The sequence below is a fragment of the Achromobacter sp. ACM03 genome (assembly GCF_014851665.1).
Classification (GTDB): Bacteria; Pseudomonadota; Gammaproteobacteria; order Burkholderiales; family Burkholderiaceae_B; genus Achromobacter; species Achromobacter aegrifaciens.
On the sequence record NZ_JACVAD010000001.1, the window covers coordinates 1,468,953 to 1,695,206 of the forward strand.

General features: G+C 66.7%; 216 protein-coding genes and 1 tRNA gene (2 of these 217 running past the window's edge). 89 read left to right on the forward strand and 128 right to left on the reverse strand.

Features of this window, described 5'->3' with window-relative positions; genetic code table 11:
- Positions 1–610, reverse strand: the 5' portion of a protein-coding gene (locus IB257_RS06695; protein WP_192492077.1) for a DUF2272 domain-containing protein. Its footprint begins 251 nt before the window's first position; the window shows 610 of its 861 coding nt (coding positions 1–610); its start codon is at positions 608–610; its stop codon lies beyond the left edge, outside the window.
- 291 nt (positions 611–901) lie between these two features.
- Here IB257_RS06695 and IB257_RS06700 point away from each other — a divergent pair, with 291 nt between their 5' ends.
- The 5 genes from IB257_RS06700 to IB257_RS06720 all read left to right on the forward strand — a co-directional run bounded on the left by IB257_RS06700 (position 902) and on the right by IB257_RS06720 (position 6,216).
- Entirely contained in the window at positions 902–2,425 is a 1,524-nt protein-coding gene (locus tag IB257_RS06700; protein ID WP_125470667.1) for an amidohydrolase family protein, read from the forward strand.
- A gap of 117 nt (positions 2,426–2,542) precedes the next feature.
- Positions 2,543–3,652 carry an ABC transporter substrate-binding protein gene (locus IB257_RS06705; RefSeq protein ID WP_054456201.1) on the forward strand — a complete coding sequence of 370 codons (1,110 nt, stop codon included), beginning with the start codon at positions 2,543–2,545 and terminating at the stop codon, positions 3,650–3,652.
- A 9-nt stretch (positions 3,653–3,661) separates the two neighbouring features.
- A complete protein-coding gene (locus IB257_RS06710; protein ID WP_119451246.1) occupies positions 3,662–4,525 on the forward strand; it encodes an ABC transporter permease in 864 nt (287 codons plus the stop codon).
- A complete protein-coding gene (locus tag IB257_RS06715) occupies positions 4,522–5,331 on the forward strand; it encodes an ABC transporter permease (RefSeq protein WP_054456200.1) in 810 nt (269 codons plus the stop codon). Before IB257_RS06710 ends, IB257_RS06715 begins: the two co-directional genes overlap by 4 nt.
- Positions 5,332–5,346: 15 nt before the next feature.
- Positions 5,347–6,216, forward strand: a complete 870-nt coding sequence (locus tag IB257_RS06720) for an ABC transporter ATP-binding protein (protein WP_125470670.1) — start codon at positions 5,347–5,349, stop codon at positions 6,214–6,216.
- A 66-nt stretch (positions 6,217–6,282) separates the two neighbouring features.
- Here the strand turns inward: IB257_RS06720 and IB257_RS06725 are convergent, their stop codons facing one another.
- The 9 genes from IB257_RS06725 to IB257_RS06765 all read right to left on the reverse strand — a co-directional run bounded on the left by IB257_RS06725 (position 6,283) and on the right by IB257_RS06765 (position 14,158).
- Entirely contained in the window at positions 6,283–7,236 is a 954-nt protein-coding gene (locus tag IB257_RS06725) for a tripartite tricarboxylate transporter substrate binding protein (RefSeq protein ID WP_175162213.1), read from the reverse strand.
- A 112-nt stretch (positions 7,237–7,348) separates the two neighbouring features.
- On the reverse strand, positions 7,349–7,768 hold the full coding sequence (locus tag IB257_RS06730; protein ID WP_054456194.1) for a nuclear transport factor 2 family protein: 420 nt from the start codon (positions 7,766–7,768) through the stop codon (positions 7,349–7,351).
- 8 nt (positions 7,769–7,776) lie between these two features.
- On the reverse strand, positions 7,777–9,000 hold the full coding sequence (locus tag IB257_RS06735; protein ID WP_192492078.1) for an NAD(P)/FAD-dependent oxidoreductase: 1,224 nt from the start codon (positions 8,998–9,000) through the stop codon (positions 7,777–7,779).
- The gene (locus IB257_RS06740; RefSeq protein WP_054456189.1) at positions 8,997–9,317 is read right to left on the reverse strand and encodes a non-heme iron oxygenase ferredoxin subunit; all 321 of its coding nucleotides are present in this window, start codon (positions 9,315–9,317) and stop codon (positions 8,997–8,999) included. The genes IB257_RS06735 and IB257_RS06740 overlap by 4 nt, the downstream gene beginning before the upstream one ends.
- A 2-nt stretch (positions 9,318–9,319) precedes the next feature.
- Positions 9,320–10,588 (reverse strand): aromatic ring-hydroxylating dioxygenase subunit alpha, encoded by a 1,269-nt coding sequence (locus tag IB257_RS06745; RefSeq protein WP_054456187.1) that lies wholly within the window; start codon positions 10,586–10,588, stop codon positions 9,320–9,322.
- A 22-nt stretch (positions 10,589–10,610) separates the two neighbouring features.
- Positions 10,611–11,102, reverse strand: a complete 492-nt coding sequence (locus tag IB257_RS06750) for an aromatic-ring-hydroxylating dioxygenase subunit beta (RefSeq protein WP_054456184.1) — start codon at positions 11,100–11,102, stop codon at positions 10,611–10,613.
- Positions 11,103–11,137: 35 nt separating this feature from the next.
- Positions 11,138–12,238 carry a cupin domain-containing protein gene (locus IB257_RS06755; protein WP_054456182.1) on the reverse strand — a complete coding sequence of 367 codons (1,101 nt, stop codon included), beginning with the start codon at positions 12,236–12,238 and terminating at the stop codon, positions 11,138–11,140.
- 59 nt (positions 12,239–12,297) lie between these two features.
- On the reverse strand, positions 12,298–13,296 hold the full coding sequence (locus IB257_RS06760; RefSeq protein WP_192492079.1) for an ornithine cyclodeaminase family protein: 999 nt from the start codon (positions 13,294–13,296) through the stop codon (positions 12,298–12,300).
- Positions 13,289–14,158 carry a fumarylacetoacetate hydrolase family protein gene (locus IB257_RS06765; protein WP_054456179.1) on the reverse strand — a complete coding sequence of 290 codons (870 nt, stop codon included), beginning with the start codon at positions 14,156–14,158 and terminating at the stop codon, positions 13,289–13,291. The genes IB257_RS06760 and IB257_RS06765 overlap by 8 nt, the downstream gene beginning before the upstream one ends.
- A 216-nt stretch (positions 14,159–14,374) precedes the next feature.
- On the opposite strand from IB257_RS06765, the gene IB257_RS06770 reads away from it, so the two are divergent.
- The 3 genes from IB257_RS06770 (at position 14,375) to IB257_RS06780 (ending at position 18,141) form a co-directional block, all read left to right on the forward strand.
- The gene (locus tag IB257_RS06770) at positions 14,375–15,106 is read left to right on the forward strand and encodes a GntR family transcriptional regulator (RefSeq protein WP_088141226.1); all 732 of its coding nucleotides are present in this window, start codon (positions 14,375–14,377) and stop codon (positions 15,104–15,106) included.
- A 15-nt stretch (positions 15,107–15,121) separates the two neighbouring features.
- The gene (thiM, locus tag IB257_RS06775) at positions 15,122–15,940 is read left to right on the forward strand and encodes a hydroxyethylthiazole kinase (RefSeq protein WP_192492080.1); all 819 of its coding nucleotides are present in this window, start codon (positions 15,122–15,124) and stop codon (positions 15,938–15,940) included.
- A 116-nt stretch (positions 15,941–16,056) separates the two neighbouring features.
- Positions 16,057–18,141 (forward strand): 5'-nucleotidase C-terminal domain-containing protein, encoded by a 2,085-nt coding sequence (locus tag IB257_RS06780; RefSeq protein ID WP_175162184.1) that lies wholly within the window; start codon positions 16,057–16,059, stop codon positions 18,139–18,141.
- Here the strand turns inward: IB257_RS06780 and IB257_RS06785 are convergent.
- The 5 genes from IB257_RS06785 to IB257_RS06805 are packed head-to-tail and all read right to left on the reverse strand — an operon-like array spanning position 18,138 to position 23,915.
- Complete coding sequence (locus IB257_RS06785; protein WP_119451240.1) at positions 18,138–18,902, reverse strand: ABC transporter ATP-binding protein; 765 nt, start codon at positions 18,900–18,902, stop codon at positions 18,138–18,140. The genes IB257_RS06780 and IB257_RS06785 overlap by 4 nt on opposite strands.
- A complete protein-coding gene (locus IB257_RS06790; RefSeq protein WP_175181406.1) occupies positions 18,899–19,885 on the reverse strand; it encodes an iron chelate uptake ABC transporter family permease subunit in 987 nt (328 codons plus the stop codon). The genes IB257_RS06785 and IB257_RS06790 overlap by 4 nt, the downstream gene beginning before the upstream one ends.
- Positions 19,878–20,870 (reverse strand): ABC transporter permease, encoded by a 993-nt coding sequence (locus IB257_RS06795; RefSeq protein WP_054456168.1) that lies wholly within the window; start codon positions 20,868–20,870, stop codon positions 19,878–19,880. The genes IB257_RS06790 and IB257_RS06795 overlap by 8 nt, the downstream gene beginning before the upstream one ends.
- Positions 20,871–20,903: 33 nt before the next feature.
- Positions 20,904–21,854, reverse strand: a complete 951-nt coding sequence (locus tag IB257_RS06800) for a siderophore ABC transporter substrate-binding protein (protein WP_082401124.1) — start codon at positions 21,852–21,854, stop codon at positions 20,904–20,906.
- Between the two features lie 42 nt (positions 21,855–21,896).
- Positions 21,897–23,915, reverse strand: coding sequence for a ligand-gated channel protein (locus tag IB257_RS06805; protein ID WP_119451239.1), 2,019 nt, complete (start codon positions 23,913–23,915; stop codon positions 21,897–21,899).
- Positions 23,916–24,127: 212 nt separating this feature from the next.
- Between IB257_RS06805 and IB257_RS06810 the strand changes: the two genes are divergently transcribed.
- Positions 24,128–24,841, forward strand: coding sequence for a response regulator transcription factor (locus IB257_RS06810; protein WP_192492081.1), 714 nt, complete (start codon positions 24,128–24,130; stop codon positions 24,839–24,841).
- Positions 24,841–26,232 carry an ATP-binding protein gene (locus IB257_RS06815; RefSeq protein WP_054456162.1) on the forward strand — a complete coding sequence of 464 codons (1,392 nt, stop codon included), beginning with the start codon at positions 24,841–24,843 and terminating at the stop codon, positions 26,230–26,232. The genes IB257_RS06810 and IB257_RS06815 overlap by 1 nt, the downstream gene beginning before the upstream one ends.
- Before the next feature lie 12 nt (positions 26,233–26,244).
- Here the strand turns inward: IB257_RS06815 and IB257_RS06820 are convergent, their stop codons facing one another.
- From IB257_RS06820 to IB257_RS06830, 3 genes are read right to left on the reverse strand one after another with little or no spacing between them, the layout of a single operon-like run.
- A complete protein-coding gene (locus IB257_RS06820) occupies positions 26,245–27,063 on the reverse strand; it encodes a TatD family hydrolase (RefSeq protein WP_192492082.1) in 819 nt (272 codons plus the stop codon).
- A 40-nt stretch (positions 27,064–27,103) separates the two neighbouring features.
- Positions 27,104–27,793, reverse strand: a complete 690-nt coding sequence (locus tag IB257_RS06825) for an ABC transporter ATP-binding protein (protein ID WP_054456159.1) — start codon at positions 27,791–27,793, stop codon at positions 27,104–27,106.
- Positions 27,786–29,018, reverse strand: coding sequence for a lipoprotein-releasing ABC transporter permease subunit (locus IB257_RS06830; protein WP_233564600.1), 1,233 nt, complete (start codon positions 29,016–29,018; stop codon positions 27,786–27,788). Before IB257_RS06830 ends, IB257_RS06825 begins: the two co-directional genes overlap by 8 nt.
- Before the next feature lie 178 nt (positions 29,019–29,196).
- Between IB257_RS06830 and IB257_RS06835 the strand changes: the two genes are divergently transcribed.
- Both IB257_RS06835 and recJ read left to right on the forward strand, forming a co-directional pair.
- On the forward strand, positions 29,197–30,141 hold the full coding sequence (locus IB257_RS06835; RefSeq protein WP_192492083.1) for a hypothetical protein: 945 nt from the start codon (positions 29,197–29,199) through the stop codon (positions 30,139–30,141).
- Positions 30,123–31,823, forward strand: coding sequence for a single-stranded-DNA-specific exonuclease RecJ (gene recJ, locus IB257_RS06840; protein WP_119451235.1), 1,701 nt, complete (start codon positions 30,123–30,125; stop codon positions 31,821–31,823). The genes IB257_RS06835 and recJ overlap by 19 nt, the downstream gene beginning before the upstream one ends.
- A 92-nt stretch (positions 31,824–31,915) precedes the next feature.
- Here the strand turns inward: recJ and IB257_RS06845 are convergent, their stop codons facing one another.
- Entirely contained in the window at positions 31,916–33,226 is a 1,311-nt protein-coding gene (locus tag IB257_RS06845) for an MFS transporter (protein WP_125470689.1), read from the reverse strand.
- 257 nt (positions 33,227–33,483) lie between these two features.
- On the opposite strand from IB257_RS06845, the gene prfB reads away from it, so the two are divergent.
- From prfB to IB257_RS06865, 4 genes are all read left to right on the forward strand, one after another.
- A protein-coding gene (prfB, locus tag IB257_RS06850) for a peptide chain release factor 2 (protein WP_119451233.1) occupies positions 33,484–34,588 on the forward strand; the annotation gives its coding sequence in 2 pieces (ribosomal slippage) (positions 33,484–33,564 and positions 33,566–34,588; 1,104 coding nt in all).
- 41 nt (positions 34,589–34,629) lie between these two features.
- Positions 34,630–35,385: an SDR family oxidoreductase gene (locus IB257_RS06855; protein ID WP_119451232.1), complete on the forward strand. Its 756-nt coding sequence runs from the start codon at positions 34,630–34,632 to the stop codon at positions 35,383–35,385.
- A 10-nt stretch (positions 35,386–35,395) separates the two neighbouring features.
- Entirely contained in the window at positions 35,396–36,919 is a 1,524-nt protein-coding gene (gene lysS, locus IB257_RS06860; RefSeq protein WP_054456145.1) for a lysine--tRNA ligase, read from the forward strand.
- Between the two features lie 15 nt (positions 36,920–36,934).
- Positions 36,935–37,255: a preprotein translocase subunit TatB gene (locus IB257_RS06865; RefSeq protein WP_054456143.1), complete on the forward strand. Its 321-nt coding sequence runs from the start codon at positions 36,935–36,937 to the stop codon at positions 37,253–37,255.
- Between the two features lie 21 nt (positions 37,256–37,276).
- On the opposite strand, the gene IB257_RS06870 is transcribed toward IB257_RS06865, so the two are convergent.
- The 8 genes from IB257_RS06870 to IB257_RS06905 are packed head-to-tail and all read right to left on the reverse strand — an operon-like array spanning position 37,277 to position 45,739.
- Positions 37,277–37,912 (reverse strand): TetR/AcrR family transcriptional regulator, encoded by a 636-nt coding sequence (locus IB257_RS06870; RefSeq protein ID WP_054456141.1) that lies wholly within the window; start codon positions 37,910–37,912, stop codon positions 37,277–37,279.
- A 6-nt stretch (positions 37,913–37,918) separates the two neighbouring features.
- Complete coding sequence (locus IB257_RS06875; RefSeq protein WP_054456139.1) at positions 37,919–39,073, reverse strand: thiolase family protein; 1,155 nt, start codon at positions 39,071–39,073, stop codon at positions 37,919–37,921.
- Complete coding sequence (locus tag IB257_RS06880; RefSeq protein WP_175162169.1) at positions 39,070–40,929, reverse strand: long-chain fatty acid--CoA ligase; 1,860 nt, start codon at positions 40,927–40,929, stop codon at positions 39,070–39,072. The genes IB257_RS06875 and IB257_RS06880 overlap by 4 nt, the downstream gene beginning before the upstream one ends.
- Positions 40,926–41,720 (reverse strand): ABC transporter ATP-binding protein, encoded by a 795-nt coding sequence (locus tag IB257_RS06885; RefSeq protein ID WP_054456135.1) that lies wholly within the window; start codon positions 41,718–41,720, stop codon positions 40,926–40,928. The genes IB257_RS06880 and IB257_RS06885 overlap by 4 nt, the downstream gene beginning before the upstream one ends.
- Positions 41,721–41,772: 52 nt before the next feature.
- Positions 41,773–42,954 (reverse strand): ABC transporter substrate-binding protein, encoded by a 1,182-nt coding sequence (locus tag IB257_RS06890; protein WP_175181408.1) that lies wholly within the window; start codon positions 42,952–42,954, stop codon positions 41,773–41,775.
- 41 nt (positions 42,955–42,995) lie between these two features.
- Positions 42,996–44,033: a branched-chain amino acid ABC transporter permease gene (locus IB257_RS06895; protein WP_013394582.1), complete on the reverse strand. Its 1,038-nt coding sequence runs from the start codon at positions 44,031–44,033 to the stop codon at positions 42,996–42,998.
- A gap of 3 nt (positions 44,034–44,036) precedes the next feature.
- On the reverse strand, positions 44,037–44,915 hold the full coding sequence (locus tag IB257_RS06900) for a branched-chain amino acid ABC transporter permease (RefSeq protein ID WP_054456130.1): 879 nt from the start codon (positions 44,913–44,915) through the stop codon (positions 44,037–44,039).
- Positions 44,915–45,739: an ABC transporter ATP-binding protein gene (locus tag IB257_RS06905; protein WP_175162167.1), complete on the reverse strand. Its 825-nt coding sequence runs from the start codon at positions 45,737–45,739 to the stop codon at positions 44,915–44,917. Before IB257_RS06905 ends, IB257_RS06900 begins: the two co-directional genes overlap by 1 nt.
- Positions 45,740–45,969: 230 nt before the next feature.
- On the opposite strand from IB257_RS06905, the gene IB257_RS06910 reads away from it, so the two are divergent.
- Positions 45,970–46,773 (forward strand): enoyl-CoA hydratase/isomerase family protein, encoded by an 804-nt coding sequence (locus IB257_RS06910; protein ID WP_175181411.1) that lies wholly within the window; start codon positions 45,970–45,972, stop codon positions 46,771–46,773.
- 36 nt (positions 46,774–46,809) lie between these two features.
- On the opposite strand, the gene IB257_RS06915 is transcribed toward IB257_RS06910, so the two are convergent.
- The 3 genes from IB257_RS06915 to IB257_RS06925 are packed head-to-tail and all read right to left on the reverse strand — an operon-like array spanning position 46,810 to position 49,789.
- Complete coding sequence (locus IB257_RS06915; RefSeq protein WP_054456124.1) at positions 46,810–47,586, reverse strand: enoyl-CoA hydratase/isomerase family protein; 777 nt, start codon at positions 47,584–47,586, stop codon at positions 46,810–46,812.
- Between the two features lie 14 nt (positions 47,587–47,600).
- Positions 47,601–48,812, reverse strand: coding sequence for a CaiB/BaiF CoA-transferase family protein (locus IB257_RS06920; RefSeq protein ID WP_225588754.1), 1,212 nt, complete (start codon positions 48,810–48,812; stop codon positions 47,601–47,603).
- A gap of 2 nt (positions 48,813–48,814) precedes the next feature.
- Positions 48,815–49,789, reverse strand: coding sequence for a tripartite tricarboxylate transporter substrate binding protein (locus IB257_RS06925; protein WP_192492084.1), 975 nt, complete (start codon positions 49,787–49,789; stop codon positions 48,815–48,817).
- Between the two features lie 126 nt (positions 49,790–49,915).
- Between IB257_RS06925 and IB257_RS06930 the strand changes: the two genes are divergently transcribed.
- Positions 49,916–50,875 carry a LysR family transcriptional regulator gene (locus IB257_RS06930; RefSeq protein WP_054456121.1) on the forward strand — a complete coding sequence of 320 codons (960 nt, stop codon included), beginning with the start codon at positions 49,916–49,918 and terminating at the stop codon, positions 50,873–50,875.
- Here the strand turns inward: IB257_RS06930 and IB257_RS06935 are convergent.
- From IB257_RS06935 to uvrB, 11 genes are all read right to left on the reverse strand, one after another.
- Positions 50,868–51,752: a methylglyoxal synthase gene (locus tag IB257_RS06935; protein WP_054456119.1), complete on the reverse strand. Its 885-nt coding sequence runs from the start codon at positions 51,750–51,752 to the stop codon at positions 50,868–50,870. The genes IB257_RS06930 and IB257_RS06935 overlap by 8 nt on opposite strands.
- 138 nt (positions 51,753–51,890) lie before the next feature.
- A complete protein-coding gene (gene iscX, locus IB257_RS06940) occupies positions 51,891–52,085 on the reverse strand; it encodes a Fe-S cluster assembly protein IscX (RefSeq protein WP_054456117.1) in 195 nt (64 codons plus the stop codon).
- Positions 52,085–52,426, reverse strand: a complete 342-nt coding sequence (gene fdx, locus IB257_RS06945) for an ISC system 2Fe-2S type ferredoxin (protein WP_013394592.1) — start codon at positions 52,424–52,426, stop codon at positions 52,085–52,087. The genes iscX and fdx overlap by 1 nt, the downstream gene beginning before the upstream one ends.
- 9 nt (positions 52,427–52,435) lie before the next feature.
- Entirely contained in the window at positions 52,436–54,298 is a 1,863-nt protein-coding gene (hscA, locus tag IB257_RS06950; RefSeq protein WP_054456114.1) for a Fe-S protein assembly chaperone HscA, read from the reverse strand.
- A gap of 72 nt (positions 54,299–54,370) precedes the next feature.
- Positions 54,371–54,883, reverse strand: a complete 513-nt coding sequence (gene hscB, locus IB257_RS06955) for a Fe-S protein assembly co-chaperone HscB (protein ID WP_054456112.1) — start codon at positions 54,881–54,883, stop codon at positions 54,371–54,373.
- Between the two features lie 3 nt (positions 54,884–54,886).
- Positions 54,887–55,210, reverse strand: a complete 324-nt coding sequence (iscA, locus tag IB257_RS06960) for an iron-sulfur cluster assembly protein IscA (RefSeq protein WP_042794073.1) — start codon at positions 55,208–55,210, stop codon at positions 54,887–54,889.
- Between the two features lie 2 nt (positions 55,211–55,212).
- Positions 55,213–55,620, reverse strand: a complete 408-nt coding sequence (gene iscU / locus IB257_RS06965; RefSeq protein ID WP_054456111.1) for a Fe-S cluster assembly scaffold IscU — start codon at positions 55,618–55,620, stop codon at positions 55,213–55,215.
- 33 nt (positions 55,621–55,653) lie between these two features.
- Positions 55,654–56,865: an IscS subfamily cysteine desulfurase gene (locus IB257_RS06970; RefSeq protein WP_054456109.1), complete on the reverse strand. Its 1,212-nt coding sequence runs from the start codon at positions 56,863–56,865 to the stop codon at positions 55,654–55,656.
- Between the two features lie 21 nt (positions 56,866–56,886).
- Positions 56,887–57,429: a Fe-S cluster assembly transcriptional regulator IscR gene (gene iscR / locus IB257_RS06975; protein ID WP_054456107.1), complete on the reverse strand. Its 543-nt coding sequence runs from the start codon at positions 57,427–57,429 to the stop codon at positions 56,887–56,889.
- Positions 57,430–57,623: 194 nt separating this feature from the next.
- Complete coding sequence (locus tag IB257_RS06980) at positions 57,624–58,115, reverse strand: low molecular weight protein-tyrosine-phosphatase (protein ID WP_006386176.1); 492 nt, start codon at positions 58,113–58,115, stop codon at positions 57,624–57,626.
- Positions 58,116–58,364: 249 nt separating this feature from the next.
- Entirely contained in the window at positions 58,365–60,485 is a 2,121-nt protein-coding gene (uvrB, locus tag IB257_RS06985) for an excinuclease ABC subunit UvrB (RefSeq protein ID WP_225588755.1), read from the reverse strand.
- A gap of 75 nt (positions 60,486–60,560) precedes the next feature.
- Here uvrB and IB257_RS06990 point away from each other — a divergent pair, with 75 nt between their 5' ends.
- On the forward strand, positions 60,561–61,760 hold the full coding sequence (locus IB257_RS06990) for an amino acid aminotransferase (protein WP_054456103.1): 1,200 nt from the start codon (positions 60,561–60,563) through the stop codon (positions 61,758–61,760).
- A gap of 202 nt (positions 61,761–61,962) precedes the next feature.
- On the forward strand, positions 61,963–62,613 hold the full coding sequence (lexA, locus tag IB257_RS06995; RefSeq protein WP_054456101.1) for a transcriptional repressor LexA: 651 nt from the start codon (positions 61,963–61,965) through the stop codon (positions 62,611–62,613).
- A gap of 125 nt (positions 62,614–62,738) precedes the next feature.
- Here lexA and lon read toward each other — a convergent pair whose 3' ends face one another.
- The 5 genes from lon to IB257_RS07020 form a co-directional block, all read right to left on the reverse strand.
- Positions 62,739–65,189, reverse strand: a complete 2,451-nt coding sequence (gene lon, locus IB257_RS07000; RefSeq protein WP_054456099.1) for an endopeptidase La — start codon at positions 65,187–65,189, stop codon at positions 62,739–62,741.
- Between the two features lie 259 nt (positions 65,190–65,448).
- Positions 65,449–66,747: an ATP-dependent Clp protease ATP-binding subunit ClpX gene (gene clpX / locus IB257_RS07005; protein ID WP_054456097.1), complete on the reverse strand. Its 1,299-nt coding sequence runs from the start codon at positions 66,745–66,747 to the stop codon at positions 65,449–65,451.
- A gap of 100 nt (positions 66,748–66,847) precedes the next feature.
- Positions 66,848–67,501, reverse strand: a complete 654-nt coding sequence (clpP, locus tag IB257_RS07010) for an ATP-dependent Clp endopeptidase proteolytic subunit ClpP (protein ID WP_054456095.1) — start codon at positions 67,499–67,501, stop codon at positions 66,848–66,850.
- A 4-nt stretch (positions 67,502–67,505) separates the two neighbouring features.
- Entirely contained in the window at positions 67,506–68,816 is a 1,311-nt protein-coding gene (gene tig / locus IB257_RS07015) for a trigger factor (RefSeq protein ID WP_054456093.1), read from the reverse strand.
- Positions 68,817–68,985: 169 nt separating this feature from the next.
- The gene (locus IB257_RS07020; protein WP_119449349.1) at positions 68,986–69,741 is read right to left on the reverse strand and encodes a M48 family metalloprotease; all 756 of its coding nucleotides are present in this window, start codon (positions 69,739–69,741) and stop codon (positions 68,986–68,988) included.
- Between the two features lie 259 nt (positions 69,742–70,000).
- Here IB257_RS07020 and IB257_RS07025 point away from each other — a divergent pair, with 259 nt between their 5' ends.
- A complete protein-coding gene (locus tag IB257_RS07025) occupies positions 70,001–70,552 on the forward strand; it encodes a TIGR00645 family protein (protein ID WP_192492085.1) in 552 nt (183 codons plus the stop codon).
- A 120-nt stretch (positions 70,553–70,672) separates the two neighbouring features.
- On the opposite strand, the gene IB257_RS07030 is transcribed toward IB257_RS07025, so the two are convergent.
- From IB257_RS07030 to IB257_RS07050, 5 genes are all read right to left on the reverse strand, one after another.
- Positions 70,673–70,879 carry a cold-shock protein gene (locus IB257_RS07030; protein WP_006225311.1) on the reverse strand — a complete coding sequence of 69 codons (207 nt, stop codon included), beginning with the start codon at positions 70,877–70,879 and terminating at the stop codon, positions 70,673–70,675.
- 330 nt (positions 70,880–71,209) lie between these two features.
- The gene (locus IB257_RS07035) at positions 71,210–71,773 is read right to left on the reverse strand and encodes a DUF924 family protein (protein WP_054456086.1); all 564 of its coding nucleotides are present in this window, start codon (positions 71,771–71,773) and stop codon (positions 71,210–71,212) included.
- A gap of 228 nt (positions 71,774–72,001) precedes the next feature.
- The gene (locus tag IB257_RS07040; RefSeq protein ID WP_006220190.1) at positions 72,002–72,205 is read right to left on the reverse strand and encodes a cold-shock protein; all 204 of its coding nucleotides are present in this window, start codon (positions 72,203–72,205) and stop codon (positions 72,002–72,004) included.
- Positions 72,206–72,580: 375 nt separating this feature from the next.
- Positions 72,581–72,901: a hypothetical protein gene (locus IB257_RS07045; protein ID WP_054456085.1), complete on the reverse strand. Its 321-nt coding sequence runs from the start codon at positions 72,899–72,901 to the stop codon at positions 72,581–72,583.
- A gap of 93 nt (positions 72,902–72,994) precedes the next feature.
- Entirely contained in the window at positions 72,995–73,393 is a 399-nt protein-coding gene (locus IB257_RS07050; RefSeq protein ID WP_192328534.1) for a hypothetical protein, read from the reverse strand.
- Between the two features lie 125 nt (positions 73,394–73,518).
- Here IB257_RS07050 and IB257_RS07055 point away from each other — a divergent pair, with 125 nt between their 5' ends.
- Positions 73,519–73,818, forward strand: coding sequence for a DUF2513 domain-containing protein (locus tag IB257_RS07055; protein ID WP_054456477.1), 300 nt, complete (start codon positions 73,519–73,521; stop codon positions 73,816–73,818).
- A gap of 12 nt (positions 73,819–73,830) precedes the next feature.
- On the opposite strand, the gene IB257_RS07060 is transcribed toward IB257_RS07055, so the two are convergent.
- From IB257_RS07060 to IB257_RS07070, 3 genes are all read right to left on the reverse strand, one after another.
- Complete coding sequence (locus IB257_RS07060) at positions 73,831–74,103, reverse strand: hypothetical protein (RefSeq protein WP_054456080.1); 273 nt, start codon at positions 74,101–74,103, stop codon at positions 73,831–73,833.
- Between the two features lie 70 nt (positions 74,104–74,173).
- A complete protein-coding gene (locus IB257_RS07065; RefSeq protein ID WP_054456078.1) occupies positions 74,174–74,560 on the reverse strand; it encodes a RidA family protein in 387 nt (128 codons plus the stop codon).
- Positions 74,561–74,584: 24 nt separating this feature from the next.
- Entirely contained in the window at positions 74,585–75,742 is a 1,158-nt protein-coding gene (locus IB257_RS07070; protein WP_192492086.1) for a DSD1 family PLP-dependent enzyme, read from the reverse strand.
- Positions 75,743–75,840: 98 nt separating this feature from the next.
- Between IB257_RS07070 and IB257_RS07075 the strand changes: the two genes are divergently transcribed.
- Positions 75,841–76,746, forward strand: coding sequence for a LysR family transcriptional regulator (locus IB257_RS07075; RefSeq protein ID WP_054456075.1), 906 nt, complete (start codon positions 75,841–75,843; stop codon positions 76,744–76,746).
- Here the strand turns inward: IB257_RS07075 and IB257_RS07080 are convergent.
- Positions 76,743–77,141 carry a RidA family protein gene (locus IB257_RS07080; RefSeq protein WP_054456073.1) on the reverse strand — a complete coding sequence of 133 codons (399 nt, stop codon included), beginning with the start codon at positions 77,139–77,141 and terminating at the stop codon, positions 76,743–76,745. The two genes, IB257_RS07075 and IB257_RS07080, sit on opposite strands and share 4 nt — an antisense overlap.
- Positions 77,142–77,204: 63 nt before the next feature.
- Entirely contained in the window at positions 77,205–78,395 is a 1,191-nt protein-coding gene (locus IB257_RS07085) for an MFS transporter (RefSeq protein ID WP_192492087.1), read from the reverse strand.
- A 92-nt stretch (positions 78,396–78,487) separates the two neighbouring features.
- On the opposite strand from IB257_RS07085, the gene IB257_RS07090 reads away from it, so the two are divergent.
- The 4 genes from IB257_RS07090 (at position 78,488) to IB257_RS31510 (ending at position 81,581) form a co-directional block, all read left to right on the forward strand.
- Entirely contained in the window at positions 78,488–79,072 is a 585-nt protein-coding gene (locus IB257_RS07090) for a TetR/AcrR family transcriptional regulator (protein WP_192492088.1), read from the forward strand.
- Between the two features lie 117 nt (positions 79,073–79,189).
- On the forward strand, positions 79,190–80,632 hold the full coding sequence (locus IB257_RS07095; RefSeq protein WP_119449346.1) for an MFS transporter: 1,443 nt from the start codon (positions 79,190–79,192) through the stop codon (positions 80,630–80,632).
- Positions 80,633–80,726: 94 nt separating this feature from the next.
- Complete coding sequence (locus tag IB257_RS07100; protein ID WP_054456476.1) at positions 80,727–81,035, forward strand: hypothetical protein; 309 nt, start codon at positions 80,727–80,729, stop codon at positions 81,033–81,035.
- A gap of 339 nt (positions 81,036–81,374) precedes the next feature.
- Positions 81,375–81,581 (forward strand): hypothetical protein, encoded by a 207-nt coding sequence (locus IB257_RS31510; protein WP_225588756.1) that lies wholly within the window; start codon positions 81,375–81,377, stop codon positions 81,579–81,581.
- A 1-nt stretch (position 81,582) separates the two neighbouring features.
- Here the strand turns inward: IB257_RS31510 and IB257_RS07110 are convergent, their stop codons facing one another.
- Entirely contained in the window at positions 81,583–83,232 is a 1,650-nt protein-coding gene (locus IB257_RS07110; RefSeq protein WP_054456064.1) for an intermembrane transport protein PqiB, read from the reverse strand.
- A 176-nt stretch (positions 83,233–83,408) separates the two neighbouring features.
- Here IB257_RS07110 and IB257_RS07115 point away from each other — a divergent pair, with 176 nt between their 5' ends.
- Positions 83,409–83,894: a GNAT family N-acetyltransferase gene (locus IB257_RS07115; RefSeq protein ID WP_054456062.1), complete on the forward strand. Its 486-nt coding sequence runs from the start codon at positions 83,409–83,411 to the stop codon at positions 83,892–83,894.
- A 21-nt stretch (positions 83,895–83,915) separates the two neighbouring features.
- Here IB257_RS07115 and IB257_RS07120 read toward each other — a convergent pair whose 3' ends face one another.
- The 9 genes from IB257_RS07120 to IB257_RS07160 form a co-directional block, all read right to left on the reverse strand.
- Positions 83,916–84,224 carry a hypothetical protein gene (locus tag IB257_RS07120; protein WP_054456059.1) on the reverse strand — a complete coding sequence of 103 codons (309 nt, stop codon included), beginning with the start codon at positions 84,222–84,224 and terminating at the stop codon, positions 83,916–83,918.
- A 66-nt stretch (positions 84,225–84,290) separates the two neighbouring features.
- Entirely contained in the window at positions 84,291–85,148 is an 858-nt protein-coding gene (gene kdsA, locus IB257_RS07125; RefSeq protein ID WP_054456057.1) for a 3-deoxy-8-phosphooctulonate synthase, read from the reverse strand.
- A gap of 93 nt (positions 85,149–85,241) precedes the next feature.
- Positions 85,242–85,805, reverse strand: coding sequence for a cytochrome b (locus IB257_RS07130; RefSeq protein ID WP_192492089.1), 564 nt, complete (start codon positions 85,803–85,805; stop codon positions 85,242–85,244).
- A 77-nt stretch (positions 85,806–85,882) separates the two neighbouring features.
- Positions 85,883–86,572 (reverse strand): MgtC/SapB family protein, encoded by a 690-nt coding sequence (locus tag IB257_RS07135; protein WP_192492090.1) that lies wholly within the window; start codon positions 86,570–86,572, stop codon positions 85,883–85,885.
- A 51-nt stretch (positions 86,573–86,623) separates the two neighbouring features.
- Entirely contained in the window at positions 86,624–87,337 is a 714-nt protein-coding gene (gene aqpZ / locus IB257_RS07140) for an aquaporin Z (RefSeq protein WP_054456051.1), read from the reverse strand.
- Between the two features lie 259 nt (positions 87,338–87,596).
- The gene (locus IB257_RS07145) at positions 87,597–87,989 is read right to left on the reverse strand and encodes a VOC family protein (RefSeq protein WP_119449342.1); all 393 of its coding nucleotides are present in this window, start codon (positions 87,987–87,989) and stop codon (positions 87,597–87,599) included.
- 116 nt (positions 87,990–88,105) lie between these two features.
- Entirely contained in the window at positions 88,106–88,435 is a 330-nt protein-coding gene (locus IB257_RS07150) for a hypothetical protein (protein WP_192492091.1), read from the reverse strand.
- 43 nt (positions 88,436–88,478) lie between these two features.
- Positions 88,479–88,811 (reverse strand): hypothetical protein, encoded by a 333-nt coding sequence (locus IB257_RS07155; RefSeq protein WP_054456045.1) that lies wholly within the window; start codon positions 88,809–88,811, stop codon positions 88,479–88,481.
- A 233-nt stretch (positions 88,812–89,044) separates the two neighbouring features.
- A tRNA-Leu gene (locus IB257_RS07160) sits at positions 89,045–89,131 on the reverse strand.
- A 47-nt stretch (positions 89,132–89,178) separates the two neighbouring features.
- Here IB257_RS07160 and dapC point away from each other — a divergent pair.
- From dapC to IB257_RS07205, 9 genes are all read left to right on the forward strand, one after another.
- On the forward strand, positions 89,179–90,375 hold the full coding sequence (gene dapC / locus IB257_RS07165) for a succinyldiaminopimelate transaminase (RefSeq protein ID WP_054456044.1): 1,197 nt from the start codon (positions 89,179–89,181) through the stop codon (positions 90,373–90,375).
- Positions 90,376–90,399: 24 nt separating this feature from the next.
- Complete coding sequence (dapD, locus tag IB257_RS07170; RefSeq protein ID WP_192492092.1) at positions 90,400–91,221, forward strand: 2,3,4,5-tetrahydropyridine-2,6-dicarboxylate N-succinyltransferase; 822 nt, start codon at positions 90,400–90,402, stop codon at positions 91,219–91,221.
- Positions 91,222–92,364 carry a succinyl-diaminopimelate desuccinylase gene (dapE, locus tag IB257_RS07175; RefSeq protein WP_175213693.1) on the forward strand — a complete coding sequence of 381 codons (1,143 nt, stop codon included), beginning with the start codon at positions 91,222–91,224 and terminating at the stop codon, positions 92,362–92,364. It abuts the gene before it with no gap.
- Positions 92,365–92,373: 9 nt separating this feature from the next.
- Complete coding sequence (gene prmB, locus IB257_RS07180; protein ID WP_054456040.1) at positions 92,374–93,270, forward strand: 50S ribosomal protein L3 N(5)-glutamine methyltransferase; 897 nt, start codon at positions 92,374–92,376, stop codon at positions 93,268–93,270.
- Positions 93,267–95,201 carry an ABC-F family ATP-binding cassette domain-containing protein gene (locus IB257_RS07185; RefSeq protein ID WP_119449339.1) on the forward strand — a complete coding sequence of 645 codons (1,935 nt, stop codon included), beginning with the start codon at positions 93,267–93,269 and terminating at the stop codon, positions 95,199–95,201. Before prmB ends, IB257_RS07185 begins: the two co-directional genes overlap by 4 nt.
- Before the next feature lie 124 nt (positions 95,202–95,325).
- Positions 95,326–95,814 carry an RNA polymerase sigma factor gene (locus IB257_RS07190; protein ID WP_054456036.1) on the forward strand — a complete coding sequence of 163 codons (489 nt, stop codon included), beginning with the start codon at positions 95,326–95,328 and terminating at the stop codon, positions 95,812–95,814.
- Positions 95,815–95,816: 2 nt separating this feature from the next.
- Positions 95,817–96,737: a FecR domain-containing protein gene (locus IB257_RS07195; protein ID WP_192492093.1), complete on the forward strand. Its 921-nt coding sequence runs from the start codon at positions 95,817–95,819 to the stop codon at positions 96,735–96,737.
- 117 nt (positions 96,738–96,854) lie between these two features.
- Positions 96,855–99,488, forward strand: a complete 2,634-nt coding sequence (locus tag IB257_RS07200; protein ID WP_192492094.1) for a TonB-dependent receptor — start codon at positions 96,855–96,857, stop codon at positions 99,486–99,488.
- A complete protein-coding gene (locus tag IB257_RS07205; RefSeq protein ID WP_192492095.1) occupies positions 99,461–100,642 on the forward strand; it encodes a cytochrome-c peroxidase in 1,182 nt (393 codons plus the stop codon). Before IB257_RS07200 ends, IB257_RS07205 begins: the two co-directional genes overlap by 28 nt.
- A gap of 63 nt (positions 100,643–100,705) precedes the next feature.
- Here IB257_RS07205 and IB257_RS07210 read toward each other — a convergent pair whose 3' ends face one another.
- Genes IB257_RS07210 through IB257_RS07220 form a run of 3 tightly spaced genes read right to left on the reverse strand, consistent with a single transcriptional unit; the run spans position 100,706 to position 104,516 of the window.
- Entirely contained in the window at positions 100,706–101,011 is a 306-nt protein-coding gene (locus IB257_RS07210; RefSeq protein WP_054456030.1) for a chorismate mutase, read from the reverse strand.
- 5 nt (positions 101,012–101,016) lie between these two features.
- Positions 101,017–103,311: a UvrD-helicase domain-containing protein gene (locus tag IB257_RS07215; RefSeq protein ID WP_059373632.1), complete on the reverse strand. Its 2,295-nt coding sequence runs from the start codon at positions 103,309–103,311 to the stop codon at positions 101,017–101,019.
- Complete coding sequence (locus tag IB257_RS07220; RefSeq protein WP_054456025.1) at positions 103,308–104,516, reverse strand: fatty acid desaturase; 1,209 nt, start codon at positions 104,514–104,516, stop codon at positions 103,308–103,310. Before IB257_RS07220 ends, IB257_RS07215 begins: the two co-directional genes overlap by 4 nt.
- 355 nt (positions 104,517–104,871) lie before the next feature.
- Between IB257_RS07220 and IB257_RS07225 the strand changes: the two genes are divergently transcribed.
- A complete protein-coding gene (locus IB257_RS07225) occupies positions 104,872–105,267 on the forward strand; it encodes a hypothetical protein (protein WP_175162139.1) in 396 nt (131 codons plus the stop codon).
- Positions 105,268–105,281: 14 nt separating this feature from the next.
- On the opposite strand, the gene IB257_RS31830 is transcribed toward IB257_RS07225, so the two are convergent.
- Positions 105,282–106,622 (reverse strand): RsmB/NOP family class I SAM-dependent RNA methyltransferase, encoded by a 1,341-nt coding sequence (locus tag IB257_RS31830; RefSeq protein ID WP_175162206.1) that lies wholly within the window; start codon positions 106,620–106,622, stop codon positions 105,282–105,284.
- Positions 106,623–107,649: 1,027 nt separating this feature from the next.
- Complete coding sequence (purN, locus tag IB257_RS07235) at positions 107,650–108,306, reverse strand: phosphoribosylglycinamide formyltransferase (RefSeq protein WP_088159649.1); 657 nt, start codon at positions 108,304–108,306, stop codon at positions 107,650–107,652.
- A gap of 134 nt (positions 108,307–108,440) precedes the next feature.
- On the opposite strand from purN, the gene IB257_RS07240 reads away from it, so the two are divergent.
- The 4 genes from IB257_RS07240 to coaBC all read left to right on the forward strand — a co-directional run bounded on the left by IB257_RS07240 (position 108,441) and on the right by coaBC (position 114,162).
- A complete protein-coding gene (locus IB257_RS07240; protein ID WP_054456020.1) occupies positions 108,441–109,406 on the forward strand; it encodes a bifunctional riboflavin kinase/FAD synthetase in 966 nt (321 codons plus the stop codon).
- Positions 109,396–112,257 carry an isoleucine--tRNA ligase gene (gene ileS / locus IB257_RS07245; protein WP_119449335.1) on the forward strand — a complete coding sequence of 954 codons (2,862 nt, stop codon included), beginning with the start codon at positions 109,396–109,398 and terminating at the stop codon, positions 112,255–112,257. Before IB257_RS07240 ends, ileS begins: the two co-directional genes overlap by 11 nt.
- A 2-nt stretch (positions 112,258–112,259) precedes the next feature.
- Positions 112,260–112,796: a signal peptidase II gene (lspA, locus tag IB257_RS07250; protein ID WP_054456015.1), complete on the forward strand. Its 537-nt coding sequence runs from the start codon at positions 112,260–112,262 to the stop codon at positions 112,794–112,796.
- A 166-nt stretch (positions 112,797–112,962) separates the two neighbouring features.
- Positions 112,963–114,162 (forward strand): bifunctional phosphopantothenoylcysteine decarboxylase/phosphopantothenate--cysteine ligase CoaBC, encoded by a 1,200-nt coding sequence (coaBC, locus tag IB257_RS07255; RefSeq protein WP_054456013.1) that lies wholly within the window; start codon positions 112,963–112,965, stop codon positions 114,160–114,162.
- A gap of 99 nt (positions 114,163–114,261) precedes the next feature.
- Here the strand turns inward: coaBC and IB257_RS07260 are convergent, their stop codons facing one another.
- The 7 genes from IB257_RS07260 to IB257_RS07290 form a co-directional block, all read right to left on the reverse strand.
- Positions 114,262–115,155 carry a cation diffusion facilitator family transporter gene (locus IB257_RS07260; protein ID WP_192492097.1) on the reverse strand — a complete coding sequence of 298 codons (894 nt, stop codon included), beginning with the start codon at positions 115,153–115,155 and terminating at the stop codon, positions 114,262–114,264.
- Between the two features lie 124 nt (positions 115,156–115,279).
- Complete coding sequence (locus IB257_RS07265) at positions 115,280–116,269, reverse strand: tripartite tricarboxylate transporter substrate binding protein (protein ID WP_175163009.1); 990 nt, start codon at positions 116,267–116,269, stop codon at positions 115,280–115,282.
- 118 nt (positions 116,270–116,387) lie between these two features.
- A complete protein-coding gene (locus IB257_RS07270; RefSeq protein WP_192354906.1) occupies positions 116,388–117,074 on the reverse strand; it encodes an AroM family protein in 687 nt (228 codons plus the stop codon).
- Entirely contained in the window at positions 117,071–118,000 is a 930-nt protein-coding gene (locus IB257_RS07275; protein WP_175181426.1) for a DUF1177 domain-containing protein, read from the reverse strand. The genes IB257_RS07270 and IB257_RS07275 overlap by 4 nt, the downstream gene beginning before the upstream one ends.
- Positions 117,997–118,701, reverse strand: a complete 705-nt coding sequence (gene pepE / locus IB257_RS07280) for a dipeptidase PepE (protein ID WP_054456008.1) — start codon at positions 118,699–118,701, stop codon at positions 117,997–117,999. Before pepE ends, IB257_RS07275 begins: the two co-directional genes overlap by 4 nt.
- 70 nt (positions 118,702–118,771) lie before the next feature.
- Positions 118,772–119,539, reverse strand: coding sequence for an IclR family transcriptional regulator (locus IB257_RS07285; RefSeq protein WP_175163001.1), 768 nt, complete (start codon positions 119,537–119,539; stop codon positions 118,772–118,774).
- 158 nt (positions 119,540–119,697) lie between these two features.
- Positions 119,698–120,636 (reverse strand): LysR family transcriptional regulator, encoded by a 939-nt coding sequence (locus IB257_RS07290; protein ID WP_175213701.1) that lies wholly within the window; start codon positions 120,634–120,636, stop codon positions 119,698–119,700.
- A 138-nt stretch (positions 120,637–120,774) separates the two neighbouring features.
- Between IB257_RS07290 and IB257_RS07295 the strand changes: the two genes are divergently transcribed.
- Positions 120,775–121,767 carry a tripartite tricarboxylate transporter substrate binding protein gene (locus tag IB257_RS07295; protein ID WP_192352319.1) on the forward strand — a complete coding sequence of 331 codons (993 nt, stop codon included), beginning with the start codon at positions 120,775–120,777 and terminating at the stop codon, positions 121,765–121,767.
- Positions 121,768–121,783: 16 nt separating this feature from the next.
- A complete protein-coding gene (locus IB257_RS07300) occupies positions 121,784–123,211 on the forward strand; it encodes an amidase (protein WP_054456002.1) in 1,428 nt (475 codons plus the stop codon).
- A 9-nt stretch (positions 123,212–123,220) separates the two neighbouring features.
- On the opposite strand, the gene IB257_RS07305 is transcribed toward IB257_RS07300, so the two are convergent.
- Positions 123,221–124,261, reverse strand: coding sequence for a metal-dependent hydrolase (locus IB257_RS07305; RefSeq protein ID WP_054456000.1), 1,041 nt, complete (start codon positions 124,259–124,261; stop codon positions 123,221–123,223).
- A gap of 106 nt (positions 124,262–124,367) precedes the next feature.
- Between IB257_RS07305 and IB257_RS07310 the strand changes: the two genes are divergently transcribed.
- The 6 genes from IB257_RS07310 (at position 124,368) to IB257_RS07335 (ending at position 128,666) form a co-directional block, all read left to right on the forward strand.
- Positions 124,368–125,006: a DedA family protein gene (locus tag IB257_RS07310; RefSeq protein WP_054455998.1), complete on the forward strand. Its 639-nt coding sequence runs from the start codon at positions 124,368–124,370 to the stop codon at positions 125,004–125,006.
- A 16-nt stretch (positions 125,007–125,022) separates the two neighbouring features.
- Positions 125,023–125,541, forward strand: a complete 519-nt coding sequence (locus IB257_RS07315; protein ID WP_119449328.1) for a hypothetical protein — start codon at positions 125,023–125,025, stop codon at positions 125,539–125,541.
- 69 nt (positions 125,542–125,610) lie between these two features.
- A complete protein-coding gene (locus IB257_RS07320) occupies positions 125,611–126,297 on the forward strand; it encodes a dUTPase (RefSeq protein ID WP_175162993.1) in 687 nt (228 codons plus the stop codon).
- A gap of 172 nt (positions 126,298–126,469) precedes the next feature.
- Complete coding sequence (locus IB257_RS07325) at positions 126,470–127,165, forward strand: 2OG-Fe(II) oxygenase (RefSeq protein WP_175181429.1); 696 nt, start codon at positions 126,470–126,472, stop codon at positions 127,163–127,165.
- 50 nt (positions 127,166–127,215) lie between these two features.
- Positions 127,216–127,920 carry a 2OG-Fe(II) oxygenase gene (locus IB257_RS07330; RefSeq protein ID WP_054456471.1) on the forward strand — a complete coding sequence of 235 codons (705 nt, stop codon included), beginning with the start codon at positions 127,216–127,218 and terminating at the stop codon, positions 127,918–127,920.
- Between the two features lie 14 nt (positions 127,921–127,934).
- The gene (locus tag IB257_RS07335; RefSeq protein WP_370126305.1) at positions 127,935–128,666 is read left to right on the forward strand and encodes a 2OG-Fe(II) oxygenase; all 732 of its coding nucleotides are present in this window, start codon (positions 127,935–127,937) and stop codon (positions 128,664–128,666) included.
- A gap of 13 nt (positions 128,667–128,679) precedes the next feature.
- Here the strand turns inward: IB257_RS07335 and IB257_RS07340 are convergent, their stop codons facing one another.
- Entirely contained in the window at positions 128,680–129,615 is a 936-nt protein-coding gene (locus IB257_RS07340) for a LysR family transcriptional regulator (RefSeq protein WP_054455989.1), read from the reverse strand.
- Between the two features lie 146 nt (positions 129,616–129,761).
- Between IB257_RS07340 and IB257_RS07345 the strand changes: the two genes are divergently transcribed.
- The gene (locus tag IB257_RS07345) at positions 129,762–130,751 is read left to right on the forward strand and encodes a tripartite tricarboxylate transporter substrate binding protein (protein ID WP_119449326.1); all 990 of its coding nucleotides are present in this window, start codon (positions 129,762–129,764) and stop codon (positions 130,749–130,751) included.
- 23 nt (positions 130,752–130,774) lie between these two features.
- The gene (locus tag IB257_RS07350; protein ID WP_192328559.1) at positions 130,775–131,845 is read left to right on the forward strand and encodes a maleylacetate reductase; all 1,071 of its coding nucleotides are present in this window, start codon (positions 130,775–130,777) and stop codon (positions 131,843–131,845) included.
- Positions 131,846–131,881: 36 nt separating this feature from the next.
- Here the strand turns inward: IB257_RS07350 and IB257_RS07355 are convergent, their stop codons facing one another.
- From IB257_RS07355 to IB257_RS07380, 6 genes are all read right to left on the reverse strand, one after another.
- Entirely contained in the window at positions 131,882–132,994 is a 1,113-nt protein-coding gene (locus tag IB257_RS07355; protein WP_175181433.1) for an NADH:flavin oxidoreductase/NADH oxidase, read from the reverse strand.
- Positions 132,995–133,101: 107 nt separating this feature from the next.
- Positions 133,102–133,872: an ectoine/hydroxyectoine ABC transporter ATP-binding protein EhuA gene (ehuA, locus tag IB257_RS07360; protein WP_119449324.1), complete on the reverse strand. Its 771-nt coding sequence runs from the start codon at positions 133,870–133,872 to the stop codon at positions 133,102–133,104.
- Complete coding sequence (ehuD, locus tag IB257_RS07365; RefSeq protein WP_054455981.1) at positions 133,869–134,540, reverse strand: ectoine/hydroxyectoine ABC transporter permease subunit EhuD; 672 nt, start codon at positions 134,538–134,540, stop codon at positions 133,869–133,871. Before ehuD ends, ehuA begins: the two co-directional genes overlap by 4 nt.
- The gene (ehuC, locus tag IB257_RS07370) at positions 134,537–135,190 is read right to left on the reverse strand and encodes an ectoine/hydroxyectoine ABC transporter permease subunit EhuC (RefSeq protein WP_054455979.1); all 654 of its coding nucleotides are present in this window, start codon (positions 135,188–135,190) and stop codon (positions 134,537–134,539) included. The genes ehuD and ehuC overlap by 4 nt, the downstream gene beginning before the upstream one ends.
- Before the next feature lie 10 nt (positions 135,191–135,200).
- Complete coding sequence (gene ehuB, locus IB257_RS07375; protein ID WP_119449322.1) at positions 135,201–136,109, reverse strand: ectoine/hydroxyectoine ABC transporter substrate-binding protein EhuB; 909 nt, start codon at positions 136,107–136,109, stop codon at positions 135,201–135,203.
- A gap of 175 nt (positions 136,110–136,284) precedes the next feature.
- Positions 136,285–137,439 (reverse strand): ABC transporter substrate-binding protein, encoded by a 1,155-nt coding sequence (locus IB257_RS07380; RefSeq protein WP_119449321.1) that lies wholly within the window; start codon positions 137,437–137,439, stop codon positions 136,285–136,287.
- A 264-nt stretch (positions 137,440–137,703) separates the two neighbouring features.
- On the opposite strand from IB257_RS07380, the gene IB257_RS07385 reads away from it, so the two are divergent.
- Both IB257_RS07385 and IB257_RS07390 read left to right on the forward strand, forming a co-directional pair.
- Positions 137,704–138,129, forward strand: a complete 426-nt coding sequence (locus IB257_RS07385; RefSeq protein WP_054455974.1) for an OsmC family protein — start codon at positions 137,704–137,706, stop codon at positions 138,127–138,129.
- A gap of 130 nt (positions 138,130–138,259) precedes the next feature.
- Positions 138,260–139,549, forward strand: coding sequence for an Nramp family divalent metal transporter (locus IB257_RS07390; protein WP_192492098.1), 1,290 nt, complete (start codon positions 138,260–138,262; stop codon positions 139,547–139,549).
- A 69-nt stretch (positions 139,550–139,618) separates the two neighbouring features.
- Here IB257_RS07390 and IB257_RS07395 read toward each other — a convergent pair whose 3' ends face one another.
- Together IB257_RS07395 and IB257_RS07400 are read right to left on the reverse strand one after the other, a co-directional pair.
- On the reverse strand, positions 139,619–139,840 hold the full coding sequence (locus IB257_RS07395; RefSeq protein ID WP_054455972.1) for a hypothetical protein: 222 nt from the start codon (positions 139,838–139,840) through the stop codon (positions 139,619–139,621).
- A 184-nt stretch (positions 139,841–140,024) separates the two neighbouring features.
- Entirely contained in the window at positions 140,025–140,633 is a 609-nt protein-coding gene (locus IB257_RS07400) for a TetR/AcrR family transcriptional regulator (RefSeq protein ID WP_054455971.1), read from the reverse strand.
- Positions 140,634–140,735: 102 nt separating this feature from the next.
- On the opposite strand from IB257_RS07400, the gene IB257_RS07405 reads away from it, so the two are divergent.
- Positions 140,736–142,019 carry an MFS transporter gene (locus IB257_RS07405; protein ID WP_192492099.1) on the forward strand — a complete coding sequence of 428 codons (1,284 nt, stop codon included), beginning with the start codon at positions 140,736–140,738 and terminating at the stop codon, positions 142,017–142,019.
- A 58-nt stretch (positions 142,020–142,077) separates the two neighbouring features.
- Here IB257_RS07405 and IB257_RS07410 read toward each other — a convergent pair whose 3' ends face one another.
- Positions 142,078–142,776 carry a GntR family transcriptional regulator gene (locus tag IB257_RS07410; protein WP_225588757.1) on the reverse strand — a complete coding sequence of 233 codons (699 nt, stop codon included), beginning with the start codon at positions 142,774–142,776 and terminating at the stop codon, positions 142,078–142,080.
- 129 nt (positions 142,777–142,905) lie between these two features.
- On the opposite strand from IB257_RS07410, the gene IB257_RS07415 reads away from it, so the two are divergent.
- The 3 genes from IB257_RS07415 to IB257_RS07425 are packed head-to-tail and all read left to right on the forward strand — an operon-like array spanning position 142,906 to position 146,011.
- Positions 142,906–143,901 carry a tripartite tricarboxylate transporter substrate binding protein gene (locus IB257_RS07415; RefSeq protein WP_054455963.1) on the forward strand — a complete coding sequence of 332 codons (996 nt, stop codon included), beginning with the start codon at positions 142,906–142,908 and terminating at the stop codon, positions 143,899–143,901.
- Between the two features lie 50 nt (positions 143,902–143,951).
- The gene (locus tag IB257_RS07420; protein WP_125470024.1) at positions 143,952–144,752 is read left to right on the forward strand and encodes an enoyl-CoA hydratase/isomerase family protein; all 801 of its coding nucleotides are present in this window, start codon (positions 143,952–143,954) and stop codon (positions 144,750–144,752) included.
- A gap of 20 nt (positions 144,753–144,772) precedes the next feature.
- Complete coding sequence (locus IB257_RS07425) at positions 144,773–146,011, forward strand: CaiB/BaiF CoA-transferase family protein (protein WP_054455956.1); 1,239 nt, start codon at positions 144,773–144,775, stop codon at positions 146,009–146,011.
- 901 nt (positions 146,012–146,912) lie between these two features.
- Here IB257_RS07425 and IB257_RS07430 read toward each other — a convergent pair.
- From IB257_RS07430 to clpS, 13 genes are all read right to left on the reverse strand, one after another.
- Positions 146,913–147,644 carry an ABC transporter ATP-binding protein gene (locus tag IB257_RS07430; RefSeq protein ID WP_054452351.1) on the reverse strand — a complete coding sequence of 244 codons (732 nt, stop codon included), beginning with the start codon at positions 147,642–147,644 and terminating at the stop codon, positions 146,913–146,915.
- Positions 147,641–148,441, reverse strand: coding sequence for an ABC transporter ATP-binding protein (locus IB257_RS07435; RefSeq protein ID WP_054452353.1), 801 nt, complete (start codon positions 148,439–148,441; stop codon positions 147,641–147,643). Before IB257_RS07435 ends, IB257_RS07430 begins: the two co-directional genes overlap by 4 nt.
- Positions 148,438–149,526, reverse strand: a complete 1,089-nt coding sequence (locus IB257_RS07440) for an ABC transporter ATP-binding protein (protein ID WP_054452355.1) — start codon at positions 149,524–149,526, stop codon at positions 148,438–148,440. Before IB257_RS07440 ends, IB257_RS07435 begins: the two co-directional genes overlap by 4 nt.
- Positions 149,523–150,452, reverse strand: a complete 930-nt coding sequence (locus IB257_RS07445) for a branched-chain amino acid ABC transporter permease (protein WP_013394754.1) — start codon at positions 150,450–150,452, stop codon at positions 149,523–149,525. The genes IB257_RS07440 and IB257_RS07445 overlap by 4 nt, the downstream gene beginning before the upstream one ends.
- A gap of 158 nt (positions 150,453–150,610) precedes the next feature.
- Positions 150,611–151,756, reverse strand: coding sequence for a branched-chain amino acid ABC transporter substrate-binding protein (locus IB257_RS07450; RefSeq protein ID WP_013394755.1), 1,146 nt, complete (start codon positions 151,754–151,756; stop codon positions 150,611–150,613).
- A gap of 238 nt (positions 151,757–151,994) precedes the next feature.
- Positions 151,995–155,816: a trifunctional transcriptional regulator/proline dehydrogenase/L-glutamate gamma-semialdehyde dehydrogenase gene (putA, locus tag IB257_RS07455; protein ID WP_192492100.1), complete on the reverse strand. Its 3,822-nt coding sequence runs from the start codon at positions 155,814–155,816 to the stop codon at positions 151,995–151,997.
- A 156-nt stretch (positions 155,817–155,972) separates the two neighbouring features.
- On the reverse strand, positions 155,973–156,689 hold the full coding sequence (locus tag IB257_RS07460) for a membrane integrity-associated transporter subunit PqiC (protein ID WP_225588839.1): 717 nt from the start codon (positions 156,687–156,689) through the stop codon (positions 155,973–155,975).
- A gap of 8 nt (positions 156,690–156,697) precedes the next feature.
- On the reverse strand, positions 156,698–158,362 hold the full coding sequence (locus IB257_RS07465; protein ID WP_119449314.1) for an intermembrane transport protein PqiB: 1,665 nt from the start codon (positions 158,360–158,362) through the stop codon (positions 156,698–156,700).
- A gap of 39 nt (positions 158,363–158,401) precedes the next feature.
- Positions 158,402–159,718 carry a paraquat-inducible protein A gene (locus IB257_RS07470; RefSeq protein ID WP_054452361.1) on the reverse strand — a complete coding sequence of 439 codons (1,317 nt, stop codon included), beginning with the start codon at positions 159,716–159,718 and terminating at the stop codon, positions 158,402–158,404.
- A gap of 8 nt (positions 159,719–159,726) precedes the next feature.
- A complete protein-coding gene (gene clpA, locus IB257_RS07475) occupies positions 159,727–162,039 on the reverse strand; it encodes an ATP-dependent Clp protease ATP-binding subunit ClpA (RefSeq protein ID WP_054453626.1) in 2,313 nt (770 codons plus the stop codon).
- A gap of 55 nt (positions 162,040–162,094) precedes the next feature.
- The gene (pbpC, locus tag IB257_RS07480) at positions 162,095–164,317 is read right to left on the reverse strand and encodes a penicillin-binding protein 1C (protein WP_192492101.1); all 2,223 of its coding nucleotides are present in this window, start codon (positions 164,315–164,317) and stop codon (positions 162,095–162,097) included.
- Positions 164,314–169,509, reverse strand: a complete 5,196-nt coding sequence (locus IB257_RS07485) for an MG2 domain-containing protein (RefSeq protein ID WP_370540091.1) — start codon at positions 169,507–169,509, stop codon at positions 164,314–164,316. The genes pbpC and IB257_RS07485 overlap by 4 nt, the downstream gene beginning before the upstream one ends.
- A gap of 164 nt (positions 169,510–169,673) precedes the next feature.
- The gene (gene clpS / locus IB257_RS07490) at positions 169,674–169,988 is read right to left on the reverse strand and encodes an ATP-dependent Clp protease adapter ClpS (protein WP_006383989.1); all 315 of its coding nucleotides are present in this window, start codon (positions 169,986–169,988) and stop codon (positions 169,674–169,676) included.
- Positions 169,989–170,213: 225 nt separating this feature from the next.
- Here clpS and IB257_RS07495 point away from each other — a divergent pair, with 225 nt between their 5' ends.
- A complete protein-coding gene (locus tag IB257_RS07495; RefSeq protein ID WP_006220277.1) occupies positions 170,214–170,459 on the forward strand; it encodes a cold-shock protein in 246 nt (81 codons plus the stop codon).
- A 188-nt stretch (positions 170,460–170,647) separates the two neighbouring features.
- Positions 170,648–171,055 carry a DUF192 domain-containing protein gene (locus IB257_RS07500; RefSeq protein ID WP_225588842.1) on the forward strand — a complete coding sequence of 136 codons (408 nt, stop codon included), beginning with the start codon at positions 170,648–170,650 and terminating at the stop codon, positions 171,053–171,055.
- Between the two features lie 85 nt (positions 171,056–171,140).
- Here the strand turns inward: IB257_RS07500 and pcaF are convergent, their stop codons facing one another.
- The 5 genes from pcaF to xseA form a co-directional block, all read right to left on the reverse strand.
- A complete protein-coding gene (pcaF, locus tag IB257_RS07505) occupies positions 171,141–172,346 on the reverse strand; it encodes a 3-oxoadipyl-CoA thiolase (RefSeq protein WP_054452365.1) in 1,206 nt (401 codons plus the stop codon).
- A gap of 174 nt (positions 172,347–172,520) precedes the next feature.
- The gene (locus IB257_RS07510; protein WP_054452367.1) at positions 172,521–173,912 is read right to left on the reverse strand and encodes a chloride channel protein; all 1,392 of its coding nucleotides are present in this window, start codon (positions 173,910–173,912) and stop codon (positions 172,521–172,523) included.
- A gap of 72 nt (positions 173,913–173,984) precedes the next feature.
- On the reverse strand, positions 173,985–175,676 hold the full coding sequence (locus tag IB257_RS07515; protein WP_175162969.1) for a methyl-accepting chemotaxis protein: 1,692 nt from the start codon (positions 175,674–175,676) through the stop codon (positions 173,985–173,987).
- Between the two features lie 282 nt (positions 175,677–175,958).
- Complete coding sequence (gene sodB, locus IB257_RS07520; protein WP_013394768.1) at positions 175,959–176,537, reverse strand: superoxide dismutase [Fe]; 579 nt, start codon at positions 176,535–176,537, stop codon at positions 175,959–175,961.
- A gap of 166 nt (positions 176,538–176,703) precedes the next feature.
- Positions 176,704–178,071, reverse strand: coding sequence for an exodeoxyribonuclease VII large subunit (gene xseA / locus IB257_RS07525; RefSeq protein WP_192492103.1), 1,368 nt, complete (start codon positions 178,069–178,071; stop codon positions 176,704–176,706).
- A gap of 349 nt (positions 178,072–178,420) precedes the next feature.
- Here xseA and IB257_RS07530 point away from each other — a divergent pair, with 349 nt between their 5' ends.
- The 10 genes from IB257_RS07530 (at position 178,421) to rpsT (ending at position 186,578) form a co-directional block, all read left to right on the forward strand.
- Positions 178,421–179,044 (forward strand): MotA/TolQ/ExbB proton channel family protein, encoded by a 624-nt coding sequence (locus tag IB257_RS07530; RefSeq protein WP_054452372.1) that lies wholly within the window; start codon positions 178,421–178,423, stop codon positions 179,042–179,044.
- A complete protein-coding gene (locus tag IB257_RS07535; protein ID WP_054452373.1) occupies positions 179,041–179,454 on the forward strand; it encodes a biopolymer transporter ExbD in 414 nt (137 codons plus the stop codon). The genes IB257_RS07530 and IB257_RS07535 overlap by 4 nt, the downstream gene beginning before the upstream one ends.
- Positions 179,451–180,491 (forward strand): tetraacyldisaccharide 4'-kinase, encoded by a 1,041-nt coding sequence (gene lpxK, locus IB257_RS07540; RefSeq protein ID WP_192492104.1) that lies wholly within the window; start codon positions 179,451–179,453, stop codon positions 180,489–180,491. The genes IB257_RS07535 and lpxK overlap by 4 nt, the downstream gene beginning before the upstream one ends.
- Before the next feature lie 64 nt (positions 180,492–180,555).
- Positions 180,556–180,738 (forward strand): Trm112 family protein, encoded by a 183-nt coding sequence (locus IB257_RS07545; protein WP_054452377.1) that lies wholly within the window; start codon positions 180,556–180,558, stop codon positions 180,736–180,738.
- A gap of 10 nt (positions 180,739–180,748) precedes the next feature.
- Positions 180,749–181,513: a 3-deoxy-manno-octulosonate cytidylyltransferase gene (kdsB, locus tag IB257_RS07550; protein ID WP_192354914.1), complete on the forward strand. Its 765-nt coding sequence runs from the start codon at positions 180,749–180,751 to the stop codon at positions 181,511–181,513.
- Positions 181,514–181,604: 91 nt separating this feature from the next.
- Positions 181,605–182,261, forward strand: a complete 657-nt coding sequence (adk, locus tag IB257_RS07555; RefSeq protein WP_054452380.1) for an adenylate kinase — start codon at positions 181,605–181,607, stop codon at positions 182,259–182,261.
- A 132-nt stretch (positions 182,262–182,393) separates the two neighbouring features.
- A complete protein-coding gene (locus IB257_RS07560) occupies positions 182,394–183,152 on the forward strand; it encodes a 3-hydroxyacyl-CoA dehydrogenase (protein ID WP_054452382.1) in 759 nt (252 codons plus the stop codon).
- A gap of 182 nt (positions 183,153–183,334) precedes the next feature.
- Positions 183,335–184,894 carry a murein biosynthesis integral membrane protein MurJ gene (gene murJ / locus IB257_RS07565; protein WP_054452384.1) on the forward strand — a complete coding sequence of 520 codons (1,560 nt, stop codon included), beginning with the start codon at positions 183,335–183,337 and terminating at the stop codon, positions 184,892–184,894.
- A 192-nt stretch (positions 184,895–185,086) separates the two neighbouring features.
- The gene (locus IB257_RS07570) at positions 185,087–186,055 is read left to right on the forward strand and encodes a FecR domain-containing protein (protein ID WP_175163563.1); all 969 of its coding nucleotides are present in this window, start codon (positions 185,087–185,089) and stop codon (positions 186,053–186,055) included.
- A 259-nt stretch (positions 186,056–186,314) separates the two neighbouring features.
- Positions 186,315–186,578 carry a 30S ribosomal protein S20 gene (gene rpsT / locus IB257_RS07575; protein WP_006396042.1) on the forward strand — a complete coding sequence of 88 codons (264 nt, stop codon included), beginning with the start codon at positions 186,315–186,317 and terminating at the stop codon, positions 186,576–186,578.
- Between the two features lie 149 nt (positions 186,579–186,727).
- On the opposite strand, the gene IB257_RS07580 is transcribed toward rpsT, so the two are convergent.
- Complete coding sequence (locus IB257_RS07580; protein WP_225588758.1) at positions 186,728–187,600, reverse strand: LysR family transcriptional regulator; 873 nt, start codon at positions 187,598–187,600, stop codon at positions 186,728–186,730.
- Between the two features lie 208 nt (positions 187,601–187,808).
- Between IB257_RS07580 and IB257_RS07585 the strand changes: the two genes are divergently transcribed.
- Genes IB257_RS07585 through IB257_RS07595 form a run of 3 tightly spaced genes read left to right on the forward strand, consistent with a single transcriptional unit; the run spans position 187,809 to position 191,791 of the window.
- Positions 187,809–189,380, forward strand: coding sequence for a GMC family oxidoreductase (locus IB257_RS07585; protein ID WP_192492105.1), 1,572 nt, complete (start codon positions 187,809–187,811; stop codon positions 189,378–189,380).
- Complete coding sequence (locus IB257_RS07590) at positions 189,377–190,849, forward strand: aldehyde dehydrogenase family protein (protein WP_225588759.1); 1,473 nt, start codon at positions 189,377–189,379, stop codon at positions 190,847–190,849. The genes IB257_RS07585 and IB257_RS07590 overlap by 4 nt, the downstream gene beginning before the upstream one ends.
- Positions 190,850–190,891: 42 nt before the next feature.
- Positions 190,892–191,791 (forward strand): catalase, encoded by a 900-nt coding sequence (locus IB257_RS07595; RefSeq protein WP_192492106.1) that lies wholly within the window; start codon positions 190,892–190,894, stop codon positions 191,789–191,791.
- Here IB257_RS07595 and IB257_RS07600 read toward each other — a convergent pair.
- Positions 191,749–192,702: a LysR family transcriptional regulator gene (locus IB257_RS07600; RefSeq protein ID WP_054452397.1), complete on the reverse strand. Its 954-nt coding sequence runs from the start codon at positions 192,700–192,702 to the stop codon at positions 191,749–191,751. The genes IB257_RS07595 and IB257_RS07600 overlap by 43 nt on opposite strands.
- Before the next feature lie 115 nt (positions 192,703–192,817).
- Here IB257_RS07600 and lysA point away from each other — a divergent pair, with 115 nt between their 5' ends.
- Positions 192,818–194,053 (forward strand): diaminopimelate decarboxylase, encoded by a 1,236-nt coding sequence (gene lysA / locus IB257_RS07605; protein ID WP_054452398.1) that lies wholly within the window; start codon positions 192,818–192,820, stop codon positions 194,051–194,053.
- A gap of 6 nt (positions 194,054–194,059) precedes the next feature.
- Here the strand turns inward: lysA and garL are convergent, their stop codons facing one another.
- The 6 genes from garL to IB257_RS07635 all read right to left on the reverse strand — a co-directional run bounded on the left by garL (position 194,060) and on the right by IB257_RS07635 (position 200,677).
- Positions 194,060–194,827 carry a 2-dehydro-3-deoxyglucarate aldolase gene (gene garL, locus IB257_RS07610; RefSeq protein WP_192492107.1) on the reverse strand — a complete coding sequence of 256 codons (768 nt, stop codon included), beginning with the start codon at positions 194,825–194,827 and terminating at the stop codon, positions 194,060–194,062.
- Between the two features lie 74 nt (positions 194,828–194,901).
- Positions 194,902–195,897: a tripartite tricarboxylate transporter substrate binding protein gene (locus tag IB257_RS07615; protein WP_175181439.1), complete on the reverse strand. Its 996-nt coding sequence runs from the start codon at positions 195,895–195,897 to the stop codon at positions 194,902–194,904.
- A 47-nt stretch (positions 195,898–195,944) separates the two neighbouring features.
- Positions 195,945–197,690, reverse strand: coding sequence for an L-arabinonate dehydratase (gene araD / locus IB257_RS07620; protein WP_054452402.1), 1,746 nt, complete (start codon positions 197,688–197,690; stop codon positions 195,945–195,947).
- 47 nt (positions 197,691–197,737) lie between these two features.
- Positions 197,738–198,844, reverse strand: a complete 1,107-nt coding sequence (locus tag IB257_RS07625; protein ID WP_054452404.1) for an Ldh family oxidoreductase — start codon at positions 198,842–198,844, stop codon at positions 197,738–197,740.
- A 49-nt stretch (positions 198,845–198,893) separates the two neighbouring features.
- Complete coding sequence (locus IB257_RS07630) at positions 198,894–199,667, reverse strand: FadR/GntR family transcriptional regulator (RefSeq protein ID WP_118932816.1); 774 nt, start codon at positions 199,665–199,667, stop codon at positions 198,894–198,896.
- 80 nt (positions 199,668–199,747) lie between these two features.
- A complete protein-coding gene (locus IB257_RS07635) occupies positions 199,748–200,677 on the reverse strand; it encodes a dihydrodipicolinate synthase family protein (RefSeq protein WP_054452405.1) in 930 nt (309 codons plus the stop codon).
- A 224-nt stretch (positions 200,678–200,901) separates the two neighbouring features.
- Here IB257_RS07635 and IB257_RS07640 point away from each other — a divergent pair, with 224 nt between their 5' ends.
- From IB257_RS07640 to IB257_RS07650, 3 genes are all read left to right on the forward strand, one after another.
- Positions 200,902–201,915 carry a tripartite tricarboxylate transporter substrate binding protein gene (locus tag IB257_RS07640; protein WP_054453632.1) on the forward strand — a complete coding sequence of 338 codons (1,014 nt, stop codon included), beginning with the start codon at positions 200,902–200,904 and terminating at the stop codon, positions 201,913–201,915.
- A 74-nt stretch (positions 201,916–201,989) separates the two neighbouring features.
- Positions 201,990–202,976, forward strand: coding sequence for a tripartite tricarboxylate transporter substrate binding protein (locus IB257_RS07645; RefSeq protein ID WP_054452407.1), 987 nt, complete (start codon positions 201,990–201,992; stop codon positions 202,974–202,976).
- A gap of 103 nt (positions 202,977–203,079) precedes the next feature.
- The gene (locus IB257_RS07650) at positions 203,080–204,036 is read left to right on the forward strand and encodes a 2-hydroxyacid dehydrogenase (RefSeq protein WP_192492108.1); all 957 of its coding nucleotides are present in this window, start codon (positions 203,080–203,082) and stop codon (positions 204,034–204,036) included.
- Positions 204,037–204,179: 143 nt separating this feature from the next.
- Here the strand turns inward: IB257_RS07650 and IB257_RS07655 are convergent, their stop codons facing one another.
- The 3 genes from IB257_RS07655 to radA all read right to left on the reverse strand — a co-directional run bounded on the left by IB257_RS07655 (position 204,180) and on the right by radA (position 206,806).
- Complete coding sequence (locus IB257_RS07655; RefSeq protein WP_054452411.1) at positions 204,180–204,419, reverse strand: hypothetical protein; 240 nt, start codon at positions 204,417–204,419, stop codon at positions 204,180–204,182.
- A gap of 162 nt (positions 204,420–204,581) precedes the next feature.
- Positions 204,582–205,361, reverse strand: coding sequence for a sulfite exporter TauE/SafE family protein (locus tag IB257_RS07660; protein ID WP_192492109.1), 780 nt, complete (start codon positions 205,359–205,361; stop codon positions 204,582–204,584).
- Positions 205,362–205,444: 83 nt separating this feature from the next.
- Positions 205,445–206,806, reverse strand: coding sequence for a DNA repair protein RadA (gene radA / locus IB257_RS07665; protein WP_059379903.1), 1,362 nt, complete (start codon positions 206,804–206,806; stop codon positions 205,445–205,447).
- Between the two features lie 413 nt (positions 206,807–207,219).
- Here radA and IB257_RS07670 point away from each other — a divergent pair, with 413 nt between their 5' ends.
- Together IB257_RS07670 and hpaR are read left to right on the forward strand one after the other, a co-directional pair.
- A complete protein-coding gene (locus IB257_RS07670) occupies positions 207,220–207,855 on the forward strand; it encodes a hypothetical protein (protein WP_192354920.1) in 636 nt (211 codons plus the stop codon).
- A 98-nt stretch (positions 207,856–207,953) separates the two neighbouring features.
- Positions 207,954–208,418 (forward strand): homoprotocatechuate degradation operon regulator HpaR, encoded by a 465-nt coding sequence (gene hpaR / locus IB257_RS07675; RefSeq protein WP_054452418.1) that lies wholly within the window; start codon positions 207,954–207,956, stop codon positions 208,416–208,418.
- On the opposite strand, the gene hpaD is transcribed toward hpaR, so the two are convergent.
- Both hpaD and hpaE read right to left on the reverse strand, forming a co-directional pair.
- Complete coding sequence (hpaD, locus tag IB257_RS07680; protein ID WP_054452420.1) at positions 208,419–209,270, reverse strand: 3,4-dihydroxyphenylacetate 2,3-dioxygenase; 852 nt, start codon at positions 209,268–209,270, stop codon at positions 208,419–208,421.
- 37 nt (positions 209,271–209,307) lie between these two features.
- On the reverse strand, positions 209,308–210,774 hold the full coding sequence (gene hpaE, locus IB257_RS07685; protein WP_175163550.1) for a 5-carboxymethyl-2-hydroxymuconate semialdehyde dehydrogenase: 1,467 nt from the start codon (positions 210,772–210,774) through the stop codon (positions 209,308–209,310).
- A gap of 201 nt (positions 210,775–210,975) precedes the next feature.
- On the opposite strand from hpaE, the gene IB257_RS07690 reads away from it, so the two are divergent.
- From IB257_RS07690 to hpaI, 4 genes are read left to right on the forward strand one after another with little or no spacing between them, the layout of a single operon-like run.
- Positions 210,976–212,016 carry a fumarylacetoacetate hydrolase family protein gene (locus IB257_RS07690; protein ID WP_192352306.1) on the forward strand — a complete coding sequence of 347 codons (1,041 nt, stop codon included), beginning with the start codon at positions 210,976–210,978 and terminating at the stop codon, positions 212,014–212,016.
- 15 nt (positions 212,017–212,031) lie between these two features.
- A complete protein-coding gene (locus IB257_RS07695) occupies positions 212,032–212,781 on the forward strand; it encodes a fumarylacetoacetate hydrolase family protein (RefSeq protein ID WP_054452424.1) in 750 nt (249 codons plus the stop codon).
- Positions 212,782–212,814: 33 nt separating this feature from the next.
- Entirely contained in the window at positions 212,815–213,618 is an 804-nt protein-coding gene (hpaH, locus tag IB257_RS07700; protein WP_175213720.1) for a 2-oxo-hept-4-ene-1,7-dioate hydratase, read from the forward strand.
- 14 nt (positions 213,619–213,632) lie between these two features.
- Entirely contained in the window at positions 213,633–214,433 is an 801-nt protein-coding gene (hpaI, locus tag IB257_RS07705) for a 4-hydroxy-2-oxoheptanedioate aldolase (RefSeq protein WP_054452428.1), read from the forward strand.
- On the opposite strand, the gene IB257_RS07710 is transcribed toward hpaI, so the two are convergent.
- From IB257_RS07710 to IB257_RS07720, 3 genes are all read right to left on the reverse strand, one after another.
- Positions 214,427–215,203, reverse strand: coding sequence for an alpha/beta fold hydrolase (locus IB257_RS07710; protein ID WP_192492110.1), 777 nt, complete (start codon positions 215,201–215,203; stop codon positions 214,427–214,429). The two genes, hpaI and IB257_RS07710, sit on opposite strands and share 7 nt — an antisense overlap.
- A 10-nt stretch (positions 215,204–215,213) precedes the next feature.
- The gene (locus IB257_RS07715) at positions 215,214–216,191 is read right to left on the reverse strand and encodes a tripartite tricarboxylate transporter substrate binding protein (RefSeq protein ID WP_192352304.1); all 978 of its coding nucleotides are present in this window, start codon (positions 216,189–216,191) and stop codon (positions 215,214–215,216) included.
- Between the two features lie 72 nt (positions 216,192–216,263).
- Positions 216,264–217,157: an MBL fold metallo-hydrolase gene (locus IB257_RS07720; protein ID WP_013394808.1), complete on the reverse strand. Its 894-nt coding sequence runs from the start codon at positions 217,155–217,157 to the stop codon at positions 216,264–216,266.
- Between the two features lie 110 nt (positions 217,158–217,267).
- Here IB257_RS07720 and IB257_RS07725 point away from each other — a divergent pair, with 110 nt between their 5' ends.
- A complete protein-coding gene (locus tag IB257_RS07725; RefSeq protein ID WP_054452434.1) occupies positions 217,268–218,221 on the forward strand; it encodes a LysR substrate-binding domain-containing protein in 954 nt (317 codons plus the stop codon).
- 21 nt (positions 218,222–218,242) lie between these two features.
- Here IB257_RS07725 and IB257_RS07730 read toward each other — a convergent pair whose 3' ends face one another.
- The gene (locus IB257_RS07730; protein ID WP_054452436.1) at positions 218,243–218,623 is read right to left on the reverse strand and encodes a tautomerase family protein; all 381 of its coding nucleotides are present in this window, start codon (positions 218,621–218,623) and stop codon (positions 218,243–218,245) included.
- A gap of 81 nt (positions 218,624–218,704) precedes the next feature.
- On the opposite strand from IB257_RS07730, the gene IB257_RS07735 reads away from it, so the two are divergent.
- Positions 218,705–219,562 (forward strand): LysR substrate-binding domain-containing protein, encoded by an 858-nt coding sequence (locus IB257_RS07735; RefSeq protein ID WP_054452438.1) that lies wholly within the window; start codon positions 218,705–218,707, stop codon positions 219,560–219,562.
- Between the two features lie 17 nt (positions 219,563–219,579).
- Here IB257_RS07735 and IB257_RS07740 read toward each other — a convergent pair whose 3' ends face one another.
- The gene (locus IB257_RS07740; RefSeq protein WP_042794220.1) at positions 219,580–220,299 is read right to left on the reverse strand and encodes an SDR family oxidoreductase; all 720 of its coding nucleotides are present in this window, start codon (positions 220,297–220,299) and stop codon (positions 219,580–219,582) included.
- Positions 220,300–220,453: 154 nt separating this feature from the next.
- Positions 220,454–221,581 (reverse strand): alanine racemase, encoded by a 1,128-nt coding sequence (alr, locus tag IB257_RS07745; RefSeq protein WP_054452440.1) that lies wholly within the window; start codon positions 221,579–221,581, stop codon positions 220,454–220,456.
- Between the two features lie 129 nt (positions 221,582–221,710).
- Between alr and hpnC the strand changes: the two genes are divergently transcribed.
- From hpnC to hpnE, 3 genes are read left to right on the forward strand one after another with little or no spacing between them, the layout of a single operon-like run.
- The gene (gene hpnC, locus IB257_RS07750; RefSeq protein WP_054452442.1) at positions 221,711–222,541 is read left to right on the forward strand and encodes a squalene synthase HpnC; all 831 of its coding nucleotides are present in this window, start codon (positions 221,711–221,713) and stop codon (positions 222,539–222,541) included.
- 1 nt (position 222,542) lies between these two features.
- Positions 222,543–223,406, forward strand: coding sequence for a presqualene diphosphate synthase HpnD (hpnD, locus tag IB257_RS07755; RefSeq protein WP_054452444.1), 864 nt, complete (start codon positions 222,543–222,545; stop codon positions 223,404–223,406).
- The gene (gene hpnE, locus IB257_RS07760; RefSeq protein ID WP_192328601.1) at positions 223,403–224,725 is read left to right on the forward strand and encodes a hydroxysqualene dehydroxylase HpnE; all 1,323 of its coding nucleotides are present in this window, start codon (positions 223,403–223,405) and stop codon (positions 224,723–224,725) included. The genes hpnD and hpnE overlap by 4 nt, the downstream gene beginning before the upstream one ends.
- Positions 224,726–224,741: 16 nt before the next feature.
- On the opposite strand, the gene crcB is transcribed toward hpnE, so the two are convergent.
- Complete coding sequence (gene crcB / locus IB257_RS07765; RefSeq protein WP_054452448.1) at positions 224,742–225,134, reverse strand: fluoride efflux transporter CrcB; 393 nt, start codon at positions 225,132–225,134, stop codon at positions 224,742–224,744.
- 6 nt (positions 225,135–225,140) lie between these two features.
- Positions 225,141–225,695, reverse strand: coding sequence for an HdeD family acid-resistance protein (locus tag IB257_RS07770; protein ID WP_192492111.1), 555 nt, complete (start codon positions 225,693–225,695; stop codon positions 225,141–225,143).
- 187 nt (positions 225,696–225,882) lie between these two features.
- Between IB257_RS07770 and IB257_RS07775 the strand changes: the two genes are divergently transcribed.
- Positions 225,883–226,254, forward strand: partial view of a PepSY-associated TM helix domain-containing protein gene (locus IB257_RS07775; protein ID WP_054452454.1) — the 5' portion only. 255 nt of this gene lie beyond the right edge of the window; only the first 372 of its 627 coding nucleotides appear in the window; its start codon is at positions 225,883–225,885; its stop codon lies beyond the right edge, outside the window.

The window sequence follows — 226,254 nt, forward strand, 5'->3', positions numbered from 1 at the left end:
AGCTGCCGATGATGTCGCCGACCTGCGGCTTTTCTTCCGTTATGCGTACGCCCCAAAACGGCGCGGACCGGTCCTCGCTCGCCCGCTTCCTGATGGCATCCCACATATAGGCCGCGTGACCGACGGACCGCTTGAATGCCTGGAATTCAGGGATGGTCTTCGCCGCATTGCTCACCATGAGGGAAATGGCGACGGCCGACCAGGGATAGCCGGTGTCCTTTCCGGTCAGATTCCTTTTCAGCGCCTTCCACATCTCGTGGATGTAAGTGCTATAGGGTTCGACGGTCTCCTTTCCCCGTCCTTTGTCGAATCGTAGCCACTGTTCCACTGCCGCTGCCACGAGCGCCTCGCGAGCCGGAGTATCGAGTGGCCGCAGCGTTGGCTGCTTGGCAGTGGGGGCCCACTTGAATTTCGAATCCGCCAGGCCATCGACCGAATAGCCTTCGACGGTCAGGCCGCCCATTTTCGTCCGAACATGGTGCCACCCCGCGGGTGCGCCTCCCAGATCCTCCACCTCCTGGCCCAGGGTCAGGCTACCGATAGGCGTGTTGTTCTCGGTACTGGGAATGGACCGCAGGTTGACGGCTTCGACACTGACGAAACGCTTCATGAGACGCTCCCCGATCTGCTCGGACATTGGCTGCGTGACCCGACAGTACGCGATAACGTTCCGACAAGCCCTCCTCCGGTCGCACGAGAGGCGCAGCCGCAGATACCATCCGCACAAAATATGGGGATGCCGGAATTCCGAGAGTCTCCCCAAATGCCATAAGCACATCACTTAGTTGGAAATTGCGAATCGGTCGTTTGGCCGGGCGGTCATCTCCCGTACTGTGACCTGTCCGCGCCGGCCTTGCCGAATCCGCAAGGCGCCGCGTCCGTTTCACTCTCGGAGACCCGCATGAACGACCGGCTGCACCGTACCCAGGCTTCCCGCTCCGCCGCAATCAAGGCGAAGCTGGACTATCCCGTGATCGATACCGACGTACACGTCAACGACTACGCGCCCGTGCTGGAGGATTACATCCAGCACTATGGCGGTTCCAAGCTGGTGGACGTGCTGCGCAAGACGCAGGGCTCGCGCTTTGCCACCAAGTCCCAGGGCAAGGACTGGTACCAGCAGACCCCGGAAGAACGGCAGCGCAACCGCACGCTGCGCTCGCCCTGGTGGGCGCGCGTCACGCGCAATACCCTGGACCTGGCGACCGTCACGCTGCCCGAGCTGCTGTACGAGCGCCTGGAGGAACAGGGTTCGGACTACTCCATCCTGTTTCCCAACGACGTGCTGGCGCCGCTGGGCGCTGGCGACGATTACCGTCAGCCGCTGCATCGCGCCATCAACCACTTCCATGCTGACCAGTACCGCAAGTACAGCGACCGCCTGACGCCCGTGGCGGGCATTCCGCTGAATACGCCGCAGGAGGCCATCGAGGAACTCGAATTCGCGGTCAAGACGCTGGGATTGAAGGTGGCCAATATCCCCGGCGGCGTGCGGCGGCCGATCAAGGCCATCGCCGACAAGTATCCGCCCGCTGAATTCCCGGAGATCGCGCGCCATGCGTCCTACGTGGATTTCTTCGGCCTGGACAGCGAGTACGACTACGATCCGTTCTGGGCCAAGGCGGTGGAGCTGGGCGTGCCGCTGGCCACCCACTACGGCAGCCAGGGCTGGACCGGGCGCCACTCCATCAGCAACTACATGTTCAACCATATCGGCCACTTCGCCGACGGTTCCCAGGCCTTCGCCAAGGCGCTCTTCTTCGGCGGCGTGACGCGGCGCTTTCCGAACCTGCGCGTGGCCTTGCTGGAAGGCGGCGCGGACTGGGGCGCGCACGTGTACGCGCACCTGGTGGACCGCTGGGAAAAGCGCAATCGCAACGCCGTGCAGCAGTACAACCCGGCCAACGCGGACGTGGAGCTGCTGGCCGACCTGTTCGAACGCTATGGCGCCAGCCTGCTCAACGGACGCGAGCTCAACAAGGACACCTTGCTGCGCGACAGCCTGGGCATCTCGGCGCTGCACCACAGCCGCGAACCGCAGGGCGACGAACTCGACGACTTCGCCGCGGCCGGCATCGAGAGCGTCGAGGATATCCGCAAACGCTGGGTCGACAGCTTCTACTTCGGATCGGAGGCCGACGACCGGACCATAGGCGCGGCCTTCAACGACCGCGCCAATCCCCTGAACACCAAGCTCAACGCGATCTGGTCGTCCGACGTCGGCCATTGGGATGTGCCGGACCTGACCGAGCCGCTGGCCGAAAGCTGGGACCTGGTGGAAGACGGCGTGATCTCCGCGGCCGATTTCAAGGCCCTGGTGTTCGACAACCCCTACCGCTTCTACACCCAGGCGAACCCCGAGTTCTTCAAGGGCACGCGCATCGAGCAGAAGCTGCAGGCGCACGCAGAAAAGCGCGCGGCCTGACCTTATCGCATACCTGCAATCCCGCCCGCCGGCACATGCCGGCGGGCGTCTGGCCCTGTCCGCGGCCGGCGCTTGCCCGCCCGGACCTGTCTTTCATCATCGATATACGGAACAACCATGCGCACCCTGCCATCCCCCCTCAGCCTGATCTCACGCCTGATGCTGGGCGCTGCCTTGTGCGCTGTCAGCCTCGCCTCCCTGGCCGCGCCCGACGTGGTCCGCATCGGCGTGGCGACCGCCGGCGGCGGCGACCCCATCACCTGGGGCGGCTCGCCAGGCGGCGTGGCGCGCGCCAACAACTGGCTGGAAGAGGCCTTCAAAGGCACCGGCACCGAAGTGCAATGGTTGTTCTTCAAGGGCGCGGGCCCCGCGGTCAACGAAGCGCTCTCGAACAAGCAGATCGATTTCGCCTACCAGGGCGACCTGCCGTCGGTGGTAGGCCGCTCCAACGGGCTGAAGACCCGCATCCTGCTGGGCAGCGGCGTGCGCAACAACCTGTACGTCTCCACGCCCAAGGACTCCGCGCTGCAATCGCTGGAAGACCTGAAGGACCGCAAGGTCTCGATCTTCCGCGGCACCAACGGCCATCTGGTCGCCATCAACGTGCTGGCCTCGCGCCAGCTGACCGAACGCGACATCAAGGGTGTAAACCTCGACACCGGCAGCGCGCAGGCGGCGCTGGTCTCCAACGGCGTGGATGCGGCGTTCGGCGGCTATGAGTACTTCAAGCTGCGCGACCAAGGGCTGGCGCGCATCATCTACTCAACCAAGGGTCAGGACCCCTCGTTCACGCGCCAGGCATCCCTGCTGGTGCGCGAGGATTTCGAAAAGGAGAACCCCGAAGCCGTGCAACGCGTGGTCGACGTGTTCGTGCGTGCGGCGCAATGGTCTTCGGACGAGCAGAACCGGGACGCGCTCTTCAAGATCTGGGCGCGCAGCGGCACGCCTTACGCGTCCTGGCAGGCGGAGTTCGACGGCGAGGTGCTGGCCGTGCGCAATTCGCCGCTGCTGGACGAGTTCCTCGCAGCGCGCTACCAGGCCGTGGCGGACGACGCGCTGAAACTGAAGCTGATCCGCCGTCCCGTGAGCGTAGATGGCTGGTTCGAACCCCGCTACCTCAATGCCGCGCTGCAAAAGGCCAATCTTGCCGCCCGCTGGACCGCGTTCAATGCGCAAGGCCAGCCGGCCGCCGGCGAGCGCCAGGCCAGCGCCGCCGCCGCGCGATAAGGAGCCGCCATGTCCGGGAACACACTGAGCGCCCCGCTTGCGTCCGCGCACCGCGGCGCTCGCCTGGCGCCTGCCGCGCTGCTGCGCAACGCCGGCAGCCGCTTGCTGCCCTGGCTGCTGCCGCTGGCGCTGCTCGCGCTTTGGCAGCTGGGCGCGTCGCAGGGTTGGATCTCGCCGCAGGTGCTGCCCTCGCCCCACTTCGTCTGGCTTACCTTGCAGGACCTCTACAGCAGCGGCGACCTCTGGCTGAATGTGCAGGCCAGCATGCAGCGCGTGCTGGTGGGTTTCGCAGCCGGCAGCGTGCTGGGCCTGGCGCTGGGCGCCGCGATGGGATTGTGGCGTCCGCTGGAAGCCTACATCCTGCCCACCTTCAACGCGCTGGTGCAGATCCCGGTCCTGGCGTGGCTGCCCTTCGTGCTGCTGCTGGTGGGCATAGGCGAGCCCTTGAAGTACATCCTGATCGCCAAGGCCGCGCTGGTGCCGGTAACGCTGAACACCTTGCAGGGATTCCGGCAAACGCCCGCCAGCCTGCTGGAAGTGGCCCGCGTCTACGGCTACACGCGCCGCCAGCAGGTGCTGGAAGTCGTGCTGCCCCACGCCCTGCCCACGCTCTTCACCGGCTTGCGGCTGGGCTTCACCAAGGCCTGGCTGTCGCTGGTGGTGGTGGAGCTGGTCGCGTCCAGCGAAGGTCTGGGCTACCTGATTGTCTACGGCCGGCAGCTGTTCCAGCTGGACCTGGTGATGGCGGCGGTGATCGTGGTGGGCGCCATCGGCTACGCCATCGACAAGCTGCTGGACCTGGCCGAAGCCCGCGCGGGCGGCGGCCAGGCTGCCACCCGCCTGGGCGCGGCATCCACGGGAGCGCGGGCATGAGCGCGGCGTCCATCTCCACGCTTCCCGTGGTCCGACGCGGAGGCGCCTGGTTGCGCGCGCGCTGGCGCGGCCTGGTGCTGCCCGCCGCCGCCATCCTGGCCTGGTGGGCGCTGGCGCGGCTGGACTGGGTATCCACGCCGCTGCTGGTGTCGCCGGGCAAGGTGCTGGAGACGGCGGCCAGCCAGATCTCCTCAGGCCGTCTATGGCGCGCGCTGAGCGCCAGCCTGGCGCGGGAATTCACCGGATTCGCGATAGGCACCGCGCTCGGCCTGATACTGGGTGCGCTGCTGGGCCTGCTGCCCTTGTTCAACCGCATCGTGGGTCCCAGCTTCAACACTTTCAAGCAGATCTCGCTGTTTGCCTGGATCCCGCTGATCTCGGTCTGGTTCGGCCTGGGCGACGTGGCCAAAGTGACGTTCCTGTCGCTTGCCGCCCTGGTGCCCGTGGTCGTCAATACCTGCGACGGCATACGCAGCACCCCCACGGCGCTGCTGGAAGTGGCCCGCGTGTTCGGCTATTCGCGCTGGCAGACGCTGCTGCATGTGGTCCTGCCAGCGGCCGCGCCTTCGATCTTCACCGGGGTATACCTGGCGCTGATCTACTCCTGGCTGGCGACGATAGGCGCGGAGTATCTGCTGGTGGCCGGCCACGGCATCGGCAACACCTTGATCGAAGGCAGCGAACACTTCCAGATGGACCTGGTGATCTTCGGCATGTTCGTGATCGGCCTGGTGGGCTGGTCCATGAACGCCTTGGCCCGCGCGCTGGAGCGCAGGCTGGCGCGGCACCGCTACGGCGCCGCCTGATGGAGTAGGAAAGGAATGACGAGCATCTTCGGCAAGGAATTGAACATTCGCGGCGTGGGCAAGCGCTATGCCGGCCCGGGCGACGGCGCAGAAGCGCTGCAGGTCCTGCAGGACATCAACCTCGACGTGCCCGCCGGGCATTTCGTCAGCATCGTGGGCGCCAGCGGCTGCGGCAAGTCCACGCTGCTGCGCCTGATCCTGGGGCTGGACGGCGAGTACTCCGGCCAGATCCTGCTGGACGGCGCCCCGGTGCGCGGCGCAGGCCTGGACCGCGGCATCGTATTCCAGGACCATCGCCTGTTTCCGTGGCTGAACGTGGAACGCAACATCGCGGCGGCGCTGCGCAACGCGCCGCTTTCGAAGGCAGAAAAGCGCGAGCTGGTGGCCGAGCACATCGCGCTGGTCGGCTTGCAGGGTTTCGAGAAGTCCTACCCGCATCAGATCTCGGGCGGCATGGCGCAGCGCGTGGCGATCGCGCGCGGCCTGGTCAACCGTCCGCGCGTGCTGCTGCTGGATGAGCCGCTGGGCGCCCTGGACGCGTTGACGCGGTCCCGGCTGCAGAACGAGTTGCAGCGCATCTGGCAGCAGGAGCAGATCACCATGGTGCTGGTCACCCACGATGTGGAGGAAGCCGTGTTCCTGGGCGACCGCGTGGTGGTGATGCAGCCGCGCCCGGGGCGCATCCGCCGCATCGTCGACGTCGATCTGCCGCATCCGCGCAACCGCAGCGATCCGCGCTTCATCCGCCTGCGCGACGACGTGCTGAGCGATTTTCTCGATCCGGACGGGCGCGTGACCCGCCATGAAGAACAGCCGCCGCCTGGCGGCCTGGCGGCGACAGTGGGAGCATTGCCCGCGTTGGGACGCTTGCGCATGGCCTGGTAGCTGCTTGTGCACAAAAGCAAGCCGGCGGCACGCGCCGCCGGCTTGGTTGGTACAGGCGTCAGCCGCTCAATCGATCGACGCGCCCGCCACCTTCACGACCTTCCCCAGCCGCGCATACTCTTCCGCGCCGAACTCCGCCAGCGCCTGGCGCGACGTGGGCGCAGGAATCGCGCCCCGAGACTCCAGCATCTTGCGGACTTCCGGCTGTTGCAGCGCGCGGTTGACCGCGGCGTTGAGCTTGTCCAGCACGGCGGCCGGCGTGCCCTTGGGCGCGTACAGGCCGTCCCAGGCAAAGAACTCATAGCCCTTCAGGCCCGCTTCGCTGATCGTGGGAATGTCCGGATTGGAGGCCACGCGGTCCGGCGTCGTCACGCCCAGCGCCCGCAGCTTGCCCGCCGCGATCTGGCCCGACACGTTGGGCATCACGTCGATCATGAACGAGATACGCCCGCCCAGCAGATCGGTCATGGCCGCGCCGCCGCCCTTGTAGGGAATGTGCATGACCTTGGTGCCCGCCATCTGGTTCAACAATTCACAGGCCAGGTGCGAGGACGTGCCATTGCCGGCGGAACCGCAGGTCAGTTCGCCCGGATTAGCCTTGGCGTAGGCCAGCAGCTGCGGCAGGGTCTTGAAGCGCTCGTCCGTGGCATTGACCACCAGCGCCGCCGCAATGACGGTAAAGCGCGAAATCGGCTCGAAGTCCGACGGCGCATAGCCCGGCGACTTGTACAGCCAGTGATTGGTGGCCTGGGTGCCGTTGGTGCCGTATGACAGCGTATAGCCGTCGGGCTTGGCGCGCGCCGCGATCGAGGTGCCGATATTGCCGCCCGCGCCGGGGCGGTTCTCGACGATGATGGACTGCCCGAGTTCGCGCGACAGCGGCTCCGCGACCAGGCGCGCCAGCGTGTCGCCGCCGCCGCCGGCCGCGAACGGCACCACCAGCGTGATCGGATGGTTCGGCCAGTCGGCCTGCTGCGCCTGGGCGCCGGACACGACGGCGGCACAGGCGGTCGCCAGCATGCAATGCAAGATTCTTGAGGGTTTCACGGTTTGTCTCCTGAGGTATTTACGGTACGCGTCCGCTGCTTTTTGAATGGTCCGGACGCGTGGGTTGGTATCGATTCGAGGCCCGTCATTCGGGCGGAAGATGACGGCGGCTGCTCTTGTCGGCCAGCCGCCAGCCGGCGTCCGTCTCCACCAGCACGTCCTGGCATTCGCGGATGGCCACCAGGCGCGGCGCGCCACCCTGTTCATGGGGCACGCTTTCGTAGGCGGTCAGGAAGTAGCCGACGGTGGCGCGCGCGCCGGCCAGCTCGACCAGCCGCAGATTGGTGATGACATGGCAGGTGCTGCGCTCGGGCGCGCGGGCATTCAGGGCTTGCAGGACTTCCTGGCGGCCGGCAAGCCGGCGGCCCTGCCGTTGCCAGACGCCGTCCTCGGCCATCAGCGCGGCCGCGGCCTCGTGACGCCGCGTGTCCAGGGCGTGGAAGAACTCCAGCACCACGGATTCGCAGGCCGTCTTGGCCAGCATGGGCAAAATCGGGTTTTCCATTGCAATCCTCATCCGATCTGGGCGCTGGCCAGCGGCACGTCAGGCCGCTCGAGCAACGCCGGGTCCAGGGCCGCGCGCTGCGCGATCCATTTGCGCAGCTGGCGGAAATCGCGCGCCGCATCCACCGATACGCCAGCCACGGCGCGGCCGCTGGCGTCCAGCGCCACCGACAGCAAGGCGCGCTCCCCTGCCTGCGGCCGCAGCACTTCGCTGCGGGCCAGGCCCGGGAATCCGACGATCTGCACCATGGCGTCGTATTGCTCCGACCAGACGGCGCCGGTCGGCGCATAAGGTTCGCCCAGGCCCAAGGCTGACAGCGCGGCTGCCGTGCCCTGGTCCTGCGCGTTCTGCCACGATTCCATGCGCGCATGGCCGTCCTCGGCCGTCAGCACCGCGACGTCCCCTGCCGCATAGACGTCCGGGGCGGAGGTCCTGCAATACTCGTCGACCAGCACGCCGCGTTCGCAGGCCAGGCCGGCATCACGCGCCAGTTCGTCATTGGCCCGCAGGCCCACGCCCAGCACGATGGCGTCCGCATCCAGACGCGTGCCGTCGGCAAGTTCCGCCACGGGGCGGCCGTCCGCCTGCGCCAGCACCGCGCGCAGGCCGGTGTTCAAGCGCAAGTCCACGCCATGGGCGGCATGCAGCGCGGCCAGGTGCGCCGACACCGCAGGCTGCACGCTGCGGGCGCACAACCGCGCCCCCTGCTCCAGCACGGTGACGGCGCTGCCGGACTGGCGCGCCGTCGCCGCCACTTCCAGCCCGATCCAGCCGCCCCCGACCACGACCAGGCGGCGGCCCGGGCCGAGGCTGGCGCGCAGGCGCAGCGCGTCGTCGCGGGTGCGCAGCACATGCACGCCGGGACCGTTTACGCCGGGCAGCGCGGGGACTACCGGCCTGCCCCCCATGCACAGGATCAGCTTGTCGTAGGCGATGCTGCCGCCGTCCGAGGTATCCACCTGCCTGTCGGCCACGCGCAGGCGCGTCGCCGACACGCCCGGCTGGAACTCGATGCGCAGCGCCGCCAGCCGCTCGGCCGAAAACAGCTCGGTGCTTTCGGGCACGGCCTGGCCGCCCAGCACCGCCTTGCTCAAGGGCGGGCGTTCGTAAGGCGCGTGGGGCTCATCGCCCAGCAGCACGATGCGGCCTTCGTAGCCGCGTTCGCGCAAGGTCGTCGCGGCCCAGCCGCCGGCCTGACCCGCGCCGACCACCACGATGGCGCCGGAGTTCATGCGGCTTCCGCCTTCAGGTAGACCGTGCCCGACTCCACCCGCACCTCGTAGCGGCGCAGGTCCGTCGTGACCGGCGGGCATTGCGGCTTGCCGGTGCGGATGTCGAAGACGCCCTGGTGCAGCGGACATTCGATGGTGCCGTCTTCCAGGTAGCCGTCGGCCAGGCTGGCGTTGCCGTGCGGACAGCGGTCCTGCGTGGCGCAGATATCGCCCTGCAGGTTGTAGAGGCAGACGCCCTCGCCTTCATGCACCACGCGCAGGGTGCCGGTGTCGGGGGAAATGTCCGACACCATCGCCACGGGTTTCCAGGTATCCATGCTCACAGCCCCATCGCCTTGCGGTAGTAATCGTAGAAGGAGCGGATCAACACCTCGGTCACCATGTAGTCGGCGGGCTCGGTATCGCGGCCGCCCATCTCGATGATGCCGCGCTCTTCCGGATAGCCGGTGACGCCGATCTGCACCTGGTTCAGCATTTCGCTGTCGTCCATCGACACGAAGCCGGCCGGACCCAGCAGGTTGGCGTGCTTCAGGCGCAGGCGGGTCATCTCCTCGTCGTCGTCTTCGTAGCCGTAATAGGTGAACACCAGTTCGTGCTCGGTCGGGCTGCGCGGAATGACGTGGCGGGTCTTGAGCGAGTTGGCCTGGATGCCGAACTGCGCGGCCGGGAACACCCACGCGCCGCCGACGCGGCCGCGGTTGAACTCGGCGCGCGGCGTCACGGTTTCCAGGTCCAGCAGTTCGAGGTCGTCGCGGAAACGGCTCATTTCCGTGGTGGCCTCGGTCTTCTTCTTGCCCTCGTTGTGCGACACCATCACGCTGTGCGCGCCGCCGCCGGTGGGGATGCATTCGGACTTGGAGTCCGCGCGCCACAGGCCGAAGGTGATGTAGAAAGTGTGCAGCAGCGTGGCGTGGTACGGATCCTTCAGGTTCTCCAGGTACATCTTCCAATTGCTGGGGATCAGCTGGCGGCTGTAGCCCAGCAGCTTGAGCGGCTTGCCCGGCAGCATGTGGTCGATTTCCGCCAGCACTTCCGGACCGCAATAGTCCTCGAAGCTGGGCGCGTCCTCGGCGAAGGTGGCCCAGATCGAGCCGCCCCGATTCACGCTGCGCAGCTTGCGGATGCCGTTCTGCTTGGGATCGAAGTCGCGCGGCATGCCGCCCTTGCCCATGGCGCCCCGGCGAAACGGCACGCCCTGCAGATTGCCGTTCAGGTCATAGTTCCACTGGTGGTAGGGGCAGGTGAAGTCCTCGACCTTGCCGGTGTTCTGCCAGCAGATCTGCGCGCCGCGGTGCGCGCAGCGGTTTTCCAACACGTTGATCTCGCCTTCCGCGTTGCGGACCATGACCACGGGGCGGTCGCCGATCCAGTTGCGCTTGTAGCAGCCGACCTCGGGCACTTCGCATTCCAGGCCCACGTAGTTCCAGGTCTTGCCTCCGAAGAAAACGTCCATCTCCTTCTTGAAGATGGCGGGATCGGTGTAGACCCAGTTGGGGATGCGCGTATAGCCTTCCTTGGGCCAGCGGCGCTCGATATGGATGGGAGCCGCCGCCGGAGCCTCTGGCGCGGTGCTGTGGGTACAGGTCATGATGGGTATCCTCGGGGCGGATTCAGATGGGAACGATGAGCGAAGTGCGCACACGGTAGTTGTCGTACACGCAATCGCGGCGGCTGAAGGCCAGGCCCTCGGGCGTTACGCGCACCACGTCCAGATAGCGGCCCACCATGTTCAAGGTGGGCTCGCGGTCGGACAGCGACTCCATCACGGCGAAGTTGGCCTGCGCCACGATGTGGTCGCCCTGCACTTCCAGCACGCGCACGCCGCTGATGAAGTGACGCAGCGAACGCGGCTCGAACATGGTGGTTTCGCGCAAGGCCGTAACGCGGTCACGCACCATGTTCTTGTTCATGCAATAGATCAGGCCCAGGGGCAGGCCGGCGTCATGGTTCTCCCGCGACAGCACCCGGTAATGGCAGTCTTCGGTGAAAAATGCAGGCCAGTCCTCCAGCCGGTCTTCGTCCAGGCAGTAGGCGTAATCGTCATAGAAGTCCCGCAGGCGCGCACGCAGCGACGGGGTATCGGAAAGCTCGGTCATGGTCATTGCGGATCCAGGTATCGGTTCTAGGAAATCGCGTCCTATCGGGCCGCGGCCAGCTGCGCGCGGTTGCTCTCGAAGCCGCTCTGGCTGCCCAGCGCCAGGATGGGTTCCTGCATGCGCTCCTGCCAGATAAGCGACTCCATGGCGATCTGCAGCGGATGGTCCTGCACCGTCAGCGCGGAGGTGGTTTCCGTGCCCGAGTGATGCGAGTGCATGGCCCAGCCCGGCGCCGACAGGATCAGGTCGCCAGCCTTCCAGTCCAGCCGCGTGCCGTTGACCTTGCTGTAGCCGTTGCCGCGCAGGTAGTAGTTGATGGCCGACGAGCTGTGGCGGTGCGGCACATGGTGGTTGTCCGGCGGCGACGAGGAAATCGTCGCGAAGAAGCTGTGCGTGGTGCCGATGCGGCGTTCGGTCGCCGGGTTGTACAGCACGAACAGGCGACGGCCGTTGTAGCCGCGCGCCATGTCCTCGACGCTGGGCAATTGGCGCGACACCGCGGCCCAGGGCCAATGCAGCGCCTTGGATTCCAGCACGTCGATGTCGATCAGCCATTCATAGCCCAGCAGCCAAGCGCCCTCGGGCGTGATCTGCTCGCGCAGCGCCAGGTCGCGCGAACGGGCCGCGTCGGGCGCGCGCGGCGGCACCGGCTTGGTGTTGGCATCGGCCGGCGGCACGCTGCCCTCGAACTCCTCGACGTAGTGGATCTCCAGCTTTTCCAAGAGCGGCGCGTTGGAATACGACAGGCGCACCCAGGGCGTCTTGCCCTCGTTGCGATAGGAATGCACCTGCATGGCGGGGGTGTTCCAGACGTCCCAATGCCCGACGCGGATGTCACGCCCGGCCACCGTGGCCACGCCCTCGCCGCTGATACAGATCTCCAGCATGTTGGAGTTCTTGCGCAGGTTGAAGGTGCTTTCGCCCGGATTGACCACGTTGATGGTGACGTCCGTTCCCGGGGCCAGGCCCAGGCCCGGCGCCGTGGCTTCCGGGTGCACGATGAGGGAGGCGCGGCGGCCGTTGTCCGGCCGGGGCGCGTCGGTCAGGCGCGCGATCTCGAGATCGATATCCTCCTTGGGGATGACGATGGACGGCCATTTGTTTTGTTCCCGCGGACTGGCGCCGCTGACGTCTACGAACATGTATGTCTCCTCTTGCCGCCGGCGCCCTGCGCCGGCTGTACGGTTATGCGAATTCGGTATCAGGGCTGCGCCAGCAGCAGGTTCTCGCGGGTCTGGGGCGGCAGCGCCACGCCCAGGCCGTAGTCGCGGGCGTGCTCGTACACGACGCGCGCCATCGCCAGGTCGGACAGGCCCATGCCCATGCCCTTGAAGATCGTCAGCCGCGCGCCTTGCGGGCGGCCCTCGCCGGCGGCGAGCAAGTCGCTCAGCACCGCCACGCCCTGCCACGGCGCGCCGTCCGCGCCAAAGCGTTCGCGCAGTTCACGCGAACCGCGGCGGGCGTTCTCCAGGTCGTCCACCACCACGCGGTCCGCGCGTTCGAACACGTCCTGCGCGAATTCGGCCTTGGCCGGCAGGATCGCGCCGACGGCGTTCAGGTGCCTGCAGTCGGCCAGCATGGCCGCATCCACGAAAGGCTCGACGGCGCGCGTGATCAAGGTGACGATCTCCGCGCCGGCCAGCGCCTGTTCCAGGCTGGCCGCTTCCTCGACCTCGAATCGATACTTGCCTTGCACGCTGGCGACAAAGGCGCGGCGCTTCTCGGGCGTGGGGCTGTAGACGCGCACGCGGCGCAGGTCGCGCACGGCGGCCAGCGCGGCCAATTGGGTGACGGCCTGCGGACCAGTGCCGATCAGCGCGGCACAGGCGGCGTCGGCCGGCGCCAGCGCGCGCGTGGCGACTCCGCTGATCGCCGCGGTGCGCAGCATGCCCAGCGCGCGCGCCTCGATTACGGCGCGCAGGAATCCCGACTCGGCGTCGAACAGGCTGAACAGCGAGCCTCCGCCGCTCTTGGTATGGACCCAGGTCTTGAAACCCGCGTAGCCGCCGGCGCCGGTCTGCACCGAACCCAATGCATGCATCGAGCTGCCGTCGCCCCAGGTCGCCAGCGCCTTGGGCAGGTTGCGCGCCTGTTCGCGCCCTTGCGCGACCAGCATGGCATGCAGGGCTTCGATCGCCTTGGGAATATCCAGGACCGAGACCACGTCCCGTTCCGTCAGGTACCGCAGCGCATCAGACATGCGCGTCTCCTTGTTCGTCGGCGGCGGGCTCGTCCGCCACCGTGTTGACCAGCGTCCCTATGCCGGGAATCTCGACTTCCAGCGTGTCGCCGGCGCTCATGAAGCGTGGCGGCTTGCGGCTGGAGCCCACGCCTTCAGGCGTGCCGGTAGCGATCACGTCGCCCGGCGACAGGCGGGTGAAGCTGCTGATGTAGGCGATCAGCTCGGGGATGGGGAAGATCAGGTCGGACACCTGGCCGTGCTGCATGACCTCGCCATTGAGGCGGGAAATGACTTCCAGGCCGGCCGGGTCGCCGATCTCGTCGGCGGTGACCAGGCAGGGACCCAGCGCGCCGCTGCGCTCGAAATTCTTGCCCGGCGTCACCTGCGCGTTGTGCTTCTGGAAATCGCGCACGGAGTTCTCGGCCATGCAGGTGTAGCCAGCCACGTGCGCCAGGGCGTCCTTGGCGGAGATATGGCGGCCGCCTTTGCCGATCACCACGGCCAGTTCGGCCTCGTAATCGAAGCGATCGGAGGCTTGCGGCTTCCACACCGCCTCGCCGTGGCCGACGAAGCTGTCTGCAAAGCGCGCGAACAGCGAGGGGTGCGCCGGTAGTTCGCGTCCGGCCTCGGCCACATGGCGGCCGTAGTTCAGGCCCACGCAGAGAATCTTGCGCGGCGCCACGACCGGCGGCAGCAGGCGCAGCCCGGCCAAGGGCATACAGGGCTGGCCGGCCGTCTCCGCGGCGCGCGCAATCTGTTCCACCCCTGCCTCCAGCGCCGCGACCATGTCGGGCCAGACCTGGGTCAACGCCACGACTTCGGCGCCGCGCACCACGCCCCAGGCGCTACGGCCTGCCTGAACGAAGCTGACGAGCTTCATGTTGTCTCCTGTGCTTGCGGCGGCTTATGGCATGCATTGACGGATTTCTTTGCATGCATTTGTCGCCTTAACCGCACTTGAATCGCTGTTTTTCCGAATTATTGCATGCAATTTTGATAAATCGCAAGGTCATAAAGGTTTTTTTCTTGACTATTGCATGCAATTTTGACGGTACACTGAAAGCCCTCACAGACCGGAACCAGCCCCCTCCTCTCTATGGCCGCACAAATCGATAAAGTCATTTCCGAACTCCGGGACATGGTGCTTTCGGGCGTCCTGCAACCCGGAGAACGCGTGGTCGAGTTGCAGTTTTCAGCGCGCCTGGGCGTGTCGCGCACCCCGTTGCGCATTGCCCTGACCGAGCTGGAAAAAGAGGGCCTGCTGGAACGGCTGCCTTCGCGCGGTTTCCGGGTACGGGCGTTTACGGTGGATGAAATCGGCGACGCGGTGGACGTGCGCGGCGTGCTCGAGGGCATGGCCGCCCGCCTGCTGGCCGAGCGCGGCGCCTCGCAGGACGTGCTGGACCGCCTGTCGCAAGCGGTGGAAGAAGGACGCGCGCTGCTGGCGCCCGCCCGCCGCGATCCCAATACCACGGTGGATGCGCGCGCCTGGGGGCAGATCAATCGGCGCTTTCACGAGATCCTGTGCGAAGCCGCGGGCAACCGCGCGCTCCTGTCGGCGCTGGAACACAACAACAAGACGCCCCTGGCCGGCCCGGCCGCGCTGACCCTGCCGTCCACGCCGTCGTTGCTTGAAACGCCCTTCGTGCTGCGCGCGCAGGCGGACCACGAAGACCTGCTGCGCGCCATCACGCGCCGCGAGGCCGTGCGCGCCGAAAACCTGATGCGCGAACACGCCTACCGCAGCCGCGAAAACAAGCGCGTGCTGCTGGAATCGCTGCGCGGCGCCCTGCCCGCGCAGCCCGGACTGTCGGACGTCAGCGCATAAACAGGACCCTACGGCATGCAATCCATTCCTGACCTTTCCACCCAGGCGCTGATCTCGCGCGACCTGGTCGCCGCCCTGCGCCGCGACGCGCCGCTGGTGCAGTGCCTGACCAATTTCGTTTCCATGAACACCGCGGCCAACGTGCTGCTGGCCATGGGCGCCTCGCCCGCCATGGTGCACGCGCAAGAAGAAGCGCCCGAGTTCGCGCGCGTCTGCGGCGCGGTCGTGATCAACATCGGCACCCTGTCCTCGCCCTGGCTGGACAGCATGCTGCTGACCGCCGCCTCGGCCAACGAAGCCGGCATACCTTGGGTGCTGGATCCGGTGGCGCACCACGCCACCGCATTCCGCCGCGACGCTGTGCAGCGCCTGCTGGACTTGCGGCCCGCTATCATTCGCGGCAATGCCTCGGAGATCATCGCGCTGGCCGGCGGCCAAAGCGCCAGCAAGGGCGTGGACTCGCGCGACGCGGTCTCGCAGGCGGAGCAGTCCGCGCATGCCATCGCCGCCCACCGCGGAACCGTTGTGGCAGTGACGGGCGAGACCGACTACGTCACGGACGGCACGCGCGCCGTCCGCATCGTGGGCGGCTCGCCCTTGATGCCGCGCGTCACAGCCACCGGCTGCGCGCTGACGGCGGTCGTAGGCGCCTGCGCCGCAGTATCCAGGAATGACCCGTTTTCCGCGGCCGTCGCCGCCCTGTCGTGCTTCGCCATCGCGGGGCGGCGCGCCGGCGCACAGGCGGAAGGACCCGGATCTTTCGCGTGGCGCTTCCTGGATGCGCTGGCGGCTTTGGATGCGGACGACCTCGGCGGCGAATCGCCGCTGCGCTAGGCGGGACACCGCGGCATCCGCTCATGTCACGGGCGGGTCACACACTGTCCCCAGAATTTCTTTCCTTCAAACCCGGAGGAAAGACGGTGAAGCCGAATCTAGGAAAGATCCTTGCGATGTCCGCCAGCGCCGCGCTGCTGGCGGGCCTGGCCGCCTGTGGCGGCGATGATGACGACGATGACGCGCCGCAGACGCCGCCGCAGGCGAGCGTGCCCCAGGGTTCCACGCTGGACGTGGCCATCCTCGGCACCACCGACCTGCATGCCAACGTGCTGGGCTACGACTACTACAAGCTGGCCGAGGACAAAAGCTACGGCGTGGACCGCACGGCCACGCTGATCGCCAATGCCCGCAAAGAGAACGCCAACACCCTGCTGTTCGACAACGGCGACACCATCCAGGGCACGGCCCTGTCCGATTACCAGGCGCTGGTGGCGCCGGTGCAATGCAGCGACATGCTGGCGATTTACAAGCAGATGAAGCTGCTGGCCTATGACGCGGCCACGCTGGGCAACCACGAGTTCAACTACGGCCTGCCCTTCCTGTCGCAAGTCACGAATACGGACTTCGGGCTGGCCGGCATCGGCAAGGGCACGGCGCAGACCAATTCCGCCGGCGCCAAGGACTGCGCGGCGCCGGGCTTTCCCTTCGTCTCCGCCAACGTGGTGTCCGCCGCCAGCAAACAGCCCATCTTCAAGCCCTGGGTCCTGCTGAACAAGACCTTCAAGGCCACCGACCCCAACGGCAAGCAGATCGAGGTCGCGCTGAAAGTCGGCGTGATCGGCTTTGCGCCCCCGCCCATCCTGCAATGGGACAAGGCCAATCTGGAAGGCCACGTGGAAGTCGCCGGCTGGAAGGAATCGGCGCAGCGCTACGTGCCGGAAATGCGCGCGGCCGGCGCGGACCTGGTGGTGGCATTGGCGCATGGCGGCATCGACATGCTCACCGAGTACAGCCCGGCCATGGAGAACGGCGCCGGCTACCTGAGCCAGGTGGCCGGTATCGATGCGTTGATCACCGGCCACCAGCACCTGCTGTTCCCCGACACCAATGCCAAGTCGCAATTCGCGGGCCAGCCCGGCATAAATCTGGAGAAAGGCCTGATCAACGGCGTGCCGGCGGTGCAGGCCGGCCAATGGGGCAACAACCTCGGCCAGATCACGCTCAAGCTTGCCTATGACAAAGGCTGGCAGGTGCAGAAGGACGCCACGCGCGTGCAGCGCATCTCCACGCGCCTGACCGCGCAGAACGGCGCCACGCCCGCGACCTACGTCGAACCCGATGCCGCCGTGCAACAGCTGGTGCAGGCTGAACACGCCGCCACCATTTCCTATGTCAAAACGCCCATCGGCCAAAGCCGGTTCGACATGGCGACCTATTACGCGCTGGCGGGCGACGTGTCGGCGCTGCAGATCGTCAACATGGCGCAGATCGATTATCTGACGGACTACATCGCCAAGAACAAGCCGTCATACGCCGCCCTGCCCATCCTGTCGGCGGCTGCGCCCTTCAAGGGCGGACGCAACGGTCCGGGCGACTTCACCTACGTAAAGCAGGGCAACATCGCCATCAATAACGCCGCCGATCTCTACCTGTACCCGAACACCTTGCAAGTGGTGCGGGTCAGCGGCGACATCGTGCGCCAGTGGCTGGAGAAGACTGCCGAGCAGTTCAGGCAGATCGACCCGGGCCAGGTCGCGCCGCAGGACCTGATCGACACGGGCTTCCCGACCTTCAACTTCGACGTGCTGTATGCCGCGGGCAATGCCCTGCGGTATGAAATCGACGTCACCCGCCCCAAGGGCTCGCGCATCACGAAGTTGACGTACCAGGGCGCGCCGCTAGACCCCGCCGCGCAGTTCCTGGTGGTCACGAACAACTACCGCGCCAGCGGCGGCGGCGACTTCCCCGGCCTGGCCGGCGGCAAGGGAGACATCGTGCTGCAAGCCCCGGACGCCAGCCGCGACGTGCTGATCAGCTACATCAGGAAGCACCCGGACCTGGATCTGGCGACCTACGGCCTGGACCGCAGCTGGCGCTTTGCGCGGGTGGGCGCCCTGGCCGGCCCGGTGGTGTTTTCGTCGGTGCCGGGCACCCTGGCCATGGCCGCGGCGCATGGCGTGGACAACGTCACGGTGCACGACGCCACGCCCGACTCCGTGACCCAGTTGTCGCGCTACGCGGTGGACCTCAGCCGCTAAGGCTGGCGGTAGTAGACGCAGATGCGCCGGCCGCCGATCTCGTGCACCTCGATCGGCAGCTCGTAAAGTTCGCTCAGGACCTCCGGCCGGACCAGTTCGGCCGGAGTCCCCTGATGCGCGATGCGCCCCGCCCGCATCGCCACGATGCGGTCCGCGTATGTGGACGCGAAGTTGATGTCGTGCAGCACCAGCACCACCGTCTTGCCCAGCTCGTCCGCCGCGCGCCGCAAGGTGCCCATCATGGCGACGGCGTGCTTCATGTCCAGGCTGTTCAGGGGTTCGTCCAGCAGGACGTAGCGCGTGTCCTGGCACAGCACCATCGCCACGAAGGCGCGCTGGCGCTGCCCGCCCGACATCTCGTCCAGGTAGCGGTCGGCCAGCGGCTCCAGGTTCAGGTAGGCGATGGCGCGGTCGATGTGGGCCTTGTCGTCCAGCGTCAGGCGGCCGCCCGTGTGCGGATAGCGGCCGAACGCGACCAGGTCCCTCGCCGTCAGCCGCAGCGGCAAGTGATTATCCTGCCGCAGGATGGCCAGGCGGCGGGCCAGTTCGCGGCTGTCGGCCCGGGTCACGTCCAGCCCCTCGACCAGCACGCGGCCCGCCGACATCGGCAGCAGCCGGCTGACCATGGACAGCAGCGTGGACTTGCCCGCGCCATTGGGACCGATGATGGCCGTCACGCCCCCCGCGGGCAGCGACAGGCTGACGTCGTCGACCACCACGCTGTCGCCGTACTGCTTGCTGACTTGCTGGATCTCTATCATCGGCGCCCCCTGCGCAGGATCAGGACGAGGAACATCAGCCCGCCCAGGAATTCGATCACCACGCTGACGGTGGTATTCAGGCCCAGCACGCGTTCAAGCAGCGTCTGGCCGCCCACCAGGAAGATCACGCTCAGCAGCACGGCCGCTGGAACCGTGTGGCGGTGCCGGTCGGACCCCATGGCCTGATAGGCCAGGTTGCTGACCAGCAGGCCGAAAAATGTCACCGGCCCCACCAGCGCGGTGGACACCGACACCAGCACCGCGATGGCGGCCAGCGTCAGCATCAGCGTGCGGCGATAGTCCACGCCCAGGTTCACCGCAATGTCGCGGCCCAGCGCCAGCACGTCGTAGCGCCGCCGCATGCGCCACACCAGCAGCGACGCCGCGCACACCGCGGCCAGCGCGATCGGCAGCAAACCCACGCGCACGGTATTGAAGCTGGCGAACATGCGGTCCTGCAACACCAGGAATTCATTGGGGTCGATCAGCCGCACCACGAAGTTGGACAGGCTGCGAAACAACAGGCCGAAGATGATGCCCACCAGCATCATCAGGTGCAGGCTGCGCACCGCGTCCGAAAACAGCCAGCGGAACAGCAGGCAGGCGAACGCCGTCATGGCGCCGACCTCCAGCAGGAAGGCGGCCACCGGATGGCTGGCGGCCGTGGCCGCCTGGCCGAAGCCGAACACCACCACGGCCTGTATCAGCAGGTACAGGGCGTCAAAGCCCATGATGGCCGGCGTCAGGATGCGGTTGTGGGTGATCGTCTGGAACAGCACCGACGACACCGCCACGGCATAGGCCACCAGCAGCATCGCCGCCAGCTTGGCGCCGCGGAACGGAATCACGAAGGACCACTGGCCGTTGGCGCCCAGCGTCATGAAGGCGATGGCGCAGATCAGCGCAAGAGCGCCCAGCAGCCACAGACGCCAGGTTTGCGGCGCACGGACCGGCGCCGGCGCGGAGATGGCGAGTTCAGCCAAGCCGGTTCCTCCGCGTGCGCAACAGCCACAGGAACAGGATGCTGCCCAGCACGCCGACCACCGTGCCGATGGGAATCTCGTAGGGATGGATCACCAGCCTGCCGATGACGTCGCAGGCCAGCACGAACACGCCGCCCAGCACCGCCACCCAGGGAATGGAGCGACGCATGTTGTCGCCCAGCACCAGGCTGACGGCGTTGGGCACGATCAGGCCCAGAAAGGGTATGCCGCCCGCCGTCACCACCACCACGGCCGAAATCGCCGACACGATCAGCAGTCCGGCCAGCGTCAGCCGCGCATGGTTCAAGCCCAGGTTGGCGGCGAACTCGCGGCCCATGCCGGCCACGGTGTAGCGATCGGCCGCCGCGTAAGCCGCGCAGGCCAGGCCGAAGCCTATCCATAGCAGTTCATAACGTCCCCGCAGCACGCCGGAAAAATCGCCCGTGGTCCAGGCGTGCAGCGACTGCAGCAGGTCGTAGCGGTAGGCGACGAAGGTGGTGGCGGCGTGGATCACCCCGCCCAGGATCAGGCCGATCAGCGGCACGATGAAGGGCGTGCGCAGCGGCACGCGCTTGAGCAGCGCCAGGAACAGCAGGGTGCCCGCCAGCGCAAAGCCCGTGGCCGTCAGCATCTTGCCGATCACGGGCGTATCCGGCGCCAGCAGCGTGACCACGAGTATGCCCAGTGTGGCGGACTCCACGGTGCCGGCCGTGGTGGGTTCGACGTAGCGGTTGCGCACCAGCATCTGCATGATGAGCCCCGCCACCGCCAGCGACATGCCGGCCAGCAGCAAGGCCAGCGTGCGGGGAATGCGGCTGACCATCAGCAGGCGCCAGGCGCGCTCGGCCTCGTCGCCATTGCCCCACAGCGCGGACAGGCTGAGCTGCCCCGCGCCCAGGCTGACGCTGGCCGCGCACAGGGCCAGCAGCAAGCCCACTGCCGCCGCCAGCCCGCCCCAACCGCCTATCGACTGCCGCCAACTCACCCGCGATTACTCCCGCCGCTCACGCATCAGGCTTTACTTGCCCGCGGCCAGCGCGGCCGCGATCTCGTCCACGTTCTGCTGCATGGCGGTCAGGCCCGCGCTGCCCAGCAGGTACCAGTTGTAGCCGTTCAGGTAAACCACGCGCTTGTTCTTCCAGGCCTTGGTCGGACGCACCAGCTCGTTGTCCAGCATGCGCTGGGCCGACACGCCTTCACGGCCGATGGCGGCGTCGCGGTCGATCACGAACAGCCAGTCGGGGTCGGTCTGGGCGATGAACTCGAACGAGATCGCCTGGCCGTGGTTCGACACGCTCAGCCCCGTCGTCGCCGGCTTGATGCCGAAGGCGTCGTGGATCACGCCGAAGCGCGAACCCGGACCGTAGGCGCTCATCTTGCCGCCAGTGGTCAGCACGATCAGCGCGGTGCCGGCGTTGGCCGCCTTGCCGTTCAGGTCCGCGATCGAAGCGCGCAGGGCGTCGAGCTTGGTCTTGGCGACATCCTGCTTGCCGTAGATGGCGGCCAGCGTTTCGGTGTTGCGCGTCACGCTGCCGACCAGGTCCTTCGCATTGACCGTCAGGTCCACGGTGGGCGCCAGTTTGGCGAGCTCGTCGTACTTTGGCGCGGAGCGGCCCGCGACGAAGATGAGTTGCGGCGCGGCGGCGTGGATCACCTCGTAGTTGGGCTCGAACATCGACCCCACCTTCAGGTAGCGCTGATCGGCATACTGGCTGAGCTGCGGCGGCCACTTGGCCACCGTCGGCACGCCCGCCACGTTTACGTCCAGCGCATGCAGGGTGTCCAGCACGGCCAGGTCCATCACCACTGTCTTCGCCGGGTTGGCCGGCACGGCGGTTTCGCCGCGCGCGTGCTTCACCGGCACCGTCGCCTGCGCGGCGCATACCGCCGTGGCGGCGCCCAGGACCAGCGCGGCCCCGGCCTGCATCGCCCAACGCCGGACGCGGCCTGCCTGCATTTGCTTCTTCATGCGTACCTCTTCATGTTGCGGGCGCCAGGCGCCCTTTCAAACTCAGAACTTGACGCCCACGCCCAGCCAGTAGCGGCGGCCGTCCTCGACGTAACCGTAGTCGTCGTACGTGACCTGCTTGTCGAACAGGTTGTAGATGCCGGCGTACACCGCCACCGTCTTGTTCACCTGGTACGAACCGCCCAGGTCCACGAACGTGTAGGAAGGCGCGACCACCGACGAGGACGAGGGGCCGGTGATGGGCTGGCTTTCCTTGCCGCGGTAGTTCAGGCGCGCCCATGCCTGCAGCGCGTCCGAGGCCTGCCAGTTCACCGTGGTGGTGAACAGGTGCTTGGGCAGCTGGTTCAGCGGCTGGCCCTTGTACTGGCCCGACTTCTGCTCCGACTTGGTGAAGGTGTAGCTGCTGGTCAGGGACCAGTCGCGCGACAGCGGCAGCTTCAGGTTGGCTTCCACGCCGCGCGAATTGGCCTTGTCCACGTTCATGTAGGTGGTCGGGTCCGAACCGAACTGGTTCGGGCCGTCCGTGCACTGGGTCGCCGGGCAAGCCACGCGGGTGATCTTGTCCTTGAAGTCGTTGTTGAAGATCGTCAGGCCGGCGTTGAAGCCTTCGCCGTCGTCATACAGGATGCCGATTTCCTCGGTCACCGACTTCTCGGGCGTCAGGTCCGGGTTGCCGTACATATTGCCGCCGCGGCTGACCTGGCCCCAGCCCGCCACCGTCTGGCGCAGGTCGGGCGCGCGGAAACCGGTGGACACGCCGCCCTTCAGGGTCCAGCGGTCGGCCATGTGCCAGACGCCGTACAGGCGCGGGCTGAAGTGCGTGCCGAAGTTCTCGTCTTCGTCCATGCGCAGGCCGGTGGTGACGGCGAAGGTCTCGGTCAGGCGCCATTCGTCTTCGGCGAACAAGGCCCACTGGTAGCGGTCCACCTTGCTGGGGCCGTTGGCCAGCTGGTTGCCGGTCTGGTCATTCAGGCGCTGGCTCAGGTAGCTGCCGCCCAGGGTCAGCATGTGCGAACCCAGGGGCAAGGTCCAGCTCGTCTGGATGTCCAGGTTCTTGATCTTCATCTGGCGCGAGCGGTTGTCGAACTCTTCCTGCTGCACATAGCTGTCCGACACGCCCCAGCCCCAGCGTCCGGTATGCGACAGCGCCCACTTGTTGCTGCGGTAGTCGGTATCGGACGAGGCCGGGCAACCATTGCGCCCGCAAGCCTGGCCGGGCGGCAGCGGCTCGACCGTCTTGCCCAGCGTTTCGTGCAGCTTCTGGCGCATGGTGGTCGCTTCCAGCACGATGTCGTGGTCGCGGTTGGGCGTCAGCGCCAGCTTGGCCGTGACGCTTTCCGAGTTGCGCTTGCGGAAGCCGTCGACGATGTCGTCTTCGTCGCGCTGCGTGGCCTGGCCGTAGATCTGCAGGCCCAGCAGGTCCGTCTTGATCGGGCCGGACAGGTAGAAGTTGCCCTGGTAGATGTCGCCCGACTTGTTGCTTTCCTGGATGGTGGTGTCCAGGCGGATCTCGCCGCCCCACTCCGAAGGCACCTTGCGCGTGATGATGTTGATCACCCCGCCCATGGCGTCCGAGCCGTACAGCGAGGACATGGGGCCGCGCACCACCTCGATGCGCTCGATGGCGGAAAGCGGCGGGGTCCAGCCGCCTTCGACGCCCGTGGAGTCCGAGTTGGTGCGGGTCTCGCGCGAGTTCTGGCGCTTGCCGTCGATCAGGATCAGCGTGTACTTGGGGCCCATGCCACGCAGGCTGATGTCCTGGCGATCGCCGCCGCCGGTGACGATCACGCCTGGCACGTCCACCAGCGCGTCGTTGATGTCGCGGTAGAACTTCTTGTCCAGGTCCTCGCGGGTGATCACGCTGATCGATGCCGGCGCATCCTGGATCTGCTGTTCATAACCCGAGGCCGTCACCACCACGGTATCCAGCGTCTTTGCGGTGTCGGCGCTCTGCGCCCACGCGGGCTGCGCCACGCCGAAACCCGCTGCGCACAGGGCTGCCGCCAACTGCGTGCGCGAACCCGGACCGCGCCGGCCGGCGACCAATTCTTTGCTGCTCATGATTCCAGTTTCTCCCGTCCCAGGCCCGCGCCCCACCCCGCGTGCGGCGTCCGTCCTGCCCCGTATTTATTAATGAAAACCATTCTCATATTAGAATTGGACCTGCCGGGAGCCAGCAACACGCTTTCCGCAACTTTTATCTTCTTTGAACTTCTTGACACTCCGGCCCGCGGCCATAAGCCAAACTGCCGGATGCAGAACCGACGACACGCATGCCTTTTTCCCACGCACCGGCGACTCGCCGCATCCTGCTGATTGACGACGATGTCGAGCTTGCGCAGATGCTGCGCGAGTACCTGGAACCCGGTCACTGCCAGCTCACCCTGGCGCATAGCGGCACGCAGGGCCTGGCCCTGTTGGCTCAGGACGACTACGACCTGGTGCTGCTGGACCTGATGCTGCCCGACGGCAACGGGCTGGATCTGCTGAAGCAATACCGCCAGCGCTCGCGCCGGCCGGTCATCATGTTCACCGCCCACGGCGGCGAGACGGACCGCGTGCTGGGCCTGGAGTTCGGCGCCGACGATTACCTGGCCAAGCCCTTCAGTCCGCGCGAACTCAAGGCCCGCATCACGGCCGTGCTGCGCCGTTTCGAGGAAGTGCCGGACACGGTCCGCCCCGCCCTGGCGCTGGGCGCAGTGTCGCTGGACGCCGCCACCGGCGTGCTGCGGATGGGCGATAGCGAAATCCCGCTGACCGGCGCCGAACAGCGCATCCTGGAAATCCTCATGCGCACGCCCGGCCAAGTGGTCGCGCGCGACCAGATCGGCCTGTACGCGCTGGGCCGCAAGCCGGACCGCTACGACCGCAGCATCGACACCCACATCAGCTCGCTGCGCAAGAAGCTGCGCAGCGACGGCGGCGCCGAGACCTTGGCGATCCGCAACCTGCGCGGCCTGGGTTACGTGCTGGCGGGCGCTGACTGATGGCCTGGCTGCCCACCCGCTCGCTATTCGGACGCGCCTTCCTGACCTTCTGGGGTGCGATGGCCGTCATCCTGGTCTGCGGCATGGTGCTGACGGCCGCGGTCGCCTGGTACCGCTTCAATTCCCTGGATGGCCTGAATCCCGGCAATCTCACGCGCGATGCTGCGCAGATCGCCCGCAGCGAGGGCGTGGATGGCCTGGAACGCTGGGTCGAAGCCATGGACCGGCGCTACTCGGCGCTGAAGATCTACGTCATGGACGCCCAGGACAAGGACATCCTGGGCCGGCGGCTGCCCGCCCGCATGGAAGACTGGCTGAGCGATTTCCGCGCCGGGCCGGACCGTTCGCCGAAAGCCGACTACCTTCCCGCCGACCCCACCGGCGAGCGCGTTTCCTGGTGGGAACCGCAAAAGCTGGTCTTGCCCGATGGTTCGCAACTGCTGCTGCTGTTCCTGCCGTTCGATTCATCGCATTGGGAAGTGCTGGCCCTGTCGCCCGTGGCGCTGGCCCTGGTGCTGTTCGCGCTGGCGGTGACCGCACCGTTCTGCTGGGCCCTGAGCCGCCACGTGACGGCGCCCTTGGCGCAGTTGCGCCAGACCACGCATGCCCTGTCCGCGGGGCGGCTGGATGCGCACACGCCCGCCAAGCTGGCCCGCCGCAAGGACGAACTGGGCCAGCTTGCGCGCGACTTCGACGCCATGGCCGACCGGCTGAAGGCGCTGGTCGACACGCGCGAACAACTGCTGCACAACATCGCACACGAACTGCGTTCGCCGCTTGCACGGCTGCGGCTGGCGGCGGAGCTCGCGCGGCGCAAGGACGAGCGCCAGGATCTGCAGCTGGACCGCATCGAACTCGAATGCGAACGCCTGGACGCGCTGGTCGGCAACACCTTGCGGCTGGCGCGCCTGGGCGCCCTGCCCGTGCCTACTGACACCCTGGACCTGGCCGAACTCGTGTCGGACGTCGTCGAGGATGCACGCTTTGAGGCTGGCGGCCGGCAGATCCGCATAGAGTGGAGCCAACATGCGCCCGTGCCCCTGGTCGGCGACCGTTGCAGCCTGGCCAGCGCCATCGAGAACGTACTGCGCAACGCCCTGCGCTTTGCGCCCGCGCACAGCGCGATCCGCGTGCGCCTGCTGTCGAACGCGCACGAAGCCTGCCTGGAGATCGAGGATCATGGGCCCGGCGTGGCCGCCGAAGAGCTGCAATCGCTGTTCGAGCCCTTCTATCGCACCGCCTCGGGCGCGCGCAAGCCGGGCAGCGGCGCCGGACTGGGCCTGTCGATTGCCCAGGCCGCCGTGGCCGCGCACAAGGGCAGGATGTCGGCCCGCAATATTTCGCCACAGGGGCTGAGCGTGCGGCTGGAACTGCCGCGCCTGAACGGCTGAAGCCAGGGTCGATCAGTCGGCGTCGGCCAGGATCGCGGCCGGCAGCCGCGGCAATACACGCATGGCGTTGGCGGTGGTGGCATGGGCCACCTGCGCCGGCGTGATGCCACGCAATTCCGCCAACGTGGCCGCGATGCGGACCAGTTCGGCAGGCGCATTGCGCCGCTGCGGCGGATGCAGCCAGGCCGGAGGGATGTCCGGCGCATCGGTTTCCAGCACCAGGTGCGCCAGGTCCACGTCCACCGCATGGCGGCGTATCTGCAAGGCGCGCTCATAGGTCATGGCGCCGCCCAGGCCCAGCGCGAATCCCTGGTCTATGAATGCCTGCGCCTGCTGCGCGCTGCCGTTGAAGGCGTGCGCAATGCCGCCGATGCGCGGATGGCGGCGCAGGTACTTCAAGAGGATGTCCTGCGACTTGCGCACGTGCAGCAGCACCGGCAGGCCGAACTCGGCAGCCAGCGCCAGTTGCGCGGCGTAGAAGCGCTCCTGGCGCTCGCGCGGTTCGCCGGAGGCTATTTCGGGAACGAAGAAATCCAGGCCGATCTCGCCGATGGCGACGAAGCGAGGATCGCCCAGCGCATCCTTGACGGCAGCGCGCAGCGCTTCCAGATCGGCGTCGCTGGCGCGCTGGACGTATAGCGGATGGATGCCCAGCGCATAGGCGCCGCCGGCCGTCTTGCCGGCCAGCTCGCGCACCGCGGAAAAATTGGCGCGTTCGACCGCTGGAATCACAATGGACTGCACGCCTGCCTGGCAGGCGCCGTCGGCGACTTGCTCGCGGTCGGCGTCGAACTCGGCGGCATCCAGGTGGCAATGGGTATCGATCAGCATGGGCGCGACCTCCTTGCCCGGATTATCCCCCCGGCGCGCCTTAACCCGAAACCAGGCGGCCGTTTTCCATGAGCAGCTGGCGGTCGGCGCGGGCGGCCAGTTCCGGGTCGTGCGTGACGATGGCGAACGCCGTGCCGGACTCCTGGTTCACCCGCGTCAGCAGTTCGAACATATTGTGCGCCGTGTGGCGGTCCAGGTTGCCGGTGGGCTCGTCGGCCAGCACGCAGACGGGCCGCGTAACCAGGGCGCGCGCCAGCGCCACGCGCTGCCGTTCGCCGCCGGACAGCTGGCCCGGGAAGTGACCTTCGCGCGCGGCCAGGCCCACCATGCCCAGGACCTCGTGCGCGGCTTGCCGCGCCTTGTCGCGGTTCTCGCGGCGCACGATCAGCGGCATCGCCACGTTGTCCAGCGCCGAGAACTCCGGCAGCAGGTGGTGGAACTGGTAGACGAAACCCAGGCTGCGGTTGCGCACGGCGCTCTTGCGAGCCTCGGACAGCCCGACGGCAAGCTGGCCGTCCACCGACACCGAGCCGCTGGTGGGCACGTCCAGCAGGCCCAGGATATGCAGCAGCGTGCTCTTGCCGGAGCCGGAGGCGCCGACGATGGCGACCATTTCGCCGCGCGCCACGGTCAGGCTGACGTTGCTCAGCACTTCGATGCGCGCAGGGCCTTCGTCGTAGACCTTGACGATGTTGTCGGCCTGCAGCGCGGGAGTCAGCATGTCAGTCATGGCGCAGCACCTGTGCGGGTTGCAGGCGCGAGGCGCGCCAGCTGGGGTACAGGGTCGCCAGCAGCGACAGCACCAGGGAGGTCACGCCGATGGTGACGATGTCGCCCATCTGCGGATCCGACGGCAAGGCGCTGATGAAATAGATTTCGCGCGGCAGGAAATGCACGCCCAGCAGACCTTCGATGAACGGCACGATCACGTCCACGTTATAGGCAATGAGGATGCCGCCCGCGACCCCCAGCAGCGTGCCGATCACGCCGATCAGCGCCCCTTGCACCAGGAAGATGCGGGCGATTTCTCGCGGTCCCGCGCCCAGCGTGCGCAGGATGGCGATGTCGGACTGCTTGTCCTTCACGGCCATGACCAGGGACGACAGCAGGTTGAACGCGGCCACGGCCACGATCAGCGCCAGGATCAGGAACATCATGCGCTTTTCGGTCTTCACCGCCGCGAACCAGGTGCGGTTGTTGCGCGACCAGTCGCTGGCCATCATGTAGGGCGGCAGCACCTTCTGCAATTCGGCCGCCACTTCCGGCGCGCGCTGCATGTCGGCGATGCGCAGGCGCACGCCGGCGGTGCCGCTGTCGCGGAACACGCGGGCGGCGTCCTCGTCGTCGACGAAGGCCAGCGAAGAATCGTATTCGTAGTGGCCGGACGAGAACACGCCCACCACGGTGAACTGGCGCATGCGCGGCGTGAAGCCCGCCGGGCTGATCGAGCCTTGCGGCGCCATCATCAGGAGCGTGTCGCCCAGCTTGACGCCCATGCCGTCGGCCAGTTCATTGCCCAGCACCACGCCGAAGCTGCCAGGCTTGAGGTCGGCGAGCTTGCCCGACACCATCTGGCGCGGCAGGTCCGACACATTGCCTTCGGTCTGCGGATCGATGCCGCGCACCTGCACGCCGCGCAAGGCCTGCCCGCGCACCAGCATGCCCTGCGCCGCCACGAACGGAGCGCCGGCCTTGACGGCGGGATTCTTCTCGGCGGCGGAAGCGAACTCCTGCCATCTCTCCAGCACCCGCTCCGGCGCCGCGCCGGGGATGTAGAGTTCGATGTGCGGCAGCACCGACAGCATGCGGTCGCGCACTTCCTTCTGGAAGCCGTTCATCACGGACAGCACGACGATCAGGGCGGCAACGCCCAGCGCAATGCCCGCCATGGAACTGGCGGCGATGAAGGAGATGAAGCGATCGCGGCGGCCGCGTCGCTGGCGGATTCGGGCCAACCCGGCATAGCGGGCGCCTATCCATAGTTCGTAGGGTATTTTCAGCACGAGCGCATTATGGCATTAACCGCCTGGATTCCGCCCCGCGGATGTGCGGTTCCGAGACCAGGCGTTTCAAGCTATGGCAGTGGCGGACGCCGCTTAGTTCCCGCGGCCCGCGCGGACTACAATCGCGCCCATGCTGATCGTCATTCCGGGCGCCCTGCCCGCCCTTCCCGTCGCCGCCGAACTGGCCAAGCTCTTGCCCGAACGCGCGCCCACGCTGCACGGCTGGCTCCAGGCCGGCGCCGCCCGGCCCCAGGCCCATGACGTGCGCGCGCAAGGCTGTACGCCCTACGAAGCCTGGCAGTTGGCCCGCGCCGGCTACGTCCCCGAAGCGGGCCTGCCGCCCGGCGCCGGACTGGGTCCGCTGCTGGCCGGCACCCAAACCGGCGGCGATGGCCCCGTCTGGCTGGCCGAACTGGTCCACCTGGCGCTGGGCACGGACCAGGCCGCCTTGCTGGACCCCGGCCTGATGGAACTGCGCGCCGAGGAAACGGCTGCTCTGCTGGAGACCGCCCGCCCCCTGTTCGAAGACACGGGCTTCGAGGTCCAAGCGCTCTCGCCCGAACGCTGGCGCCTGCGCCTGCCGGAGGGCCTGCGGCCGCAGACCGCCAGCCCGCTGGCCGTGGCCGGACAGCGCCTGAACGACTGGTGGCGCCAGGACGCGGAAGCGCGCCCGTGGCGCCGGCTGCTCAATGAAATACAGATGGCCTGGCACGAACACCCGGTCAACGACGCCCGCGCGGCGCGCGGCCTGCCTCCGGTCAATGCGCTGTGGCTGTATGGCGGCGGCAAACCTTGGACGCAGTCCCAGCCGGCCCCGGCGCAGGTTTACAGCAACCTGGACGCCCCCCAGCGGGCCGGCGACTGGGCCGCCTGGCTGGACGCCCTGGCCGCGCTGGACGCACAGCATCTGCGCCCGCTGGCCGGCAAGCAAGGCCTGCCGGCCGCGCCCGCCGAACTGCTGCTGCTGGGCGACGACCGCAAGGTCGCCCTCACCCTGAAACCGCGCGGGGGCCTGCTCGGCTTGCTGCCCGCGCCCAAGAAAAACTGGAGCGCCTGGTGGTCTCACCCCGCTTAACCGTCCGCACGCCCGACCTGCAAGCCTGCCGCATCCTGGAAGCCTCGGGCATCCACCCGCTGCTGGCCCGTCTGTGGGCCGCCCGCGGCGTCACCCATCCCGATCAGACCCAGCTCGCCTGGAAGTCGCTGCTGCCGCCCAACGGCCTGACGCATTCGGACCACGCCGCCGGCGTGCTGGCCGACGCCATCCAGACAGGCAAGAAGCTGCTGATCGTGGCCGACTACGATTGCGACGGCGCCACCGCCTGCGCGGTCGGACTGCGCGCGCTGTCCGCCATGGGCGCCGACGTGGACTTCCTGGTGCCCAACCGCTTCGAAACCGGGTACGGCCTGTCGCCGGCCGTGGTCGAGCTGGCGGTCCGGCACCGCGCCGGCAAGCCCGACATCATCATCACCGTGGACAACGGCATCGCCAGCGTGGACGGCGTGGCCGCGGCCAATGAGGCCGGCATCGGCGTGGTGATCACCGACCACCACTTGCCGGGCGACACGCTGCCGGCGGCCCTGGCCATCGTCAACCCGAACCAGCCGGGCTGCGGCTTTCCGTCCAAGAACCTGGCGGGCGTGGGCGTCATTTTCTACATGATGCTGGCGCTGCGCGCCGAGCTGCGCCGCCGCGGCGTCTACGCGGCCGATGGCGGCCCGCGCCTGGACGCGCTGTCCGACCTGGTGGCCCTGGGCACCGTGGCCGACGTGGTCAAGCTGGACGCGAACAACCGCCTGCTGGTCACCCAAGGGCTGCAACGCATGCGCGCAGGCCGCCTGCAACCCGGGCTGCGCGCGCTGTTCGCCGTGGCCGGACGCGAGCCGCGCGCAGCCAATGGCTTCGACCTGGGCTTTGCGCTCGGCCCGCGCATCAATGCGGCCGGCCGCCTGGCCGACATGAGCCTGGGCATCGCCTGCCTGACCACCGACGACGAGGCGCAGGCGCTGGAAATGGCCCGCGAGCTCGACAACATCAACCGCGAGCGCCGCACCATCGAAGCCGAAATGCGCGAACAGGCGCTGGCCGCCATGGAAGAGCCGAACGCTGCCGCCGGCGCTACGGTCTGCGTGTTCGACCCGGGCTGGCACCAAGGCGTTGTAGGCCTGGTGGCCTCGCGCCTGAAGGAAAAATTCTGGCGCCCCACGCTGGCCTTCGCGCCCGCCGGCGACGATGAAATCCGCGGCTCCGGCCGCTCCATTCCCGACGTGCACCTGCGCGACGCGCTGGACCTGGTGTCCAAGCGCCATCCCAACCTGATCCGCAAGTTCGGCGGCCACGCCATGGCGGCCGGCCTGACGCTGGGCCGCAACGACTTCGCGGCCTTCGCCCCCGCGTTCGACGCCGCCGTGCGCGAGCTGACGGGCCGCGACACCTTCGAGCCGGTGATCGAGACCGACGGCTCGCTGGACACCGGCTACGCCAACGCCGACGTGGCCGGCATGCTGCAGCAGCAGGTCTGGGGCGCCGGCTTCGCCGCGCCGCTGTTCCTGGACGAGTTCGTGGTGCGCAACCAGCGCCTGGTTGGGGAAAAGCACCTGAAACTATCGCTGGAGCGCGGCCACCAGCGCTTCGACGCGATCTGGTTCGGCCACGACCAGTCGCTGCCCGAACACATCCAGGCGGCATACCGGCTGGAGCAGAACGTGTGGAACGGGATGGTGTCGGTGCAGTTGGTGATCGAGCACGCGGGCTAACAAGGCCCGCCATGTAAGCGGGCCCGCCGCGACCCGCGTAGGGTTGCGCGCGCCGGGCGCCTGAACTCTCGTCTCAGGCCGCGCGCTCCCTCCTACTTGTTCACCAGCTTCGCCGGCTGCGCCAGGGCCACCAGCGCCCCCACCACCAGGCAGCCCGACAGCATGTAGAGGCCGGTATTGGTGGTGCCGGTCATGTCCTTCAGCCAACCCACCAGGTACGGGCTGACGAAACCCGCCAGATTACCCACCGAATTGATGAGCGCGATGCCGGCCGCGGCCGCCGTGCCGCCGAGCAAGGCGGTGGGCAGGCTCCAGAACAGCGGCAGCACCGTGCAGATGCCGATGTTCGCCACCGTCAGCGCAGCGATCGCCAGCACGGTATTGCCGCTCCAGACCGCCGACAACAGCAGGCCCAGCGCGCCAAACAGCGCGGGCAGCGCGACGTGCCAGCGGCGTTCGCGGTGGCGGTCCGAGTTGCGCGAAATCAGGATCATGCCGATCACGGCGAACAGGTTGGGAACCGCCGTCAGCAGACCGATGGCCAGCGGGCTCTGCACCCCTGTGCCCTTGATCAGGGTCGGCATCCAGAAGCCCACGCCGTAAAGCCCCATCACGAACGAGAAGTAGATCAGCGACATCGCCCAGACGCGCGGCTTGGCCAGCGCGGCGCGGATCGGCGGGTCTTCCTTCTGCTGTTCCTCGGCCGCGATATTGCGGATCAGCACCGCCTTTTCCGTGGCGGTCAGCCATTTGGCCTTATTGATGCGGTCATCCAGATAAATCAGCACCAGCACGCCGATCAGCACCGACGGTATGCCCTCCAGCAGGAACAGCCATTGCCAGCCCGACAGGCCATGGTCGCCATGGAACGTGCTCATGATCCAGCCGGAGATCGGCCCGCCGATCAGCCCGGACATGGGCACCGCGGTCATGAAGAAGGTCGTGATGCGGCCGCGCCGCGCCGCGGGGTACCAGTAGGTCAGGTACAGGATGATGCCCGGAAAGAATCCGGCCTCGGCCGCGCCCAGCAGGAAGCGCAGGATGTAGAACATGTGCACGCTGGTCACGAACATCATGCAGGCGGAGATGATCCCCCAGGTGATCATGATGCGCGCGATCCAGATCCGTGCCCCCACCTTGTGCAGGATGATGTTGCTGGGAATTTCGAAAATGAAGTAGCCGATGAAGAAGATGCCCGCGCCCAGCCCGTACACGGTCTCGCTGAACTGAAGCTCCTGCAGCATCTGCAGCTTGGCAAAACCCACGTTCACGCGGTCCAGGTAGGCCACGACGTAGCAAACCACCAGCAGCGGCACCAGCCGCCAGCCTACCTTGCGGTAGATCCGGTCTTCCTCAGACGCCGGGATCGCCGGCGAAACCCCGGGGGCCATCGCATTTTCCATCTATGTCTCCATTCCTCTGTCGGGATAGGCCGGCTGCGCCGGCGCCTTTACGGCCCGGTCATCCCGATCAGGAACGGCTGGACCGCTTATACGCAGCCTAGAACCGCTGACTTGACAAAAAACTGAACAACTTGGGGTCCACGCCGGGAAACCGCCTGCTCGCGATCCGTCCCCCTTCCCGCCAACGCGGCCGCGCACTTGGCCCAAGCACGGTAAAATGTTTGGTTTCGCACAAAAGTCATCAGGACAGGATCATCATGGAAGCCGAACGTCAGAACCAGCTCGCAGCCCGCCTCGCCGATTACGCGGAGCGCGAACAGGCTCTACGGAGGTATCTTTGACTACGATGCCAAAGCTGAACGCCTGCAAGTCGTAAACGCCGAGCTCGAAGATCCGGCGGTCTGGAACGACCCCAAGCACGCCCAGGACCTGGGCCGTGAAAAGAAAGCCCTCGAAGACGTGGTGGAAACGCTCACGGCGCTGGGTACGGGCCTGTCCGACTCGAACGAACTGTTCGAAATGGCCGCCTCCGACGACGACGACGCCACCCTCGAATCCATCGAGCAGGACGCCGACGCCTTCCAGGAAAAGCTGGAAGCGCTGGAATTCCGCCGCATGTTCTCCAATCCGGCCGATCCGCTGAATTGCTTCCTGGACATCCAGGCCGGCGCCGGCGGCACGGAAGCGCAGGACTGGGCCTCCATGCTGCTGCGCCAGTACCTGAAGTACGCCGAGCGCAAGGGCTTCAAGGCCGAAGTGCTGGAAGAATCCGAAGGCGACGTGGCGGGCCTGAAGTCCGCCACCATCAAGATCGAAGGCGAGTACGCCTTCGGCTACCTGCGCACCGAAACCGGCGTGCACCGCCTGGTGCGCAAGAGCCCGTTCGACTCCTCGGGCGGCCGTCACACCTCGTTCGCCAGCGTCTTCGTCTACCCGGAAGTCGACGAATCCTTCGAAGTCGAAGTGAACCCCGCCGACCTGCGCGTGGACACCTACCGCGCGTCCGGCGCGGGCGGCCAGCACATCAACAAGACCGACTCGGCGGTGCGTCTGACCCACATGCCCACCGGCATCGTGGTGCAGTGCCAGAACGACCGTTCGCAGCACCGCAACCGCGCCGAAGCCATGCAGATGCTGAAGTCCAAGCTCTACGAACTCGAGATGCGCAACCGCATGGCCGAGCAGCAGAAGCTGGAAGACTCCAAGACCGACGTGGGCTGGGGCCATCAGATCCGTTCCTATGTGCTGGACCAGAGCCGCATCAAGGACCTGCGCACCAACGTTGAAATTTCCAACACGCAGAAAGTGCTGGACGGCGACCTGGATCCCTTCATCCAGGCCAGCCTGAAGCAAGGCATCTAAGTTTCGCGATACTCCCCCTCAACGCATCCAGAGGTTCACGAATGTCCGACACCATTGCAATTCTCACCGGCGCATCGCGCGGCATCGGCGCCGCCATGGCGCGCGGCCTGGCCAAACCGGGCACCCGCCTGATCACCCTGGCGCGCCGGGAAGATCCCGAGCTGGCCGCCTATGCGCGTTCGCAGGATGCGCAGCTGGAACAGCTGTCCGTGGACCTCTCGGATCTGAACGCCGTTGAAGCCGCGGCGCAGCGCATCTGCGCGTCGCTGCCGCGCGATGCCAGCCGCTATCTGCTGATCAACAACGCCGGCACGGTGCACCCCATCGCCGGCACCGACGCGCTGGTCGACGGCGCGGCCATCACCGCCGCCTTCAACCTGAACGTCAGCGCCGTCATGCTGCTCACCGCACGCTTCCTGGCCGCGGTCGAAGACCTCAAGGCCGACCGCCGCGTGCTCAACATCTCCTCCGGCGCGGGTCGCAACCCGAACGCCGGCTGGGGCGTCTACTGCGCCACCAAGGCCGCGCTCGACATGTACTCGCGCGTGGTCAAGGCCGAGCAAGGCGCCGACGGCGCGCGCATCGTCGCGCTGGCCCCCGGCATCGTCGACACCGACATGCAGGTCGCCATCCGTTCCAGCGATCCGGAAAGCTTCCCGGCGCTGGCCAAGTTCCAGGAGTTCCACGCGACCGGCAAGCTGTCCTCGCCCGCCAACGTGGCCTCCCGCATCCTCGCCTACCTGGATCGCGAAGATTTCGGCACGACCGAGATCGACGACATCCGCAATTACGACTGATTCCCCGACCATGACCGACCACTCGACCACTCCGGCGCCCGCCCAGGATGAAAACCGCTTGATCGCCGAACGGCGCGCCAAGCTGGCCAAACTGCGTGAAGCCGGGGTCGCGTACCCCAACGATTTCGTTCCCGACGCCCGCGCCGCCGCCTTGCACGACAAGTACGACGGCCAAGAGCAGGAAGCCCTGGCCGCCAACCCCGTCACCGTCAAGGTCGCGGGCCGCATGATGCTCAAGCGCGTCATGGGCAAGGCCAGCTTCGCCACGCTGCAGGACAGCACCGGCCGCATCCAGATCTACCTGGACCGCGGCACCCTGGGCGAAGACAGCTACGCCGCGTTCAAGCAATGGGACATCGGCGACATCATCGCGATCGAAGGGTCGGTCTTCAAGACCAACAAGGGCGAACTGTCGGTGCACGCCGCCAGCGCGCGCCTGCTCTCCAAGTCGCTGCGCCCGCTGCCGGACAAGTTCCACGGCGTGGCCGACCAGGAACTGCGCTACCGCCAGCGCTACGTCGACCTCATCATGACGGACGCCACGCGCCGCACGTTCGAGGCGCGCAGCAAGGCCGTGGGCAGCATCCGCCAGTTCATGCTGAACGCGGGCTTTCTTGAAGTGGAAACCCCGATGCTGCACCCGATCCCGGGCGGCGCGGCGGCCAAGCCCTTCGTCACGCACCACAATGCGCTGGACATGGAAATGTACCTGCGCATCGCGCCTGAGCTCTACCTCAAGCGCCTGATCGTGGGCGGCTTCGAACGCGTGTTCGAAGTCAACCGCAACTTCCGCAACGAGGGCGTGAGCCCGCGCCACAACCCTGAATTCACCATGATGGAGTTCTATGCGGCCTTCGCGGAATACCGCTGGCTCATGGACTTCACCGAAGAGCTGATCCGCCAGGCCGCCATCTCGGCCACCGGCAGCGCCGTGCTGACCTACCAGGAACGCGAACTGGACCTGTCCAAGCCGTTCGACCGCCTGACCATCTGCGAAGCCATCCTCAAGTACGCGCCGGGCTACACCCAGGCGCAACTGGACGATCCGGCCTTCGTGCGCGCGGAACTCAAGAAGCTGGGCGCCGACGCCGACGGCCCGGTGCTGTCGCGCGCCGGCCTGGGCGCGCTGCAGTTGGCGCTGTTCGAAGAGACCGCCGAAGCCAAGCTCTGGAACCCCACCTACATCATCGACTACCCGGTGGAAGTCTCGCCGCTGGCGCGCGCCTCCGATACCCGCGAGGGCATCACCGAGCGCTTCGAGCTCTTCATGACGGGCCGCGAAATCGCCAACGGCTTCTCGGAGCTGAACGATCCCGAAGACCAGGCCGAGCGTTTCCGCTCGCAGGTCGAAGCCAAGGACGCGGGCGACGAGGAAGCCATGTTCTACGACGCGGACTACATCCGCGCCCTGGAATACGGCATGCCTCCGACGGGCGGCTGCGGCATCGGCATCGACCGCCTGGTCATGCTGCTGACCGACAGCCCCAGCATCCGCGACGTCATCCTCTTCCCGCACCTGCGCCGTGAAGACTAAACGGGCGCTGGCATCATGATCTTCAAGATCCTGATGCTGCTGCTGGTCGTGGCGGGGCTGGTCTACTGGATCAAACAGCCCCGCAGCGGCTCGCCCTATTCCCCCTATCCGGCGGCGCGGCCGCGTCGACCGGCGTTCATCGCGCTGTGTATCGCCGCGGCGCTGTCGGTGGCGGCTTCGCTCATGACCTTCCTGTTGTGGGCGGGCGGCGTGGCCGGCGGCGTAACCGGCGGCGGCTATCACGGGCAGGTGGATTTCCTGCTGCCCGTGGCGGGCACGCTGCTGGCGCTGGCCGTCGTCTGCGCCGTAGGCGCGTTCCTCAAGCGCCGGGGCTGAACGCCCGCCCCTGCCGCGCGCCTATTCGGGCCACTTGCCGGCGCCCGCCGGCAACGACGGCAGCGAGGCCTGCAACATCGCATCGATGAATTCGGCGGGCGGCAAGCGGCCGTCCGGCTTGTACCACTGCACCGTCAGGTTCATGGCGCCCAGCACGCAGCGCTTGATGACGCGCGCATCGCCTTGCAGCAGCCCCGCCGCGACCGCTGCCGCAACCGCGTCCTGCCACATCTCCTCATAGTGGTCGCTCAGCGATTTCACGGCCGCGCGGCTGGGTGCGGACAGGCTGCGCCATTCATAGACCAGCGCGTTCATCGCGTCGCCGCCCGCGCCGTGCAGCATGCTCCACATATGCACGCGGAACAGCGCCGCCAGCCGGTCAGCCGGCGCCCGGTAGCGCGCCAGCGCCCGTTCGCCGTCGTCTATCACTTCCTGGATGCCGTTGTTCATCACCGCCACCAGGATCTCCTCCTTGCTGCGGAAATGATGGAACAGGCTGCCGGACTGCAGACCCACCGCCCGCGCCAGCTCGCGCACGGTGGTGCGTTCATAGCCGTGCTTGCAGAACAGCTGCCCGGCCGTCAGGATCACCTCGCGCCGGCGTTCGGACTCCGAACCCTCGTCCCGCCCTTGCGCGGCCTCCCGCAGTTTCTCCATGTCCGGTCACAGCCTCTGGATGATGGTCGCCGTGGCCATGCCGTGGCCGATGCACATCAGCTGCATGCCCAACTCGCCTTCGGTGGCTTCCAAGCCCGTCAGCATCTTGGCCATCAGGCCGGCTCCCGTCGCCCCCAGCGGATGCCCATGCGCGATCGCCCCGCCCCAAGGATTGACGCGCGACAGATTGGCGCCCAGTTCACGCTGCCAGGCCAGCACCACACTGGCGAAGGCTTCGTTGATCTCGATCCAGTCGATGTCTTCCAGGCTCAGGCCGGCGCGCGCCAGCGCCTGCCGCGCCGCCGGGATCACGCCCGTCAATTGCAGCACCGGATCCGATCCCACCACCACCCGCGCCAGGAAGCGCGCGCGGGGCCGCAAGCCATCGGCCAGCGCCGCATCTCGGTCGGCCAGCAGCACCGCGGACGCCCCGTCCGCCAACTGGCTGGCGTTGGCGGCCGTGACGCCACCCTGGCCTGGCGGCCGCAAGGCAGGCGCCATGGCGGCCATGCGGGCGGGGTCGGTTTTCTCGCGTATGCCTTCGTCACGCCCGGCATCGGCCCGCGGCCCCGGCAGCAGCTCGGCGTGGCGGCCGGCCTGCGCGGCGCTCCAGGCGCGCGCGTGGCTTTCCCTTGCCCATTCGTCCATCTCTGCCTGGGACAGCTGCCAACGTTCTGCGATCCGCTCCGCGCTCTCGATCTGGTGGATCAATGGATAGCGCTCCAGCAGGGCCGGGTTCAAGCCTTCGAAGCCGCGGAACTCGCCCTGGCCCAGCGTCACGTCCAGGAACATCGGCACCCGGCTCATGCTCTCCACGCCGCCCGCGACCACGTAGCGCATGTCGCCCGCGGCGATGGCTTGCGCGCCGAAATGCACCGCCTGCTGGCTGGATCCGCACATGCGGTTCAGGGCCACGCCCGGCACGCTCTCAGGCAGGCCAGCAAGCATGGCGGCCAGCCTGCCGATGTTGGCGCCCTGCTCGCCCGCCTGGCTGACGCAGCCCGCGATCAGGTCCTCGACCTGGGCCCCTGGCAGTCCGGCCCGCGCCAGCAGGCCGGACACCGTCTCGGCCAGCAGCGTATCCGGCCTGGTATCCGCCCACCATCCGCCGCGCCGCCCGAAAGGGGTGCGCACGGCCTCCACGATCACGGCTTCGTTCATGCCGTCGTCTCCTCAACGTAGAGCGCTTCGATCTCATCCGCATAGCTGCGGTAGATGCTGGCGCGCCTGACCTTCATGGTCGCGGTAACTTCGCCATCGTCGTGATCCAGCTCCTTGGTCAGCAGATGGAAGCGCTTGATCTGCGCCACCGGCGCCAGGCCGGCGTTGGCGCGCGCGACTTCCTGCTGCACCAGTTCGCGCACCTGCGCACATTCGGCCAGCGAGCGGAAATGCGTGAAGGCGATGCGGCGCGACTCGGCCCATTTGCCCACCGTGTCGAACTCCAGCTGGATCAGCGCGGACACGTACTTCCTGCCGTCCGCGATCACGATGCATTCCTTGACGTAAGGGCTGCCCTTGACCGCGTTCTCGATCTCGGAGGGCGTCAGGTTCTTGCCGCCCGCCGTGATCATGATGTCCTTCAGGCGGTCCACGATGCGCACGCGCCCCGCGTCTTCGGCCACCACATCGCCCGTATACAGCCAGCCGTCGCGCACGGTGCTGGCGGTGGCTTCCGGATTCTTGTAATAGCCCTGGAACACCATATCGCCGCGCACCAGCAGCTCGCCGGCCTCGCCCATGCGCCATTCCACGCCCAGGATGGGTTCGCCCACGGTGCCCACCTTTACGCGGTCCGGATGCTGGCCGAAGATCATGCCGGCGGACTCCGTCAGCCCGTAGACCTCGATCAGCGGCACGCCCAGCGTGCGGAAGTAGCGCACCACGTCCGGCGAGATCGGCGCCGCGCCCGTCATGGCCACGCGCACCCGCCGCAGCCCGATGAAGTTCTGCAGGGCGCGCAGCACCAGCCAGTACCAGAGCCAGCGCGTCCAGCGCTCGCGCAACGTGTACTGCGCGGGGGACTTTTCCAGGAACGGCGTGCAGGCGGCCAACGCGCGTCCGTAAAGCCATTGCTGCAAACGCCCGGCCTCCTGCATCTTGATCGAAATGGCGGCGTGCAGTTTTTCCCAGATGCGCGGCACGCCCAGGAAGATCGTGGGCGCGACTTCGCGCAAATCTTCCTGCACCGTGCGTATCGATTCGCCAAAGTTCACCTGCGCGCCCAGATAGATGGGCACGAAGGTGGACAGCATCTGTTCGGCCACGTGACATAGCGGCAGGTAGGACAGGTGCACGCTGCCGCCGTCCATCGCCAGGCGGTCGGCAATGCCCGGCGCCACGCCGCGCATATTGCCGTAGCTCAGCATCGCGCCCTTGGGCTTGCCGGTGGAACCGGACGTGTAGATCATGAGGCCGGTATCGTCCAGCCGCTGGCCGTCCAGCGCCGCGTTCAACGCGGCGAGTTCCGCCGCCTCGCGCCGCGCGCCCTCGGCCTCGATCTCGGCGTAGGTCACGATGCGCTCGCGCTCGGCCGGCGCATAGGAGCGCAGGCCCTTGGTCTCCATCATGACGATGCGGCGCAAAAGGGGCAGCCGGTCCGCCACCTGCAGCACCTTGTCGGTCTGCTCCTGGTCCTCGCACACCACCAGTTCCACGTCCGCGTGTTCCAGCACGTAGCCCATCTCCTCGGCCGGGCTAGTGGAGTACACGCCCACCGCCACCGCGCCGACCGCGCCCGCGCCCATCTGCGTCAGCAGCCATTCGACGCGGTTCTCGGACACGATGGCGACCCGCCCGCCCGCGCTCAGCCCGAGGGCGCGCAGGCCCAGTCCCACGCGGCAGGCCCGGCTCCAGTATTCCGCCCAGGTCATGGGCTTCCAGATGCCGAAATCCTTTTGCCGGATGGCGATGGCCGCGGGTTGGCGCCGGGCCTGTTCGCGCAGCATCTGCGGCAGCGTCAAGGCCGGCCACGCCTGCGCCGATGCGCCGGAGGTATCCATATGCTTGTCCATCATGACAGCCAGCGCTTGCGGCGCTTGTAGTGCTTGATGTCGCGAAAGCCACGGGCCTCGCCCGTGCCGCCCACGCCCAGATAGAACTCCCGCACGTCGGGATCCGCCGCCAGCTTTTCGGCGCTGCCGTCGATCACCACCTTGCCGGTCTCCATGATGTAGCCATAATGCGCCACCGCCAAGGCCACCGAGGCGTTCTGCTCCACCAGCAGCATCGACACCCCTTGTTCGTGGTTGATGCGCGCGATGATGGAGAAGATGTTCTCGACCAGCATCGGCGACAGGCCCAGCGAAGGTTCGTCCAGCAGCATCAGCCTGGGCTGCGCGATCAGCGCGCGGCCGATGGCCAGCATCTGCTGCTCGCCGCCCGACAGATAGCCTGCCAGGCCGCGGCGCCGCTCGAACAGGCGCGGAAAGTAGCCGTAGACCAGGTCGAAGTCGACCTTCGCCCCCGGCCTGCCCGTCAAGGCATAGGTCGCGGCCACCAGGTTTTCCTCGACCGTCAGGTCCTCGAACACCCGGCGTCCCTCCATCACATGCGCCAACCCCGCGCGCACCAGGTTCTGCGGCCTGGCGCCCGCGGTGTCGCCGCCGTTGAAGACGATCTGCCCGCGCACCAGCGCACCGTCCTCCAGATCCAGCAGGCCGGACACGGCCTTCAGGGTGGTGGACTTGCCGGCGCCATTGCTGCCCAGGAGAGCCACGATGCTGCCGGCGGGCACCGACAGGGACAAGCCGCGCAGCACCTGCACCGCCTTGTTGTAGACGACTTCGATATTGTTGATATCGAGCACTGCCGCTGCGGGCGCTGCGGCATGCGCGTCATGTCCAGGGTTCACAGCCGCCTCACTTCAGCACGATCCAGTCGGATGCCGGCACCATCTGCTTCTGCTTCACATCGGCGCGATAGATCCGGCCCACCGGGATGGAGTTGCCCTTGATCGAGATCGGCACGCCGATCAGGCCGCCCGTGTCGAAGTCCTTGATGCCGTCCAGCGCCGCCTTCATGTTGGCGCTGGTCAGTTCCTTGCCGGCGTCCAGCGTGCGCTTGGCGACCTCGGTGAACAGCATGGCGGCCAGGAAGCCCTGCATGTAGCCGGTGCTCTGGTACTGCGGGCGCATTTCGCGGATCTTCTTCAGCATCGGTGCGTCGGTCGCCGTGTCGTAGTAGTAGCGGTACGGCATCACGCCCATGAAGCCTTCGGCGTCCTCTCCCATCTGCATCACGGTGGAGTTGTCCATGGTCCAGAACGTGCCCATGTAGCGCGTCTTCAGGCCCATGCGCTTGCCCTGCCCCACGAATTCCGGAATCGGCGCCAGCACGTAACCGTGGAAGATGGTGTAGTCCGGATCGGCGCGGCGCAGCTTGATGACCTCGGTCGACACGTCCACGCTGCCCGGCGGCGTCATGATCTCGGTCGCGACCTTCAGGCCCAGCTTTTCCGCCACCGCGCGCGAGCTGGCGATGGGATCGCGGCCGAACTCCGTGTCCGAATACACGAAAGCCACCTTGGCGCCCGGCTGTTCCTTGGCGATGTAGCGCAGCAGGATGCCGAACATTTCCGTGTAGTCAGGTCCCAGCATGAACTGGGCCGGGTACTTGGCCGGATCGTTGAGTTCCGTGGCAAAGGACGCGCCTGTCATCAGGATGTCGCCCGTGCGGTTCAGCTCGGCGTTGATGGTCTTGGAGAAGCCTGTCGAGTCGCCGTAGTAGAAGTTCACCTTGTTCTGGCTGGTGATCTTCTTGAAGGCCGCCACCGACGCGTCCACCTTGTAGGCGGTGTCTTCCGGCACGTAGCGCAGCTTGCGGCCCTTTACCCCGCCCTGGTCGTTGACGATCTTCACGTAGTCGGTGATGCCGGCGTGGATGCCCTGCCCGGCGAAGGCGAACACCCCGCTCAGCGGGATGGAGCCGCCCAGCACCAGGTCCTCGGCCGCCTGCGCGGCGGGCGCCGCCGACAGGGCCGCCGCCAGGCCCAGCGGGGCCAACAACCTCGATAAACCGCTGCCGATCCGGATGCGCTTCATGGTTAGTCTCCTGAGGGTCTTATGGATGGCCGCCGCCATGGCTAGGTACGGAAAGGCCAGAGGTGGAAGTAGCGGCGCACGCGGCGCCAGATTTCCGCGAGCCCGTGCGGCTCGAAGATCAGAAAGCCCACGATCAGCAGGCCGAAAACAATGGTGCGCACCGGCGAAATCAGGCGCAGCGCGTCGCCGCCCACCGGCAGCCAGCCCACGATCAGCTTGAGCAGTTCCGGCACCATGGTCATGAAGATGGCGCCCAGGATGGACCCCAGGATCGTGCCCATGCCGCCCACGATGATGGCCGCCAGGAAGAAGATCGACATGATCAGCGGGAAGCTCTCGGGCGTGACCACCCGGAAGAAATAGGCCCACATGCCGCCCGCCACGCCGGCGTAGAACGAGGACAGGCCGAACGACAGCAGCTTGTAGCGCAGCAGGCGTATGCCCAGCACCTCGGCCGAAATGTCGCGGTCGCGTATGGCGATGAAGGCGCGCCCGATGCGCGTGCGGAACAGGTTGGCCGCCCCCAGCACCATCAGCGCCGTCACCGGCACGATCAGCCAGTAGATCTTGAACGAGGTATCCAGGTCCACGCCCAGCACCCGCGCCGGCGGCACCTGCATTCCCGTCGTGCCGCCCGTGAACTGCCAGTTGGCGAAGATGAAATGCGCGATGAACGACGCGGCGATCGTGGCGATGGCCAGGTACAGGCCCTTCACTCGCAAGGACGGAATGCCGACCAGCAGGCCGCCCAGCATCGCCACCAGCCCGCCGGCCACCAGATTGAGCAGCACCGGCGTGCCCAGCCGCTGCTCCAGCACCGCGACCGTGTACGCCCCCAGTCCCATGAAGGCGGCCTGCCCCAGGCTGACCAGGCCGGTATAGCCCGTGAGGATATTCAGTCCCGTGGCGCTGGCGACGTTGATCGCCACCAGGCAGGCCAGGTACAGCCAGTAGGCATCCGCCACGAAGGGAAACATGACCAGGGACGCAGCCAGCAATACCAGCCACGCCTTCTGCGTACGGGTGTCGAACAGCGCTTCGTCCGCAAGATAAGTCTGCTTGGCAGTCGCGATGCGCATCGGTCAGAGCCTCTCGATTTCACGGGTGCCGAACAGGCCATAGGGCCTGACCATCAGCACCACCACCAGCACGATGAAAGTGGCCAGCAATTTGTATTCGCCGCCCATGTAGGCGCCGGCCCAGGCTTCCAGCAGGCCGATGAACACGCCGCCCACCAGGGCGCCCGCCACGCTGTCCAGCCCGCCCACGATGACCACCACCAGCACCGACAGGCCGAACACGCCCATCGACGAGGAGATGCCGCCGATCGCGCCCACGATCACGCCCGACACCGCGGCCAGCGCGCCCGCCGCCACCCAGGCCAGCGAAAACACGCGCGGCACGTTGATGCCCATGGCGTAAGCCGCGCCCTGGTCCGAAGCCGTTGCGCGCAGCGCCACCCCGCCGCGCCAATAGCGGAACACCACCAGCACCAGCAGCGCCAGCACTACCGCCACCCAGAAGCCGTAGAACACCTTGGGCGCGACGAAGGCCTCGCCTATCATCACCGGCGAGCGCGGCATGAATTCCGGCAAGCGGCGCTGGTCCGCCGTCCAGATCAGTTCGACCACGCCCACCAGGATCGACGCCAGCCCCACCGTGATCATGAATACCGAGATCGGCGCTTCGCCCAGCATGGGACGGATGGTCAGCCGCTCGACCAGCGCCCCCAGCGCGCCCGACACCACCACCGCTCCCACGATGGCCAGCCAGATCGGCCATTCCATGCCGGTGGCAAAGGCATAGAACACGTAGGCGCCCAGCATCAGGAATTCGCCGATGGCGATGTTCACCACCCGGGTCGCCTTGTAGACGATGACGAAGGCCAGCGCCGCCAGCGCATAAAGCCCACCGCTGCCCAGCCCGGCCAGCGTGACTTCCAGGAAGAACAGCATGTCCATCAAGCCGCCTCCCGCAGGCGCCGCCGCAGATCGCCGACGTCGCCCGCGCCCAGATAAGCCTGGATGACCTGCGGGTCTGCCTGCACCTGCGCCGGCGTGCCATCGGCAATGACTTGGCCGAAGTTCAGCACCACCACGTGGTCCGACAGGTCCATCACCATGCCCATGTCATGCTCGACCATCAGCACCGTCACGCCCCATTCTGAGCGCGCGTCCAGAATGAAGCGCGCCATGTCATCGGTCTCTTCGCGGTTCATGCCCGCCACCGGTTCGTCCAGCATCAGCACCCTGGGATTCATGGCCAGCGCCCGCGCCAGCTCCACCCGCTTTTGCAGGCCGTAGGACAGCGCGGCCACCGGCGCGTGGCGGATGTGGTCGATCTCCAGAAAGTCGATGATGCGTTCTTCGATGTCGGCGCGCAGCGCCATCTCTTCGCGGCGCGCCCGCCCGAAATACAGCAAGGCATCCAACACATTGGTCCGCAGGTGGGCGTGGCGGCCCAGCTTGATGTTGTCCAGCACCGTCATGCCGCGGAACAGCGCAATGTTCTGGAAGCTGCGCGCCAGGCCCAGCCGGGCGCGTTCGGGCGCCGCCACGCGCGTGATGTCGCGACCCTGGAAGCGGATCTGCCCGGATGCGGGGCGGTAGAAGCCGGAAATGGTGTTGAACAGCGAGGTCTTGCCCGCGCCATTGGGGCCGATGACCGTGGTGATGGACCCGGACTCCACGCGAAAGCCCACACCGGTAAGCGCCTTGACCCCGCCGAACGCCAGCGTGACCCCATCCACCTCCAGCAAGGGAGGGCTGTCGGACTGATCCACCATTTGTCTCCTCGCCTTTACATGCGAAGTTTTTATCGACGTTGGTCTGGCGAACCCGCGAGGCAGGAGATGCAACGAACCTGTCTTTACCTACGCCAGTACAGCGCCGGAAAATCGTTCTATGCGTTACGCTAAGCGTGCTTAAAAGAAAACCAAGCAAGCGCTCGGTTCAGACCATAGCATCGCGGTTTTTGGATCGACAGTTGGTACTTACCCGATAACGGAGACTCGCCATGACCCAAGAACACCCCGCCTTCCAGACGCTGTTTCTGGAAACCGACGGCGCGATCGCGACCGTGACGCTGAACCGCCCCGACGCGCTGAACGCCATCGACGTGGCGATGGCGCAGGACTTGCAACGGGCCGCGCAATGGCTGGAAGCGCGCGATGAAATCCGCGTCGTGCTGCTGCGCGCGACGGGCAAGACTTTCTGCGCGGGCGGCGACATCAGTATGTTCACGGGCGAACCCGCGTTGGTGCGCGCCACGCTGCTGGACCTGTTCACGCCATTGAACGACTTCATTGCGCGCATCGCCCGCATGGACAAGATCTGGATTGCCCAGGTCCACGGCATTGCCGCGGGTGCGGGCCTGTCGCTGGTCTTGGCCTGCGACCTGGCCATCGCCGACGCCGACGCCCGCTTCATGACGGCCTACCTCAAGCTTGGAGCGACTCCCGACGCCGGCATGACCCACGGTCTCACGCGGGTGCTGGGCGCCCGTCGCGCGCTGGACTTGCTATTGCGCCATGACCCGTTCCCCGCCAGCGACGCGCTGGCCTGGGGCATCGTCACCCGCACCGCCCCAACCGGAGAACTCGCGCAAGCCGCGCAAACCTACGCGCAAGAGATTGCCCGCCACGCGCCGCACGGCATCGCGGGGGCCAAGGACCTGCTGCGCTCGGCCGAACACGCCACGCTGGAAACCCAACTGGCCGAGGAAACCGCGCGCTTTCTGGACAGCGCCTCGCGCACGGACTTCGCGGAAGGCGTACGGGCATTCCGCGAGAAGCGGACGCCGCAGTTCAAGGGCGAATAGGCCCGGAGGTACGTCTGGCGGCGGCTCCACCCCGCCTCACCGCAGCCCGCTCCAGTCGGGCGCGCGCTTTTGCACGAAGGCGCTCAGGCCCTCGCGCGCCTCGGACGTCGCGGCTGAGTTGCAGAACACCTCTACCGCCGTTGCAACCCTGCGCCGGTACTCGTTGTCATTGCTGTAGACGAAAGCGCGCCGCCCCAAGGCCAGGACTTGCGGCGGCTTGTCCGCCAGCGAGCGCGCCAGCAGGCGGGCCTGCTCCAGCAATTCCGCCGTGGGCGCAACGCGCGCCACCAGCCCCAGCCCGTGCGCCTCCTGCGCATCGAAGATGCGCCCGGTGAACAGCAGGTCGAACGCCCGGTGCTTGCCCACGACGCCCGGCAAATGCACGTAATGTATCGCCGGCAAGACGCCGACATCGATTTCCGGATAGCCGAAAGTGGCGGTGTCCGCGGCCACCACCAGATCGCTGGAAATGGCCACCGTCATGCCGCCGCCGCGCACTGCGCCCGACACCACCGAGATTGAAGGCTTCGTCAGGTTGAACTGCGTGTCGTAGAGCTTGATATACAGCTTGGACAACAGCGCGTGGATCCGCGCCGGCGTGCTGTCCAGCAACTTCTTCATGTCCAGCCCGGCGCAGAAGCGCCCAGGCAAATCGCTGGCCAACAGCACGGCGCGCACCGCGGGATCGGCATTGGCCCGTTCCAGCGCGGCGATCAGCGCGTCCAGCATGTCCTCGTCCAGAGCATTGACGGGCGCATGGCACATATGGATTTCCGCAATACGATCGCGGACTTCATAGCGCAGGAATGTCATCTGTCTTCTCGCATTCAGGAATGGGTTTGCACGCTGCCCGATGCCAGCAGCGCTTCGATTTCAGCTTGCGCGTAGCCCAGCTCGGCCAGGACTTCGCGAGTGTGCTCACCCAGCACCGGCGCCGGCAGCGCAGCCTGGCGAGGCTGGCGGCCAAACCGTATCGGCAGGCCGACGTTGCGGACCTCGCCCAGCACCTTGTGCTCACTCTTGACGATCAGTTCGCGCGCAGCGACCTGCGGATGCGCCAGCGCCTCGTCCAGCGTGTGGATGGCGGAACAAGCGATGCCCGCGGGCTTGAGCGCATCCAGCCATTGCGCCACGCTGCGCGTCTGCATGCGCGCCTGGACCAGCGCGACCGTCTCGGCGAAATGGCAGACCCGGTCGGCGTTGGTCGCGAATTGGGGCGCATCGACATGGTCCTGCAGTCCCGCGACCGCGCAGAAACGCTGCCATTGCGCATCGTTCCCCACGCCCAGCATGATGTCGCCATCGGCCGCGCGAAATGCCTGATAAGGACACATGGCCGGATGGCCCGTGCCCATGCGGCGCGGAATCTGGCCGGTGCGCCAGTAGTTCTGCGCCATGTACGACATCAGGCCGAGCGAGGTGTCCAATAGGGAAACGTCCAGATACTGGCCCTTGCCGGTCTGGCTGCGCTCCAGCAGCGCGGCCAGAATCCCGCTCAGCGCGAACGAGCCCGTGCCCAGGTCCACAGGCGAGAAGCTGGCGCGCGCGAAATTTCCGTCCGGCTCGCCCATGGTGCTGATCATGCCGCTGAAGGCCTGCAGCATGACGTCGTAGCCCGGCTCCTCGCCCATCGGGCCCTCGCGACCATAGCCCGATATCTCGCAGTACACCAGACGGGGATTGAGACCGCTGAGCGTCTCGTAATCCACCCCCAGGCGCGCGGCGGTCTTGCCGCCAAAACCCTGCAACACCACATCCGACTGTTGCGCGAGGCGGTGCACCACGGCGCGCCCTGCCGGCGTCTTGAGATCCACGGCCAGGCTGCGCTTGTTGTGGTTCACAGCCAGGAAAGTCGCGGATTGGCCGGCATCCTGCGGCAGCCAGGCGCGCGTATCGTCGCCCTTGCCCACGGGTTCGACCTTGATCACCCGCGCGCCCAACTCGCCCAGATACTGGCCGCATAGCGGCCCGGCCAGCACCTTGCTCAGGTCCAGGACGGTGATGTTCTTCAACGGCGTCATGCGTGCTTCAGTCGACATGATTACTGCTCGCCCTTCAGGCCGATGGTTTGCGCGGCCTGGGTCCATTGCGCGGTTTCACGCTTGAAGAACGCATCCAGTTCGGCGGGGGCGACCTGGAAAGCCTCTGCGCCGCGCTCCTGCATCGCCTTGCGGTAGGCATCGCTCGCGACCACCCGGGCCACGGCCTCGCGCAGCTTCCGCACCACGTCCGGCGGAGTGCCCGCGGGAGTCTGCAGGGAGAACCAGAACTTGAGATCCAGGCTGGGATAGCCCGCTTCCTTCAGCGTGGGCACGTCCGGCAGCAAGGGCGAACGCTCGGCGGCGGTAATCGCCAGGGCCCTCAGCCTGCCGCCTTGCACCTGGCCGAGGCTGGTCGACATGCTGTCGAACAGGAAATCGACCTGTCCGCCGATAACGTCGGTCACGGCGTTCGCGCTGCCCTTGTAAGCCACGCCCACGGCCTGAAAGCCCGCAAGCTGCTGCAACGACGCGCCATAGACATGCGGCGAACTGCCCGGACCGAAGGTGGCATAGCTGAGCCCGTTCTTCATGTCGCGGCCGCGCTGGACCAGCTCGGCCAGGGTCTTGACCGGCGTGCGCTCGGGATTGACCACCAGCAGATTGGGCATGGCGCCCGTCGTGCCGACCGGCACATAGTCCTGCAGCGGAGCCATCTTCGCGCTCGGGTACATCAGTGGATTGATGGCCTGCATGGCCACCGTGTTGTGCATCAGCGTGTAGCCATCCGCGGGACCGTTCAGCACGCTTTGGTAGCCGACATTGCCGCTGGCGCCTGGTTTGTTCTGCACGATGACCTGCTGTCCCAACTCGCGCGCCAGCGGCTCGGCCACCAGACGCGCGATGAAATCAGTCGGACCGCCGGCCGAAAACGGCACGACCAACGTAATGGGCTTGGCAGGCCAGGTATCGGCCCACGCCGGGCCGGACAGCGCCGCCGCAGTCGCACAAGCGACAAGAATTCTTTGGAACGCCATGATGTCTCCGTTGTGTTCTTAGAGGGATGGCGTCCATTATGCGAAGCGTCTTGATATATTAGAAATACCGTTTAAATATGCAGGCCATAATAAATTTGTGATGGCCTGCCTGCACGAGGTTTACGCATGTCGATGTCAATCCGCGCGATGCAATGCTTTGTCGCCGTGGTCTCCACCGGATCGATCAGCCGCGCCGCGGCCGCGCTGCACGTCGCGCAGCCCGCGCTAAGCCTGCTGATACGCAATCTGGAAGAGGATCTGGGCGTGGTGCTGTTGCATCGCAGCGCTCGCGGGGTCACGCCAACGGCCGCGGGATCGCGCATGCTGGCGCACGCACGCGAGATTCTCGGCCGCATCGACGCGGCGCGCGCCGACGTGCGCGAAGACATCAGCGCACCGCGCGGGACCGTCTCGCTGGCCATGTCCATGTCCATGGCCAAGCTGCTCACTGTGCCGCTCCTGCGCTTTTCCCTGGAACACTGGCCCGGCGTCTACCTGAAGATCATCGAATCCAGCACCGGGTACATCCCGGGCTTCGTCAGTTCCGGCCATGCCGACCTGGGACTGACGTTCAGCGACGACGCCTCGGTCGACCTGCGCTTCCAGCACCTGATAGATGAAGAACTGGTCGTGGTTTCGCCGCCGCCGGCCAAGTCGCGCAAAAAGCCAGCCCCAGCCGCGCTACATGCGCTGCCGGCCATGGATCTGCACGCGCTCGCCGAATTGCCACTGGTATTGCCCGGCAGCCAGCACAGCCTGCGCCGCCTGCTGGACCACTATCAGCAACAGGAGCGCGCCGAATTCCGCGTCATTGCCGAGGCCAACGCCATTCCGCAACTGATCGAACTGGCGCAGGCTGGCATCGCGCACACCATCCTGTCTTACGCGGCGGTGCACCAGGAAGCCGCGCGCGGCGAGGTCCTCCTGCATCGCATCGTCAAGCCGCGCCTGGCGCGGCCTGTGTTCCTGTGCAGGTCCGATGTCCTGCCATTGTCCATGGCCGCGTCCGCCGTTGCCGACCGGGTCAGCCGCATCATTACGGACTCCCGGCCTGGCGACCCGCCCACCCGGGCCAGGCTTAGATGACGCGCTTTTCCACCGCCTGCGCCCAGCGCCGCGCCACTACCGGCGAAGTCGCGCAGGTCGCGGACTCGGTCACCACCCGCACCGCGCGTTCCAGCAGCTGGATGTCGGCCTCGTGCTGGCGCGCCACATGCGGATCCTCGAAGAAGATCACACGCTGGCATTGGTGTTCCAGCACCAGCTCCGCGATCTGGGCGTCGCCGCCCAGCGGCCCGCTCAGGTAGCGGTGCACCCAGGGCGTATCCTTGGGCCAGCCGCGCGACCAGGCCAGCTCGTTCAAGCGGCCGCCGGTGGTGCCCGTGGCGACGCGCCGCGCAAACTGCGACAGCACGTCGAAATGCTCGCTGGCGAATGCCACCATCTCGTCCTTGAGCGCATCGTGGGCAATCAGCGCCACCGTCTGGCCAGTGAAGTTGAAATGGCGCGAAGCCGAGACGTCCGGCGCCAAGCCGGCGTGGACGCGTTCGACTTCCATCCATTCGATGGCGCCGGCAAGCGTCGAGATGAACGGGCGGCCGTGCGTGATGCACTGGCGCTTGAGCGCCAGCGCCTCCGGAAAAATCGACGACGGGTCGACGGGATCGATCAGATAGATCGCGCCGTCGAACGGCGCCTGCCCGTCACGCCCTTCCGTCACCCGGGCCACCAGCTTCATCAGGCCGCCCTCGCGGCCGTACGGATAGCGGATCAACCCGCCGTAGCCCTGCAGCATGCCCTCGCGCACGATCGCGTCGTGCGTGCGGCCTACGGTGTGCAACTGCACGCCCAGCTCGCGTATCGTGCCCGAACAGGCGCGCAGCCAGGTAAACAGCGCGGCATCGGGAGTTTCGTGGTGCAGCCGGTTGGCGGCCAGGCCAAAGCGCAATTGGGCAGCGGGCATCGGTGGACTCAGGCAAGTAGGGACAACAAGAAGATCCTTGATGATACCGTGGCGGGCATGGCCGCGGCAGCTTTGGCCCGGATCCGCCGCGCTCAAAAACAAAAACGCTCCCCGCAGGGAGCGTTTCTGGTTTGGCGATCAGTCCGCCTCGTCGATCCAGGCCATCTGGATGGCCTCCAGGATCTTCTCGCCGCAATGCGCGGGGTCGTCGTTGAAGCCCGGCAAGGCCAGGACCCATTCGCGCAGCTGCACGAAGCGCAGCGTCTTGGGGTCCGCGTCAGGATGCGCGTCGAGCAGAGCCTCGGCGATCTGGTAGGTGTCGGTCCACTTCATCAATGGCCCTCTTTGGCGTGGTTGATGGTGTATTTGGGGATCTCGACCGTCAGGTCGGCGTCCGTCACCAGCGCCTGGCAGGACAGGCGCGAGGTCGGGGTTAAGCCCCAGGCCTTATCCAGCAGATCCTCTTCGTCATCGGTCGCGTCTTCCAGCGAAGAATAGCCCTGCTTGACCACCACGTGACAGGTCGTGCAGGCGCACGACAGTTCGCATGCGTGTTCGATGTCGATGTGGTTATCCAGCAGCACGCGGCAGATCGACACGCCCTTGGGCGCGTCTTCGATCACGGCGCCTTCCGGGCAGTAGTCGGGATGAGGCAATACAGTCAGTTTCGGCATAGCGTGTTATCAGGCAATCTCATCAAGTTTGCGGCCCGCCAGCGCGGCGCGGATGCTGCGATCCATGCGGCGCGCAGCGAAATCATCGGTCGCGGCCGACAGGGCCTGGACCGCGTCCTTCACTGTGTCCACGTCCTGCGCATCCTGGGCGGCGATGGCAGCCTGCAGGCATTCGTCCACGCGCTTGCGTTCTTCGGCATCCAGCAGATCGCCATCGACGGCCAGCGCGGCCTGCACCGACTCGACCAACTGGCGCGCGTCCACCTGTTGCTCGCGCAACATGCGGGCGCGTGCATCGGTGTCGGCTTGCGCCACGCTGTCTGCCAGCATCTGCGCGATCTCGTCGTCGGTCAGGCCATAGGACGGCTTGACCGACACCATGGCCTCGACGCCCTTGCTCTGCTCGCGCGCGGTCACGCTCAGCAGGCCGTCGGCGTCCACCTGGAAGGTCACGCGGATGCGTGCTGCGCCGGCCACCATGGGCGGAATGCCGCGCAGCTCAAAGCGCGCCAGCGAGCGCGAATCGGAGACCAGGTCGCGTTCGCCTTGCACCACGTGGATGCTCATGGCCGTCTGGCCATCCTTGAAGGTCGTGAATTCCTGGGCGCGCGCCACGGGAATCGTGCTGTTGCGCGGGATGATGCGCTCCACCAGGCCGCCCATGGTTTCCAGCCCCAGCGACAGCGGGATCACATCCAGCAACAGCCAGTCTTCGCCGGGAGCGCGGTTGCCCGCCAGCAGATTGGCCTGCAAGGCGGCGCCCAGCGCCACCACCTGGTCCGGATCGAGGTCGGTCAGCGGTTGCGTGCCGAACAGCTTGCCCACGGCAGCGCGCACGACCGGCATGCGCGTGGCGCCGCCGACCATCACCACGCCGCGCACATCGGCTGGCGTCAGCGAGGCGTCGCGCAAGGCGCGGCGCGCGCAGTCCAGCGTGCGCACGATCAGGGGCTGCGCCAGTTCTTCAAATGCCGCCCGCGTCAGGTTCGTGTCCACGGTCCGGCCATCGGACAATTCCAGCTTCAGGCTGGCCGCATCGGCGTCCGACAAGGCTTCGCGCGCAGCGCGCGCCGCCATCAGCAGGCGGCGGCGGTCCGCCGGCGAAAACTCGCCAGCAGCGAGTCCGGCCACCACGTGATCGACGATCAAGGCATCGAAGTCGTCGCCGCCCAAGGCGGTATCGCCGCCCGTGGCGATGACTTCGAACACGCCCTGGGTCAGGCGCAAGATGGAAACGTCGAACGTTCCGCCGCCCAGGTCGTACACCGCATACACGCCTTCGGCGGCATTATCCAGGCCGTAGGCAATGGCCGCCGCCGTGGGTTCGTTCAGCAGGCGCAGCACGTTCAGGCCGGCCAGACGCGCGGCGTCTCGCGTCGCCTGGCGCTGGGCGTCATCGAAGTAAGCGGGCACCGTGATGACCGCGCCGACCAGGTCATCGCCCAGCACGTCCTCGGCGCGCTGGCGCAGGACGGCCAGGATCTGCGCCGACACTTCAACCGGGCTCAGGTCGCCCTGGACGGTGCGGATGCGCACCATGCCAGGCGCGTCCACGAATTCGTACGGCGCGCGGCTGGCGCGCGCCTCTTCCAGCGAACGGCCCATGAAACGCTTGACCGACACAACGGTATTCAGAGGATCTTCGGCCTGCTGCGCGAGCGGATCGCGCCCCGTGGTGACCTTGCCGCCGGCGAAATAGCGCACGGCGGAAGGCAGCAAGGCGTGGCCTTGCTCGTCCCTCAGCACTTCGGCGACGCTGCTGCGCACGGCCGCGACCAGGGAATTGGTGGTGCCCAGGTCGATCCCGACCGCCAGCTTGCGCTGGTGAGGCGCGGGCGATTCGCCAGGCTCTGATATCTGCAATAAGGCCATGATTCTGTTTTTTTGGTCAGTAGGCGGCGCTGTGCCGGCGCCCGTCTCGCGGACGCCCCGGCGCGGCCTGGGCTATGCGGCGGGCTGGGCGTGCGCCAGTTCTTCCGCCAACTTCTCCACGAACATCCACTCCCGCACCTTGAGCCCCGCCGCGGCGTAGTCGCGGTCCTGGTCCAGCAGACGGGCCAGCGTGGCGCGCATGGCAGCGCGCGCCTGCTGCAATTCCGCCTGCAAGGCCGCCAGGGCGTCGGCGTCGTCGCGCGCGTCGTCCAGCATCTCGCGCCACGTCATCTGTTGCATCAGGAACTCGGGGTCCATGGCCGTGTTGCTCTCGGTCTGCAGATCCACGCCGGCCTGCTCGCAAAGGTAGCGCGCCCGCAGCAAGGGATCGCGCAACAGGCGGTAGGCCTCGTTGGCGCGAGCCGCCCACTGCATGGCCACGCGGCGTTCCGCGGGGCTGGCAGTGGCGTAGCGGTCGGGATGCACCTGCGCGGCGACGGTGCGCCACGCAGACTCAAGCGCCTGGGCGTCCAGATCGAAACGCGCCGGCAAGCCGAACAGGCCGAAGTGATCGTCTCCAGCCAAGACTTACACCGTGAACGACTCGCCGCAGCCGCAGGTCGCCTTTTCGTTGGGGTTGCGGAACTTGAAGCCTTCGTTCAGGCCTTCGCGGGCGTAGTCGAGTTCGGTGCCGTCCAGGTAGGCCAGGCTTTTCGGGTCAATGAAGACCTTCACGCCGAAGCTTTCGAACACCACGTCTTCCGCTGCCGCGTCGTCCACGTATTCGAGCTTGTAGGCCATGCCGGAGCAGCCCGTCGTCCTAACGCCGAGCCGCAAGCCGATACCCTTTCCGCGCTTCTGCAAGTAGCGGCCGATATGGGTGGCAGCCTGTTGGGTCAGGGTAACGGACATGTTCAGCCCGCCACAGCAGCTTCAGCCGGGGCCGAATGCTTTTCTTTGTAGTTCTGCACCGCGGCCTTGATCGCGTCTTCGGCCAGGATGGAACAGTGCACCTTCACGGGCGGCAGGGCCAGTTCTTCGGCGATCTGCGTGTTGCGGATATTCATCGCCTCGTCCAGCGTCTTGCCCTTGACCCATTCGGTCACGAGCGAGCTGGAAGCGATGGCCGAACCGCAGCCGTAGGTCTTGAAGCGCGCGTCTTCGATCACGCCGGCTTCGTTCACCTTGATCTGCAGCTTCATCACGTCGCCACAGGCGGGTGCGCCGACCATGCCGGTGCCGACCGACTCGTCCGACTTGTCGAACGAACCGACGTTGCGCGGGTTTTCGTAGTGATCCAGGACTTTGGTGCTGTAAGACATGTTAATTCTCCACGAATTTCAAGGCGCGGGCGCTTAGTGCGCAGCCCACTGCACGGTGTTCAGGTCGATGCCTTCCTTGGCCATTTCCCACAGCGGCGACATATCGCGCAGCTTGCCGACGCGGCTCTTGAGCAACTCGATGGCGTAGTCCACTTCCTTTTCGGTCGTGAAACGGCCCAGCGTGAAGCGGATCGAGCTGTGCGCCAGTTCGTCGTTGCGGCCCAGGGCGCGCAACACGTAGGACGGTTCCAGGCTGGCCGAGGTGCAGGCCGAGCCGCTGGAGACGGCAAGTTCCTTGATCGCCATGATCAGGGACTCGCCTTCGACATAATTGAAGCTGACATTCAGGTTGTGCGGAACGCGTTGGTCCATGTCGCCGTTGAGGTAGACCTCTTCGATCTGCGACAGGCCAGCCCACAGGCGGTCGCGCAGCATGCGGATGCGCTCGTTCTCGGTGCCCATTTCTTCGCGGGCCAGGCGGAAAGCTTCGCCCATGCCGACGATCTGGTGCGTGGCCAGCGTGCCCGAGCGGAAACCGCGCTCATGGCCGCCGCCGTGCATCTGCGCTTCGATGCGGATGCGCGGCTTGCGGCGCACGTACAGCGCGCCGATGCCCTTGGGGCCGTAAGTCTTGTGAGCCGAGAACGACATCAGGTCGACCTTGAGCTTTTGCAGGTCGATTTCCACCTTGCCGGTTGCCTGGGCGGCGTCCACGTGGAAGATGATGCCCTTTTCGCGGCAGATCTCGCCCAGCGTTGCCACGTCCTGGATCACGCCGATTTCGTTGTTCACCATCATCACGGATACCAGGACGGTATCGGGGCGCAGCGCGGCCTTGAAGGTGTCCAGGTCGATCAGGCCGTTGTCCTTGACGTCCAGGTAGGTCACTTCGAAGCCCTGGCGCTCGAGTTCGCGACAGGTGTCCAGCACGGCTTTGTGCTCGGTCTTGACGGTGACGATGTGCTTGCCGCGTTCCTGGTAGAAGTTGGCAGCGCCCTTGATCGCCAGGTTGTTGGATTCGGTGGCGCCGGAGGTCCAGACGATTTCGCGCGGATCGGCGTTCACCAGCTTGGCGACTTCTTCGCGGGCGCGTTCAACGGCTTCCTCGGATTCCCAGCCAAACGCATGGCTGCGGGATGCCGGGTTGCCGAAGTTGTCGTACAGCCAGGGCACCATCTTGTCCACGACGCGGGGGTCGACGGGCGTCGTGGCGGAATAATCCAGATAGATCGGGCGGGTGGTCATTTCTACAACTCCTGATACTGCTTATACGGTGGCGTTGGCGGCGACGGTCGCGGCCGGGGCGTTGGCGGCGTTGTTGGCGCCCCCCACCCGGTTCACGCGCACCGCGCAAGCCTGCGCTTGATTGTTGGCTTCCTGCAATTGGCGCACGCGCTGCTGATCGACGAGATCCTGCAGGGACACCGAATCCAGGTAATCCACCATCTTGCGATTCAACGTAGCCCAGAGTTCGTGCGTCATGCACTTGCCCGGCTTGCCGTCGTTGCCGCTCGTACAGTCCCGCTTGCCGCCGCAGCTGGTGGCGTCCAGGGGTTCATCGACGGCGAAGATGATGTCGGCAACGGTAACGTTGCGGGCGAGGCGCGCAAGCGAGTAGCCGCCCCCGGGGCCGCGCACGCTGTCCACGAGTTCGTGGCGACGCAGTTTCCCGAACAGCTGTTCCAGATAGGACAGCGAAATGTTCTGACGCTGGCTGATGGCCGCAAGAGTGACCGGACCGCTATGCTGCCGCATAGCCAGATCGATCATGGCAGTCACGGCGAAACGCCCCTTGGTAGTTAGCCGCATGGTAGGTTCCCAGTGATTCGGCAATGGCCGCAGGCGAATCCAGCGGTCAATACCCGAGTAATTGCCTCAAGTATAGCCTATTCCCGACTAATTTGGTATGGCTCCCGGCTAGAAAAAACCGCGCATTCGCGCGGTCTTTTACTGCCAAGCACCTCCGAGAACCGCCCGGCGGGCAGCCCTGCGACAAAAGCGGATCAAGCCGCCTGGTACTGGGTAGCGCGCTTGCGCACCAGCTCGAGGACGCCCTGACAGGCGTCTTCCAGGTAGTCCAGGACCTTGCCGAAACCGTCGGCGCCGCCATAGTACGGATCGGGCACGGTGGCCTCTTCGAACTCATTGGCAAAGCGCATCAGCAGCATCAGCTTGTGCTGGTAGGCCTTGGGGCACTGCTGCTGCATGGCGGACAGATTGTCCCAGTCCATGGCGAGGATCAGGTCGAAATCGCGGAAATCTTCCGCGGTGACCTGACGCGCTTCGCAGTGCGTGATCTCGTAGCCGCGCTTGCGCGCTGCGGCCTGCGCCCGGGCATCAGGCGCCTCGCCGATGTGAAACGCGTGCGTGCCCGCGGAGTCGATGCGAACCACATCGCCCAAACCCGCGTCGTTCACCAAATGGCGAAACACGCCCTCTGCGCTCGGCGAGCGACAGATATTGCCCATGCAAACGAAAAGTACCTTGGTCATCATGGAAGTAAGTGTGCGGGAAAACCCGAGATAAGGCAAGCTTTTTTTGCGTCTGCGGGATTCTGACCGGGCGAATATGACCCCAATATTTATTCAATGAAATCAAATACTTAGGAAGAAATCTGGATCCAGCCTGTGAACACTGAATCCGGATATTCGGACGAATCGTGGCAGCCTGATTGCAACGCAGCAGATTTCCGGCATATTCAGCCGTCTGTCAGCATATAGAAACATTCAGACATGATTTCGCCGTTACACCGCCCCATCCAGCAGCACGCGCTGCTTCAGCGCGGTCAGCGCATCGCGCGCCGCGGCAGCCTGTTCGAACTCCAGGTTTCGGGCATGATCCATCATCAGCTTTTCCAGGCGCTTGATCTCGCGAGCCAGGGCCTTTTCGTCCTTCAGGAACTCGGCCGGAACCGCGGCCTCGAGCGCATCGTGCTGGGTTGGAGCGACAACGCCATCGATCAGTTCCCGCACGGCCTTTTGCACGCCCCGGGCGGTAATGCCATGGTCGGCATTGAATTTCAGCTGCTTGGCACGCCGCCTCTCGGTTTCCTCCATGGCGCGTTGCATTGAATCGGTGATGCGGTCCGCATAGAGGATGGCGTGGCCATTGAGGTTGCGCGCCGCGCGCCCGATGGTCTGGATCAGGCTGCGCTCCGAACGCAGGAAGCCTTCCTTGTCGGCGTCCAGGATCGCCACCAGCGACACTTCGGGAATATCCAGTCCTTCGCGCAGCAGGTTGATCCCCACCAGCACGTCAAAGGTGCCCAGACGCAGGTCGCGGATGATTTCGACACGTTCGACAGTGTCGATATCCGAATGCAGGTAGCGCACGCGCACGCCATGCTCGCTGAGGAAGTCGGTGAGATCCTCCGCCATGCGCTTGGTCAGGGTGGTGACCAGCACGCGCTCCGCTTGCGCCACGCGCGCCTTGATCTGCCCGAGCAGATCGTCGACCTGGGTACGGGCGGGCAAGACCTGGACCAGCGGGTCCACCAGGCCCGTAGGCCGGACCACCTGCTCCACCACATTGTCGGTGTGCTCTTTCTCGTAGGCGGCCGGCGTGGCCGACACGAACACGCACTGGCGCATCCGGGCCTCGAATTCCTCGAGCTTCAGCGGCCGGTTGTCCAGGGCCGACGGCAGGCGGAAACCGTACTGCACCAGCGTTTCCTTGCGCGCCCGGTCGCCCCGGTACATGCCGCCCAACTGGCCGATGGTGACGTGGCTTTCGTCGATGAACATGAGCGCATCGGACGGCAGGTAGTCGATGAGGGTGGGCGGCGGTTCGCCCGGCGCCGCGCCCGACAGGTGGCGGGAATAGTTTTCGATGCCTTTGCAGAAGCCCAGCTCCTGCAGCATTTCCAGGTCGAAACGGGTGCGCTGCTCCAGCCGCTGGGCTTCGACCAGATGACCGTCGTCGACGAAGCGCTTGACCCGTTCGCGCAGCTCTTCCTTGATGGTCTCGATGGCGCGCAGCACGGTGTCGCGCGGCGTGACGTAGTGCGAACCGGGGTAGACAGTGAAACGCGGCAGCTTCTGGCGGATGCGGCCGGTCAGCGGATCAAACAGCTCCAGGCTTTCGATCTCGTCGTCGAACAGCGTCAGGCGCAGCGCCAGTTCCGGGCTTTCCGCCGGGAAGATGTCGATGGTCTCGCCACGCACCCGGAAAACGCCGCGGGTGAACTCGGCGTCATTGCGGGTGTACTGCATGGCGACCAGGCGGGCCAGGATCTCGCGGCGCGAGATCTGGTCGCCGGCGCGCAGGATCAGCACCATGGCGTGGTAGTCGCCGGGGTTGCCGATACCGTAGATGCAGGACACGGTGCCCACGATGATGGTGTCGCGGCGTTCCAGCAGGCTCTTGGTCGCCGACAAGCGCATCTGTTCGATGTGCTCATTGATGGACGAATCCTTTTCAATGAACAGGTCGCGCGTGGGGACGTACGCCTCGGGCTGGTAGTAGTCGTAGTACGAAACGAAGTACTCGACGGCGTTCTTCGGGAAGAACTCCCGCATTTCGGCGTACAGCTGGGCGGCCAGGGTCTTATTGGGGGCCAGTACCAGCGCCGGGCGCCCCATGCGGGCGATGACGTTGGCCATGGTGTAGGTCTTGCCGGAGCCCGTCACGCCCAACAGCGTCTGGAACATCAGGCCGTCTTCGACCCCCTGGGTCAACCCCTCGATGGCGGTGGGCTGATCGCCCGCCGGCGGATAGGGTTGGTACAGATGAAACGGGCTGCCCGGGAAATCGATGAATCCAGGGCCTGGCGCGGACGGATCCGCCACGGCCGATGCCGCCGCGGGATCGGCCGCCAGGTTCGCTGCGGCCCCCGCCGTAATCGGGTCTATTGCGCTCTTAGGCATGCTAGACTCTTCCAGGGTAAACCCCTCATTATCCACAGCAGCCTGTACTGCGTCCACCCACCTCATCAGACTCCCATGAGCACCCTTTTCGATTCCGTCGAACTCGCCCCGCGCGACCCCATTCTTGGCCTGAACGAACAATACAACGCTGATACGCGTCCCGGTAAAGTCAATCTGGGCGTGGGCGTGTACTACGACGATCAGGGTCGCATCCCCCTGCTGGGCGCGGTCCGCAAGGCCGAAGCCGCCCGCATCGAAGCCGCCGCCGCCCGCGGCTACCTGCCGATCGAAGGCATCGCCGGTTACAACAACGGCGCGCAAGCCCTGCTGCTGGGCAAGGATTCCGCGCTGGCCGCCGCCGGCCGCGTGCTGACCACTCAGGCCCTGGGCGGCACCGGCGCGCTGAAGATCGGCGCTGACTTCCTGCGCCAGCTGCTGCCGACCTCCAAGGTCCTGATCAGCGACCCCAGCTGGGAAAACCACCGCGCCCTGTTCGAGCGCGCCGGTTTCGAAGTCGGTACCTATTCGTACTACGACGCCGCCACGCGCGGTCTGAACTTCGATGCCATGCTGGCCGACCTGAAGGCCGCGCCGGCCAAGACCGTCGTCGTGCTGCATGCCTGCTGCCACAACCCGACCGGCGTGGACCCCACCGCCGACCAGTGGAAGCAGATCGCGGCCGTCGTGAAGGAAAACAATCTGGTCCCGTTCCTGGACATCGCCTACCAGGGCTTCGGCGACGGCCTGACCGAAGACGCTTCGGTCGTGCGCATGTTTGCCGATCTGGACCTGACCATGTTCATCAGCTCCTCGTTCTCGAAGTCGTTCTCGCTGTACGGCGAGCGCGTCGGCGCGCTGACGGTCGTCGCCGGCAGCAAGGACGAAGCCACCCGCGTGCTGAGCCAGCTCAAGCGCGTGATCCGCACCAACTACTCCAACCCGCCCACCCATGGCGGCACGGTGGTGTCGACGGTCCTGAACACGCCTGAACTCTTCGCGATGTGGGAAGAGGAACTCGCCGGCATGCGCGACCGCATCCGCCTGATGCGCAAGCAACTGGTCGACAAGATCAAGGAACACGGCGGCAAGCAGGACTTCAGTTTCGTGCTGCAGCAGCGCGGCATGTTCTCGTACTCGGGCCTGACCGCGGCGCAAGTGGATCGCCTGCGCGAAGAGCATGGCGTGTATGCCGTCTCCAGCGGCCGCATCTGCGTGGCCGCGCTGAACAGCGGCAACATCGACAAGGTCGCCAAGGGCATCGCGGCCGTGCTGTAAGCCATTTGCAGCGCACAGGCCCACGCGGGCCTGCCGTCAGGAACGGGACCTTCGGGTCCCGTTTTTCTTTTGGTCCGGACCAGCTTCTTCTTTTGGTCCGGACCGGCTTTTTCTTTTGGTCCAGACCGGCTTGCTTTTTTGCGCTGCGTCCCCCAGAATGGCGCTGTATATATGTACAGTCCGCTAGCACCGGATCATCGCCATGGCCAGCAAACTCACTGATCGCCAACAACAAATCCTGGATCTCATCAGGCAGACCGTCACTCGCACCGGCTTCCCGCCGACGCGTGCCGAAATTGCCCTGGCCCTGGGTTTCCGTTCCCCCAACGCGGCGGAAGATCACCTCAAGGCGCTTGCCCGCAAGGGCGCCATCGAACTGACGGCCGGCGCGTCCCGCGGCATCCGCCTGAAAGACACCTCCCCTGCTCCCACGCAAAGCTCGCTGCCCATGCCGGGCCTGGCGCAGTTGCTGCTGCCGCTGGTCGGCCGCGTGGCCGCGGGCAGCCCCATCCTGGCTGCCGAGCACGTCGAACGCGAGGTCGGCGTCGATCCCAACCTGTTCGCCCAGACGCCCGACTACCTGCTCAAGGTGCGCGGCATGAGCATGCGTGACGCCGGCATCCTGGAAGGCGACCTGCTCGCCGTAAAGAAAGCCTCGGAAGCCCGCAACGGCCAGATCGTGGTGGCCCGCCTGGGCGACGACGTCACGGTCAAGCGCTTGCAGCGCCAGAACGGCCACATCGAACTACTGCCCGAAAATCCCGACTTCGAACCCATCGTGGTCGAAGCCGGCCAGGATTTCGCGTTGGAAGGCATCGCGGTGGGCCTGATCCGCACGCACGCGCTGCACTAGCCCCCCCACTACTCCCGCGTTTGCGCGCGGCATGAAAAAAACCCCGCCAAGAAATTGACGGGGTTTTTTGTTGGAAGCTATCCAGAAGGGGCGCCGCTTACCGGCGGCGTCCCTCCCGGTGTCCATCAGTGCTTGAGCACCGGGTCGGTCGAACCAGGTTCGGCAGGCTTGGCCACCAGGGGTTCCTTGACCGCTTCTTCCTCGGCCAGGGGCTCCGGCAGACGCTCCAGCGCCAGTTCCAGCACCTTGTCGATCCAGCGCACCGGCACGATCTCAAGGTGGTTCTTGACGTTGTCCGGGATCTCCGCCAAATCCTTGACGTTTTCTTCCGGGATCAAGACCGTCTTGATACCGCCACGGTGAGCCGCCAACAGCTTTTCCTTCAGGCCGCCGATGGGCAGGACTTCGCCGCGCAGCGTGATCTCGCCGGTCATGGCGACATCGGCGCGCACCGGAATGCGCGACAAGGCCGACACCATGGCCGTGGTGATCGCGATACCCGCGGACGGACCGTCCTTGGGCGTGGCGCCTTCCGGCACGTGCACGTGCATGTCGTGCTTTTCGAAGACGCTGTCGGCAAAGCCCAGACGGCGGGCGCGGGAACGCACCACGGTGCGGGCCGCCTCGACCGACTCCTTCATCACGTCGCCCAGCGAACCGGTGCGTTGGATGACGCCCTTGCCCGGCATGTCCGCGACTTCGATCGTCAGCAGGTCGCCGCCAACTTCCGTCCAGGCCAGACCCGTCACCTGACCGATCTGGTTTTCCTTTTCGGCCATGCCGAAGGCGTAACGGCGCACGCCCAGGAAATCGCTCAGGTTGTCGCCCGTGACGTTGACCGGCTTGACCTCGGCGGTCTTGCCTTCGGCCTTGGCGCGGTCGCTCTGGGTCAGCAACTGCTTGATGACCTTGCGGCAGATCTTGCCCACTTCGCGTTCGAGCGCACGCACACCGGCTTCGCGGGTGTAGTAGCGCACGATGTCGCGCAGCGCGCTGTCGTCGACCGTGAGTTCGCTATCCTTCACGCCGTTGTTCTTCATCAGCTTGGGCAGCAGATGGTCGCGGGCGATGTGGATCTTCTCTTCCTCGGTGTAACCCGACAGGCGGATCACTTCCATGCGGTCCAGCAGCGCCGGCGGAATGTTCAGCGTGTTGCTGGTAGCCACGAACATGACGTCGGACAGGTCGAAGTCGACTTCGATGTAGTGGTCCTGGAACGTGTGGTTCTGTTCCGGGTCCAGCACCTCGAGCAGCGCCGACGAGGGATCGCCGCGGAAATCCATGCCCAGCTTGTCGATTTCATCGAGCAGGAACAAGGGATTGCGCACGCCGACCTTCGACATGTTCTGGACGATCTTGCCCGGCATGGAGCCGATGTACGTACGACGGTGGCCGCGGATCTCGGCTTCGTCGCGCACGCCGCCCAGCGCCATGCGCACGAACTTGCGGTTCGTCGCCTTGGCGATGGATTGGCCGAGCGAGGTCTTGCCCACGCCCGGAGGGCCGACCAGGCACAGGATCGGCGCCTTCACCTTGTCCACGCGCTGTTGCACGGCAAGGTATTCCAGGATCCGTTCCTTGACCTTTTCCAGACCGTAGTGGTCGTTGTCCAGCACCGTTTCGGCGTTGCTGATGGAATTGTTGATCTTGCTCTTCTTCCTCCAGGGGAGGTTGATGAGCGTATCGATGTAGTTGCGCACCACGGTGGCTTCGGCCGACATGGGCGACATGAGCTTGAGCTTCTTGAGCTCGGCATCGGCCTTCTTGCGCGCCTCTTTGGGCATATGGGCAGCGATGATCTTCTTTTCGAGCTCTTCGATGTCCGCGCCCTCTTCGCCTTCGCCCAACTCCTTCTGAATGGCCTTGACCTGCTCATTCAGGTAGTAGTCGCGCTGGCTCTTTTCCATCTGCTTCTTCACGCGGCCGCGAATCCGCTTCTCGACCTGGAGGATGTCGATTTCGGTTTCGAGTTGCGTGAGCAGACCCTCGAGGCGCTCGGAGGTGCCGACGATCTCGAGCATCTTCTGCTTCTGCTCGAGCTTCAAGGGAAGATGCGCGGCGATCGTGTCGGCCAGGCGTCCGGCATCATCGATGCCAGCCAGCGAGGTCAGGATCTCCGGGGGGATCTTCTTGTTCAGTTTTACGTACTGCTCGAACTGCGCGACGATGGCGCGGCGCAGGGCTTCGGTCTCGGAGCCTTGCATGGCGTCCGGTTCGATTGGCGACACCTGGCAGGTGAAATGCGAATCGGCATCTTCGATGCTGTTGATGCGGGCGCGCTGGGTGCCTTCGACCAGCACCTTGACGGTGCCGTCGGGCAGCTTGAGCATCTGCAGGATGCCGGCTACACAGCCGATCTCGTAGACGTCTTCGGGGGTGGGATCATCCTTGCCGGCGGATTTCTGGGCCACCAGCATGATGCTCTTGCCCGCTTCCATCGCAACCTCGAGCGCGCGGATAGAGCGCGGACGGCCGACGAACAGCGGGATGACCATGTGCGGAAACACCACGACATCGCGCAGTGGAAGCAGGGGCAGGTCGATCGGGTCGGAAGGCAGGGTCTGGCTGGCAGACATAGGAGGTTCCTCGGTATGACTCGGCGTATCGGGGACGGGAGGCCTGGGTATACCCGGACAATCCACGTCGGTTACGTCTGTTATGGGAACAATAGCCGAAAATTCAAGATCTCGGCGCCTGGATCCCCCAAAGGCTGAAAAAAACCGCGGGGCGGCACCCTCAGTATGCAAGCGTCGCGCCTGCAGGAAAAGCGTGTTTGCACCCGGGAATGCGCCTTAGGCAAAAAAACCCGTTACAGGAACGGGCTTTTTTGAAATATCAGGCTGCGGCGTCGCGGACTTCTCCGCGCTCTGGCTTGTCTGAAGCCGCGTCCTCGTCGGCGTAGATGAGCAATGGCTTGCCCTCGCCTTCGATCGCGTTCTCGTCCAGCACCACGCGCTTGACGTTGCCCTGGGAAGGCAGGTCATACATGGTGTCGAGCAGGGCCTGCTCGATGATGGAACGCAGACCGCGCGCGCCCGTCTTGCGGCGCAGCGCCTTGCGGGCGATCGCCTTCAGGGCGGCGGGACGCACGTCGAGCTCGGCGCCTTCCATGGCGAACAGCTTCTGGAACTGCTTGAGCAAGGCGTTCTTGGGCTCGGTCAGGATTTGCACCAGGGCCGCTTCGTCCAGCTCATCGAGGGTGGCGACCACCGGCAGACGGCCAACCAGTTCGGGGATCAGGCCGAACTTGATCAGGTCTTCGGGTTCGACTTCGGAGAACAGTTCGCCCACGCCGCGCTCCGACTTGGCGCGCACCGAGGCCGAAAAGCCGATGCCCGATTTCTCGGTGCGGTCGCGGATGACCTTTTCCAGTCCGTCGAAGGCGCCGCCCACGATGAACAGGATGTTGGTCGTGTCGACCTGGACGAAGTCCTGGTTCGGGTGCTTGCGGCCGCCCTGCGGGGGCACCGAGGCGACCGTGCCTTCGATCAGTTTCAGCAGGGCCTGCTGCACGCCCTCGCCCGATACGTCGCGGGTGATGGACGGGTTGTCGGACTTGCGGGAAATCTTGTCGATTTCGTCGATGTAGATGATGGCGCGCTGCGCCTTTTCCACTTCGTAGTTGCAGTTCTGCAGCAACTTCTGAATGATGTTCTCGACGTCTTCGCCCACATAACCGGCCTCGGTCAGCGTGGTGGCATCGGCCATGACGAAGGGCACGTTCAGCATGCGCGCCAGCGTCTGGGCCAGGAGCGTCTTGCCCGACCCGGTGGGGCCGATCAGCATGATGTTGCTCTTGGAGAGCTCGACTTCGTCGCCCTTGATCTCGCCGTGGCGGATGCGCTTGTAATGGTTGTAGACGGCCACGGCCAGCATGCGCTTGGGCGAGTTCTGCCCAATGACGTACTGGTCGAGGAAGGTCTTGATTTCAGCCGGAGTGGGCAGTTCGGAACGAATCGCCGCGCGCGCGGTGGCTTGCGCCTCCTCGCGGATGATGTCGTTGCAAAGATCTATGCATTCATCGCAGATGAATACCGACGGACCCGCGATCAGCTTGCGGACTTCATGCTGGCTTTTATTGCAAAACGAGCAATGCAGCACTTTTGCGTCTGCCGATCCCTTTTTTTCAGGCATATATGTTCGTATCTCAGGTAAAGATGCGCCAGGCCGGCTAAAGGCCTAGCGCATGCGCTTACTCAAACGTGGTGGCAGCGGGTTCGGGTCAACCGGGAAGTCAGCCTTCCGAGCGGGAGGTCATAACCTTGTCCACCAGTCCATACGATACCGCATCTTCGGCCGACATGAAGTTGTCACGCTCCGTGTCTATGCCGATGCGTTCCATGGTCTGGCCGGTATTGTCGGCCAGGATGCGGTTCAGGCGTTCACGCAGGTCCAGGATCTCGCGAGCCTGGATCTGGATGTCCGAAGCCTGCCCCTGGGCGCCGCCCGAGGGCTGGTGGATCATGATGCGCGAGTTGGGCAGCGTGAAGCGCTTGCCCTTCTTGCCTGCCGCCAGCAGGAACGCGCCCATGCTGGCCGCCAGGCCGGTGCAAAGGGTGGACACGTCCGGCTTGACGAATTGCATGGTGTCAAAGATGGCCATTCCCGCATACACCGACCCGCCGGGCGAGTTGATGTACAGGGAAATGTCCTTGTCAGGATTCTCCGATTCCAGGAACAGCAACTGCGCCACGACCAGGTTGGCCGTTGCGTCATTGACCGGACCCACCAGGAAAATGAGCCGCTCGCGGAGCAGACGCGAATAGATGTCGTAGGCGCGTTCGCCGCGCCCCGACTGCTCGATCACCATGGGAATGTAGCCCAGGCCGGTGGGGGTCACCGAAGACCCGCCATTCATTGCCGCATAGAAATCGGTGAATCTCTGCATAGTGTTACGCCATCCCCATCAACTGATCGAAAGGCACCTTCTCTTCGGTGACCTTGGCCTTTTCAAGCACGTGCGCGACGACATTGTCTTCCAGCACGATAGCCTCGATTTCAGCACGACGCTGGCGGTCGGCCAGGTAATAGCTGACAACCTGTGCGGGTTGTTCGTAGTTCTCGGCGAACTCTTCGATACGCGCACGGACTTGTTCGGGCTTGGCTTGCAGCTGGGCTTGCTTGACCAGTTCCGACACCAGCAGGCCCAGGCGCACGCGGCGCTCGGACTCGGTGGCGAAGGCTTCGGCCGGGATCGGCACGGATTCGGCGTTGGGGATGCCGCGCTGCTTCAGCTCTTCGCGGGCGGCGGCGACACGGCCTTGCACGTCGTTGTCGACCAGGGCCTTCGGCACGTCGAACTTGCCGGCTTCGACCAGGGCGTCCATGACGCTGGACTTGGTGCGGCCAGCCGAACGGACCTTGACTTCGCGCTCGATGTTGCTGCGGATGTCGGCCTTCAGCTTTTCGATGTCGCCTTCGGCCTGGCCGAGGGACTTGGCGAATTCGCCGTTCAGTTCGGGCAGCACGCCTTCAGCCACTTCCTTGACGGTAATGGTGAATTCGGCGGTCTTGCCGGCAACTTCCTTGCCCTGGTAGTCATCGGGGAACTTGAGCGGGAAGACCTTGCTTTCGCCAGCCTTCAGGCCGCGGGCGGCTTCTTCGAATTCCGGCAGCATGCGGCCTTGGCCGAGCACGAACGGGAAGGCTTCGGCCTTGCCGCCTTCGAACGGCACGCCGTCGATGGTGCCGGCGAAGTCCAGCGTGACGCGGTCGCCGTCTTGCGAGGCGCGGCCTTCACGGGCTTCGAACGTGGCGCGCTGCTTGCGCAGGACGTCCAGGGTCTGCTGCACTTCGGCGTCGGTGACGGCCGTTTCGTAGCGGGTGACGGCCAGGGCCGACAGATCCGGCACGGCGACTTCGGGGTAGACCTCGAACGTGGCGGTGAACGCCAGCGTGTCGTCGGCAACGCCTTCAGTCTTGGGCTCGAGGTTCGGGGCGCCGGCGACGCGCAGCTTGGCGCCATCGACAGCTTGTTCAAAGGCACGGCCAACTTGGCTATTGATCACGTCGTAGCGGATGCCGGGGCCATGGCTACGCTCGAGCATGGCGAGCGGAGCTTTGCCCGGACGGAAGCCGGGGACCTTGGCGGTCCGGGCCACGCGCTTCAATTGCGCCTGGACTTCCTTTTCGACGTCGGCCACCGAGACGGCCAGATCAACACGGCGCTCCAGGCCGGAGAGGGTTTCAACCACAGGCTGCATTAAAAGACCTATTTTCCGAGAGATAAAGAGATGACGGGCGGATAAACGGGGCATTTTACCGGAAACTTCCGGTCCCCTGACGCAAAGGGGCGCGAGCACCCGGATAAGTCCGGATACTCGCGCCCCGTTTTCCACCCGGGACGGGAGAATATACGTCAGCCAGAAAGCCTTATTTGGCCTTGGCGATGCGCTCTTCGATGTGCTGCGCGCGCTTGGCCGAGGACGGATGCGAGCTCATCATGTCGCTCTTGCCGCCGTCCAGCTCAGCCAGCTTCTGGAACGCGGTCACCAGGCCGCGGGTGTTCAGGCCCTTGGCCTGCAGCTGGTCGAACGAGTAATCGTCGGCGGCGCTTTCCTGCGACTGCGAGAACTGCGCGTTGATGAACTTCTCGGTCAGGTCGCCCAGTTGCGACGAGCTGAGCGCGGCCACGGTGGCGCCGCCTGCCGCATTGGCGGCATCGCGCGCGGCGGAAACGGTGTAGGCGGTCTGCATCGCCTTCTTGCTGTGGCCCAGCGCGACGTGGCCGATTTCGTGGCCCACCACGCCCATCACCTCATCGTCGGTCATCATGTCCATCAGGCCGCTGTAGACGCGGATGCAGCCGTTGGCCATGGCCCAGGCGTTGACGTCCTTGGTGATGTAGACCTTGTAGCTGGCCTTCTGGCCGTTGACCGTGCCGCCCAGTTGCTTGGCGATCTTCTGCAGACGGGCGTCGTACTTGCTGCCGGGAGCGGCGATCTTTTCCTGGGAATCGCTCTGCGCGCAAGCCTTGTCCGACAGGGTCTTGATCTCGGCATCGCTCAGCGTGGCAGCTTGAACGACCTTGCTGCCGGCGCCGACCAGGCCGCCGATGTCCAAAGCGTGGGAGGCGGAGAAAGGGGCGAGCGCAACGCCCAGGGCGGCGACGGTGTAGCGGATCTTCATGGGAACAAACTCCTCTTTACTGGCTCTATGCGAACGAGGCCGCAATTCTATATACGACCAATGCGCACCAAGCGTTTCGCCACACAGTTTCGCAAATGCCAGTTTTCCTTACATAAAACCCGAACAGGATTTGCGCAATCGTGCTAGCGGGTATTCCCTTGGATCAGACCCTCTCAAAGAAACTGATATCTGCGGCAACGCGGCGTTGATAGAATTGCGCCCGCCATTTTTTCGCACACACCATAGGGCTCGCACCCAAATGATCTCCAACCCCCCTCCCCGCCTGGGCCTGCTGCCCAGCCTGATCTTCAGCTCGCGCTGGCTGCAACTGCCCCTGTACCTGGGATTGATCGTCGCGCAAGGCGTCTACGTCATGCTGTTCCTGAAAGAGCTCTGGCACCTGGTGACGCACGCCAGCAGCTTCGGCGAAATGGAGATCATGCTGATCGTGCTGGGCCTGATCGACGTGGTGATGATCTCGAACCTGCTGGTCATGGTGATCGTGGGCGGCTACGAAACCTTCGTGTCCCGCCTGCGCCTGCAAGGCCACCCGGACCAGCCGGAATGGCTCAGCCACGTGAACGCCAGCGTGCTCAAGGTCAAGCTGGCCATGGCCATCATCGGCATCTCCTCGATCCACCTGCTGCGCACCTTCATCGAGGCCGGCACGCTGGGCACGCCGAACGCGCGCTTCTCCGAGGCCGGCGTGATGTGGCAGACCATCATCCACGCCCTCTTCATCCTGTCGGCGCTGGGAATTGCGCTGGTGGACAAGCTGGCCACGCCACCGGCCAACCACGCGAAGCACTGACGCCGGCAAGCGCCCCAGAGGCGCGCCCGCCCGGCAACAAAAAAAGCCCCCGCACATTGCGTGCGGGGGCTTTTTTCTGGGCGGAGCGCCGGGCCGGCCCGGGGCGCTGCCCTGCGAAGGTCAGGCCGCTACCTTGATGTTCTTTGCGCTGGGACCCTTGGGGCCGGTACCGACCTCAAAGGTGACGCGCTGGTTTTCCTGCAGCGACTTGTAGCCTTCGCTGCGGATTTCCGAGTAGTGAGCGAAAAGATCCTTGCTGCCATCATCGGGCATGATGAAACCATAACCCTTTTCGGCGTTGAACCACTTAACGATGCCGGTTGCCATGGAGTGTCCTTGAACCTAGAAAAAGCGATTGCTCGCGGGGCGCCAGATCATCAAGGATGGGAGAGGAAGCAACCGCAGTACCACTGACGGCGACAAGTGAAACGCAGACCGCGTCGCTTGAAAATCTCGCTGAACCCAGTGTATTGGCGAACCCCGAAAAACGTCAAACATCCGCAAATTCAGGAGCACCGCCAAAGCAGCGGAGAAGCAAGGCCGGCGCGGGTTTGACACCGCCAGGCAGCCCGGAAATTTTCAACTTGGCACGCGTAGACACATGCGGATACCTGCTGCCGGAAAGGCGCCTGGACCCACGTGCCGCGCGCGGTGCGCCTACCCCGCAAACCCGCCGGAATCGAGAAACTCCTGCTCCGCCTGCGTAGTTTGCCGGCCCAACGCGGCATTGCGATGGGGAAAGCGCCCGAAGCGCTTGATGATGTCGCGATGCAGGACCGCCCAGCGCAGCGAGTCGGCGTCCAATGGTTCCATCAAGGCCACGGCGCGGTTTTGCGCGGCGAGGTTCTCCGCGTGCTCGAAGGGCAGGTAGAAAAACTGACGCAGTTGCGGGTCCACCCCCAGATCATGGCCGGCCGCGATGGCCCGGTCGGCGAAGTACTGGGCCAAAGGGTCCGTGGCGAACATGTGCGCCGTCCCCCGGTAGGCGTTGCGCGGAAACTGGTCCAACAGGACCATCAGGGCCAAGGCGCCGGTGGCATCGTCCAGCCACGCATCCAACTGGCGCGCGGCCGCAGCCATGTGGGCGGCCTCGAAACGGGCGCGGAAGGCTGCGTCGAAGTCCGCGCTCTTGTTGAACCACTGTTGCGGGCCGGCATCGCGCCAGAACGCCACCACCTCGTGGGGTTGCGGAACGATTTGCGTGGCGGGGGTAGAAGTCATGAGCGCGCATATCCTGAAGTCGAAAGCAAGGCCGACAATAACAGAGACGCGCACCATATTAGGATCCATACACCGAATGAATGAATCGGGTGTGACTTGGAAACCTGAATAACGCACTCTAGGGATTACCCTGAGATTACAAGCGCAGCGATACTTTCCATGTTTAGGAACGCTGCGGCAGAAAACAAAAAAGCCCCACGAGGGGGCTTCTATCGAAAACTCAGACCCTTACAGGACCTGGATCTTCGTAGCTTGCGGGCCCTTGGGGCCGTTGGCCGTCACAAAGCTGACGCGCTGGTTCTCTTCCAGAGACTTGAAGCCCGAGCCCTGAATTTCGGAGAAGTGAGCGAACAGATCCTTACCACCCGCTTCCGGAGTGATGAAGCCATAGCCCTTTTCCGAGTTGAACCACTTAACGACGCCGGTTTCCATACTGTATTTCCTAGAGATAATGGGCAAATGCCCGGAGGTCACGAATCAATCAAGGAGGGGACAGTAGAACAATAACGCTGAGCCGGAAAAGGCACGGCACTGAACGAAAATCGCAACGCTTGTGATCGTGTGCCGACACTATCGTTAGGTTCCCCTCACAAGTCAACATAATCCTAAAAAATGCGTGCCAATAATGCAACAAAGAGAAACTGCACGCGGATTCCACACATTTTCATAGGCAATAAGAAGTCCTGCATAGGTGTTTACACCCACGCATCATAAAAAAACAATCTAGGCTTATATAAATGCCGCCTGCCCGCGTACGAGGATTTCTTCATACGCCGTTCGGGCTAGCACTTTGGTTTGCCGCCAGGCTTACTCGTCGATAGGTAAACCCAGCAGATCGAGCGCCGCGCCGAAAGCATCGGGACCCGAGCAAAGGAAAACCGCCACGTCGCCGGGATTCATATTCTCCAGGACTTGGTCGATCTGTTCTTGCGCATTATCAACATTGTCGACACTAGAGGCGTGTATGTCAGCCCCTGCTTCGACTTTTTCACGCGGCACGATGTCTGCGATCGCATTGAGATCCGCCACGCCTTCCAGGACGTAGACGCTGATGCTCTCGCCATCCAGCGTGGTGTGCAGCTCGACGCCGCCCGCTACGTCGGCAACCTGCCGACTTACTATTTCCATGATCACTCTTCCTTGACTTGCGGGCGCTGCCCGCCTGGGCACGCACCTTGCAGGTGCACTCGCACGCCCAGGCGCGACTATAACAGCCTTGGGCTAATGCTTCTTGACAGTAGGACCAAGCGACTGCCGCGCGGCGCCGGAGGTGGCGGCAACGGGACGGGTCCGCACCCCGGCATCGGCCAGAACCCGGACCAGCGGCTTCTGCGCCGCCAGGAAGCGGTCCTTCTCCTCGCCGGCAAGCTTGCAGACGAACATCTGGGCCAGGAGCTGCGTACGGCGGGCCTTGCGGTTACCGGCCTCCTGGGCCAGCCAGTCGCCGACCCACGCCGCCGCCGCATCCGCATCGCCCTGCAGCTTGATATGGCCAAGCAGATCGAACACGGTCACGCCTTCGATGCGGCCGTCCTCGCTGCGCGTGAGAAAGAGCTTGGCGGCCTGGCCCGTGTAGCCGGGGATCAGCGCGAGGCAATCGCGCTCTGCGGGTTTCTTCATGGAATCTGCATGTATCGGTTATCGAGAACCCTGGACTGTAACCCGGCTGCGGCCCCTGTCGCGTCGCGGCAATGGATCTCTGCTATCGTCGGCCTGTCTTTTACCCCCAATGAATGGTGGACAACATGCAACGCGATTTCGACCTGGTCGTCACTATCCTGGGCGCCCTGCGCGACGCCCCCGGCCCCAACCTGAGCACGCACGACATCAAAAACGTGGCCCTGGCGCCGCATCCCGAAGAGCAAGGCCTGCAACTGATTGCGCATCACCTCGACCTGCTGGAAGACGCCGGCCTGGTCAAGCAGATCAGCGAGACGGCGGCCACCGCGGGCGCGACGCGCTGGCGCATCACCTGGAAGGGCTACGACGCCCTGGAACAGGATGAAGAAGACGAAGACGACGAAGATTTCGACGCCGAAGAATAAGGCGCGAAGCGCTCAGCGGCGCAAGAGTATGCGCCGCGTGAGCAGCGATGCGGCGGCGCCGATCACCAGGCTGAACATGAAGGCGGCGATCGACAGCATCGCCGACAGTTCGCTGAAGCCGCCGTGGCGGGACAGCAGGAACACCGCCACGCCCACCGCCGCGGCCAGCGCGACAACCCCCAGCAGCACCCGCTTGACGGAGCCCAGGCGCCCGCATAGCGAGCCGCCTGCCAGCGCCGCCGCCACCATAGCGGCCATGGACCAGAACAGGTATTCGTACTGCATGCGGACGGTCTCCCCCGAAGGTATTGAGGCGCAGGCATTATAGGCGTCCGCCTGCGCGGTCCGCCGCGGGCTAGGCGACGGCGACCACGCTGATCTCCACCTGGGCGCCGTAGTGCAGCTCGCGGGTGGGCACAATGGCCCGCGCGGGCCGGTGAGCGCCGAAGCACTCCTCGTAGACTTGGTTGACCTCGTCCCAAAGCGCCACGTCCGGGATGTACACGGTCACGCTGGCGACCGCGGCAAGCGACGCGCCGGCCGCTTCGAGTATGGCGCGAACACTGCGCAGCGCTTCCCGGGTCTGGGCCGCAGCGCCATCGGCCAGCGCTGGTCGCGCGCCCGGCGCAGCGGGCGGCAGGAAGCCCAATTGCCCCGAAACGAATATGAAACCGTTGGCGCGGACCGCCTGCGAATAATGGCCCGCGGGCGGCGTGGCCCGATTCGTATGGATGAGATCCATGCATGCCTCCTCGTGAAAGGCGGCTTACCAGCCGCGAAAGCGTTCCCAATGCGCCACCACCCCGGACGAATCCGGACGCACGACCTCGTAGGCATCATGCTGGGCGCAGGTCGCGCAGGCGTGATTGGGCACGATGCGCAGCTTCGCCCCCAGCGGCAGCTCGGGCAAGGCGGCGCCGCTACCAGGACGCACCTTGATGATGCCCTGCTCCTGGTTGGTCTCGGCCAGCAGCAAGTCGGGATAGACCGTGCCGCTGGCGTCGCACACCAGCCCGTACAGTTGGTCCACCCGCTGCTTGGCCGTGCCCCGGTCGCGCGACATGGCCATCCATCCAGCATCCACCAGGATCCAGCCCTTGTCCGGCTGATGGCCGATCACGGTCGTCAACACCGTGGCGGCGATGTCGTCGACCGTACACACGCCCAGCCCGGCCATCACCAGATCGAAGAATACGTATACGCCCGCGCGCACTTCGGTCACGCCATCGAGCTTGCGGGCGAAATGCGCGGTGGGGGTGGATCCCACGCTCACCACGGGACATGGCAGGCCAGCCTGGCGGATCGCCTCGGCGCAACTCACGGCCGCCACGCGCTCCTGCTCGGCCATGTCGGCAATGGCGTCGACGCTATCGCAGCCGTACGATTCGCCGGCGTGCGTCATGACGCCGCGCAGGCACGCGCCGTCCTCATGCAGGACGCGCGCAATCGCCAGCAACTGTGCCGTATTACCCGGCTGCACCCCGGCGCGATGGCCGTCGCAGTCGATCTCGATCAGTGCCGGGATGGCGTCGCCAGCATCCCTCCCCCGCTGGGCGACGGCGCGCGCCGCTTCCAGGCTGTCCACCACCACGGTGAGATCCACGCCGCGGCGGCGCAGCGCCAGCACGCGGTCCAGCTTTGCCGGCGACACGCCCACGGCGTACAGCAGGTCGGTGACGCCGGCAGCCGCGAACTGTTCGGCCTCCTGCAGCGTGGACACGGCGGCCGGCCCCTGGGGTGTAGACATGAGCCGGCGCGCGACATCTATCGATTTGGGCGTCTTCAGGTGCGGACGCAGTTGCACCCCGTGCCCGGCCATCAGCGCGTTCAGACGCTCGATGTTGCGCATCATGCGCGTCTCGTCGAGCAGCAGGCACGGGGTATCCAGGGTCTCGAGGGAGGTAGGCGTGGCGTTCTGGTTCATGGCGTTCTCGGCATGGCGTATCGGAATGGCTGAAGTATGGCGCGACGGCGGTTCCGCGTGTTTAATCTAGACTTAATTATCCATTAATCCATACCTGCATGATTACGACCGAAGACCTGCGTTTCTTCCTTAGCCTGGCCGCCACCCGCTCGCTGGCCGAAGCGGCGCGCGCGCTGGATGTCACGCCGCCCGCAGTCACCCAAAGACTGCATACGCTGGAAAAACGGCTGGGGGTCAGGCTGGTCAACCGTTCGGGACGCGGCACCGCGCTGACCGACGAAGGCAGGCTGCTGGCGCTGCGGGCGGAACAGATCTGCGGCGAACTGGGCGACCTGGCCGACGAACTGGCAGGCCGCAGGGGCGTGGTGGCAGGCCATCTGCGCGTGGTCGCGCCGCTGGGATTCGGGCAGCGCTACATCGCTGGGCTGGTCGCCGAGTTCCGCAGCCAAAGCGCGGACGTGACCGCCAGCCTGACGCTATCCGACGGGCCGCCGCGGCTGGCTTCCGATGACTGGGATGTGATGGTTCACATCGGCGAGCTGCGCGATTCGACATTGGTCGCGTACCCGCTGGCGCCCAATCGCCGGATCCTGTGCGCGGCGCCCTCCTACCTGGCGCGCCACGGCGCTCCTGCCAAGCCCGAGGACCTGCGCGGGCACGACTGCATCGCGCTGCGCGAGAACGATGAAGACGTGACCTTGTGGCGCTTCAAGCATGGACGCGGCCCGGCCGTGGGGGTGCGCGTGGCGCCGGTGCTGTCCAGCAATGCCGGGGAAACCGCCGTGGAGTGGGCCCTGGCCGGGCACGGCATCATCGTGCGCTCGGAATGGGATGTGGCCACGCATCTGCAGGCGCGCGCGCTGGTGCCGCTGCTGCCCGGCTGGACCTTGCCGTCGGCCGACGTGGTGGCCCTGGTGAAATCGCGCCAGGAACTGCCCGCGCGCACGGCCGGCTTTCTGGCGCATCTGCGCGCCGCCTTTGCAACGGCGCCCTGGCGCGCCTAGTCGAGCATGGCCTCGGCCTCGATCTCGATCAGCCATTCCGGCAGCGACAGGCCGCTGACGATGATCCACGATGAGGGCGGAGGATCTTTCTTGAAGCGGTCGCGCAGCGCCTGCGCAATGACTTCCTGATCTTCCCTGGCCGTTTCGCAGATGTAGATGCGCAGCATGATCACCTGCGCCAAAGTGCCGCCGGCCGCAGCCAGCACGCGCTCGACATTGTCCAGCGCGGCTTCGGTCTGCTCCTGCAGGCCCGGCCCCGCCGTACGCTCGTTGATGTCGACGCCAACCTGGCCGGACAGCAGCATGCGGCGCTGCCCCGTGACGATGACGGCCTGGCTGAATCCATACTGGACGGTGTTGAACACGGTGTCGGGATTGACGACTGTTCTGGACATGCGGTTCTCCTTGCGGCGCGCCTGGTGAGGGCGCCGGACTCCCCATTCTATCGGCCGGCCTGGTCAGGCGCCGGCGCGACCGGCCACGGGACTGCGTCCCACCGGCATGGCGGCCAGCAGCACGATGGCGCCCGCCCCTACCGCCGTCCAGAATCCCGCGCCCACGCCGTAGTGGTCGACCACCCAGCCCGCCAGCGCCGCGCCCGCCGCGACGCCCGCACCCAGGCCAGTCACCAGCCACGTCAGGCCTTCCGTCAGGCGATGGCCAGGCACGCTGCTTTCCACCAGCGCCATCGCGATGATCATGGTCGGCGCGAACGACAGGCCGGCCAGCAGCACGCCCAGCACCAGGGTCGGCAGATCGTTCACCAGCAGCAGCGGAACCGTGGTGAACGCCGTGACCGCCGCCGCGACCACAAGCAGGCGGGCCAGCGGCATCTGGAACTTCAGTACGCCGAACACCAGGCCGGCCACGCAGGAACCCAGGGCATAGGCCGACAGCACCAGGCTGGCGCCGGCCGGCATGCCCTGCTGCCGGGCAAAGGCGACGCTCAGGACGTCGATGGTGCCGACGATGACGCCCATGGCGGCCATCATCGCCAGCAGGGACCGCATCGGCGGCATGCGCAACACCGACGCCTGACGCCCTTCCTGCGTAAACCGCACGGCAGGCGCCGTGGCCCGCTGCAGCACGAAGGCCGTGACGCCCACCGCGAGCAGCAACGCCGCGAACAAGGGGCCAGCCTGCGGAAAGAACAGCGCGCTCAGCCCGACGGCCAGCGGCGGGCCGACGATGAAGCTCAGCTCGTCGGCCACGGACTCCAGCGCGTAGGCGGTGCGCAACTGCGGCTGGTCCCTGAATATCTCGGTCCAGCGCGCGCGTATCATCGCCGGCATGCTGGGCAAGGCGCCAGCCAGCGCGGCGAAGACAAACAGGGTCCACTCGGGCGCATTCCATTGCACGCAGGCCGCCAGGCCAACCAGCCCCGCGACGCACAGGCCCGCGGCTACCGGCAGCACCCTGCCCTGGCCATGGCGGTCCACCAGGCGGGAAATCCGCGGCGCCAGCAAGGCCGTGGCCAGCGCAAACGTGGCGGCGACGGCGCCCGCCAACGCGTAGGACCCGCGAACCTCGGACAGCATGGTGATGATGCCGATGCCGATCATGGGCAAAGGCAGGCGGGCGATGGCGCCGGCCAGGACAAAACCCAGTGCGCCGGGCGCCTGGAACAACTCGCGATACGGATTCGACACCGGAAACCTTTGATTGCCATGGACAGCGGCATCGTATTCACATACGATGCGTATGTCAATTTACATACGTATCGTATGTGCATGGAGAGAGCATGACGCGTTCCCGCGCCGAGATGATCGAAGCCACCCGCGCGAAACTGTTGGCCACGGCCCGGCAAGCCTTCCGCGATGGCGGCTATGCGGCCACGTCCATGGACGACTTCACGGCGGCGGCGGGGTTGACCCGGGGCGCCCTGTACCACCACTTCGGCGACAAGAAAGGCCTGCTCGCCGCCGTGGTCGAACAGATCGACGGCGAAATGGACCAGCGCCTGGCGGCCATCGCAGCGCAGGCGCCCGATGCCTGGTCCGCCTTGCAGGGACGCTGCCGCGCGTATCTGCAGATGGCGGCCGAAACCGAGATCCGGCGCATCGTGCTGCAAGATGCACGGGCGGTGCTGGGCGGGGCGGCGGACGGCTCGCAGCAACACTGCATTGCTTCCCTCGCCGCGCTGTTGCAGACGATGATGGATCAGGACCTGATCGAAGCCGCCGCACCGCAGGCGCTGGCGCGGCTGATCAACGGCAGCCTGGTCGAAAGTGCCTTCTGGATCGCGCAGGACGCCGAGGACGGCCCGCGTCTGGCGCAGGCCTTGCAGGCGCTGGACCTGCTGTTGCGCGGCTTGCTCAAGCGCTGACCGCCGCCGCGGCGAGGACTGCGGCGCTCGTACACAGCGTTTGCTGTTGCGCGCCGGCATGCGTATTATCCAATAAATACCTTGTTTAAATAATTTCTCTCGAAGGCGGAAGACCGCGTGAGCACCGGCACAACCCATGTTTCAAGCGCGTCCTGGGCAGATCTGCTGCACGGGACCAATGCCCTGCGCTCGATCGCGCTGGCGGGCGGGGTGGCGCTGCACGCCATCAACGTCTACATCGTCACCACCATCCTGCCCAGCGTCATCAAGGACATCGGCGGCTTGGAGTATTACGCCTGGAACACCACACTGTTCGTCGTGACCTCCATCGTCGGGTCGGCGCTGTCGGCCAGACTGATCGAAACGCTGGGGCCGCGCGCGGCCTACCTGCTCGCCGTCGCGGTGTTCACCGCAGGTTCCGTGGTGTGCGCGCTGGCGCCGAGCATGCCGGCGCTGCTGGCCGGACGCAGCATCCAGGGCTTGGGTGGCGGCATCCTGTTTGCGCTCAGCTATGCCCTGATCCGCCTGGTATTCGAGGCGCCGCTCTGGTCGCGCGCAATGGCCCTGGTGTCCGGCATGTGGGGCGTCGCCACCCTGTGCGGCCCCGCCATCGGCGGCGTCTTCGCCCAGACCGGGCACTGGCGGCTGGCGTTCTGGGCCTTGTTGCCCGTGGCCGCCGCCCTGGCGGCGATCGTGGCCCTCAAGGTAGGCGGCAAGGAATCGGTTCCGGCCTCGCGGCCAAGCCCGCTGCCCGTGACCACGCTGGGCCTGCTGGTGGCCAGTGTGCTGGCGATCACGCTGGCCAGCCTGTCGACGGACCTGCGCTGGAATCTGGCGGGCATCGCCGCCGGACTGGCCATCGCCGCGCTGATCGCGGCGGTGGACCAGCGCGCCGCAAAGCGGCTGCTGCCGACCGGCGCCTACTCGATAGCCACGCCGCTGGGCGCGCTGTACGCGGTGATGTGCCTGGTGGTAGCGGCTATCACCACCGAAATCTTCGTGCCGTATTTCCTGCAGGTCATCCATGGCATGACACCGCTGGCGGCCGGCTACATGACGGCGGCCATGGCGGCGGGCTGGACCTTGGCCGCCATGCCCAGCGCCACCCGCAGCGGCCCGGCGGCGAATTTCCTGGTGCGCCTGAGTCCCATGGTGATCCTGGCCGCGCTGGCCGCCCTGGCCTATATGACGCCGCGCACGGCGCAACTGCAGTCCTACCCGGGGCTGGCGCTCTATGTGCTGGCGCTGGCCGGCGTGGGCTTCGGCATCGGCCTGAGCTGGCCGCACCTGCTGACGCGCATATTCACCGCGGCGCCTGCCGGCGAAGAAACCCTGACATCTTCGTCCATCACGACGGTGCAGCTTTACGCGACGGCATTGACGGCGGCGCTGGCCGGCGTCATCACCAATAGCGCAGGCCTGGCGGATCCCGGGGGCGTCGCGGGCGCACAGCATGCGGCGCAATGGCTGTTTGCTGCATTCGCGCTGGCGCCGGCCGGCGCCCTGCTGCTGCTCGGGCGCATCACGCGCAGCCATGCGCAGGACGCCATCCAGCAATAGCAGCCAGCCGGGCCCGCCAATTTCCGCCAAAGGCGGTATGGATGGCCCGGGCCGCTTTTGCTACGCTGGACGCTATCTGCAAGGGGTCCTGGCCATGACCAACAGAATCCGCGTGCTGACCGTCCAGCCGTCGTCGTTCTCGGCGCGTTTCGCGTTCCTGGGTATCGCCCTGCGCTGGACTCTGGGCGCAACGCCCCGCCCCAGCCGGCTGCTGATCGGGCCGCACGACCTCGAACCGGTAGGCTCCGAGGCAGCCTTCTGGCAATTCGCCTTGCGGCATGCCGCGACCGGCCGGTCCTTCCTGGTGACGCGCGGCGACCGCTGGGACCTGGCGGCGTCCGTGGACGGCGACGAAGTGCGGGCTTTCGGCCGCAAGTTCGCTTTGCGACAATGCCTGTTCTGATTCGGCCGGCGCGGACGCCTCGCGCGCCCGCCTGCACTGAAAGGAACAGCCATCTCAACGCCCGACACCACCGTCATCCATCTCAACGGCCCGATCAACAGCGGTAAATCCACGGTCGGCGCAGCGCTGGCCGGCCTGCTGCCCGCTGCACGCTTCATCGACGGCGACGATCACGACGCCCCCAGCCATCTGCCATACACCGAGCAATGGGCGCTGGCGCTGGCCCGCCTCACCAGGCTGATCGCCGAGGCGCAGGAGCGTTATCTGGTCATCGCCTACCCCTTGGAGCAGGATAGCTACGAGCAAATCCTGGCTGCGTGCCGGCAACACGGCGCGTGCTTGCGCGTAGTGACCCTGGCCCCCTCGCTTGCGGCCGCGCAATCGGACAGAGGCGGACGGGTATTGACCGATTGGGAGCGGGAGCGCGTCGCGCAGATGTACCGCGAAGGCTATGCCACGCGTCCGTTCAGCGACCTGGTGCTGGACACTTCAGGCACGGACGCGCAAACCAGCGCCCGCCAGATCGCGCAGTGGCTCGCGGCCTAGCCTAGCGCGCCGGCTGGCGCTGATACTGGGCATCGGGAGCGCGGCCGCGCAGCAACGACTCCGGATGCGCTTGCAGATAGTCCGACAGTTCCCGCAGCGACCGGGCCGCCCGCGACAGTTCCTGCAAGACTGCATTGGCATTGACCGGCAGGCCGGCGTCCGGATTCAACACCCCGCCCACGGCAGCCAAGGACTTGCTGGCCTGGCGCAGCATGGCTTGCGCCTCGGGCGCCAGGCGGGTATCGAGCCGCTTCATCAGGCTGGAAGTGGCGCGCAGCAATTGGCCCAGATCGGCGCCCAGCCCTTCGAAAGGCACCCTGTCCAGCTTGGTGAGGATACTGTTGATCTGCTGCTGCAACTGATCCAGGTTGTTCGGCACGGTAGGAATGAAGGGATCCTCTTCCATCTTGAACGTCACCGGCTTGGCGTCGGGGAACACCGCCAAGGCGACATATAGCTGCCCGGTCAGCAGATTGCCGATACGCAGTTGCGCGCGCAGGCCCTGCTGGATCAAAGCGGCCAGCAGCTTGCCGCTGGGATGCTGCAGCGTCGAACCCGAGTATTCCTTGATTTCCTCGACCGTCTGCGCGCCCAGGCGTTCGGGGTAGACGGTGGCTCCGACCAGCGCATAGAACTGCTTGATCGCCGGATCGAACTCCAGGCGGATCGAGTCCACCTGGCCGATGGACGCGCCATACGCGTCGATGGGCGCGCCGACCACCAGCCCCCGGACCGACTGGTCAAAGCGCATGCGGATGTGCAGCGGCGTGCCATCGGGTTGCGCGCGGGCCGCGCCTTCAGACGAGAAGATGGTGAACTCGGCATCGGCCTTGGCCGCCACATGCGCATGCTGCTCGACGGTGTCGAACGCAACGCCCCCCACGATCACGGACAGCAGCGACTGCGAGCGCACCTGCAGGCCGCGCGCATCAACGCTGAAATCCACGCCGCTGGCATTCCAGAAGCGCGTGGCGCTGTTGACGAAGTCGTCATTGGGCGCGTCGATGAAAACCTGCACGTTGACGCCTTCCCCGCTGCTGTCCAGATGGTAGGCGACCACCTCGCCCACCGCGATGCGGCGGAAGTAGACGGGTGAACCTATGTCCAGCGAACCCAGGTCGTGGGCTTTGAGGGTGAAGCGCTTGCCGGCGCGGTCCTGCTGCACCTCGGGCGGCGTCTCCAGGCCGACGAAGCTGTACTTGGTGGCGCGGGTTTCGGTTTCCTGGCGGAACTGGTCGGACGGGTCCACGCCTATGTAGGCGCCGGAGAACAGGGTGCTCAGGCCCGATACGCCGCTCAGGGTCAGCCTGGGCCGGACCACCCAGAACATCGTCCCTTCCTGCAGCAGGCTGCCGGCGTCCTTGTTGATGCGCACGGTCGCGACGATACCGGAACGGTCCGAGTTCAAGGCCACGCGTTCGACCACGCCGACAACGACTTCCTTGTAGCGGACCTGGGTCTTGCCGGCCTCCAGCCCTTCGGCGGTCTGGAAGCTGATGGTGGCGGTGGGGCCGGCTTCCATCCAGACGCGTACGACCAGCGCCAGTCCGCCCACGGCTGCGATGAGAGGCACCAGCCAGATCCAGGACAGGCGACGCCTTTTACGGCTTGCGGCAGGCGTGCTGGCAACGGCGGACCCAGATTCAGGCATGGGAGATGTCCCCTGTTGTACGCATTGGACTCGAGGGCAGAACGCTTTCAAGAATCGCGCCCGCAGGGTCAGCGCGCAAGTAAGGGTATTCCCGGAATGGACGCGCTGGCCAAAAATGCGCGCCGCCCGATTCACGGGTAGGATAAGGCCCCCAAAAGCAGCAGCAGGAAGTACCCGTGACTATCGAAATTCGCCCCGCCGTCGCCTCGGACGCGGCGCAGATCCATGCCTTCATCACCGAGCTGGCCGTGTACGAACGCGCCGCGCATGAAGTGATCGCCAGCCCCGCGGACGTCGAGCGCACCCTGTTCGCCGAGAACGCGCCGGCCAAGGCCCTGATGTGCCTGCTGGACGGCAAACCCATCGGCTACGCCGTCTACTTCTACAGCTACTCGACCTGGCTGGGCAAGAACGGCATCTATCTGGAAGACCTGTACGTCACGCCGGAGCAGCGCGGCATCGGCGCGGGCCGCGATCTGTTGCGCCATCTGGCGCAGGAGGCGGTGGCCAATGGCTGCGGCCGCCTGGAATGGAGCGTGCTGGACTGGAACACGCCCGCCATCGATTTCTACAAGTCGATCGGCGCGCTGCCGCAGGATGAATGGGTGCGCTACCGGATGGCCGGAGACGCCCTGCTCAATTTCGCGCAGGGCCGGCGCTAGGCGCCTGCCGGGCTGCCCGCATCAGAATTCGGGCAGGTCGAAGAGCGTGTACAAGGTCGAGCTGGGAACCGGCGCGGACGCGAGGTGTTCGCGTCCGTCGTCATCCACCAGCACGCGCACCGGCCGCAACGCCACGCTCATACCGTCCTGGCTGATGGCGGTTTCGACTTCCACGCCGTCCTTGATGGCCTCGATGACCTCGGATGCCGCCGCCGTCACCGGCTCGGTGACCCAGCCGGGGACGCCGCGTTCTGCCTGGCCCCAGCGCACATAGGCCACGTGCCCGCTGACGGGCTCTTTTCGAACGGCGACGATCACATACAAAGACATCCAGGCCTCCCCAATGTTTGGCCCGGATCGTATAACAACTTTGCGCAGCCGTTATGACCGCGGGATTCAGGGTTCGATGTCGATAGGGGCAAAGGACTTCACCAGGTCGTCCAGCATCTTCAACTGGGTCAGGAAGGGCTCCAGCTTGTCCAGCGGCAAGGCGCTGGGACCGTCGCACTTCGCGTTCTTGGGATCGGGGTGAGCTTCCAGGAACAGGCCGGCCAACCCCACGGCCATGCCCGCGCGCGCCAGTTCGGCCACCTGCTCGCGGCGGCCGCCCGATGCCGCATCCAGCGCCGAGCGCTGCTGCAAGGCATGCGTGACGTCGAAAATGAGCGGCCGGTTGCCGGACACTTTCTTCATCACGCCAAACCCTAGCATGTCTACAACCAGATTGTCATAGCCGAAGCAGGTACCCCGGTCGCACAGGATGAGCTTGTCGTTGCCGGCCTCGGTGAACTTCTCGACGATGTTCAGCATCTGGGTCGGGCTGAGGAACTGCGGCTTCTTGATGTTGATGATGCGCTGCGTCTTGGCCAACGCCACCACCAGGTCCGTTTGCCGCGCCAGGAAGGCCGGCAGTTGCAGGATGTCGACGACCTCGGCCACGGTCGCGGCCTGCCAGGGTTCGTGCACGTCGGTAATGACGGGCACGCCGAATTCCTTCTTGACCGCCTCGAAGATCTTCATGCCCTCTTCCAGGCCCGGGCCGCGATAGGAATGGATGGACGAGCGGTTGGCCTTGTCGAAGGAAGCCTTGAACACATACGGGATGCCCAGCTTGCGGGTGACGCGCTGGTATTCCTCGCAGGCGCGCAGCGCCAGTTCCTTGGATTCCAGCACGTTGATGCCGCCGAACAGCACGAAGGGGCGATCGTTCGCGCAGCTGATCGAGGAGGAGATAAACACTTCAGGGGCGGTCATGATGGGTACATCCTGTGGAAGTAAGGCAGTGATAGTGCGTAATGTACAACCTGCCCGGCCCGGCTTTCACGTCCCGCCCTTGCCGCGCGCTCCTCAGCGGCTGGAGAGCATGCGGCGCAGCACGCCGTCACGCAGGACATAGTGGTGGAACAAGCCGGCCAGGGCATGGAGCAGCGCCAGCACGATGATGCACCAGGCCACGGTGTTGTGCAGTCCGCCGATGAAGCGGCGCTGCTCGTGGTCGATGGCGATCAGCGTGGGCACGTCGAACAGGCCGAAGAAGGCGAACGGCTCACCCTGCGCCCAGCGGAACAGAAAGCCCAGCGCGATCTGCGCCGCCATCAACAGGTACAGCAATCCGTGTACGCCCGTACTAGCCGTGCGCAGCCAGCCCGTGGCGGCCGGCGGCAGGCGCCTGCCCGCGCTCACGCGCCAGATGGCGCGCAACACGAACACGGCGGCAAACAGCAGGCCGAACGAAATATGCAGGTGCTGCAGCAGGCGCCGCGTGGGCGTGCCGCGCGGCAGGAATTCCCAGATTTCGGCCAGCGCGAACAGGCCCACCACCAGCGCCGCCGTCAGCCAGTGAAACGCGATGCTGACGCGGTCATAGTGCGCCAGGCCGGCGGGCCCGGCAGGGGGAATCGTTGTCGTCACGGAATACGCTCATCTTCTTGAAATCGGAGTGCAAGCGTATTGAGATCGGACTTACGGCGTCCTGATTCGGGCCGGCTTCAGGCGTTGCCGGTGTCGGAGGTCCACCTGGCCGAGTAGGTCTGCGGCAGCAGACTGAGGCTGCCCACCAGTTGCTCCACCCGCTCGTCTTCCTGGCGCATGGAATAGACCACCGCGGTCACTTCGGAGCGGCCGCCGTCGCGCTGCTGGCTTTCCACGCCGCGCAGGCGCAGGCTGTGCTTGCCCAGGGCGTTCAGCAATTCCGCCCGCACTATGGCTTCGTCCGTGGAGGCGCAGGTCAAGGCGATGTTGTAGTAACGCTCTTCGGTTTCCGCATCGGGCACGTAGCGGTCCATCAGCCTGGCGCCGCGCCGCAGCAGCACATTGGTGACCAGGATCAGCGCCGTGACCGCGCTGGCTTCGGCCTGGAAGCCATAGCCGGCAAGTACCCCTACGGCGCCGGTAGCCCAGATGGTGGCCGCGGCGCTCAGGCCGCGTATGGTCAGGCCGTCGCGCATGATCAGGCCCGCACCCAGAAAGCCTATGCCGGTCACGACCTGGCTGCCCAGGCGCATGTCGTTGCCGGCGTCCAGCAGCGCCGGCAAGGCGGTATAGGCGGCCGCGCCCAGCGAGACCAGCGCATGCGTGACCACGCCGGCATAGTTCTGCCGCCATTGGCGCTCGGCGCCGATGGCGGCGCCAAGCAGCATGGCCAGCACAAGATTGATGGCGATTGAAAATTCGTTCATGGGACCAGGATCAGAGACTTGGCCCCATTATCGCCCGGTGCAGCGCCTGGCTCAGCTACGCTCCTGCGCGGGATCGCTGACCAGCCGGTAGGCGATGGCGCCGACGATCGCCCCGACGATGGGCGCGACCCAGAACAGCCACAGCTGCTCCAACGCCCAGCCGCCCACGAACAGCGCCGGGCCGGTGGAACGGGCCGGATTGACCGAGGTGTTCGTCACCGGAATGCTGATCAGGTGGATGAGCGTCAGCGCCAGTCCGATGGGAATCGCCGCGAAGCCGGCCGGCGCGCGCTTGCTGGTCGCCCCCAGGATCACGAAGATGAAGCCCGCGGTCAGCACGACTTCCGTCACCAGGGCGGAGACCATCGAGTACTTGCCCGGCGAATAGGCCCCGTAGCCGTTGGCCGCGAAATGGCTGCCCTTCAGATCGAAACCCAGCTTGCCGCTGGCAATGCAGGCCAGCACCGCAGCGGCCACGATCGCGCCCAGGACCTGGGCAATGACGTAAGGCAGGATTTCCTTGGCGGGAAAACGGCCGCCCGCCACCAGGCCCACCGTGACGGCCGGGTTGAAATGCCCGCCGGAAATATGGCCGACCGCGAACGCCATGGTCAGCACGGTCAGGCCGAAGGCCAGCGCCACGCCTGCGAAACCGATGCCCAGTTCCGGAAAACCGGCGGCCAGCACAGCGGCGCCGCAGCCCCCCAACACCAGCCAGAACGTGCCAAAGAACTCCGCGCCGCAACGCTTGGAAAGCGGATACATGTCGACTCCCGAAAACGAAAATGCCACGGTATCGCGGGGCGGCGACGGCAACTTCAAAGCAATGTAAATTCTTGACAATTCTTGAGCGCAGCCGGACGCGGACACCCCTGCCGCAACCAAGGTAACGGCGTAGGGCGGACTCGGGGATCGTCCGGACCGGCTAGACGGAAAGGCGCACGCCGCACGGACACCGATGATGCGGGCCGCAGCGGCAGCGTATCGGAGCGCTTGGCCCCGGCCACGGCGACGAGCGGCGTGCCTAGCCCTGCATGGGAGTGCAAAGCTCCACCAACGTGCCGTCCGGACAGCGCACATAGGAAACGACCTGCCCCCAAGGCTTGGAGACAGGCGCGCTCATTTCCGTGGCGCCCGCCGCAAGCGCGCGGGCGTGCGCCGCGGCCAGGTCGTCCGTCACGAAAGCCACTTCCATGCCCAACGGCTCGGCCGACGCCGATGCCGCTACATGGCCGCCGCCGAAGTTGGCGTCGGCCAGTTCATGCGCCGCGAACGACAAGGTGGTTTCGCCGGTGTCCAGTTCGCCGTAAGTCCGGGACTCGTGCAGAAAACGCCTGGCGAAACCGAATGCCTGTTCAAAAAAGGACAGCGATGCGGCGACGTCCGGTACGTAGATGATGGTGTATCCGAATTTCATGGTTCGTCCTGATCGTGGGAAATGGCGCTTTTGCAGGTGCATGCGCCGGAGGCATGATGGGATTGAACCAAATTACTGTTTATTTATCCAGTAAATTATGAAGTACCAAACCTCTCCTACGCCGCCTCTTGGTGCAGCCCGCCCCTGGACCACCGGTCCACGTCGCGGATCAGATACAGCAGGAACTTGGTGTAAGCCACGTCCAGCGCCTGCACCCAGGCGGAGTTGTCGTGGCGGGTGCAGGACGCGCGGATGGCGCAATCCAGCGTTTCCGCCAGATGGCTGACCGTGGTCCCGGACATCCGGAAGCAGATCGGCGCCTGGCAGGAATGCCGGTGGGCGTGGCGCAGCGCGCTGTCGCGCGCCTGCGCCGTGGCGTGGGCATCGGCCACGTCCCGCAGCAAGCGGTTCAGGATTTCGCACCAGTCGGCCAACAGCTCATGCACGGCTCACCTCTCAGGGAACACGTCTGCGTCAGGAATCGGAGTACTAGGCGGGGGCGTGCAGCACCGTCACCAGCACGGTCGCGTCGCGCACGGCCTGCAGCGCGTGCGGTTCGTGCGCGGCCAACGCGACGAGCTGGTTTTCGCGCAACTGGCGCACGCCATCGCGCAATGCCAAGCTCACCTCTCCGGCGATGCAATGAATGGTGATTTCGCCCGCCACGGCATGTTGCGGCAGGCCCTTGCCGGCGGGCAGCGCCAATTGCAGCAGTTGCATATGCGCCGTCTTCATCAGGCTGACGCTGACGGCCTCCCCGTGTTCGCGATGCGGGGTGCGTATATCGATGACATCCAGAAATGCAGCGTGCTTGAGCGCCATGGAAGGCTCTCCTTATCGTGCTGTGTACGGGGCTGTTGAGAGGCTGTTGCGATACCGGCCAGCGGCAAGCCTCCACCGAAGAGCGCGAAGATATATCAAAAATGTGCTTTCGGCACGGGAGGTTATCCCTAAGCGCAAGGGCGCGCCGGCAAAGGAAAAGCCCCAAGGCATTCAATGCCTTGGGGCTTGCGGGACACTGGTGGCATGAAGCCGGATCAGTGCCTGAATAAGGTTGGTGCGAAGGAGGGGACTCGAACCCCTACACCTGTTACGGCGTCAGGACCTAAACCTGGTGCGTCTACCAATTTCGCCACCTTCGCTATAGGCCAAGCCCGCTATTGTAGCTTGCTTGTTAAAATCTTGCGTCATGAATCCGCGCCTCGATGCCCTACACCCCTATCCGTTCGAAAAACTGCGCGCTTTGCTGGCTTCGGCCAGCCAGCAGCCGGACGGTCTGACGCCCATCAATCTGTCGATCGGCGAGCCCAAACACGCCGCGCCCGCGCGCGTCGAACAGGCCATCCGCGACAGTCTCGCAGGCCTGTCCGTGTACCCGTCCACCAAGGGCGACCCGGCGCTGCGCCGGGCGATCTCGGAGTGGCTGGCGCGGCGCTACAGCATCCCTGCCCCGGATCCGGAAACGCAGGTGCTGCCGGCGCTGGGCTCGCGCGAGGCGCTGTTCGCGTTCACGCAGACCGTCATCGACCCGGCCGCAGGCTCGGTGGTGATCTGCCCCAATCCGTTCTACCAGATCTACGAAGGCGCGGCGCTTCTGGCCGGCGCCACGCCCTACTTCGTCAACGCCGATCCGGTGCGCAGTTTCGCCAGCGACTGGAACCAGGTGCCGGACGAAATCTGGAAGAAGACGCGCATGGTGTTCGTCTGCTCGCCGGGCAACCCGGCCGGCAACGTCATGTCGCTGGACGAATGGAAAACGCTGTTCGAACTGTCCGACCGCCACGGCTTCGTGATCGTCTCGGACGAGTGCTATTCGGAAATCTACCTGGACGAAGGCAACCCGCCGCTGGGCGGCCTTCAGGCCGCGCGCCGCCTGGGCCGCGACACCTACCGCAACCTGGTGGCGTTCTCCAGCCTGTCCAAGCGTTCCAACGTGCCCGGCCTGCGTTCGGGCTTCGTGGCGGGCGACGCCGCGCTGATCGGCCGCTTCCTGCTGTATCGCACGTATCATGGCAGCGCCATGAGCCCCATCGTGTCGGCGGCCAGCATCGCCGCCTGGACGGACGAGGCGCACGTGAAGGACAACCGGCGCCTGTACCGCGAAAAATTCGACGCCGTGGTGCCCATCCTCCAGAAGGTGCTGGACGTGTCCCGGCCGCAGGCTTCGTTCTACCTGTGGGCTGCCACGCCCGGTTCGGATACGGCGTTCGCGCGCGACCTTTTTGGCCGTACTGGTGTTACCGTGCTGCCGGGCAGTTTCCTGGCACGCGAGGCGCATGGCGTGAATCCCGGCCAGGGCCGCATCCGCATTGCTCTGGTGGCGCCCTTGGCTGACTGCGTACAGGCAGCCGAGCGCATCGCCCATTTTGTGCATACTTCCGTTTGATCAACCTTTAAAAGCTGAGCCGCTATGACTCTCGACCTGCAGACCACCATCGAAAAAGCCTGGGACGACCGGGCCAACCTGTCGCCCACCGACGCCAGCGCCGAAGTGCGCGAAGCGGTCGAGCGCACCATCGACGGCCTGGACCTGGGCCGCCTGCGCGTGGCCGAGAAAATCAACGACGACTGGGTCGTGCACCAGTGGATCAAGAAGGCCGTGCTGCTGTCGTTCCGCCTGAACGACAACGCCATCATGGGCCAGGCTCCGCTGCAGTTCTACGACAAGGTGCCGCTCAAGTTCTCGGAATACGGCGATAACGCCTTCAAGCAGGGCGGCTACCGCGTGGTGCCGCCGGCCGTTGCCCGCCGCGGCGCCTACCTGGCCCGCAACGTGGTGCTGATGCCCTCCTACGTGAACATCGGCGCCTACGTCGACGAAGGCACCATGGTCGACACCTGGGCCACCGTCGGCTCCTGCGCCCAGATCGGCAAGAACGTTCACCTGTCCGGCGGCGTGGGCATCGGCGGCGTGCTGGAACCGCTGCAAGCCAACCCGACCATCATCGAAGACAACTGCTTCATCGGCGCCCGCTCGGAAGTCGTGGAAGGCGTGATCGTCGAAGAGAACTCGGTGCTGGCCATGGGCGTGTTCCTGTCGCAAAGCACCAAGATCTATGACCGCGCCACCGGCAAGGTCACGTACGGCCGCGTGCCCTCGGGTTCGGTCGTGGTCCCGGGTTCGCTGCCTTCGGCCGACGGTTCGCACAGCCTGGCCTGCGCGGTCATCGTCAAGCGCGTCGACGCGCAGACCCGCGCCAAGACCAGCATCAACGATCTGCTGAGGGCTTAAATGAGCACGACGGCTGTACTGGATCTGGTCAAGGACCTGATCGCCCGCCCTTCGGTCACGCCGGCCGATGAAGACTGCCAGGCGACGCTGGCCGCGCGCCTGGAGCGCATCGGCTTCGCCTGCGAGACCATCGCACAGGGCGGTGTCACCAATCTGTGGGCGCGCCGCGGCAACGCGGCGCCGCTGACCGTGTTCGCCGGTCACACGGACGTGGTGCCTCCGGGTCCGCGCGAGAAATGGGAAAGCGATCCCTTCGTTCCCACCGAGCGCGATGGCTACCTGTACGGCCGCGGGGCAGCCGACATGAAAAGCTCGATCGCCGCCTTCGTGGTGGCGGCCGAGGAATTCGTGGCGGCCCACCCGCAGCATGGCGGCTCGATCGCCCTGCTGATCACCTCTGACGAAGAAGGCCCGTCCATCGACGGCACCGCCATCGTCTGCGACGCGCTGAAGGCGCGCGGCGAACAGATGGACTACTGCATCGTCGGCGAGCCCACTTCGGGCGACGTGCTGGGCGACACCTGCAAGAACGGCCGCCGCGGCTCGCTGTCGGGCAAGCTCACGGTCAAGGGCATCCAGGGCCATGTGGCCTACCCGCACCTGGCGCGCAACCCCGTGCACCAGCTGGCGCCGGCCCTGGCCGACATCGTCAGCATCGAATGGGACCAGGGCAACGAGTACTTTCCGCCCACCACGTTCCAGGTGTCGAACCTGAACTCGGGCACCGGCGCCACCAACGTGGTGCCGGGCGAGGCGGTGGCGCTGTTCAACTTCCGTTTCTCCACCGCCAGCACGCCGGAAAGCCTGCAGGCGCGAGTACATGAAGTGCTGGACCGCCATGGCCTGGAGTACACGCTGGACTGGGAGCTGGGCGGCGAGCCCTTCCTGACGCCGCGCGGCTCGCTGACGGACGCGCTGGTCTCGGCCATCCGCGACGAAACCGGCGTGACGGCAGAACTCTCCACCACTGGCGGCACGTCCGATGGCCGTTTCATCGCCAAGATCTGCCCGCAAGTCATCGAATTCGGTCCCTGCAACGCCACGATCCACAAGGTCAACGAACGCATCGAATTGGCCTCGCTGGATCCGTTGAAGAACATTTATCGGCGCACGCTGGAAAACCTCCTGCTGCCGCCCAAGTAAAAGCCTCACATGTATCAATCCGCCCGCCAAGAACTGCTGACCCTGCGCGACCTGATCCGCTACGGCGTATCGCGCCTGAACGCCGCCCAGGTGGCGCTGGGACACGGCAGCGACAACGCCTGGGACGAGGCGGTCTACCTGACGCTGCACGCCTTGCATCTGCCTCTGGACACGCTGGAGCCCTTTCTGGACGCCCGCGTGCTCAGCGAAGAGCGCAACCGCGTGCTCGAATTGATCGACCGCCGCGTGACCGAGCGCCTGCCCGCCGCCTACCTCACCAACGAGGCCTGGCTGCGCGGCCACCGCTTCTACGTGGACCAGCGCGTCATCGTGCCGCGCTCGCCCATCGCTGAATTGCTGGACCAGGGCCTTGCGCCCTGGGTGCAGGATGCGCTGGCGGTTGAGAACGTGCTGGACATGTGCACTGGGTCCGGCTGCCTGGCTATCCTGTCGGCGCTGGCCTTCCCCTATGCCCATGTGGACGCGGTCGACGTGTCGCCGGACGCGCTGGAAGTGGCGCGCCGCAACGTCGACGACTACGGCCTGGCGGACCGGCTGGACCTGCACGAAAGCAATCTGTTCGACAGCCTGCCGCCGCGCCTGTACGACGTCATCATCTGCAATCCGCCCTACGTGAACAGCGGCTCCATGGACGTCCTGCCCCAGGAGTACCGCCATGAACCGCAGTTGGCCCTGGCTGGCGGCGACGACGGCATGGACCTGGTGCGCCGCATCCTGGAAGCCGCGCCGCGCTTTCTCACGCCGGAAGGCGTGCTGGTGCTGGAGATCGGCCACGAACGCGACTTCTTCGAGGCCGCCTTCCCGCAGCTCTCGCCCGTGTGGCTGGACACCGAAGAAGCCTCCGACCAGCTTCTGCTGCTTACCCGCGAGCAACTCAGCCTGTGATACGCGCTACTGGATTGACCCTGCGCCGCGGCACCAAGGTGCTGCTGGACGGCGCTGAATTCGTCGTGCATCCGGGCGAGCGCGTGGGCATCGTCGGCAAGAACGGCGCGGGCAAGTCCTCGCTGTTCGCGCTCTTGACCGGCACGCTGGACCTGGACGCGGGCAACCTCGCCATGCCCGCCGGCTGGCGCATCGCCAGCGTCAAGCAGGAAATCGAAGCTGACGAGCGTCCGGCGCGAGAGTTCGTCATCGACGGCGACACGCATCTGCGCGAACTGCAGGCGCGCCGTGCCGAACTGACGGACGAGCAAGGCACGCAGATCGCCGAAGTGGAAGCGGCGCTGGTGGAAGCCGGCGCCTGGAGCGCGGCCTCGCGCGCCGAGCAACTGCTGGCCGGCCTGGGCTTCAAGCCCGCCGAGTGGATGCAGCCGGTGGCGAGCTTTTCCGGCGGCTGGCGCATGCGCCTGGCCCTGGCCCGCGCGCTGATGGCGCCGTCCGAATTGCTGCTGCTGGACGAGCCCACCAACCACCTGGATCTCGACGCCATGCTGTGGCTGGAGAAATGGCTGGCCGCCTACCCCGGCACCGTCATGCTGATTTCCCACGACACCGAGTTCCTGGATGCGGTCGCCAAATCCATCCTGCATTTCGACCACGCCAAGCTGGTGCGCTACCGCGGCGGCTATGGCGACTTCCTGACACAGCGCGCCGAGCGCCTGCGCCAGACCAATATCGCCTACGAACGCCAGACCCGCGAAGCGGCCCGGCTGCAAGGCTTCATCGACCGCTTCAAGGCCAAGGCCTCCAAGGCCAAGCAGGCGCAGAGCCGCGTCAAGGCGCTGGCGCGCATGCAGGTGCTGGCGCCCTTGCACGCCGAGGCCGGCATCGACATCCGCATCCCCTCGCCCGACCAGGTGCCAGATCCCCTGCTGACCCTGGAGCACCTGTCGGCCGGCTACACGGACGCCGACGGCAACGCCGTGCCCATCCTGCGCGACGTGACGCTGATGGTGCGCGCGGGCAGCCGCGTCGGCGTGCTGGGCGCCAACGGCGCCGGCAAGAGCACGCTGATCAAGACCCTGGCCGAAGAACTGCCGGTGCAGGCGGGTACGCGCCGCGCCTCGCGCGGCTTGGCCATCGGCTATTTCCACCAGCACCAGCTGGACATGCTGGACGTGGACAGCACGCCCATCGCCCATCTGGCGCGCCTGGCCCCCGAGACCCGCGAACAGGAACTGCGCAACTATCTGGGCGGCTTCGGCTTTTCCGGCGACACGGTGACCAGCAAGGTCGGCCCCATGTCCGGCGGCGAAAAGGCGCGCCTGGCGCTGTCCCTGATCGTCTGGCAAAAGCCCAACCTGCTGCTGCTGGACGAACCCAGCAACCACCTGGACGTGGAAACGCGCGAGGCCCTGGCCGCCGCGCTGGCCGACTTCGGCGGCAGCATGCTGCTGGTATCCCACGACCGCCACCTGCTGCGCACCACGGTGGACAGCTTCTGGATCGTGGCCGACGGCGCGGTACGCGAGTTCGACGGCGACCTGGAGGACTACCGCGACTGGCTCGCCGCCCGCAACGCCGGTGAACGCGCGGAAGCCGCGCGCGAGAACGCCGAAGGCAACGAACCGGTGGTGGATCGCAAGGCCCAGCGCCGCGCCGAAGCCGAACAGCGCCAGCGCCTGTCCGCGCTGCGCAAGCCGCTCGAATCCAGGCTCGCCAAGGTCGAGGCCGAGATGGAGAAGCTGCGCGCCAAGCTGCATGCGCTGGACGCCGTCATCGCCGATCCGGACCTGTACTCGGATGCGCGCCGCGCCGAACGCCAAAAGGTCATGGCCGAGCATGGCGAACACGGCAAGCGCATGGACGAGCTGGAAGAACAGTGGCTCGAAATCCAGGGCTCTCTGGAAGAGATCGAACAGTCCGAGGCCTGACGGCCTGCGGCGGGCGCCCTGCCCGCCGCCGCTTCCTGCGCTCTCTCCTTATCTAGAAATAGAAATCGTTATCATTTATACTCTGGCGCGAATTTGACTCTATCTGGCGCCCGGCGCCGGCGACATGTCTACGCTCACGGATGTATTTCTCCGCCATTACCGAGAGGTGCTGGGTTTTCTCTCTTTGCGCACCGGCTCGCGCGACGTCGCGCAAGACTGCGCCCAGGACACCTGGATCAAGCTGGCGGAATTCAAGGACAGGACGCGTCCCGACAACGACCGCGCCTACGTCTTCCGCGTGGCCGCCAACATCGCTACCGACTGGCACCGGCGCCGCAGCCGCGAACAGGCCGCCACCGCCGACTACGCCGCTTCGCGCCCCACCCTGCATGAACCCGACACCCTGGACGTGGCTGCCGCGCGGCAAATGCTGCGCAGGCTGGAAACCGCGCTGCTGGCCCAGCCGCGCCGCAGCCTGGACGTGTTCGTGCTGCACCGGCACGAGGGCCTGAGCTACCGGGCCATCGCCGAGCGTTTCGCGATTTCGGTCAGCGCGGTGGAGAAACACATGATGCGCATCCTGCTGGCCTGCGACCAGGCGCTGGCATCCTGAGCATGGCCGCCCCCAAGACCGGCAGCGCCCAGGAAGAAGCGTCGCGCTGGGTCGTGCGCCACAGCGGTCAGGGCATGGATGCGCAAGCCCAGGCGGAGTTCGAAGCCTGGTACCGCGCTGACGCCAGCCACGCCGCCGCCTATGAACGGCTGGCGCGCCTGTGGCGGCGAATGGGCGAGATCGAACGCGGCAAGCTGCTGGCGCCACGGCGCGCGCATAAGCGCGGCGCGGCGGCCGCGCTTGTATTGCTGGCCGCCTGGCCAGCCTGGCAATTGCTGCGTACGGTCCATCCTGACGCCGACTACACGACCGGCGCCGAAGTGCGCCGCGTGGCCCTGCCCGACGGCTCCAGCGCCACCCTGGATGCGGACTCGGCCATCGCCATCGATTTCGCGCCGGGCAAGCGCGAAGTACGGCTCCTGGCCGGGCGAGCGTTGTTCACGGCCGCACCGCGCGCGCCTGGTGGTCCGGATTTCACGGTGGTGACGCCGGACGCGTCCGCAGCCGCACTAGGCACCCGCTATGTCGTGGCGCGCGAGGCCGGCGGCACGCGCGTGGCGGTGTACGAACATCGCGTGGCAGTCCATTGCCTGGTCTGCCAGGATGACGCCGCCTTGGCGCTGGACGCGGGCCAGGAGGCTGCCGTGTCGGCGACGGGCATCACGCGCTTCGCCGCGCCGCAGGAACCGGCGCCGGACTGGAGCCAGGGCCTGCTGGCCTTCAACGATGTCGCATTGCCCGAGGCCGCTGCGCGGCTATCCCGCTATGGCGGCAAGCACATCCTGGTGCTGGGCGAAACCGCCAGGCGTTTGCGCGTCTCGGGCATCGCCAGTATCGACGATCCCAAGCGAGCGCTGGAATTGCTGCTGGCGCAGGCCAAGGTCGGCATTACCGAGCTGCCAGGCCTGCTGATCCTGCGTTGAAGCCGATTGCCAATCAGTAAATGAGAATCGATATAAATTATTCATCGGCAATCCGCTGAGGTAATCCGTGCCTGCACACGTCCTACGGCTGACATCAACACCCGCTTGGACGCATTCATGCTGTTTCCCCACTTCAACCGGCGCGCCCGCCGGTCTGGCGCTTCGGCGGCGCTGCTCATCGCCGCGTTGATAACGGCTTCGCCGGCCCCCGCTCAGTCGACCGCGCCCGTCGCCTATGACCTGCCGGCCCAACCCCTGGGCGACGCACTGCTCGCGCTGGGCCGACAGGCGGGCCTGGAGATCTCGTTTCCACCGGCGGCCGTGGCGGGCAAGACTTCGCCCCCGCTGCAAGGAGAGTACTCACCGCTGCTCGCGCTGAACCACCTGCTGGCGGGGTCCGGACTGGCGCTGCGCGCGGACGGACCTGGCCGCTACATCGTCTACGTGGACAAGACCAACCAGTTTTCCGCCCTGCGCCTGGACGCCGTGAGGGTCTACGGCGAGCAGGTGGGCGAGCGCATCTATACCCGCGAAGACATCGCCGAAACGCCCAGCTCCAACCGCGACCTCAGCACGCTGGTGGCGACGCATCCGGCGGCGCGCACCAATCCGGGCGCCGCCGGCTCGCAGAACCGCGGCTCGCTCAATGTGGAGGACATTTCCTTCCACGGCTCCAGCCCCTACCAGAACTTGTTCCAGCTCGACGGCATGGACGCGACCAACCGCGTGGACCCGGCCAGCAAGAACCTGAACCTGCAGGTCGGCAACGTGCCCAGCAACCCGCAGTCGTACTTCGTGGACACGAGCCTGCTGGAGGAAGTGCGCGTGCACGACAGCTTCGTGCCGGTGGAGTACGGCCGCTTCACGGGCGGCGTCGTCGACGCCAGGCTGCGCCGCTTTTCCGGCGAAAACCGCTTGAATCTGGACTACCGCTGGAACACTTCCAAAATGACGCGGCAGGAGGTCGCCGAGGGCGAACAAAACAGTTGGGCGCAGGGCAAGCCGGGCTATTCGCCGGAATGGAAAAAGCGCTTCTACTCCGCCGTGGGCGACCTCGCCTTCAATGAAAAATCAGGCGCCGTGCTGGCCATGTCGCGCCGCGAATCGGACATCACGCGCTGGAACATGGGCGTGGACGACAAGGGACAGCCGGCGCCGGGCCAGGCCGCCTATAGCGACCGGATCGACAACTTCCTGGGCAAGTTCAGCGTGCGCGCCAGCGCCGATACCACGGCCGACCTGACGCTGAAATACAGCGACCGCAGCGAAACCCTGGCCAGCGACCTGTTCCGGCACACGCGCTGGGACAACAACCATGAGGCGCGCGGCATAGGCGTCAACGTAGACCACTACTTCCAGGGCGGCCGGCTTGCGCTGCAGGCGGGCTGGGACCGGTCGCTCAGCAACCGCGAATCCGTCGGCGACGAGCTGGTGACATTCAGCCCCTACCTGCTGCCGCGGTACACGGCGGGCGGCTTCGGCAAGGAGCAGACGCGGCAGGACACCTGGACGCTGAAGGGCCGGGTCGACCTGGATCCGGTGCGCACGGGCGTGTTCACGCACATCCCCTATGCAGGCGCGGAACTGAACCAGGTGCAGGCGAACTTCGAGCGTTTCCAGGAAAGCCACTCCTACCAGCGCGCTTACAACCGCGACGGCAGCTATCGGGATTTCAGCAAGGTCCGCTACCTGCCCGGCACCGTGAACGTGAACTACAACATGGCCAGCCTCTATCTGTCGGACCGCATCGAATGGCAACGGCTGGCGCTGGACGCCGGCCTGCGCTACGACCGCGAGACGTTCCTCGGCAACAACAACCTGTCGCCGCGCACGCGGTTGGATTGGGACATGTTCGGTTCGGGCGATACCCTGCTCAGCGCCGGCTGGTCGCGGTACTACGGGGCCGGCGTGCTGGAGACGGCGCTCAAGGAAGAACGCAGCCGCCTGCGGCGCCAGGTGCTGGACAAGAACGGCAAGCCCGTGGCGGATGGCAGCAAGGAGTACTACGTGGAGTACAAGGGCCTGCGCATGCCCTATGACGATGAATGGGCGGTCTCGCTGCGCCAGCGCATGGCGGGCATGGAAGGCGTGCTGAGCTACGTGCGCCGCAACGGCCGCGACCAGTGGGCCACGACCGGCAACGACAAGGACGGCTACCGCTACACCAACGACGGCCTGTCCACCACCGACGGGGTCAGCCTGTCGCTGCGCACGCTGGAGCCCTGGCGCCTGGGCGAGACGCGCTGGAACATGCAGGCAAGCTGGAGCTGGCAGAAGCGCAAGACCAACGCGGACCTGGTCGAAGGCTACAACGGCGACGCGCGCGACCCCGGCGAATACGTGATCTACAACGGCTCGCGCCTGCGCGCCATCGACCTGCCTCCAAGCTCCTTCTACCAGCCACAGATCGCCACCCTCAGCCTGACCGGCGCGTGGCCGCGCGCCGGCCTGACCTGGAGCAACATGGTGAACTGGCGCAGCAAGCGCGACGCCACCGTCTACGTCGGGCGCGGTCCGCGGCCCGACTACCTGGATCGATTCGAATCCGGCGAGATCCCGTCCTACTGGACCTGGGACACCAAGCTTTCCTGGAATCCCACGTTTGCGCGCAGTCTGGAATTCACGGTCGAAGTCCTGAACGTGCTGGACCGCAGGCCCGCCGTGACGGCCAGCAATCCCAACGTCAAGACCAACCGCAGTACCTATCAGACGGGACGGGAGCTATGGCTGCAAGTCGGTTACCGCTTCTGATCCTGGGCGCGGCGCTGACGCTGGCGGCGTCCCTATCCCACGCCGACGCAGACGCCCAGGACGATCAGGCCGCCTGCCGCACGCCCACGGGCTGGAATGCCGCGTGCCTGCGGCCGCTGTACGCTGGGCCGCCCTCGGCGTGGCCAGCGCCCACGATCGATCCTGGCGTGGCCTGGCGCGAATGGGGGCCGGTGCCGCCGGCCTCCAATCCGCCCCTATCCTGGACCGCGGCCAACGCCGGCCAAGCGGAACTGGCTGCGGACGTCGCGCGCCCGGCGGTGGTGACGCTGGGGCAGATGCTGTTCTTCGATACCCGGCTGTCGCGCAAGGGGCAGGTGTCCTGCGTCTCCTGTCATCTGCCGCAGCGCGCCTTCACCGACGGCCTCGCGCTGGCCGTGGGCGAAGACAAGCTGATGGGCAGGCGGCGCTCCACGCCGCTGTATGCGGCGCCGTTCGCGCCCCGGTTGTTCTGGGACGGACGCGCCGCCAGCCTGAAGGAACAGGTGCTGGGCCCCATCCACGATCCCCGCGAAATGAACCATGACGCCGACGGCGCCGTGGCGCGCCTGTTGGCGGCCGATCCCTACCCTGCGCAGTTCCTGCAAGCATTCGGCGCCGCCCCGGCAGCGCAGCCGCCTGTGGACGCCGACCGCCTGGCGCGCGCGCTGGCCGCCTATGTCGCTACGCTTCGGCCCGAAACCACGCGCTTCGACAAGTTCCTGGATGGACAATCGAATGCGCTGGACGACAGCGAGTTAATCGGCATGCACCTGTTCCGCACCCAGGCGCGCTGCATGAACTGCCACAGCGGCGCGATGCTGACGGATCACCAGTTCCACAACATCGGCCTGTCCTTCTATGGCCGCCGCAACCAGGATCTGGGGCGCTACGAAGCGACGCGCAATCCCGCCGATCTTGGCAAGTTCCGCACGCCCAGCCTGCGCAATGTGTCGCGCGCCGGACCGTGGATGCACAACGGACTGTTTCCCGACCTGAAGGGCCTGCTGCGGATGTACAACGCCGGCATGGGCCGCGATCCTGTGCCCAGCGATCCGCCCGACCCGTATGCGCCGCGCAAGTCCGAACACATCCGGCCGCTCGCGTTGAGCGCGGACGAGATCGACGCCTTGCTGGCGTTCATGCAGGTCTTGTAGGAAAGGGAGAGGCGGCGCCCGGCAGCTTGCAGATGCAGGCTCCCATGCGCCGCCGGCCTGGCATTACGAGTACGGGCGCTCGCGCAGGCGGGTGTGGTGGTCGACCACGGTGTCGATCACTTCGCGCAGGATGGTTTCGGCAAGCGCGGGCGGCACGCCCGCCTCTTGCGCCAGGCGGCGGATGCGCGCGACCTGCTGCTCCTCGCGCTTGGGATCCACCAGGTCCATGCCCAGATCGCGCTTGAGCTCGCCGATCATGTCCGTGCAGCGGAACCGCACGCCCAGCAGCAGCATGATCTGCTGGTCGATTTCATCGACCTCGGCGCGCAGCGACGCCAGCTCGGCTTTGGAAGTATCGTTGTCGGCCATGAGTATCAACCCTGAACAATGTCAAGTTTGGCGATGCCCAGCGCCAAGGTCTTGGCGCCCACGTCGCGGAACTGGATTTCAGCCTGGGCGTCCTGCCCTGCTCCGCTCAAGCCGATGATCGTGCCTTCGCCGAACCGCGCGTGGTGCACGCCCTGACCTACACGATACTGCTTGTCGCCCACCGTGACGCCGGTGGTAACGCTGCGGGCTTGACGCGGCGCAATGGTATTGGTGGGCTTGCGGCCAAAAGCGTCGCCGCGGTTGCCGCCGCCCCAGCCGGCGCCCGTGCCGCCAACCTGGGCCAGGCCGGCCTTGGGCGACAGCCACTTCAGGTGCTGTTCGGGAATTTCTTCCAGGAAGCGCGACCGCATCGCGTAGCGCGTCTGGCCGTGCAGCATCCGGCTTTGCGCCAGGCTGATGTACAGGCGCTGGCGCGCACGCGTGATGGCCACATACATGAGGCGGCGTTCTTCTTCCAGTCCGGAAGCTTCCAGGACGCTGTTCTCGTGCGGGAACAGCCCCTCTTCCAGGCCGGTGATGAACACCGCGTCGAACTCCAGGCCCTTGGCCGCGTGCACGGTCATGAGCTGGACGGCGTCCTGGCCCTGCTGGGCCTGGTTGTCGCCCGCTTCCAGCGCCGCATGCGACAGGAACGCCGCCAGCGGAGTCAAACCGTCGGATGCCACGACCGGCGCGTCGACCACGCCCGCGTTCAGCGTGGAGGCCGTGTCCTGTTCGGGCACCACGCCGGCAGGCATGCCGTCGTAGTTTTCCTCGGACGCGAACACCGCCGCGGCGGTAACCAGTTCGCTCAGGTTTTCCAGGCGCTCCGCGCCTTCGCGTTCGGCCTTGTAATGCGCGTTCAGGCCGCTGGCCTCGAGCATGTGCTCGACCATTTCCGGCAGCGGCAGGTCGCGGGTCTCTTCGATCAGGCGATGGATCAGCTGCGCGAATTGCGCCAGGTTGGAGCCGCCCTTGCCGGGCACCAGGGCCACGGCCGCGTAAAGGCTGGTGTCGTGCGCGCGCGCGGCGTCGCCCAATTGCTCCAGCGTGCGCGCGCCGATGCCGCGCGTGGGGAAATTGACGACCCGCATCCACGAGGTGTCGTCGTGCGGATTGGCCATCAGGCGCAGGTAGGCCAGCGCGTGCTTGATTTCCTGGCGCTCGAAAAAACGCAGGCCGCCGTACACCTTGTAGGGAATGCCGGCGGAAAAGATGGCGTGTTCCAGCACGCGCGACTGCGCGTTGCTGCGGTAGAGCACGGCGATCTCGCGGCGCAGGCTGCCTTCGCGGATCAGGGAGCGGATCTCGTCCACGATCCACTGCGCTTCCATGCCGTCGGACGGCTGCTCGATGACGCGCACCGGCTCGCCGTCGCCCTGCTCGGTCCAGAGGTTCTTGCCCAGGCGGCCGGTGTTATGGCCGATCAGCGCGTTGGCGGAATCCAGGATGTGGCCAAAAGAGCGGTAGTTCTGCTCCAGGCGGATCACGGTGCCGCGCGCGTAGTCGCGTTCAAAGTCAGCCATGTTGCCGACGTTGGCGCCGCGGAAGGCATAGATCGACTGGTCGTCGTCGCCCACCGCGAAGATTGCGGCGCCGCCGCCGGCCAACAGGCGCAGCCACTTGTACTGCAGCGTGTTGGTGTCCTGGAACTCGTCGACCAGGATGTGGCGGAAACGGCGCTGGTAGTGCTCGCGCACCGGCGCATTGCGCGACAGCAGTTCGTAGGCGCGCAGCAGCAGCTCGGCAAAGTCCACCACGCCTTCGCGCAGGCACTGGGCCTCGTAGAGCTGGTAGATCTCGATCAGGCGACGGCGATGGGCGTCGTAGGCTTCCACGTCGGCGGGACGCAGGCCTTCTTCCTTGGCGCCGTTGATGAAGCGCTGCACGTCGCGCGGAGGATACTTTTCGTCGTCGACGCCATTGGCCTTCATCAGGCGCTTGATCGCCGCGAGCTGGTCGGTGACGTCCAGGATCTGGAAGCTTTGCGGCAGGCCGGCATCGCGGTGATGCGCGCGCAGCATGCGGTTGCACAGGCCATGGAAGGTGCCGATCCACAGGCCGCGCGTATCGATCGGCAGGATGGCCGACATGCGCGCGAGCATTTCGCGCGCCGCCTTGTTGGTGAACGTGACCGCCAGCAGCCCAAAAGGCGAGGCCTGGCCGGTTTGAATCAGCCAGGCCATGCGGGTGGTGAGCACCCGGGTCTTGCCGCTGCCCGCCCCGGCCAGGACCAGGGCGTGCTGCGGTTCTAACGTTACTGCGGCGCGTTGTTCAGGATTGAGCTTCTCTAGCATCATGCCGCGTAGCGGCGCAGACGTTGAGCGAATTGCTCGAGCCCGGCGATGCCGCTTTGCTGGGCGCGCTGGCACCAGGCCTGCAGGTCATGAAGAAGCTGTTCGCTGCTGGCGCTGGAGCTTTCCCAGATGCGGCCGAGTTCACGGCGCATCTGTACCAGCGTGGCGAGCGACTTGTTGCGGGCGATGGCTTGATCCACGGCGGCAACCTGTTCGGGCTGGAGGATGTCCTCGTTGCGGTGGATGGCACGGCGCACGCTGTGCAGCTTGGTCCAGTCGCACTCGGCGCTGTCCTTGTTGCGCGAATCCTTCAGCTTGGCCAGCTCTTCACGGGCGGCGCTCTTGATCACGTCCGCATAGCGGGCCATGACTTCGTAGCGGTGCGTGATCACGCCCTGCAGGGTGCGCAGGTCGATGCCGGTCTTGCTGTCGTCCAGCTTGAGCTTGGGCGCAACCTTCTTGATCTTGGCGAGGCCGAAGAACTTCAGGATGTTGATGTAGCACCAGCCGATGTCGAATTCGTACCACTTGGCCGAGAACTTGGCCGACGTGCCATGGGCGTGGTGGTTGTTGTGCAGCTCTTCGCCGCCGATCACGATGCCCCAGGGGAACACGTTGGTGCTGGTGTCCGGGCTGTTGTAGTTGCGGTAGCCCCAGTAGTGGCCGATGCCGTTGACGACGCCGGCGGCCCAGAAGGGGATCCAGGCCATCTGCACGGCCCATACCGTGACGCCGATGGCGCCGAACAGGGCGATGTCGATGGCGAGCATGGTCAGCACGCCCCACAGGCTGTGCTTGCTGTAGACGTTGCGCTCGAGCCAGTCGTCAGGCGTGCCGTGGCCGAACTTGGCCATGGTTTCCTTGTTGTTCGATTCTTCGCGGTACAGTTCCGCGCCGCGGAACAGCACCTTCCAGATGCCGAACAGGATGGGCGAATGGGGATCGCCTTCCTTTTCGCACTTGGCGTGGTGCTTGCGGTGAATGGCCACCCATTCCTTGGTGACCATGCCGGTCGTCATCCAGAGCCAGAAACGGAAGAAGTGCATGACGGCCGGATGCAGATCCAGACCACGGTGCGCTTGGCTGCGATGGAGAAAGACCGTGACCGACACAATCGTGATGTGCGTCACAACCAGAGTGAACACGACAACCTGCCACCAAGTGGCTTGGGTCAGACCGCCGGCAATGAAGGAAAGGATGTAATCCATAAAGCTGTTAGGAGCCTCGCTAGAGAAGTGCCTGGAGTTTAGCTTACCTTGGCTGACTTATGACAAGGTAGTTTCAAAATAGTTTTTGAGCGAAATCAAGGACTAAGCCCCGGTTTTTCAGGGCAAAAACCCACTCTCGCCACCAAAAATGCGGGTTGCGAGGCCGAGCCTTGCGGCACGCGGCGCTAGGGCCGTCCTCCCCAGGGTAGGTGGGGGGCATACGCGAAGGCGCAAGGTTTGGGCTCGATTTCGCCGTTAAAGTTCCTGTCAGCTTGGCGTCCGGTCTTGAAGCGGACTTGCGGCTGGCGCACACTGCGGGTGCTTTACCGACCAAACTGTCTCTTTTGTCCCACTGATGTTGCTGAAAAAAATCCGTCCCCAATTTTTTTACGCCCTGGCCGCGCTGGGCACCGCCCTGCCCGCCACCGTTTCCGCGCAAACGCTGAAATCGGGCGACGTCGCCGTGCTGGCCTCGTACTACGAGATCCGCGGATCGGACTGCCTAGCGCTGCGCGCGCCGCGCGTATCGCTCACCATGACGCCGCGCCTGGGCAAGGCCAACATCATGCAGACGCGGGGCCAGTCCAGCGATTCCGGGCGTTGCGCCTACCAGACCGTGCCGGTATCCCAGGTGGTCTACCAGGCGGACCAGCCAGGCAATGACAGCCTGGCCTGGGAAGTGAAGTACCAGAACAAGACCCTGGGCACGCGCCGCTACAGCGCCACGGTGGTGGTGACGCCGGGTCCCTGACCCGGCGCTCCCGATCAGGCCGGCTGGTCCTGTGGACCGGCCGCGTCCCCGTCGGACGTTTCTTCAGTCGAAACCTCGTCCGCTTCCGAAGCTGCTTCGGCCACGGTCGCCGCGCCCTTCTTCTTGCGCTCGAATACCGCGGCGAAAAAGCCGTCGGTGCCGTGCACGTCGGGGCGCAGCTGCACGTAGGGGCCGTCCAGCTTCAGGTTTTCACAGCGCGCGGCCAGGATCTCGGCGGCGTCCAGGCGCTCGAAATCCGGATGGCTGGCGAGGAAACGCTCGGCCTGGACCTCGTTTTCCTCGGCCAGCAGGCTGCAGGTGGCGTACACCAGGCGGCCGCCCGGGGCGACGCAGCGCGCCGCGCTGTTGAGGATGCGTTCCTGCAGCTGGCCCAGTTCGGCCAGCGCCTCGGGGTGCTGGCGCCATTTCAGGTCCGGATTGCGGCGCAGGGTGCCAATGCCGCTGCACGGGGCATCGACCAGCACGCGCTGGGCCTTGCCGGCCAGGCGCTTGACGCGGGCGTCGTTTTCGCTGTCGATGACCACCGGCACCACGTTGGACAGGCCGCTGCGCGCAAAGCGCGGCTTGGCGCGCTGCAGGCGGGCCGCGGACACGTCGAACGCGTACAGGCGGCCGGTGGAGCGCATCAGCGCGCCCAGCAGCAGTGTCTTGCCGCCCGCGCCGGCGCAGAAGTCGATGATCATTTCGCCGCGGCGCGGCGCCACCAGCAGCGCCAGCAACTGGCTGCCCTCGTCCTGGACTTCGATGCTGCCGTTCTCGAACTGCGGCCAACGGTTGATGGCCGGACGGCCTTCCATGCGGATGCCCCAGGGCGAATAAGGCATGGCGACAGGTTCGTAGCGGCCGGCGCCCTGCTGCAATTCGGCCAGCATGGCGTCGCGCTCGACCTTCAGCGGGTTGACGCGCAGGTCCAGGCTGGCCTGGCGGTTCAGCGCCTCGATCAGCGTTTCCGGGCTGTCCATGGCGCCCAGGCGTTCGTCCAGCCAGTCCGGGATGCTGCCGCGCACGGCGCGCGGCAGTGTCGCCAGGTCGATCTGCGACACGCGCTGCAGCCATTCGGCTTCGCCGGCGTCCATGCCTTCGGCCAGCGCCTCGGCGCCCAGCGTCGCGGCCAGGCCCAGGATTGCCAGGCGGCGCGAAGCAGGACCGACGCCGCTTTCGCCGAACTGGCGGTAGCGGCGCAGATGGCGCAGCACGTCGTAGACGGCTTCAGCGACCTCGGAGCGATCGCGCGCGCCCAGATTCGGATGATTGCGCAGCCAGTGCGACAGGGCCGCGTCGGCCGGATAGGTCCATTGCAGGATTTCGCCCAGGACGCGCTGGACCTGGTCGATGCGGATCGCCGCGTGCGATTGGCGCGGGCGATTGAATTGGGGTTTGGGCGGGCGGTCCTGGCCGCCATCGCCGCCGCGCGGGCCGCCATACTGGCCGCGTTCGCCGCCGCGCTCGCCGCCGCGATCATCGCCTCGCGGCGAGCCATAGGACGGACGCGAGTCCGCGCGGCCTTCGCGACGATCCGGGCCATAGGAGGCGCGTTCGCCGCCACGGCCTTCGCCACGCGGGGCGTCATAGGACGGACGCGAGTCCGGACGCCCTTCGCGGCGCTCCGAACCATAGGAAGCGCGTTCGCCGCCACGACCTTCGCCGCGCGGAGCGTCGTAGGACGGACGCTGGCCCGGACGGCCTTCGCGGCGTTCCGAACCATAGGAAGCGCGCTCGCCGCCACGACCTTCGCCACGCGGGGCGTCGTAGGACGGACGCTGGCCCGGGCGGCCTTCGCGGCGTTCCGAACCATAGGAAGCGCGCTCGCCGCCACGACCTTCGCCGCGCGGGGTGTCGTAGGACGGACGCTGGCCCGGACGGCCGTCGCGGCGCTCCGAACCATAGGAAGCGCGCTCGCCGCCGCGGCCTTCGCCGCGCGGGGCGTCGTAGGACGGACGCTGGCCCGGGCGGCCATCACGGCGCTCGGAACCATAAGAACCGCGCTCGCCACGGCCCTCGCCGCGCGCCGGATCGAAGGACGGACGCGGGCTCGGTCGACCCTCGCGACGGTCCGAACCGTAGGAACCGCGTTCACCGCCGCGTCCTTCGCCGCGCGGCGCGTCGTAGGACGGGCGCGGCGTCGGGCGGCCGGCCGAGCGTTCGTCGCGGCTGCCACCGGAGCGCTCGTCACGGGCGCTGTCGCGTGCGATCGGGGCGCGCGCCTCGCCCTTGGGGCGCGAGAAGAAGGACCGACCGTCGCGGCCTTCGGACGCGGCCCTGGCGGCGCCAGCCGGACGGGAACGCGGAGATTGGGGTTTGGTCATGGTGTATTCCAGTGGGGCGGAGGGCTTCCGCCCGAAAAATTCGATTCGGGGCCGCTCAGGCGGCCGGCGACCAGGCGAAAAGGCGATCGGGATCGCCTTGCACGTTGACGCGGTGGTCGCTGGTCAGGGTAACCCGGCCTTCGGCCAGCCAGCGCACCGCCGCCGGGAAAGCCCGGTGTTCGACCGCCAGCACGCGCTCGGCCAGGGATTCGGGCGTATCGCCCGCCAGGACCGGCACGCAGCCCTGGGCGATGATGGGACCGTGGTCCAGCACCGGCGTGACGAAGTGCACGGTGCAGCCGTGCACGCGCACCCCGGTGGCCAGGGCCTGGGCGTGCGTGTGCAGCCCGGGAAACGCCGGCAGCAGCGACGGGTGGATGTTCACCAGCCGGCCGGCATAGTGATTGACGAAGCCCGGCGTCAACACGCGCATGAAGCCCGCCAGAATGACGTAATCGGGTTCGTAGCGGTCGATCTCGGCGGCCAGCGCGGCGTCGAAGGCTTCACGGCTGGCGTAGTCCTTGTGATACAGCGCGCCGGTGGGGATGCCCTGCTGGGCCGCCCATTCCAGGCCGGCGGCATCGGGCTTGCTGGCGATGACGGCGGCGACTTCGGCCGGCCAGCCTTCATTGCGGCAGGCCTCGGCCAAGGCCTGCATATTGCTGCCGCGTCCCGAAATCAGGATGACGATGCGGCGCTTGGTGGTAGATATTTCCGGCAAGATAAGGAATTCCAAGGGAAATCGGGCCCGTCCGCCCTACGCAATCCCGCGCGCGGCGACAGCCTGGACGCGCGGCAGGTAAGGACAGGAACAAACCCGGAATCCAAAATTGTAAACTCTCGCTCGTGAAACCATCGCTGCGCATCTACCGATCCCTGCCCCCGCCCGACCGGCGCGCCCCTTGCGCGCTGACGATCGGCAATTTCGACGGCGTCCACCGCGGACACCAGGCCATGCTGGCGCGCGTCTGCCAAGTCGCTCGCGACCGCAACCTGACGCCCGCCGTGATGACCTTCGAGCCGCATCCGCGGGAGTATTTCGCCACCCTGAATCAACGCCCGGAGCTGGCGCCCACCCGTATTTCGGGTTTGCGCGACAAGCTGGCGGCGCTGGCGCGTTACGGCATTAGCCAGGTCGTGGTGGAGCGCTTCAACGCCCGCCTGGCCGAAATGTCGGCCAACGCCTTCATCGAACAATTGCTGGTCCAGGGCCTGCATGCCAAATGGCTGCTGGTGGGCGAGGACTTCCGCTTCGGCCACAAGCGCAGCGGCGACATCGACCTGCTGCGCGAGGCCGGCCTGCGCCATGGCTTCGAGGTGCAGACCCTGGCGGACGTGACCGACCAGCAAGGGCACCGGATCTCCAGTTCCGAGGTGCGCACCGCGCTGGCGGTGGGCGACCTGGAACGCGCCCGCCACCTGCTGGGCCACCCGTACCACATCAGCGGCCACGTGATCCACGGCCAGAAGCTGGGCCGCACGCTCGGCTTTCCCACCATGAATCTGCGGGTGGCCGAGCGCTGCGCCGCGCGCTCGGGCATTTATGTGGTGCAGGTCTACGGCCTGGCCGACCGCCCGCTGCCGGCGGTCGCCAGCCTGGGCGTGCGCCCCACGGTCGAGGACCGCGGCCGCGTGCTGCTGGAGTCGCACCTGCTCGACGAGACCGTCGACGCTTACGGTAAACTCGTACGCGTCGAATTCCTGCAAAAGCTGCGGGACGAAGAAAAATTTCCTGACCTCCCTTCCCTGACTGCCGCCATCGCCGAAGACGCGCGAAACGCGCGCGCCTATTTTGCCGTTCATGGACTATAAAAAGACCCTCAACCTGCCCGATACCCCCTTCCCCATGCGGGGCGACCTCGCCAAGCGCGAGCCCGCCTGGATTTCGCAGTGGGAAGAAAACCACGTCTACCAGGCGATCCGCGCCGCCAGCCGCGGCCGGCCGCGCTTCGTGCTGCACGACGGCCCGCCTTACGCCAACGGCGACATCCACATCGGCCACGCGGTCAACAAGATCCTGAAGGACATCATCGTCAAGAGCCGCAACATGGCCGGCTATGACGCGCATTACGTGCCGGGCTGGGACTGTCACGGCATGCCGATCGAAATCCAGATCGAAAAGAAATACGGCAAGCACCTGCCCGTGGCGGAAGTGCAGTCCAAGGCCCGCGCCTACGCCCTCGAACAAATCGACCGCCAGCGCAAGGACTTCAAGCGCCTGGGCGTGCTGGGCGAGTGGGATCGTCCCTACATGACGATGAACTTCAGCAATGAAGCCGACGAAATCCGCGCGCTGGGCCGCATCCTGGACAAGGGCTACGTGTTCCGCGGCCTGAAGCCCGTGAACTGGTGTTTCGACTGCGGCTCGGCCCTGGCCGAAGCCGAGGTCGAGTACGCCGACCGCGTCGACCCGGCGGTGGACGTGGCCTTCCCGTTCGCCGAACACGCCAAGCTGGCCAGCGCCTTCGGCCTGGACTCGGTGGAAGACGGCGCCATCGTCATCTGGACCACTACGCCCTGGACCATCCCGTCCAACCAGGCGCTGAACCTGCATCCCGAAATCGAATACGCGCTGGTGCGCGTGACGCCGGTTCCCAAGTTCGGTCCGCTCCTGCTGATCGCCAAGGAACGCGTCGAAGCCTGCCTGAAAGCCTGGAACCTGGAAGGCGAAGTGATTGCCACGGCCCCGGGCGCGGCGCTGTCGGGCATCGAATTCCGCCACCCGCTGGCGCAGTTCAACGCCGCCTACGACCGCAAGTCGCCCGCCTACCTGGGCGACTACGTGACGGCCGACTCCGGCACCGGCGTGGTGCACTCGGCGCCGGCGTACGGCATCGAGGACTTCATCTCGTGCAAGGAGCACGGCATGAAGGACACCGACTTCATCAGCCCGGTCATGGGCGACGGCAAGTATGTGGACAGCCTGGCGCTGTTCGGCGGCCTGTCCATCTGGGACGCCAACCCCAAGATCGTCGAGGCGCTGACGGAAGCCGGCGCGCTGATGCACGTGGAAAAGCACAAGCACAGCTACATGCACTGCTGGCGCCACAAGACCCCCATCATTTACCGCGCCACCAGCCAGTGGTTCGCCGGCATGGACGTGGCCCCCAAGGACGGCGGCCCGACCCTGCGCGAATCGGCGCTGGCCGGCATCGACGCCACCGCCTTCTATCCGGCCTGGGGCCGCGCCCGCCTGCACGCCATGATCGCCAACCGCCCCGACTGGACGCTGTCGCGCCAGCGGCAATGGGGCACGCCGATGGCCTTCTTCGTGCACAAGGAAACCGGCGAACTGCACCCGCGCACCTCTGAATTGCTGGAACAGGTGGCGCAGCGCGTCGAACAAGGCGGCATCGAAGCCTGGCAGACGCTGGATCCGCGCGAATTGCTGGGCGACGAAGCCGACCAGTACGAAAAGAACCGCGACACGCTGGACGTGTGGTTCGACTCGGGCAGCACGCACGCCACGGTGCTGGGCGGCAAGGACGGCGACTTCGCCGGCTCGCATGGCGCTGAACTCGCCTGGCCCGCCGACCTGTACCTGGAAGGCTCGGACCAGCACCGCGGCTGGTTCCATTCGTCGCTGCTGACTGGCTGCATGCTCTACGGCCAACCGCCCTACAAGGCCCTGCTCACGCACGGCTTCGTGGTGGACGGCCAGGGCCGCAAGATGAGCAAGTCGGTGGGCAACGTGATCGCCCCGCAAAAGGTGTCCGACTCGCTGGGCGCGGAAATCCTGCGCCTGTGGGTGGCGTCCACCGATTACTCGGGCGAACTGTCCATCTCGGACGAGATCCTGAAGCGCGTGGTCGAAGGCTACCGCCGCATCCGCAACACGCTGCGCTTCCTGCTGGCCAACCTGGCCGACTTCGACGCGGTGACGCAGTCCGTTCCTTATGGCGAACTGTTCGAGATCGACCGCTATGCGCTGGCCATGACGGCGCAGATGCAGGCCGAGGTCCAGGCCAACTACGAACGCTACGACTTCCACCCCGCCGTCTCGCGCCTGCAGACGTTCTGCTCGGAAGACCTGGGCGCGTTCTACCTGGACATCCTGAAGGACCGCCTGTACACCTCGGCCGAGGACAGCCGCGCGCGCCGCTCGGCCCAGACGGCCCTGCTGGACATCACGCAGACGCTGCTCAAGCTGATGGCGCCGATCCTGTCCTTCACCGCTGAAGAAGCCTGGAAGGAACTGGTCAACTCGGCCTTGAAGAACCAGGCCGACGCCGCCCGCACCACGATCTTCACCGAGGTCTACCACGCGCTGCCCCCGTTCGCCGATGCCGACGCCTTGTCGGCCAAGTGGGCGCGTCTGCGCGCCATCCGCGCCGAAGTCCAGCGCAAGCTGGAAGAAGTGCGCACGGCCGGCGACATCGGCTCCTCGCTGCAGGCCGAAGTGGACCTGTACGCCAACGGCGCCGACCAGGAACTGCTGGCCAGCCTGGGCGACGACCTGCGCTTCGTGCTGATCGTCTCGCGCGCCACGGTGCACGCGGGCGAAGGCGAGACCCGCATCGAGGTCACGCCGTCCACGCACAAGAAGTGCGAACGCTGCTGGCACTGGCGCCTGGACGTGGGCCAGGACGCGGATCATCCCGAGATCTGCGGCCGCTGCGTGTCCAACCTGTTCGGCACGGGCGAAGCCCGCGACAAGGCTTGAGCATGGCCCGCCCCTCCGACCCCGGAGTGACGGGCGCCGCCCCCGTCCGCGCCGCGCCGGCGCGCGTGGGCGGCTGGCTGGCCCTGGCATTGCTCATCATCGTGCTGGACCAGTTGACCAAGGTCTACTTCAACACCTCGTTCCAGTACGGCGAACGCGTCAACGTGCTGCCGGTCTTCGACTTCACGCTGATGTACAACCGCGGCGCCGCCTTCAGTTTCCTGGCGTCCGAAGAAGGCTGGCAGCGCTGGCTGTTCACCGGCCTGGGCTGCGTGGCGGCGGTGGTCATCACCATCATCCTGCGCCGTACCCATGGCCAGCCGCGTTTCAGCCTGGCGCTGACCCTGATCCTGGGCGGCGCCATCGGCAACGTCATCGACCGCGTGGTCTATGGCCACGTGGTGGACTTCCTGCTGTTCTACTGGAACACCTCCTACTTCCCCGCCTTCAACCTGGCGGACGTGGGCATCACCTGCGGCGCCATATTGCTGGTGCTGGACGAACTCCTGCGCGGCCGCAAGGCCAAGACCCAGGCCTGAAGATGGCCCGGCCGGGGCGCGACGCCCCGGCTTCCTTCAGCATTTCCCACGGTTTTTGTCCTGCTTGATGCCCCCTGAACGCATCGCGAAAGGCGCAATGCCGCAATGCAGAATAAAATCACTGTCCGTTCCTCGTTTACACGGCGCTGAACCCGCCGCCTCCCTCATGCTCGACCTCGCCCGCAAACGCATCGTCCTCGGCCTGACCGGCGGCATCGCCTGCTACAAAATCGCCGAACTGGTGCGGCGCATGACCGAACAAGGCGCCACCGTCGACGTGGTCATGACCGAGGCGGCCACGCACTTCATCACGCCGGTCACCATGCAGGCCCTGTCGGGCCGTCCGGTGTTCGTGGATGCCTGGGATGCCCGCGTGCCCAACAACATGGCGCACATCGACCTGACGCGCGGCGCGGACGCGGTGCTGATTGCGCCGGCCAGCGCCGACTTCATGGCCAAGCTGGCGCACGGCATGGCCGACGACCTGCTGTCCACGCTGTGCCTGGCGCGCGCCTGTCCGCTGCTGGTGGCGCCCGCCATGAACCGCGAGATGTGGGCCAACCCGGCCACGCAGCGCAACGTCGAACAACTGCGCGCCGACGGCATCAGCGTGCTGGGCCCCTCCGCCGGCGAACAGGCCTGCGGTGAAACCGGCGATGGCCGCATGCTGGAAGCGCATGAACTGCTGACCGACCTGATCGCCTTCTTCCAGCCCAAGCTGCTGGCCGGCCGCCACGTGCTGCTGACCGCCGGTCCCACGTCCGAACCCGTGGACCCGGTGCGCGTGCTGAGCAACCGTTCGTCGGGCAAGACCGGCTACGCGCTGGCTCGCGCCGCCCGCGAGGCCGGCGCCCGCGTCACGCTGATCACCGGCGCCACCTTCCTGCAGGTGCCGCGCGGCGTCACCGCGCTGTCGGTCACGACCGCGCGCCAGATGCACGACGCCGTGATGGCCAGCGCGGCCGACGCGGACATCTTCATCGCGGTGGCCGCGGTGGCCGACTGGCGCGTCAAGAACGTCAGCAACCAGAAGCTGAAGAAGACCAGCGAAGGCGGCGGCGCGCCCGTGATGGAATTCGAACCCAATCCGGACATCCTGGCCGAAGTGGCCAAGCTGCCCGACGGCCCCTGGTGCGTCGGCTTCGCCGCCGAAACCGAGAAGCTGGCCGAACACGCCGAAGCCAAGCGCACGCGCAAGGGCATTCCGCTGCTGGTGGGCAACCTGGCGCACAAGGTCATGGATGCGGACACCACCGAACTGGTGCTGTTCGACGAGCAAGGCACCCATCCCCTGCCCGCCGCCGACAAGCTGGACGCGGCGCGGCGACTGATCGCCGAGATCGCGGCCAGAGTGCCAGGCAAATAAAAAGAGCAGGCCTCGCGGCCTGGCCTGGCTGCCGATGAACCCCTGTCTGCGGACAGGGGTTTTTATTTGCTTGCGGGCTTGCCGCTCATGCGGCCGTCGTCAGTGGATATGCTCCTGCGAGGAACGATCCTCGCGCTCCATCTGCAGCGTCGTATGGTGCAGGTCGAAATCCGCCTGCAGCCTGTCCTCGATGGCCCGGCGTACCTGTTCGCCGTCGGCCCCGGCCGCCAGCACCACGTGCCCCGTGAGCATGGGATTGCTCTGCGTCACCGCCCACAGGTGTATGTCATGGATGGAAGCCACACCGGCCGTGCCGGCGATGGCGGCGCGCACGGCCTGCAGGTTCATGCCCGGCGGCACGCCTTCCAGCAGGATATTCACGCACTCGCGCAGCAGCAGCCAGGTGCGCGGGAACACCATGAAGCCTATGCCCACCGCCAGCGCCGAATCCACCCAGCGCCAGCCCGTGAACCAGATGAGCACAGCGCCGACGATCACTCCGATCGAGCCCAGCATGTCGGCCCATACCTCCAGATAGGCGCCCTTCACGTTCAGGCTTTCGTCCTTGGCGCCTGCCAGCATGCGCATCGAGATCAGGTTGACGATGAGCCCCACCACGGCGACGGCCAGCATCCCCAGCGACTGGATCTCCTGCGGCGCCGACAGGCGCTGGTAGGCCTCGTACAGGATGTAGAACGCGACGCCCAACAACACCAGCGCATTGACCGCCGCCGCCAGTATCTCGAAGCGGGCGTAGCCATAGGTGCGCATCAGGTCCGCCGCCTTGCGACCGGCGCGTATCGCCACCAGCGCCAGCAGCAAGGCCATGGCGTCGGTCATCATGTGCATGGCATCGGAAATCAATGCCAGGCTGCCTGTGATCAGGCCGCCCGCGATCTCGACCAGCATGAAGCTGCCGGTCAGGCCCAAGGCAATCCAGAGGCGGGATTCGGGCAAGGCGCGCACGTCGCCGTGCTGATGGCTGTCGCTCATGGCTGTCCTGGTCGGGGAAAGGCACCATGACAAAGCCTGTAGCGGCTTCAGAGTCAAGCGCGGCGGCTCGCGCCATGAAAAAAACCCTCCGTGCCACCGGAGGGTTTTTGTTGGACAACCCGGCTTACTGTTCCAGGCTGATGTTGGCCGCCTTGACGATGTCGGCCCATTGCTGGCGGTCCTTCTCCAGGAACTGGCCAAACTGCTCGGGCGTCATGCCGGTGACCGGCTCGGAACCCAGGCCGGCCATCTTCTCGACCAGCGCGGGCTGCTTCAGCACGTCCTGCATGGCCGCGTAGTAGGCGGCCAGCACGTCGGCGGGCAGCCCGGCGGGCGCGAACACGCCTTGCCAGGTCGGCATGTCGAAGCCCTTCAGGCCCTGCTCGTCCAGCGTCGGCACGTTGGGCAGCTGCGGCGCGCGCTTGATCGAGGCCACGGCGATGGCCTTGACCTTGCCTTGCGAGGCCAGCGGCGCGGCGGTGGAGATGTTGTCCATCGTCATGGCGATGTGGCCGCCCAGCAGGTCGGTGATGACGGGCGCGGCGCCGCGGTAGGCGGCGTGCGGCACCTTCACGCCCAGCTTGTAGAGCATGGTCTCGGCGATCAGGTGGTTGGAAATGCCCACGCCGGCAGTGCCGTAGGTGGCGGTCGGCGTCTTCTGGAAGTATTCCTTCAGCTCGGCCAGATTGTTGGCCGGCACGTCCTTGTTGACGATGACCACGTTGGGCTGCACCGCGGCCAGCGTGACAGGCGTGAAGTCCGCCGGCTTGTAGTTGGTGCCCTTGGGGTTCAGGACATGGGTGATGGCCATGGAACCGGCGGCGGCGATGCCGATGGTGTAGCCGTCGGCCGGCGACTGGGCCAGGCGGTACGCCATGATGTTGCCGCCTGCGCCGGCCAGGTTTTCGACCACGACGGGTTGGCCCAGGCGCTGCGACAGCGGCTCGGCCAGGAGGCGCGCCAGGGTATCGGCGGAACCGCCGGGCGCAAAGCCCACCAGGAGGCGCACCGGCTTGGCGGGCTTCCAGGCGTCGGCGGCGAAGGCCGGCGCGGCCGTCAGGGCTGTGACGGCGAACAGTGCGCCAGCGGCGCGATGCAGATTACGGCTGAACATGAAAAACACTCCCAACGATTGATTGACGAAGCCCGCTTCGTCTCCTCTCGCCGCTCGCCCGTCCCACACCGCGCCGCGCATCCATGCGCGGCCCGGTAGCGGAGCGGTACCTGCGGCGTTATTCCAGTATTTGCGCCAGCGTCTGCGCCACCATGCGGTTGGACAGCAGCACCGGCCGGCCCGAGGCCTGTGCCACGGCCTGGCGCATGCGCTCGGCGTAGCCCATGCAATGCATGACGATCAGGTCGCAGGACGCGAGTTCGCGGCCGGCCCGCTCGAAGTTGAGTGCGGCCTGGGCCGCGTCGGCTTCGTAGGGGGAGGCATGCACGACCACGGTCTCGCAGGACAGCGGCACGACCATGTGGAAGGCATCGACCTGCGCCTCCAGCGGCACCACCAGGCCCACCTTGCGGCAATGCTCGGCCAGGCCGACGACCAGGTGGTCCACCACCTGCTGCGGCTCCACCACCAGCGTGCGCATCGGCGCGATCGCGGTGCCGGTGCACAGCGGCACCAGCACGTCATAGCCCGCGGCATCGGCCTGGCGCATGACCTCGGCCAAGCGCGCCTCGGCGGCGGCCGCGTCCAGTTCGATCTGCGAGCCGTCGCGCATGCGGGTGGCGAAGCGGTATTCGCCCGGCTTGGGCGCCAGCGCGGCCAGGCCCGCGGCGTCCAGCCCGTCGAGCGCGCCGAATTCGTCGATGCGCACCTGCGCGCCCAAAAGCGGGGCCATCTCGGGCACCACGTCGCTGCGCGGCGACTGGCCGATGGTGAAGAACGCCACGCGGCGCGGCTGCGCGCTCATGCCTCGCCCGCGCTTTCGCGGCCCACGGTCTGCAGATGCGCCATCGAACCGTAGCGGCTCTGCAAGGCGGCCCATTCCGTTTCGTCGACGAAGCTCATCGCGCCTTGCCCGTAGAGCTTGGCGATCTCGATGCAGAAACGCATGGCGACGTCGGCGTCCACGGCGTTGGTCACGCCCGTGGCGCAGCCCGGCACAGTGGTCTGCGCGGTCAGCGCCACGCCCACCACCGGCGCGCCGGTGACGATCGTGGGCTGCATCAACGAGTTCACGTGCCACAGGCCGTTTTCGTAAGGCGTGATGTCCTGCGTGGTCAGCGGCAAGGTCACCGGCAGTTCGCCGCTGACCCAGCCCATGACGTCCAGCATGGTCTCGGGAATGCGCAGCAGATAGCCCTGGCGCGCGACCGGCGTCAGCGCCACGCCGCGCTTGTTGACCAGGCGGTTGCCGCGCGTGGTGTCGACGGACAGGATCGCGTCCATGCGCGGGTCGACTTCATGCGACATCATCTCGCGCATCGGGAATGGCGAACGCATCATCGGCACCGGATGGTGCGGCCGCGTGCCGGCGCGCGGGCAGATGTGGGTGCGGATGCGCACGGTGCCCGGCATGACGTCGCCTTGGCGCGCCATGGCCATCAGCTTGAACGCCGCGGCAATCGCGACCACCGCGCCGTCGCTGTCGGACACCAGGCCGGTGACCGCCGGACGCGCGCCGATGCCGCCAAGGCGGCCGACGATGCCGAGTTGCGGCGCGGTTTCGTCGAGGCCCGGAATGACGATGGACAGGAATTCGGTGGCCGCGCCGTCGCGCTCCAGCCGGGTCACTTCGACTTCACAGTTGCCCGCCGCGCGCAGCTGTTCGGCCACGGCCTCGCCCGTGATGTGCGCAGAGGACAGCAGTTCGATGGCGTCGATGACGTGCTTCATGCCGGGATCTCCACGGGACCCGGACGGAACACGCGCGGCTCTTCGTTGCCGAGGAACAGCGGCGCGTCGTGCGGGCCGACCAGGTCGATTCGATTGCCGCGCACGCGCAGCGCGGAGCCTTCCGGCAAGCCCAGCACGGGCATCTGCGGATTCAGCGTGCAGAACTCGGCCAGGCGCTGGGCGCGGGTTTCGCCGCGGTGTCCGGGCGGATGGGCATTGGTGTAGTGCGGATTGATCTGGAACGACAGCAAGCCCAGGGCGTCGAAGCCTTGCGGGTCCGTGATGGGCATGTCGTTGGTGGTGCAGATGCTGGGGCAGCTCAGGTTGGAGCCTGCGCTCCAGCCCAGATAGGCCGCGCCCTCGCGCACGCGGCGCGCCACGACGTCCAGCAGGCCCTGGCGGCGCAGCTGGCCCAGCAGGTTGAAGGTGTTGCCGCCGCCCACGATGATGATCGCGGCGCCTTCCAGCGCGGCCACGGGATCCTCGGCGCGATGCAGCCCCTGGATGTCCAGGCCGGTATCCGCCAGGGCCGACGCCACCAGCGCGGTGTAGTCGTCCCAGTCGCGCGTGACGCCAGCGTACGGCACGAAGACGGCCGGCGCGCCTTGCGGCAGCGACGCGATCAGTTCGCGGATGTCGGGCAGCGCGTGGACCAGATAGCCGGCGTCGCTGCTGGAATTGCTGAGGAGCAGTAGGTTCATGTGGAGGATTTCCGTAAGGGGATTTTCTGGGTGTCCGGCGGCGCGGACGCATCTGTGGGCCTGAAAGCGTTCAGGCCAGCCAATAGGGATCGTTCAGTTCGCGGCCCAGCGCCCCCACCTGCCGCAGCACCGACTCGCGCAAGCGCGCGACGCGGGCGGCATCGGCCTGGAAGGAAACGAAGGACAAGCACAGGCCGCGCAGTTCGCCGGTGGCGGGGTCGCGCACGGCGGCCGCCACCGCGCCTATGCCCGGCATGGCCTGGTCGATGGCCACGCCGCAATGGTCCGCGCGGGTCTGCGCGACCAGGCGGGCCAGATCGCCGACCGTGGCGGGACAGTCGCGGCCTTCGGTGGGCAGCGGCTGGTCGGCGTCGGCGCCGTAGAGCGCCTGGAACTCGGCTTCGCTCAGGCGCGACAGCAGCGCCCGGCCCATGGCGGTGCCCGAGGCGGCGCGGCGCGAACCGGGCGGCGACAGCACCTGCACCGGGTGCGAGCCGTTCAGGCGCTGCAGCACCACGGTCTCGCGCTGGTTCAGGGTGGAGAGATAGGCGGTCAGGCCGCTGTCGTCGGAGAGCCGGGCCAGCACCGCGCGGCAGGCGTCGTCCAGCGGCGTGGCCGCCATGCCGGCGCGCACCGCCTGCGCCAGCATCGCCCCCGCGCGGTAGCGGCGCGTGGCGGCGTCCTGGTCGAGCAAGCCGTAGTGCTGCATCTGGTTGAGCAGGCGCGACGCGCTGCTCTTGGGCATGGACAGGCGCGCCGCCACTTCCGTGAAGCTCAGCTCCGACGCGCCTTCCGCGTATAGCCCCAGCACGCGCTGGACGCCATCGAGAATACTCATGTTTGTTCCAAAAAACGGAACTTATGTTCCTTTAAGTTGAACAAGAATAATGCGGGGCTCGACGGCGGTCAATATGGGAACAGCATGAAAAAGCCCCGGGGTCGCCCGGGGCCTGGTCGCGGGAGCCGCCAGCCCCCGATGTAGATCAACGGAATGCCTCAGCCAACCGGCGTCTCGCAGAACTGCAGGAATCGATGCAGCGGAGTCTGCCGTTCGGCGGCACGTTGCCATACGACGACCGTGGGCGGATTCTGTTCACGCAGCTCGACCGGCAGGATGACCGCCTCTGCCGCGACGGTCAGGCGCTCGGCCGCCGCCAGCGGCAGCATGACCAGGTAATCCGTGGTGCGCACGAATTCATCGGTCAGCAAAAGATCACTTACCTGAATGCCGCGCGGCGGCAGTCCCAGGTCGCATCCCAGGAACAGCGCGGTCAGCTTGTCGTGCATCATCGTGCCCGGACGCGGCTTGCACCAGGGTTCTGCGTGCAACTCCGGCAGCGTAAGGCGGCGGCGGGCGGCCAGCGGCGACAGCCGGGCATTGGCGACGACCACCAGCGGCTGCGGCGGCACCAGCCGCAAGCGCCCCAGGCCAGGCGCTGTCAGCTCGGGCGCGTCGTAGCACACCAGCGCGTCCAGCTTGTCGTCCAGCAACAGGTCCGCCATGGCGCGGTATCCGCCAGCCTGCACATCCAGCGCGACGGCGGGCTGGGCTTGGTTGAAGGCATGGATCAAGGGCGCAAGCGTCAGTTTGCCCATGTCGGTCGCCACGCCGATGCGCAGTTCGCCCAGGCGGCCGCTGCGTACGTCCGTTACGGCTTGGGCCAGCCCGCGCGATTGCGCCACCACGGCCTCCATCATGGGCAGGATCTGGCGGCCCATTTTCGTCGGGCGCTTGGCATTGCCGATGCGCTCGAACAGCTTGAAACCCAGCTGCGATTCCAGCTCGGCCAAGGTTTTGGAGACCGCGGACTCGCTCACGTTCGCGGCCGCGGCCACCTCCTTGGCCGACGGCGCATCGCGCAACGCCAGCGCGATCTGCAGATGCCGCAGCTTCAGGCGCGAAGCCAGCGACTCGATGGGCTGCGACTTGACCATTTTCTCAATCCATTAGTCGAATAATTCACTATACGGTAAACCCGGGCGGACCGATGATAACGGCATAGCGCATTGGCCATGAGCCGATCCGCGGCCGGCCAGGCCGCAGGAGCAACAGAGCGCAAACAGGAGACCGCCTTGCTAGCCCGCCCCCGACTTCTCGCCTTCATCCTTGCCGCCGCGACGACGGCAGGCCTGCAACCCTGCGCGATGGCCCAGGAGCCAGCCGGCGGCGACAAGCTCGTGCGCCTGGTGGTCGGCTACGCCGCGGGCGGCGCCGCCGACGCGGTGGCCCGCGCCTACGCCGAACAGTTGCAGACGGCGGGCTACGCCAATGTCATCGTCGAAAACCGTCCCGGCGCATCGGGACGCCTGGGTTTCGACGTGGTGAAGCGCGCCAAGGCGGACGGGCTCACCCTGTACCTGGGCTCGTCGCCGATGTTCGTGATCTTTCCGCTGACCTACAAGAAGCTGGGATACGACCCGGACCATGACCTGCGCCCGGTGGCCCTGGTCGCCGACGTGCCCACCGGCGCCGTCACGGGCGCCGCCCAACCCTACGGCAACATGGCCGAATACGTGCAATGGGCCAAACAGGCGCGCGCCAAGGCGACCCTGGGCCTGGCGACGCAAGGCAGCCCCGGCCAGTTGGGCACGATAGAAATGGGCGGCCAGAACGGCCTGGAGGTCGTGCCCGTGCTCTACCGCGGCGCGGCGCCGATGCTGGTGGACGTGGCGGGCGGCGAAGTGTCGATGGGCTGGGACGCCGTCGCCAGCATGCTGCCGCTCTACAACGCCGGCAAGGTGAAATTCCTGGGCGTGGCTGGCAGCCGCCGCCTGCCCACCCTGCCCGATGTGCCGACGCTGCTGGAACAGGGCTACCCGCAGTACCAGCATGCCGCCAGCTGGTATGGCGTGTACGCTCCCGCGGCCACGCCGGACGCCACGATCGCCCAACTGGAACAGGCTTTCGTCGCCGCCGGCAAGCGGCCGGCGCTGGTGGAAAAACTGCAGACCGCGGGCTTCCTGGTCGACCCCCAGGACGCGCAGAGCGCCAAGCGCCGCATCGGCGTCGAGCGTGCGCACTGGGCCCCCATCGTCAAGGCCGCCGGCATTTCCTTCGACGAATAGGCGCAACGTGGCTTCGATGAGCGATTCCCTTTGCGACTTGAGCGCGGTAGAGGCCGCAAGCCTGATCCGGACCAAGGCAGTGTCCCCGGTCGAGCTGGTGCGCGCCTCGCTGGAACGGGCCGAAAGCCTGCAGCCCGTCCTGAACTGTTTCATCACGCTGTGCGCCGAAGAGGCCATGGCCGAAGCCCGGCTTGCCGAGGCCGCGCTGATGCGCGGCGATGCGCCGGGCCTTTTGCATGGCCTGCCCTACACGGTGAAGGATCTGGTCAATACCGCGGGCGTGCGGACCACCTTCGGCGCCGTGCCGTTCAGCGCCAACGTGCCGGCCGAGGACGCCGTGGCCGTGGCGCGGCTGCGCCAGCAAGGCGCCGTCCTGATCGGCAAGACCACGACGCCGGAATTCGGCTCCAAGTCCATGACGGATTCGCCGCTGTTCGGCCACACCCGCAACGCCTGGAACCTGGAACGCACCTGCGGCGGCTCCAGCGGCGGCGCCGCGGCGGCAACGGCCGCCGGCATCACGGCGCTTGCGGTGGCCAGCGATGGCGGCGGATCCACCCGCATCCCCGCGGCGTGCAACGGCGTGGTGGGATTCAAGCAAAGCCTGGGCGCGATACCGCACAGCCAGGCGCAGGACGCCATCGGCAACCAGACCTACGTGACGCCGACCACGCGCACCGTGGCCGATACCCGCCTGATGATGGCGGCCATGGCCGGCCCGCATGACTGCGATCCGTGGTCGCTGGGCGTACCCAGGACCGACTACGCCGGCGCGGCGGCCAATCCCGAGATGCTGCGCGGCAAGCGCGTCCGCTATTGCGCCGCCCCGCCCGGCCGCCCCGTGGCCGCCGACGTGCGCCGCGCATTCGAAGCGGCGCTGGCGCGCCTGGCCGACCTGGGCGCGGAAGTAGAACCGTTCGACGGCGAGGGCTTCGATGTCGAGCCCATCTGGCGCGTCATCAACCACACGGTCTGGCGCACCCGCTTCCTGCCACTGATAGAACGCGAACCCGACGCCTACAGCCCCACCTTCCGGCGGCAGATCGCCACCGCCGCGGCGTTCAGCGCCCAGCAATACCAGGAAGCCATGTTTGCCCGCACCGCGCTCTACCGCAAGGTGCAGGCGCTGTTCGGCCAGGCCGACCTGCTGGCCATGCCGACCATGTCACGCACCGCCTTGCCGCTGGGCACGGACATATTCGACACCATGGACATCGACGGGCGCTCGTACGGCGACATCCGCGCGCACTGGTATCCGTGGACCATGCTGTTCAACCTGACCGGGCACCCCGCCGTCAGCGTGCCTTGCGGTCTGGGCCAGGATGGCCTGCCGATAGGCTTGCAGCTGGTTGCCCCTTGCCACGCCGACCTGCAGCTGCTGCAGGCGGCCGAAGCCTATGAGCAAGCCGGCACTCCGCTGCCGCGGCCGCCGGCGGTAACCTGAATCACGTTCCTATCTGGTCGACAGCTCCGACCACTGCGCCAGCGGCAAGGGCGGCTGCGCATGCAGGATGCGCGCCAGCACCAGCTTCAGTTCGGCCCAACCGCCGCGCTCGGTGGGCCAGATGGAAGGCGTCACCGCCTGCCAGTTGCCGTCCGCCGCGCGTTCGGCCATCTTGAAGCGGAAGGTGTAATGCCCCGCCATGCCCATGCGCAGGTCCGTCACCACCAACGCATTGCCGATGACGTCGTAGCGCAGCCAGTCGTCCGTGAACCAGCGCAGGCGCTGGTGCAACGGCACGTCCGCCAACGCCCGCGCCACATCCAGGTTCAGCGGCTGGCGCAGCCATTCCGGCGGATCGCTGTCGAACAGGCTGCTGACCGATTCGTAATAGTGGCCGTCGGGCGTCTTGGCGATGACGCGCCACACCAGCGTGTTGAAGGGCATGGGCACGGCGCGCAGTTCGCTCAGCGCAATGCCCTGCGCCTGCATCGCCTCGCGCACGCGGTCCTCGGCGGCGATGCGCGCGGCCAGCCCGAATCCCAGGTAGGCCGTGCTGAACACCAGCGCCGCGGCCAGCAGCCGGCGCGCCGTCAGCGTCATGCCGAAGCCGATGGCGAACAACACCGCCAGCAGCAACGGCACGGTATAGACCGGGTCGATGATGAACACGGCGGCCCAGCTTTCGGGGATGAGCGCCAGCGGCCAGAACAGCTGCGTCCCGTAGACCGTGAAGGAGTCCAGCACGGGATGGGTCACCAGCACCAGCCATAAGGTCAGGAACAGCCGGCGTCCGCTGTATGGCGCCTGCGGCCAGTACTTGCGGATCAGCCAGGTCAGGAAAACCGCAAGGCCGGTCAGCACGAAGACCGAGTGCGAGAAGCCGCGGTGGTAGGTCATGAGCGACACCGGGTCCGGATAGCGCATCAGGACGTCCAGATCCGGCACCGTGGCCAGCGCCGCGCCGTAGATCAACGCCCGCCGCCCCTGCACCCGCCCCAGGAGGGCGCCCTGTATGCCCGCGCCCAGTACCGCCTGCGTAACCGAATCCATAACTCTCCAACAATTAGCTTCATCCAGACGGACTATACGGTGCACCGGCAGTTCCGCAGGCGTTAACATACCTGATTGCGTTCAGCTAATTTTCAACTTCGTAAATATGGACCAATACATCGACCAGATCGCGATGTTCATCGAGGCCAACCAGGCCTGGGCGGGACCGATCACCTTTCTGCTCACGCTGGGCGAATCCATGGTGCTGCTGGGCCTGTTCATCCCGGCCACGGCCCTGATGCTGCTGACCGGCGGCCTGATCGGCGCGGGCACCCTGAATCCCTGGGCCATCATCGCCTGGGGCATCGCCGGCGCCATCGTGGGCGACGCCCTGTCCTACTGGCTGGGCCGCTGGGCCGGCCCTGGCATCCTGCGCCGCTGGCCGCTGAAGCAGCAGCGCAGCGGCGTGGCGCGCGCACGCCTGTTCTTCTACCGCTACGGCTTTGCCTCCGTGCTGATCGGCCGCTTTCTCGGCCCCATCCGCTCCACTATTCCCACCGTCGCCGGCGTGATGGGCATGGGGCACAGCCGCTTCCAGATGGCCAACGTCGCCTCGGCCATCCTCTGGATGCCGCTGATGCTGGCCCCGGGCTATATCACCGCGCGCAGCCTGGGTACGGCGGACAATGCGCAACAGATTGCCATGATGATCGGCGCGGGCCTCTCGGTACTGCTAGGATGCGGGCTGTTGATAGCCATGCTGCGCAAGCGCCGGGTCCCGGCACGCCAACGCCGCGGCAACTGAACCGGAGAGAGGGGCAATGGCCATAGATGGGGAACCCAGGAATGGCGATTTCGCGCGCTACGTCGAAAACCTGACGCGCGCCGGCGGCGCATCGCCGGGACAGGTTCCCGACAAGCGGGCGCAATCCCGCCCGGCAGCTCCGCCGCCCCCGCCCCCCGCTTCTCCGTCTGAAACGCTATCCGGCGCGCCCTGGGGCAAGCCGGCCCCGCCGCCCCTGCAATCGCGGCAAGCGCCGCCCGCGGCCCCGGGCCAGACCGATGCCGCCGAGGTATCGATGGCCCGCCAAGCCACCCAGCGCAAGATCGGCGTCATCCTGACGGTGGGCGGCATCCTGGCCGGCTGGGCCGGGGCGCGCATCATCTTCGAAGCCCTGCGCGGCCCCGGGTTCGACCTGGACGAGGCCATGCCCGCCGTCTTCCTGTTCTTCTTTGCCATGATGCTGTTCAAGGCGGCCCGCAACGCGCGCAATCCGCGCGGCAAGACGCCGCTGCCTCCGCTCAAGCGCTCTTCCTACCGCAAGGACGGCGACGCCTGATTCCGGCATCACGGCGGCACGGCCCCCGCGGGTAATGGTGCTAACATTTCCGCCGCTGTCGAAAGACCCATGAACCACGGAGTGAAAGTGAATAACGTAGTCGGATTGAACCAGGCCCAGGCGGCCACGATGCTGAAGCTGCAGGGCCACTTGAACAGCATGATCAATCCGGACTGGGTCAACGGCGGAGCCCGCTTCCTGCGCGCCGCCTTCGTCGAATCCGCCGAAGCGCTGGAACACTACGGCTGGAAATGGTGGAAGAAGCAGACCATCGACCTGCCGCAAGTGCAGATGGAGCTGGTGGACATCCTGCACTTCTATCTGTCGCACACCATCGTCCAGTCCCGCGGCGACATCGGCGCCGCCGCCGACGCGCTGGTCGCGGACCTGTCCGGCCCGGCCTCGGTCGCCCTGGACGGCAAGACCCATGCGCTGGACCAGTTGAACGTGCCCGAACTGCTGGAGCTGATCGGCGGCCTGGCCGTGTGCGGACGCGCCAGCTTCAAGGTCCTGGAACAGACCATGACGTCCTGCGAGATGAGCTGGAACGACGCCTACACGCAATACGTGTCCAAGAACGTGCTGAACATCTTCCGCCAGCAGCATGGCTACAAGGAAGGCACCTACATCAAGATCTGGAACGGCGAGGAAGACAACGTCGTGCTGGCCCGCCTGCTGTCGCAGCTGGATCCCGCGCGCGAGGATTTCGCCGACCAGTTGCACCGCGAACTGGAGCAGGCTTATTCGCGCCTCTGAGCCGCGACGGTTCCTGCCCGCCTGAAGACGCCGCCATCCGCGGCGTTTTTTGTTTTGGAGGAAACAAGCGCAACAAACGGAGTTTCAAAAAGGCGGTGGATTTCTACACTGGCCTCGCCTGTAATCACAGGGAGGACCGGGCATGCGCGCCGCGGCAAGCGGAGACAAGGACATGACAGCAGCAGCCGACTATGACTGGCAGAACGTGGAGCAAGCGCTCGATGCCCACGGCAACGCCGTGCTGCCCGGACTGCTGACGCCCGCGCAATGCCGCGCCCTCGCCGCCCTCTACCCGGATGAAGCGCGCTTTCGCTCGCGCATCGTCATGGCGCGGCATGGCTTCGGCCGCGGCGAGTACAAGTACTTCGCCTACCCCTTGCCGCCGCTGCTCGATCAATTGCGCCACGCGCTCTATGCCCGGCTGGCGCCGATCGCCAACCGCTGGAACCAGCGGCTGCGCGCGGATACGCAGTACCCGCCCGAACTGGACGCCTACCTGCAACGCTGCCACCGGGCGGGCCAGACGCGTCCAACGCCATTGATGCTCCAGTACGGCGAGGGCGACTACAACTGCCTGCACCAGGATCTCTATGGCGAACATGTGTTTCCGCTGCAGGTCGCCATTCTGCTGGCCGTGCCGGGCAAGGATTTCACCGGCGGCGAATTCGTCATGACCGAGCTTGCGGCCAGAAGCCAGCGCGCCGACGTCGTGACGCTGGGCCAGGGCGACGCGGTGGTGTTCACCGTCAATCAACGGCCCGCGGCGGGCGCGCGCGGGCCGCGCAAGGTCGCCATGCGGCATGGCGTGAGCCGCGTGCGCAGCGGCCGGCGCCATACCTTGGGCATCATTTTTCATGACGCGGCATGATGCCGCGCACGCTTGCGACCATCGATGAGGACCCTATGCATCACAGCGGCATGACCGCCCTCGAAACGAGCCTGGACCACCTGGATTGGCCGGACATCGGATCGCAGCTCGACGCCGAAGGCTATGCCGTGCTGCCAGGACTGCTGGGCGCGGAACCGGCGCGCAGTCTGGCGCGGCAAGCCGACGCGCCAGACGCCCGGCGGGTGAGCCTGGCATCCGCCGGCCTGGGGCGCGGCGACCTGTATTACTTCGATGCCGGCATCCCGCCGCCGCTGGAGCAATGGCGCTCGGCGCTGTACCGTCGGCTCGTCGTACACGCCAATCGCTGGAACGAGCTTCTGGACGTGCGCGCGCGCTATCCCGATGAGCTGGAAGATTTTCTTCAGCGCAACCGCGACGCCGGCCAGACCCGGGCGCAATCGCACCTGAGCCGGCTCGGCGTCGAAGACTACATCGCGCTGCACCAGCGCAATACAGGCGGACAGGTCTTCCCCATGCAGGCGGTCGCGCTCCTGTCCGAGCCGGGAGACGGCTTCCAGGGCGGCGAGTTCGTGATGACGGAGCAGCGCCCGCGCATGCAATCGCGTCCGCTGGTGGCGCCGCTCGGTTTCGGCGACGTCGCCATCATCGCCACGGGGGAACGCCCCTTTCACGGTTCCAAGGGCTATTACCGCGTCAACCTCAAGCATGCCGTCAGCCGCGTGCGCAAAGGCACGCGCATCGGCCTTGAACTGTTTTTCCACGATGCGCCCTGATGCCAGCCCCAGCCATGCCTACATCAACCATGCTGCACGGCCTGCCTGAAACCCGGATTGCGGATACGGACTGGCAGGACGTCGAAGACGATCTGGGCCGCGATGGTTACGCCGTGCTGCCGGGACTGCTGACGCAGGCCCAGTGCGAGGAACTTGCGGCCGGCTACGGCGACGAAACGCGCTTTCGCAGCCGCATCGTGATGGAACGCTATGCGTTCGGCCGCGGCGAGTACAAATACTTCAGCTATCCGCTGCCGGATATCGTCGCAAGCTTGCGGCAGTCGCTTTATCCACGCCTGGCGCCCATCGCCAACCGCTGGCATGCGGCCATGCGCCTCGAAGCGCGCTTTCCCGCAACGCATGAAGAATTCCGGAGTATCTGCCACGCCGCCGGACAGCGCCGGCCCACGCCGCTGCTGCTGCGCTACCAGGCGGGCGACTACTGCTGCCTGCATCAGGACCTGTACGGCGACCATGTCTTTCCGTTCCAGGCCATCTTCCTGCTCAATGAGCCGGGACGCGATTTCGAAGGTGGAGAGCTGCTGCTGGCCGAAAGCAATCCCAAGCAACCCGGACGGGCCGACGTGGTGCCCTTGCGGCAAGGCGATGCCGTGGTGCTTGCCGTCAATCACAGGCCGGTGCGGTCGGCGCGCGGCTATTACCGCGCGAATCTGCGGCATGGGGTCGGCCGGCTGCGCAACGGAGAGCGGCACACGCTGGGCATCATCTTCCACGATGCCACTTAAGGCTGCGCGATCGTCAGGCCGCGCGCGCAGCCTCGATGGCCGCATCCCACACGGAAGGCGAGCCGATCTGCCGCCGCAATTGTTCGGTGAAGGCGCGGATGCGCGCATTGGCGCGCGGCATGGCGCGCAGCAGGTAAATGCCGCTTTCGGGCGGCGGGCTGGCGTCCTGCAAGGTCAGCTGCACCAGCCGGCCGGCACCCAGGTCCGCGCCCGCGGACCAGTTGGGCATGAGCGCGATGCCCAGCCCTTCCAGCGCCGCGAACCGGCGCGCGTCGCAGTCGTCGCACTCCAGGACGAACCTGGCGTCCTGGGCCCATTGGCCGTCGCCCAGTTCGCGCCAGCCGCGCACGCTGGTGCTGTGGCGCCGGTCGATGAGGCGATGGCGCGACAGGTCCGCCAGCGTGCGCGGTACGCCATGGCGTTCCAGGTATGAGGGCGCGGCGCAGATCAGGTAGCGATGGCTGCCGATGCGTTGCCCGATCAGGCTGCTGTCTGGCTGTTGCCCCACCCGCACCACCACGTCCATGCGTTCGACCACCGGATCCACCACGCGCTCGGTCAGTTCCAGCTCCACCTGCAATTGCGGATGGCGTTCACCCAGCTGTTGCAGCATGGGCACCACGTAGCGCCGCGCGAACGCCGGCAGGCAACTGACCCGCAACAGGCCCTGCACGGTCTGCTCCAGCGAAATGACCTCGGAACGCGCCTCGGTCATGTCGTGCAGGATCTTCACGGCGCGCTCGTACAGCACCTCGCCGGCCTCGGTGGGCATCAATGCACGGGTCGAGCGCACGAACAGCGGCACCTTGAGCTCGGACTCCAGCGCGCCGATCTGCCGCGCCACGGACGAGGCCACCATGCCCCGGCGGCGCGCCACCTCGGAAAAGCTCTGGGCGCGGGCAACGTCGACGAAGATGGAGAGGCTTTCCGCGAATTTGACGGTTTTCATTTGTGCGTGTGGCGCAAAAGGCTTTGGCGTGGCACGCCAGCTTTCCTGGGAGATTTGGCAATTACGATACTGCGCATGGACGCACTTTGGCAATTTAGACAAAGATAGACGGCCGGACACAACGACGATAAGCCCAGGAGACCCGCATGCCCCCGATCAACGCCCCCCGCCGCTCGCCCCGCGCCCTGCTGGCCAGCGCCGCCCTCGCCGCAGGCGCCTGGGCTGCCGCCCTGCCCGCGCTGGCGGATTCCTATCCCAGCAAGCCGGTGACGGTGGTGGTGCCCTTTGCTGCGGGCGGCACCGTGGACCGGGTGGCGCGCCAGGTGCAGCAGGCGCTGCAGGACAAGCTGGGCCAGACGGTGGTCATCGACAACCGCGGCGGCGCCGGCGGCACCATAGGCACAGCGCTGGTGGCCAAGTCCGCGCCCGACGGCTACACGGTGGAAATGGTGTTCGATTCCTACGCCACCGAGCAGCACATCTACCCCAAGCTGTCTTATGACACGGCGCGCGACCTGACGGGCGTGTCGTACATGGTGCGCTCGCCCATGGTGCTGGCCGTGACCGCCAGCGGTCCATACCAGACGCTGGCCGACTACGTCGCGGCCGGCAAGAAGGGCAGCGTGTCCTACGCCTCGGTCGGCGCGGGCAGTTCCAACCATCTGGCGGCTGAAATGTTCCATCAGGCTGCGGGCACCAGCGGCATCCACACGCCCTACCGCGGCGGCGGCCCGGCGGTATCGGACCTGATGGGCGGACACGTGGAGTCCATCATCGCCAGCCTGCCGCTGGTGCTGCCCCACATCCAGAGCGGCAAGCTGCGTGCGCTGGCGGTGACGGCGCCCAAGCGGGTCGCGGCCCTGCCGGACGTGCCCGCCATCGCCGAGAGCTATCCGGGCTTCGAGATCTATTCCTGGGTGGGCATGGTGGCGCCCGCAAGGACGCCGGCGGCGACGCTGGACAAGCTGGCCGACGCCACCATCGCCGCGCTGCGCGACCCGGCCGTGGCCGGACGCATCACCGAATCGGGATTCGAAGTGGTGGCCGGCGGCCGCGATGACATGAACCGGCTGGTGCAGGCCGAGTCCCAGCGCTGGGGCGAGCTCATCAAGAGCCGCGGAATCGTTGCACAATGACCGACATGCAGACTGGGAACGCCATGCAATCCTTCATCTACGCCAGCCGCGCCCAGCGCGTGGTCTTCGGGCCGGGCAGCCTGGGCGGCCTGGCGGCCGAACTCGATGCGCTGGGGCTGCAGCGCGCGCTGGTGCTCTGCACGCCGCCGCAGCGCGCGCAGGCCGAACGGGTCGCGGCGCTGCTGGGCGAAGCGCGGGTTGCCGGGATCTTCGACCAGGCCGTGATGCACGTGCCGATGGAAATCGCGCGCCAGGCGCGGGAAGCGGCGCGCGAGCTGGGCGCCGATTGCGCGGTGGCCGTGGGCGGCGGCTCCACCATCGGGCTGGGCAAGGCCATCGCGCTGGACTCGGGCCTGCCGGTCATTGCCGTTCCCACGACCTATGCGGGCTCGGAGATGACGCCGATCTACGGTCTCACCGAGAGCGGCCTGAAGAAGACCGGCAAGGATGACCGGGTGCTGCCGCGCAGCGTGGTGTATGACCCAGAACTGAGCCTGTCGCTGCCGGTGTCGATGAGCGTGACCAGCGGCATCAACGCCATCGCCCATGCGGCAGAGGGTCTGTACGCGCGCGACGGCAATCCCATCATGGAGCTGATGGCGCAGGAAGGCATACGCGCGCTGGCCCAGGCGCTGCCCGCCATACATGCCGGCGCCCGCGGCGCGGACCTGCTGCAGGCGCGCAGCGACGCGCTCTACGGCGCCTGGCTTTGCGGCACGGTGCTGGGCAGCGTGGGCATGGCGCTGCATCACAAGCTCTGCCATACGCTGGGCGGCAGCTTCAACCTGCCGCACGCGGAAGTCCACACCGTGGTGCTGCCGCATGCCCTGGCCTACAACGCCGCGGCCGCGCCGCGGGCCATGGAACGAATCGCCATGGCGCTGGGCGCGCCGGCTGCCGCGGCAGGCGTATTCGATCTGGCCAGCACGCTGGGCGCGCCCACGGCATTGCGCGACATCGGTATGCGGCAGGAAGACCTGGACCGCGCCTGCGACATCGCCATGCAGACGCCCTACCCCAATCCGCGTCCGCTGGAACGCGAGGCCTTGCGGGCGCTGCTGCAAAACGCCTACGAAGGCAGGCGGCCTCAATAAACAGGGTCCGGCAGGCTGCCAGCCTGCCGGTTGCGCCTAGCGTTGTCCGAAGCGCGTATCGCCAAACAGCGCCTTCTGGTCACGCGGCTGCGAACGCCAGTACTGGCGCGGCGCGCTGACCTGGCCTCCCAGTTGCGCCGCGGCGTGCCACGGCCAGCGCGGGTCGTACAACATGCCGCGCGCCAGCGCGACCATGTCGGCCTGGCCGTTCTGCAGGATGTCTTCGGCCTGCTGCGCCTCGGTGATCAGGCCCACCGTGATGGTCGGCATGCCCACCTTGCGCTTGATTTCGTCGGCGAACGGCACCTGGTAGTTCGGCCCCACGGGTATCTTCTGCTGGGACGAGACGCCGCCGCTGGACACGTCTATGAATTCACAGCCGCGTTCCTTCAAGGCTTGCGCCAGGACCAAGGTCTGTTCCAGGTCCCAGCCGCCTTCGACCCAGTCGGTGGCCGACACGCGCACACCTAGCGTCACCGACGGCGGAATGGCCTCGCGCAGCGCCTGGAAGACTTCCAGCGGAAAGCGCATGCGGTTCTCGAGCGAACCGCCGTAGGCGTCGTCGCGTCGGTTGGACAGCGGCGACAGGAACTGATGCAGCAGATAGCCGTGCGCGGCGTGCAGTTCGATCGCGTCGAAGCCCAGCCGCACGGCGCGCCTGGCGCTGGCCACGAAGGCGTCGCGCACGCGGGCCAGACCCGCCGTGTCCAGCGCGTGGGGCGGCGGTTCCGACGCATTGTGCGGCACGGCCGAAGGCGCCCAGCCCTGCCAGCCGCCGGCCTCGGGCGGCACCAGTTGGCCGCCGTTCCAGGGCGCTTCGCTGGACGCCTTGCGGCCCGCGTGGCCCAACTGTATGCCCAGCTTGATGGGCGCATAGCGGCGGATGGCTGCAACGACGCGGCCGATGGCCGCCTCGGTTTCATCGGACCACAGGCCCAGGTCTCCCGGGGTGATGCGGCCGTCGGGCTCCACGGCGGTGGCTTCCACGAACAGCAGCGCCGCGCCGGACAAGGCCAGATGCCCCAGGTGGATCATGTGCCAGTCGGTCGCCAGGCCTTCCTCAGCCGAGTACTCGCACATGGGCGCGATGACGATGCGGTTGGCCAGCTCCAGCTGGCCGATGGACGTGGGACTGAAAAGCAGGGACATGCTGGAGCCTCCGGGGCGTGGGATGCGACAGCATAGCGCCCCGACCCGCCCGGGAACCTGAATACCGCAGCCCGGGGCGGGGTCAAGGCTGGCACGCAAGCGCCGCGCTACTGCCCTTCGATCACCGAATCCAGGAACTGGCGCGTGCGCGCTTCCTTGGGCTGGCTGAACAGCACCGCCGATTCGGCGTCCTCGACGATGTTGCCTTCGTCGAAGAACAGGGTGCGGTCCGAGCTGCGTTCTGCGAACTTCATCTGGTGGGTGACGATGATCATCGTCATGCTGCGCCGGGCCGACAGGTCGCGCAGGATCTGCAGGATGCCGCCCACCAGCTCCGGGTCCAGCGCGGAAGTCACCTCGTCAAACAGCATGATGTCGGGGCACATGGCCAGCGCGCGCGCTATGCCCACGCGCTGCTTCTGCCCGCCCGACAACTGCGCGGGATAGACATCGAGCTTGTCGCCCAGCCCGACCATCTCCAGGTATTCCACGGCGCGCTCGCGCGCCTGGTCGCGCGACATGCCCAGCACGTGGACCGGGGCCTCCATGGCATTGGCCAGCGCCGTCATGTGCGGGAACAGGTTGAAGTGCTGGAACACCATGCCGATCTTGCCGCGCACCTTGCGCAGATGCTCTGAATTGAGGCTGGCGGGGCGGCCCTGCGCGTCGGTCCACATGGGCACGCCGTCGATCTCGATGTCGCCGCTGGTGGGCTGGTCCAGCGTCATCAGCACGCGCAGCAAGGTCGATTTGCCCGAGCCGGAGGGGCCGATCACTGCCACGGTCTGGCCGGCCGGTATCTCCAGGTTGATGCCGCGCAGCACCTCCAGTTCTCCGTACTGCTTGCGCAGGTTCTTGATGCTTACGCTGGCGCTCATCGCTTTCCTCCATATCGTTGCAGGCGGGCCTCCAGGCCGCGCACGCCCCAGGCCGCCACCAGGCTCAACGCCAGGAACAGCAGGCCCACCAGGGTCAGGGGCTCGGTGTAGCGGAAGGTGGCAGAGCCGATCATCTTGCTCTGCTGCAGCAGTTCCACCACGGTAATCGCCGACAGCAGCGGCGTGTCCTTGAACATGGCCACCAGGTAATTGCCCAGCGCCGGCACCACAGGCGGAATCGCCTGCGGCAGCACCACGCCCACGGCCGTGCGCCAGCGCGACATGTTCAGCGCGGTGGCGGCCTCCCATTGGCCGCGCGGCACGGCTTCGATGCCGGCGCGGTAGACCTCGGCGCAATAGGTCGCGTAGTGCAGGCCCAGCGCGGTGATGCCGGTGGCCAGCGGCGACATCCGCACGCCGGTCAGCGGCAGCACGTAGAACAGGAAGTACATCTGCACCAGCAGAGGCGTGCTGCGCACGAACTCGATCACGAAGGCGGTGGGCAGGGACACGATGCGCAGCCGCGAACGCCGCAGCAAGGCCAACACCAGGCCCAGCGTCACAGCCACCAGCATGCCCAGCAGCGTGGCCTCGATCGTGATGACCAGCGCGGAGCCCAGCGTGGGCAGGATCTCCAGGGCGAAGGACCAATCGAATACCGGCTTCATCGCACGCGCACCTTGCGTTCCAGCAGACGCACGCCGGCCGTGATCAGCAGCGCCACGGCGAAGTACATCAGCAGCATCAGGGTGAAGATCTCGGTAGTGCGCAGGGTCTCGCTGCGCAGCAGCTGGCCGCGGAAGGTCAGGTCCGTGATGGTGATGAGGGACACCAGCGCGGTGTTCTTCAACAGCTCGATCAACAGGTTGCCCGCAGGCGGCAGCATGGCCGGCACGGCCTGCGGCACCACGATGCGGCGCATGATCTGGCCGCGCGTCAGGTTCAGCGCGATGCCGGCTTCGCGCTGGCCCGGCGGCACCGCGCGGATCGCGCCGCGCACCACTTCCGCGCCATAGGCGCCGGCGTTCAGCGCCAGCACCACGATGCCCACCAGCATGGCCGGCAGTTGCACGCCGAACAGCGGCAGCACGAAGTAGAACCAGAAGAGCTGCACCAGGGCCGAAGTGCCGCGAAACACCTCGACGTAGACCGCCGCGATCCAGCGCAGCGGGCGCACGGACGACAGGCGCCCGATGCCCGCGGCCAGTGCCAGCGGAACTGCCAGCACCACGGCGCCTGCCATGATCTCCAGGGTCACCGCCAGCCCCTGCAGGAGCGGCGGCGCCAGCTCGGCGAAATGCTCGGATATCAGCCGCATGCGCGCCCCCTTACTGGCCGGCGCACAGCTTGGCGGCCGTGACCCCCTTGGGCAGTTCCTCTGCTGTGAAGCCAAAAGGCGCCACGAGTTTCTGGTGTTCTTCGGTGCCGATGAACTTTGCCAGCTCAGCGTTGAAGGCGTCGGCAAAGGCCTTGTCGTCGCTGCGGAAGGCATAGGCGCCGTAGCCGCGCACGTCCTTGCCGTCGATGACGGGATCCTTGAACGGGTCGGCCTTCTCCAGGCCGCTGGCCGCGCTGGTCTTGCCCATCAGGTCGTTGACCGTGAGCGCCGTGGCCGCATAGGCGTCGGCACGGCCCGCCTGCACGCCGGACAGCGCGCTGACCGCATCCGGGAACACCACCACCTGGGCAGGCGGCACCTTGATCTTGGAGGCGTACTCCGCTTCGATCGCGCCGACCACCACGCCGAGCTTGGCGTCGGGATTCTTCATCACGTCTTCATAGCTGTGCAGATTCTTGGGATTGCCTTGCTTGACCAGGAAGGACTGGCCCACCCCATAAGTGGGGTCCGAGAACGCCACCTGCTGGCAGCGTTCGGGCGTGACGTACATGCCCGCGGCGATAATGTCGAAGCGCTTGGCCTGCAGGCCCGGAATGAGCGAGCCGAACTCGGTCAGGACGCCCTCCACTTCGTTGATGCCCATGCGTTTGAGCACCACCCGGGCGATCTCCACGGATTCGCCCGTGACCTTGGCTTCCTTGCTGTCCATGAAGGCGAACGGCGCTTCGTTGGCGTAGCCGATGCGTATCTTGCCGGCGGCCTTGGCGGCTTCCAGGGTGGACGTCGCGGCGGGCGCATTCGCTGCCGGAGCAGCCTTGTCGGATCCCGAGTCGGAACATGCCGCCAGCACCCCCAGGCTCAAGGCGGCCAGCATACGTCTGGATCGGATCAGGCTCATGGCAGTTTCTCCTGTATTTATTTCGAGGTATATGGATTCACTAAAAATAATACGCTATTAAATGATTTCGACACGAATCATATGCCCGAAAAAAAGCAGGCCGCAGCCTGCTTTTTGCTTCGCCGCCCTATGGGCGTCAGGACAAGTTACGAATCGTAGACTTATATGTCCCCACTTATTCCGCGTAGGAAAAACGGCCGTTCCGGACGATGCCCATGACGCGGGCGCGCTCGTCGAAACCCTGGTGGTTGTCCTTGGTGATGTTGAGCACGCCATTGGGCACGACCAGGTCGCGCGTGTTTTCCAGGGCATCCCGCAGCGCCGCGCGGAATTCCGGCGTGCCGGGCTTGGCCCCGGTCTTGAGCGCCCGCGCCACCGCCGAGTCCAGCAGCATCCAGGCGCCATAGGCGTCGCCCGCGAACTGGGTCAGCGTGTTGGCGCCGTAGCGCGCTTCGTACTTGTCGGCAAAGGCCACCGCCACCTTCTTGACCGGGTTGTCGTCGGGCAGCTCGCGCGCCACCACGCCAGGGCCGGTGGGGAACAGGGTTCCCTCCACGTCCGCGCCGCCGACCTGCAGGAATTCCAACGTGCCTATGCCGTGCGTCTGGTAGATGGCGCCGGTGTAGCCGCGTTCCAGCAGCGTCTTCTGCGGCAAGGCAGACGGGGTGCCGGCGCCGGCGATCAGCACGGCGTCCGGCTTGGCGGCGATGACCTTCAGGACTTGTCCGACCACCGACGCGTCGGTGCGCTGGAAGCGCTCCTGCGCCACGATCTTCAGGTCGGTCCCGGCAGCGGCGGTGAACTCCTTCCACCAGCTGTCGCCGTAGGAATCCGCGAAGCCGATGAAAGCCACGTTCTTCAGACCCTTCTTCTTCATGTCCGCGACCAGCGCGGTGGCCATCAACGAATCGTTCTGCGGCATCTTGAAGGCCCAGGCGCGCTTCGGATCGGACAGCGGCTCGACGATGACGCTGGAGGCGGCCAGCGCAATCATGGGCGTGCCGGTTTCGGCCAGCACGTCCAGGCCGGCCAGCGCGGCGGCCGTGGTGTTGGGGCCGACGATGGCGTCGACCTTGTCTTCCGAGGTCAGCTTGCGCATGTTCTTCACCGCGCGACTGACGTCGGTACCGTCGTCCAGCACCACGTAGCGGGCCGGCTCGCCGCCCAGCGTGGCCGGCCACAAGCGGATCGCGTTATTGGTCTGGATGCCGATGGCCGCGGCCGGACCGGTGGTGGACACGTCCACGCCGATGACGATTTCAGCCTGGGCGGACAAGGCGGGGACGGCCAGCGCAATGGCGCAGGCGTAGCGGACGAGCTTGTAAGACATGACAGCAGTTCTCGGCGAGGTGTGAGCAGATGCCTGTATTTTGCCTGATGGCCGCGTGCCGCCTTGCGACGCGCATCAAGAAAGCCGGTCTGCGGTTACATAGGCTTGCCGTTGCGCGCAGACGCTTTCCGCGCCTGGCGCCCGCAGCCGCCTTATCATCGTTCATGCCATTCCAGGCAGCGCGCCCCGCCCCCAGCGGGCGGCCCGCGCCCTCCCACACCGGCCGCGCGCGCGACGGGCGCGGTCCTTCTACAGGAGTCACGCATGAAGAAAACCGCAACCGCCCACTGGTCGGGCGACCTGAAGACCGGCAAGGGCACGATCTCCACGCAGAGCGGCGCGCTCAAGGAACAGGCCTACGGCTTCAACACCCGCTTCGGCGACACCCCGGGCACCAATCCCGAGGAATTGCTGGGCGCGGCTCACGCCGGCTGCTTCACCATGGCCCTGTCCAACATCCTGTCCGAAGCAGGCATGGTCGCGCAAAGCCTGGACACCAAGGCCGAAGTCACGCTGGACAAGGTGGATGACGGCTTTGCCATCACCGCTGTCCATCTGACGGTGGAAGCCGTCATTCCCGGCGCCAGCGCCCAGGCCTTCGAGGACGCGGCCCGCAAGGCGGAAAAAGGATGCCCCGTGTCCAAGGTGCTGAACGCCAAGATCTCCATGGACGCCAAGCTCAAGTCCTGATCCCCGGTGCAGCCCATGGCCCGTCCGAGAAGGATGGCGCCATTGGGCCGCCCTATCCCCTGCTTGCCCAAAATCAATTTGACGATGCCGTCCCCCAAAAGGATGATGAGAATCATTCTCAGGAGCGAGCATGGGCCAATTCATCTACGCGATATCCGGCGGCAGGACCGCGCTGGCGCAGGACGTCCAAGTATCGGCGGGCCTGCGCCGCATCGCCGGCCCCGGCATCCTGGTGGCCGTGGGCTATATCGATCCGGGCAACTGGGCCACCGACATCGCGGGCGGCAGCGGCTTCGGCTACGGGTTGCTGCTGGTCGTCATCACCTCGGCGCTGCTGGCGCTGGGCTTCCAGATCCTGGTGTCGCGCCTGGCGCTGGCAACGGGGCAGGACCTGGCCACGCTGACGGCCCGCCACCTGTCGCCGCGCCTGGCCAAGGCCGCCTGGCTGGCCGGCGAGGCGGCGATCCTGGCGACTGCCCTGGCCGAACTCATCGGCGGCGCAATCGCGCTGCGCCTGCTCTTCGGGCTGCCGCTGATCGCGGGCGTTGCGGTGACCGGCGTCGGCACGTTTGCCGTGCTGGCGCTGACGCGCGGCAACGCCGACAAGCACGAGCGCTTCATTGCCCTGCTGCTGTCGGTGGTCGCCATGTCCTTCGTGTTCCTGCTGTTCAAGGCCAACCCGGCCTGGACGGAAGTGGCGCACGGCGTCACGCAGACCGGCCGCGCGCTGCGCGACTCGCAGGGCTTCCTGATCGCGCTGGGGATACTTGGCGCGACCCTGATGCCGCACAACCTGTACCTGCATTCCGGATCGCTCGCGCAGCGTGCGCAGCAATTGCCGCCCAGCGCCCGCGACCTGGCCATGCGCGTGGCGCGCAACGACACCGTCGTGTCGCTGGGCCTGGCCATGCTGATCAACGCCGCCATCATGATCGTCGCCGCCGCCTCGCTGTCGGGCTCGGGCATCATCGTGTCCAGCCTGGACGACGCGCATGCCGTGATCGGCCAGACCCTGGGCATCGGCGCGGCCATCGTGTTCGCCGTGGCGCTGTATGCCGCGGGCCAAAGCTCCACCATCACTGGCGTGCTGGCCGGACGCATCCTGTCCCAGGGCTTCCAGGTGGGCAGCGGCTGGTCGGACCGCCGCCGCGCGCTGGCGACGCGGCTGGTGGCGGGCGCCGCGGCGGTCGGCCTGCTGGCCTTCACCGGCGGCCAGGATCCGGACGGCCTGCTGGTGCTGAGCCAGGTCATCCTGAGCCTGGCCCTGCCCTTCGCGCTGGGGCCGCTGGTGCTGCTGGCTTGCCGCAAGAGCCTGATGGGCAAGTACGTGTTGCGCGGCGCCTGGGCCTGGGCCGCGGTTGCAGCCACGGTCGGCATCCTGCTGCTGGATGGCTATCTGGTGGCGGACATGCTGGTCTGAACCCCGGGGATCGGCAGGCATAAAAAAACGCCAGCGATGCTGGCGTTTTTCTCGTACCCGCTGTCGGGCTCAGTGGTAGGCGGAGACCACGGGGTGCTGGCGGCGGCCGGCGTCCATGTCGTGCAACACCTCGCCCACGGCGCCGCCGAAGGCGGCCAGGCGCACTTTCAGGCGCAGCCAGCGCGAGCCGGACGCGTGGCCGGACAGGCTTTCCGCGATGATCGCGTCATGGATCAGGGTACGTTCCAGCTCATCCGACATGCGGGCATTCTTCAGCGCGGTATCGCTCATGGTTCTCTCCTTGAGAAAGCGATGTGGAACAACACGAGTCCATCTTAGACCTGTGCTTGCTGCGCCGCAATAAATTTCTTAACCATTTTTTTGTGCGTTGCGCAATGGGTACAAACACCAAAAATGGTGCACATGTGCACTGCTGCCTGCACCTTTCTTGTGCTGCCCCTTCCGAAGACGCCCGTCAGGGCTGTGCGAGATGCGCCTGGATCAGCATGTCCGCCATCTGCGCGACCCGGCCGGCTGGCCCGCCTTCGCCAAATAGCTGGCTGGAGACGAAGGCCCCTTCGAACAACAGCAACAGGCCATCGCCCAGCGCGTCGGGATCGGCCGCCCCCATTTCCGCCGCCATGGCGGCCAGGCGCCGCCGCAGCTCGGCCTTGTGTTCCACCGCCACGGCGCGGGCGGGATGACCGGCCTCGGGGTATTCCACCGCCGCGTTCGTCAGTCCGCAGCCCCGGTAGCCGCTCTGCACCGCGCGCACGCCCAGGCCGGTCAGGTAGGCCAGGATCTGGGCCCGGGGATCGCCCGGATGCGCCGCGCAGGCCGCGTCGAAACGCGCCCAGAACTCAGCGTCATAGTCGCGCAGATAGGCCGCCGCAAGCTCGTCCTTGGACGAAAAGCTGCGGTACAGGCTGGGTTTGGTCACGCCCGCTTCGCTGACGATGGCGTCCACGCCCACCGCCCGGATGCCGTCCCGGTAGAACATTTCGCGCGCGGTCTTGCGGATGCGCTCGGCCGCCAGCGGCGGCTTGGATGCGGGCCGATCGGCGCTCGAGGTTTTACTGGCCATGGATGGGCTCCTTTCCGGATGACGGATCGACTAAAAATCGCTTGACGATGTTACTGACCGGTACGTACTATTCGCAAACCCCAATACGTACCGGTCAGTAACATGAGTATAGCCCACCCTCCCGTCCCTTTCCGGCGCGCCGGCCAGAAGTACGCTTTTGTCGTCGTCGCGGTGATTTTCCTGTCCCTGCTGGTATCCGCCGGCCTGCGTTCCTCGCCCAGCGTGTTGCTGGTGCCTCTGGAAGAAACCTTTGGCTGGAGCCGCAGCGCCATCTCGCTGGCCGCCGCGGTCGGCATCTTCCTGTATGGCATGGTGGGACCGTTCGCGGCGGCCGCAATGGAGCGTTTCGGCTTGCGGCGCGTGCTGATCGGCGCGCTGATGCTGATGGCCGCGTCCAGCGCGGCCAGCGCCTTCATGACCCAGTCCTGGCATCTGCTCCTGACCTGGGGCGTGTTCTCGGGCCTGGGGTCCGGCGCGGTCGCCGTGGTGCTGGGCGCCACCGTCGTCAACCGCTGGTTCACCAAGCACCGGGGCGTGATGATGGGCTTGTTGACCGCCAGTTCCGCCACCGGCACGCTGGTGTTCCTGCCGGTGCTGGCCGCGCTGGCCTCGTCGGGCGACTGGACCCGCGTGGTGTGGACCGTGGCGGCCGCAGCGGCAGCGCTGGTGCCGCTGGCCTGGTGGCTGGTGCCGGACCGCCCTGCCAGCGTCGGGCTGGTCCCCTACGGCAGCGATCCGCATGCGCCGCCCGCGCCTGCCGCGCCGCGCACCGGCATGCTGGCCGCCACCTTCGGCGCGCTGGCGCGGGCCTCGCGCACCCGCACGTTCTGGTTCCTGTTCGCGACCTTCTTCGTTTGCGGCTTCACCACCAACGGCCTGGTGGGTACGCACCTGATCGCGCTTTGCGGCGACCACGGCATGCCCGAGGTGCAGGCCGCGGGCCTCCTGGCGCTGATGGGCATCTTCGACCTGATCGGCACCACGGCGTCCGGCTGGCTCACCGACCGCTACGATCCCCGCAAGCTGCTGTTCGTCTACTACGGCCTGCGCGGACTGTCGCTGATCTACCTGCCCTATTCCGACTTCTCGTTCTACAGCCTGTCGATCTTCGCCATCTTCTTCGGCCTGGACTGGATCGCCACGGTGCCGCCCACGCTGCGCCTGACGACCGAAGCCTTCGGCGAGCGCGACGCTGCCATCGTGTTCGGCTGGATCGTCGCCGGCCACCAGCTGGGCGCCGCCAGCGCCGCCTGGATGGCGGGCGCCGTGCGCGAAGCGCAGGGCAGCTATCTGATGGCCTTCGTGATCTCCGGCATGACGGGCCTGATCGCCGCCGTCATTGCGCTGATGATAGGCAGGAAGCGCGTGGTGGCGCAGCCGGCCTGAACGCGCCAGCGGGCGGACGGCCGAGCCCTGGGCCCGCGCCGTCCGCGCCGATGACAGGTCACTTCAAACCTTGGGCGCCCCGCCCGCGCAGGTTGTAGGTCTTCTTGCTGCCTACATGCCTGCGGATGAGCGACTCCGCAAGTTCGCCGTCGCGCTGCATCAGCGCCTGCACGAAGGCCTCGTGGTCGGCCACCGCCGCCGTCCATTCATCGATATCGAAGTTCGACTTGTAGCGCAGCGCCTGCACCTGCAGGTTCAAGCGGTCGTAGGAATGCGTCAGCGCCGGGTTGTGCGCCGCTCGGTTGATGGCGATATGCGTGCCCATGCTGGCCGCGAAATACGCGCGGATGTCGCGCTGCTCATACCCCTGCAGCATCTGCGCGTGCAATTGCGCGATGTGCGCCAATTCCGCGTCCGTGGCGCGTTCGGCGGCGCTGCGCACCGCCAGCCCCTCCAGCACCGACAGCACATCGAAGATGTTCTCCACGTCGTCGGCCGACAGCTCGATCACCATCGCGCCACGCTTGGGCTGCAGAGTCACCAGGCCGTCCGAGGCCAGCATGCGATAGGCCTCGCGCAACGGTGTGCGTGAAATCTTCAACTGGTCGCACAGGTCCCGCTCGTTCAGCCAGGTGCCCGGCTTGAAGGTGCCGTCGATGATGAGCTGCCGCAATTTTTCCGCCACCACGGCCGGCAGCGTGGGGTGATGAATGGCCAAATCGGGGACGGACTGGTCCATAACTTCAGGGTTAGCCATGAGTTGTTGCCACTCGCTATTTCGACTATTTTCGTATCTGGTATACCAAACACCAAAGGCATACCAACCTGACCCCATCATAGATCAAGCAACACGCGGGCAGGCTGACAACCACCAAAGGAGACCCACATGCACAAGCACGCTCGCGCCTGGGCCGGCGCCCTGGCGTTGACCGCCGGCCTGGCCGCCGCCAGTCCCGCCCTGGCGCAGGACGCATCCAAATGGCCGGAACGGCCGGTACGCCTGATCGTCGGTTTCGTGCCCGGCGGCGGCACCGACGTATCGGCGCGCATCCTGTCCGCGCGCCTGTCGGCGCTGCTGGGCCAGCAGGTCGTGGTCGAGAACAAGCCCGGCGCTTCCGGCCTGATCGCGGCCGACTTCGTGGCCAAGGCCGATCCGGACGGCTACACGCTGCTGCTCGCCAATATGCAGTCCACCGTCGCCGCGCCCTATGTGGTGCAGTCCAGCGTCGACCCGATCAAGGACTTCACGCCGGTGCGCTACATCGGGTCGGTGCCCAACGTGCTGGTGGTCAATCCGGCCAAGCACAGCTACGCCAGCGTGCAGAACCTGGTGGACGACGCCCGCGCCAAACCCAAGCAGCTGACCTACGCCTCCTCCGGCATGGGCAGCCCGCAACACCTGAGCGCCGCGCGCTTCTCTCAGATCGCGGGCGTCAGCATGGAGCACGTGCCGTACAAGGGCAGCGGCCAGGCCATGACCGACCTGCTGGGCGGCAGCGTGGACATGAACTTCGACACCCTGCCCGGCGCCATCAACCAGATCCAGGCCGGCAAGTTGCGGCCGCTGGCTGTGACCAGCACCGAACGCAGCAAGCGCCTGCCCGACGTGCCGACGCTGGCCGAGTCCGGCATCAAGGGTCTGGACATCGTGCAGTGGTATGCGGTGCTGGCCCCGGCCAAGCTGCCCAAGCCGGTGCTGGACAAGCTCGACCAGGCGCTCAGCCAGACGCTGGCCGATCCCGAGATCAAGGCCAAGCTGGCCGACCAGGGCATGGAACTGGGTGGCGGTCCGGCCACCCCCGCGGCCTTCGCCAGCTACGTCCAGGACGAATGGAGCAAGTACGGCAAGCTCACCGCCAGCCTGGGCCTGACCAAGCAGTAAGCCCGCAGCAACCCGGCGGGGGTGCGCCCCCGCCCACGCAAAGGAACACCATGAGCGCTACCCCCACTTCCGACACCTCCCCCATCCTGTGCCAGCGCGACGGCGACATCGCGACCGTGGTGCTGAACCGCCCGGAAAAGCTCAACGCCTTCACCATAGACAGCTGGCGGCTGCTGGGCGACGCCTTCCTGGAGCTGGACGCCGACGACAGCGTGCGCTGCGTGCTGCTGCGCGGCGCGGGCGAAAAGGCCTTCTCCCCGGGCAATGACATCAGCGAATTCGAGACCGCGCGCAGCAACAAGCGCCAGGCCATCGAGTACGGCGCCGTGATGCGCCGGACCATAGAAGCCATCGGCAACTGCCGCCATCCGGTGGTAGCGCAGATACACGGCATCTGCGTGGGCGGCGGGCTGGAGATCGCCAGCCTGGCCGACATCCGCATCTGCGGCCAGAGTTCGCGCTTCGGCGTGCCCATCAAGAACCTGGGGCTGGTGATGTCGTACTCGGAACTGGCGCCGCTGGTGCGCCTGGTGGGCCCGACCGCCGCGCTGCAGGTGCTGCTGGAAGGCACCATCTTCGACGCGCAGGAAGCGCTGCGCCTGGGCGTGGTCACGCGCGTGGCGCCCGACGATCAGGTCGCCTCCGAAGCCCAGGCCGCCGCCCGCCGCATCGCCGACGGCGCGCCGCTGGTGGCGCGCTGGCACAAGAAGTTCATCCGCAATCTGGTGCAGGGCAAAGCCCTGACCGACGCCGACCGCGACGAAGCCTTCGACTGCTTCGACACCGAGGATTTCCGCACGGGCTACCAGGCCTTCCTGGCCAAGGCCAAGCCGCAATTCAACGCCCGCTGAACCCCATGCAAGGAGGACTCATGCATAACGATACCCAGCGCCCCGCCGGCGCCCTTTCCGGCATGCGCGTGATCGAGCTGTCGCAGATCATGGCCGGCCCGACCTGCGGCATGATGCTGGCCGACATGGGCGCCGACGTCATCAAGGTCGAGAAGATCGACGGCGGCGACGATTCGCGCCAGTACCGGGACCCGCAGATCAACGGCATCTCGGCGCCCTATCTCATGCTCAACCGCAACAAGCGCGCCATCGCGCTGGACTTGAAGCATCCGGAGGGCAAGAAAGTCCTGCTGCGCATGATCCGCGACGCCGACGTGGTGACCGAGAACTTCCGCAAGGGCACGATGGAAAAGCTGGGCCTGGGCTACGACCGGCTGCGCCAGGAAAACCCGGGCCTGATCTATTGCGCGGTGTCGGGCTACGGCACCACCGGCCCCTATGCCGACAAGGGCGGCTTCGACCTCGTGGCGCAGGGCTTCTCCGGCCTGATGGCGATCACCGGGGAACCTGGCGGGCCGCCGCTGCGCACCGGCAACTCCGTCGCGGACATCAACGCCGGCTTGCTGGCGGCTTTCGGCGTGCTGGCGGCCTACCAGCACAAGCAGCGCACGGGCGAAGGCCAGATCGTGGAAACGTCATTGCTGGAAGCCAGCCTGCAGCAGCTGTACTGGCACGCCGCCATCTACTTCGGCAGCGGCGTGTCCCCCGGCCCCACGGGTTCGGCGCACGTGCTGAGCGCGCCCTACCAGGCCTTCCCCACCTCGACCGACTGGATCATCATCGGCGGCGCCAACGAGAAGAACTGGCAGCGCATCACCCAGGCGCTGGGCAAGCCGGAATGGGCCGAGGATGCCCGCTACGCCCGCAATCGCGACCGCATGCAGAACCGCGATCAACTGGTAGAGGATATGTCCGCCATCCTCAAGACGCGCAGCGCGGAGGAGTGGCTGGACGTATTCGACACGGCCGGCGTGCCTGCGGGCCCTGTGCATTCCATCGCCCAGGCGCTATCGCATCCGCAGACGCTGGCGCGCGGCATGGTGGTGGAACAGGAGCACCCGGTCGCGGGCACGGTGCGCACGGTAGGCATGCCGGTGAAGCTGTCGGCCACGCCCGCGCAATACCACCGCGCGGCGCCGCGGCTGGGCGAGGACAGCATCGCGATTCTGGGAGAGTTCGGCTACGACGCCAAGGAAATCGAAGCGCTGATCGATGCGGGCGTGGTCGCGGCCGTGGACCGTGAACGCGCGCCGGCTTAGGACGTTTTTGGCTGAATTGCTGACGTTCGGTTTTGTACGGCTGGGGTTCTTGAGTCGCCGGCGTCCGGACTGCGGAATTCCGATGCTCGCCCCGGTGGGGCTGCGCTTCGGATCCCTCCGCCCGGCCACCGGCTCACGGCATCTGCTTACGAACGGGTCCGAAACCAACGCATTAGGCGACTGCCAGCCGAGGCGGCCCGGAGCCATCCGAAGCGCAGCCCCATTGGGGCGAGCATCGGAATGGCGCAGGGCAGCCTCGGCGGCTAAAGAACCCTGACATCAGCAAGCTCGAAGCCCTGCCATTTCGGTTTTATGAGGCTGAGTTCTTGAGCCGCCGGCGTCCGGACTGCGGGATTCCGATGCTCGCCCCGGTGGGGCTGCGCTTCGGATCCCTCCGTCCGGTCACCGGCTCACGGCATCTGCTTACGAACGGGTCCGAAACCAACGCATTAGGCGACTGCCAGCCGAGGCGGCCCGGAGCCATCCGAAGCGCAGCCCCATTGGGGCGAGCATCGGAATGGCGCAGGGCAGCCTCGGCGGCTAAAGAACCCTGACATCTGCAAGCTCGAAGCCCTGCCGCTGCGGCTTTGTGAGGCTGGGTTCTTTTGTGCGGCAGGGTTCTTGAGCCGCCGGCGTCCGGACTGCGGGATTCCGATGCTCGCCCCGGTGGGGCTGCGCTTCGGATCCCTCCGTCCGGCCACCGGCTCACGATGTCTGCCCATGAACGGGGTCCAAAGCCAGCGCATTAAGCGACTGCCAGCCGAGGACCCCGGAGTCATCCGAAGCGCAGCCCCGCCGGGGCGAGCATCGGAATGACGCAGGGCAGCCTCGGCGGCTAAAGAACCCTGGCGTCGGCAAGCTCGAAGCCCTGCCGCGCCCGCCCCAAGATCCCGGCCGCGCCCTACTCGGACTCGCCCAGATAGGCCGCCCGCACCTTGGGATCGTGCAACATGTCGCCGGCCGGACCAGACAGGATGATCTCGCCCGATTCCATCACGTAGCCGCGATGGCTGTTTTCCAGCGCCAGGCGCGCATTCTGCTCGATCAGCAGGATGGTGACGCCTTCGCTGGCGATGGTACGCACCACCTCGAAGACCTTCTCCACCATCAGCGGCGCCAAGCCCATCGAAGGCTCGTCCAGCAACAGCAGCTTGGGGCGCGCGATCATCGCGCGGCCCATCGCCACCATCTGCTGCTCGCCCCCGGACAGCGTGCCGGCCGCCTGCTTGCGGCGCTCCGCCAGGCGCGGGAACAGCGTGAAGACGCGGTCGGTGTCCTGGCGGATCTGGGCCGCATCGCGACGGATATAGGCCCCCATCGCCAGGTTTTCCTCGATCGTGAGCTGGCCGAAGATGCCGCGCCCTTCCGGCACCATCACCAGACCGCGGCGCACCAGCTCATGCGACTTCTGGCCGCCGACGGACTGGCCGCCGTAGACCACTTCACCGCCCGCCAGCGGCACCAGTCCGCAGATGGCGCGCAGCGTCGTGCTCTTGCCGGCGCCATTGGCGCCGATCAGGCAAACCAGTTCGCCCTGGTCCACGCGCAGGTCGATGCCGCGCACCGCGCGGATGCCGCCATAAGAAACCTGCAGGCCCCGCAATTCCAGTAGGGGTTGGGATGCTGCCGTCATGCCGGGCGCTCCTGATGAATCTGCGGATCCTGCGCGGCGCCTGCGCCCAGATACGCTTCAATGACCTTGGGATCGCGCTGCACCTGGGCGGGTTTGCCCATGGCCAGCACCTTGCCGTATTCGAGCACCAGCACGCGGTCGCACAGGCCCATGACGAGCTTCATGTCGTGCTCGATCAGCAGCACGGTGATGCCGTCGGCGCGGATCTTCTCGACCAATTTGCGCAGCACCACGGTTTCCGATGCGTTCATGCCGGCCGCCGGTTCGTCCAGCGCCAGCAGCTTGGGATCGGTGGCCAGCGCCCGCGCGATCTCCAGGCGCCGCTGGTCGCCGTAGGGCAAGGAACGCGCCACGTCGTTGGCGCGATGGCCGATGCCTACGTAGTCCAGCAGTTCCTGCGCCCGCGCTTCGGTGGCGGCCTCTTCGGCCCGCGTGCCGCGCGTGCGCAACACGGCGCCCAATACGCCCGACTTGGTGCGCATGTGGCGGCCGATCATCACGTTCTCGATCGCGCTCAGGTTGGCGAACAGGCGGATGTTCTGGAAGGTGCGCGCCAGGCCCGCATAGGCGACTTCATGCGGCTTCTTGCCGGACATGGACTCGCCGTTGAACGTGCAGCTGCCCTCTTCCGGGATGTACAGGCCGGTGAGCACATTGAACAGCGTGGTCTTGCCCGCGCCGTTCGGGCCGATCAGGCCGTAGATCTCGCCTTGCTCGATGTCGAAGCTGACGTCCGACAGCGCCTGCAGGCCGCCGAAGCGCTTGCCCAGTCCCTGGGCTTGCAGCAGTTTGCTCATGCTCCGCCTCCCTGGGTCTTGGTTGCAAGTTCACGCTTGCGCACCGCCGACGGCCACAGGCCGGCCGGACGGAACAGCATCACGCACACCATGGCCAGGCCGAACAGCAGCATGCGTATGCCCTCGGGGTCCAGCACCACGGCGCCGAACAGCATGTGCTGCACCGGTTCGACCACCGCGCGCAGGAACTCGGGCAGCGCGGCCAGGATCAACGCGCCCAGGATCACGCCCGGGATGTGGCCCATGCCGCCCAGCACCACCATGCACAGGATCGAGATGGATTCCATCAGCGAAAAGCTCTCGGGGCTGACGAAGCCCTGCATCGAGGCGAACAAGGCGCCCGCCACGCCGCCGAAGGACGCGCCCATCGCGAACGCCAGCAGCTTGATGTTGCGGGTATTGATGCCCATGGCCTTGGCCGCGATCTCGTCTTCGCGGATCGCTTCCCAGGCGCGGCCGATGCGCGAATTCTGCAGGCGCACGCAGACCACGATGATGATCAGCGTCACCGCGAGCAGCAGGTAGTAGTACTTTTCGGGTCCCGTCACGCGCAGGCCCAGCAGGCTTTCCGTGCGGCCGAAGGCGAACTCGCCGACCTTGAAGGTGTCGATGCGGTTGATGCCCTGCGGTCCGTTGGTGATGTTGACCGGCGCGTTCAGGTTGTTCAGGAAGATGCGGATGATCTCGCCGAAGCCCAGCGTCACGATGGCCAGATAGTCCCCTCGAAGCTTGAGCGTGGGCGCGCCCAGCAGCACGCCGAACAGGCAGGCCACCGCCAGCGCGATCGGCAGGATCGCCCAGAACGGCAGGTGCAGGCCGAAATGCGGCGATGCCAGCAGCGCCCAGGTGTAGGCGCCCACCGCGTAGAACGCGATGTAGCCCAGGTCCAGCAGGCCCGCGAAGCCCACCACGATGTTCAGGCCCAGCGACAGCATCACGTACAGCAGCGCGAAGTTCAGGATGCGGACCCAGCTCTGCCCGGCCATGCCGATCACGAAGGGCAGCACCGCCAGCACCACGCCGATCAGCGCGATGCCGATCAGGTTGCGGGTGGAGAACCCGCTGCTTTTCAGGGTTGCGTTCATGCCCGGTCTCCCACGCGCTCGCCCAGCAGGCCGGACGGACGGAAGATCAGCACCAGCACCAGCACGAAGAACGCGAACACGTCCTGATAGTGGCTGCCGAGGAAGCCCCCGGTCAGGTCCCCGATGTACCCGGCGCCCAGCGATTCGATGATGCCCAGCAACAGGCCGCCCGCCATGGCGCCTACCAGGTTGCCGATGCCGCCCAGCACCGCGGCCGTGAAGGCCTTCAGGCCCAGCATGAAGCCCATGGTGTATTGCGACACGCCGTAGTAGGTGGCGACCATCATGCCGGCCACCGCGGCCAGCGCCGAGCCGATCAGGAACGCCGCCGAAATGACCGTGTTGATGTTCACGCCCATCAGCCCGGCCACTTCGCGGTTCTGCGCGGTGGCGCGCATCGCCGTGCCCAGGCGGGTCTTGTGCACCACAGCCAGCAGCCCGCCCATGATCAGCGCCGCGATCACCACGATGGCAATCTGCAGCGAGCTCATGCGCGCGCCAGCAATCTCGAATACCTGCGGCGACAGCACCTGCGGGAAGTTCAGGTAGTTGCGGCCCCAGCCCATCATCGCCACGTTCTGCAGGATGATGGACACGCCGATGGCTGTGATCAGGGCAGCCAGGCGCGGCGCGCGCCGCAACGGCCGGTAGGCCACGCGCTCGGCGGTCCAGCCCACGGCCATGCACAGCGGCACGGACACCAGCAGGCCGACGCCCAGCACCACGAAGGCGGACGTGGAAGGATCGCCGCCCACCAGCGAGATGGCGATGGTGGTCGCCGCCATCGCGCCGATCATGACGACGTCGCCATGGGCGAAGTTGATCAGCCCGATGATGCCGTACACCATGGTGTAGCCCAGGGCGACCAGGGCGTACACGCTGCCTAGCGTGACGCCGTTAATCAGTTGTTGAATGAAGATATCCATAGGGGCCGCTGAATAAGCCTGGAAAAATCGCGCGGACCTTGCGGTGACGGCCCTCGGGCCTGCCACGGCGCCGCGCGTGGCACGCGCCTGACGGCGCGCACGCTGCAATACGGGCGGGACGCGGCGCTCAGCCGCCTCCCCGCCCCGGTCCAGCCGCCTTAGTTGGCTTGGCTGACCATCGTCTCAACCATCTCCCACTTGCCGTTCTTGACTTCGTAGATGGTGACCGAGATTTCCTTCAGGTCGCCCTTGGCGTCGTAGGAAATGTGCTCGCTGGTGGCGCCCTTGCGGTTCAGCTTGGCCAGGGCCGGCAGGTACTTCTCGGGCTTGGCCGAGCCGGCCTGCTCGATGGCGGCGATCATGTTCCAGGCGCCGTCATAGGCGTAGGGAGCATAGACGCCGGGGGCCTTCTTGAAGCGGGCCTGGTAGCGCTGCTCGAAGTCCTTGCCCGCGGCCATCTTGTCCAGCGGCACGCCGGCCAGCGAGGCGTAGGTGCCGTCGGCGGCGTCGCCGGCCAGCTTGATGAAGGTGTCGCTGCGCGTCATTTCGCCCGAAACCAGCGGCGCCTTCAGGCCCAGGGTAGCCAGTTGGCGCTTCATCGGACCGGATTGCGCGTCCAGGCCGCCGTAGAAGATGGCGTCGGGCGCCGACCCCTTGATGTTGGTCAGGATGGCGGTGAAGTCGTTGGCCTTGTCGGTGGTGTACTCGCGGCGCACGACCTGGCCGCCAGCGGCCTTGACCGCCTTCTCGACCTCGTCGGCCAGGCCCTGGCCGTAGGCGGTGCGGTCGTCGATGATGGCGACCTTCTTGGCCTTCAGGCTTTCCACCATGAACTTGCCGACCGCGGCGCCCTGCTGGGTGTCGCTGGTCATCATGCGGAAGGTGGTTTCGTAGCCTTGCTTGGTGTACTCCGGCGAGGTCGCCATGGCGATCTGGGGCAGACCGGCTTCATGGTAGACGCGCGAAGCAGGGATGGTCGTACCCGAGTTGAAGTGGCCCAGGATGCCGACCACGTCCTGGTCGACCAGCTGCTGGGCAACCTGCACGCCGACGCGCGGATCGGCCTGGTCATCGCGCGACACCAGCACGAACTTGGCGGTTTCGCCGTCGACCTTGATGCCCTTCTTGTTGGCTTCTTCCAGGGCCAGGTTCAGGCCGTTCTGCATGTCCTCGCCATAGTGCGATTGCGGGCCGGTGAGCGGCGCGGCAAAACCGAACTTGACGTCGGCAGCCTGCGCGGAGGCGGCCATGCCGGCGGCGGCGATGCTGGCGGCGAGAAGCTTCAAAGTGGTGCGGAACTTCATGGGTATCCTCCGAGTGTCGGACTTAAGACCTTGTTATACCTGAGCTTTTAACCAGGCTTTTGGTTTTTCACTACTAGCAAGTCCGATATGGCGGAAGCTTGCGTGTGCATGTTCTGCAAAATCCGGAGGCCGGGTTGCGACTTCCGGATTTGAGGTGCGACCGAATTTTCGTGCCAGTGCAACCTCTGCCGATATTGGAGATAACCCTTGGATACCCTAGGGTTGTCCTATACCAGGCTCAACCTATGGTCATGAGGCTGGCGTTGCCGCCCGCCGCCGCCGTATTGACGCTGACGGAGCGCTCCGCCAACAGGCGCTCCGGCACGTAGCCGGCGCCCGCCGCGATCGCGTCGGGGGTCAGTCCATGCACCGACAGGATGGCGCCCGGACGCTGCGCGATGCGCTGGTTCAGCGCCTGCAGCGCGTCGCCATCGCCCTCGAACAGCACGGCCTGGTAGTCCGCCTGGTCGACCTCGCCGTCGGCCAGAATGCCCGCCTGTTCCTGCTGGCCGGCGTCCAGCGAGGCCAGCAGCGCCTGCGCCGCGGGCGTGTCCGCGAACCAGGCGTGGTTGCCTGTCAACTTGGCGACGGACCACTGCGCCCGCGCCCCGGCCTCGGTGGCGGCCACGCAATACACGGCGCCGCGCGGCTCGACCACATAGGTATTGGTCTCGCCGGTCGGCCCCGGCAGCGCAATGCGCTGCGGCAGCGCCGCCGCCGCGTCCAGCGCCGGCGGCAGGCCCGCCGGACGCGTGCCCAGCAGGCGATACATGTAGAGCGGACCGCCGGCCTTGGGGCCGGTACCGGACAAGCCTTCGCCGCCGAAGGGCTGCACGCCCACCACCGCGCCCACGATATTGCGGTTGACGTAGACGTTGCCCGCATGGACCTGGCCGGTCACGTGCGCGATGGTCTCGTCGATGCGGGTATGCACGCCGAAAGTCAGGCCGTAGCCGGTGCCGTTGATGGCATCCAGCAAGGCGTCCAGTTCGTCGCGCTGATAGCGCACCACGTGCAGCACGGGTCCGAACACTTCGCGCGTCAGCTCGCTGACGTTGTCGATTTCGATGATGGTCGGCGGCACGAAGGTGCCGTGGCGGCATTCGCCGTTGAGTTCCACCTGGTCCACGCGATGGCCCGCCGTGCGCATCGTTTCGATGTGCCGCTGGATGCCGTTGCGCGCTTCCGTATCGATCACCGGGCCCACGTCCACCGACAGGCGGTCGGGGTTGCCCACGCTCAGTTCGCGCATCGCGCCGCGCAGCATGGTCAGTACGTGGTCGGCATTGTCTTCCTGCACGCACAGCACGCGCAGCGCCGAACAGCGCTGGCCCGCCGAGTCGAAGGCGGAGGTCAGCACGTCGAACACGACCTGTTCGGACAGGGCCGAGGAATCCACCACCATGGCGTTCTGGCCGCCCGTCTCGGCGATCAGCGGAATGGTGTGGCCGGCGTCATCCAGGCGATCCGCCAGCGTGCGCGCGATGATGCGCGCCACGTCGGTGGAGCCGGTGAACATCACGCCGCGCACGCCAGGGCTTGCGACCAGTTGCGCGCCCACGGTTTCGCCGCGGCCCGGCAGCAGCTGTACGGCGCCGGCAGGCACGCCGGCCGCGCGCAGGATGGCCACGGCTTGCGCGGCGATCAGCGGCGTCTGTTCGGCGGGCTTGGCCACCACCGTGTTGCCGGCGGCCAGCGCGGCCGCGACCTGCCCGGTGAAGATGGCCAGCGGGAAGTTCCAGGGGCTGATGCACAGCACCGTGCCCAACGGACGATGCGTGTCGTTGCTGAATTCCGATTCGGCCTGGTCCGCGTAATAGCGCAGGAAGTCCACGGCCTCGCGCACCTCGGCGATGGCGTTGGGCAGAGACTTGCCGGCTTCGCGCACGATCAGGCCCAGCAGGGTCTGCATCTGCTCTTCCAGCAGTTGCGCGGCGCGGCGCAGGCACTGCGCGCGTTCGGCCACCGGCGTGGATTGCCAGATGGGAGCGGCATTGGCGGCGGCGCGCAGCGCGGCCTCGGCCTCGTCTGCCTGCGCTTCGACCACGTGGCCCACCACGTCGCGCAGATTGGCGGGGTTGCGGACTTCCATGGCGCGCGAGGCGTCCCAGGCGCCGTCGCCCTCGCCCAGCATGGGGCCGGCGCGCCACGGCATGGCGGCGCTGGCCAGCAGGGCCGCGGACAGCGAACCCAGCCGATGTTCGTTGCTCAGGTCCAGGCCCGCCGAGTTGGCGCGGGCGCCCTCCTGCGGGTCGCCATAAAGTTCACGCGGCAGCGGAATCTTCTCGTGCGGCGCGCCCAGCGGCGTGATGCGCGCAGCGGCTTCCACCGGGTCGGCCACCAGTTGCTCGACCGGAATGCTGTCGTCGCCGATCAGGTTCACGAACGAGGTGTTGGCGCCGTTTTCCAGCAGGCGGCGCACCAGGTAGGCCAGCAGCGTCTCATGCGTGCCGACCGGCGCGTAGATGCGGCACGGACGGTTGAGCTTGCCCTGCGACAGCGCGCCCACGACTTCGTCGTACAGCGGCTCGCCCATGCCGTGCAGGCATTGGAATTCGTACTGGCCCGGGTAGTAGTTCTGGCCCGCCAGCTGGTAGATCGCGGACAGGGTGTAGGCATTGTGCGTGGCAAACTGCGGGAACACCGCTTCCGGCGCGCCCAGCAGCTTGCGGGCGCAGGCCAGGTAGGCCACGTCCGTGTAGACCTTGCGGGTATAGACCGGATAGCCTTCCAGGCCGTCGACCTGGGCGCGCTTGATCTCGCTGTCCCAGTACGCGCCCTTGACCAGGCGCACCATCACGCGATGGCGGCTGCGGCGGGCCAGGTCGATCACGTAGTCGATCACGAAGGGAGCCCGCTTCTGGTACGCCTGGATGACGAAGCCGATGCCGTTCCAGCCGTCCAGCTCGGGCTCGAAACAGAGCGCTTCCAGCAAATCCAGCGAAATTTCCAGCCGGTCGGCTTCCTCGGCGTCGATGTTCAGGCCGATGTCGTAGCTGCGCGCCAGCACGGTCAGCGCCTTCACGCGCGGCAGCAGCTCGGCCATGACGCGTTCGCGCTGGGCGCGCGAATAACGCGGATGCAGCGCCGACAGCTTGATCGAGATGCCCGGTCCCTCATAGATGCCGCGGCCGGCCGCGGCCTTGCCGATGGCGTGGATGGCCTGCTCGTACGAGGCGTAATAGCGGCCGGCGTCCTCGGCCGTGGTCGCGGCCTCGCCCAGCATGTCGTAGGAATAGCGGAAGCCCCGTGCTTCCATCTTGCGGTTGTTGGCCAGGGCTTCGGAAATGGTCTGGCCCGACACGAACTGTTCGCCCATCATGCGCATGGCCATGTTCACGCCCTTGCGCACCAAAGGTTCGCCGCCCTTGCCGATCAGGCGGGTCAGCGCCTTGGACAGCGACTGCTCGCTGCTCACGGCCACCAGCTTGCCGGTGATCATCAGCCCCCAGGTGGCGGCGTTGACGAACAGGGATTGCGAGCCGCCCATGTGCGACTTCCAGTCGCCGCGGGCCACCTTGTCGCGGATCAGCGCGTCGCGCGTGGCGCGGTCGGGAATGCGCAGCAGCGCTTCGGCCAGGCACATCAGCGCCACGCCTTCCTGGCTGGACAGCGAGAACTCCTGGATCAGCCCTTCCACCCCGCCGCCGCTGCGCTTGCCGCGCAGCTTCCGGACCAGGTCGGCGGCCATGGCGTGGATCTTTTCCAGATTGGGCATGCGGGCCTGGCCCAGCAGCAGCGGCACGCACTCGGGCTCGGGGCGGCGGTAGGCGGCGGTAATGGCCGCGCGCAACACCGACTGCGGCTGCACGTCCTGACCGAACTCGTAGAACGGCGGCGTCGGCGCGGAATGGCCTTCGCCCGCCTCGTCCTCGCCGCCCGCGTCCATGCCCAGGTGCGACATCTCGGCGGGCAGGTGGCCGCGCTCGATCTTGTCCAGGTAGGAAAGGATCGCTTGCTTGTGCAGCCAGTGCGGCGTGCAGTTGAGCTTTTGCGCGGCGGCCTTCAGCCGGTCGCGGAGCGCGTCGTCGACTTTAACGCCTAGGGTCGTGCTGGCCATAAGAGATTGCTTCCTGTCGCATGGCAAAGGTAGTACCGGGCCCGACGGGACCCGGCATGGGTAGGACCGTATGCTAGACAGGTTGCAACTTGGTTTGCACTATGGTTAACCCTAGGTTAACCAGTTGAGATCAGGCGGAATTTTGGCCCAGGGCTATCAATCCTTGAGCGCCGCGCAGCCCAGCATCTGCACCGAGCCCGATCCCGCCGGGGTCTGCCCCCGTATGGCCGAGGCCATGGCGCCGGCCAGACTGACCACTGCGCGCTGCTGGGCAGTGATCATGGCGGGCACGCCCTCTTCCGCCACCGGTTCCGTCACCACGCTGCGGCACAGCAGGCCGGAACCCTTCATGTTGACCGGCCGCACGCGCCAGGTCGCATCCAGCTGGGCCATGCGGCCCGGCTCCAGCTCGAAACGCTGTACGTCGGTCTGCACCCGCCAGACCGCAGCGCCGGGGCCTGGCTTGACCAGTTGCACATCCAGCGCGCCCAGTTCCCGCTTCAGCGCGTCCGACAGCGCGCCCCGCAACTCGTCGCCCAGCGGTGAGCTCCAACGCTCGGAATACAACGCGGACAGACTGCCTTCGCCGGTGCGCACCATCAGCTGGGGCTGATCCGCCTGCGTCGAGATATTGACCGGTTGCACCTCGATCAGGAAGCTGGCCGGCGCCACCGCACCGCCCGGAGCCTGGGCCGCCGGCGACTGCAAGGTGTGATAGTGCACGGGCGAGGACGCCCCGCAGCCGGCCAGCGCCGCCGACAAGGCCAGCAAGGACAGGACCGGGCGCAGACGGGGCGTCAGCCTGCCCGCGCATCGGGGCTGCTCGGAACTCGGGGCCGCCTGGCGGGCGTGGGGGGACGGGCGTCTATTCATCATGGGATTCAGTTCCTGACAGGACCGGCGCCGGGGATCGGGTCTGGGCCGCGGCCGCGCAACAAGGCCTCGGGATTGGCTTGCAGGAAATCGGCCAGGGCGCGCAGCGAACGGGCCGCGCGGCCCAGCTCCTGCATCGCCTTTTCCGTATTGACCGGCAAGGAAGCATCGGATGCCAGCAGCGCGTTGACCTGCGCCATGGACTCCTTGGCCTGCTTGAGCATGTTCTGCGCTTCAGGCGCGACCTGCTTGTCCAGGCGGTTCATCAGCTTGGAGGTGCTGGCCAAGGTGGTGCGCAGGTCCTCGCCGATCTTGTCGAACGGAATCTTCTCGATCTTGGCGACGATGTTGCTGATCTGCTGCTGCAACTGATCCAGGTTGCCTGGCACCGTCGGGATCAGCGCCGGATCCGAGGGTTTGAATTCAACCGGCTTGGCGTTCGGGAAGTCGTCCAGCGCCACGTACAGCTGGCCGGTCAGCAGGTTGGCGGTGCGCAGCTGCGCGCGCAGGCCGTGCTTGATCATGCCGCCCAACAAGCGGTTGCCGGCAACGTCGCCGTCCTTGGTGGCGCGATCGCGCACTTCGTCGAACACGCGGCCCAGACGTTCCGGATACAGGGTTGCATCCACCATCGAGTAGAAACGCTTGGCGACCGGATCGAAGTCCATGTTGATCTGCGTGACGTTGCCCAGCGTGATGCCGCTGAAGTCGATCGGCGCGCCCACCGTCAGGCCGCGGATCGACTGGTCAAAGCGCATGCGGATCGGGAAGGCCTCGCCGTCCGGATTGGCCTTGGCTGCGGCCTCGGTCGCGTACAAGTCAAATTGCGCGTCGGCCTGCGCCTGCTTGCCGGCATCGCGCGCGCTGATGACCGGCTCGAAGGCCACGCCGCCCACCGCCATCGACACCAGCGATTGCGTGCGCACCTTGAGGCCGTCCGCATTGACGCTGAAGTCGACGCCGCTGGCATTCCAGAAGCGCGTGCCCTGGGTCACGAACTTGTCGTTGGGCGCGTCCACGAACACCTCGACGTTCACGGCCTTGCCGGTTTCATCAAGCGCGTAGCCGATCACGCGGCCCACGTTGATGCGGCGGAAGTACACGGGAGAACCGATATCCAGGGAACCCAGGTCGGACGCCTTGAGCTTGAAGCGCTTGCCGGCGCGGTCATGCGTGACCGCGGGCGGCACTTCCAGCCCTTCGAAATGCAGTTTGGTGGCCTTCTTGGAACCGTCCTTGCCTTCGGCCGCGTCCACGCCGATATAGGCGCCCGACAACAGCGTGCCCAGGCCGGACACGCCGCTCACGTCCAGACGCGGGCGCACCACCCAGAAGTTGGTGCCTTCGCGCGCCAGATCGGAAACATCCTTGGACAGTTCGGCCTGCACCACCACCTTGGTGCGGTCTTCGTTGAAGCCGATCGACTTCACGGTGCCGATGTTGACGTCCTTGTAGCGCAGCTGGGTCTTGCCGACTTCCAGCCCTTCTGCGGTATTGAACGAAATGGAGATGTCGGGCCCCGCCTGCATCCAGGTTCGCACGACCAGCGACAAGCCCATCAGGGCCGCCACGATGGGCACCAGCCAGATCCATGAAATCCGGCTCTTCTTCTTGCGCGAGATCGCGGGTGACGCAAACTTCTCTTCACCGGATCCGGGTGCTTGCTCGGACATCTACTCTTCCTTGTTCGTGGACGGAAGCCGCGGCGCTTCCTAGCCCATTTCCTTGCCGGCGAGAGACGCCGGCTGGCGCCCGCCTCCCACTGGCGGCGATTCTATTTCACTTTGTCCTTCCAGATCCCAACTACGGCGCAGGTCGAAACTCATGGCCGACAACATGGTCAGGATCACTGTCAGCCCGAACGCCGCCGCACCCGCGCCGGCGCTGATTTCCATCAGGCCCTGGAAATCCGCCAACGCCGCCAGCAATATAACGACAAAAACATCCAGCATCGACCATTGGCCGATGAACTCGACCATTTGATACAGGCGCGTGCGCGGACGCAGGTTGGTGGTGCTGCGCCATTGTTCCGTCAACAGCAACAGCATGAGCGCCAGCAGCTTGGTCAAGGGCACCGCCACGCTGGCAATGAAGACGATCAGCGCGATATCCCAGGAACCCATTTCCCAGAGTTCGACCACGCCGCCCAGAATGGTGTGGGCGCTGTCCCCCAGCACCGACCTGACCTGCATCACTGGTAGCACGTTGGCGGGGATGTAGAACACCACGGCCGCCAGCAACAGCGCCCAGGTGCGCGCCAGATGATCGGGCTTGCGGAAATGCACCAGGGCGTCGCAACGCACACAGTGGTGATGCTCTTCCGGATCGGCCGCGCGGGGCAACGCCTGCACCTGACCACAGACATGGCATCCGGTCAGAACCGTGTCCGGCGCAGCCTGGGGGATATGCACCGGCACCACGCCCACGCTCTCGGCGTAGCGCCACAGCACATGCGGCGACAGCCGCCCCAGCATCGTCAACAGGATGGTCAGGATGCCGAACGCCGCCAACCCGATACCCGGAGTCACGGCGGCCATGCCCGCCAGCTTCACCACCGCCACCAGCACGCCCAGGAGGAACACCGGAACCATGCACCAGGGCCGCAGAATGCCCAACAAACGCATCGCAGTACGAAAGCCCAGGGGTTCCCGGCCGCGCGACAGCGGCCCCAATACCCACAGCAACACCGACAGCTGCAGCATCGGCAGCGCAAAGCCGGCCATGCCGGTCATGATGGCGACGACCCAATGGTCCTGGCGCCAGGTGATGGCAATAGCGTCCAGCAAGGATGCCTGCTGCACCATGCCCTGCACGGACATGGAAGCGACGGGATAGGCATTGGCCACCCCGAACACGATCAGGGCGGAAATGGCGAGCGCCAGCCAATTGGACAAAGTAAGCCCGCTGTAACGCCACAGAGTGGCGCCGCAGCGGGCGCAATTGGCGGTCTCTCCAGGTTCAAGCTGATGCCGGCGATAGATGCTCGCGCAGTGTTCGCACTCGATCAGCGGCTGGCGGTCCGCGGTCATTGAGAGCCTTAATCGACCAGTTCGACTTCCTGCTTGTCAGGTGCATCCGACGAGGGCGGCTTGCCGTTGTCGTCGAAGTCCAGCTTGACCTTGCCCTCCTCGTCCAGGTCGACCGTAACCGTGCCGCCATCGACCAGCTTGCCGAACAGCAGCTCGTCGGCCAGCGCGCGGCGGATGGTGTCCTGGATGAGACGCTGCATGGGGCGTGCGCCCATGAGCGGATCGAACCCTTCCTTGGCGAGATGCTCGCGCAGCCCCGTGGTGAAGATGGCTTCCACGCGACGCTCGTGCAGTTGGTCTTCCAGCTGCATGAGGAACTTGTCCACCACGCGCAGGATGATTTCGCGGTCCAGCGGCGCGAACGGGATGATCGCGTCCAGGCGGTTGCGGAACTCGGGCGTGAACATGCGGCGGATTTCCGCCATTTCGTCGCCCACCACGCGCGAATTCGCGAAACCGATCGACGGACGGTTCAAGGTTTCAGCGCCCGCGTTGGTCGTCATGATGAGGATGACGTTGCGGAAGTCCGCCTTGCGGCCGTTGTTGTCGGTCAGCGTGCCGTGGTCCATGACCTGCAGCAGGATGTTGAACACATCCGGGTGCGCCTTTTCGATTTCATCGAGCAGCAGCACGCAGTGCGGCTGCTTGGTGATGGCCTCGGTCAACAGGCCGCCCTGGTCGAAACCGACGTAGCCCGGAGGCGCGCCGATCAGGCGCGACACCGCATGCCGCTCCATGTATTCGGACATGTCGAAACGCAGCAGCTCCACGCCCAGCGTGAACGCCAGCTGGCGCGCGACCTCGGTCTTGCCCACGCCGGTGGGACCGGAGAACAGGAAGGCGCCGATCGGCTTTTCCGGCTTGCCCAGGCCCGAGCGCGCCATCTTGATGGCGGCGGACAAGGCTTCGATGGCGTTGTCCTGGCCGAAGACCACGGTCTTCAGGTCGCGGTCCAGCGTCGCGAGCTTGCTGCGGTCGTCGTTGGAGACGGACTGCGGCGGGATGCGCGCGATCTTGGACACGATGTTCTCGATGTCCACCTTGCCGATCACCTTCTTTTGGCGCGAACGCGGCAACAGGCGCTGCGCGGCGCCGGCCTCGTCGATCACGTCGATGGCCTTGTCCGGCAGATGGCGGTCATTGATGAAACGCGCCGACAGTTCGGCCGCGGCCGACAGGGCGGCGGACGAGTAGCGCACGCTGTGATGCTCTTCGAAGCGGCTCTTCAGGCCGCGCAGGATCTGCACGGTCTGTTCGACGCTGGGCTCGGCCACGTCGATCTTCTGGAAGCGGCGCGACAGCGCGTGGTCTTTTTCAAAGACGCCGCGGTATTCGGTGTAAGTGGTCGCGCCGATGCACTTGAGCTGCCCGGAAGACAAGGCGGGCTTCAAGAGGTTGGACGCGTCCAGCGTGCCGCCCGAAGCCGAACCGGCGCCGATCAGCGTATGGATTTCGTCGATGAACAGGATCGCGTCGGGGTTGCCGCGGATCTGCTTGAGCACGCCCTTCAGGCGCTGCTCGAAATCGCCCCGGTACTTGGTGCCCGCCAGCAAGGCGCCCATGTCCAGCGAAAAGACCTGGGCGGCCTGCAGGATCTCGGGCACTTCGCCGCGCGTGATGCGCCAGGCCAGGCCTTCGGCGATCGCGGTCTTGCCCACGCCGGCCTCGCCGACCAGCAGCGGGTTGTTCTTGCGGCGGCGGCACAGCACCTGGATCACGCGTTCGACTTCGTGCTCGCGCCCGATGAGGGGATCGATGCGACCCGCCAGCGCGGCGGCGTTCAGGTCGGTGGCGTACTGGTCCAGCGGCGACTGACGCGATTCGCCCTGCTCTTCACCATTGGTCTGCTGCTCTTTCTGCACGGCGGCGGACTCCACCTGGGGCTGTTTGGTAATGCCATGCGACAGAAAATTGACGACGTCCAGCCGCGTCACGCCCTGCTGTTGCAGGTAGTACACAGCGTGCGAATCCTTTTCGCCGAAAATGGCCACGAGCACATTGGCGCCGGTAACCGGCTTCTTGCCGGTGCCTCCCGCGGATACGTGCATGATGGCGCGCTGGATCACGCGCTGGAATCCCAGCGTGGGCTGCGTGTCGACCTCGGCGCCGCTCGGGATCACCGGGGTGTTCTCCGAGACGAACTGGCGCAGATTGCGGCGCAGGTCGTCCAGGTTCGCGGCGCAGGCGCGCAGCACTTCAACGGCCGAAGCGTTGTCGAGCAACGCGAGCAGCAGATGCTCGACGGTAATAAATTCATGCCGGGCCGAACGGGCCTCGACGAAAGCCATATGCAGGCTGACTTCAAGCTCTTGAGAAATCACGCTTCCTCCGTAACGCATCGAAGCGGGCAAATACACGATTCATATTCTATGCCGATCATGGCGTAACGCCAGAGATTTCAAAAACCACTCTATCGTGGCGGCCTTGCGCATCCATGACGGTAAGCGTATACCGGCCGTCCATGGCCAACACTAATTTAAACGGATGACCCGACGCGCCATGGCCAACCACGCGCCCGTCCAGCATCCACCATACTTCGCCTTCAGTTCCCTGCACATCCACATCCAGCGCCACTTCGCGCCCACCCGGCACGGGCCGCAGCACCGAGCCGCTGGCCACGCCGCCCAGACGCAACGGTCCGCGCGAGGCGTCGGCGTAGCCGGCAAAGGACGGCGGCGCCGTTTCATTCAGCACCCAGGCCGCGCGCTGCTCCGGACATTCGCCGGACGGCACGCTGCCGAGCTTGTAACCCAGGGGCCAGCATGTCACCGCGGCCTGCACCGTTTCGGGCCTGACGCGGACCTGCTGAGCGCCTTCGGGCAAGGCCGCCACGATATCCTGCAGTAGCGGCGCCGCCACGTTGGCCCCGAAAAATCCGGGGTTGGGCGTCCCGTCCGGACGGCCGACCCAAACGCCCATCGTCCACCTGTCGGTCACTCCAACGGCCCAGGCGTCCCGGAATCCGAAACTCGTCCCGGTTTTCCAGGCCAGCTGCCGCGCCGGACTGCCCGACTGGTAGAACGGCCGGTCGGGATGGCCGCCGCTCTCCAGAATGTCACGGACGATCCAGGCCGCCCCAGGGCTCATCATACGGGACTCGATCCGCGGCTGCTCCGGCCGCAGCCGGGGCCGCCCTGAGACGCCGCCGCGGGCCAGGGCCCGGTAAGCGCCCACCAGTTCTTCCAATGTGGTGCCGCCCCCGCCCAAAATCAAGCTCAAATTCGGTTCCGCGCCCGCGGGCAAACGTAACCGTACCCCACCGGCCAGCATGACCGAGGCGAAACTGCTGGGCCCGACGCGGTCCAGCAGATCCACCGCCGGCACGTTGAGCGAACGCTGCAGAGCCTGGGCGACGCTGATCGGGCCGGCGAACGCGGCCTGGAAGTTGCCCGGCGCGTAGCCGCCAAACGACATCGGCGCGTCGATCAGCAGGCTTTCGGAGTGGATCAGGCCTTCGTCGAGCGCCTGCGCATACAGAAAAGGCTTGAGCGTGGAGCCCGGCGAACGCACGCCGCGCACCATGTCCACGTGGGCCGCCCGGCTTTCGTCGGAGAAATCGGCGGAGCCGGCATAGGCCTTGACCTCCAGCGTATCGTTGTCCATCACCAACACGGCCATCGACACTTTAGGCGGCAGGCTGTCCACCCGATCCTGCAGCATGCGCTCCACCGCCGCCTGCATGTCCGCGTCCAGGGTGGACGTGACCACCGCGGGCCGCTCGCCAGGACGCCGGCCCGCCTTGCGCTGGCTGCCCGCCTCCTGCAGCAACCGCTGCGCGGCCAGGGGCGCCAGCCAGCGCGCGCGCAGCGGCGGCGCAACCACGTTCTCGATCTTGGCGTCGGCCACCTCGGCCGGGGTCCAGCGGCCCAGTTCGACCATGCGGTCCAGCACCTTGTCGCGCGCGGCCTGCGCGGCCTCGGGGTGACGATCCGGCCGCAGCCGCGATGGCGCCTGCGGCAAGGCGGTCAGCATCGCCGCTTCGGCCGGGCTCAGATCGCGGGCGGGCTTGCCCAGCCACAGGCGCGAGCCCATCTCCACGCCCTCGACGATGCCGCCCATGGGTGCGTGGGTCAGATACAGCGACAGGATCTCGTCCTTGCTGTAGTGCATTTCCAGCTGGATGGCGCGCCAGGCCTGCCGCAGCTTCGCCGACATCGAGCGCGAGGGCTTGCCGGCCAGTTCCGGATCGATCAGCCGCGCGACCTGCATGGTCAGGGTGGACCCGCCCGACACGATGCGGCGGTTGGTGGCCCACTGCCAGCCGGCGCGCGCCATCGCCACCGGGTTGACGCCCGGGTGCCAGTAGAACCAGCGGTCCTCGTAGGTCAGCAACGTTTCCAGATAGCGCTCGGACACCTGGTCGGGCTTGACCGGATAGCGCCAGATGCCGTCGCGGCTGGGATAGTTGCGCAGCGGCGTACCATCGGCGGCCACGACGACGGCGGCGCCGCCCGAATCCACGGGCGGCAAGGGATAGAGGCGGTCGAGCGTGAATAACAACGCGGCCAGCGCAAACAACGCGCTGGCCGCGAAGATTCCTCGCCGCCGCCAGCGGCGGGCGCGCGAGGCGCCCGCCACCGGGGTGGCGGCGGGGTTCAAGGACGCTTGGCGCCGCGGTCGCGGATCTCTACCGTGCTCCATTGCTCGCCTACGCCCCGGATTTCAGGCCGGTACATGTCTTCGGCCACCGTCGACGGCACCGCATAGCGGCCCGGCGTCACCAGGCGCACCAGATAGAACACGTCCACCTTGCCGCGACCCAGCGACACCGCGGCCACATAGCGGTCGTCGCGGAACTCGCGGTGCTTGATGTTGGGATCGGACATGGCTTCGGCCACGCGGCGTCCGCCGATCGTCCATTCCTGCATCTCGGGGCTTTGCGACAGGTTCAGGTTTTCGACTTCAAAACCCGCCGGCACGCGGTCCACCAGCAAGCCATCCGGAATGTTCTGGTTGGCGCTGGCCTGCACCCACACCACCAGCATGTCGCCGGTCTGCAGGCTGCCGCCATCCCACGGGCGGCCGTCCGGACGGTACCAGCCGCGCTTGAGCTGGATCACGTCATTGCGCGGCGCAGGCGTGGTGGTCGGACTGCCCTGGATGTCGTATTCGACGAACAGGGACTGGTTGCCGGTGTTCAGCAACTGCACGCCGGCCAGGTCGGCCGCCGACAGCGACACGGTCTGGTCGCTGGTGCCGCCAGCGAGCGCCTTGGTGGAACCATTGACGGTCAACGTGGCGGACCAGGGCGTAGCCTTGTCGCCGCCCATAGCGCGGGCGGCCAGCAACAGCGACATCTGTTCCTGCGTCGACAGGTACGAACGGTTGCCCAGACGGCTGGCCAGCTGCGTCAGCAGGTTGTCCAGGCGCTCATGGCGCAGCTCGTACTTTTCCGCGATCGCAAAGGCCAGCGCATAGTCGCGCACGCCGCTGCCGTAGTCGCCCAGCCATTCGTCGTAATAGCCGGAGTTGCGACGATTGTTGAGACCGTACTCGCGCGCCACGGCCTGGTCGAGCGCGCTCTTCATGCGCCCTTCGTCGCCCATGAGCTTGAACGCGGCCGCCAGCTGGATCAGCGGCAACGGCGAGCGCGCGCGCTCCTGGTAGTTGTCGTACAGCTGACGCACCGTGGACAGCGGCGCCTTCTTGTCGCGCGCCAGCGCCAAGGCGGCAGTGGCCAGGCCGGCGAAGCGACGATGGTCCTCACGCAGGATGTTGGCGTCGCTGGAGTCGTAGCGACCGGATTCGACGCCGCGCTTCAGGTTGGCCGACCAGGTGCCGAACGCGCCCGAACTCTGCTGCACCTGCTCCAGCAGCCACTGGCGCGAACGGTCCAGCGATGCCTCGGGCACTTCGAAGCCGTTGTCGCGGGCGTCCTGCATGAAGCCGACGGCGTAGGCCGTCAGCCACACATCGCGCGAGGAAGAGCTGCTCCACAGGTTGTACGAACCGACGGCGTTGCGCATGCCCGCCAGGCGGCCGATCGCGCCGGCCACCTTGGCGTCGCGCTCGGCCTTGGTGCGCGGCTTGAGGCCGAACTGCTTGGCCGCGGCCTCATCCAGCATGACCCACGGCAGGGTCGCGCTGATGGTCTGCTCGGTGCAGCCGTAGGGATAGTTGAGCAGCCCTTCGACCAGGCGATTGACGTTGATCGGCGGACGGTTCGATACCGTCATGCTGACCGTGGTCGAGTCCGGGTAGTAGGACGCCACCCACGACGCCTGCGGCGCGTTGGCTTCGCCCGGATTCAGGCGCAGTCGGCGCACCTGGCGCTCGGCCGCGTAGGCCGGTTGCACCTGCAGCACCGATTCGCGCACGATGCGCAAGGGCTTGCCGCCGCCCTGCCCGTCGACGGTCAGGCGCATCAGGCCCAGGCCGTACGAACCGGTGGTGGTGGCGGTGAAGCGCAGCGTGGTGCGCTGCTTGTCCTTCAGAGTCACGGTCTTGACGCCGTCGACGATGGCCAGCGGGTCCAGCGCTTCCAGCTTGACCGTCACCTTCTGCTCGGCGCCGCTCAGGTTGGTCACGTCCAGCGCAATCGCGGCCTGGTCGCCCGGGGTGATGAAGCGCGGCGTGTTCAGCTCGGCCACGATGGGCGCCGCCACCACCATTTCGGTGTCGGTGCTGCCGTAGTTGTCGGGCGTGAAGGCCACGGCCATCAGGCGCAGCGTGCCGTTGAAATCAGGCAGGTCCAGCGGGATGTCCGCCTCGCCCTGCTCGTTCAGCTTGACCGGACCGGAGAACAGGTCCACCAGCTTGACCTTCTTGGGCAGGCTCTTGCTGTCGCCGCGCATGGCGGCGTCGCCGCCCCACTTCAGCTTGCCCTTCGTGCCGTCCATTTTCTCGATCAGCTTGCCGTACATGTCCAGCAATTCGGGCGCGTAGCGGTGCTTGCCGAAGAAGTAGTCCAGCGGATCGGGGGTCTTGTACTGGTTGATGTTGAGGATGCCCACATCGACCGCCGACAGGGTCACGGTGGCCTGCTTGCCCTGGGCGCCGTCCACCTTGACGCGCACGGTCGCCTTGGTCTCTGGCACCGCCTTGGGCGGCGCCGTCAGTTTCACGTCCAGCTTGCGGTCAGCGCTGGCGATGGGCAGGAAGGTCAGGCCCAGCGCGCGCGCCGGCGTCACGCGGTCGCCTTCGCTGCCGGGACGGAACACTGCGGCGGCGATGTACAGGTCGTGTCGCTTCCAGCTCTTGTCGACCGGAATCTCGACCTGCGTGCCCGTCGCTTTCACGGCCACCCAGGTGGACCACAGCATGCGGTCGCCTTCCACGGTGATGAGCGCCTGGCCGTCATGCGGCGGCGTCAGGGTCAGCTTGACCGTGTCGCCCGGCTTGGCCGGCACGCCTTCAAGCTTCATCTGCACGCGGTCGGGACGATTGCCCATGGCGTCGGAGTCCTGCGCGTTCCAGCCCGCGTAGAAGCGGTAGCGCAGGGTCTGGCCGGTTTCGGGATCGGCGATTTCCAGGCGGTAGCGGCCCCACTTCACGGGCACGGTCAGCTGGGAGCGGTCGTTCAGCGCGATCTCGCGCGAATCCAGCAATTCCTCGGTTTCGGTGTAGCCGCTGTTCCAGCCGCGCTGGTCGTCGAAACGCCAGTAGTACTGGCGGTCTTCGCGGTACAGGCGCATCTGCGCCTGCGCCAGCGGCGCAATCTTGCCCTGCGCATCCACGCGCAGCACTTCAAACCCGGCGGGCGCGCCTTCGCGGGCTACGTCGCCGTCGAATTGCGGACGCACGGCGATCAGGCGGTCGGCGGGCCAGACGCTGCGCTCGATCGAGCGCACCACCGGACGGCCGCCGGATTCCAGCAGGCTGGCCGACACCCGCACCTTCATCGGCGAACGCGTGCCGCCGGTGCGCGGATCGACCTCGAGCTGGCCGCGGCCCTTGTCGTCCAGGGCCGTTTCGGGCAGCTCTTCGAAATGGCGGCGGGCATCGTCGGCAACGTCGCCGAAGATGAAGCCGGGCCATTGCTGGGGCAGCGCAAAACGGTCGCGCTTGACCTGGAAGCTGGACAGCAGGCGGTTGCCAGCGGCGGGCGCGCCGTAGAGATAGTCGCCCTGCACGTCGACAGTCAGCGTTTCCTCCGGCGACAGCACCTCCTGGTCGGAGGTCAGCGCCATCTTCATGCGTTCAGGCAGGAATTCCTCGACCTGGAACTTCCAGGACGCGTCCGGCGCGCGCGACGCGGGGTCCACGCGCAGTTCCAGCAGCCACGTGCCGGTCTGCGCATCCAGCGGCAGGTCGATGCTGCGCTCGATATAGCCGGGCAGATCCTTCTGGGGCTGCCACAGGGTGCTCAGCACCGTGCGGCCGTCGGGGCGCTTGATGGTCGCGGTCAGGGGCGACGGCGCCAGCATGCGGCCGTCCAGATCGCGCGGCAGGACCGAGACGTTGAAGGTTTCGCCGGGGCGGTACAGATTGCGGCCAGCGTAGACGAACAGGTTGTTGGGGCGGGAAACATGGCCGCCCGTGTCGAATTCAGACAGGTCCAGGGCAGGTTCGCCCAGGGCCAGCACCGTCATTTCCTTGTCGCGCGAGGCGCGGATGACGCGCGCATTGGCGAAGCTGCCGTCAAAGCGGACATGGCCCTGGCCATCGGCCGCGGCCTTGGCCAGCGACTTGCCGGCGCCGTCCACCAGCTCGAACACGGCGCCCGAGATGGCGGTGCCGCTCTTCAGGGATACCGAATAGGCTTCGATGCGGTCGCTGTAGCGGCGCGCATGCAGGCCGATGTCGCTGACGTAGAAATACGTCACCTGGTATTCGTAGCGGAAACGGCCGGGCTGGCTCATCACCGCGATGTAGATGCCGGGCTCCTGCAATTCCTTGATGCCTTCGACCGGCAGGAACGTGACATGGCGGCGGTTGGGCTTGTCGTCGGTGACGAAGCGGCCTTGATAGACGCTGGTCGTCAGCGAGTTCAGGCGGTCCAGGTCCCAGTTGCTGACCGAGCCCTTCAGGCTGCGGTTGTCGGAATAGCGCCAGTTGTCATCTTCGTCGCTGCTGTCTTCTTCTTCGCCGGAGCCGGTGCTGCGGCCGATGCCCAGCACGGTGTCGAACAGTTCAGGCACGCGCTCAGGCGATACGCGCAGGAACTGCACGTCCACTTCGGACACGTTCACCGTGGCCACGGGCAGGCCGCCATTCTGGCCGGCCGGCAGCACCACGCCGCGGCTGGCGAAATAGAACGACGGCGGCATGGCCTGCGTGTTCACCTCGCAATTCGACGCTTCTGCCAGCTTGATGCCGCCCGCGCCGGGCAGCCCGGCACGCACGGAGATCGCGTAGGAACGCTGCGGTTGCACGTAGGGGAAATAAACCATGCGGGGGTTGTCGCCCACCACCCAGTTGCCCTTCAGGATCTTGCCCTTGGGCGCCGAGTCGCCCGGCCGGACCGAGGCGGGCTGGTCACCGTTGCTGGCGGCCGATTCGCTGTCCTTGTCGGAGGCCGAACCCGTGTCCGTCACCTGCAGAAAGCTGTCCAGGTCGGACTTGGCATCCACCGGCTGCGTGAAGGTCACGGCCAGCGCCAGCGTATCGTTGTACTGGCGCGGCTGGCAGGAAAGCGCGGCAAACGGGTCGGCCGCGCCGACCACCGCGCTGGCGGGCAATGCCGGCTTGGCATCTCCGCCACCCGCCGGGGCAGCAGGCTGCGACACGACGGCTGGCGCCGGATTGGCGGGCTGACGTTCCTTGCCCATCCACCAGCCCACGCCGATGGCGCCGGCCAATACAACGACCCCGGCTGTCGCCAGCCAGGCCTTGCTTATCTTTCCACTCACGGTAAATCTCCCGCTTACTCAAATGCAGACGCACCGCTCCTAAGCGGCGGAGCTGCCGACCTGATCATTCCGCGCGCTTCTCGGGTACGCGGATACTGCTTGTCAAAACAAAATAACCGGACAACACAACGCCGCCATGACAGGCGGCGCATTGATTCTGGGGTTCAGACGGGTTCCATCACGCATTGCAGGGGGTGCTGGCGCGCCCGTGCGTATTGGGCCACTTGCGCGATGCGCGTGGCGGCGAGGTCCCGGGGATAAACCCCGCATACACCACGCCCTTCGTGATGCACCTGCAACATGATCCTCGTAGCCTCTTCGTGATTCTTATTGAAGAACTTTTGCAGTACTTTCACGACGAACTCCATCGGGGTGTAGTCGTCGTTCAGCAGCAGGACCTGGTACATCGGAGGCGGCGCGGCGCGCGCCGGAGCCTTCTCGACGGCCAAATCATGCTGGGTATCCAAGGTAGAACTCATAGGGCCGCTATTCTATTTAAACGGGGGACGGCTAGCGTGTAACTTACGGAAAATTACACGTAGAAATGCGTAGTTTCCATACTTGACGCCGCAAAGAAAAGCGGCGCATTATCCACGCATTCTGGGGTTTTCAAAGCACCGAAAATCTGCCAGGAAGCCGGAGGGGGGACAGGGGTCTAGGCCGCGATGCCCTTCGTCAACATACGATTCAATGAGGCAGTCCGCATGTCTGATACGACCGCAACCGCCGTCCAAGGGGACAATCCCAAATCGACGGGCACCGTCAAATGGTTCAACGATGCAAAGGGGTTCGGCTTCATTACGCCCGACGACGGCGGTGAAGATCTGTTCGCCCATTTTTCGTCCATCCAGATGAATGGTTTTAAAACCCTGAAGGAAGGCCAGAAAGTGGCCTTCGAGATTATCCAGGGGCCCAAAGGCAAACAGGCGCTTAATATCACAGCTGCCTGAGTTACCCTTAAAGCGCAACGGTAAGGTTGCGCCATTATTCAGGCGGGGCTTTCGAGCCCCGCCTTGTTATTTTTCATTCATTGCGCCAGGTCATGCCCAAGAACGCCGTTTTAAATCCTGTCAGCCTCACGTTGTTCAAGACAGCGTTCTTCAGAAACTTCCTGCCGAAAGCCCTGGCAGCCATCGCCATGGCCCTGCCTCTGGCGGCCAGCGCACAGCAAACCGGACCGCAAGCCCCGCTGCCCACCACCCAGCTTTCGGCCGGCATCCATATTATCCGCGCAGAAGTCGCGAACACGGAAGCGACCCGCCGCGACGGCCTGATGTTCCGCAAGGAGCTGCCCGGCAACGACGGCATGCTGTTCGTCTTCGAACAGCCCGACGTGCAGTGCTTCTGGATGCGCAACACCATCCTTCCGCTCTCGATTGCCTTTATCGCCGACGATGGCACGATCGTCAACATTGAAGACATGCCGCCGCAGACCGAAGACCCGCACTGCGCCAAGAAGCCGGTGCGCTACGCGCTGGAAATGGCCCAAGGCTGGTTCGAACAGCACGGCATCAAGGCCGGCAAGAAGCTGGACGGCCTGCCCTGAGGCGAACCGCCGGCGGATATGAAAAGGGAGCCTGCAGGCTCCCTTTTCGTTCCTGCGCGCAGCAAGCCGCTGCGCGCCAGCCCGATTACACGCGTTCGATGATCAGCGCGATGCCCTGGCCCACGCCGATGCACATGGTGCACAGCGCGTAACGGCCGCCGGTGCGGTGCAACTGATTGATCGCGGTGGTGGCCAGGCGTGCGCCGCTGGCGCCCAGCGGATGGCCCAGGGCGATCGCGCCGCCGTTGGGGTTCACGCGCGGGTCGTTGTCGGCGATGCCCAACTGGCGCAGCACGGCCAGGCCCTGGGCGGCAAACGCCTCGTTCAGTTCGATGACGTCCATCTGCGCAAGCGTAAGGCCGGTCTGGGCCAGCACCTTCAGCGTGGCGGGCGCCGGGCCGATGCCCATGATGCGCGGCGCGACGCCGGCCGTGGCCATGCCGACCACGCGGGCGCGCGGGGTCAGGCCATGGCGGGCGGCGCCCTTTTCGTCGGCCAGCAGCAGCGCAGCCGCGCCGTCGTTGACGCCCGAGGCGTTGCCGGCAGTGACGGTGCCGCCTTCGCGGACCACGCCCTTCAGCTTGGCCAGCGCTTCCAGCGTGGTTTCACGCGGGTGCTCGTCCTTGCTGACGATGATCGGGTCGCCCTTTTTCTGGGCGATCGACACCGGCACGATCTCGGTGTCGAAGAAACCTTCCTTCTGCGCGCGCGCGGTCTTCTGCTGGCTGGCCAGCGCGAACAGATCCTGGTCTTCGCGGTTGATCTTGAAATCGTCGGCGACGTTCTCGGCCGTTTCGGGCATCGAGTCCACGCCGTATTGCGCCTTCATCAGCTTGTTGATGAAGCGCCAGCCGATGGTGGTGTCGTAAATCGCGGCATTGCGCGAGAACGCGCTGTCGGCCTTGCCCATGACAAAGGGCGCGCGGCTCATGCTTTCCACGCCGCCGGCCAGCATCAGGCCGGCTTCGCCAGCTCGGATGGCGCGGGCAGCGCCGCCGATGGCGTCCAGGCCCGAACCGCACAGGCGGTTGACGGTGGCGCCGGGCACTTCGATCGGCAGGCCGGCCAGCAGCGTGGCCATGCGGGCCACGTTGCGATTATCTTCGCCCGCCTGGTTGGCGCAGCCCATGATGGCGTCGTCCAGTTCTTCCCAGCGCACGCCAGGATTGCGCGCCACCAGCGCCTTGATGGCTACGGCAGCGAGATCGTCGGGGCGCACGGAAGCCAGCGCGCCGCCGTAGCGGCCGAAGGGGGTGCGGATCGCATCACAAATAAAAGCATGCACGGTCATGGGAGGCTCGAAGTCAGTGAGAAAAAATCCGGATCGGGCGATCTTAACGCAGCGCTTTCGCGCCAAGTTGGTGCGCCTGCGGGATGTCCGCTGCACGGACAGTGTCCAATGGCTGTTCACCCTGCCTGTGCGCGCCCCGTGCACCGCGCCGGGGCGCGGGCGCGGCTTATGGACTCACGCCGGCGGCTTGGCGGCGCGTCCGGCATCGACGATGGCTTGCCGGCGGAAACGCCCCGCAGCCAGGTGGTAGAAGGGTTGCGGGCAGAATTGGCGCGACACGCCGGAAGCCAGCAGAGAGCCGACCAGCAGCCAGAACAGCATGGGCTGGCTGCCCGTCATTTCCATCACCACCACGCTGGCGGTCAGCGGCGCCTGGGTCGCGGCGGCCAGGAACGCGGCCATCGAGATCAGCACCAGCACGCGATGGTCGACGCCCTCTCCCGCCAGTTGCCAGATGTGATGGCCGATGCCGGCACCGGTGGTCAGGGCCGGCGTGAAGATGCCGCCCGGTATGCCCGCCCAATAGGAGGCGACCGTCGCGGCCAGCTTGGCCAGCCCGAAGCTCGCGGGTGCAGTGTCCTTGCCCGACAGCAGGTCCGCGGCCACGCCATATCCCGTGCCGTAGACGCTGCCGGCGGTAGCCAGTCCGATCATGGCCAGGATCAGGCCCATGATGAAGGCGGTCCAGATTGGATGGGCGCGGATCCAGGCGCGCCAGGACTGTGGCGCGCTGCCAGCAGCCCCCTTGCCGAGCAGGCGGGCGAATATGCCGCCCAATGCGCCATTGAGCGCCGCGCAGATGGCCACCCACATCACCATGCCATGCGTCAGCGGCGCGCCGCCGAACACGCCGAAATAGGGATTGTTGCCGACCACGGCCACGACCAGGAAGCCCGAGGCCAGCACGCCGATCAACACCAGCCGCTGCCAGCGCAGCACCGTGCCGCGCCCAAGCTCCTCGATGGCGAAGATGACGCCGGCCAACGGCGCGTTGAAGGCGGCCGCCAGGCCGCCCGCGGCGCCGGCGGCAATCAGTTCGTTGGCGTGAAAGCCGCGCAGCTGCACGCCGCGACGTTTCCAGAAGTCGCCCCAGGCCAGCATCAAGGCCGCGCCCACCTGCACGGACGGCCCTTCGCGGCCGATCGAGGCGCCGGCCAGCATGCCGCCGAACGCAAGAGGAATTTTCCAGAGGGTCTGCCCCAGCGCCACCAGGCTGTTCTGGCTGGCGCCCGGCGGCAGCGACAAGGCGCCGATGACCTGGGGAATGCCACTGCCGGACGCATTGGGCGCGAAGCGCAAAGTCAGCCAGCGCAAGGCCGCCAGGCTCAGCGGCAGGACCAGCAAGGCCAGCCAGCCGTTGTAGGCGACCCACTCGCGGTTCCATTCCAGCGCCTTGTCGGCCAGATAGGCAAAGCCCAGCGACATCAGCGCCACCAGGCCGGCGCCCCCCAGCAGCAGCCCCATCTGCACGCTCTTGCGCGACAGGCGGTTGATCTGGCGCACCTTGCGATGCGCCCATCGGCGCGGGCCGGCCAGCAGCCGGCGTAGAGGGTCGGGCAGGTTCATGGGCAGAAGCCGGCGCGGTTGAAAGTGGCTAACCTTACCACTCCCACCTGACCGCCAGCCCACAGCGCAGGATCAGAACGTCGACCAGTCGTCGTCAGAGGCCTGCGCCAGCGCGGGACGCGCCACCGGCGCGGCCGGCTTGCGCGGCGCCGCAGGCACCGCCTGCACCAGACGGACCTGGGCTTCACGGGCCGATCCGCTGCCGGCTTCGACCTTGAAGCGGCGCACTTCCTGCGCCAGGCGCGTGGCCTGTTCCTGCATGCTGGCCGCCGCCGCAGCCGCCTCTTCCACCAGCGCGGCGTTCTGCTGCGTCACGGTGTCCATCTGCGCCACGGCCTGGTTGACCTGGCCGATGCCGGCGGACTGCTCTTCCGAAGCGCTGGCGATTTCGCGCACCAGCGTGGCGACCTGGCGCACGCTGTCCACCACTTCGCGCATGGTGCGGCCGGCTTCGTCGACCTGGCGCGTGCCGCCCTCGACGCGCGTGACCGACTCGTCGATCAAGGCCTTGATCTCCTTCGCGGCCACTGCGGAGCGCTGCGCCAGCGTGCGCACCTCGCCCGCCACCACGGCGAAGCCGCGGCCCTGCTCGCCGGCGCGCGCCGCTTCCACGGCTGCGTTGAGCGCCAGGATGTTGGTCTGGAAGGCGATGCCGTCGATCACGCCCGTGATGTCGGCAATGCGGCGCGAGCTGTCGGAGATCGCGCTCATGGTCTGGACCACGCCCTCCACCACTTCGCCGCCGCGCACGGCCACGCTGGAAGCCTGGTTGACCAGCCGGTCGGCTTCGCTGGCGTTGTTGGCGTTCTGCTGCACGGTGCTGGTCAGCTGCTCCATCGACGCCGCGGTTTCCTCGAGCGACGAGGCCTGCTCCTCGGTGCGCTGCGACAGGTCTGCGTTGCCCTGCGCGATCTGCGAGGACGCCGAGGCGATGCTCTCACAGCCGTCGCGCACGTCCTTGACGATGCGCGCCAGGCTTTCGTTCATGGTCTTGAGCGCGCCCATCAGGTCGCCGGTTTCGTCGCGCGTGGCGACCTGGATGTCGGTCGTCAGGTCGCCGGCCGCAACCTGGCGCGCCGCCGTCACGGCCTGTTCCAGCGGACGCACGATGCCGCGTGTCACCAGCCAGCCCAGCAACATGCCGACCGCCACGCCGATCACGGCCAGGGCGACCATGACGGCGCGCAACGTTTCATACAGATCCGTGCCGCTCTGCACGGTCTGGGCGGCGGCGTTTTCCTTGGTCTTCGCCAAGGTCGTCATGAGGTCATCCAGCTTCTGCGACGAAGCGATCACGCGCGCCTCGATTTCGGCAACGCGCGGATCGGCCTGGGTCAGCGGCCGCGCCTGGGCGGCGGCGAAGAAGGCCGCGGACTCGCGCTTCCAGACCTGCTCGGTCTCGGTGAACTGCGCCAGCGCGCGCTTGCCTTCTTCGGAATAGAAGTTGGCCGCAGCCTTTTCACGCAGCGCGTCCATGTTGGCGACGGCGTCGTCGAACTGCTTGCGCAGGGCCTGGCGTTCCTGGTCGGTGGACGCGGCCAGGTAGCCGTTGCGGGCGCGGCCCGCATAGATCAGATTGATGTTGGCTTCCTTGACGTCCGAGATGCCGCGCAGCTCGGTGTCGTAAAGCCGGTCGTTCATTTCATTGATGCGCGCCAGGCCCCAGACCCCGAAGCCGCCAATCGCACCGCCTATCACCGCCACCAGCAAAAACGCGCCCGACAGGCGCGCGCCGATGCGCAAACCCGAAAATAACCGCAACATGCTTCCCTTCCCTGTAAGTACCACGGTTTATGGCGGGCATGCCGCGGCCGTGGACCCCGTGGTTCAGTCGCCGACCGGGGCCAACGATAGTGGCTGGCAAACCTAGGGATTACCCGGAAGAAAAGCCGGTTTGTTCTTCATTTCCCCGCAATGAATTCGACAATCGACAGGGATTTCGCAGGCTGAATTTTTCCTGAACAAAAAAGAAAACCCCACGCTTGCGCGAGGGGTTGATCAGCAGGAGCCGCGACGCTGACGCCGCGGCGGGCCTGGCTTTGCCTATCAGGCGAAGTTCTTGGCCGCGAATTCCCAGTTCACCAGCGCCCAGAAGTTTTCCAGGTACTTGGGACGGGCGTTGCGGTAGTCGATGTAGTAGGCGTGTTCCCACACATCACAGGTGAGCAGCGGCTTGTCGGCCGTGGTCAGCGGGGTGGCGGCGTTGCTGGTGTTGACGATGTCGACCGAGCCGTCGGCCTTCTTGACCAGCCAGGTCCAGCCCGAACCGAAGTTGCCGGCGGCCGACTTGTTGAAGGCTTCCTTGAAAGCGTCGAAGCTGCCCCACTTGGCGTTGATGGCGTCAGCCAGCTTGCCGGTCGGCGCACCGCCGGCCTTGGGAGCCAGGCTGTTCCAGTAGAACGTGTGGTTCCAGATCTGGGCGGCGTTGTTGAAAATGCCACCCGAGGACTTCTTGACGATGTCTTCCAGCGACAGCGTTTCGAATTCCGTGCCCGGGATCAGGTTGTTCAGGTTCGTGACGTAGGTCTGGTGATGCTTGCCGTAGTGGAACTCCAGCGTTTCCTTGGAGATGTGCGGAGCCAGCGCGTCCAGTTCGTAAGGCAGGGGGGGAAGAGTATGTGCCATGTGAGGTTCCTTCTGTTGAGTGCACGATCAAGCCGTTCAATTGTATCGGCAACTACTGAGGATACCGCGTTAACCCCCCGCCCGCGCGGGGTTAAGGGACGCATCTGCTTATGACTGGAAGCATGTGTTCATGACAGCGGCCCCAAGCGCGCGCGACCGCCCTCTTTCAGGAAGCCTCGCGCGTCTCGCGGCTGCGCGTGACCGCGACTTCGGCTCCGCCCTGCGCGAAGCTCAGGTCCAGCGCCTGCCCCGCCGTCAGCGCGGCCCCGTCCCGCACGATGCGGCCCTGTTCGTCGCGCGCGATGGCGTAGCCGCGGGCCAGTGTGTTGCCCGGATCCAGCGCGCGCAATTGCGCCGTGGCGGCGGCCAGCCGGTTGCGCCGCTGCACCAGCAGCCGCGCATGCGCCTGGCCGAGCTGGCGTGCCGCGCCGGCCAACCGGTCGGCCGCGCGGCCCGTGTCGGGTACGCGATGCGCCAGACGCTGCGTCAGCAGATTGACGCGCGCGGCGCGGCGCTCCTGGGGACCGGACCAGGCGGTGGCCAGGCGGAAACGCAGGCTGTTCAGGCGCTCCCGCTGATGTTCGAGCCGTTGGGCCGGAGACACCAGTTGCGCGGCGGCGCGGTCCAGCCGCTGGGCAGCGCGTTCCAGGCGGCGCTGCTGACCGCGCGTCATGGCCTCTGCCGCCTGCATGACCCGGCCCAGCAATTCCGAACGCGGCACGCAGGCCAGTTCGGCGGCTGCGGTCGGCGTCGGCGCGCGCACGTCGGCCACGAAATCGACGATGGTGAAATCCGTCTCGTGCCCCACCCCGCTGATGACGGGGATTGCGCTGGCCGCAACCTCGCGGGCCAAGGCTTCGTCGTTGAAGCTCCAAAGATCCTCGATGCTGCCCCCGCCGCGCACCAGCAGCAGCGTATCGACCTCGGCGCGCTGGTTGGCCATGCGCACCTGGGCGGCCAGCCGCCCGGCGGCGTCCGCCCCCTGGACCGGCGCGGGGTAGATGAACACGGGCACCTGGGGTGCGCGGCGCGCCAGCGCTGACAGCACGTCCCGCAACGCCGCGGCATGCAGGGACGTCACCACGCCGATCGCCCGCGGCAGGCGCACGGGTTCGCGCTTGGCGGCGGGATCGAACAGGCCTTCGGAAGCCAGTTGCTCCTTCAGGCGCAGAAACGCCTCGTACAGATTGCCTAGTCCGGCCCGCCTCATGGCGTCAGCCTGCAGCTGATAGTCGCCACGGGGCTCGTAGAGCGACACGCGGGCCCGGATTTCGACCTGATCACCGGCCCGCGGCGTGAAACCCACCGCACTGGCGCGGCTTCTGAACATGACTGCCCGCACGGAGGCCCGGCTGTCCTTGAGCGTGAAGTACCAATGCCCGGAAGCCGCCGCCGTGAAGTTGGAAATCTCTCCACGCACCCATAGCGCCGGGATGCTGCGCTCCAACAACTGCCCCACAGCTTGATTCAGCTGGGCAACCGTCAGGATATCCCGCGCAAATACGTTGTTTGTGACTGTAGATTCAATTGTCATGGGGCTTTCCGATGCGTACCTGTCCACAGGAGCCGCGTAGCGGGCCGCAATCATACCGCGTCCCAGCAGATTTTCCCCAACCGGCCCGAAAGCCAGCAAATTCGAACTAAATCATTGATTTTTATATAACTTTATTGAAAACAAAGCTGCTCGAAATTGAAGCAAACAAGTGCAAGCCCTGTGCCCACAAGCACTTCCGGGAAGTTTTGCACAGAATTATCCACAAGATCTGTGGATAGATTGGGGGTCGTACCGACTTGCCACACCCCCGCCGCACCGTTACAGTTTCGGCTTGATCAGATGCCGGTTCGCGCCGCCTTGCGCACCGGTCCCCCGGGAGTTGAACGCTTTGCTTTCCATACTGCGCGAGGCCGGCTGGCCGATATGGCCCCTGCTGGCGACATCCGTCCTGGGCCTGGCGCTGATCTTCGAGCGCTTCCTCTCCCTGCGCCGCGGCCTGGTCATGCCGCGCGGCCTGAGCGACCAAGTGGCTGAAATGCTGCGCAACCGCCAGGACACTCCCGACGCGATCAACCGCCTGGAGCGCAACTCGCCGCTGGGCCGGATCCTGGCCGAGGTAATGCGTCACCGCCACCTGCCGCGCGAGGAACTGCGCAACGTGGTCGAGGATACCGGCCGCGCCGTCGCCCACGACCTCAGCCGCTACATCTCCGCCATCGGCACCATCGCCGTGGTCGCGCCCCTGATGGGCCTGTTCGGCACCGTGGTCGGCATGATCGAGATCTTCGGCTCCTACACCCCCGGCGGCGGCGATCCCGCGCAACTGGCGCGCGGCATCTCGATGGCGCTGTACAACACCGGCTTCGGCATCCTCATCGCCATTCCCGCCATGATCGCGCACCGCTATCTGCGCGGCCGTGTGGACGGCTACCTCAGCGCCATGGAACAGACCGCGTCGCGCCTGGTCCGCGCCGTCTCCCCCGGGTCCGCCATGCGCGAGGGCCGTTCATGAATTTCCGCGGCCCCCGCGGCGAGCGCGATGAGCTGGATATCAACCTGATTCCGCTCATCGACGTGCTGCTGGTCATCCTGATCTTCCTGGCGGCAACCACCTCCTTCGCGCGCTTCACCCAGCTGAAGGTGACGCTGCCCCAGGCCTCGATGGAACAGGACACGCCTCCGGCGCTGGAAGTCGCCGTCAGCCAGGACGGGCGCTACGCGCTCAACGGCACGCTCATCGACGTCTCCACGCCGCCCGAAATCGCCGAGGCCTTGCGCCAGGCCGCCGCCGGCAAGACCGAACCGCTGGTCGTCATCAACGCCGACGCCCAGGCCACCCACCAGTCCGTGATCAACATCATGGAAGCCGCCCGGCTGGCTGGCATCGGCCGCGTCAACTTCGCCGCGCAGACCACCCGGTGACCGCCAAGCGCGCCTCGACGCTGCTGGCGCGCCAATGGCAGCACGGCGGCTGGCTCTCCAATCTGCTGCTGCCGCTGTCCAGGCTGACCGCCTGGGAAGTGGCGCGCAAGCGCCAGCGCTACCTGGACGGCACCCGCCGCTCGTACCGCGCCCCCGTTCCCGTCGTGGTGATCGGCAATGTCTACGTCGGCGGCACGGGCAAGACCCCCATGGTCATCGCCACCGTCGAAGCGTTGCGGGCCCGCGGCTACACCCCCGGGGTCGTCAGCCGCGGCTACGGCGTCAAGGTCGGGCCGCACGCCCGCGTCGGGCTGGGCCAACTCGAAGCCGCCCGCTTTGGCGATGAACCCGCGCTGATCGCCCGCGCCACCGGGGCGCCGGTTTCCGTGCACCCGAAGCGCGCCCTGGCCGCCCAGGCCCTGCTGCAGGCGCACCCCAAGGTGGACGTGATCGTGTCGGACGACGGCCTGCAGCATCTGGCGCTGGCGCGCGACATCGAAATCGTGGTGCAGGACGAGCGCGGCGTGGGCAATGGCCGCCTGCTGCCGGCGGGCCCCCTGCGCGAGCCCGCCGAACGGCTCCGGGAGGTCGACGTGGTCGTGACGAACATCGGCACCCCCGACGGCCAGCCCCAAACCGGGGGCAGCGTCCGGCCGCGGCAAGTCCGCATGTGGCTGGAACCGGGCGATACGCGCCAGGTCTCGGGCCGCGGCGCGCGCCCCCTGGCCGCCTTTGCCGGCCAGCCGCGCATCGCGGCGGCGGCCGGCATCGGCAATCCGGAACGCTTTTTCACCACCCTGCGCGGCGCCGGCATCCAGCTGGAAACCGCGCTCGCCCTGCCCGATCATCACGATTACGCCGAGTCGCCCTTCCAGGCGCTGACAGCCGAGGCCATCCTGGTCACCTCCAAGGACGCGATCAAATGCGCCGCCCTGGACGATCCGCGGCTGTGGGAAGTGCCCGTGCGCGCCGGCTTCTCCGATCCGCAACTGTTCGACTGGCTGGCGCAGGCGCTGCGCCAGCCAGTCCGGACCTAGCAAACCGTCCGCCTGGCAGCGCCGCGCGGCCCGGCCCCCGGCAAACTGCTTTAGAATTCCGGTCATGGAATCCCGCCTACTCGACATCCTCGTCTGCCCGCTGTGCAAGGGCCGCCTCGAACACGACCGGCAGCAAGCCGAACTGGTTTGCCGCGCCGACCGCCTGGCCTTCCCTGTGCGCGACGGCATCCCCGTCATGCTGGAATCGGAAGCCCGCGCGCTGGACGACGCCCCCGCTTCCCACTGAACCGCCGAGCATGAGCTTCATCGCCCTGATCCCGGCGCGCACCGCCTCGACCCGGTTGCCCGACAAGCCGCTGGCCGACATCGCCGGCAAGCCCATGGTCGTGCGCACCGCCGAACGCGCGGCGCTGTCCGGCGCTTCCCGCGTCTATGTGGCCACGGACGACGTCCGCGTGCAACAGGCGGCGCAGGCGCACGGGCTGCAGGCGCTGATGACCCGCGCCGACCACCCGACGGGCACCGACCGCCTGGCCGAAGCCGTGGAGCAACTGGGCCTGCCTGACGACGCCATCGTGGTCAATGTGCAGGGCGACGAGCCCCTGATCGAACCCGAACTCATCGACGCGGTCGCGGCCAAGCTGCAAGCCAGCCCCGAGGCCGACATCGCGACCTGCGCCTGTCCCCTGGCCAACGCCGAGGCCCTGTTCAACCCCAACGTGGTGAAGCTGGTCTGCGCCGCGAACGACCGCGCGCTGTATTTTTCACGCGCCCCGATCCCCTGGGCCCGCGATGCGCTGGCCTCGGGCGAACGCGTGCTGGCCGACGGCCTGCCGGCCTGGCACCACATCGGCCTGTACGCGTACCGGGTGTCGTTCCTGCGCCGCTATCCGTCCCTGCCGCAGGGCGCGCTGGAACGTTTCGAATCTCTGGAGCAGCTGCGCGCCATGGAACACGGCCACGTCATCGTCGTCCATCGGACGTCCAACCCTCCTGCCGCAGGCGTAGATACCCCGGCAGATCTGGAACGCGTCCGACTGGTCTACAGCAAGCAGATATAAGGGTTATTTCCTATGGCGCGGCTCCGCATCGGCTGCTGCATTGCGGCATAATTCCCCGGATCACAAAAAATACACCCCTTCAGGAGCACTCATGCGTCTCATCTTGCTCGGACCTCCCGGCGCCGGCAAAGGCACCCAGGCCGCGTTTCTCACCCAACACTTCGGCATTCCCCAGATTTCCACCGGCGACATGCTGCGCGCCGCGGTCAAAGCGGGCACGCCGTTGGGCATTGAAGCCAAAAAGGTCATGGATGCCGGCGGTCTGGTTTCCGACGAGATCATCATCGGCCTGGTACAGGACCGTCTGAAGCAGCCCGACTGCGCCAACGGCTACCTGTTCGACGGTTTCCCCCGCACCATCCCGCAGGCGGACGCGCTCAAGAGCGCCGGCGTCAAGCTGGACTACGTGGTGGAAATCGAAGTCCCCGAAGAAGACATCATCGAACGCATGAGCGGCCGCCGCGTGCACCAGCCCAGCGGCCGCAGCTACCACGTGCGCTTCAACCCGCCCAAGGTCGAAGGCCGTGACGACGTCACCGGCGAAGAGCTGATCCAGCGCGACGACGACCGCGAGGAAACCGTGCGCAACCGCCTGGCCGTGTACCGCGACCAGACCCGCCCCCTGGTCGACTACTACTCGTCCTGGGCGCAGCAGAATCCCGCCGACGCGCCGAAGTACCGCAAGATCTCCGGCGTCGGCGCGGTCGAAGAAATCAAGGCGCGCCTGTTCGAAGCCGTCCAAGGCTGATCGGCGCCTCGATGGCTCACAGGCCTTCGGCGCTGGCACCGGAACGCAACGCGTCCGGCCGGCCCCGAAGGCCTAGTCATATCCGGCGCCTGCCGCGCCGCTTTCATCCCTAGAACTACTGGTGGTAGACACATGGAAATCGCGAACAAGGTATTCATCGTCACGGGCGGCGCGTCCGGACTGGGCGCCGGCACGGTGCGCATGCTGGTCGAAAACGGCGCCAAGGTCGTCATCGCCGACGTGCAGGACGAGCCGGGCTCGGCCCTGGCCAAGGAACTGGGCCAGCGCTACGTCCACTGCGACGTGACCCAGGAAGCCGACGGCAAGAACGCCGTAGCCGCCGCGCTCGAGCTGGGCTCGCTCTTTGGCCTGGTGAACTGCGCCGGTGTAGCGCCCGCCGCCAAGATCGTGGGCAAGAACGGCGCGCATCCGCTGGAACTGTTCCAGAAGGTCGTGTCGATCAACCTGATCGGCAGCTTCAACATGATGCGCCTGGCCGCCGAGGCCATGAGCGCCAACGCGCCCGAACCCACCGGCGAACGCGGCGTGATGATCAACACCGCCTCCGTCGCGGCCTTCGACGGCCAGATCGGCCAGGCCGCGTACGCCGCCTCCAAGGCCGGCGTGGCCGGCATGACCCTGCCCATTGCGCGCGACCTGTCCAAGACCGGCATCCGCTGCATGACCATTGCCCCGGGCATCTTCGGCACGCCCATGATCTTCGGCATGCCGCAGGAAGTGCAGGACTCGCTGGCCGCCAGCATTCCCTTCCCCGCCCGCCTGGGCCGCCCGGAAGACTACGCCAAGCTGGTCCACAGCATCATCACCAACGACATGCTCAATGGCGAAACCATCCGCCTCGACGGCGCCATCCGCATGCCGCCGAAATAATGCCCCCACGCTTCGCCCGCTGCGCGGGCTCTCTGCCCCCCGAGGGGGCTCTTTTTCCCTTGGGGCGGCCCAAGGGAAAAAGGCGCTCCGGCGTAGAGAAAAAACGTAGGGCGAAGTGTTGCCCCATTCAAGGGGCAATGTTGGTTATGGGGCCTGCCGGCCCCCTTTTTACGTAGTCCTCCATGAGCCTGTTTCGTTCGGCGGCCACGGTCAGCAGCTTCACCCTGCTGTCCCGCATTTCCGGCCTGATCCGCGACATCCTGGTGGCCCGCGCTTTCGGCGCCGGCCCCATCACCGACGCCTTCTGGGTCGCTTTCCGCATTCCCAACCTGCTGCGCCGCCTGTTCGCCGAAGGAGCCTTCGCCCAGGCCTTCGTGCCCATCCTGGGCGCCGCGCGCAACAACCGTTCCGAAGCCGAAGTCCGCACCCTGCTGGACCGCGTGGCGCTGCTGCTGACCGCGGCGCTGATGCTCATCACCCTCATCGGCATTGTCGCCGCACCCTGGGTGGTATCGGCCATGGCCAGCGGCCTGCGCGGAGCCGCCCGCGACACCGAATTCGGCGCCGCGGTATGGATGACGCGGGTGATGTTCCCCTATATCTTCTGCATGTCGCTGATCGCGTTCGCCTCGGGCGTGCTCAATACCTGGCGGCGCTTTGCCGTGCCGGCTTTCACGCCGGTGCTGCTCAACCTGGCGATGATCGCGGCCTGCATCTGGCTCGCGCCGCGCATGGACGTGCCGGTCTACGCGCTGGCCATCGGCGTCATGATCGGCGGCGTCGCGCAACTGGCTGTGCAATGGATCGCCCTGGCCCGGCTCGGCCTGACGCCACGCTTCACCCTGCGGTTCCGCGAGGCCTGGGGCGACCCCACGGTGCAGCGCATCCTCAAGCAGATGGCGCCCGCCACCCTGGGCGTCTCGGTCGCGCAGATCTCGCTCTTGATCAACACCAACATCGCCACCTGGCTCACGCCGGGCAGCGTTACCTGGCTGTCATTCGCCGATCGCCTGATGGAATTCCCCACGGCGCTGCTGGGCGTGGCGCTGGGCACGGTGCTGCTGCCCAGCCTGTCGGCCGCCCATGCCCGCGACGACCACGGCGGTTACAGCGGACTGCTGGACTGGGGCCTGCGCCTGGTGCTGCTGCTGGGCCTGCCGGCGGCGGTGGGCATGGCGCTGCTGTCCGACGGCCTGGTCGCCACCCTGTTCCACTACGGCGCCTTCGCCGCCCAGGACGTAAGCCAGACCCGGCTGGCGGTCATTTCCTATTCCGCCGGACTGATCGGTCTGCTGGCGGTGAAGATCCTGGCGCCCGGCTTCTACGCCAAGCAGGACATCCGCACGCCGGTGAAGATCGCCATCGGGGTGCTGATCATGACGCAGTTGATGAACCTGGTGCTGGTGCCTCTGATGGCGCATGCCGGGCTGGCCCTGGCAATCGGCCTGGGCGCCTGCCTGAATGCGCTGGCGCTGCTGATCGGCCTGCGCCGCCGCGGCGTCTACCAGCCCGGGCCCGGCTGGGCGGCGTTCGCGCTGCGCCTTTTGCCCGCCTTGGCGGCGCTGGCGGCCTTGCTCTGGTATGCGGACGGACGCATCGACTGGATCGCCCTGCAGGCCCACTCCGGTCAGCGGGTGGCCTGGCTGGCTGGCGTGCTGGCGGCCAGCGGCGCGGTCTACTTCGGAATGTTGTTACTGTTTGGGTTCCGCCCTAGGGACTTCGGCCGACGTCCGGCGCGCTAAGTTCGGACAATCTGCCTATATACACGTCAAAAGCCGGTCTAGTACCGGCTTTTTTTGCATTAGATTCGTCAAGAATTGACAATCAGCCGGTAATCTTTGGTAAAAAACCTTTATTATTTACAAATTGCCATCGAAAGGATCCCCCTTGAAGCACTGCGGGGACATGAAGTGAAGTACGCCCAAGGACAACCCATGGCGGACCAGGTAATCAATTGGCTGCTGTTATTGCGCTCCGGCAAGGCGACCGCCCAGGACTATAACGACTTCCTGGCGTGGCGCGCTGCCGACCCAGCCCACGAGAACGCCTGGCAGCAGCTGACCGGCTCGCTGGAAGGATCGACGTTCGGCCGGCTTGGCGACGCCTATCCCGCCGGCTACGCGACCACCGGCCCGGCCATCCCGCATCTCGCGGCCCCTCCCGGCCCCGCCATTGCGCCCCCTCGCCGCCGTTTTCTGGCCGGCGCGCTGGCGCTCGCCGGTACCGGCGCCTGCGCCGCCTACGTGGGCAATGCCTTCTATCCCCTGGGTAACGTCGCGGCGGATGCCGCCACGGCCACGGGCGAGCGTCGCCGCTACGTGCTGTCCGACGGCAGCCAACTGCTGCTGGACGCGCGCAGCCGCGTTAACCTGGACTTCACTCCCGCGTATCGCCAGGTCCGCCTGCTGGACGGCGCCGTGACGGTGTCGGTGGCTCCTGACGCGCGCCGCCCTTTCCTGGTCCAGACGGCAGAAGGCACGGTCCGCGCGCTGGGCACCCGTTACATGGTGCGCCAGCAAGCCCAGCGCACCCTGGTGGTGGTGCATGAGCACGAGGTCGAGGTCGAAACCATGTCCGGGGCCCACGGCACCGTCCGCGCCGGCACCGGCGCCCGGTTCGACGCGGCCCGCATGGACACCCCGCGCGCCGAACTCATGGCCGAAGCCGCCTGGGAAGCCGGCTGGGTCGAAGCCCGCGGCCGCCCGCTGGCCGAAGTGATCGCCGCCCTGCGCCCCTACCGCAGCGGCACGCTGCGAGTATCCATGGCCGCTGGCGGCCTGCCGGTATCCGGCCACTTCCCGCTGGACGACACCGACGCCGCGCTCGATACGCTGCGCGACATCATGCCCATCCACGTCCGCCGTTTCACGCCCTGGTTCGTCTCCATCAGCGTCGCCACCTGACAACGCCGGCATTCGCCCCGTGCCGCCGGAGCGGCTTCGTTGTATACTAAGCACGGTGTTTTTATCCAGTAGGCGCCACGGGTTTTCCTCAAACGCATGAGGACCATCCGCAAGGGCTCTCCAGCCCAGGGAATTCCTCCCGCAGCGCCCCCCGCCCGGTTGACGGGCGCTCCATCGGCTGATCAAACATTAAAAGCTTGCATTCCCGTAGGGACTTGCTACAATGTTCGACTTTGCCGAATTCAACTTATATAGCAACATGGCCAATACCGCCCAAGCCCGCAAGCGCGCTCGCCAATCCGTTGAGCGCAACAAGCACAATTCCAGCCTGCGCTCGATGCTGCGCACCGCCATCAAGCGCGTTCGCCAATCCATCGCCGCTGGCGACAAGGCTGCGGCTGGCGAAGTGTTCCAGAAGGCCTCCAGCGTGATCGATCGCGTGGCCGACAAGAACATCATCCACAAGAACAAGGCCGCTCGCCACAAGAGCCGCCTGGCTGCCGCCATCAAGGCGCTGGCCTAAGCCATTCTGCCGCCCTGTTTTCAGGGCGTCACGAATACGGCAAATGAAAAAGGATGCCCATGGGCATCCTTTTTTGCGTTTCGGGCTGCCGCAAAGGCTCTATTTTGCGGCGTCCATATACTCCCCTTTGCCCCTTGCGCCCGCCGCGGCTATAAATGCGCCGCGATCCGCTCGGCGAAGAAATCGATGAACGCGCGCACCCGGGCAACCTCCGCCGATCGGGGCGGCCATAGCAGCGAAACGCTGCCCCGGTTTTCCGTGTAATCCTCGAGCACCGGCCGCAGCCGCCCCGCCGCCACGTCTTCCTTTACCAGGTAGCTGGGCGCCTGCACGATCCCCAAGCCGCCGATCGCCGCGGATGCCAGGGCCTCGCCATCATTCAATATGCTGGAGGGTTTGAATACCCTGCCCGACGGCTCTCCCTTGAAAGCCCAGGTTTCCGTCCTGCCAGTCGTTGGAAACCGATAGTAGATACAGCAATGCTCACTGAGATCCGCAGGCGTACGCGGCGTGCCGCGCTGGGCCAGGTAGGCGGGCGAGGCGCAAGTCGTGAACGCGTGCGGGCCGATGTTGCGGGCCTGCAGCCCTGAATCCTCCAGTTCGCCCAGGCGCAATACGAGGTCGTATCCGTCCTCGATCACGTCGACGATCAGGTCGTCCAGGTTGATGTCGACCATCACCTCGGGAAAGCGCGCGTGGAAGTCGCTGAGCGCCGGCAACACGATCCTGCGGCCCATCACCGTGGGAACACTGATCTTGAGCCGGCCGCGGGGCGCGTTCTGCACCAGCTGCAACTCGCGCTCCGCCTCCTGGAGATCCTTCAGGATCTTGCTGACATAGCGGTACAGGACCTCGCCTTCACCGGTCGGCCCCAGAGAGCGCGTACTGCGATGCAGCAGCCGCACGCCCAGCTTGAGCTCCAGCCTTTCAACCGCCTTGCCCGCCGCGGACGCGGACAGGCCCAGCTTGCGCCCGGCCGCAGCGAAACTGCCGGACTCCACCGTGGCCGCGAAGGCCACCATTCCACTGAACGATTCGATCGAAAAGGTTCCGGACATATGTTCGCGACTCTAAAGACCGCCACCCGTCTTCTGTCGGAGGCGGTACCGATGAATGATGCATCCCAATGGGATGCCGGGCTGAACGCTGGCTACAGCTGATTCGATCAGCCGTCGATGCGCTTGAACCTCCGATCCTGACACAAGGCTGGAATTTTTAGAGGAGACCACAATGAATACAGGACTACGCCACCCTTCGGCGTCAGAAAATTCAGACTTTCAGCACGCTGCCTTCGACATCATCGTGGTGGGAGGCGGTTCGGCGGGCGCCGTGCTGGCCAGCCGCCTGAGCGAGGATCCCGCCCGCCGGGTACTGCTGCTCGAGGCCGGCCAGGCCTATCCGCCCCACGCCTACCCGGACGCCGTCCGCGCCCAGAACATCATCGGCGGCGACGCCAAACACGACTGGGGATACGTGTCCCAGCCAGGCTGGGGCGGAAAGTCCTTCCCGGTTCCGCGGGGCAAGGTGCTGGGCGGCTCCTCGGCCGTGAATGCCGGCGTCTGGATGCGCGCGCCCGCAGCCGACTTCGAGCGCTGGACCCGAGCAGGACTGCCGCATTGGTCCATCACCGACGCGCTGCCATTCTTCCGCGGCAGTGAATGGACCGCCTCGGGCGCGGACCAATGCCATGGCCGCACCGGCCCGGAGCCGGTGCACCAGTTGCAGGACGACGAAATCTCCGACATGCAGCGCGCGTTCCTGGTTTCGGCCCAGATGGCGGGCCATGCCCGCGTGCAGGACTTCAACAGCGACGCGCCTTTCGGCGTCGGCCCCTACCCGATGAACAACCGCATGGGCCAACGGCTGAACACGGGTATGACCTACCTGTCGGACGTCGTGCGCGCCCGACCCAACCTGACGATCTACAGCGAGACGCTGGCGGACCGCGTCGAGATTGAAAATGGCCGGGCGCAGGCCGTGATCCTGGCCGATGGCGAGCGGATCGCAGCCGGCGAAGTCGTACTCGCGGCTGGGACGTATGGATCGGCGGCCATCCTGCTTCGCTCCGGCATCGGGCCGGCGGCGGACCTCAAGGCCCTGGACATCCCCCTGGTCGCCGATCTTCCGGTCGGCCTGCGACTGCAGGAGCATCCCTTCTACTTCACGGTCTGGGCCGCGCATCCCGACCGGCTGGGGCTGCCCATCCCGCCGGTTGGCGCCATCCTGTGGACCCGGTCATCCCGGGCCGGGCCCGGCGACGGCGACCTGCATGTCAGCGCAGTGCATTATGGCGACCCCGCCGACTCGCCCACCGGCGCAATCTTCATGCTGGCCCTGGCGCTGACTCGTCCCAGCTCCATCGGCAGCCTCAAGCTGCAAGACCGCGATCCCCGCACTGCGCCGCTCATCGACCTCAACATCCTGGGGACTGCGCGCGATCGGAAACTGATGGTCGAAGGCATTCAATTGATCCGCCGGATCGCGAGCCAGGGCCCGCTGTCCGAGATCATCGCTCAGGAGCTCGTGCCGGGCCCCGCCGCAGCGGACGCTGCGGCGCTGGAAGCGGCCCTGCCGACAGCGTTGGACATCTATCACCACCCCACCTCGACCGCCCCCATGGGCGGCGACGGCGATCCTGGCGCGGTAACGGACTATCAGGGACGCGTGCGCGGCATCGCCAGACTGCGAGTCGCGGACGCATCCTGTTTCCCGGACGTCCCCTCCGTCGCCACCAATCCCACCGTAGTCATGCTGGCCGAACGCGTCAGCCACTGGATCAGGAACACGGAGGCCAGATCATGAAAGATGCCGCAAACACCGCCTGGACCCGCAAGGCCTACAACTGGATCGGCGGCGTCCAGCGCTCCGAAGGCGCCCTGAGGGAATCGATCGACCCTGCCACCTACAACATCATCGGCCACTACCCCGACAACGGCTTGGCGGCGGCAAAGTCGGCCGTCACGGCAGCCGTACGCGCCTTCCGCACGACGCCTTGGGCCCATGACCACGAACTGCGCGCCCGCGTGCTGGAGCAGTTGGCGCGGGCATTCGAGCGCAACCGCGACCGGCTGCTGGACATCCTCTCCCTCGAAAACGGCAAGATCAAGGGCGAAGCCGGCTTCGAGCTCGACATGATTCCAAGCAAGCTGCGCTACGCGGCCGCCGCCGCCCTGCTCGAAAGCGGCCGGGCGCTGACGCCCAGGCCCGGCAGCATTTCCATGGTCCTGCGCCAACCCATGGGCGTAGCGGCGGTGATCGCGCCCTGGAATTCACCGGCCGTGCTGACGATACGGTCGCTGGCGCCGGCGCTGGCGGCCGGCTGCACGGCGGTCGTCAAGCTGCCCGGCCAGGTGGCGCAAACAGCCAGCTTCATGGCCGAGATCATGGCCGAGGCGGAGGACCTTCCGGACGGCGTGATCAATCTGTTCTTCGAAAGCGGACCCGATGGCTCCGCCTATCTGGTGGACTCGCCCTTGGTTCCCGTCATCAGCTTCACCGGCTCCACCCGCACGGGCCGCGCGATCAGCGCCGCCGGCGCCAGGCACTTGAAGCGCTTCGGCATGGAACTCGGCGGCAAGACTCCCATGATCCTGTTCGATGACGCGGACGTGGACGCGGCGCTGCCCGTGCTTGAAAAGGCCTTGACTGTCTTCAGCGGCCAGTTCTGCATGCCCGGCTCCCGCTTGCTGGTCCAGGACGGCATCTACGCCAAGGTTCGCGACGGACTCGCCTGCCGGCTGCGCAAGGTCAAGGTCGGCCCGGCTGCCGATCCGGACAGCGACATGGGGCCGCTGATCGACCGCGCCAGCGTCGAACGCGTCGACCATGCCGTCGTCCTAGCGATCGCCGCGGGCGCCACGGCAGTCGAGCGCGGCGGGCCGGTGGACACAGGCCCGCTGGCCAGCGGCGCCTTCTACCGCCCCACGCTCCTGGAGGTGACCGAAAACAGCCTGGCCATCGTCCAGCAAGAAACTTTCGGCCCGGTGTTGACGATCCAGCGCTTTGCCGACGAGGCCGAAGCCATACGCCTGGCCAACGACAGCGAATACGGCCTGGCCGCCAGCGTCTGGACCCGCGACGTCGAGCGGTCGCTGCGTGTCGCGCAAGCCATCGACGCAGGTTCGGTATGGATCAACGACTGGGCCAAAGTCTACGACAGCACCGAGGAAGGCGGCTTCAAGCAATCCGGGCTGGGACGCCTGAATGGCGTGGCCGCGCTGGAGGACTTCATCGAATACAAGCACATCGCGCTCAAATCCGGCCTCGGCTAATGCCGACCGGCCAGAACGTCCATTAGAAAAAAGGAGGCTCCCATGCCGGATTCCATCGCCGCAAAGCTGATTGACGCGCTCCATGCGGGCGCGGATGTCCCGCCAGGCTGCCGCGTCAATCACGCGCGCGGACTGCTTGTGGAAGGCAGATTCCTTGGCGTGCCCCGGGCAGCGCAATTCTGCGCTTCGCCCATGTTCAACGACGCTGAGCAGCCGCTCCTCGCCCGATTCTCGGACTCCGGCCCCGACCCGCGGATTCGCCAGGACAGTCCGCAAGCCGAACCGCGCGGCCTGGCCGTGCGTATCGGACAGGGTTCGCAGTTGGTGCTCGTAGGCCACTCGATCGAAGGTTTTCCCGCACAAGACCCGCAGACGTTTCTTGCATTCATACAGGCCCTGAACACGCAGCACACCGCCCCCGAGGCGTTGCAAGCCCATCTGGCGACCAATGCGCCGGCGCAACGCTTCGGCCAACTGCAGCAAGACGCCCTGCCCACGGGCTACGCCTCCCGCAGCTATCACATGCTTCATTCCTACCGCCTGACCGCCGCGGATGGCGGAACGCGAACTGGCAGGTTGACGATCCGGGGCAGGAACGCCGATGGCGCTCACAAGGCCCTGACCGGTCGGAACTGTATGGACGAGGCCTTGCGCCATGCAATGGCGGCGGGCCCGGTGGCACTGGAACTGGCGTTTACCCCGGAGCCGGAACGAGGCACGACGGACGACCCGTCCACGGGCTGGCCAGGGCATGGCGGCTCGCTGCTCCTGGGATATCTGATGCTGGAACGCCTTGCGCCAGATCAGGACGCACAGCGCACCCTGGTATTCGACCCTTCCATCCTGCCTGCCGGCATCGCGTTCGCGGGCGACCCGTTGCTGAAGGCGCGCTTGCAGGCCTACCGGCTGGCGGCAGAGCGACGACTGCGCGGCACTTCCTGATCCAGGCCAGACGCCAGGCGGCTCCGGGCCGCCTGCGCCGCCTCGCGCAACGACGCCATCAATGCATCCACCAGCGGATTGCCCGGCCGGTGCTCCGGAAACACCACGCTGACCCGGAACGGAAACGAGCGCGCCAAGGGGCGGATATGCAGGCCCCGGCCGGCAAAATCCAGCGCAGTCAGCGGGTTCACGATGGCCAGGCCCAGGCCCTGGCGCACGAAGGTACACACAGACACGGCAGTCGTCGTCTCGACGATGGACCGCCGCAGCACGCCGGCTTCGGCAAAGGCTTCGTCGATCTGGATACGGTAGGGATCGCTGGAGGACAGGCTGACGAACGCATGGCCTTCGAAATCGGCCAGCTCGATGCGCTGCCTGCCCAGGAGTTCGTGGGCGTCGGGCAGCACGCAGACTTCGTCCACTTCCAGCAGCAGCTCCACGCGCGTGCCGGCCGGCGCCGCGTCGTGCTCGGTCAGGCCCAGGTCGTAACGCTGGGCGCTCAGCCATTCCTCCAGGAAGGGCGATTCCTGGGTTTCCAGCGCCAGGCTCACCCCGGGATGGCGCTCATGGAAACGCCGGAACGCGTCCGGCAGGATCGAATGGGAAAAGACCGGCAGCGCGATCACCGACAGTTGCCCGCCCTTGTAGGCCCGCAGGCGGGCCGCGGCCGAAGCGACCCGTTCCAGGCCGGCGTAGGACTGGCGGACCTCGTCGAACAGCGCCAGGCCCGGCATGGTGGGCCGCAGCCGCCCTGCCACCCGGTCGAACAGCGTGAAGCCTATGCCCTGCTCCATGCGCGCCAGCTCGCGGCTGACGGTCGGCTGGGAAGAGCCCAGCAGCTCGGCCGCCTTGGTCACGCTGCCGGCGATCATGACCGCACGGAAGACTTCGATTTGCCGGTGCGTCAGCATCGCCTACCCATATCAAAAATGAATCGATCAAGGAATTTTAAGCATTTTACTGGATGACCGAAGCCGGGCATCATGCCGCCTTGTTTTCACTTCCACCAACAAGGTTTCGCCCGCCATGGCCTTCGATCCGCGCCAACTCACCCAACTCGCCGCCGAGCACGGCACGCCGCTCTGGGTGTACGACGCCGCCGTCATCCGTGAACGCATTGCGCAACTGCGCCGCTTCGACACCATCCGCTATGCGCAGAAGGCCTGTTCCAACCTGCACATCCTGCGCCTGATGCGCGCCGAAGGCGCCGTGGTGGACGCCGTCTCGCTGGGCGAGATCGAGCGCAGCCTGGCTGCCGGCTTCCAGCCCCAGGGCGAGCCGGAAGGCATCGTCTTCACCGCGGACCTGATCGACCACGCCACGCTGGCCGCGGTGCTCAAGCACGGCATCACCGTCAACGCCGGTTCCCTGGACATGCTGGCCCGCGTGGGCCAGGCCTCGCCCGGCCATCGCGTCTGGCTGCGCATCAACCCGGGTTTCGGCCACGGCCACAGCAACAAGACCAATACCGGCGGCCCGCAGAGCAAGCACGGCATCTGGATCGGCGATGTGGCCGAAGCCATGGCCATCGTGCGCCGCCACGGCCTGAAGCTGGTCGGCATCCACATGCATATCGGCTCGGGCGTGGACTACGCCCACCTGTCCAGCGTGTGCGACGCCATGGTCGACGTGGTCGCCTCGCTGGACCATGACATCGAAGCCATTTCGGCGGGCGGCGGCCTGTCCATCCCGTACCGCGAAGGCGATGCCCGTATCGACTGCGACCACTACTTCGAGCAATGGGACGCGGCGCGCCGCCGCATCGCCGAACGCCTGGGCCACGAGATCCGCCTGGAGATCGAGCCGGGCCGCTTCCTGGTCGCCGAGGCCGGCGCGCTGGTGTCGGAAGTGCATTCGATCAACCGCCGCCCGGAGCGCGACTTCGCGCTGGTCGATGCCGGCTTCAACGACCTGATGCGCCCGGCCATGTACGGCAGCTATCACCGCATTTCGGTGCATGCGCCCGATGGCGGCAAGCCGCAGGGCGCGGCGGAGACCCGCATCGCCGTAGCCGGCCCGCTGTGCGAATCGGGCGACGTGTTCACCCAGGACGCCGGCGGCGTCGTGTCGGATCAGTTGCTGCCGCAGCCGCGCATCGGCGACTTCCTGGTGTTCCACGACGCGGGCGCCTACGGCTCGTCCATGTCCTCGAACTACAACAGCCGCCCGCTGGCGCCCGAAGTGCTGCTGGACAACGGCGCGGCGCGGCTGATCCGCCGGCGCCAGACGATAGGCGAACTGCTGGCGCTGGAAGACGCCTGAGCGCCATCAGGTCGGGAACGCCTCGCGCAAGGCGAAGGTTGCCTGCTTGAACACGCCCAGGTCGGTGCCCACCGCCACGAAGTGCATGCCCATGTCCAGGTAGCGCCGCGCATCCGCATGCACCGGCGCAAGAATGCCCACGGCCTTGCCTTGGGCGGACACCCGCTGGTACAGATGGTGGATGGCCTCCTGGACTTCGGGATGGCCGGGATTGCCGATATGTCCCAGCGCCGCGGCCAGGTCGGACGGCCCGATGAATACGCCGTCCACGCCTTCCACCGAAGCGATCTCGTCCACCGCGGCGATGCCCGGGCGGCTTTCTATCTGCAGCAGCACGCAGATGTTGTCGTTGATGGTGTGCAGGTAGTCCGGCACCGTGCCATAGCGGTTGCTGCGCTGGGCGCCCGCCACGCCGCGCATGCCCTGCGGCGGATAGCGCGTGGCGGCCACGGCCCGGCGCGCGTCCTCTTCGGATTCGATGAACGGAATCAGCAGGTTGTAGAAGCCGATGTCCAGCAGCCGCTTGATCTCCACCGGATCGTTCCACGACGGCCGGCCGACAGCGGCGCTGGCGCTGCCCTGCAAGGCCTGCAGCTGCTGCAGGAACATCGGCACCTCGTTGGGCGAGTGCTCGCCGTCCAGCAGCAGCCAGTCGAAATCGGCCAGGCCCACGAGCTCGGCCGTGATGTGGCTGGACATGCACATCCAGAATCCGATGAGCCGTTCGCGCGCCAGGATGCGTTGGCGGAAACGGTTGGGTAGGGGTGAGTTCATTGCACTTTTCACTTCATCAAGAAAAACAGGTCAGGCCGGGCCAGCAAGCCCGGCCGCGCATTCAATCCACGCATTCAATCCATTTTCGCGCCCGAGGCCTTGGCGGCCTTGCCCCATTTCGTGATCTCGTTATCCACGAACGCCGAGAACGATTTCGGGTCGTCGGCCACCACCACGAACCCCACGCTCTCCAGCTTCTGCCGGATCTCGGGCGAGGATAGCGCCTTCACCGTCGCCTGGTTCAGGCGCTGGATCACGGCGGGCGGCGTCTTCGCTGGCGCCGACAAGCCAAACCAGGACTCGGCCGAAAAACCCGGATAGCCTGATTCCGCCACCGTCGGCGTATCGGGATAGGCGGGATTGCGCTTGGCGCTGGCCACGGCCAGTGCACGCAGCTTGCCCGACGTGACCTGCGGCAGCAACGCGTCCTGGTTCAGGAACAATACCGAGACACGGCCTCCGATGGTATCGGTGATGGCGGCGGCGCCGCCCTTGTAGGGCACGTGCACCAGGTCGATCTTGGCGTCCTGTTTCAGCATCTCCATGGCCAGGTGGCCGGAGGAGCCGCTGCCCGAACTCGCATGCGTGTACTTGCCCGGATTCTCCCGCGCCAGCTTGATGAAGTCCGCGAAAGTCTTGCCCGGGAAGTCGTTGTTGGCCACCAGCACATTGGGGCCCGTTGCCAGCAGCGAGATATGCGCGAAGTCGCTGTTGCGGTATGGCATGTTCTGGTAGATCGCGTAGCTGATGGCGTTGGACCCCACGCCGGACAGCAGCAGGGTATAGCCGTCGGGCTCGGCCTTGGCCACCATGTCGGAGCCGATATTGCCATTGGCGCCGCCCTTGTTCTCCACCACCACGGTCTGGCCCAGCTCCTTGGACAGTTCGGCCGCCAGCAGGCGCCCCACCGAATCGGTGCTGCCGCCCGCGGGGAACGGCACCACCAGCTTGAGTTGCTTGGCGGGCCAGGCCGCGCCCTGCGCCATCAGCATGCCGGGCAGCATGGCCAGTGTCCCCGCCGCCGCCAGGATGGCCAGGCGCGCGCGCGCCGCCGGTTTCTTCTGTTGCATGGTTGTCTCCTCTATGGTTTTTTTAGTATGTGCGTCCGGTGTCCGGGTCAGTGGATTTCAGGCTCGCCCGCGGCCGGAGCGCGCGTTTCGGTCTGAAGAAAATCAAAATCGCAGCCCGTGTCGGCCTGGCCGATATGCTTGAGGTACAGCACGCCATAGCCGCGCTCGAAACGCGGCGGCGGCGCCTGCCAGGCGGCGCGGCGCGCGGCAAGCTCCTCGTCGGACACCAGCAGTTCCAGGCGCCGCGCCGGCACGTCCAGCGTGATGCGGTCGCCGTCCTGCACCAGCGCCAACGGGCCGCCCACATAGGCCTCGGGCGCCACGTGCAGCACACAGGCGCCATAGCTGGTGCCGCTCATGCGCGCATCCGAAATGCGTACCATGTCGCGCACGCCCTGCTTCAGGAGCTTTTGCGGAATCGGCAACTGGCCCCATTCGGGCATGCCGGGCGCGCCCTGCGGCCCCGCGTTCTGCAGCACGATGACGCTGTCGGCATCCACGTCCAGGTCGGGGTCGTCGATGCGCGCCGCCATGTCGTTGTAGTCCTTGAAGACCACCGCGCGGCCCGTGTGCACCTGCAGATGCGCCTCCATCGCGGGCGGCTTGATCACCGCGCCGTCGGGCGCCAGGTTGCCGCGCAGCACCGCCAGCCCGTCGCGCTCGATCAGCGCCTGCGCGCGCGGCCGGATCACGTCTTCATTGAAGATCCGCGCGCCCGCGATGTTCTCGCCCAGCGTGCGGCCGTCCACGGTGCGCTGCGTCGTGTCCAGCAGGTCGCCCAGCTGCACCAGCATGGCGCGCAGGCCGCCGGCGTAATAGAAGTCTTCCATCAGGTACTTGCCGGCCGGCCGCAGATTGGCCAGCACCGGCGTGGTGCGCGCCAGATGGTCGAAGCGGTCCAGGTCCAGCCCGAAGCCGCTGCGCCGCGCCATGGCGATCAGGTGCACCACGGAATTGGTTGAGCCGGACAGCGCCAGCACCGTGCGCACGGCATTGTCGAACGACGCGGCGGTCAGCAGGTCCGACGGCTTCAGGTCTTCCCACACCATTTCCACGATGCGCTTGCCGGTCAGGCTGGCCATCTGCGCGTGGCGCGAATCCGGCGCGGGGATCGACGAAGCGCCCGACAGGCACAGGCCCAGCGCCTCGACCGCGCCCGTCATGGTGGACGCGGTGCCCATCGTCATGCAGTGGCCGGGCGAACGGGCGATGCCGTCCTCCACGCCCTGCCAGTCTTCCTCGGTAATGTTGCCGGCGCGCAGCTCGGCCCAGTATTTCCAGGTGTCCGAGCCCGAGCCCAGCGTGTTGCCGTTCCAGTTGCCGCGGAGCATGGGGCCGGCCGGCATGAAGATGGTGGGCAAGTCCATGGACACCGCGCCCATCAGCAGCGCGGGCGTGGTCTTGTCGCAGCCGCCCATCAGCACACAGCCGTCAGCGGGATAGGAGCGCAGAAGCTCTTCGGTCTCCATCGCCAGCAGGTTGCGGTAGAGCATGGTGGTCGGCTTCTGGAAGGGCTCCGACAGGCTCATGGCGGGCATTTCCACCGGGAAGCCGCCCGCCTGCCAGATGCCGCGCTTGACCTCTTCGACGCGCTGCTTGAAGTGGCTGTGGCAGGGGTTGATGTCGCTCCAGGTGTTGATGATGGCGATCACCGGCTTGCCGGCGTAGTCCGAGCGGTGATAGCCCATCTGCGCGGTGCGCGAACGGTGGCCGAACGAGCGCAGGTCGCGCACGCCATACCAGCGGTGGCTGCGCAGTTCTTCGGGTTTCTTGCGCTTGTCTGAATTGCTCATGTCTCTGTTCCTGTGCTCTTGGGCAAGGGTTTATAGGGAAAACGGAATCACGCCGGGTCCAGCAGATAAGGCGTGCCGGCGCGCTCGCAGATGGCGCGCAGGCGTTCGGCCAGCGCGGCGGAAATGGGTATGCCTGCGCGCAGCCGGCGCGCGCGCTCGGCGGCTTCGGGCTCGCCCGCCACCAGCACCGGCTCGTCCGGGTTGGCGGGCGGCGTGTCGTGCATGGCGTCGATCATGTCGTCCATGTCGGACTCGAACGAGCCCGCCGCGCGGAAGGCGTCGGGGTTCAAGGCCAGGAAGAAATGGCCCACATCGTCGGGTTCGCCCGGCCGGCGCGTCGGTGCGCGGCGCGCGGCGAAGGCGCTGCCGCTGAGCGTGCCGCCCAGGATCTGCGCCATCATCGCCAGGCCGTAGCCCTTGTGGCTGCTCATGGCGGCAGTGCCGCCCAGCGGGGTCAGGCCGCCCTCGGGATGCGTGAAGATGAATTGCATGGCGGCCGCCGCATCGGTAACCGCGCCGCCCTGCCCGTCCACCGCCCAGCCTGGCGGCAAGGGCTGATCCAGGAAGTCGTAGACCTTGACCTTGTTGGCGGCGACGGTGGTGGTCGCCATGTCCAGCACAAAGGGTTCGTTGTAGGCGGCCGGCGCGCCGAAGGCGATGGGATTGGTGCCCAGCATGGGCATGGCGCCGCGCGTGGGCACCATGATGACGCCGTTGGCGCTGCTGGTCACCAGCCCGACCACGCCGCGCTCGACCGCGATGCGCGCATAGACGCCGGCCGCGCCGAAGTGATGCGAATTACAGACCGACACGGCGCCCACGCCGTGCTCCAAAGCCTTGTCCACCGCCAGGTTCATGGCCTGCGCCGCCACCGGATAGCCCAGGCCGCCCATGCCGTCGATCAGCGCGCTGGCGCCGCCGTCGCGCAGGATCCGCGGCCTGGCGTCCAGCCGCAGGGCGCCAGCGCGCAGCTTGTCCTCGTATGCCGGCAGCATGGAGATGCCGTGCGAGTCGATGCCCAGCAGGTCGGTGCGCGCCATCAGGCCCGCGGTGATGTGCGCCAGGTCCTGCGCCATGCCCCAGGCCATCAGCACCTGCAGGATCTGCTCGCGGACCTGCTCCACCGGCACTTCCGCCGCGATATTCCCTTGCACTCTGGTCTCCTGTAGTTTTGGTTTGATCGCAGCGGGCGGACGGAAGGGATCAATCGCGCTCGCGGTCCACCAGCCGGTGACGGGCCTGGCCCAGATGGAACTGCATGGCCACGCGGGCGCGCTCGCTGTCCTGTTCGCGGATGGCGTCCAGGATCGCGGCATGCTCGTCCACCACGCGCTGCGCACGCTGGCGCGAACCGGTGCGGGTCAGGTTCAAGGTCAGCCGCATGAAGCCGCTGATGGATTCGTGGATGCTTTCCAGCACGCCCAGATAGAAGTCGTTGCCGCTGGCTTCGGCGATGCTGGCATGGAAGGCCAGGTCGGCCTCGGCCGACACCTGGCCGCGCGCCAGGCTGTCGGCGAAGGCCGCATGCGCATCGGCGATCTTCCTGAGCTGCTCGTCGGTGCGGCGCAGCGCCGCCAGGCGCGCGGCGTCGCCCTCCAGCGCCACCCGGACCTCCTGGGCCCGCAGGTAGGCGCTGACGTTCTGCACGTCGTTGAAGGTCTTCAGGCGCGGTGCGGGCGCATGGCTGACAAAGGTGCCCAGCCCCTGGTGCGCGGTGATCAGGCCGTCGGCGCGCAGCCGCAGCAGCGCTTCGCGCACCACCGGACGCGAGACGCCGAAGCGTTCGGATATTTCGTTCTCGGAAGGCAGCTTGTCGCCCACGTTCAACCCGCCAGAGACGATCTGCTCGAAGATCTGGCCGTACAGCTGATCCGCCAGCCGCACCCGGTGCCCGCGTTCGAGCACCAGCGCGCCCGCGGCATCGTGTTCGGCGGGCGCCTGCGGCGCTGGCGCGGGTGTTGCTTTGGGTCGGGCCACGAAACCTCCTCGATGCTATGGCGCTGTCCGCGATGGCGGGACAGCGCTCATCGTACCGTCAATGCGCGGCGCCAGTGCGCTCACGCAGCAGCCGCCTCCCGGTCCCAGGCCGCCAGGGCGCGCGCCACCGGCGCCACCCGCTCGCGCTCGGCGGCGGAGATGCCGGTCAGCAGGGGCAGCATCGGCCCCATGTCCGCCACGCCCGACAGCGTCACGGCATCGTGCAGCACGCGAATGGGACTGATGCTGTCGCGGCAGTCTTCCAGGCCCAGGTACTGCTGGCGCACAGCCTCGGCTTCGTCATAGCGGCCGTCGCGCAACAGATGCAACAGGCGCATCGAACCGCGCGGCGCCACGCAGACCGAGCCGGAGGTGAAGCTCTTCAGGCCGAAATCGCGGTAGTGCACGATGGCCGGACGTTCGCCGATGCCGCTGACGATCCAGCGCGCGTCCACCGCCTGCAGCAGCGATGACAGGTAGGCGTCCTGCGACGGATCATCGCGCACGACGGCGTACTTGAAGGCCACGATGCGGCCCTCTTCGATCAGGCGCGCGGCGCTTTCCGGCGCCAGGTAGCCGGACGACTTGATGTAGATCACCGCGGGCTTGCCCAGCGCGTCCGTGAAGCGGCGCACGCCTTCGGCCAGGCCCGCGTCCGTGTAGGGAAAGGACATGGGCAGCAACATGGCCGTGGGAAACGCACGCGTACGCAGGATCGCCGCCTGGTCCATCATCTTGCCGTAGTCGGGCCCCACGGAAGGCAGGATCCACGTGTCCGCGCCCGCCAATCCGGCCAGCATGTCGACGATGCGCGCGTACTCGCCCACGCCCACGTTGTAGAAGTTGGCGTTGCCGCCATACATCACGTTGCGCACGCCGCCCGCTTCCAGATGGCCGAGCAAGGCCTTGTTGGCCGCCTCGTTCAGGGAAAGATCGTCTTGGCGCGCCAGCGGCGGCACGGCGATGACCGAACGCTGCAAATCCTGCGCGGTGACCGGGGAGGTTTTCATGGACGGGGCTCCTGGCTGATCCTGCTATCGGGTGTGGGGGTTCGAAAAAGTATACTTGGTTGACAAGCACAAGCTCAATACATATATTTGTTTTACAAGTAGTCCGGCAGCAAAACGCAGGGCGCCGCGGGGCGCCATGCGGCGTCAAAGCCTCGGGCCATGCCAGGGGCGGAATACCCCCAGAAACGATGCGCGGCCACGCGCACACCGAGGAGACGAATTCCATGCATGCAGCCCCTGCGCGAGGCCGGTCCGCCTTGGCCGTTCTTTGCAGCGCCGCCCTGGCGGCGGCCGCCTTCCTGTCGCCGGCCGCGCCGGCGCGGGCAGACTACCCGGAACGGGACGTCAAGATCATCGTGCCCTTCCCGGCCGGCGGCACCACCGACATCGCGGCCCGCATCGTCGCCGCCGAACTCGGCAAGACCTGGAACAAGGCCGTGGTGGTGGACAACAAGGCAGGCGCAGGCGGCAACGTCGGCACGGCCGAAGCAGCCCGGGCCGCGCCGGACGGCTACACGCTGCTGATGGGCACCGTCAGCACCCATGCGATCAACCAGTCGGTCTATGCCAAGCTGCCTTACGACCCGGTCAAGGACTTCGTGCCGGTGACGCTGGTGATCCCCGTGCCCAACATCCTGGAACTCAACCCCGCGTTTGCCGACAAGCACGGCATCCGCACGGTGGCCGACCTGATCAAGTACCTGAAGGCCAATCCGGGCAGCGTCAACATGGCGTCCACCGGCAACGGCACCTCCACGCATCTGTCGGGAGAGCTCTTCCAGAACATGACGGGTACGCGCATGACCCACGTGCCGTACAAGGGAAGCAGCCCCGCGCTGACCGATGTGATGGCCGGTTCCGCCGATCTGATCTTCGACAACCTGCCGTCCTCCATGGGGTTCCTCAAGAGCGGCAAGCTGCGCCCGCTGGCCGTCACCAGCGCCCAGCGTTCACCCGCCTTGCCCGACGTCCCCACCATGGCCGAGGCCGGCGTGCAGGGCTATGACGCGTCCAGCTGGTTCGGCCTGCTGGCGCCCGCCGGCACGCCGCAGGCGGTGGTCGACAAGATCCAGCGCGACGTGGCCGCGGCCCTCAAGCAGGAATCCGTGCGCACGCAGTTGCAGGCGCAAGGCGCCACGCCCTCCGGCAACACGCCGGCCCAGTTCAAACAGTTCATGGCGCAGGAATCCGCCAAATGGGCGGAGGTCGTGAAGAAATCCGGCGCCAAGGTCGACTGACCCCAAGCCGATCCGGGTCCGTCCGCAACGCGTGGGCGGCGGGCTCTTCATCAGCACGCGAACCAGGAGACACCATGAACAAACTGATGAGCGCCGCGGCCGTCGCAGCCGCCGTCGCCGCAGGCGCCGTGCTGCCCGGGATGCCCGCGGCGCAGGCCGCCGGCTATCCCGACAAACCCGTGACGATGATAGTGCCTTTCGTGCCGGGCGGTTCTTCCGACATTACCGCGCGCTCGGTCACGCCGGGGCTGACGAAAATCCTGGGGCAGACCTTCGTGGTCGAAAACAAGCCCGGCGCCAACAGCGCCATCGGCGCGCAGGCGCTGGCCCGCTCCACGCCTGACGGGTACACCATGATGGTCGGCTCCATCGGCACCTTCGCCATCAACGAGGCGCTCTACAAGAACCTGTCGTACAACCCCAGCAAGGACTTCGAATACCTGACGCAGGCGGTGCGCAATCCCAACGTGCTGGTGGCAGCGCCGACGTTTCCGGCCAGCACCGTCGCCGAGCTGGTCGAATACGCGAAGAAGAATCCGGGCAAGGTGTCCTATGCCTCGTCGGGCACGGGTTCGTCGGACCACCTGTCCGCCGTGCTGTTCCGCCAGCGCACCCAGAGCACGGGCGTGGACGTCCCCTACCGCGGCGGCGGCGCGGCCATCGCCGACCTGATCGGCGGGCAGGTCAACGTGTCATTCCAGAACCTGGGCGCGGTCCAGACCCACATCAAGGCCGGCAAGCTCAAGGCGCTGGCCATCACGGGCGACGCCCGCGCCGCCGACCTGCCGGACGTGCCCACGCTGGCCGAGGCCGGCATCAAGGACATGGTGGTGTACTCCTGGCAAGGCTTTGCCGTGCCCAAGGGCACGCCCGCGCCCATCGTCCAGCAACTGTCCAAGGCCTTGCAGACCGCGCTGCGCGATCCCCAGACCGAGAAGACCCTGCAAGGCCTGGGCTTTGAGGTCGTGGCCAACACGCCGCAGCAGTTCACGGCATTCCAGCAGGCCGAGGTCAAGCGCTGGAAGGACGTCATCCAGAAAGCCAACATCCAGCTCGAGTAAGGTCGCGACCTGGACCCGGGATGCCCCTGGCGGGCATCCTGTCAGCCTGCATCAAGGCCGGATCAAGTAGCATCAACGTTTTGCCACCCACCTGTACGACAACATGACCACCAAGCATCGCATCATCCAGGTCGGCTCGCTGGCCGGTTCCCCCTACGCCAACAAGACGCTCGCGGACCGCTACGACGTCGTCGAACTATGGAAGTACCCGGACCGCAAGGCGGCGCTGGCCGAGCATGGCAAGGGCGTCACCGCCGTCGTCACGTCCGCCACCTACGGCGCCAACGCCGAACTCATCAACGCCCTGCCCGACCTGAAGGCCATCTGCAGCTGGGGCGTGGGCTACGAGACCATCGACGTCCAGGCCGCCAAGCAGCGCGGCGTGCAGGTCAGCAATACCCCCGACGTGCTGACCGACTGCGTCGCCGATCTGGCCTGGGGCCTCCTGATCGCGGGCGCGCGCCACATGGGCCAGGGCGAACGCTTCGTGCGCGCGGGCCAGTGGGGCCAGGTGCATGGCGGCATCCCGCTGGGCCAGCGCGTCAGCGGCAAGAAGCTGGGCATCGTCGGCCTGGGCCGCATCGGCGAGGCCATCGCCCGCCGCGGCATGGGCTTCGACATGGACGTGCGCTACCACAACCGCCGCAAGCGCGATGACGTGGAATACGGCTACGAAGCCTCGCTCACCGACCTGGCCAAGTGGGCCGACTTCCTCGTCGTGGCCACCGTCGGCGGTCCCAGCACGCGCCATCTGGTCAACCGCGAAGTGCTGGAAGCGCTGGGCCCCACGGGCATCATCGTCAACATCGCGCGCGGCCCCGTCATCGACGAGACCGCGCTGGTCGCCGCGCTGGAAGCCGGCAAGCTGGGCTGCGCCGCGCTCGACGTGTTCGAGCACGAGCCCAAGGTGCCCGAAGCGTTGCTCAAGACCGATCGCGCAGTGCTGCTGCCGCACATCGGCAGCGCCACGCTGGAAACCCGCGTGGCCATGGAGAACCTGATGCTGGAAAACCTGCAGGCGTTCTTCGAGACCGGCCGCGTGATCACTCCTGCGGAGTAAGGCCCGCCCTGCGCCGCAGCCGCGGCGCGCCAAATGAAAAAGCCTCTCGGCGCCCATACCGAGAGGCTTTCGACTTTCCGGCCCCCGCGGGAATCGGAAGTCGTTTGCGCAAAGGAACTACCGGGCGCTCAGGCCCTCAGTGCTTACTTCGCTGGCGCCGCTGCGCCGGAATGATCCGTCTTCGCGGCCCCGCCCGATTTGGCCGCCGCCGGTTTGGCGGAGGTCTTGTCGGACTTGTGATGCTTGTGCTGCGCCTGGGTCTTGGTTTCACCCGTCTTGGACGTGGCATCGGCGCCCGCTGCAAACGCCGAAGGCGCGGCAGCCAGACCGAGGCACAGGGCCGAGGTGGATAGGAACGCAGCAATACGGGAGTGAGTCGTCATTTCATGAACTCCTGAATGTAAAAGGACCGAAGTCCTTTTTTCGACACGGGGCGGCAACATCGCCGCTTTACCCGTTCCCGTTTGAACCGGCCCCATCCAGAAGGTTCAGCGCGGAACCAGAAAATTTCGGTCGCTAACGCTTCGAAATATGGCGCGGACGGTTCAGCTCTCGAACGCCAGCAGCGCCACGGTGGCGAACAGCATCAGTGCGAAGCAGGCTCTCAGCTTGCGTTCAGGCAGACGGTACGCAAGCTTCACGCCCACCGGCACGAACAGCAGGCTGCCTATCGCCAGCGGCGCGCCGACCAGCCAATCGGCCTGCCCCGCCCAGGAGTAGGTGATCAACGCGATGAAAGATCCCGGAATCACCATGCTCAGCGCCAGCGCCTGCGCCGTGGTCTGCGGCAACCTGAACACGGACGTGATGATGGGCACGGCCAGCACCGCGCCGCCCACGCCGAAGAAGCCGCCCAGCGTGCCGCACAAAATGCCCAGCACGCTGGCGCGGCGCGGCGTGAAGACCGGCGCATCGCCCTTGGCCGCCGGCTTGCGCGTCGCAACGGGACGCGAGGCGCGCCAGGTCTGCCACACATAAAACAGCGCAATGAAGAACAGGAACACGGCGAAGCTGCGGCGCAGGATGCCGGAATCTATGCCCAGCGCCAGTTGCGCGCCGACCCAGGTGAACACCACGGCCCCGGCCGCTCCCGCCAACGCCACGCGCTTGTCGATGCGGGTCTGCTGGTTGTACTTGCGCACCGCCATCATGATGGTGGGCAGGACCATGATGAGCGCCGTGCCCTGCGCCAACTGCTGCGACATGCCCATCAACAGCACCAGCGCGGGAATCGCGATCAGGCCGCCCCCGATGCCCAGCACGCCGCCCATGAAACCGATCAGGCCGCCCGCAGCCAGGCACGCGGCGATAACTAACAGACTCACTTCTTGCTCCAGCAGGCCCGGCCAGTGCAGGCCGGGCAATCAGAATGTCGATATGAAACCGCCGCAGGCCGCCGCTCTCGGCGTCAGCGCAGCTTGTCCAGCGCGGCGTCCAGCCGGTCCACCGCCCAGATCTCCAGTCCTTCGATGGGCTGGCGCGGCGCGTTGGCCTTGGGGATCAGCGCAATCGAAAAGCCCAGCTTGGCCGCTTCGCGCAAGCGTTCCTGTCCGCGCGGCGCGGGCCGGATCTCGCCCGCCAGGCCGACCTCGCCGAAAGCAATCAGGCCGCGCGGCAGCGGCTTGTCGCGCAGCGAGGACATGATGGCCAGCAGCACCGGCAGGTCAGCCGCAGGTTCCGTGATGCGCACGCCGCCCACCGCGTTGACGAACACGTCCTGGTCAAAGGTGGACACGCCGGCGTGCCGGTGCAGCACCGCCAGCAGCATCGCCAGGCGGTTGCCCTCCAGGCCGACCGTGAGCCGGCGCGGGTTGGGCGCGTGCGAACTATCCACCAGCGCCTGGATCTCCACCAGCAGCGGGCGCGTGCCTTCCTGCGTGGCCATCACGCAGGATCCCGCGACCTGCTGTTCATGCTGCGACAGAAACAGCGCGGAAGGGTTGGCCACGCCGCGCAGCCCGCGGTCCGTCATGGCGAAGACACCCAGTTCATTGACCGCGCCGAAGCGGTTCTTGAAGGCGCGCACCAGGCGGAACGAGGAATGCGTGTCGCCCTCGAAATACAGCACGGTGTCCACGATGTGCTCCAGCACCCGCGGCCCGGCCAGCGCGCCGTCCTTGGTGACGTGGCCGATCATGACGATGGCGATGCCCGTCTGCTTGGCCAGGCGCGTGAGCTGCGCCGCGCATTCGCGCACCTGCGACACCGACCCCGGCGCCGCGGTCAGTTCGCCGCTGTACAGGGTCTGGATCGAGTCGATCACCGCCACAGTGGGCTTCTGCTCCGACACCGCCGCCTGGATCGACTCCAGCCGGATCTCGGCCAGCAGGTTGACGTTGCCCGTCTGCAGGCCCAGCCGGCGCGCACGCAGCGCCACCTGTTCGGCGGATTCCTCGCCCGTCACGTACAGCACGTTGGTGACTTCGGACAGCGAGGCCAGCGCCTGCAGCAGCAAGGTGGACTTGCCTATGCCCGGGTCGCCGCCGATCAGCACCACGGCGCCGGCCACCAGGCCGCCGCCCAGCACACGGTCGAATTCTTCCAGCCCGGTAGGCTGGCGCGGCGTTTCGCGGGCCTCGATTTCAGACAGGCTGCGCACGGGGCTGGCGGCCGCCAGCGGCGCATAACGGTGGGAGGCGGCGGCCGGCGCCGACGATTCCACGGTTTCTTCCAGCGTGTTCCAGGCGTTGCAATGTGGGCATTTGCCCTGCCACTTGGGGGTGGTGCCGCCGCAATCGGAGCACACATATACGGTTCGGGATTTGGCCATGCGCGAAAGTGTACCGGCAAGCCAGGGCGGCATGCGCGCGCACACGCGCGCTTTCGTCCTCGCACGCCCCATGATGGGGCGGTATCTGTCATTCTGCTTTCAAAAACAGGGACGTGCTGAAGTTACATGATGCAAACTCAAGAAATTCTCTGGCGGATTTCTCCAAATCGCGCATAATCATCAGGTGCAGCGCATTGACGAACCGCCCGGCCCAGGGCGGCATACCTGCAGCCAGACGCCCTCGGGGCGCGGCGGCGGGAATCGCGGCGCAATCACCCGCGGCTTTCCAGGAAGCCGCCTAAACCGGAACAGGACCCGAGCTACGACGAGACCGCCGGACCACCGGCGCGGCGTGCGCAGAGGTCAGACGCGGATGCGCCTTGCCACCAGGCGCATGTGCGAGGAGTACGCGCATGAGCATTACCTACCGCCCCCCTTTCGACGAAGACGATGAACGGGATCTGCGCGCCTTGTATCGCAGGCACGGTCCCGGCGCCAATCCCGAATTGGACGCGGCAGTGCGCCGCCGTTGGCATCCCGGCCATAGCTGGCACCCCGCCTGGGGCGCTGCCGCTTGCGCGGCCATGGTCTTCGGCCTGTTCGCCTGGACCGAGATGCGCGAAGCCCAGGATTTTCCCGAGCAGAACACGCCTGTCATCACCCCCCACGAAATAGGGACAAGCTCGGAACGCGCGCCCGCGCTGCTGTCCACGCCTGCGCAAGCGCCCGCCGAACAGTCCGCGCCCGTCACCGAACGCGTGGCCGCGCCGCCGCAAGAAACGGCGCCGCAAGCCGCTCCTGCCCAGGAAGCCGCCCCCGCCGCCCAGGAAACCTCGCCCGCGGAACAACCAGCCGCCGAGCCCGCCGCGCCGGAAACGCCCGCCCTCAGCGATCAAGACATCGAAGCCCGCGTGACCCACATCCGGGCGCTGGTGCGCGAGGAACAGCAGGAAGAGGCAGTACAGGCGCTGCGCGAATTGCAGCAGGCCGCCCCCGACTTGACCCTGCCCGACGACCTGCAGGAACTGGCCCAGCAGAACCCCGCCTGATCACCGCCACCCATCGGCGCCGCGCCCGGCGCGGACCGATGGGCGCGCGCGTCCGATTTCGCTGCGGCGCGGCCCGGCTTCTTGCTAACATAGCCGCCATGAGTCCGAGCTTCCACCACCGCAATCTCCCCCATCTGCTGCTCTACGCGCGTGAAACGCTGATGGCGCACTTCCGCCCCATCCTGCACGCCGCGGGCGTCACCGAACAACAATGGCGGGTGCTGCGCACGCTGAGCGAAGTGGGCTCCATGGAACCCAACCAGATCGCCCGCACCTGCCAGATTCTCAGCCCCAGCCTCACGCGCATGCTGGCGGGCATGCAGGAACAGGGCCTGATCAAGCGCACGCGCTCCAGCGCCGATCAGCGGCGCCAGGAAATTTCGCTGACGCCCAAGAGCAACAAGCTGATCGACCGCATGCGTCCGCAAGTGGACGCGAAGTACCAGGAAATCGAGGCCCGGATCGGCAAGGAATTGCTGGACCGCCTGTATCGCGACGTCGACACCATGGTCGAACTGATCAAGCGCGAGCCCGCCGACGCGCGCGCCTCCGAAGAGGAATGATCAGGCCGGCACCGGGAAGATCGCGTTGATCTGCCCCGTGCCGGAACTGGCGAAGTAATCCGTCACGATCTCCACCGGCTGGTCGTAGCCGTCCCAGCCCAACAGGCCCAGCAGCATCGCGGTATCGTGCATGCCGCCCTCGCCCACGCACAGGTCCGCGTATTCGGGCAGCATGGCGCAGAAGGCCTTCCAGTCGCCCTGGCGCCACAACTCCACCACCCGCAAGTCCACCTGCCGGAAGAACTCGCGGCTGATCTGGTGCATGGCGGCCTCGGGGCTGCCGTTGTCGTTGAAGCGATGCGACAGCGAACCGCTGGCCAGCACCGCCACGCGGCTGTCGCTGGCCTCGATGGCCTGGCGCAACGCCGCGCCGAAGCGGCGGCTTTCGTCCAGCGAGTGCCAGGCGCACCAGGCGGCTACCGACACCACGTTGAAGCGCCCGTCGCCATTCATGTAGCGCATCGGCACCAGTGTGCCGTACTCCAGTTCCAGGCTGTCGATTTCATGCGAACGCGTGCCCACGCCCGCGGCGTTGGCGCATTCAGCGATGCGGCGCCCCAGTTGCGGATTGCCGCGGTAGGCGTAATCCATGTCCTTGATGAAATGCGGCAGCTCGTTGCTGGTGTAGCGGCCCTTGAAGCCGCTGTTGCAGTTCACGTGATAGCCGCCGTTGACCAGCCAGTGCACGTCCAGCACCACGATGCTGTCCACATCCAGGTCGCGGCAACGCTGGCCGATGATGCGATGTCCCTGGATCGCCGCCTCCCTGCAACCCTGGTGCTTGCCAGGCAGTTCCGAAAGATACATGGACGGCACATGCGTTACCTTGGCCGCCAGCGCGAGCTTGCCCATGATGCTAGTCTCCTCGTTCTTGTGGTCGGGGCCGGATTCAGACGCCCCATCTGGGGATGTGGTGGCTGCCCATGGACACGCACACGTTCTTGATCTCGGCAAAGACCTCGTAACTGTATTCGCCGCCTTCGCGTCCCGTGCCCGATTCCTTGGTGCCGCCGAAGGGCTGGCGCAGGTCGCGCACATTCTGGCTGTTGATGAATACCATGCCCGCCTCGATGCCGCGGGCCAGTCGGTGCGCCCGCCCAATGTCGCGGGTCCAGATGTAGGACGCGAGACCGTACTTCACGTCATTGGCCAGCGCCAGGCCCTCGGCCTCGTCCTTGAACGGAAGCAGGCAGGCGACCGGTCCGAAGATCTCTTCCTGCGCGCAACGCATGCGGTTGTCGACATCCGCCAGCACCGTCGGGCTGACAAAATTGCCGCCCGCCAGATGGGCCGGCAAGCCTGCGGGCCGGTCCGCGCCGCCCGCGAGTATGCGCGCGCCTTCCTGCTCGGCCAGGCGGATGTAGCCCGTGACCTTTTCCCAGTGCTGACGCGTGATCATCGCGCCCACGTGGGTATTGTCATCGGTGGGGTCGCCCACGGCCAGGCGCTGCGCGCGTTCGGCAAACCTGCGCACGAAATCGTCGTAGATGGATTGCTGGATGAAGATGCGCGAACCCGCGGTGCAGCGTTCGCCGTTGAGCGAAAAGATGGTGAAGAGCGCCGCGTCCAGCGCGCGCTCCACGTCCGCGTCGTCGAAGATCAGCACGGGCGACTTGCCGCCCAGTTCCATCGAATACTTCTTGACGCCGCCAGCGCTGGCCAGGATCTTCTTGCCGGTCACGGTGCCGCCGGTGAACGAGATTGCGCGCACGCCGGGATGCCGCACCAGCGCATCGCCAGCGGTGGCGCCGTAGCCCTGCACCACGTTCAGCACGCCGGCCGGAATGCCGGCCTCCAGCGCCAGCATCCCGAGCTGGTCCGCCGTCAGCGGCGAAAGCTCGGACATCTTCAGCACCGCCGTATTGCCCAGCGCCAGGCAAGGCGCCGTCTTCCAGGTGGCGGTCATGAACGGCACGTTCCAGGGCGACACCAGCGCGCACACGCCCACCGGCTGGTACAGCGTGTAGTTCAGCATCTGGTCGTCCACCGGATAGGTGTGGCCGTTCATGCGCGTGCAGACCTCGGCGAAGAAATTGAAATTCTCCGAGGCGCGCGGGATCAGCTGCTTGCGGGTCTGCGAGATCGGCAGCCCGGTGTCGCGGGTTTCCAGTTCGGCCAGCTGCGGCACGTTCTGGTCTATCAGTTCGCCCAGCCTGCGCATCAGGCGGGCGCGTTCCTTGGCGGGCGTGTTGGCCCATTTGGGGAAGGCCTCGGCGGCTGCCGCGACGGCCGCGTCGATCTCGGCCTGCCCGCCCGCGGCCACCTCGGCGATGGGTTCGCCCGTGGCCGGGTTGCTGGTGATGAAGCGGTCGCGGCTGTCGACCTGCTTGCCGTTGATCCAGTGCTTGATGCTCACGCGCGGCTCCTCGTCCTGTCCGCGCCGGACCGTCCGGCGCAAATTTAATTAACAAGTTAACGTTATGCTTGCCGGAACACGCTGTCAACGTCGGGAAACCCCCAGGCGGAACAGGCCCCGGCAACCCTATGGCCGATTGTTGCCATCGCAGTTTTTCATTAAACTAGTTAACATGATAATTACATCATGCGGAGCAAGGCCATGCCCCATATCTGGATCGAATACTCAGGCAATCTGGCCCTGGATACGCAGGCGCTGATGCGGACCGTGCAGGACGCCGCCGTGGGCGACGGCAGCCTGTTCCCGCTGGCCGGCGCGCGCACCCGCGCGCTGCGCGTGGATGACTGCCTGATCGTCGATGGCCATCCCGACAACGCCTTCGTCCACGTGGTGCTGCGCATCGGCCACGGCCGCAATGCCGAACAGAAAGCCGCTCTGGGCGAGCGGGTGTTCCAGGCGCTGACCGCCGCGCTCGCGCCGCAGATGGCGGCGCGCCCGCTCGGCATCTCGATGCAGATCGAGGAAGCCGACCCGGTGCTGAACTACAAGCTCAACAACTACCGCGAACACCTGGCCGCGCGCGCAGCCGCGGCCGCGACGCCGTGGCCGCGGACCGTGGTGGGCGCGGCGCTGAACACGCGCCAGGCGCTGGCCGCGCTGGGCGAGGCCGTGGACGCGCCCCCCTACAAGGCCGCGCCCAAGGCGCCCGTGCTCTACATCAAGCCGGCCAATACCTATGCCCGCAATGGCGACGTGATCGCCCTGCCCGCCGACGTGGACGAGGTCGAAGTGGGCGCCTGCCTGGGCGTGGTGTTCGCCCGCCGTGCGACCCGCGTGAGCGAAGCCGAGGCGCTGGACTATGTGGCGGGGTACCGCGTGGTGGCGGACCTGTCCGTGCCGCACGCCAGCTACTTCCGCCCCGCGCTCAAGCAGAAATGCCGCGACGGCTTCTGCCCCATCGGCCAGGATCTCGCCCCCGTGGCCGCGGTCGGCGACGTGGATGCCCTGGACATCGAAGTGCGCATCGACGGCCAGGTGGCGCAGCGCGCCAGCACCGCCGACCTGATCCGTCCCGTAGCGCGGCTGATCGCCGACGTGACCCAGTTCATGACGCTGGAAGCGGGCGACATCCTGCTGGCCGGCACGCCCCACGGCGCGCCGCGCGCGCGCGCCGGACAGCGCTACGAGATCAGCATTTCCCGGGTTGGCACGCTGGGCAATGCGCTGGCCGCCGCCCGATAAGCCCAGGAGCCCGCCATGAAACATGCCCGTATTTCCCTGGACGGCGTCATCCATGCCGCCACCGAAGCCGGCCCCGGCCAGGTCCGCCTGGCCGACGGACGCGTGTATGCCGAAGACGCGGTGCAATGGCTGCCGCCCTTCGAGCCGCGCACCACCTTCACGCTGGCCATCAACTATGCCGACCACGCCAAGGAACTGGCGTTCAAGGCCCCGGACGAGCCGCTGGGCTTCCTCAAGGCCGCCAACACCTTTGTCGGGCACCGCGCCCAGACCTTGCGCCCCGCCGACGTCGCCTTCATGCACTACGAATGCGAACTGGCGGTGGTGATAGGCAAGACCGCCAGCAAGGTCAGCCGCGCCCAGGCCTATGACTGCGTGGCCGGCTACACCGTGGCCAACGACTATGCGCTGCGCGACTACCTGGAAAACTGGTACCGCCCCAATCTGCGCGTGAAAAGCCGCGACACCTGCACACCGCTAGGCCCCTGGCTGGTGGACCGCGACGACGTGCCCGACCCCATGAACCTCAACCTGCGCACCACCGTCAACGGCGTGGAGACGCAGCGCGGCAATACCCGCGACATGGTGTTCGACGTGCCCGCGCTGATCGAGTACTTCAGCAGCTTCATGACGCTCTCGCCCGGCGACCTGATCCTGACCGGCACGCCCGACGGCATCGTCAACGTGCAGCCCGGCGACGAAGTCGTGACCGAGATCGAAGGCGTGGGACGGCTGGTCAACACGCTCGTCCCCTTCCCCAATTGATTCCACTCCAACTCCATGACACCTGGAACTCCGATGCTAGATAAAGATACCGTGCGCGCCATCGCCGCGCGCCTGCACGAAGCCGAACGCACCCGCCAGCAGATCCGCCAGATTTCGCTCGAGTACCCAGACATCACCATTGCCGACGCCTATGCCATCCAGCGCGCCTGGATGGACATCAAGCTGGCCGAAGGCCGCATCAAGCGCGGCCACAAGATCGGCCTGACCTCGCGCGCCATGCAACAGGCCTCGCAGATCGACGAACCCGACTTCGGCATGCTGCTGGACGACATGTTCTTCAATGACGGCGCGGACATACCCGCGGGCCGCTTCATCCTGCCGCGGCTGGAAGTCGAACTCGCCTTCGTGCTGGGCAAGCGCCTGCAAGGCCCCGACGTCACGCTGTTCCAGGTCTATGACGCGGTCGACTACGTGGTCCCGGCGCTGGAGATCATCGACGCGCGCTCGCACAGCATCGACCCCGACAGCAAGCGCCCGCGCAAGGTGTTCGACACCATCGCCGACAACGCCGCCAACGCCGGCGTGGTGATGGGCGGACGGCCGGTGAAGATCGGCGAGCTGGACCTGCGCTGGATCGGCGCCATCCTGTCGCGCAACGCCGTGATCGAGGAAACCGGCGTGGCCGCGGGCGTCTTGAACCATCCCGCCAATGGCGTAGTATGGCTGGCGAACAAGCTGGCCGCCCACGACGTGGCGCTGGAAGCGGGAGAGATCATCCTGTCGGGCTCCTTCACCCGGCCGGTGCTGGCCCGCCCTGGCGATACCTTCAACGTCGATTACGGCGTGCTGGGTTCCGTCAACTGCCATTTCATCTGACCACGCCACCATCCATGGACATACTGACCAACACCTTCAAGCAGGCCCTGCGCAGCGGCAAGCCCCAGATCGGCCTGTGGGCGGGCCTGGCCAGCGCCTACTCCACCGAAATCATCGCCGGCGCGGGCTTCGACTGGCTGCTGATCGACGGCGAGCACGCGCCCAACACCTTGCAGACCACGCTGCAACAGCTGCAATCCATGGCCGCCTATCCGGTCGCTCCGGTGGTGCGGCCGGCCTGGAACGACGCGGTGCAGATCAAGCAGATCCTGGACACCGGCGCGCAGACGCTGCTGGTGCCCATGGTGCAATCCGCGGAAGAAGCCGCGGCCGCCGTGGCCGCGGTGCGCTATCCGCCGCAAGGCGTGCGCGGCGTGGGCAGCGCGCTGGCCCGTTCGTCGCGCTGGAACCGCATCCCCGACTACCTGCGCCGCGCCAATGACGAAATGTGCGTTCTGGTGCAGATCGAAACGCCGCGCGGCGTGGACGCGCTGGAAGAGATCCTCGCGGTGGACGGCGTGGACGGTGCCTTCATCGGCCCGGCCGACCTCTCGGCCAGCATGGGCTACCTGGGCCAGCCGGAGCATCCGGAAGTGGTCAAGGCGATCGACGACGCCATCCTGCGCATCGTGCGCAGCGGCAAGGCCGCCGGCATCCTGCATAGCGGCGTGGACCGCGCCAAGCACTATCTGTCGCTGGGCGCGACCTTCGTCGCCGTGGGCGTGGACGCAACCCTGCTGGCGCGCGCGGCCGAACAGCTGGCGGGCCAATTCAAGAACGCGGCCGCCCCCGTGGCGGCCAAGGGTCCCTACTGACCCGCAGGCCGGGGCGCACCGTCCCGGCCCGCCAGGAACTCGCGCACGGCGGTATTGAACAATAGCGGGCGCTCCAGGTGCGCGGCATGCCCGCAGTCCGGCAGCACGCACAGGCTGCCGTGGGTCAAGGCGGCGCGCAAGGCCAGCGCCGAGGGCAGCGGATGGCTGCGTTCAAGTTCGCCCGATATGACCAGCACCGGCGCGCGCACCACCGCCAGCGCCTGCGTGTAGTCCACGCCCGCAACCGCCGCGATCATCGAGGCCGCGCCGGCTGCGCTCATGGACATGCCGTCTTCCAGGCAGCCCGCGTAGGCCGGCGCCTGCTCCCCCTGCCGGAACCAGGCGCCCAGCACGCGCCTGGCGGTGGCCCGCGGGCCGTCCGCGCGCAGGCGCGCCAAGGTCTGGTCCATGGGCTCAAAGCGCGCGGCGCCATCTACCCTCAAGCCCGCGCCGTACAGCACGGCACGGCCGACGCGCCCCGGAACCGCGCACAGCAGCTGCTGCGCAACGAAGCCGCTGAACGAATGCCCCAATACGTCGAAGCTGGCGATGCCCAGTTCATCCGCCAGCGCGACGAGCGCGTCCGCGTAGGCCGGCAAACCCTGCAAGGGAGCCGCTTGCGCGCCGCGTCCGAAGCCCGGCCAATCCACGGCGATCACGTCATGCTCCTCGGCCAGCGCGCCCAACAGGCCGCTCCAGATCGCGGACGATGAACAGAAACCATGCAGCAGGAACAGCGGGCGGCCTGAACCGCGGCGCGTGTACTTCATGTCCCGCTCCTCAGTTGTCCAGCACCACGCCGGATTCACGCACCACCGCCTGCCATTGCGGCGCTTCGCTGCGCCAGGCCGAGGCGAACGACGCGGGCGTATCCTGTCCCGGTACGAAGCCGCCCGCCAGGAACGCCTGGCGCACCTCCGGCAAGGCCAGCACCTCGTGCAAGACGTCGGCAAAGCGCGCCACGCGCTCGGGCGGCGTGCCCTTGGGCGCGGCAAAGCCCCACCAGTTGCCCTGCACCACGTCCGGCATGCCAGCCTCGGCCGCGGTCGGCACGTCGGGCAGGCCGGCAAAGCGCTCGGGAGCCGCCACCGCCAAGGCCCGCACCTTGCCCTGCGGCATGTAGGCCGCGGCGATGCTGTAGCCGCCGATGTACATCTGGATCTCGTTGGCCAGCAAGGCCTGCACCCCCGGCGAGGAACCGCGGTAGGCGATGTGCGTCATGCCCGCACCCATGGCATGCGACAGGCGGTAGCCGGAAAGATGCGGCGTAGTGCCCATGCCCGGCGATCCGTAGTTCAGTTTGCCGGCCTGCGCGCGCGCATACTGCGCGAACTGCGCGTAGTCCTGCGCCGGCACTTGCGCGCTGACGTAGACGAAGGCCGGCACGTCCGCCAGCTTGCCCACCGGCTCCAGGTCGGCCAGCGGATCGAAGCCCAGCTTGCGGTACAGGAACTGGTTGATGACGAAGTTGTTGGTCGCGCCCAGCACCAGCGTGTAGCCGTCGGGCTTGGCGCGCGCCACCTCCAGCGCGCCGATGTTGCCGCCGGCGCCCGTCTTGTAATCGACGACGAGAGGCTGGCCCAGACGCTTTTCCAGCAAGGGCTGGATCTGGCGCATGGCCACGTCGCCCGCCGCGCCCGGCGCGTACGGCAGGACGACGCGGATGGGATGATCGGGATACTGCGCCCGGGCGGCCAGCGGCGATGCCGCCAGGCCCCAGGCAAGCAAAACGGATACGGCGCAAGTCCGGTACGTCATGGTGTTCTCCCTGGCCGGCGGGCCATGCCCGCGCGCGCCGGCCCGGCGGCCGGCAGGTTTTCCTCGCGGATGCTACAGGTCGATGCGCATCAGGTCATGGGCCAGCCGCAGCGGGCCCGAATAGTTCTTGCGGATGTCGGCCACGATCTCGTCCATCAAGTGCGGTCCCATCAGTTCCACCGGCAGATGCTTGGCCGCGGCGCGCTTGATCACCGGACTGGTCGAATCGAAATGGCCGAAGTGCGTCGCCACCAGGCTCTTGACGCCCGCGCGGCTGGCGATGATGCCAAGGTCCGTGGGGCTGGTGTGCGCATAGGTGCCCACGCCGGTCTTGGCGCGGTGCGCGATGAATGATTCTGGAAAGGTGCATTCATGGATCAACAGGTCTGCGTCCTGCGCCAGGCGCACCATGGCTTCACAGGGCGCGGTGTCGCCGCTGAACGCGATGACCTTGCCTTCGGCCTCCACCCGCACGCCGAAGCATTCGCAGACGTCGCGCGGAATGTGCTCCACCCAATCGACCGAAATGCGCACCCTGCCGTCGTCGAACACCGGCCCGGGGCTGACTTCCCGCACCTCGGGCCGCATGGCTTCCAGATTGGCCTGGCGTACCGGATAGGCGCTGCGCGCCTGGTAGTCGGTGTGGTAGGCGCCGTTCTCGAACAGGTGATCGACGAAATGGCGGGTGCCCTTCGGCCCCAGCACCAGCGGCGCGCCGGTCTTGTTCAGCATCCAGCTGGAGATGACGAAGTAGGGATAGTCGCAGATGTGGTCGTGGTGCAGGTGCGTCAGGAACACGAAGCCGACCTTGGCCGGATCGACGTTGGCGCGCACCATCTGGCGCGTGGCGCCCTCGCCGCAGTCAAACAGGTAGTGGGTATCGTCATCCAGGGTCAGCAGGATGGCGGACTGGCCCCGGTCGGGATCGGGCAGCGCGGCTCCGGTTCCCAGCATCGTGATCTTCATGTTTTCCCCTTTTGCACAGGTCGGTTGAACTGCGATCCAGTATAGGGATGGGGTGCATACAATCTAATCAATTATTAGAATGCTGTGATAACCAACAGGAATTGCAAAAAATGCCTGCCACGCCCCGCATTCCCGAACTGCACCACATTGGCGGACGCCTGCGCATGCGCCACCTGGACCTGCTGCGCGCCCTCTATGCCCTGGGCAGCGTGCACAAGGCTGCGGCCGAGCTCGGCATGACGCAGCCCGCGGCCAGCAAGCAGCTGCTGGAACTGGAAGACATGTTCGGCGTGCCGCTGTTCCAGCGCACGCGCCGCGGCATCGTGCCCACGGGCTTCGGCCATGCGCTGGCGCGCAAGGCGGATGTGCTCTGGTCCGACCTGTCCGGCGCGCGCAACGAGATCGCCGCGCTGGCCGCCGGCGCCAGCGGCCGCATCCGCGTCGGCGTGCAGCAGGTGGCCCTGCCCGTGCTGGTGCCGCGCGCCCTGCAGCGCCTGCGCGCCGACCATGCCGGCGTCACCGTCATGCTGCAGGAAGGCGCGCACGACGCGCTGCTGGCCGGCCTGGCGCGCGGCGAACTCGATTGCGTACTGGGCCGCCTGATGCTGGACGCGACACAGCCCGTGTTCCGTACCGAGGTCCTGTACGAAGAGCCCATCTGCGTGGTGGCGCGCGTCGGCCATCCGCTGGCCAAGTCCACCCGCATCACCGCCGCTGCGCTGGCGCGGCAGGACTGGATCCTGCCGCCGCCCCAGGCGCCACTGCGCCAGCGCATCGACTCCTACTTCGCCGAACAGGGACTGACGCTGCGCGCGCCCATGGCCGAATCGGTATCGCTGCTGGCCAACGAGGTGCTGTTGCGCAGCAGCGACCTGCTTTCGGCCATGCCGCGCGCGGTGGCGCAGCACTATGCCGCGCTGGGCGTGCTGGCCATCCTGAGATTCCGCCCCGACTGGAACCTGCCGCCGGTAGGCGTGGTGCAGCGCGCGCAGGTTGAAGCGGCGCCGGCGCTGCAGCGCTTTCTGGACGCGCTGCGGGTGGAAGCTGGCGCGCTGGGCGCGTAGCGCCGCAGCCGCCTCCCGGTCTCAGGCGTATTGCGCGAGACCGTAACCGAAAGACCAGTTCTCTTTCGCCACCTCCACCAGGTTCACGAACACGTCCTCGGGCCGCAGGCCGGGATCTTCGCCCAGGCGCTGCGCGATCCGCTGGAACAGCGCCTTCTTCTGTTCCAGGCTGCGCGTGTTGTTCGCCGTGATCTGGATGTAGACGAGGTCGTCGCTGCGCGCCACGTCCATGTAGGTCGGGCTATAGCGGAAGTTCGACGCCTCATGCTCGGTCATGGTCATGAATTGGTCGTCTTCGGGAACATTGAACGTTTCGCGCATGGCCAGATAGATATTGTCGAAGATGGCCTGGCGATAGGCTTGCGGCTTGCCAGCGCGCAATGAGACATGGACTAGCGGCATGGTGGTTCTCCGTTGTTGTGCCATTTCATGTTAGCCATTCTGATAAGCTATGGCTCTATATTTCAATGATAAGCATTTGAAATGACTGAACGCCCACTGGATATCGCCGCGGTCAGGGCCTTTGTCCGCATTGCCGAACTGGGCAGCTTCACGCGCGCCGCCGAAGTCCTGCAGACGACGCAGGCCGCCATCAGCCTGAAACTCAAGCGGCTCGAGGACCGGCTCGGTTTCCGCCTGATCGAACGCACGCCGCGGTATGTGGAGCTTTCGGCCAGGGGCGCCGCCTTTCTTGGACAGGCGCGCGAACTGCTGGCGGCGCATGACCGTGCGCTGTCCGCGGCTGCCGAGGACAGGCAGCGCCTTGCCGTCGGCATCAGCGAACACGTGGCGGGACCGGAACTGCCGGCGCTGATCGCGCGCATGAACGCGGCGGATCCCCAGTTGCTGATCGAAATCCGGATTGCCTCATCCGGCGATTTGCTCCAGAGCTACGACCGGCGCGAACTCGATACGGTGATCGTGCGCCTGCATGCGGGACGCGATGACGGCCAGGTCCTGACCAAGGAAAAATTCGGTTGGTACGCGGCGCCCGACTGGCAGCACCGGGCAGGCGAACCGCTGCCCCTGGCCACCATGGCGCAACCTTGCGGCGTGCGCGCCATCGCCGAACAACTGCTCGACGAATCGGGCATACCGTGGACGGAAGTTTTTGTGGGCGGCGGCGTAATGGCGGTCGCGTCCGCCGTGATGGCGGGACTCGGCGTTGCGGCGCTGTCTCCGCGCATGCTGCCCTTCGGCGCGGTCGACGCGGGCCCGAGGATGGGACTGCCTGCCCTGCCGCAACTGCCGGTCTTACTGCACACCAGGGTCAGGGATGGCCGCGCGCGCGATGCGCTGACGGCCCTGGGCGCGGCGTTCCGCAGCGCAGTGAAAGGCTGAAAACAAGCCTGAAAACGTCAGGAACGGCCGCCCAGGCTGCCGCCGCCATCCACGCCCAGCACCTGGCCGGTGATGAAGCCGGCGTCGTCCGACAGCAGGAATGCAATCGCGGCCGCCACTTCGGCGGGCGTGCCCAAACGCTTCATGGGCACGGAGGCCAGCGCGCGCTTTTCGGCGTCGCTGCCGGCAGGCCGCGTGGCGCGGAACATCTCGGTTTCGATCGGGCCGGGGGCCACCGCGTTGGCGGTGACGCCGTATTCGGCCAGTTCCAGCGCCCAGGTGCGCGTGCAGCCGACCAGCGCGCTCTTGGCGGCCGAATAGGCGGTGCGCTCCAGGCCGCCGTGGATGGCGCGGCTGACCACGTTGACGATGCGCCCAGCGCGGCGCACCTTCATGGATTCGATGAAGGCCTGGGTGACTTGCACCGCCACCCGCACGTTCAGGTCGAGCACGTTGTACAGCGTGGCCAGATCGATCTCGCCCAGCGGCTGGGGCGAGACGATGCCGACGTTGTTGACCACGGCGTCGACCGGGAATTTCTCGCGGATCTCGCGCAGCACCTCTTCGGTGCGGCCGGCGTCCGCCAGGTCACAGGCATAGAGGTAGCCCGGGAAGTCCACGTCGGTGGTGTTGCGCGCGATGCCCACCACATGACAGCCCATGTCGGACAGCCGCTGAGTAAGCGCCCAGCCTATGCCTTTGGTGGCGCCCGTGACGAGCACGCATTTGTCCTTCATGGGTTGAAACCTCGCTTCTGTTTTCTTGGTAAAAAACGGGCGCTTGGGCGCCCGGTCTTCCAAGTAGACACCATCCGGCGCCACCTGTCTTGTAAATTGCGTAGCAATTCTTGCCTGCCGGACAGCCTGCCCGGCCGCAAGGGACCGGCCCTTTTCAGACGTCCCGGGTGACCGGAACGCGCGGCGCCAGGGCGCACAGCAGCTCGTAGCCGATGGTCCCGGCGGCCAGGGCCACCTCGTCCACGGAGGGGCCTTCCTCGCCCCAGAGCGACACGGGGGAGCCGACGCCGGCGGCGGGGACGGGCCCCAGATCGACGATCAGCATGTCCATGGAAACACGGCCCACCAATTGGGTGCGGATGCCGGCCACCACCACCGGCGTGCCGGTGGTGGCGTGACGCGGATAGCCGTCGGCATAGCCGCAGGCCACGATGCCGATGCGCATGGAGCGGTCGGCGCGGAAGATGGCGCCATAGCCCACCGAATCGCCGGCTTTCAAATCCTGCACGGCAATGATTTCCGATCGCAGCGACATGGCCGGTTTCAGACCGAAGGAAGATGCTTCGGCGTCCGCGAACGGCGACGCGCCATACAGGCAGATGCCCGGGCGCACCCAGTGCGCCTGGGTTTCCGAGGCAACCGCGATCTCCGCGAAGCGCAGCGTGGCAGCCGAATTGCAGACGCTGATGGCGCCCGGCATCTTATGCGTCACCGAATTGAATACCGCCAGTTGCTCGTTCACGCCCTGGGGGCCGTCGGCGCAGGCGAAATGGGTCATCTTGCCCACCGAGCCCAGCACGCCCTGCTGTTGCAGCAGCATGGCGCGCTCATGCGCCGCGGCGTAGGCGGCGGGGCTGAAGCCCAGGCGGTTCATGCCGCTGTTCAGTTTGAGCATGATGTCGACGCGGCGCGAGAAGCGCGCGCGGGCCAGCATGTCCAGTTGCTCGCGGTTGTGCACCGTGGTGCTCAGGTGGTAGCGGTCGACGATGTCCAGGTCGGAGGGTTCGAAAAAGCCTTCCAGCAGCAGGATGGGGCCGCCCCAGCCCGCCTCGCGGCAGCGCACCGCTTCGTCCAGATCCAGCATCGCCAGGCCTTGGGCCTTGGAGAAGCCGGCCACGGCCTGCTCGATGCCGTGTCCATAGGCATTGGCCTTGATCACTGCCCAGATCGAGGGCGGCAGGCCGGAAGCCGCGGCGGCCGTCTGGTCCAGGTGGCGGCGCACGGCCGCAAGATTGTGCGCAAGCGCGGAAACGGAGACGGTGGCGGATATGGGACGCGGCATGGTGTGGGATCCTGTGGCGCTTAAGTCTAACTGATCCGCGTCCCGCACGGCATGGCGCCGTGCCGCCGGAATGCGACTACTCTAAAATGGATCGGTCCAGGCCTCCAGGCCAGATCCGCAATTCCAAATATGCCCATCGATCACTACGAGAACTTTCCCGTCGCCTCGCTGCTGCTGCCGCGCAGGCTGCGCGGCGCCGTGACCGATATCTACCGTTTCGCCCGCGCAGCGGACGATATCGCCGACGAAGGCAGCGCCACCGATGCGGAACGGCTGAGCCAGCTGGCCGCGTTCCGCGCCGAGCTGCACCGCATCGGCGCTGAACCAGGCGCCACGCCCGAACCCGGCTCGCCCGAACTGGCCGGCATCTTCGTGCCGCTCGCGGCCACCATCGCGCGCCACCAGTTGCCCATCACGCCGTTCTACGACCTTTTGTCCGCCTTCGAACAGGACATCAGCGTCAAGCGCTACGAAGACTACGCCACGCTGGCGGACTACTGCACCCGCTCCGCCAACCCTGTGGGCAGGCTGATGCTGCACCTGTTCGAAGCCACCAATCCGCATAACGTGACCGAGGCCGACGCCATCTGCACCGGCCTGCAGCTGGTGAATTTCTGGCAGGATGTACGGGTGGACTGGCACAAGCAGCGCGTCTACCTGCCGCAGGAAGACCTGCGTCGCCACGGCGTGACGGACGAGGACCTGGCCGCCTGCCGGTTGACGCCCGCCTGGCGCGACCTGATGGCCTTCGAAGTCGAACGCGCCCGCGCACTGCTACACTTCGGCGCTCCGCTAGCGCGCCGCCTGCCGGGCCGCATGGGCCTGGAGCTGCGTCTGGTGGTGCAAGGCGGGCTGCGCGTGCTGGAGCGTATCGAGGCGGGCGGCTACGATGTATTCATGAATCGCCCCGAATTGGGCGCCAAAGATTGGGCCATCATGTTGTGGCGCGCAATTACCTGATATGACCCCTGACGAATATTGCCAGGAGAAAGCCGCCAAGAGCGGTTCCAGCTTCTACTACTCGTTCCTCTTCCTGCCGCCCGAGCGGCGGCGCGCCATCACGGCGCTGTATGCGTATTGCCGCGAAGTGGATGACGTGGTCGACGAATGCACCGACCCGTCGCTGGCCCGCGTCAAGCTGGCCTGGTGGCGCACGCAGGTCGACCAGATGTACAACGGCAATCCGGACCACCCGGTGACGCGCGCGCTGCAGCCGCACCTGCAAAGCTGTTCGATCACGCGCGAACGCCTGCTGGCCGTCATCGACGGCATGGAAATGGACCTGGACCAGACCCGTTACCTGGACTGGCCGGGCCTGCGCAAATACTGCTGGCACGCCGCCGGCGTGGTGGGCGAACTGTCGGCCGGCGTCTTCGGCTACTCCGACCCCAAGACCCTGGTCTACGCGGAAAAGCTGGGCCTGGCGTTCCAGATGACCAACATCATCCGCGACGTGGGCGACGACGCCCGGCGCGGCCGCATCTACCTGCCGGTCAACGACATGCAGCAATTCGAGGTCAAGGCCTCGGACATCCTGAACGGCGAGTACTCCGACCGCTTCAGCGCGCTGATGAAGTTCCAGGCCGAGCGCGCCCGCGGACTGTACCGCGAGGCCATGAGCAACCTGCCCGAGGCGGACCGCCGCGCGCAGCGCCCGGGCCTGATGATGGCGGCCATCTACCACGCGCTGCTCGACGAGATCGAGCGCGACAACTGGCAGGTGCTGCATCAGCGCATCTCGCTCACCCCTTTGCGCAAGCTGTGGCTCGCCTGGAAGACCTGGGTGGGCGGCGGACGCGGACTGGTCCGCCGGTTGGCGCGGTGAAGGCCGCGGTCATCGGCGCTGGCTGGGCTGGCCTGGCAGCCAGCGTCGCCCTGCGCGAAGCCGGCGCCAAAGTCACCGTCTTCGAAGCCGGCCATACGCCGGGCGGCCGCGCCCGGCGCGTCTTCCACACCGATTTCGACGCGCCGCTGGACAACGGCCAGCACCTGCTGTCGGGCGCCTACAAGCACACGCTGGCGCTGATGCGCCGCGTCGGCCGCAACCCGGACGCCTTGCTGATGCGCCGGCCGCTGCAGCTGGCCAGCCTGGACGGCCGCTTCCGCCTGGCCGCGCCGCGGCTGCCGGCCCCATTGCACATGGCGGCGGCGATCCTGCGCGCGCGCGGCCTGGCCTGGAAGGACCGCCTGGCGACGCTGCGCCTGATGCGCGGCCTGAAGACCATGGCCTGGACGCCGCCGCGCGAATGGACCGTCCTGCACCTGCTGCACTACCACGCGCAATCGGATGCACTGATCCGCCAGGTCTGGGAACCGCTATGCCTGGCCGCGCTGAACACGCCAACCGCCACGGCCAGCGCCGCGCTGTTCGCGCGCGTGCTGCGCGACAGCCTGACCGGCAGCCGCGAAAACAGCGACATGCTGCTGCCCTGCACCGACCTGTCCGCGCTCTGGCCCGACGCCGCCGCGCGCCAGGTGACCATGCGCTACGGCAGCACCGTGCGCCAGCTCCGCCCGTCCGCTGAAGGCATCGACATCAACCAGGAACGGTTCGACGCGGCCGTGCTGGCGGTGCCGCCCGCCTTTGCCGCGCGGCTGCTCGACGCCCCGCTGCGGGAAGCGGGCGCCACCGGGCTGCTGGATGCGCTCAAGGCATTCGAGTACATGCCCATCGCCACGCTGAACCTGCGGCTGCAGGATCCCTGGCGCCTGCCCGAACCCATGATGATGCTGCGCGAGGAATCCGCCCGCGACCACTACGGCCAATGGCTGTTCGACCGCGCGCAGCTGGCCGGCGACACCAAGGCCGGCGAACTGGCCGTGGTGACCAGCGCGGCCACCGGCATCGCGGAACGCAACCGCCGGCAGGTCATCGAAGCGCTGATCGACCAGGTGGCCGAACAGGCGGCGCGCCATCCCGCGCGCCTGCCGGCCATGCCGGAAGTGACGGCCGCGGAACTGTTCATCGAGAAACGCGCCACCTTCGCGGCGGTGCCGGGCCTGACCCGGCCATTGAATTCCACGCCCTGGCCCACGCTGGCGCTGGCCGGCGACTGGACCGACACGGGCTACCCTGGCGTGCTCGAAGGCGCGGTGCGCAGCGGCCTGCAGGCCGCCCGCGTGCTGAATCCGGCAGCAGCCTGAACGCCGCCCGCAGGTCTTAGCGCAGCAGGCTGGCGGTGGCCAGCCCGGCCGCCGTCAGCAGCAGCGACCCGATCAGGCTGAACCCGGCATAGCCCAGCGCGCTGGCGTAGGCGCCGCGCTCCAGCATCGCCACCGTCTCGGCCGAAAAGGTCGAGAACGTGGTCAAGCCTCCCATGAAACCCGTGATCGCGCCCAACCGCACCCAGGCCGGCCATTCGGGATGCCCGGCCACCAGCGCCAGGACCAATCCGACCAGGTACCCGCCGGCCAGGTTCACCGCGAAGGTGCCCCAGGGCCAGGACTCCACGTTGAGCCACATGCTGACCAGCCAGCGGGTCCAGGCGCCGAACATGGCGCCCAGGCCCACGGCCAGGAAATTCAGGGGAATCAGGGTTTGGTATGCGGACATCGGATTTCAGGACGCCTTGTGCTGTTTGAGGCGGAAGGAAAAGACCAGCAGCAGTATGCCGAAAAACACGGCGTAGGCGCCGATGACCCAGACCAGCGCCAGCGCGCCCGCGCCCGGCTGCATGATCAGCATGCCGCCGAACAGGATGGACACCAGGCCCGAGAGGCCGAGCAACCACTCATTGCGGATGTCCTTGCGGAAACGGATGGCGGCGACAACCTGGAATATGCCGGACACCAGCGCCCAGATCGCAATGATGTAGAGCAGGACGAGCGCGGTCAGGCCTGGATAGAGGAAGGTGACGATGCCGGCCGCGATCCCCAGCAGGCCCACGATGATAAGCGCCCACAAAGGTTTGCCGTTGTCGCGGATGCGCACGCCGGCGACCAGGGCCAGCAAGCCGTCCACCAGCGCGAAAGCGCCCCACACCAGCACCAGCGCGGACAAGGTGATGGCAGGCATGAGCAAGGCCATGAGCCCGAACAGGATGGCGACGACGCCGCGCAACGCCACCCAACCCCAATGACGACCGATCTGATCCACGACTTGCTGTTCAAGCATGACGACCTCCGGTGTTTGTAACGGGTGGCCTATCTTATCGCCGCTGGCAGGCAGGCGCCACGACGCGCCCTTTTCTGCCGACGCTTGCCCCGAAACCAATTGAAATTTCCTTGGGCGGACCACGGAGGCATTTATAAGAGTCATTCTCATTAAATGTTAGAATCCGCGGGCTTTCACCCTATACCCCATGGACAGTCAACCCACTCCCCGCCGCCGGGCCTATTGGCTCAAGACGCTGCACCAATGGCATTGGATCAGCTCGGCGCTGTGCCTGCTGGGCATGCTGTTGTTCGCGGTGACGGGCCTGACCCTGAACAATGCCTCGCATATCGAGTCCCGGGCGGTCGTGACCAGCCGCGAGGCCCGCATGCCGGACGCCGTGCTGCAGCAACTGTCCCCCCCGCCAGCCCAAAAAAAGGCGCCGCTGCCCGCGCCCGTCGCGCAATGGCTGGACCAGACGCTGGATGCCTCCGCCGCCGGCAAACCGGCCGAGTGGTCGGCCGACGAGGTCTACCTGTCGCTGCCGCGCGCTGGCGGCGACGCCTGGCTGTCCATCGAC

Bases quoted from the DNA above. Each gene is read 5' to 3' on its own strand.
- IB257_RS06700 (WP_125470667.1), top strand. From the start codon at position 902: ATGAACGACCGGCTGCACCGTACCCAGGCTTCCCGCTCCGCCGCAATC.
- IB257_RS06705 (WP_054456201.1), top strand. From the start codon at position 2,543: ATGCGCACCCTGCCATCCCCCCTCAGCCTGATCTCACGCCTGATGCTG.
- IB257_RS06710 (WP_119451246.1), top strand. From the start codon at position 3,662: ATGTCCGGGAACACACTGAGCGCCCCGCTTGCGTCCGCGCACCGCGGC.
- IB257_RS06715 (WP_054456200.1), top strand. From the start codon at position 4,522: ATGAGCGCGGCGTCCATCTCCACGCTTCCCGTGGTCCGACGCGGAGGC.
- IB257_RS06720 (WP_125470670.1), top strand. From the start codon at position 5,347: ATGACGAGCATCTTCGGCAAGGAATTGAACATTCGCGGCGTGGGCAAG.
- IB257_RS06725 (WP_175162213.1), bottom strand. From the start codon at position 7,236: ATGCTGGCGACCGCCTGTGCCGCCGTCGTGTCCGGCGCCCAGGCGCAG.
- IB257_RS06730 (WP_054456194.1), bottom strand. From the start codon at position 7,768: ATGGAAAACCCGATTTTGCCCATGCTGGCCAAGACGGCCTGCGAATCC.
- IB257_RS06735 (WP_192492078.1), bottom strand. From the start codon at position 9,000: ATGAACTCCGGCGCCATCGTGGTGGTCGGCGCGGGTCAGGCCGGCGGC.
- IB257_RS06740 (WP_054456189.1), bottom strand. From the start codon at position 9,317: ATGGATACCTGGAAACCCGTGGCGATGGTGTCGGACATTTCCCCCGAC.
- IB257_RS06745 (WP_054456187.1), bottom strand. From the start codon at position 10,588: ATGACCTGTACCCACAGCACCGCGCCAGAGGCTCCGGCGGCGGCTCCC.
- IB257_RS06750 (WP_054456184.1), bottom strand. From the start codon at position 11,102: ATGACCATGACCGAGCTTTCCGATACCCCGTCGCTGCGTGCGCGCCTG.
- IB257_RS06755 (WP_054456182.1), bottom strand. From the start codon at position 12,238: ATGTTCGTAGACGTCAGCGGCGCCAGTCCGCGGGAACAAAACAAATGG.
- IB257_RS06760 (WP_192492079.1), bottom strand. From the start codon at position 13,296: ATGTCTGATGCGCTGCGGTACCTGACGGAACGGGACGTGGTCTCGGTC.
- IB257_RS06765 (WP_054456179.1), bottom strand. From the start codon at position 14,158: ATGAAGCTCGTCAGCTTCGTTCAGGCAGGCCGTAGCGCCTGGGGCGTG.
- IB257_RS06770 (WP_088141226.1), top strand. From the start codon at position 14,375: ATGGCCGCACAAATCGATAAAGTCATTTCCGAACTCCGGGACATGGTG.
- thiM (WP_192492080.1), top strand. From the start codon at position 15,122: ATGCAATCCATTCCTGACCTTTCCACCCAGGCGCTGATCTCGCGCGAC.
- IB257_RS06780 (WP_175162184.1), top strand. From the start codon at position 16,057: ATGTCCGCCAGCGCCGCGCTGCTGGCGGGCCTGGCCGCCTGTGGCGGC.
- IB257_RS06785 (WP_119451240.1), bottom strand. From the start codon at position 18,902: ATGATAGAGATCCAGCAAGTCAGCAAGCAGTACGGCGACAGCGTGGTG.
- IB257_RS06800 (WP_082401124.1), bottom strand. From the start codon at position 21,854: ATGAAGAAGCAAATGCAGGCAGGCCGCGTCCGGCGTTGGGCGATGCAG.
- IB257_RS06805 (WP_119451239.1), bottom strand. From the start codon at position 23,915: ATGAGCAGCAAAGAATTGGTCGCCGGCCGGCGCGGTCCGGGTTCGCGC.
- IB257_RS06810 (WP_192492081.1), top strand. From the start codon at position 24,128: ATGCCTTTTTCCCACGCACCGGCGACTCGCCGCATCCTGCTGATTGAC.
- IB257_RS06815 (WP_054456162.1), top strand. From the start codon at position 24,841: ATGGCCTGGCTGCCCACCCGCTCGCTATTCGGACGCGCCTTCCTGACC.
- IB257_RS06820 (WP_192492082.1), bottom strand. From the start codon at position 27,063: ATGCTGATCGATACCCATTGCCACCTGGATGCCGCCGAGTTCGACGCC.
- IB257_RS06825 (WP_054456159.1), bottom strand. From the start codon at position 27,793: ATGACTGACATGCTGACTCCCGCGCTGCAGGCCGACAACATCGTCAAG.
- IB257_RS06835 (WP_192492083.1), top strand. From the start codon at position 29,197: ATGCTGATCGTCATTCCGGGCGCCCTGCCCGCCCTTCCCGTCGCCGCC.
- IB257_RS06845 (WP_125470689.1), bottom strand. From the start codon at position 33,226: ATGGAAAATGCGATGGCCCCCGGGGTTTCGCCGGCGATCCCGGCGTCT.
- IB257_RS06855 (WP_119451232.1), top strand. From the start codon at position 34,630: ATGTCCGACACCATTGCAATTCTCACCGGCGCATCGCGCGGCATCGGC.
- lysS (WP_054456145.1), top strand. From the start codon at position 35,396: ATGACCGACCACTCGACCACTCCGGCGCCCGCCCAGGATGAAAACCGC.
- IB257_RS06865 (WP_054456143.1), top strand. From the start codon at position 36,935: ATGATCTTCAAGATCCTGATGCTGCTGCTGGTCGTGGCGGGGCTGGTC.
- IB257_RS06870 (WP_054456141.1), bottom strand. From the start codon at position 37,912: ATGGAGAAACTGCGGGAGGCCGCGCAAGGGCGGGACGAGGGTTCGGAG.
- IB257_RS06875 (WP_054456139.1), bottom strand. From the start codon at position 39,073: ATGAACGAAGCCGTGATCGTGGAGGCCGTGCGCACCCCTTTCGGGCGG.
- IB257_RS06880 (WP_175162169.1), bottom strand. From the start codon at position 40,929: ATGATGGACAAGCATATGGATACCTCCGGCGCATCGGCGCAGGCGTGG.
- IB257_RS06890 (WP_175181408.1), bottom strand. From the start codon at position 42,954: ATGAAGCGCATCCGGATCGGCAGCGGTTTATCGAGGTTGTTGGCCCCG.
- IB257_RS06895 (WP_013394582.1), bottom strand. From the start codon at position 44,033: ATGCGCATCGCGACTGCCAAGCAGACTTATCTTGCGGACGAAGCGCTG.
- IB257_RS06900 (WP_054456130.1), bottom strand. From the start codon at position 44,915: ATGGACATGCTGTTCTTCCTGGAAGTCACGCTGGCCGGGCTGGGCAGC.
- IB257_RS06905 (WP_175162167.1), bottom strand. From the start codon at position 45,739: ATGGTGGATCAGTCCGACAGCCCTCCCTTGCTGGAGGTGGATGGGGTC.
- IB257_RS06910 (WP_175181411.1), top strand. From the start codon at position 45,970: ATGACCCAAGAACACCCCGCCTTCCAGACGCTGTTTCTGGAAACCGAC.
- IB257_RS06915 (WP_054456124.1), bottom strand. From the start codon at position 47,586: ATGACATTCCTGCGCTATGAAGTCCGCGATCGTATTGCGGAAATCCAT.
- IB257_RS06920 (WP_225588754.1), bottom strand. From the start codon at position 48,812: ATGTCGACTGAAGCACGCATGACGCCGTTGAAGAACATCACCGTCCTG.
- IB257_RS06925 (WP_192492084.1), bottom strand. From the start codon at position 49,789: ATGGCGTTCCAAAGAATTCTTGTCGCTTGTGCGACTGCGGCGGCGCTG.
- IB257_RS06930 (WP_054456121.1), top strand. From the start codon at position 49,916: ATGTCGATGTCAATCCGCGCGATGCAATGCTTTGTCGCCGTGGTCTCC.
- IB257_RS06935 (WP_054456119.1), bottom strand. From the start codon at position 51,752: ATGCCCGCTGCCCAATTGCGCTTTGGCCTGGCCGCCAACCGGCTGCAC.
- iscX (WP_054456117.1), bottom strand. From the start codon at position 52,085: ATGAAGTGGACCGACACCTACCAGATCGCCGAGGCTCTGCTCGACGCG.
- fdx (WP_013394592.1), bottom strand. From the start codon at position 52,426: ATGCCGAAACTGACTGTATTGCCTCATCCCGACTACTGCCCGGAAGGC.
- hscA (WP_054456114.1), bottom strand. From the start codon at position 54,298: ATGGCCTTATTGCAGATATCAGAGCCTGGCGAATCGCCCGCGCCTCAC.
- iscA (WP_042794073.1), bottom strand. From the start codon at position 55,210: ATGTCCGTTACCCTGACCCAACAGGCTGCCACCCATATCGGCCGCTAC.
- iscU (WP_054456111.1), bottom strand. From the start codon at position 55,620: ATGTCTTACAGCACCAAAGTCCTGGATCACTACGAAAACCCGCGCAAC.
- IB257_RS06970 (WP_054456109.1), bottom strand. From the start codon at position 56,865: ATGACCACCCGCCCGATCTATCTGGATTATTCCGCCACGACGCCCGTC.
- iscR (WP_054456107.1), bottom strand. From the start codon at position 57,429: ATGCGGCTAACTACCAAGGGGCGTTTCGCCGTGACTGCCATGATCGAT.
- IB257_RS06980 (WP_006386176.1), bottom strand. From the start codon at position 58,115: ATGATGACCAAGGTACTTTTCGTTTGCATGGGCAATATCTGTCGCTCG.
- uvrB (WP_225588755.1), bottom strand. From the start codon at position 60,485: ATGCCTAAGAGCGCAATAGACCCGATTACGGCGGGGGCCGCAGCGAAC.
- IB257_RS06990 (WP_054456103.1), top strand. From the start codon at position 60,561: ATGAGCACCCTTTTCGATTCCGTCGAACTCGCCCCGCGCGACCCCATT.
- lexA (WP_054456101.1), top strand. From the start codon at position 61,963: ATGGCCAGCAAACTCACTGATCGCCAACAACAAATCCTGGATCTCATC.
- lon (WP_054456099.1), bottom strand. From the start codon at position 65,189: ATGTCTGCCAGCCAGACCCTGCCTTCCGACCCGATCGACCTGCCCCTG.
- clpX (WP_054456097.1), bottom strand. From the start codon at position 66,747: ATGCCTGAAAAAAAGGGATCGGCAGACGCAAAAGTGCTGCATTGCTCG.
- clpP (WP_054456095.1), bottom strand. From the start codon at position 67,501: ATGCAGAGATTCACCGATTTCTATGCGGCAATGAATGGCGGGTCTTCG.
- tig (WP_054456093.1), bottom strand. From the start codon at position 68,816: ATGCAGCCTGTGGTTGAAACCCTCTCCGGCCTGGAGCGCCGTGTTGAT.
- IB257_RS07020 (WP_119449349.1), bottom strand. From the start codon at position 69,741: ATGAAGATCCGCTACACCGTCGCCGCCCTGGGCGTTGCGCTCGCCCCT.
- IB257_RS07025 (WP_192492085.1), top strand. From the start codon at position 70,001: ATGATCTCCAACCCCCCTCCCCGCCTGGGCCTGCTGCCCAGCCTGATC.
- IB257_RS07030 (WP_006225311.1), bottom strand. From the start codon at position 70,879: ATGGCAACCGGCATCGTTAAGTGGTTCAACGCCGAAAAGGGTTATGGT.
- IB257_RS07035 (WP_054456086.1), bottom strand. From the start codon at position 71,773: ATGACTTCTACCCCCGCCACGCAAATCGTTCCGCAACCCCACGAGGTG.
- IB257_RS07040 (WP_006220190.1), bottom strand. From the start codon at position 72,205: ATGGAAACCGGCGTCGTTAAGTGGTTCAACTCGGAAAAGGGCTATGGC.
- IB257_RS07045 (WP_054456085.1), bottom strand. From the start codon at position 72,901: ATGGAAATAGTAAGTCGGCAGGTTGCCGACGTAGCGGGCGGCGTCGAG.
- IB257_RS07050 (WP_192328534.1), bottom strand. From the start codon at position 73,393: ATGAAGAAACCCGCAGAGCGCGATTGCCTCGCGCTGATCCCCGGCTAC.
- IB257_RS07055 (WP_054456477.1), top strand. From the start codon at position 73,519: ATGCAACGCGATTTCGACCTGGTCGTCACTATCCTGGGCGCCCTGCGC.
- IB257_RS07060 (WP_054456080.1), bottom strand. From the start codon at position 74,103: ATGCAGTACGAATACCTGTTCTGGTCCATGGCCGCTATGGTGGCGGCG.
- IB257_RS07065 (WP_054456078.1), bottom strand. From the start codon at position 74,560: ATGGATCTCATCCATACGAATCGGGCCACGCCGCCCGCGGGCCATTAT.
- IB257_RS07070 (WP_192492086.1), bottom strand. From the start codon at position 75,742: ATGAACCAGAACGCCACGCCTACCTCCCTCGAGACCCTGGATACCCCG.
- IB257_RS07075 (WP_054456075.1), top strand. From the start codon at position 75,841: ATGATTACGACCGAAGACCTGCGTTTCTTCCTTAGCCTGGCCGCCACC.
- IB257_RS07080 (WP_054456073.1), bottom strand. From the start codon at position 77,141: ATGTCCAGAACAGTCGTCAATCCCGACACCGTGTTCAACACCGTCCAG.
- IB257_RS07090 (WP_192492088.1), top strand. From the start codon at position 78,488: ATGACGCGTTCCCGCGCCGAGATGATCGAAGCCACCCGCGCGAAACTG.
- IB257_RS07100 (WP_054456476.1), top strand. From the start codon at position 80,727: ATGACCAACAGAATCCGCGTGCTGACCGTCCAGCCGTCGTCGTTCTCG.
- IB257_RS07110 (WP_054456064.1), bottom strand. From the start codon at position 83,232: ATGCCTGAATCTGGGTCCGCCGTTGCCAGCACGCCTGCCGCAAGCCGT.
- IB257_RS07120 (WP_054456059.1), bottom strand. From the start codon at position 84,224: ATGTCTTTGTATGTGATCGTCGCCGTTCGAAAAGAGCCCGTCAGCGGG.
- kdsA (WP_054456057.1), bottom strand. From the start codon at position 85,148: ATGACCGCCCCTGAAGTGTTTATCTCCTCCTCGATCAGCTGCGCGAAC.
- IB257_RS07135 (WP_192492090.1), bottom strand. From the start codon at position 86,572: ATGAACGAATTTTCAATCGCCATCAATCTTGTGCTGGCCATGCTGCTT.
- aqpZ (WP_054456051.1), bottom strand. From the start codon at position 87,337: ATGTATCCGCTTTCCAAGCGTTGCGGCGCGGAGTTCTTTGGCACGTTC.
- IB257_RS07145 (WP_119449342.1), bottom strand. From the start codon at position 87,989: ATGAAATTCGGATACACCATCATCTACGTACCGGACGTCGCCGCATCG.
- IB257_RS07155 (WP_054456045.1), bottom strand. From the start codon at position 88,811: ATGGCGCTCAAGCACGCTGCATTTCTGGATGTCATCGATATACGCACC.
- dapC (WP_054456044.1), top strand. From the start codon at position 89,179: ATGAATCCGCGCCTCGATGCCCTACACCCCTATCCGTTCGAAAAACTG.
- dapD (WP_192492092.1), top strand. From the start codon at position 90,400: ATGACTCTCGACCTGCAGACCACCATCGAAAAAGCCTGGGACGACCGG.
- dapE (WP_175213693.1), top strand. From the start codon at position 91,222: ATGAGCACGACGGCTGTACTGGATCTGGTCAAGGACCTGATCGCCCGC.
- prmB (WP_054456040.1), top strand. From the start codon at position 92,374: ATGTATCAATCCGCCCGCCAAGAACTGCTGACCCTGCGCGACCTGATC.
- IB257_RS07190 (WP_054456036.1), top strand. From the start codon at position 95,326: ATGTCTACGCTCACGGATGTATTTCTCCGCCATTACCGAGAGGTGCTG.
- IB257_RS07195 (WP_192492093.1), top strand. From the start codon at position 95,817: ATGGCCGCCCCCAAGACCGGCAGCGCCCAGGAAGAAGCGTCGCGCTGG.
- IB257_RS07200 (WP_192492094.1), top strand. From the start codon at position 96,855: ATGCTGTTTCCCCACTTCAACCGGCGCGCCCGCCGGTCTGGCGCTTCG.
- IB257_RS07205 (WP_192492095.1), top strand. From the start codon at position 99,461: ATGGCTGCAAGTCGGTTACCGCTTCTGATCCTGGGCGCGGCGCTGACG.
- IB257_RS07210 (WP_054456030.1), bottom strand. From the start codon at position 101,011: ATGGCCGACAACGATACTTCCAAAGCCGAGCTGGCGTCGCTGCGCGCC.
- IB257_RS07215 (WP_059373632.1), bottom strand. From the start codon at position 103,311: ATGATGCTAGAGAAGCTCAATCCTGAACAACGCGCCGCAGTAACGTTA.
- IB257_RS07220 (WP_054456025.1), bottom strand. From the start codon at position 104,516: ATGGATTACATCCTTTCCTTCATTGCCGGCGGTCTGACCCAAGCCACT.
- IB257_RS07225 (WP_175162139.1), top strand. From the start codon at position 104,872: ATGTTGCTGAAAAAAATCCGTCCCCAATTTTTTTACGCCCTGGCCGCG.
- ileS (WP_119449335.1), top strand. From the start codon at position 109,396: ATGGACTATAAAAAGACCCTCAACCTGCCCGATACCCCCTTCCCCATG.
- lspA (WP_054456015.1), top strand. From the start codon at position 112,260: ATGGCCCGCCCCTCCGACCCCGGAGTGACGGGCGCCGCCCCCGTCCGC.
- coaBC (WP_054456013.1), top strand. From the start codon at position 112,963: ATGCTCGACCTCGCCCGCAAACGCATCGTCCTCGGCCTGACCGGCGGC.
- IB257_RS07260 (WP_192492097.1), bottom strand. From the start codon at position 115,155: ATGAGCGACAGCCATCAGCACGGCGACGTGCGCGCCTTGCCCGAATCC.
- IB257_RS07265 (WP_175163009.1), bottom strand. From the start codon at position 116,269: ATGTTCAGCCGTAATCTGCATCGCGCCGCTGGCGCACTGTTCGCCGTC.
- IB257_RS07270 (WP_192354906.1), bottom strand. From the start codon at position 117,074: ATGAGCGCGCAGCCGCGCCGCGTGGCGTTCTTCACCATCGGCCAGTCG.
- IB257_RS07275 (WP_175181426.1), bottom strand. From the start codon at position 118,000: ATGAAGCACGTCATCGACGCCATCGAACTGCTGTCCTCTGCGCACATC.
- pepE (WP_054456008.1), bottom strand. From the start codon at position 118,701: ATGAACCTACTGCTCCTCAGCAATTCCAGCAGCGACGCCGGCTATCTG.
- IB257_RS07285 (WP_175163001.1), bottom strand. From the start codon at position 119,539: ATGAGTATTCTCGATGGCGTCCAGCGCGTGCTGGGGCTATACGCGGAA.
- IB257_RS07290 (WP_175213701.1), bottom strand. From the start codon at position 120,636: ATGGTCAAGTCGCAGCCCATCGAGTCGCTGGCTTCGCGCCTGAAGCTG.
- IB257_RS07300 (WP_054456002.1), top strand. From the start codon at position 121,784: ATGAGCGATTCCCTTTGCGACTTGAGCGCGGTAGAGGCCGCAAGCCTG.
- IB257_RS07305 (WP_054456000.1), bottom strand. From the start codon at position 124,261: ATGGATTCGGTTACGCAGGCGGTACTGGGCGCGGGCATACAGGGCGCC.
- IB257_RS07310 (WP_054455998.1), top strand. From the start codon at position 124,368: ATGGACCAATACATCGACCAGATCGCGATGTTCATCGAGGCCAACCAG.
- IB257_RS07315 (WP_119449328.1), top strand. From the start codon at position 125,023: ATGGCCATAGATGGGGAACCCAGGAATGGCGATTTCGCGCGCTACGTC.
- IB257_RS07320 (WP_175162993.1), top strand. From the start codon at position 125,611: ATGAACCACGGAGTGAAAGTGAATAACGTAGTCGGATTGAACCAGGCC.
- IB257_RS07325 (WP_175181429.1), top strand. From the start codon at position 126,470: ATGACAGCAGCAGCCGACTATGACTGGCAGAACGTGGAGCAAGCGCTC.
- IB257_RS07330 (WP_054456471.1), top strand. From the start codon at position 127,216: ATGACCGCCCTCGAAACGAGCCTGGACCACCTGGATTGGCCGGACATC.
- IB257_RS07335 (WP_370126305.1), top strand. From the start codon at position 127,935: ATGCCTACATCAACCATGCTGCACGGCCTGCCTGAAACCCGGATTGCG.
- IB257_RS07340 (WP_054455989.1), bottom strand. From the start codon at position 129,615: ATGAAAACCGTCAAATTCGCGGAAAGCCTCTCCATCTTCGTCGACGTT.
- IB257_RS07345 (WP_119449326.1), top strand. From the start codon at position 129,762: ATGCCCCCGATCAACGCCCCCCGCCGCTCGCCCCGCGCCCTGCTGGCC.
- IB257_RS07350 (WP_192328559.1), top strand. From the start codon at position 130,775: ATGCAATCCTTCATCTACGCCAGCCGCGCCCAGCGCGTGGTCTTCGGG.
- IB257_RS07355 (WP_175181433.1), bottom strand. From the start codon at position 132,994: ATGTCCCTGCTTTTCAGTCCCACGTCCATCGGCCAGCTGGAGCTGGCC.
- ehuA (WP_119449324.1), bottom strand. From the start codon at position 133,872: ATGAGCGCCAGCGTAAGCATCAAGAACCTGCGCAAGCAGTACGGAGAA.
- ehuD (WP_054455981.1), bottom strand. From the start codon at position 134,540: ATGAAGCCGGTATTCGATTGGTCCTTCGCCCTGGAGATCCTGCCCACG.
- ehuC (WP_054455979.1), bottom strand. From the start codon at position 135,190: ATGCGGCTGATATCCGAGCATTTCGCCGAGCTGGCGCCGCCGCTCCTG.
- ehuB (WP_119449322.1), bottom strand. From the start codon at position 136,109: ATGAGCCTGATCCGATCCAGACGTATGCTGGCCGCCTTGAGCCTGGGG.
- IB257_RS07380 (WP_119449321.1), bottom strand. From the start codon at position 137,439: ATGTCTTACAAGCTCGTCCGCTACGCCTGCGCCATTGCGCTGGCCGTC.
- IB257_RS07385 (WP_054455974.1), top strand. From the start codon at position 137,704: ATGAAGAAAACCGCAACCGCCCACTGGTCGGGCGACCTGAAGACCGGC.
- IB257_RS07390 (WP_192492098.1), top strand. From the start codon at position 138,260: ATGGGCCAATTCATCTACGCGATATCCGGCGGCAGGACCGCGCTGGCG.
- IB257_RS07395 (WP_054455972.1), bottom strand. From the start codon at position 139,840: ATGAGCGATACCGCGCTGAAGAATGCCCGCATGTCGGATGAGCTGGAA.
- IB257_RS07400 (WP_054455971.1), bottom strand. From the start codon at position 140,633: ATGGCCAGTAAAACCTCGAGCGCCGATCGGCCCGCATCCAAGCCGCCG.
- IB257_RS07405 (WP_192492099.1), top strand. From the start codon at position 140,736: ATGAGTATAGCCCACCCTCCCGTCCCTTTCCGGCGCGCCGGCCAGAAG.
- IB257_RS07410 (WP_225588757.1), bottom strand. From the start codon at position 142,776: ATGGCTAACCCTGAAGTTATGGACCAGTCCGTCCCCGATTTGGCCATT.
- IB257_RS07415 (WP_054455963.1), top strand. From the start codon at position 142,906: ATGCACAAGCACGCTCGCGCCTGGGCCGGCGCCCTGGCGTTGACCGCC.
- IB257_RS07420 (WP_125470024.1), top strand. From the start codon at position 143,952: ATGAGCGCTACCCCCACTTCCGACACCTCCCCCATCCTGTGCCAGCGC.
- IB257_RS07425 (WP_054455956.1), top strand. From the start codon at position 144,773: ATGCATAACGATACCCAGCGCCCCGCCGGCGCCCTTTCCGGCATGCGC.
- IB257_RS07430 (WP_054452351.1), bottom strand. From the start codon at position 147,644: ATGACGGCAGCATCCCAACCCCTACTGGAATTGCGGGGCCTGCAGGTT.
- IB257_RS07435 (WP_054452353.1), bottom strand. From the start codon at position 148,441: ATGAGCAAACTGCTGCAAGCCCAGGGACTGGGCAAGCGCTTCGGCGGC.
- IB257_RS07440 (WP_054452355.1), bottom strand. From the start codon at position 149,526: ATGAACGCAACCCTGAAAAGCAGCGGGTTCTCCACCCGCAACCTGATC.
- IB257_RS07445 (WP_013394754.1), bottom strand. From the start codon at position 150,452: ATGGATATCTTCATTCAACAACTGATTAACGGCGTCACGCTAGGCAGC.
- IB257_RS07450 (WP_013394755.1), bottom strand. From the start codon at position 151,756: ATGAAGTTCCGCACCACTTTGAAGCTTCTCGCCGCCAGCATCGCCGCC.
- putA (WP_192492100.1), bottom strand. From the start codon at position 155,816: ATGGCCAGCACGACCCTAGGCGTTAAAGTCGACGACGCGCTCCGCGAC.
- IB257_RS07460 (WP_225588839.1), bottom strand. From the start codon at position 156,689: ATGAATAGACGCCCGTCCCCCCACGCCCGCCAGGCGGCCCCGAGTTCC.
- IB257_RS07465 (WP_119449314.1), bottom strand. From the start codon at position 158,362: ATGTCCGAGCAAGCACCCGGATCCGGTGAAGAGAAGTTTGCGTCACCC.
- IB257_RS07470 (WP_054452361.1), bottom strand. From the start codon at position 159,718: ATGACCGCGGACCGCCAGCCGCTGATCGAGTGCGAACACTGCGCGAGC.
- clpS (WP_006383989.1), bottom strand. From the start codon at position 169,988: ATGAGTTCTACCTTGGATACCCAGCATGATTTGGCCGTCGAGAAGGCT.
- IB257_RS07495 (WP_006220277.1), top strand. From the start codon at position 170,214: ATGTCTGATACGACCGCAACCGCCGTCCAAGGGGACAATCCCAAATCG.
- IB257_RS07500 (WP_225588842.1), top strand. From the start codon at position 170,648: ATGGCCCTGCCTCTGGCGGCCAGCGCACAGCAAACCGGACCGCAAGCC.
- pcaF (WP_054452365.1), bottom strand. From the start codon at position 172,346: ATGACCGTGCATGCTTTTATTTGTGATGCGATCCGCACCCCCTTCGGC.
- IB257_RS07510 (WP_054452367.1), bottom strand. From the start codon at position 173,912: ATGAACCTGCCCGACCCTCTACGCCGGCTGCTGGCCGGCCCGCGCCGA.
- IB257_RS07515 (WP_175162969.1), bottom strand. From the start codon at position 175,676: ATGTTGCGGTTATTTTCGGGTTTGCGCATCGGCGCGCGCCTGTCGGGC.
- sodB (WP_013394768.1), bottom strand. From the start codon at position 176,537: ATGGCACATACTCTTCCCCCCCTGCCTTACGAACTGGACGCGCTGGCT.
- xseA (WP_192492103.1), bottom strand. From the start codon at position 178,071: ATGACAATTGAATCTACAGTCACAAACAACGTATTTGCGCGGGATATC.
- IB257_RS07535 (WP_054452373.1), top strand. From the start codon at position 179,041: ATGAATTTCCGCGGCCCCCGCGGCGAGCGCGATGAGCTGGATATCAAC.
- IB257_RS07545 (WP_054452377.1), top strand. From the start codon at position 180,556: ATGGAATCCCGCCTACTCGACATCCTCGTCTGCCCGCTGTGCAAGGGC.
- kdsB (WP_192354914.1), top strand. From the start codon at position 180,749: ATGAGCTTCATCGCCCTGATCCCGGCGCGCACCGCCTCGACCCGGTTG.
- adk (WP_054452380.1), top strand. From the start codon at position 181,605: ATGCGTCTCATCTTGCTCGGACCTCCCGGCGCCGGCAAAGGCACCCAG.
- IB257_RS07560 (WP_054452382.1), top strand. From the start codon at position 182,394: ATGGAAATCGCGAACAAGGTATTCATCGTCACGGGCGGCGCGTCCGGA.
- murJ (WP_054452384.1), top strand. From the start codon at position 183,335: ATGAGCCTGTTTCGTTCGGCGGCCACGGTCAGCAGCTTCACCCTGCTG.
- IB257_RS07570 (WP_175163563.1), top strand. From the start codon at position 185,087: ATGGCGGACCAGGTAATCAATTGGCTGCTGTTATTGCGCTCCGGCAAG.
- rpsT (WP_006396042.1), top strand. From the start codon at position 186,315: ATGGCCAATACCGCCCAAGCCCGCAAGCGCGCTCGCCAATCCGTTGAG.
- IB257_RS07580 (WP_225588758.1), bottom strand. From the start codon at position 187,600: ATGGTGGCCTTCGCGGCCACGGTGGAGTCCGGCAGTTTCGCTGCGGCC.
- IB257_RS07585 (WP_192492105.1), top strand. From the start codon at position 187,809: ATGAATACAGGACTACGCCACCCTTCGGCGTCAGAAAATTCAGACTTT.
- IB257_RS07590 (WP_225588759.1), top strand. From the start codon at position 189,377: ATGAAAGATGCCGCAAACACCGCCTGGACCCGCAAGGCCTACAACTGG.
- IB257_RS07595 (WP_192492106.1), top strand. From the start codon at position 190,892: ATGCCGGATTCCATCGCCGCAAAGCTGATTGACGCGCTCCATGCGGGC.
- IB257_RS07600 (WP_054452397.1), bottom strand. From the start codon at position 192,702: ATGCTGACGCACCGGCAAATCGAAGTCTTCCGTGCGGTCATGATCGCC.
- lysA (WP_054452398.1), top strand. From the start codon at position 192,818: ATGGCCTTCGATCCGCGCCAACTCACCCAACTCGCCGCCGAGCACGGC.
- garL (WP_192492107.1), bottom strand. From the start codon at position 194,827: ATGAACTCACCCCTACCCAACCGTTTCCGCCAACGCATCCTGGCGCGC.
- IB257_RS07615 (WP_175181439.1), bottom strand. From the start codon at position 195,897: ATGCAACAGAAGAAACCGGCGGCGCGCGCGCGCCTGGCCATCCTGGCG.
- araD (WP_054452402.1), bottom strand. From the start codon at position 197,690: ATGAGCAATTCAGACAAGCGCAAGAAACCCGAAGAACTGCGCAGCCAC.
- IB257_RS07635 (WP_054452405.1), bottom strand. From the start codon at position 200,677: ATGAAAACCTCCCCGGTCACCGCGCAGGATTTGCAGCGTTCGGTCATC.
- IB257_RS07640 (WP_054453632.1), top strand. From the start codon at position 200,902: ATGCATGCAGCCCCTGCGCGAGGCCGGTCCGCCTTGGCCGTTCTTTGC.
- IB257_RS07645 (WP_054452407.1), top strand. From the start codon at position 201,990: ATGAACAAACTGATGAGCGCCGCGGCCGTCGCAGCCGCCGTCGCCGCA.
- IB257_RS07650 (WP_192492108.1), top strand. From the start codon at position 203,080: ATGACCACCAAGCATCGCATCATCCAGGTCGGCTCGCTGGCCGGTTCC.
- IB257_RS07655 (WP_054452411.1), bottom strand. From the start codon at position 204,419: ATGACGACTCACTCCCGTATTGCTGCGTTCCTATCCACCTCGGCCCTG.
- radA (WP_059379903.1), bottom strand. From the start codon at position 206,806: ATGGCCAAATCCCGAACCGTATATGTGTGCTCCGATTGCGGCGGCACC.
- IB257_RS07670 (WP_192354920.1), top strand. From the start codon at position 207,220: ATGAGCATTACCTACCGCCCCCCTTTCGACGAAGACGATGAACGGGAT.
- hpaR (WP_054452418.1), top strand. From the start codon at position 207,954: ATGAGTCCGAGCTTCCACCACCGCAATCTCCCCCATCTGCTGCTCTAC.
- hpaD (WP_054452420.1), bottom strand. From the start codon at position 209,270: ATGGGCAAGCTCGCGCTGGCGGCCAAGGTAACGCATGTGCCGTCCATG.
- IB257_RS07690 (WP_192352306.1), top strand. From the start codon at position 210,976: ATGCCCCATATCTGGATCGAATACTCAGGCAATCTGGCCCTGGATACG.
- IB257_RS07695 (WP_054452424.1), top strand. From the start codon at position 212,032: ATGAAACATGCCCGTATTTCCCTGGACGGCGTCATCCATGCCGCCACC.
- hpaH (WP_175213720.1), top strand. From the start codon at position 212,815: ATGCTAGATAAAGATACCGTGCGCGCCATCGCCGCGCGCCTGCACGAA.
- hpaI (WP_054452428.1), top strand. From the start codon at position 213,633: ATGGACATACTGACCAACACCTTCAAGCAGGCCCTGCGCAGCGGCAAG.
- IB257_RS07710 (WP_192492110.1), bottom strand. From the start codon at position 215,203: ATGAAGTACACGCGCCGCGGTTCAGGCCGCCCGCTGTTCCTGCTGCAT.
- IB257_RS07715 (WP_192352304.1), bottom strand. From the start codon at position 216,191: ATGACGTACCGGACTTGCGCCGTATCCGTTTTGCTTGCCTGGGGCCTG.
- IB257_RS07720 (WP_013394808.1), bottom strand. From the start codon at position 217,157: ATGAAGATCACGATGCTGGGAACCGGAGCCGCGCTGCCCGATCCCGAC.
- IB257_RS07725 (WP_054452434.1), top strand. From the start codon at position 217,268: ATGCCTGCCACGCCCCGCATTCCCGAACTGCACCACATTGGCGGACGC.
- IB257_RS07730 (WP_054452436.1), bottom strand. From the start codon at position 218,623: ATGCCGCTAGTCCATGTCTCATTGCGCGCTGGCAAGCCGCAAGCCTAT.
- IB257_RS07735 (WP_054452438.1), top strand. From the start codon at position 218,705: ATGACTGAACGCCCACTGGATATCGCCGCGGTCAGGGCCTTTGTCCGC.
- IB257_RS07740 (WP_042794220.1), bottom strand. From the start codon at position 220,299: ATGAAGGACAAATGCGTGCTCGTCACGGGCGCCACCAAAGGCATAGGC.
- alr (WP_054452440.1), bottom strand. From the start codon at position 221,581: ATGCCGCGTCCCATATCCGCCACCGTCTCCGTTTCCGCGCTTGCGCAC.
- hpnC (WP_054452442.1), top strand. From the start codon at position 221,711: ATGCCCATCGATCACTACGAGAACTTTCCCGTCGCCTCGCTGCTGCTG.
- hpnD (WP_054452444.1), top strand. From the start codon at position 222,543: ATGACCCCTGACGAATATTGCCAGGAGAAAGCCGCCAAGAGCGGTTCC.
- crcB (WP_054452448.1), bottom strand. From the start codon at position 225,134: ATGTCCGCATACCAAACCCTGATTCCCCTGAATTTCCTGGCCGTGGGC.
- IB257_RS07770 (WP_192492111.1), bottom strand. From the start codon at position 225,695: ATGCTTGAACAGCAAGTCGTGGATCAGATCGGTCGTCATTGGGGTTGG.